The sequence below is a fragment of the Pseudonocardia hydrocarbonoxydans genome, assembly GCF_006539565.1.
GTDB lineage: Bacteria > Actinomycetota > Actinomycetes > Mycobacteriales > Pseudonocardiaceae > Pseudonocardia > Pseudonocardia hydrocarbonoxydans.
In genome coordinates, this window is record NZ_BJNG01000016.1 from 1 (window position 1) to 226,028 (window position 226,028).

Genomic DNA, 226,028 nt, shown 5'->3' on the forward strand with positions numbered 1-226,028 from the left:
TCATCAGGCATGTGGAAGATCGGCTGGAGGCCGTAGGGGTCGGCGTGGGGCGGCTGCCCGTCGGGTGTCGCGACGACGACGTCGACCCCGGCCTCGGTGAACTTCCGGTACGGGACGGCCGCTTCCTCGGCGAAGAAGCCGGTCTCGTGCGGTGTCCCGTCCGCGAGTCGCATCTCGCGGGCGCTGGTGACCAGGTAGAGCAAGCGCGGCATGGTGTGCTCCCGGATGGTGGTGTGATCGGGAACACTAGGAGCCGGGCAATGCCGGGGTTAGCTCGATTTCTGCGGAAAAGTTGCGGATTCCTGCGGACCTCAGACGCGGGACGTCGCGCGGTCCACGCGCAGCGCCACGCCGCCCCGCTGGGCATCGGCGTAGGCCTTCGGGGTCAGCCCGAAGTGGCGCTTGAACTCGGTGATGAACGCCGACAGGCTCGAGTAGCCGACGCTCGTGGCCACCTCGCTGACGTTCAGTTCGCCGTCCACGAGCAGGCCCCGCGCACGGTCGAGACGCAGCCGCTTGACGAACTGGTACGGCGACATCCCCGTGGCGTCCCGGAACAGGTGGGCGAACGTCGACGGGCTCATGCTCACGTGTTCGGCCAGGTCGGCGATCGTGAGCGGTTCGGACATCCGCTGCGTCACGTAATGGATGACGGCGGCCACCGGGTTGCGCCCGCACTCCTCCGATGCTCCCTGGACCAGCCGCTCGCACTCCTGCGACTGCAGCACCCGGTAGACCATCTCCTGCAGGTAGATCGGGGCCAGCACCCTGCGGTCCGCCCCGTGCACCACGGATTTCACGAAGCGCAGGGCCGCGCCCAGCATGTCGAGGTCGAGGGGTGCCACGTACGCGTCGCGCGGGTCCGGCGCGGCCGGCCGGTGGAACGTCGTCGCCGATCGCTCGAGCATGTCCGCGCAGATCCGCCGGACCATCGCGGGATCGACCTGCAGCACGAACGACAGGTACGGCTTCTCGACGCTGGCCTGCAAGATCTCGGCCTGGAAGCGGAGCCCACGTTTGAGCACGAGGTAGTGGAACTGGTCGTAGCGGTGGCGCACCCCGTCGACGGTCACGCACTTGCGGCCCTGCGCCACGACGCACAGCGAGAGCCCGCCGACGTCGTCCCACTGCGGGAGCGTCGGCTCGACGAAGCGGTAGAACGTGAGACCCGGCCAGTCGGTCGGGTTCGGGCCAGGGGCCGGTGTGCGGGACACCAGCGTCGCGATGAGGTCGCCGGGGGCCAGTCGCTCCTCGGTGGGCAGTTCCATCGCAACCACGGGACCTCCGAACCTCGATCCGGTGCGCTGCGGCGCTGCGGCGCGACCTGATGGTGAGGGGGCACTCCCCCACCTGACAACATCCGCCTGCACAGTGTGCCGTATAACCCCGACCTGACCCAGGGCCAGGTGCGCCCGGTCCCGGCCCCGCTTCAGGAAGAGGTCGGCTGCACAGGGCCCGCTCAGCCCTTGTCGTAGGGGTCCAGCCCCCGCTGCGCCCGGCCCGGGCATCCAAGTGAGCGTGAGGTACCGGTGCAGGAGGCACAGGCTATTTCTTGCCGTCACCCCACCTCGCAGCTCGTGGCGCCGTCGGGTTGCGTCACGCAGGTCATGACGTCCGCCGCGGCAACGACGTCCGCAGGGACGCCGTCGACGACCGTGGTCGTGACCGAGCCGTAGCTGATCGTGCCGTCCGGCGAGACGTAGCGATCCCCCAGGTAGTCACCGGTGTCCGGGTCGATGACGATCTCCTGACGGTCGCCGCCGAAGAGTTCTACCCGGCCCAGCGCCACCCCGGAGCGGCCGAACAGCTCGGCGTCCCCGGCCGTCACCTCGACCCCGGGCACGGTCGTGAGCACCCGGTAGAGGGCGACGCGCAGGTCGGGCGGCACGATGCCGCTGCGCAGGACGTCGGCGACGTAGACGAGCACCTCCCCGTCGGTGGATCGGCCACGCCCCGCACTGTCGGCATAGAGCAGTTCGCGCAGCAGAGCTCGATCGCGCGGCAGCCCAGCCAGCCAGTCAACGGTGGGCGCCTGCCAGCTAGGGACCACCGGGCCGGTGGTGACGATCTGCAGCACCTGTCGGGTGTCCGGATGCTGCCGGCGGGCTTCCGTGAGCGGGACGTCGCCGTCGACGAGCTCAATGAAACGGCGGGAGTCGTCCCACCAATGCGGCTGCGCCGGGTCGATTGGGATCCAGGTCGTGCGGCGCTGCTCCTCCAGGTAGGTCGAGGCGCGGCCACCGTCCACCACGGTTGCTGTGTACACCCCCGCCGTCTCGACCCGCCAGAGCTGCCCGGGGCCGGGTGCCCCGGTGTCGACGACGGCCGACGCGGCCCGCCCCAGCACCTCGGCCGCCTCGGCCGACGCGGCCCCAGGCCCGCCGAGCAGCGGGACCGCGATGAGCGCCGACGCGGCGACAGCAGCCGCCGCCAGGACGGTTCGCGTCCCGCGCCACCAGCGGCGCTGCCGCGCTGGCCGCCAGCGCCGGTCGGCTGCAGCCAGCACGCGGGCCGGGGCGGGATCGACCCGCCCGGCCGCCACGACCGCGTCCCAACCGGGGATCTCGATGTCTTGTGTCATGCCCGTTCCCCTGTCCGGTCGTCGTGGGTGGTGACGTCGGTGAGGTGATCCCGCATCGCCAACCGGGCACGGTGCAGGCGCGACCGAGCCGTCCCGCGTGGGATTCCGACTGCCGTCGCGGCCTCCTGCGGGGTGAGCTGCTCCCAGGTGACGAGCAGCAGCAGCTCACGTTCGACGGGGGCCAGCGCCGCCAGGGCGGCGCGCAGTCGGGGCGCCGCCGCGGCCGCGGTCAGCCGCTCGTCCACGGCCGGCCACTCGTCGGGCGCGGCCAGCTCGGTCGGGAACGGCGCCGGGGCCGGCCGTACGGCGCGCCAGTGCGCGAGCAATACATGCCGAGCCACCCCGAACAGCCAGCCGCGGGCCGGGTCGAACGTCGAGCGAGCCGCGAACGCCCGCACCCACACCTCCCCCAACAGGTCCGGCGCCGCAGGGGGCGCGCGGCGGACCAGGTAACCGTGGACGGCCGCCTGATGGCGCCCGACGAGCGTCGCGAACGCGCCCGGGTCCTGCACCGACCGGAGCAGCAGGCTGTCGTCGTCCACCGGGTTCCTCCCCACCTCACCCGAGTACTTGCCAATCCTGCCGCTCCTGTTCGCCAAGGGGGCAGGTTGTCGGTGGGCGACCTACCGTGGATCCGTGCCCGACGCCCCCTCCCGGCTGGGTCCGCCGGCCCGCGCGTGCTTCGCACACCGCGGCGTCGCGGTCGCCGTCATGGTCGCGTCGGTGCTCCGACGTCAGCCTGGGCCCCGCCGGCCCGGCGTGGTCAGTTCGGCGCGGCGGCCGCGTTGCTGTTCTCGCATCGCGCCAGAAGTTCAGCCATTCTCGTGGCGCCGAAGCACTGCCGTTCTACCGTCGCTCCACATTCGAGGTTGCGGGAGCGGTGGCGGCGGTGCACGAGCCCGAGCTGCTGGAGCCGGATTCCGGCGGGTCCGATGACGTGGTGCCGCTCGGTGTAGTGGCTGTCGGGCTGGGCGATCGCGTACAGCGCCCGGAGCGCGTCGAGGTCGAGACGCTCGTCGGCGTGGGCGAGGCGGTGCAGCGCCTCGCGCTGGGTCGGGGTGAGGAGCCCGCTTCGGGGCTGTAGGTCGTGCACCGTCCTGCCGTCACCGACGACGTCGTTGTTGATGCGGACACCGCGCGCAGCCAGCGTGTCCTCCAGCGCGGCCACGGCGGCGGCCAGCCGGTGCAGCGGCCATCCGAGCGCGTCGGCCAGCTCGGCTCGCCCGACCGGCGCCGGGTGTTGTCCGGCGGCCACCGTCGGCGCGGCGCCGCTGGTGGCCAGCGCGGCTTCGAGGACCTGGTCGTCGGCCGGGCGGTGGGCTGGCCGCACGGCGCGGCGCTGCCGGACCCGGGTGGGTGCGGTGAACAACTCCACCGGGTGCAGGTCCAGGACCTGACACAGCCGCTCCAGCAGCCCGAGGCGCACCGTGTCGTGGTCGCGGTCGCCCCAGAGCCGGACCGGGCCGGTCACCGCGGCCACCCCGACCCGCTGCGCGAGCTGGGCGTGGGACATCCCCGCGGCGACCCGTCGTTGCTCCACCAGCGCCCAGTCGATGACCAGCCGCCGCGCCGGCCGGGACGCAGCCCCGTGTCCTCGGGTCACGCCGTGCCGCACAAGTCGTGCACCGCGACACCGGGGAACGACGGCGGCGACAACGTGACCCCGGCGTACGCGGCGGCGCGGTCGAGGACCTGCTGCACCGCCCGCCTGGTCACCGACGTGTCCGGGCTGCTCCCGGTGAACAATGCGACCTCGCCCGGGCCGGGACCCGGCGCGGGCGAGGGTTCGCCCGCGAGCTGGGCGTGCCGTTCGATGACCGCCGCCCGGACCGACCCGGCCACTGACTTGGGCAGCCGGTAGAGCGTGCCGTCGGCGACGAGATGGACGAGATGCTGGTCGGGACCGGTGCCGGACAGCACGTCGCGCAGCCGCACCGACGCCAAGGCGCCGGAGCGCAGCCCGGTCGCGGCGGCGATGGCCAGCACGGCGGCGGCGGACGGGGAGCACAACCCGCGGATCCGGTCGATGTCGGTCGGGTCGAGCCGCGGCGTCAGGTTGACCCGCACCGCGGACAGACCCGGTCGCGGCGGTAGCTGCAGGAACAGCCCTGCGGTGAAGAACCCGGCCTGGACCGCCCGCACGCGGGTGAGGACCTCGGCGGTGCTGGTCGCGTCGATGGTGTGGCGCTGCAGCACCGCGGCCGCGTGCTGGGCGTCGACCGGCCGCCCCACGGTGCCGGGGCGGGTCCAGCGGCGGGCGACGTCGTGGGCCTGGGCCAGGGTGGTGCGGTACACGTCGTCGACGCGGGCGAACCCGGCCGGGTCGAGCAGCCGCCGCGCGGCCGCGCGGAACAGCGGGAACTCCACGTCGGGCACTTCGGGGAACCCGCCGTCGACCGTCGTTCGTGGTGTCGGCAGCAACGCCAGCGCCACCCGCCACGGGCGCCCGCGCTCACCGATGTCACGGCCGGGCTCGTTGGTGACAAGCCACAACCGCGTGCCGGCGGCTGCGGTGAGCCCGGCCAGCTCGCGCCACCGCGGCGTGGGCAGCAGTTGCGCGCGCAGCACGACCAGATGGCGGACCTGTTCGGCGCGTAGCCACAGCCCCGCGAGTTCCCACGCGCGGCGGCTCACACCCTCCGCGGCGGGGCCGCCGGGGCGTTTCCCCAGCGCGACCAGCACGTCCTCGCCCAGCACCGACAACCCCGCCGGGCCGGGAGTGGGATGACACACCACCACGCCGTGGCTCAGGTCGTGCCGGGCACCGAGCGCGGCCACGCACTCCGCGGTGTCGTCGGCGTCGATCAGCACCTCGGCCCCATGCCACGAGCCGCTGCGGGGGGCCGCGGTGGCCAAGGGCGTGGTCATCAGTGGGTGGCGGCCGCGGCGCGGGTGCCGCCGTGCAGGGCGAACGCGTTGCGCGCGAGCGTCTCGTCGATCCGGTCCCGCCCGGCGGCCCGGCACAGCTCGACCGCGGTGGCGGTGAACGCCGCCCAGTCGCGCAGGTTGCCGTGCGCGAAGTGGTCATCGACGAACAGCAGTAGCTCGGGTGGGGCGTCGGCGTAGACCGGATGGAACCGTGGTATCAGCTCGCACACCTGATCTCCGGTCAGCGCCCGGAATACCACCCGGCGGTAGATCCGCGAGCGCAGCATCGGCTCCTTGGCCAGCACCTTCCAGGCGCCGTCCCCACCGACCAGCAGCAACGCGAACCGGGTCAGCCGGTGATCGTGCAGGTAGCGCAGGAACTCGATGCACTCCCGGTTGAGCTGCTGCGCCTCGTCGACCACCAGCAGCCGTTCCCGCGGGTCGCGGCCGCGGTGATCGGCCAGCTCCTCGAGCAGCTCGGCGGTCAGCGCGAACCGGTCGCGGCGCCCCGACACCGGCACCCGGGTCAGCTCGTGCAGCAGGGTGGCCCCCCGGGACGACCGGGTCGGACCCGGTGGCGACCAGCGCCTGCCGGAACCGCACGGCGGCCCCGTCGACGGCGGCCGTCGCGGGCCCGGTGAACGTCGCCGTCCCGGCCGCGAAGGCGACGCCCGCCGCGCGCACCGCCTCGGCCGAGTCGACGGGCTCGATGGCCGCGACGGCGGCCCGCACGTGCGCCATGACCTGGTCGAACTCCACCCGGATCCGGTCGGCGTGCACGCCGAGGCGGGTCGCGGCACGGGCGTCGGCGGCGGCCGACGCCGCGGCGAGCAGCGCCTTGCTGGGGACGCAGCCCGTCCACAGGCAGTCCCCGCCGGGCCGGTCGCGCTCCACCATCAGCACCGACGCCCCGAACGAGGCCGCGGTGCGCGCCCCGACCAGGCCGGCGCTCCCCCCGCCGACGACGAGCAGGTCCCAGGCCCGCCCGTCGGGGGGCGGCGCCACGGCGGTCACCGGGGTGCGGGCAGGGCGACGAGACCCCTCGCCACCTCGACCAGGTCGTCGCCGACGACGTCGGCCCGGGTGAAGACCTCCGTGTAGTGCCGCTCCAGCCGCCCCGCCCACCCGGTGGTCAGGCCGGCGGCGTGGGCCCCGTGGCAGTCGAAGGCGTGCACCGCCACCAGCGCCACGTCGGGGGCCGGACGGCCGATGCGCGACAGCGCGTGGTCGTAGACCGCGCGCGGCGGCTTCCACATCCGCACCTCGGACGTGGCGATCACCTGGTCGACGAACCGGTCGAGGCCGCTGCGGCCCAGGAACGCCTCGGTCGTCTCCCGGGCGCCGTTGCTCAGGCACACCACGGCCACGCCGGCGTCGGTGAGGACCCGCATCGCCTGCTCCGCGTCGGGCTGCGCGGGCAGCTCCGCGAACCCGTCGAGCACGTGGGCGACGTCGTCGTCGGACAGCCGTCCCCCGCCGATCACCCGCAGCGCCGCGGCCGCCACGGCGGGGAACGGCTCGTAGTCCCCGGCCAGCGTCAACGCCATGCCGTCGCGCTGCATGCGGTCGAACCAGCGCTCCAGGGTGAGGTCGGGCAGGCCGACGTCGACGAACCGGGCTCGGAGCGGTTCCAGCGAGATCAGGGTCTCCACGACGTCGAACGCGACGGTGTGCGGGCGGTGGACCACGGGGGCTCCTTCGGACACGGGCAGGGGCGGGCACGAGCATCCATGCCGATCACCGGATCCGCCGAACCGGGGAATCACCGGACGCCGCCCGGGGTTCCGACGGCGTGGACGACCACGCCGTCGCGGTGCCCGACCCCGGCCGCCGCGCGACGGCGTTCGCCCGCTACGTCGAGCCGGAGGTCGCGGTCCTGCACCGGGTGGCGCTGACGATGACGGGCCAGCCCGCCGACGCCGAGGACCTCGTCCAGGACACGTTGGTGCGCGCCTACCGCGCCGTCGACCGTTTCGACGGTGCGCACCCCCGCGCCTGGCTCCTGACGATCCTGCGCAACACCCACCGCAACCGCGCCCGGACCCGGATCCCGGCGCTGCTGCACGGCGACGAGCAGGCGACGGGGCTGCTCGACCGCGGCGGCGACGCCCGCAGCGCGGAGGACGTCGTGGTCGACGCCCGGTTCGAGGGCGTCGTCGCCGACGCACTGGCCGCCCTGCCCGCCGCGCACCGCACCGTGGTGCAGCTGGTCGACGTCGACGGACTCACCTACGCCGAGGCCGCCCTCGCACTCGGGGTGCCGCGGGGCACGGTGATGAGCCGGCTGCACCGCGCCCGCGCCCGTATCCGCACCCGCCTGGTCGCCGCCGGGCTCGTCCCCCGCCGGAGCCGGTCATGACGCCGAACAGGAGGTCGCCGGACGGGATGTCACCGAGGAGGATGTCGCCCGCGGAGATCGCGCGCTGCTACCGCACCTCCCGCGCGCTGCAGCGCTACCTCGACGGCGAGGTCGACGACCCCACCGCCGCCCGGGTCGCGCGGCACCTGCAGCGGTGCCGCCGCTGCGGCCTGCAGGCCCGCACCTACCGCGCCATCCAGCAGGCCCTGCGCTCCGGCTCGCGCGACGTCGACGAGCTCGCCCTGCGCCGCCTGCGCGCCTTCACCCGCTCCCTGGCCGAGCCCGACGACGCCTGACGGCGTCCGCGCCGTGGCGGGCCCGACGACGCCTGACGGCGTCCGCGCCGTGGCGGGCCCGGTGGGTGCGGGACACCGGGCTATCCTCGACGGCACCGGAGACCCCCGGATGCCCACCGGAGGAGATCCCGACCATGCCCCCCGTGCCCCGCGGTGGCTCCGCCGTCGTCGCGACGACGTGGGCCGTCGCCGGCGTCGTCCACCTCGTGATCGCGCTCCGCGCCGACGGTGCCGGCGCCGTGCTCGGGTTCGCCCTGTCCGCGGTGGCCCTGGCCGGGGCGGTCGCGCTGCTGGTGGACCCCCGTCCCGAGCTGCTGGTGGTGGCCGCGGTGGCCGGAGTCGTGGGGGTGGCCGCGTTCGCGGTGCCGCTGATCCTGCCGCTGCTGGGGATCGGGGCTCCGGCCGCCGATGCCCTGGACGGGTGGCGGATCGGCGGCTTCGTGGTCGACGCGCTGACGGTCCGGCTCGCCGCGTTCACCCTGCGGCGGGCCGGCCGCGCGCGGGCCTGACCGGCACGGAGGTTGCCGGGGGCACCGGTGCGGTGGTCGAATGGCGACGTGACCCCGGCGACCCGCCCCCCGCGCCACACGTTCCGCGTGTGCCTGCTGGCGACGGATCAGCTCTCGGTCGACGACCGCCGGTGTCGGGCGTGGCCCACCGCCCACTGACCCGGCCCGTACGTCCTCGGCTCGGGTCGCCCGACCACCCGGGAGCGCACGCCCATGAGCCCCACCGACGGCCCGGCACCGGCCGAGCCCGAGTGCCCCCGCACACCCGACACCGACACCCCGTCCCCGCGCCGCCTGCTGGAACGGTTCGCCGAGGTGGTGCGCGACGCGCACACCGCCGCCGTGCCGTTCTGACGGCGGTCAGACCGCGCGCAGGGCGTTCTCGACGACCTCGGTGAGCGCCGGGTGGATCCAGTACGGCCGCTCGGCGAGGGTGCGGGCGTCGATGCCGCAGGACAGGGCGACGACGAGGGGCTGGACCAGGATCGACGCGTGCGGCCCCAGCAGGTGCGCGCCCAGCAGCCGGCCGGTGCCGCGCTCGGCGAGGACCTTGACGAACCCGGGCGGGTCCTCCATCGCCCAGCCGTAGGCGGTGTCGCGGTACTCGGTGGCCCCCGCCGTCCAGTCCAGGCCGGCGTCGCGGCAGTCCTGCTCGGTCATCCCCACGCTCGCGACCTGCGGGTCGGTGAACACCGCGGCCGGCACCGGGGTGTCGTCGGTCTCCCGCGGGTCGTCGGGGTGCAGCAGGTTGTGCGCGACGATCGCGGCCTCCCGGTTGGCCACGTGCTTGAGCGGCACCGCCGTGCTCACGTCGCCGAGCGCCCAGACGCCGTCGGCGGTGGTCCGCAGCTGCGCGTCGACGACGATCCGGCCGTCCTCGTGGGTGTCGATGCCGGCCTTCGGCAGGTCCATGGTGTCGCCGTTGGGCACCCGCCCGACGGCGACGAGCAGCGTGTCGGCCTCGACGGTGGCGCCGTCGTCGAGGGTGAGCCGGACCCCGTCCCCGGCCGCCTCGACGGCGGTGAGCTCGCGCCCGGTGCGGACGTCCCAGCGCTCGCGGGCCAGCTCGGTGAACCGCCGGGCGACGTCCTCGTCCTGCCCGCCGAGCAGGGTGTCGGCCACGTCGACGACGGTGACCTGCGCGCCGAGGGAGCCGAACACGTGCGCGAGCTCCACCGCGATGTAGCCCCCGCCCAGCACCGCGAGCCGCTCCGGGAGCCGCGGCATCCGCATGACGGTGTCGGAGGTCTCGAACGCGACCCCCGAGGACGCCACCGGCTCGGGCACCACGGGCCGGCCGCCGGTGGCGATCACGATCCGGTCGGCCGAGACGTCGTCGGCGCCCGTCCCGTCGGTGCGCTCGATCCGCAGCGTGCGCGGACCGGTGAACCGCGCGTCGCCCTCGTAGACGGTGACGTGGTCGCAGTCCTGCTCGCGGAAGCGCCGGCCGTCGCGGGCCTGGGGGTCGAGCCGGCCGAACACGCGGTCCCGCACGTCGGGCCAGCGGACGCCGTCGAGCCGGGCGTCGACGTCGAACCGCGCGCTGCCCCGCACGGCCTGCGCCACGTCGGCGGTGTGGGCCAGCATCTTGGTGGGGATGCACCCGGCGTTGAGGCAGGTGCCACCGAAGCGCCCCCGCTCCACGATCGCGACGTCGAGGTGGGCGAAGGAGTCGTCGACGACGGTGTTGCCCGATCCGGTCCCGACGACAACGAGGTCGTGATGGCGCATGGCGCCAGGCTAGGTCGGGCACGACCGGCCGGCAGGGCGGGCGGGATCAGCCCCGCGGGTCGCGCCACACCGCGACGTCGCCGACGTGCTCCGGCGGGGCGCCCAGCAGCGCCGTGGCCTGCGCGAGCAGGGCGTCGCGGTGGCGGGCCGGGCCGAGCACGACCGAGCAGGTGCCCCAGCGGGCGAGGTCGGCGCGCAGGTTGCGGGCCACGGCCGGGGTGACCTCGCGGACCACGCCGTCGGCCTCGACGTCGCGCAGCAGGCGGCCGGTGGGCGTCGGCTGCCCGCCGAGGGTGGCGCGGCCGGCCGCCGACGGGCCGATGAAGTAGCCGCCGGGCATCGCGAAGGACATGCCCGCGGCCTGCTGCCAGGCCATCGCGTCGGTGTCGGGCGTGACCGGGAAGGGCAGCACCAGCACGCTCCCGCCCGGGCAGTCCAGCGCCGGGTCGTCGGAGAGCAGGAACGCCGGGGTCGGCGGGGCGTCGCGGGCGGGCAGCGGCGCGGGCACCAGCGGCAGCAGCGCCACCGCCACGGCGACGCCCGCGACGGCACGGACCCCGGCGGTCTCGCCCCGCACCCGGTGCAGCGCCAGCGCCAGCGCCGCCCCGGCCAGGCCCGCGGTGAACAGCGGCAGCCGCGTGGAGATGACGTGCTCGAACCCGGGCAGCGGCAGCAGCAGCGCCCACGGCAGCGGCACGCCGGTGCGCACGCCGTCGACGACCAGCTCGGGCCCCAGGCCCAGCACCGCCGTGCCCGCCGCCACCGCCAGGACGGTGCGCAGCGCGGCGTCGGCGCGGTAGCGCACCAGCGCGGCGAGCAGCACCACCAGCAGCGGCAGCCCCAGCAGCGCGGTGTGCTCCTCCGGGCCGCCGGCGAACCCCGCCGAGCGGGCGACGTCGGCGTCGGTGGTGAGCAGCTGCAGCCCGGTGCCGACGACGAACCCCGCGAGGTCGGTGGAGTAGTAGCCCGGGAGGAACGGGCTGCCCTCCTGCGGGAGCGGCCCCAGCAGTTGGTAGGCCAGGCCCGGGCCGCCCACCAGCGCGAACACCCCCAGCGCCAGCAGCGCCCGCCCGGCGACGGGACCCGCCCTCCGCGCCGCCTCGCGCGGCGCGGAGGCCACCAGCACCAGCACGAACAGGGCGACGACGACACCGGCGAGGAACAGGATCTCCTCCCCCACGTACACCTGCGCCCCCGCGGTGACCCCCAGCAGCACGGCGGTGGACCGCGCGGGCCGTTCCGCGGTGAGCAGCCGCACCGACAGCAGCACGAGCACCGGCGCGAGGGGGTCGAGCACCAGGTTGGGGTGCCCGCCCGCGGCCTGCGCCACCATGGCCGGGGAGAACCCGGCGAGCAGCCCCCCGACGGCCGCGGGCCCGGTGGCGACGGGCAGCGCGCGCAGGCAGAGGTACGTCGCCGTCGCCGTCGTGGCCAGGCCGAGGGTGGTGACGACGGTGACGGTGCCGAGCCCGCCGAACGCCGCGGTGACCGGGGCCAGCAGCAGCCCCGGGAGCAGCATCCCGTTGTTCCACATCAGGTTGATGCCGTCGGGGTGGTTGAGCGCGTCGGAGAACAGCGGCATCCGGCCCTGGCCCACCGCGTACGGGGTCCAGGTGAACAGCCAGCCGAACAGCACCGCGTCGGGCTCGTTGACGGCCGTGACCCGCCGCCCGAGCGGCGCCCACCACGACGCGGTGACGGCCACCGCGAGCGCCAGGTAGCCCAGCGGGACACCGGCGAGGGCGGCGGCGCGCCGCCGGCCCCGGGGCCGGGCCACCGGGACGGTCAGCACGGCCATGATCCTTCCACGACGGCCCGGGCCCCCGGCTGCACGGGACCCCGGACAAGTCCTACTCTCGGGTAGGCCGGGCGCCCGCCCGTCGCGGAAGGGAAGGTGGAGCGCGATGCGCTTGCAGCTGTCGCCGGAGGACGAGAAGTTCCGGGAGGAGATGCGGACGTTCTTCACGACCCGCATCCCGCAGTCGATGCGCGACGCCGTCACGGCCCGCGGAGAGCTCGCCCGCGAGGACTGGATCGAGAGCCAGCGCATCCTCAACGCCGCGGGCCTGGCCGTGCCGGACTGGCCGGTGGAGTGGGGCGGGCGCGACTGGACCCCGCTGCAGCGCCACATCTGGCGCTCGGAGCTGCAGCTCGCGGGCGTGCCCGAGCCGCTGGCGTTCAACACCAGCATGATCGGCCCGGTGATCGCGGCGTTCGGCAGCCAGGAGCAGAAGGAGCGGTTCCTGCCGGCCACCGCCAACCTCGACATCTGGTGGTGCCAGGGCTTCTCCGAGCCCGAGGCGGGTTCCGACCTCGCGAGCCTGCGCACCACCGCCGTCCGCGACGGCGACGAGTGGGTCGTCAACGGCCAGAAGACCTGGACGACGCTGGGCCAGCACGCCGACTGGATCTTCTGCCTGGTGCGCACCGACCCCGCCGCCAAGAAGCAGCGCGGCATCTCGATGATCGTGTTCCCGATGGACTCCCCCGGGGTCAGCCTGCGCCCGATCGAGCTCGTCGACGGCAGCGTCGAGGTCAACGAGGTCTTCTTCTCCGACGTCCGGGTGCCCGCGGAGAACCTGATCGGCGAGGAGAACAAGGGCTGGGACTACGCGAAGTTCCTGCTCGGCAACGAGCGCGTCGGCATCGCCCGCGTCGGCTCCACCAAGCGGCTGCTCGCGAGCGCGCGGCAGTACGCCCGTGAGATCTCCGCCGACGGGCACCCGCTCATCGAGGACCCGCGCATCGCCGCCCGGCTCGCGGAGCTGGAGAACGAGATGGTGGCCCTGGAGCTCACCGCGCTGCGGGTCGTCGCGCACTCGGCGGGCGGGCGCCCGCACCCGGCGTCGTCGGTGCTCAAGCTGCGCGGCTCGCAGCTGGAGCAGGACGCCACCGCACTGGTCATGGACATCGCCGGGCCGCTGTCGATCGCCGCGGGCCCCGACCCCGACTCCGACCTCCCCGACTGGGCCCGCCGGTCCGCGCCGGGCTACCTCAACGACCGCAAGGTCTCCATCTACGGAGGCTCGAACGAAGTGCAGCGGACCATCATCGCCGGCACGATCCTGGGGCTCTGAGCAGACATGGACTTCACCTTCGACACCGAGCAGGACGACCTGCGCGACGCAGTTCGGGGCATGCTCGAGCGCGCCTACGGCGCCATCGACCAGCGGCGCAAGGCCGTCGCCCAGGACCCCGGGTTCGACGAGCGGCTGTGGGGGCAGCTGGCCGAGATGGGCCTGCTGGGCCTGCCGTTCGACGAGTCCGTCGGCGGCACCGGCGCAGGCCCTGTGGAGGTCGCGATCGTGGCCGAGGAGATCGGGCGCGTGCTGGCCCCCGAGCCGTTCGTGGAGGCCGTCGTCCTCGCCGGCGGCCTCGTCGACGCCGTCGGCACCGACGCCCAGCGCGGCGAGATCCTCGCCGGCATCTCCGACGGCAGCGTGCTGGCCGCGTTCGCGCACGCCGAGCCGGGCACCCGGTGGAGCCCCGCCGCCGCGCAGGTCACCGCGACGGAGGCCGACGGCGGCTGGCGGCTCACCGGCGTCAAGGAGCCGGTGCCGAACGGCGCGCGGGCCGACGTGCTGGTCGTCAGCGCCGTGGCCGACGGCGTCACCCGGCTGTTCCTGGTGCGCGGCGACGCCGAGGGCGTGGCCCGGCACGGGTACCGCACCCACGACGGCGCCCGCGCCGCCCGGATCCGACTGGACGGCGCCGTCGCCGAGCCGCTGGGCGAGGACGCCGGCGACCGCCGGGCCGACGTCGAGCGGGCGCTGGCCGTGGCCCGCATCGCCTACGCGCACGAGTCGGTCGGCGCGATGAGCACCGCGCTCACCACCACGACCGAGTACCTCAAGACGCGCAAGCAGTTCGGCGTCACCCTCAACACGTTCCAGGCGCTGACGTTCCGGGCCGCGGACATGTACGTGTCGCTGGAGCTCGCCCGCAGCATCGCGCTGTGGGCCGTGCTCGTCGTCGACGCGGGCGGTGACGTCGTCACCGCGGCGGCCCGCGCCCGGCTGCAGACCGCCCGCGCCGCCCGGCACGTCGGGCAGGAGGCGATCCAGCTGCACGGCGGGATCGGCATGACGGCCGAGTACGCGGTGGGCCACTACACGAGCCGGCTCACCGCGATCGACCACCTGCACGGCGACGGCGACTGGGCGCTGGCCCGCCTGGCCGCCGACGTCGCCGACCGCGACGTCGTCGACCCCCTCGGGGCGCCGTACACCGGCTGAGCCCCTCCTCGTCGGCACCCGGGCCCCGGTTACGGTGTCCGGGTGCCGATGACCGCGAAGTACGCCACCACCTGCGGCGTCTGCTCCTCCCGCGTCTCCCCCGGTGAGGAGATCGCCCGCGCCGGCACCGGGTGGGGGCACGTGGCCTGCGCCGACGCGACCCCGTCGACGAAGGCATCCCCGGCGAAGGCCCCCGCACGGGCGAAGAAGCCGTCCCGCCCCGACATGCCCGCCCCCGACGGCGCGCTGGAGGTCTGGACCGACGGCGCCTGCTCGGGCAACCCCGGCCCGGGCGGCTGGGCGTGGGCCACCCGCGACGGGCGGCGCGGCGCGGGCGGGGAGTCCCCCACCACCAACCAGCGGATGGAGATCCGGGCCGCACTGGAGGCGGTGCGCGCGCTGGAGGGCCCGCTGGTCGTCGTCAGCGACTCGACCTACGTCGTCAACTGCTTCCGCGACCGCTGGTGGAAGGGCTGGATCGACCGCGGCTGGGTCACCAGCGCGCGCAAGCCCGTCGTCAGCCGGGACCTGTGGGAGCCGCTCATCACGCTGGTCAACGAGCGCGGCGACGTGTCCTTCCGCTGGGTGAAGGGCCACTCCGGGGACGAGATGAACGACCTGGTCGACGCCCTGGCCGTGGAGCAGGCCCAGGCCGTCGCCTGAGCGCTAGCGCAGCTCGGCCCGGAGCAGCGCCGCGGCGCCCGACATCGCCCGCATCTTGCCCTCCGCGGACGCGCGCGGCAGGTACTTCATGCCGCAGTCGGTGGCGATCACCACGCGCTCCGGTGTGGTGTGCGCGAACGCGCGGCGCGTCCGGGCGGCCACCACCTCGGCAGTCTCGACGGCCGGGTCGGACAGGTCGATCACGCCCAGGATGATCGTCTTGCCGGACAGGTCGGCCAGCACGCCCAGGTCCAGGCCGGACTGCGCGGTCTCGATCGACACCTGGTCCACGGGGCAGCCGGCCAGCTCGGGCAGGAACGAGTAGCCCTCCGGCCGCTCGTGGATGATCGCGGCGTAGCCGAAGCAGATGTGCACCGCGGTCGTGCCGGTGACGCCGTCGAGTGCGGCGTTCAGCGCGGCGAGGCCGTAGGCGCGGGCGGCGTCCGGGCGGGCCTGCATGTACGGCTCGTCGATCTGGACGATGTCGGCGCCCGCCGCGTGCAGGTCGCGGATCTCGGCGTTGACGGCCGCGGCGTAGTCCATCGCGGCGGCCTCGGCGTCGGGGTAGTGGTCGTTCTGGGCCTGCTGGCTCATCGTGAACGGGCCGGGCACCGTCATCTTGATCGTGCGGTCGGTGTGCGCGCGCAGGAACCGCATGTCGTCGACCTCGACGGGGTGGGGCCGCCGGATCGGGCCGGTGATCCGCGGGACCGGGTTGGGGTGGCCGCTGCGGTCCAGCGCCGTGCCGGGGTTGTCGACGTCGACGCCGTCGAGCGCGGTGGCGAAGTGGTTGGAGTAGCTCTCGCGGCGGATCTCCCCGTCGGTGACGATGTCGAGCCCGGCGTCCTCCTGGGCGCGGATCGCGAGCCGGGTGGCGTCGTCCTGGGCCTCCGCGAGGTGCTCGGGGGCCGGGCGCCACAGCTCCCTGGCCCGTACCCGCGGCGGGAAGCGCCCCGCCAGCTTCGCGCGGTCGATCAGCCACTCGGGCTGGGCGTAGGACCCGACCAGCGACGTGGGCAGCAGGGGGAGCGACATGGAAGGCCTCCGGGATCAGGGGACGAGCACGACGCGGCCCCGTGCGGAGCCGTCGCCCTGGCGGGTCCAGGCGTCGGCGGCGTCGGCGAGGGGCACGCGCTCGTGGCGGACGGTGAGCTCGCCCGCCGCGGCGAACCGGGCGACCGCCTGCACGGCGTCGCGACGGCGGTCGGGGTCGAGCGAGTTGTTGGTGTAGCCGAGCACGTCGAGCGAGCGGCTGCGCAGCGTCGCCGAGTCGACCTCGACGGCCGGTGCGGCCGAGCCCCCGAGGTTCACCAGCCGCCCGCCGGGGCGCAGCGTCGACAGCGCGGCGGCGGCCGGGGCGCCCGCCAGCGGGTCGATCACCAGGTCCGCCCCGTCGCCGGTGGCGGCCGCCAGGCGCGCGGCCACGTCGTCGCCGTCGAGGACGACGGTCGCGTCGGCGCCGTGCGCGCGGGCCCGCTCCAGCGCGTCGCCCGACCGGGCGCAGGCGACGACCCGCCCCGCCCCGGCGAGCCGGGCGAGCTGCACGGCCGCCTCGCCGACGACCCCGCCCGCCCCCAGCACGACCACCGTCTCCCCCGGCGCCAGCCGCCCGCGCCAGGTCAGGCACATCCAGGCCGCGACGGCGGACAGCCCCAGCGCGGCGACGAGCACCGGGTCGACGCCGGTCGGCAGCGCGACCACGTCGTCGGCGGTGACGCCCGCGCGCTGCGCCATGCTGCCGTCTCCGGGCGCCATGCCGGCCGGGGTCGCGAACCAGACCGGCGTGCCGTCGGCGAGCGCTCCCACGCCCTGCACCCCCGGGACGTAGGGCGTGGCGGGCGTCCCGAAGTACGACGTGCCGGTGGCGCAGAGCAGGTCGAGCGGGGTGATCGGCGCCGCGGTGACGTCGACGACGACCGCGCCCGCCGGCTCGGCCCGCTCCGCCACGACCGGCGACGAGCCCGGCGTGCGGATCTCCGCGGCCCGCATCAGCCCGGCTGGAGCACGAAGTCGTAGCGGGCCTCCAGCCACGGCACGTCGCTGCGGCCGCCGTCCGGCGTGGGGCCGGGCCCGCGCTCGTCGAACGCCACCACCAGCTCGGGCTTGGTGCCGAACACCACGTCGCTGTCGAGGTACTGCGCGCCGTCCTGGAACAGGTGCGTGATCAGCGGCTCGAAGCCGGGCACGGCGAGCAGGAAGTGCACGTGGGCGGGCCGGTAGTGACTGATCGCGGTCTGCGAGATCAGCTCGCCGACGGGGCCGTCCATCGGGATCGCGTAGCCCAGCGGCGCGATCGTGCGCAGGCAGTAGCTGCCGTCGGCGCGGGAGGTGTACTTCGCGCGCAGCCGGGCCTCGTCGACGGGCAGCTGGGCCTCGTAGGCGCCGTCGGAGTCGGCCTGCCACACGTCGAGCACCGCGCCGCCGACCGGCGAGCCGTCCAGCGACCGGACCTTGCCGTGGACGTAGAGCGGCGTGCCCGGCAGGCCCTGCGACATGTCCCCGCCGAACCCCAGCTCGGGCGAGCCGTCGATGTGGAACGGGCCGAGCACCGTCGCCGGGGTGGCGGCCGCGTCGAGGTCGTGGTTCATCTGCACGACCAGCATCGAGAGCCCGAGCACGTCGGAGGCCAGGATGAACTCCTCGCGCTTGTCGTCGCTGATCTGCCCGGTGGCGGTGAGCCACTGCACCGCGGCCATCCACTCGGCCTCGGTGAGCCGCACCTCGCGGGCGAAGTCGTGCAGGTGCCGGACCAGCGCCGTGAGGATCTCGCCGGTGCGCGGGTCCTTCGCGGTGCCCCAGCGGGAGACGGCCAGGTCGGTGATGGTGTCCTCGGTGACGGCGTCCATCTCAGCTTCCTCGGTAGGGGTCGGGGTCGACGGAGGTGTTGTTCAGGTCCACCGACAGGAAGATGTCGTTCCCGACGGGGTGGCGCAGCTCCTCGGCGAGCTGCCCGATCAGCCCGGCCGTGCGGGCCAGCAGCGCGAACCCGCGCAGCAGCTCCAGCGGCAGCCCGAGGTCGGCGAGCGCGGCGCCGCAGACGCCCGCGCCGTTGAGCGGCAGGGTCTTCCCCAGCACCTCGGGGTGCACGCGCCCGATCGCGGCGAACAGCGACAGGTGCGGGCCGTAGAGCCCCTCCTCGGCCGCGATGGCGAACAGCCGCGGGGTGCGCGGGTCGCCCTGCTTGTGCACGTGGTGGCCCAGGCCCGGCACGAACCGCTTCGCCGCCCGCTGCGCGCGCACGATCTCCAGCGCCAGCGCGTCCCAGCCCGCGTCGTCGACGGGATGCTCGGCGGGGAGGTGGGAGTGCAGGAACCGGCCGCAGTCCTCGGTGACGCCCAGGAACCGGGAGCCGCCGCCGAGCAGGCCCGCGGCGAGCGCGCCCTGCACGGAGTCCGGGGCGCTGAGGTAGGTCAGCCGGGTGACGATGGCGGTCGGGGTGAACCCGTGGTCGGCCAGCGCGGCCAGCACGGCCTCGAACACGCGCGTCTCGCCCGGCGTCGGGCGGCGCTGGGTGGCCAGCCAGAACGCCAGCTCGCCGAACCCGACGGTGCCCATGACGTCCTCGGCGAGGTCGTGGCCGAGCAGGGTGATCGTGTTCAGGGACGAGGCGCCGAGCGCGGTGGGGTACTCAGGCATCGGTGTCTCCCGGCGACGACAGCCACTTCCGCAGCTCCGCGCCGTGCTCGTCCAGCTCCGGCGGGGGCAGGCGGTAGGACGCCGGGGTGGCCGAGAAGCGGATCGGGTGCCGGGTCGTCGGCACCGCGCGGTCGCCCTCGCCCACCTCGACGACCGGGTCGAGCCCGAAGCGCTGCGCCATCGCGAACCCGCCGTCGATGCTCTGGATCGGCCCGCACGGCACCCCGACCGCGGTGAGCGCCTCGAACCAGTCGACGGCGCCGCGGGTGGCCAGGCGCTCCTCCAGCAGCGGCCGCAGCTCCTCGCGGTTGCGCGTCCGGTCGGCGTTGCGGGCGAAGCGCGGGTCGTCGGGCACCTCGGGGATGCCCAGCACCTCGCAGAGCCTGCGGAACTGCCCGTCGTTGGCCGCGGCGACGATCAGGTCGTCGTCGGCGGTGGGCAGCGGTTCGTAGGGGAAGACGCTGGGGTGCGCGTTGCCCATCCGCGTCGGCACCACCCCGCCCGCGACGTAGGCCGAGCTGTGGTTGACCAGGCCGGTGAGCGCCGAGGACAGCAGGTTGACCTCGACGTGCTGGCCCTCCCCCGTCGCGTCCCGGTGCCGCAGCGCGGCCAGGATGCCGATGACGGCGTGGTTGCCGGCCATCACGTCGAACACCGAGATGCCCGCGCGGTAGGCCGGTCCGTCCGGGGAGCCGGTGAGGCTCATCAGGCCCGAGATCGCCTGCACCATGAGGTCGTAGCCGGGCACGTGGGCGCCCGCGCCCGAGCCGAAGCCGGTGATCGAGGCGTACACGACCGCCGGGTTCACCGCGCTGACGCCGGCGTGGTCGAGCCCGTACTTCGCCAGCCCGCCCGGCTTGAAGTTCTCGATCACGACGTCGGCGCGGCGGGTCAGCTCGCGGGCCACGGCGGCGTCGGCCTCGTCACGCAGGTCGAGCGCGATCGACCGCTTCCCGCGGTTGATCCCGAGGTAGTAGGTGGAGGTCTCGCCGCGGACCGGCGGCATCCAGGTGCGCGTCTCGTCGCCCTGGGGACTCTCGACCTTGACGACCTCGGCCCCCATGTCGGCCAGCAGCATCGTGGCGTACGGCCCGGCGAGCACCCGGGAGAGGTCGGCGACCAGCACCCCCGCCAACGGTCCCGTCATGCACCCTCCTCGTCCGTTGAGCGGACATGTGTCCGATCGATCGTGAGTCTGCGCCGGGCCCCCGGTCCGGTCAAGTCAGGAGACCGCGACGTGCGGGACGTCCTGCACGCGTGCGAAGTCGGCGCTGATGTCGCCCGCCGCCTGCAGCAGCAGCGGGAGGTGGTGCTCGAGCAGGCGCTCCACCGGCGTCTCGGCCGCGTGGCAGTTGACGTTGACCCCGGCGATCACGCGCCCGGACCCGTCGCGCAGCGGGGCGGCGACGGAGCGGATGCCGAGCGCGAGCTGCTCGTCGGTGAGCGCCCAGCCGCGGGCCCGGACCTCGCGCAGCGCGGCGTCGCGCTCGGCGCGGTCGGGCTGCCAGCGCGGCACCAGCCCGGAGCGGGTCGGCTGCGCGAGCACGGCGTCGAGCTCGTCGGGGGCCAGCGCCGCGAGCTGCACCTTGCCCAGCGACGTCGACAGCGCCGGGAACCGGGTGCCGATCTGCACGGTCAGGGAGACGATCTTGGGCACCGAGACCCGGGCGACGTAGACGATGTCGGAGCCGTCGAGCTGGGCGATCGAGCACGACTCGCGGGTGCGCGCGACCAGCCGCTCCAGGTGCGGCCGGGCGACCTCCCACAGGCCCGTCGACCGCACGTAGGCGACACCGAGGTCGAGCACCCGCGGCGTCAGGGCGTACCCCCGCTCGCCCGCGCGCACGTAGCCGAGCTCCTCGAGCGTCAGCAGGATCCGCCGCGCGGTCGGCCGGGCGAGCCCGGTGGCCGTCGCGACCTCGGCGAGCGTCATCGACGGGTGGTGCGGGCGGAAGGCGGCGATGACCTCCAGCCCGCGGGCGAGGGCCTCGATGAAGTCCGGGCCGGTTCCCTCACGGGGCATGCGACACCTCCTGTGCAGCAGCGTAGCCTCCGCTGTCCGCGATGCGGACACCCTGCACCGGATCGGCGCAGCGCGGCGCCCGAATCGCCGATTGACACCGGAACGAGCCTGGGTGAAGGTGGCGATCAACGCAGAAGACCGTCATCCGGACACTCGTCCGCATGCACAGAGGAGTGCCGTCGATGAGCGACCCCACCGAGCGCCGCCCGGTCGTCCTGCGGGGCGGCACCGTGCTCACCGTCGACGCGGGCCGCACCGTGCTCACCGGCCACGACGTGCTCGCCGTCGACGGCCGGATCGCCGCGGTCGGCCCGGGCCTGGAGGTGCCCGCCGGCACCGAGGAGATCGACGCGGCCGGTGGCGTCGTCATGCCCGGCATGATCGACACCCACCGGCACATGTGGCAGACGGCCATGCGCGGCTACGGCGCCGACTGGACGCTCACGCAGTACTTCGTCTGGTACTACCTCGAGCACGGCCGGACCTTCCGGCCCGAGGACGTCCACGCGGGCAACGTGCTCGCCGCCTGGGAGGCCCTCGACGCGGGCGTCACCACCACCGTCGACTGGTCGCACGGGCTGCAGACCACCGACCACGCCGAGGCCGCCGTCGACGCGCTGCGGTCGGTGCCGGGCCGGTTCGTCCTGGCCTACGGCAACATCCAGGACGCCCCCGCGAACTGGACGGCGGCCCCGGAGTTCCGCGACTTCGTCGCCCGCCACAGCGGCGGCGACATGCTCGGTGTCCAGCTCGCGTTCGACGTCACCGGCGACCCGGCGTTCCCGGAGAAGCCCGCCTTCGAGGTGGCCCGCGAGCTGGGCCTGCCGGTCTCCACGCACGCGGGCGTCTGGGGCGCCACCAACGACGACGGCATCCGGCTCATGCACGACCACGGCTTCATGACCCCGGAGACGGTGTACGTGCACGCGGCCACGCTCTCGGCCGACTCCTACCACCGGATCGCCGCCACCGGCGGGTCGGTCTCGGTGTCGACCGAGAGCGAACAGAGCGCCGGGCAGGGCTACCCGCCCACCTGGGCGCTGCGCGCGCACGGCATCCCGGTGTCGCTGTCGATGGACACCAGCGTGTGGTGGAGCGGCGACCTGTTCTCCGCCATGCGCTCCACGCTGGGCGCCGACCGCTCCCGCGAGCACCTGGAGGCGCACGCGGCGGGCGAGACCGTCACCCACTCCTCACTGCGCGCCGACCAGGTGGTCGAGTGGGCCACCCGCGGCGGGGCGACGGCGCTGGGCCGCGAGTCGGAGCTGGGCAGCGTCGAGGTCGGCAAGAAGGCCGATCTCGTGCTGATCCGCAACGACCACTCCCCCGTGTCGTTCCCGCTGCTCAACCCGCACGGGCACGTCGCCTTCCAGGCCCAGCGCGCCGACGTCCACACCGTGCTGGTGGACGGGCGCGTCGTGAAGCGCGACGGCCGGCTCGTCGGCGCCGACCTGCCCGCTGTGCGCCGCAGCGTCGAGGCGACGGTGGAGCACCTGCGGTCCACGATGGGCGAGGACGCCTGGCGCCAGGGCATGAACCCCGACGTCCCGGAGACGAAGGTGCTGGACAACCCCTACACCTACACCGACTACCGGAGCGCCGGGACCCACGGCGGCTGATCCGTGCTGCCGGGCTATCTGTTCTGCTTGCGGCCGGTGACCCGGTTGTAGATCACCAGCACGATCACCGCGCCGATGATCGAGCCGATCCAGCCGGCGGGCTGGAAACCGCGGAACCCACCGGTGAGCAGCCCGAAGATCAGCCCGCCCAGCACCGACCCGACCACGCCGACGGCGATCGTGCGCGGGATGCCGATGTGGTCCTTGCCCGGCACGATCGCGCGCGCGATGAAGCCCGCGATCAGGCCGAAGACGACCCACCCGATGATGGTCCCGATGACTCCCATGTGCGCCGGCTCCTCCGTCGTGACAGCGGCACGTGATCACGTGCCGTGTCCGTTCTACCCGTTCCCGACCGGCCGGCGCATGCGACGGCCCCGGGGTCGGTGAGGACCCCGGGGCCGCGCAGGTGGCGCGTCCGCTCCCCAGCGACGCGCAAGTGGTTGCCGCAGGACCATTCGCTCGCCGTTGCCCGTTCGTTACACCGGCGGCCAGACTGGCGTGATGGCCGACCCGATCCCCGTCCTGTCGCTCGCCGGTGCGCGTGGCGCCGACGGCCGCTTCGACCCCGCCTTCCTCGACGGGCTCCGCGGTGCCCTGCACGAGGTGGGCTTCGCCCAGCTCACCGACTACGGTTCGGCGCCGGGCCAGGTCGAGGACCTCACGGCGCTGTGCGACCGGTTCTTCGCGCTGCCCGCGGCCGACCGGCTGGCCCTGGACAACCGACGGTCACCGCACTTCCGCGGCTACACCCGGCTCGGCCACGAGATCACCGCGGGGCACCCGGACGCCCGCGAGCAGCTCGACTTCGCCCCCGAACAGGCGCCGCGCCCCGCCGGATCGTGGGACGCGCCGTTCCGGTTGCTGGAGGGCCCGAACCAGTGGCCCGCGGCCCTGCCCGAGCTGCGGCCGGCGGTGCTCGCGTGGACCGACCTGCTCGGGCGCGTCGGCACCGAGCTGACCCGCGCGATCGCCGCCTGTCTCGGGCTCGCCGAGGACCACTTCGACCCGCAGTTCCGCGGCGGCCCGCACTGGTTCGGCAAGATCATCCGGTACGTCGGGGCCCACGGTGACCGGCAGGGGGTCGGCCCGCACGCCGACTGGGGCTTCCTCACCCTGCTGCTGCAGGACACGACGGGCGGGCTGCAGGCGCGCCTGCCGCGGACGCACGAGTGGGTGGACGTGCCGCCCCTGCCCGGGGCGCTCGTCGTCAACATCGGGGAGATGCTGGAGGTCGCCACCCACGGCTACCTCGCCGCCACCGTGCACCGGGTGCTGCCCTGCCCGCCGGGCGGCACCCGGCAGTCGGTCGGGTTCTTCTGGTCACCCCGGCTCGACGCCACGCTGGAGCCCGTCCCCCTGCCCCCCGAGCTCGCGGCCGAGGCGCCGGGCGTCACGGAGAGCGAGCACAACGCCCTGCTCCCCCGGTTCGGCGACAACGCCCTCAAGGGCTGGTTCCGGTCCCACCCCGAGGTGGCGGCGCGGCACCACGCGGAGCTCATGGAGGAGCTGGGCCGGTAGTGGTTTCGCGCGCGTTCCCGGGCTTCGCGCACGATCTCGGGCTTCGCGCGGCCCCGGAGGCGCGCGAGACCCGGGAACGCGCGCGAGACGCCCGCGCCCGGCGGCCGTCCGTCAGCCCAGCACCTCCCGCAGCCGCTCGTCACGGGCCCGGCGCTCGGCCCGCAGCGCGAGCGCGCCGTCGAGGTCGACCTCCACGAACCGGGTGCGGGTGCCGGGGGCGGACTGGGCGACCACGTCGAGGTCACCGGACAGCACCGTGGCCACCATCATGTAGCCGCCGCCGGAGACCGCGTCGCGGTGCAGCACGATCGGCTCCACGCTGCCCGGCACCTGGATGGAGCCGATCGGGTAGGGCGCGTCGACGATGTTGGACGGGTCCTGCCCGGCCCCGAACGGCGGCTCCCGGTCCACCGTCTCCAGCGTCGCGCCGGAGTAGCGGAACCCGATCCGGTCGGCCACGGGGGTGAGCTTCCAGGTGGTGTCGAGGAACGTGGCCCGGCCGTCGCGGGACAGGCGGTGGTCGTAGAGGCCCATCATCACCCGGACCTCGACGTCCTTGGAGTAGGTCGTGCGGAGGTCGGCGGGCACGCTGCGCCCCGCGGTGCCCGTGCCGGAGCCGACCGGCAGGACGTCGCCCTCGGCGAGCGGGCGCCCGGAGAACCCGCCCAGCGCGCCGAGACCGTAGGTGGAGCGGCTGCCCAGCACCACCGGCACGTCGACGCCGCCGGACACCGCGACGTAGGCGCGGGCGCCGCCGGTGAGGTAGGCGAACGACAGCACGTCACCGGCGTCGACGGCGAAGGACTCCCACTGCGGGCGCTCCTCGCCGTTGACCTTCGGCACCATGGCCGCGCCCGTCACCGCGACGACGGCGGCCTCGGTGAACAGCAGCTCGGGTCCCATGTAGACGCACTCCAGGACCGCGTCGCCCTCGGCGTTGCCGACGAGCAGGTTGGCCGCGCGTAGGGAGTACTGGTCGAGCGCGCCCGACGGCGGGATGCCCAGGTCGTAGTAGCCGGTGCGGCCGGCGTCCTGGACGGTGGTGGAGAGACCGGGCTTGCGCACCTCGATGGTCATGCGAGCACCTCCAGCAGGCGGGCGTTGTAGCCGTCGGGGTCGTCGAGGAACGGGGCCAGCGCGAACTCCACCGGCGCCTGCCGGATCCGGAACTCCTTCGCCTCCACCGAGGCGAGCAGGGTGTCGTACTCGTCGCGGTCGACGGGTCGGAACTTCACGATGTCACCGGGCCGGAAGAACACCATGAAGTCGGTGAAGTCCGGCAGCGACTGCGTGGGGTCGTAGATCGGGGCGGGGGTGATGCCGAACATCTGGTAGCCACCCGCGCCGCGCACGGAGTAGATGCAGGAGAAGCAGCCGCCGTAGCCGACCGTCTGCTTCGGGGTGTCGGTGCGCGGGCGCAGGTACTTCGGCACCACGATCTGCCGGTCGCGGGGCACCATCTGGTACTTGAACGGCAGTCCCGCGACGAACCCGACCATCGAGGTGAACCACGGCGACCCGGAGTGCGCGGCGATGAACTCGTCCTCGGAGCCGTACCCGTTGATCCGCGCGGCGTAGGAGATGTCGGTGCCGTCGGGGTCCTGGTGGCGGTCGCGGAACCGCATCAGGGTCTCGGTGGTCCACGGGTCGCGGTAGAGCACCGGGATCTCCAGGACGCGGGTGGGCAGCGCGACGTCGGTGGCGTCGCCGACCTGCTTCTCCAGGTCCTTCAGCTGCGCCATCAGCGCGTGCGGGTCGAGCACGTCGGGGTCGTAGCGCACCTGGTAGGACGCGTTGGCCGGGCAGATGTCGACCAGCCCGTCGGGGCGCTGCTCGCGCAGCGCGTTCGTGATCGCCATGGCCCGGAAGTTGGCCTGCAGGCTCATCTCCTCGGCGAGCTCGACGAAGACGAACTCGTCACCGCCCCAGCTGTAGCGCGCTTCCGTCATAGCCACTCCTCCAGCGTCCCGGTGTGGAACTCCCCCGCGGCGAACCACGGCTCGTCCAGCAGTGCCCGGTGCATCGACGTCGTCGTCGGCACCCCTTCGACCTCCAGCTCGGCCAGCGCGCGGCGCGAGCGGCGGATCGCCTCGTCGCGGTCGGCGCCCCAGACGATCACCTTGGCCAGCAGCGAGTCGTAGTACGGCGACACGGCCGAGTCGGACTCCAGCCAGGTGTCGCTGCGCACCCACGGCCCGGCCGGCAGGTGCACCCGCCCGACCTTCCCGGGCTGCGGCATGAAGCCCTTGTCCGGGTCCTCGGCGCAGATCCGGAACTCGATCGCGTGCCCGCGCGCGGCGATGTCGCCCTGCGCGAGCCGCAGCGGCTCCCCCGCGGCGATCCGCAGCTGCTCGGCCACCAGGTCGACGCCCGTGACCAGCTCGGTGGTCGGGTGCTCCACCTGGATGCGGGTGTTCATCTCGATGAAGAAGTACTCGCCGGTCTCGTCGTCGACGAGGAACTCGACGGTGCCCGCACTGCGGTAGCCGCACTCCTGCGCCAGCCGCACCGCGGCGGCGGTCATCGCCTCGCGCACCTGCGAGCCGATCCCGGGGGCGGTGGCCTCCTCCACGACCTTCTGCCTGCGGCGCTGCAGCGAGCACTCCCGCTCGAACAGGTGCACGGCGTCGGACCCGTCGCCCAGCACCTGCACCTCGACGTGCCGGGCCCGGCGGACGAACCGCTCCAGGTACATGCGGCCGTCGCCGAACGCGGTGGACGCCTCGCGCGAGGCCTGCGGGAACCCCTTCCGGAGCGCCGCCTCGTCCTCGACGACGCGGATCCCGCGCCCACCACCGCCCGCGGCGGCCTTGAGCATCACCGGGTAGCCGACCTCGTCCGCGGCCGCGACGGCCGCGTCGACGTCCTCGACACCGCCCGCCGTACCCGGCACGGTCGGGACGCCGGCGTCGCGCGCCACCTCCCGTGCGGCGACCTTGTCGCCCATCCGTTCGATCGTGGCGGCGTCCGGGCCGACGAAGGTGAGCCCGGCGTCGGCGACGGCCGCCGCGAACGACGCCCGCTCGGAGAGGAACCCGTAGCCGGGGTGCACGGCGTCGGCGCCGGCGTCCTTCGCCGCCGCGACCAGCGTGTCGACGACGAGGTAGCTCTTCGTCGCCTGCGACGGCCCGATGTGCACGACGTGGTCGGCGAGGCGCACGTGCGGCGCGTCGACGTCGGCGTCGCTGTGCACGGCCACGGTCTCGATGCCCAGGTCGCGGGCGGCGCGGACGATCCGGACGGCGATCTCGCCGCGGTTGGCGACGAGCAGACGCCTCATCCGGCCTCGATCACCGCGAGGACCTGCCCGGCGTCGACCTCGTCCTCGTTCTCGACGAGGAACTCCACGACCGTGCCCGCCTCCCCGGCCGGCACCTCGTGGAAGGACTTCATCACCTCGACCAGCCCGACGGTGTCGTCGGCGGCGACGGTCTGGCCGGCGTCGGTGAACAGGGGGCTGTCGGGGTCGGGGCGGCGGTAGAAGACACCGGGGATGGGCGAGACGACCTCGTGGCGGGCCATGCAGGACTCCTAGGACATGTGGGGGGCGAGTGCGGACCGGACGGCCGTGGCCAGCTCGACCGCGTTGGGGGTGTCGGAATGCACGCAGACGCAGTCGGCGCGGACCGGGATCTCCGTGCCGTCGACGGCCGTGGCGACGCCGTCGGTGACCGCCCGCACCGCCCGCTCGGCGGAGCGCTGCGGGTCGAAGGCCTCGTGCTTCCGGGTGATGATCAGCGAACCGTCGGGGCGGTAGTCGAGATCGGCGTAGTACTCGGAGATGAAACCGGCGTCCCGGGAGCCCCAGACCTGCTCGTGCACGGTGCCGGCCATGCCCATCAGCGGCACGCCGAACACGTCGGCGGCGTCGGCGATCGCGCCCGCCACCTCCTCGTCGCGCGCGGCCATGCCGTAGAGCGAGCCGTGCGCCTTGACGTGGTTGAGCTCCATGCCCTCCGAGCGCAGGAACGCCGCCAGCGCCCCCACCTGGTAGAGCACGGCCGCGGTCAGCTCGTCGCGGTCCATCTTCATCTCGCGGCGGCCGAAGCCCTCGCGGTCGGGCAGCGACGGGTGCGCGCCCACCCGCACCCCGTTGGCCTTGGCCAGCTTCACCGTGGAGGCCATCACCGTCGGGTCCGACGCGTGGAACCCGCAGGCCACGTTGGCCAGCGTGATCAGCGGCATGAGGCCCTCGTCGTCGCCGCAGCGGTAGATCGAGAACGCCTCGCCCATGTCGCAGTTGATGTCGACCATCGCCCTATCCCCTGGCCTCCCGGATCGCGCGCCACACCCGCTGCGGCGTCGTCGGCATGTCGAGGTGCGTCACCCCGAGGTGGGCCACCGCGTCGATCACGGCGTTGACCACCGCGGGTGACGAACCGATCGCCCCCGACTCCCCGATGCCCTTGACGCCCATCGGGTTCGTCGGCGACGGCGTGACCGTAGCGCCGAGCTCGATGTGCGGCAGGTCGGAGGCGGCGGCGAACTGGTAGTCGGCCAGCGTGGCGGTCGTGGGGTTGCCCTCGGCGTCGAACGTGGCCTCCTCGAACATGGCCTGCCCGATGCCCTGCGCGATGCCCCCGTGCAGCTGCCCGGCCACGATCTCGGGGTTGACGACGTGCCCGCAGTCGTCGACGGCGACGAACCGGCGGATCGTCGAGAACCCGGTCTCGGTGTCGACCTCCATCATGCAGATGTGGGTGCCGAAGGGCCAGGTGAAGTTGGGCGGGTCGAACGTGTTGTCCGCCGAGAGCAGCGGTTCCATGCCCTCGGGCAGGTTGTCGGCCAGGTAGGCGGCCATCGCCACCTCCTGGATCGTCACGCCCGCCTCGGTGCCGCCGACGGAGAACCGGCCGTTCTCGAAGGTCAGGTCGTCCTCGGAGGCCTCCAGCAGGTGCGCGGCGATCGCCCGCGCCTTGTCGACGACCTTGTGCGCGGCCAGGTGCACCGACACGCCCCCGACGGGCAGGCTGCGCGAGCCGTAGGTGTCCCGCCCGAAGGGGGCGACCGCGGTGTCGGAGTGCAGCACCTCGACGTCGTCGGGGTGCACGCCCAGCGCGTCGGCGGCGATCTGCGACCACGCCGTCTCGTGGCCCTGCCCGTGCGGCGACGTGCCCGTCACGACCTCGACCTTGCCGCTGACCAGCATCCGGACCGTCGCGGCCTCCCAGCCGCCGCTCTGCAGCCGCACGCCGGCCGCCACCTTCGACGGCGAGAGCCCGCCGCTCTCGGTGAAGTTGCCGATGCCGATGCCGAGCTGGACGACGTCGCCGGACTCGCGGCGCTGCTTCTGCTCGGCGCGCACGGCGTCGTAGTCGACCAGGCGCATCGCCTCGCGCATGCACGGCTCGTAGTCGCCGGAGTCGTACATGACCCCGGACGGGACGGTGCGGTTGTCCAGGAACTTCGGGTGCAGGTTGATCAGCCGGACCTCGGCGGCGTCCATGCCCAGCTCGCGCGCCAGGTCGTCCATGATCCGCTCGTGGGCGTAGGCCGCCTCGGAGCGCCCGGCGCCGCGGTAGGCGTCGGTGGGGGTGAGGTTGGTGAACACGCCCTTGCAGTCGAAGGAGTACGACCCGAAGTCGTAGAGCCCGCAGTAGGTGAACGCCCCGAACACCGCGATGCCCGGCGTGAGCAGCTGCAGGTAGGCGCCCATGTCGGCGAGCAGCTCCACCTTCATCCCGAGGATCTTGCCCTCGCTCGTTGCGGCCACCGCCATCTTCTGCACCTGGCCGCGGCCGTGGGTGGTGGCGACGTGGTGGTCCGAGCGGGTCTCGGTCCACTTGACCGGCTTCTTCAGCCGCCGGGCCAGCGCGAGGGCCAGCGCCTCCTCGGCGTAGACGTTGAGCTTGGCGCCGAACCCGCCGCCGACGTCGGGCGCGATCACGCGCAGCTTGGAGTCGGGGATGCCGACGACCATCGCGCCGATGTCACGCAGGAAGTGCGGCACCTGGGTGGAGGAGTAGATCGTGAAGCCGCCGCCCACCGGGTCGGGGTTGACGAGCACCGCGCGCGGCTCCATCGGCGAGGGCAGCACCCGCTGCTGCAGGTACCGCCCCTCCACGACGACGTCGGCCTGCGCGAACGCCGCGTCGACGTCGCCGGTGGCCAGCGGCCAGGTGTAGCAGTGGTTGGTGCCCAGTCCCTCGTGGACCAGCGGCGCACCCGGCTCCAGCGCGGCCTCGACGTCGAACACGGCGGGCAGCGCCTCGTACTCGACCTCGATCAGCCCGATCGCATCCTCCGCCGTCGCCGCGTCGGTGGCCAGCACGACCGCCACCCCGTCGCCGACGTGGTTGACCTCGTCGACGGCCAGCGGCGGGTGGTCGGGGATCTTGATGTCCTCGGTGACCGGCCAGCCGCAGGGCAGCCCGATGGCGAACTCGGAGGCGAGGTCGGCGCCGGAGAACGCGGCCACGACACCCGGGAGCGCCAGCGCGGCCGTGAGGTCGACCCCGGTGATCCGGGCGTGCGCGAGCGGGCTGCGCAGCACGGCGAGGTGCAGCGCTCCGGGGATCGCGATCCCGTCGGTGAACGTGCCCTGACCGGTGATCAGTGCGGCGTCCTCGCGCCGGGGGATGCTCTGTCCGACGAACTTCTCGGCTGTCGCGGTCACGTGTGCGGCTCCCTCGGACGAGGCGGCGGGCGGAGGCGGTGCGGGATGGTCCCCGACGCTAGACCCGTCGGGCCGAAGTCCGGAATAGTCCGATCAGTCGGAAGATCACCCCGTGCGTGGCGGGGACCGCGCCGCTACCGTCGAGGAGGTGACGTCGGGGGACGGAGCACCGCAGCCGTACGAGTCGGCCGTCGACCGGGCCGTGCGCGAGGCCGCGGAGCGGGGCGCGTTCGACGACCTTCCGGGCCGCGGCAAGCCGCTGCCGCACCTCGAGGACACCTCGGAGGACTGGTGGCTGCGCGGCTACCTCGACCGCGAGGGCATCTCCCGGGAGCTGCTGCTGCCGCCGTCGGTGCAGCTGCGCAAGGAGCTCGACCGGCTGCCCGCCACGCTCGACGCGCTGCGCACCGAGGCCGAGGTGCGCGCGCACGTGCGGGAGGTGAACCGCCGGGTCGTCGAGCACCTGCGCTTCCCCAGCGGCCCCCGGGTCCCGGTCCACCGGGTCGACGTCGACGAGGCCGTGGCGGGGTGGGCCGCACGCCGTGCCCCCGCGACGCCCGAACCACCCGGCACCGCCGACGCCCCCGCGGACCCGCCGCGGCGCCGTTGGTGGCCGTGGCGCCGCCGCTGACCGCTCCCCCACCTCCCACGCGCACCCTCGCGGCCCGCGCGCACGCTCGATGGTGCGCGCGGGGGCGGGCGGTGCGCGCGGGGCCGGACGGGCAGCGGGACCGGACGTGCACCTGGACCGGACGTGCGCGGGGGGCCTGGACGTGCCCCGCGCGCACCTTCGTACCCCCACGCGCTCCCTCGACGATGCGCGCGGGGCCGGACAGTGCGCGCGGGGCCGGACGGTGCGCGCGGACCGAACGTGCGACCGGGACCGGACCGCGCCCGGACACGCAATGCGCGGGCCGGTCGACCCGTGGACCGGCCGGGCGGGTCAGTCCTCCGCGCCGGTACGGGCGACGAGCCCGGCCGCCGCGATGCCGGCCAGCGCGGCCGCCTCGTCGCTGGACGAGGCGTCGCCGGTGACCCCGACGGCGCCGAGCAGGGCGCCGTCCGTGTCGTGCACGAACACGCCTCCGGGCGCCGCCACGACCTTGCCACCGGTGAGGGTCGCAAGGGTGGTGAAGAAGTCGGAGTCGTCGGCGACGCGGGCGGAGATCGCGCGGTTGGTCATGCCCAGGGCGAGCACGCCGGACGCCTTGGCCGTGGCCAGGTCGGGGCGCAGGAACCCGGAGCCGTCCTGGCGACCGAGCGCCACGAGCGCCCCGCCCGGGTCGAGCACCGCCACCGTCAGCGGCTTGAAACCCGCCTCGGTGCCGTGCGCGAGCGCGGCGTCGACGATGGTGCGGGCCTGGTCGAGAGTGATCGTCACGCGGCGGAGTCTAGGCGCGCGAGCAGGATCAGGGGGATCGTGCGGTCGGTCTTGCGCTCGTACTCGGCGAAACCGGGGTTCTTGGCCTTGATCGCCTCCCAGACCTCCGTGCGCTCGTCACCGACGATCTCGGTGGCGTCGACGGGGAAGGTCTCGGTGCCCACCTCGACCGCGAGCCGCGGGTTGGCCTTGACGTTGTGGTACCAGTCGGGGTTGGTCGGCGCGCCCGCCTTCGACGCGACGATGACCGTGCGGCCCTCACCCTGCGGGAAGTGCACCAGCGGCGTCACCCGCTCGGTGCCGCTGCGGGCCCCGACGTGGTGCACCAGGATCATGTCCGCGCCCTCGAACGGGCCGCCGACCCGGCCCTCGTTGGCCCGGAACTCCTCGATGATCTTCGCGTTCCAGTCGTTCATGTCGCTCACGCCGTCCCTCATCCCAGTAGTACCCACGCCGCGGTGATCACCGCCACGCCGGAGATCAACCAGAACAGCCCGGCCCACATTCCGCCCGCGACGCCCGTCAGCCGGGCGAGCATGTCGGCGTCGGAGGCGCCGCGGCGGCCGCGCCCGCGGCTGCGCTGCAGCTCCCGCACCGCCCGCAGGCCCCCCAGCAGCAGGAACCAGACCAGCGCGGCGGCGAACCCGTCCTGCAGCCGCGGCGAGCCGCCGAACGCGACGCCCGCGACCAGCGCCCCGGTCGCCACCACGGAGACCACCCCGAAGAGGTTGCGGACGTGCACGAGCGTGGCCGCGAGCAGCACCAGCGCGATCCACAGCGCCCACTCGGCGCGGTCGGCGGCCACCAGGACCGCCCCACCCAGCCCGAGCAGCCCCGGCGCCGGGTAGCCGCCCAGGAACGTGAGGACCAGGCCGGGCCCGGCGGGCGCGCCGGTGGACACGGTGAGCCCGGAGGTGTCGGCGTGCAGCCGGATGCCGGTCAGCCCCCGCCCGGCCAGCACCGCGACGATCGCGTGGCCGCCCTCGTGCGCGATCGTCACGACCGTCCGCGTCCAGCGCCACGACGTCGACCACGAGACCGCGACCACCGCCAGCACCAGCGCGAGGAGCTCGGACCGGCGCTCGTCGAGCAGCCGCGTGAGGACCGCGCCGGCCTGGTCGATCAGCTCCATGCGGCCATCCTGCCGAATCGGGTTTGACCCTCCACCGGGTGGAGGGTCCAGGCTCACCGGCATGACGAAGCTGACCATCGGGCAGCTCGCCGCCCGGTCGGGCGTGCCCGTGCGCACGATCCGGTTCTGGTCCGACGAGGGCGTGCTGCCCGAGACCGACCGGTCCGGCGGCGGCTACCGCCGCTACGACGCCCACGCCGTCGCCCGCCTCGACCTGGTCCGGACGCTGCGCGAGCTGGGCATGGGCCTCGACGAGGTGCGGCTGGTGCTGGAGCACCGCCGCAGCGTCGAGGACGTGGCCGCCGCGCACGTCGCCGCCATCGACGACCGCATCCGCGTCCTGCGGACCCAGCGCGCCGTGTGCACGCTGCTCGCCCGCGGGACCCCCTCACCCCGGAAGGCCGCCCTGATGAACGACCTCGCCCGCCTCTCCGCCGCGCAGCGCCGCCGGATGATCGACGAGTTCGTCGACGCCGCGTTCGCCGGCACCGACCCCGGCTCCCCCGGCGCCGGCATCGCCGACGCGATGCGGACCCTGCCCGCCGAGCTGCCCGACGACCCCAGCACCGAGCAGGTGGAGGCGTGGGTGGAGCTCGCCGAGCTGGTCGGCGACCCCGCGTTCCTGGCCCGGGTGCGCGAGATGACGGTCGCGGGCGCCGCCGCCGACCGGCCGGAGGCCGTCGCGCCCGCGCTGGTCGCCGAGCACGCCGGGGCCGCGCTGGCCGCCGGCATCGCCCCGGACTCGCCGCAGGCGCGCGCCGTCGTCGACGAGATCGTGCCGCCCGGCTCCGACCGGGCCGCGCTGGCTGCGGTGATCGACACCTTCGCGGACCGCCGCGTCGAGCGCTACTGGACGCTGCTCGGGATCCTCAACGGCTGGGAGCCCTTCCCGCCGACGGTCCCGGCCCACGAGTGGCTGGCCGCGGCCCTGCGCGCCCACCCCTGACCCCGCCACCTCAGCGAGTCCCCCGATTCCCGCCCCCGAGTTCGGGTCCGGGAACGGGGACTCGCGAACGGGAAACCGGGGACTCGCGGACGGGAAACGGGGGACTCGCGAGCGGGAAACGGGGGACTCGCGGGTCAGGACCGGCGACCGGTGAGCACCAGGCCCACGCCCATCGCCACCATCGTGATCCCCCCGGCCCCGCCGAGGACGCGCAGCCGGGACGGGGAGGTGGCGAACCAGTTCCGGGCCGTGCCGGCGGCGAGGCCCCACAGCGCGTCGAGCCCGGCGGCGAGCACCGCGAACAGCAGGCCGAGCACGAGCATCTGCGTGGTGGGGTCCCCCGCCCGGGCGTCGACGAACTGCGGGAGCACCGCGGCGAAGAAGACCAGCACCTTGGGGTTGGTGGCACCCACGACCACGCCCTGCCAGTAGAGCCTGCGGTCCAGCGTGCCCGGTGCCCCGCCCAGTGCCGCGGCCAGGTCGCCGCGGTGCCGGAAGGTCTGCACGCCCAGGTACACCAGGTAGGCCGCGCCGAGCAGCTTGAGCACGGTGAACACCGTGGCCGACCGCGCCGCCACCGCCCCGAACCCCAGCGCCACCAGCACGACGACGAGCGCGGCACCGGTGGTGTTGCCCGCGACGCTGGTCAGCGCGGCCCGGCGGCCGTGGGCCAGCGCCCGGCCGACGATGAACAGCACGCTCGGGCCGGGGATCGCGACGAGCACGATCCCCGCGAGGACGAAGGTCAGCAGGGTCTGCGCGGACGGCACGGCGTCACCAGCCGTAGAAGACCCGCTCGACGACCGCCCGCGTGCGCCGGGTGACGCGGCGGTAGTCGTCGAGGAACACCCCGGAGTCCCCGGACGGCGGGTACCCCAGCGCCGCGGCGACGGCGGCGAGCTCGCGGCCCGAGCGCGGGAGCTGGTCGCCGGGCTTGCCGCGAACCAGCATCACGGCGTTGCGCGCGCGGGTCGCCATCGTCCAGCCCGCGGTGAGCTCGGAGACGTCCTCGGCGCTGAGCAGGCCCGCCTCCCCCGCCTCGCGCAGCCCCTCCAGCGTGGAGGTGGTCCGCAGCTCGGGCAGGTCGCCCGCGTGCTGGAGCTGCAGCAGCTGCACCGTCCACTCGACGTCGGCGAGCCCGCCCAGCCCGAGCTTGGTGTGCAGGCTGCGGTCGGCCCCGCGCGGGAGCCGTTCGGCGTCGACGCGGGACTTGATGCGCCGGATCTCGGTGACCGCGGCGTCGGACAGCCCGTCGGCCGGGTACCGGATGGGGTCGACCAGCTCGACGAACCGGCGCCCCAGCCCGGCGTCACCGGCGATCGGGCGGGCGCGCAGCAGCGCCTGCGCCTCCCACTGCTCCGACCAGCGCGCGTAGTAGGCGGCGTAGGAGGCCAGCGTGCGCACCAGCGGCCCCGAGCGGCCCTCGGGCCGCAGGTCGGCGTCGACGACCAGCGCCGGGTCCGGGCTGGGCGCACCGAGCCGGCGACGGACGGTCTCGGCGACGGTCGTGGCGTACTTGACGGCCTCCTGGTCGGTGACGCCCTCGACCGGCTCGCAGACGAACAGCACGTCGGCGTCGCTGCCGTACCCCAGCTCCGCGCCGCCCAGGCGCCCCATCCCGATGACCGAGATCCGCGCGGGCGGCCGGGCCGCGCCCATCGCCCGCTGCACCGAGGCCAGCGTCGCCTCCAGCACCGCGACCCACACGCTCGACAGCGCGGCGCAGACCTGCTCGGTGTTGAGCACCCCGAGCAGGTCGGCGCAGGCGACGCGGAGCATCTCGTGGCGGCGGGTGGAGCGGGCCGTGGCGGCCGCGGTGTCGGGGTCGTTCTGCCGGGCCACCGTGGCGCGCAGCGACGCGGCCACCTCCGCCGGGTCGCGGGTCAGCTCGTCGCCCTGGCCCGGTGCGGGCGCGGCGAGCATCCGCAGCACCTCCGGGGCCCGCACCAGCAGGTCCGGGACCAGCGCGGAGGTGCCCAGCAGCTTCATCAGCCGGGTGACGACCAGCCCCTCGTCGCGCAGCAGGCGCAGGTACCACGGGGTGGCGGCGAGCGCCTCGGACACGCGACGGTAGGCGAGCAGGCCGCGGTCGGGGTCGGGGCTGCCGGAGAGCTCCTCGAGCAGCACCGGCAGCAGCGTCTGCTGGATCGACGCCGCGCGCGACACCCCGGCGGTGAGCGCCCGCAGGTGCCCCAGCGCACCCTCCGGCGACGCCCAGCCCAGCGCCGCGAGCCGCGCCTTCGCCGCGGGCTCGGACAGCCGCGCGGTGTCGGCGGGCAGCCGCGACACCGCCGTCAGCAGGGGGCGGTAGAACAGCTTCTCGTGCAGCCTGCGCACGCGGCGCGCGTTGCGCGTCCACTCCGCGAGCAGCACGCCGACGACGTCGCGGCGCCCGTCGGGGCGCAGCCGCGCGGCGCGGGCCAGCCACCGCAGCCCGGCGGTGTCGTCCTCGGCCGGCAGTAGGTGGGTGCGGCGCAGCTTCTGCAGCTGCAGCCGGTGCTCGAGCAGGCGCAGGAAGCGGTAGGAGGCGGCGAGGTTGGCGCCGTCCTCGCGGGCGACGTAGCCGCCGTCGGCCAGCGCCGCCAGCGCGTCGAGCGTGGTGGGCGAGCGCAGGGCCTCGTCGGTGCGGCCGTGCACGAGCTGGAGCAGCTGCACCGCGAACTCGACGTCGCGCAGCCCGCCGCGGCCCAGCTTGAGCTCGCGCTCGGCGATCTCGGGCTTGACGTGGTCCTCCACGCGGCGGCGCATCGCCTGCACGTCGGCGACGAAGTCGTCGCGCTCCGCGGCGTTCCACACCATCGGGGCGACGGCGTCGAGGTAGGCCGCGCCCAGCTCCGGGTCGCCCGCGATCGGGCGGGCCTTGAGCAGCGCCTGGAACTCCCAGGTCTTGGCCCAGCGGCGGTAGTAGGACACGTGCCCGTCGAGGGTGCGGACGAGCTCGCCGTTGCGGCCCTCCGGGCGCAGGTTGGCGTCGACCTCGAAGCAGGCCTCCCCCGCGACCCGCATCATCCGGGCCGCGAGCTTCGACGCGCGCGCATCGGCGGGTTCGGCGACGAACACGACGTCGACGTCGCTGACGTAGTTCAGCTCCCGCCCGCCGCACTTGCCCATCGCGATGACGGCCAGGCGCCCCTCGCCGGCGTCCCCGCGGGTGGGGAACGCCTCGGCCGCGGCGACGGCGATGGCCGCCTGCAGCGCGGCGGCCGCGAGGTCGGACAGGTGCGCGGCGACCTCGTCGACCTCCAGCACCGCCAGGTCGGGCTCGCCCACGGCCGCGAGGTCGGCGGAGGCGAGCACCAGCAGCTCGTCACGGTAGGCCGTGCGCAGCGCCTCGACCGCGGCGGCCCCGGTCAGCGTGGCCCGCCCGCCCTCCGCGGCGCCCGCCGGCGGCACGTCGGGATCGGCGCCGACGGCGGTGAGCAGGGCCGCCGGGTACCCGGCCGGGTCGGGTGCGGCGCCGCCGCGCAGCCGGTGCCAGCGGTCGGGGTGGGTGATGAGGTGGTCGCCCAGGGCCGTGGAGCTGCCGAGGACCCCGAACAGGCGCCCGCGCAGCGCGGGGTCCTCGCGCAGGGCGGCGTCGAAGGCGGGTCGGTCGGTGAGCGCGGCGACCAGCCGCTCGGCCGAGCGCAGCGCGAGGTCGGGGTCGGGGCTGCGCGCCAGCGACCACATCACCGGCTCGGCGCCGGCCACCGGCCGGTCGCCCGCCCACCACCCCAGCTCGACGAGGGTGGCCTCGGCCCACGGCTCGGTGAGCCCGAGCCGTGCGAGCGAGGTCCCGGTGCGCGTCACGGACCTGATCCTGCCTCACCGCGGCGCGGCCCGCCCCGCCCCCGCGCGGCGGGACCTCAGGACGGGCGCCGCAGCCCGACCACCGGCTCGCCCGCGTCGTACCGGGCCAGCAGGTCGGTCGCCGGGCACCAGTGGCGCTCCCAGCGCTCCCGCAGCGACGCCAGCCGGTCGAGGTCCTCCGCCCGGCCCGCCAGCGCGTTCGCGGCCGCGGTGAGCAGCGCGCCGGTGCCGGCGTGCACCTCGTCGTCGGCCAGCCCGGCGCGGGCGACGTGGCGGTGCGCGTCGGCGTCGGGGGTGGTGCGGCGGCCGGGGAGGGTGTCGTCCAGGGCGAGGCCGGTGAGCAGGCTGAGCAGCTCGCCGTAGAGCTCGGGGTCGGGGCAGGCGTCGAAGGCCTTGAACTCGATCCGGCCCACCTCCGCGGGCAGGCGTGCCACCTGCGTCAGCGACGGGTCGCTCGGGACGTGCCCGCGCTCGGAGGCCAGGAACACCAGCACCGCGGGTCGCGCCCCGGTGCGCAGGTGGGTGCGCGCGGACAGCCCGCCCCACGGCGCGCCGTCGCGGAACGGCGAGGAGAACGACAGCGGCACCAGCCACGGGCTGTAGTGGGTGAGCTTGCGGCCCACGTCGACGGGGTCGGGCAGGGCGTCGCAGGACAGGTTGAGATCGGGACCGTAGGTGAGCATGTGCAGGTGCGCGGTGCGCTCCTCGGGCGAGCCCTGCCGGTGCTTCTCCTCCCACGCATTGAGCGGGGGCTCGATCACGTAGTCCGAGCGCAGCGGGTTGAACGCGACGACGCAGGTGCGCAGGTCGGTGTGCGACAGCGCGTCGTCGAGCGCCTCCTGGTCGAGCCTCAGCGCGTCGACGGCGTCGCGGACCGAGTCGTGGATGCGGGTGCGGATCTCCAGGCCCTTGGGGTCGCAGCGGACCAGCGCGCCGTCGTCGTCGAAGCGTTCGTAGCCCTCGACGTACCAGCGCTTGCGCTTGATCCCCTGGTCGCCGATCCGCAGGCCCGGGTAGTCGGCGGCGTCCTCGGGCAGCGCGTCGACGACGTCCTGCAGCTCCTGGAACCCCACGTCGGTGAAGTCGGCGAAGCGGCCGTCGGTGCGCAGCAGCGCCACCTCGTGCTCGATGCCGTAGCGGAACACGTGCGGACCTCCGGATCCCGGCGGGACCCGTCGTCCGCCGCCGGTGAGGGTACCCTCAGTGACCGGTCAACCACGCACGGCCGTGAACACGATGCGCCCGGTGGCGGGGTCGGCCTCCGCGAGCCGGACGGTCGCGGTGCCGCCCGCGGCCAGCGGCCCCTCGCAGCGCGCCAGCACCGGCGGGTCGACGAGGTACACCTCGCCGGGCGGGCCGTCCGCCTCGGCCGGTCGCAGCACGACGACCTCGAAGTCCTGCCCGACCCGTCCGGCCAGCAGCGCGGCCTCGGTGCGGTCGACGCACGCGCGGTCGACCGCCGCGGCCGTCGCGTCCGAGGCGCCCATGACCTCCGGCAGCGTCGGCAGCACCGCCCGCAGCCCGGAGGGCGGCTGCTCCCCCGCGGCGAGCGCGAGGCAGACCTCGGCGCCGAACCGGTCGACGAGGCGCCGCAGCGGCGCCGTGACGTGCGCGTACGGCGCCCCGATCCCGCCGTGGCCGGAGTCCGCGGGCGGGGCGACGCCGTCGCCGAACGCGGTGTAGCCGGCACCGCGCAGCAACGTGGTGGCCGCCCGGCGCAGGGCCAGCGCGGGGGCACCGTCCGGCAGCCCGGCCAGCAGGGCCGCGACCGCGTGCACGGTCGGCTCCACGGCGAAGCCCAGGCCGTCCGCCGTGCGCGCGAACTCCTCCAGCGCGCCCGGCTCCGGCGCGGGCAGCGTCCGCAGCAGCCCGATCCCGCCGCGCAGCATCATCGCGCCGGCCGCCATGCCCGTGAGCAGGGAGATCTCCGCGTTCCACGCCTCGACGTCCAGGCGCCTGCGCACCCGGACGGTCCATCCGCCGTCGCCGTCGGGCAGGACCTCCTGCTCGGGCAGCTCCAGCTCGATCGCCCCCCGCGCCACGGCGAGCCCGCGGCGCAACCGCCCCAGCTCGGGCAGCGCGGCGATCGCCGGGTGGACGTCCCCGCCGTCGACGTCGGCCTGCACGCCTGCGTAGTCCAGCCGCGCCGCGGAGCGGACGACGGCGCGCCGCACGTCGACCGAGGTGACCTCGCCGGCGGCGTCGAGGCCGATGGTCCACAGCACCGCGGCGCGCGGCCCGTCGGGCAGCAGGCTCGCGGCGCCCTCGGACAGGACGGTCGGGTGCAGCGGCACCGACCCGTCGGGCAGGTAGACGGTCTGGCCGCGGCGCAGCACCTCGGTGTCGAGGGCGCCGCCGGGCTCCACCACCGCGCCGAGGTCGGCGATCGCGTAGTGCACGCGGAAGCCGTCGCCGTCGCGGGAGACGCCGACGGCCTGGTCGAGGTCCTTGGACCCGGGCGGGTCGATGGTGACCAGCGGCAGGTCGGTCGCGTCGAGCCGGCCGGGTGACGGGGGGCGCGCCGCGGCCCGTGCGGCCTCGGCGAGCACCTCGGGCGGGAACTCCGCCGGGAGGTCGAACTCGGCGCGGACGGCGGCGAAGTCGGGACGGGTGGCACGGTCGGGCACCCGCGCAGCCTGCCACGGGCCCCTCACGGACGCGGGACGGCGACCCGCGGCGTCAGAGCCAGCGCGGCAGGACCGGGGGCCGGTGGCCCTCGGAGGTGCGCATGTCCTTGCCCCGGGACCGGCCCAGCGCCCAGGCCGCGAGCGAGGCGGCGGGGCCGCGCAGCTCGGGCCCGCTGCCGTCGCCCAGGACCCAGGAGTGCTCGGCGTCGGAGGCCACCAGGCGCAGCGGCGGGCAGTCCGGGTGCGCCCCGACGACGCGGACGACGTCGCCGATCAGCTCGACGAGCATCGGCACCGGCAGGTCGGCCAGCGAGGCGCCGACGTCGAGGTCGACGGCGTGGATCCACATCTCCCGTGCCCGGATCCACGGGATGTCGGTGGCCGGGATCGCCGTCCCCTGCACGTTGCGCACCTGCGCCGACCAGGCCTTCTCCGGCATCTCGCGCACGGCGACGGCGAGCCGGTCGGAGGAGTCGACGACGTCGTCGCGGATCGCCGCGGGGGGGCGCGTGGCACCGGCCTCGATGTCGGCGTCGCGGGCCTCCACGCTCGCGTACGCCGGGGTGGGCTCGCCGGTGCGCGCCCAGCGCAGGAGGTTGATCATGGCGTCGGCGTTGCGGGCCACGTGCGACAGGACGTGCGCGCGGCTCCAGCCGGGCAGGCCCGACGGCGCCGCGAACGCGTCGTCGCCCATCCGCGCCATCAGGCCGCGCAGGTGCGCCGCCCCGTCGCCCGCCCAGGCCAGCGTCTCGTCGAGCGAGCGGGTCACCGCTTCTCCTTGCGGCAGGTGTTGCGCAGCTCCCCGACGCCGGCGATCGAGGTCACGAGCTCGGCGCCGTCGGTCAGGTAGCGCGGGGGCGTGCGCGCGTGACCGACGCCGCCGGGGGTGCCGGTGGCGATGACGTCGCCGGGGTTCAGCGTGAGGATCGCCGAGAGGTAGACGACCAGGTCGACCGCGCCGAAGACCAGCTCCGAGGTCGACGAGTGCTGCACCGTCTCGCCGTCGAGGGTCGTGGAGATCTCCCAGCCGCCCTCGGGCAGCTCGTCGGGGGTGACCAGCCACGGCCCGAGCGGCGTGGAGTGCTCGAACGTCTTGCCCTGCAGGAACTGCCCGGTGCGGCGCTGGAAGTCGCGCACGCTGACGTCGTTGAGGACGGTGTAGCCGGCGATGGCGGCCTCGGCCTGCGCGCGGTCGGCGTGGCGCACCGGCGTGCCGATGACGACCGTCAGCTCGGCCTCCCAGTCGACCTTGTCCGAGGCCTCGGGCAGCACGATGTCGTCGTGCGCGCCGACCAGCGCGGGCGCGTACTTGCCGAACAGCGTCGGGTACTCGGGCATCTCGTTGCCCATCTCCAGGACGTGGTCGCGGTAGTTGAGGCCGACGCAGACGATCTTCTCCGGGGACGGGACGAGCGGGGCGTAGTCCAGCCCCGCCACGTCGTGGGTCGGTCCGGCGGCCGCGGCGGCGTGCGCGGCCCAGTCGGGGCGCTCCAGCAACGCGCGGACGTCGGCGTCGCCGGTCTCCACGGCCGTCGTGTCGTCCACCCGCACCGCACGGTGTCCCGTGGCGGTCCGGATCGTGGCCAGCCTCATCGATCCTCCTCCGTCGTCGGCCCGGTCGGGAGCCGTCGCAGGGGAAGTCTCGCCCAGCCCACCCGCCGCGCGCACCCGGGGGCGCCACCCGCGTCAGGGTGCGCTGAACCGGCGCATCGCCCCCGCGACCGCGCGCAGGTAGCCGATGACGACGGCGGCCTCCTCGGAGGACAGCCCGTCGGCGATCGCGTCGACGTCGGCCAGCAGCGGGGCGAGGGCGGCGAGCACGTCGCGCCGCGCCGAGTCGGTGGTCTCCACGATCAGCCGACGGCGGTCCGTGGGGTGCCGCACGCGCCGGACGTGACCCGACGCCTCCAGCCGGTCGACCAGTGCGGTCGCCGACGCCGAGCGGATGCCGAGATGGTTGCCCAGCTCCACCGGACCCATCCCCACCGGCGACTGCATCAGGATGTCCAGCGCGAGCGTCTCGTTGTGGCCGACACCCAGCCGGCGGGTCACCGCGTCGTCCACCGCGCCGCTGAGCCGGTTGACCTCGCGCAGCGCCCAGGACACCTCGCTGAGGTCGGGAGAGTCCCTGCGCTCCGCGGCCTCGACGTCGTCGTACGGCATGTCGGCCCCTTCCCCATGTAGCTAGCTTGCCTGGTGACCAGACAGCCTTACTCTTCGATCGCTAGATGAACTAGCTAACCGGAGGATTCCATGCACCCCTCGCCGCCGTCCACCGAGCGCCCACCGGCCCGCGACCGGTACCGCTGGTACGGCCTCGTCGCGATCGCGTTCGCGGTGTCGCTGGTCATCATCGACGTCACCATCGTCAACGTCGCCGTGCCGGCGATCATCACCGACCTCGGGGCGACCGCCACGCAGGCGCAGTGGGTCCAGGAGGCCTACACCCTGGTCTTCGCCGCACTGCTGCTGACCAGCGGGCGGATCGGCGACCGCATCGGCAGGCGGCGACTGCTCGTCGTCGGCATCGGGGTGTTCGTCGCCGCGAGCGTGCTCGCCGCCCTCGCCCCCACGCCCGGCCTGCTGATCGCCGCCCGGATGCTCCAGGGCGTCGGCGGGGCGGCGATCTTCCCCGCCACCCTGTCGCTGATCAACGCGACGTTCACCGGCCGCGAGCGCGGCGTCGCGTTCGCGGTCTGGGGCTCCACGATCGGCGGGATGGCCGCCGTCGGCCCGTTGCTGGGCGGGTGGCTCACCACCGAGGCGTCGTGGCGCTGGGCGTTCGGCATCAACGTGCCGCTGGGCGCGCTGGTGGTGGCCGGCCTGCTCGCCTTCGTCGTCGAGTCCCGCGACGGCGACGCCCGGCCCGGAATCGACGTCGGCGGCGCACTGCTGTCCGCCGGCGCGGCCGGGGCACTGGTGTTCGCGCTGATCGAGGGCCGCACCCTGGGCTGGTGGGCGGTGCGCGAGCCGGTCGGCGACTGGTGGCCCGGGCCGCTGTCCCCGGTGCCCTACCTGCTGGCGCTGTCCGCGGTGCTCGCCGCCGGCTTCGTGGCCCACCAGCGGCGCCGGGCCGCCGCCGGGCGGGTCGTGCTGCTGGACCTGGCGCTGTTCGCCATACCCAGCTTCCGGCGCGGCAACGTCGCCGCCCTGACGGTCTCGCTCGGCCAGTTCGGCATCCTCTTCGCGCTGCCGCTGTGGCTGCAGAACGCCCTCGGCTACACCGCGCTGCAGACCGGTGTGGCGCTGCTGCCGCTGGCGCTGGCGTCCTTCGTCGCGGGCGGGGTGGGCGGGGTGCTCACCGACCGGTTCGGCGCCGCGCGGACCGTGCAGCTCGGGCTGGTCTTCGAGCTGGCCGGGGTCTCCTGGCTGGCCTCGGTCATCGCCGTCGACACGCCGTGGTGGGCGACGGTCCCGGCGCTGGCGGTGTACGGCTTCGGCGTCGGCCTGGCCACGGCCCAGCTCGGCAACGTGGTGCTCGCCGACGTGCCGGCGTCCGCGAGCGGGCAGGCCTCCGGCACCGAGACCACCGCGCAGGAGCTCGGGTCCGCCCTCGGGATCGCGGTGCTGGGGACGGTGCTGTTCACCGAGCTGGGGCGCAGCCTCACCGAACGTCTGGGCGGCGCGCCCGACCTGGTCGACGCCGTGCGGGAGAGCGCGGGCGGGGCCATCGCCGGGCTCGCCGCGGACCCGGCCACCGCGGCCGTGGCCGACGCCGCCCGGGCCGCCCTCACCGACGGAGCCCGCACCGCGGCCTGGACCGCGAGCGCGTTCCTGACGCTGGGTCTGCTGGCGAGCCTGCGCCTGCGCACGGCGACGGCCCCCCGGGACGCCACCCCCGTGCGGTGAGCCGCCGCCCGGCCGCGACCCGGCGCCCGCGGGCCGCCCGGATCTCGCCGCCTAGATCTCGCCGCCCTGCGGGGCCGCCGCCCGCGCGCCGCGGACCGGCAGGGTGGCGAAGACCGCGGGCGGCTCCCGCCATGGGTCCGGCAGCGTGCCGGCCCGCGCGTCGCGGACCGCCCGCCACACCCGCTCGGGGGTGCAGGGCAGGTCGAGGTGCCGGACGCCGAGCGGGGCGAGGGCGTCGACCACCGCGTTCTGCACGGCCGGGGTGGCCCCGACCGTCGCCGACTCCCCGATCCCCTTGGCCCCCAGCGGGTTGAGCGGGGTCGGGGTCTCGGTGGTGGCGGTCTCGAAGGTGAACAGGTCGGCCGCGGTCGGCATCCGGTAGTCGGCGAGCGTGGCGGTGAGCGGCTGGCCGTCGGCGTCGAACACCACCTCCTCGTAGAGCGCCTGCGCGACGCCCTGGGCCAGGCCGCCGTGCTGCTGCCCGGTGACCAGCAGCGGGTTGAGCACCCGCCCGCAGTCGTCGACGGCGACGTGGCGCAGCGGCGTGACCTTCCCGGTCTCGGTGTCGACCTCCACCACCGAGACGTGCGCGCCGAACGGGAACGTGGCCCCGTCCTGGCGGAAGTCGAGCCCGGCGTGGATCTCGCGGTCGCCGACCACCTGCGCCCAGGTGAGGGTGACCCCTGGGACGCCGCTGACGCCGAACTCGCCGTCCTCGGTCAGCTCGACGTCGTCCTCGGCCGCCTCCAGCAGCGCCGCGGCCCGGCGACGGGCCTGCTCCAGCACGTCGTCGGCGGCGACGAGGACGGCGTTGCCGCCCAGCTGCAGCGACCGCGACCCGCCGGTGCCGCTCCCCCGCGGCACGGCCGCGGTGTCGGACTGGACGAAGGTGAAGCGCTCCATCGGGATGCCGAGGCGGTCGCTCGCGAGCATCGCGAACGCCGTGGGGTGGCCCTGGCCGTGCCCGGAGGTGCCCGCGGAGATCGTCGCGGTGCCGTCGGCGTGCACCGTGACCGAGCCGAACTCCGAGCCGCCACCGCCCGCGGTGATCTCGACGTAGACGGACACCCCGACGCCGAGCTGCACCGGGTCGCCGTTCTCGCGGCGGGTGGCCTGCTCCTCGCGCACCTTCTCGATGCCGACCAGCCGCAGCGCCTCGCGCAGCGGGAGGTCGTAGTCGCCGACGTCGTAGCGCGCGCCCGGGATCGTGGTGTGCGGGAAGCCGTCGGGGGCCAGCAGGTTGCGGCGGCGCAGCTCGACCGGGTCGATGCCCAGCTCGGCGGCGGCCATGTCCATGATCCGCTCCAGGTGGGCGGTGGCCTCCGGGCGGCCGGCGCCGCGGAACGCGCCCATCGGGGTGGTGGTCGTCAGCGCGACGGCGGCGTCGTAGCCGAGCTTCGGGATGTCGTAGACGCCCTGGCTCATCGTGTACGTCGGGCCGAGCGCGAGCGCGCCGCCGAACCCGGCGTAGGCCCCGGAGTCGGCGACGACCCGCGCCCGCAGGCCGGTGATCCGGCCCGCGCGGGTGAGCCCGAGCTCGTAGTAGGCGATCTGGCCGCGGCCGTGCGGCATCGAGACGAGGTTCTCCGAGCGGGTCTCGACCCAGCGCACCGGCCGCCCCAGCGCGCGGGCGACGGCGACGGCCGTGGTGTGCTCGGCGAGCATCCCGGCCTTGCCGCCGAAGCCCCCTCCGACGTGCGGGGCGATCACGCGCACCTGCTCGGGCTCCAGCCCGGACAGCGCGGCGGCCTGGGTGCGGAAGCCGTGCGGCATCTGGGTGGAGACCCAGATCGTGAGCTCGCCGTCCGGTTCGGGTCGCACCGCGATCGCGTTGCCCTCCATCGGCATGACGGCGAGGCGCTGGTTGACCATCCGCGCCCGGACCACGACCTCGGCGTCGGCCAGCGGGTCGCCCTCGCTGCGGACCCCGCCCGCCAGGTTGTCGGAACGGCCCGGGTACTGCACCGGGGCCCCGGGGGCCAGCGCCTCCTCCGGGTCGACGGCGGCGGGCCGCGGGTCGTAGTCGACCTCGACGAGCTCGGCGGCGTCGACCGCCTCGGCCTGCGTGGACGCCACCACGACCGCGACGGCCTCGCCGACGAACCGCACGCGGTCGGTCGCCAGCGGGGGCCGCGGCAGATCGGGGTTGAGCACCATCAGCCCGTGGTGCGCGGGGAGGTCGAGGTCGGCCGCGGTGTACACGGCGACGACCCCGGGGGCGGCGGCCGCGGCGGCGGTGTCGACGCCGGTGACGTGGCCGTGGGCCAGCGGGGAGCGGACGAAGGTGAGGTGCAGCATCCCGTCGAGGCCGAGGTTGCCGACGTAGGTGCTCGCCCCGGTGATCAGGTCGAGGTCCTCGACCCGGCGGACGGAGGTACCGAGGATCGATCCAGGCATGTGCCAACGCTAACTGAATCGCTCCGTGCCCGTCAGCGGTTGACGGGACCTCCCCGTTCGGGGAGGGTCTCCATCCGGAGACCCCGCGCCGGGGGACCTCATGGTCTCCCCGCGCAATCCCCCGGGGGGCCGGACTGGTCGGGGGCCGGTCCGGCCTCCCGACCACTTGTTACCGTCCCTCCGTGCCTGACTTCCACCACACAGAGGTGCTTCCCCTCGGCCCCGACACCACCGAGTACCGGCGGCTCGACCTCCCGCCGGGTCGGGTGGTGGAAGCGGCGGGCCGCACGTTCCTGGAGATCGAGCCGGCGACCATCACCGCACTGGTGCGCGAGTCGGTGCACGACATCCAGCACTACCTGCGTACCTCGCACCTGGCCCAGCTGCGCGCGATCGTCGACGACCCCGAGGCCTCGCCCAACGACCGCTTCGTCGCGACCGACCTGCTGCGCAACGCGTGCGTCTCCGCGGGGGGCGTGCTGCCGATGTGCCAGGACACCGGCACCGCGATCGTCATCGGCAAGCGCACGGAGACGGTGCTGACCGGCGGCGCCGACGAGGAGTCGGTCTCGCGCGGCATCTTCGAGGCCTACGACACGCTCAACCTGCGGTACTCGCAGATGGCGCCCACGTCGTTCTGGGACGAGCGCAACACCGGCACCAACCTGCCCGCGCAGGTCGAGCTGTACTCGGTGCCGGGGCAGGCGCCGAAGTACGAGTTCCTGACGATGGCCAAGGGCGGCGGCAGCGCCAACAAGACCTTCCTCTACCAGGAGACGAAGGCGCTGCTGAACCCGAAGAAGCTCGCCGCGTTCCTCGACGAGAAGCTGCGCTCGCTCGGCACCGCGGCCTGCCCGCCCTACCACCTCGCGGTGGTCGTCGGCGGGATGTCGGCGGAGTACACGCTCAAGGTCGCCAAGCTCGCCTCGGCCCGCTACCTGGACAACCTCCCCGCGGCGGGCTCCGAGCTCGGGCACGCCTTCCGCGACCACGACCTGGAGAAGCAGGTCCTGGAGCTGACGGCGCAGTTCGGCATCGGCGCCCAGTTCGGCGGCAAGTACTTCTGCCACGACGTGCGCGTGGTGCGCCTGCCCCGCCACGGCGCGTCGCTGCCCGTCGGCATCGCGGTGTCCTGCTCGGCCGACCGCCAGGCCAAGGCCAAGATCACCCCCGACGGGGTGTTCCTGGAGCAGCTCGAGCGCGATCCGGCGCAGTTCCTGCCCGACACCACCGACGAGGGCCTGTCCGACGAGGTCGTGCGCGTCGACCTCAACCGCCCGATGTCCGAGATCCGCGAGCAGCTCTCGGCGCTGCCGGTGAAGACCCGCGTGTCGCTCACCGGGCCGCTGGTCGTCGCCCGCGACATCGCCCACGCCAAGATCGCCGAGCGGCTCGACGCGGGTGAGGAGATGCCCGCCTACCTGCGCGACCACCCCGTCTACTACGCCGGCCCGGCCAAGACCCCCACCGGCTACGCCTCGGGCTCCTTCGGCCCGACCACCGCGGGACGCATGGACTCCTACGTGGCCCAGTTCCAGGCCGCGGGCGGGTCGCTGGTGATGCTGGCCAAGGGCAACCGTTCGCAGCAGGTCACCGACTCGTGTGCGGCGAACGGCGGGTTCTACCTCGGCTCGATCGGCGGCCCCGCGGCCCGGCTGGCGCAGGACTGCATCCGCTCGGTCGACGTCCTGGAGTACGCCGAGCTGGGCATGGAGGCGGTCTGGAAGATCGAGGTGGAGGACTTCCCCGCGTTCGTGGTGGTCGACGACAAGGGCAACGACTTCTTCTCCGAGGTCAGCGCCCCCACCCTGCAGATCGGCTTCCGCCGCTCCTGACACTCCGCGCCCGGCACACCGCGCGGCACGCCGGACGCCCCTCCCCGCGGCCCGCGGCCCGCGGCCCGCGGCCCGCGCGCACCGTCGGGCCCCACGCGCACCGTCGACGGTGCGCGTGGGTACCCGCAGGTGCGCGTGGGTGCCCGGGAGGGGCGCGCCTCGGGCGCCGGGCCCGGATCAGCCCAGCCGCCGGGGCCCGCCGTCGTTGCGGGTGGGCGGGGGGCCGAGCACGACCCGGGCACCGGTGACGAAGGCGCCGGCCGCCGAGGCCAGCACCGGGTCGAGGGCGAGGGTGCGCACCTCTGGCAGCTCCTCGGCGATCTTGCCCACCCGCAGCACCAGCTGCTCGAGTGCCGCGAGGTCGGTGGGCTCGCTGCCCCGGTAGCCGGCGAGCAACGGGGCCGCGCGCGGGCCGCGGACGAGCGCGGCGGCGTCCTGGTCGGACACCGGCACCACCCGGAACGCGCGGTCGCCGAGCAGCTCGGTGGCCACCCCCGACAGCCCGAAGGACAGCAGGGACCCGAACGACGGGTCCTCGACGACCTCCAGCACGCACGAGGTGCCCCGGGGCGCCATCCGCTGCACGTAGACCTCGTCGTCACCGGTGAGCGCGACCAGGTCGTCGACGGCGCGGCGGACGTCGTCGCCGGTGCCGATGTCCAGGCGCACCCCGACCAGGTCGGTGCGGTGCCGCCACCGGTCGCCGACCGCCTTGATCGCCACCGGGTAGCCGAGCTCGTCGGCGGCCTCGGCCGCCTCGGCAGCACCGCGCGCCCGGCGGAACGGTGTCAGCGTGATGCCGAAGCAGCCGAGCAGGGCCACCGCCGACCCGTCGTCGAGCCGACCCGCGGGCAACCCGGCGACCAGCTCGCGGGCCCGGTCGAGGTCGATGTCCTCGGGGGTGACGAACTCCCCCACCGGCCGGGCGCGCCACCGCGAGTAGCGCGAGACGCGCGCCAGTGCGGCCACCGCCCGTTCCGGGCTCGGGAAGCTCGGCACCGAACCGGGCCCCGGCGAGCCGTCCGGGCCCGGTAGGGCGAGCTCGGCCGGCACCCCCTCGACGGCCAGGAACACCGCCACGACCGGCTTGCCCGACCCGGACACCGCCTCGCGCAGCGCGCGGGCGTACTCGGCGCCGGGGGTGGCGATCGGGGGGACGAACACCGCGACGAGCGCGTCGCACCGGTCGTCGGCCACCGCGGCCGCCACCGCCGCGGCGAACTCCGCCGGGCCGGCGGCGGCTCCGACGTCGACGGCGTCGCCTGCCGGGTCGAGCCCGGAGTCCAGGAGGCCGTCGGTGACCAGCAGGCCCAGCGCCGTGGAGTTGCCGACGACCGCCACCCGGGGGCCCTCGGGCAGCGGCTGGTAGGCCAGCAGCAGGGCGGTGTCGAACAGCTCGGACAGCGTCTCGACCCGGATCACGCCGGCCTGCTCGAACAGCACCTTGACGCTGGCGTCGTCGATCGGGGCGGAGAACTCGGCGTGCGCCGCGATCGGCGCCGAGTGCCGCCCGCTCTTGACGGCCACGATCGGCTTGGTGCGGGCCAGGCGCCGGGCGAGCCGGGCGAACTTGCGCGGGTTGCCGAAGGTCTCCAGGTAGAGCAGCACGACGTCGGTGGCCGGGTCGGTCTGCCAGTACTGGAGCAGGTCGTTGCCCGACAGGTCGGCCCGGTTGCCCGCCGAGACGAACGTCGACAGGCCCAGGCCGCGCTCCTTGGCCGCCGCCAGGATGGCGATGCCCAACGCGCCGGACTGGGAGAAGAACCCGACGCGCCCGCGGCCCGGCAGGGTCGGGGCCAGGGTGGCGTTGAGCCGCACGTCCAGGTCGGTGTTGGCCACGCCGAGCGCGTTGGGACCGATCACCCGCATGCCGTGCGCGCGGGCCTCCTCGACGAGGCGGCGCTGGGCCCCCGAACCGTCGACGCCGACGTCGGCGAACCCCGCGCTGACGACGACGAGGGCCTTCACCCCCTTGGCCAGGCAGGAGTCCATCACCTCGTCGACGCCCGCGGCGGGCACCGCGACCACGGCCAGGTCGACGTCGTCGGGGATGTCGGTGACCGACGGGTACGCCCGGACCCCGCGCACCGACCGCGCCTCGGAGTTGACCGGGTACACCGGGCCGGTGAAGTTGCCGCGCAGCAGGTTGGCGAACACCGCGTGGCCGATCTTCGACGGGTCGGTGGAGGCCCCGATGACCGCCACCGACCGCGGGTGCAGCACGTTGTACACGCTGCGGGCCTCGGCGCGCTGCTCCCGGGAGTCGCGCACGGCCAGCGACTTCTCGGTGGGGTCGATGTCGAACTCCAGGTGCAGCACGCCGTCGGCGAACGCCCGGCTCACCTGGTAGCCGGCCTGGCGGAACACCCGCACCATCGCGTGGTTCTCGACCAGCACCTCGGCCTCGAAGCGGCGCAGCCCGTTCTCCCGCGCCGCGGCCGCGAGGTGCTCGAGCAGGATCGACCCGAGCCCGCGGCCCTGGTGGGTGTCGCGGGCGACGAAGGCGACCTCCGCCGAGTCGATGCCTGCCGTGCCGTCCGTGCCACCCGGCCCGCCGTCGCCGGGCAGGCCCTCGTACCGCCCGACGGCGATGATCTCGTCACCCAGCAGGCAGATGAACGCGACGCGCGCCCGGTGGTCGACGACGGTGAACCGCTCCAGGTCGCGCGCGGAGATCCGCGGATAGGGGCCGAAGAAGCGCAGGTACCGGGTGCGTTCGGACAGGCTCTCGTGGAAGCGCAGCAGCGCGTCGGCGTCGGAGGGCAGGATCGGGCGCAGGTGCACGATCCCGCCGTCGGAGGCCACCACGTCGGCCTCCCAGTGCCGGGGGTACCCCGGGACCGGCGGGGGCCCCGTGTCGTCGGCGGGGGGCGGGTCGTCGGTCGGGGGCGGGTCGTCGGTCGGGGGCGGGGCGTCGGCCGGGGTCGGCGGGGCGCCCGGGGAGCGGGTCATCGCGGGTCTTCTCCGTGGCCGCGTCAGTCGCGCGGGTCGTCGGGGTCGAGTCCGTGCAGCGGGAACACCGCGCGGCGGGTCTCCAGGATCGCGGTGTCGACCCGCTCCGCGACGTCGCCCCACGGGACGAACGCCGGGTCCTTCCCGTCGGTCATCGCCGTGGGCAGCGCGTGGCGGGTGAGGCCCGCGGTGTGGGCGACCCATTCGGCGGGCAGCGGGCGGGCCGGGTCGACGTCGCGGTCGAGGGCGGTGGCCAGCAGGTGGGTCCACGAGCGGGGCACGACCCGGAACAGCGAGTAGCCGCCCCCGCCGAGCACCAGCCACTTTCCCCCGGCCGTGCGCTCGGCCAGGTCGCGCAGGGAGTGGTAGATCGCCCGCTGGCCGTCGACCGACAGCTCGAGGTGGGCCAGCGGGTCGTCGGCGTGGGTGTCGGCCCCGCACTCGGTGACGAGCACCTGCGGCCGGAACGACTCCAGCAGCGAGGGCACCACGGCGTGGAACGCGCGCAGCCAGCCCGCGTCGCCCGTGCCCGGCGGCAGCCCGACGTTGACCGCGTAGCCCGCGCCGTCGCCCTTCCCGTACTCCCCCGGCCATCCCGTGCCCGGCCACAGCGTCAGCGGGTGCTGGTGCATCGAGATCGTCATCACGCGCGGGTCGTCGTAGAAGGCGGCCTGCACGCCGTCGCCGTGGTGGACGTCGACGTCGACGTAGGCGATCCGCTCGTAGCCCTGCTCCAGCAGCCACGCGATCGCGATCGAGCAGTCGTTGTAGACGCAGAACCCGGCGGCGCGGTCGGCCATGGCGTGGTGCAGCCCGCCGGCAAGGTTGACCGCGCGGTCGGCCCGGCCCTCGGCGATGGTGCGCGCGGCGAGCAGCGACCCGCCCGCGATCAGCGCACTCGCCTCGTGCATCCCCAGGAAGATCGGGTTGTCGTCGGTGCCGAGCCCGTGCCCGACACCCCACGGCTCGTGCGGCGCACTGCGCACGGCGGTGAGGTAGGACGGGGTGTGGCAGCGCAGCAGGTCCTCGTCGGCGGCCGGCTCCGGCACCAGCGTCTCGACCCCGTCGAGGACGCCGAGCTGCTCGGCCAGGCGCATCGTCAGGTCGAGGCGCACGGGGTTGAGGGGGTGGTCGTCGGAGAGCTGGTAGCTCAGGAAGTCCGGCGTCCAGACCACCGAGGTGCGGGGGCTCATGACCGTCGACCGTAGGCGGGTGCGTCGCCGGTGGCCACCGGCCGCCCGAGCGCGCACCAGTTCGACCACGACCCGACGTAGAGCGCGGCCGGGTCGCCGGCCGGGCGCAGCCCGGCGTGCTCGACGGCGAGCACCAGCGCCGCGGCCGTGACGCCCGACCCGCAGTAGGCGGCCACCGCGGTGCCGTCGCCGACCCCCAGCGCGGCCAGGAGCTCCGCCATCCGCCCGGGTCCGGGCCAGAACCCGTCGGGGCCGGACAGCTCGGCGGCCGGGAGGTTCACCGCGCCGGGGACGTGGCCGGCCACCGGGTCGAGCGGCTCGGTCTCGCCGCGGAAGCGCGGGCCCGACCGGGCGTCGACGAGCACCCCGCCCGCCTCGACGACGGCCGCGGCCCCGTCGGCGTCGAGCACCGGCATGGCCCCGGGCCGCACCACCACGTCGCCCGCGACGGGCGGGGTCGGTGCGTCGATGACCGGGAGCCCGGCGGCCACCCATGCCGCCCAGCCCCCGTCGAGCACCTGCACCCGGTCGGCCGGGAGCCCGGCCCAGCGCAGCAGCCACCAGGCCCGACCGGCCATCGTGACGTCGCCGTGGTCGAGGACGACGACGTGCGAGGAGTCGCGCACCCCGGCGCCGCGCAGCGCGTCCTGCAGGCGCCCCGGCTCGGGCAGCGGGTGCCTCCCGGCCGGCCCGGGCGCGGACGCGAGGTCGGTGTCGAGGTCGAGGTACACCGACCCGGGGACGTGGGAGGCGGCGTACTCCTCGCGCCCCGGAGGTCCGGCGGGGCCCGCCACGGGCGGGCGGCGGACGTCGATCACGACCGGACGCGGCTCCCCGGACGGCGCGGCGAGGAGGGCGGCCAGCGCGGCGGGACGGATCAGCGGGCTCGTCGGTGCAGGCACGACACCATCCTGCCCGCCGCACGGTCCGGGATGCGGGACGACCGCGGGTGCGTTGCCCGGATACGATGGACGACGACGAAGGGGCCGAGTGTGAACGAGCTCATCGATACCACCGAGATGTACCTCCGCACGATCTACGAGCTGGAGGAGGAAGGCGTCGTGCCGCTGCGGGCACGGATCGCCGAGCGGCTGGGCCAGAGCGGCCCGACCGTGAGCCAGACCGTCGCGCGCATGGAGCGCGACGGGTTGGTGGTGGTGGCGGGTGACCGCCACCTGGAGCTGACCGACGCGGGCCGTTCGCGGGCCGTGGCCGTGATGCGCAAGCACCGCCTGGCCGAGCGCCTGCTCACCGACGTGATCGGTCTGGAGTGGGAGCTGGTGCACGCCGAGGCGTGCCGCTGGGAGCACGTGATGAGCGACGCCGTGGAGCGCAAGCTCGTGGCCCTGCTCGACAACCCCACGATCTCCCCGTACGGCAACCCCATCCCCGGCCTCGACGAGCTGGCGCAGCACCGCACCGCCCCCGGTGGGCCGCCCACCCTGGAGGTGGGCCTGCAGCGGCTCGACGAGTTCGCCCGCCGCGGCGGGGGCACCGTGGAGGTGCGGCGGATCGCCGAGCACGTGCAGATGGACGCCACGCTGATGGCGGAGCTGAAGGGGTCGGGCATCGTGCCCGGCCACGACGTGGAGGTGCACTCCATCTCCCGCTTCGGTGACGCCGTGCCGGTCACCTCCGAGGGCGAGGGCTCGTCGGTGGCCCCCCTCATCGCGCACGCGGTGCTGGTGCGGGCGAGGTAGTCCGGTCGTGGGACGGTGTGCTCGCCCCCACCCCGTCCCCTGAGGAGTCCTGTGAAGCTGCTCGTCACCGGCGGCGCCGGCTACATCGGCAGCGTGTGCGCCGCCCACCTGCTCGCCGCGGGCCACGACGTCACCGTGCTCGACGACCTGTCGACCGGCCACCGCGACGCCGTGCCCGACGGCGCGGAGTTCGTGGAGGGCGAGGTCGGCGAGGCGTCCGGTGACGTGCTCGCGGCCGGCTTCGACGGCGTGCTGCACTTCGCCGCGCGCTCGCTGGTGGGCGAGTCCGTGCAGCACCCCGAGCGCTACTGGACCGGCAACGTGGTGGCCTCGCTGCGGCTGCTGGAGGCGATCCGCGCCCACCGCACCCCGCGGCTGGTGTTCTCCTCCACCGCCGCCACCTACGGCGAGCCCGAGCAGGTGCCGATCCGGGAGGACGCGCCTGCGCGCCCGACCAACCCCTACGGCGCGAGCAAGCTGGCCATCGACCACGCCATCACCTCCTACGCCGACGCCCACGGGCTGGCCGCGGTGAGCCTGCGGTACTTCAACGTGGGCGGCGCGCACGGGCGCTACGGCGAGCGGCACCGCACCGAGACCCACCTCATCCCGATCGTGCTGCAGGTGGCCGCCGGGCAACGCGAGTCGGTGCAGGTCTACGGCGAGGACTGGCCCACCCCCGACGGCACGTGCATCCGCGACTACGTGCACGTCGACGACCTGGCCTCGGCGCACCTGCTCGCGCTCGCCCACGCCACGCCCGGCACCCACGCGATCTACAACCTGGGCAGCGGCACCGGCTTCTCGGTGCGCGAGGTCATCGACGCCTGCCGCGAGGTGACCGGGCACCCGATCCCCGCGGTGGCCGCACCCCGCCGCGACGGCGACCCGGCCGTGCTCGTGGCCTCCAGCGACGCGATCTCCGCCACGCTGGGCTGGTCGCGGGCGCACACCGGGCTGCACTCGATCGTGGCCGACGCCTGGCGCTTCGCCCAGGAGCGGCTCCCCGTCTGAGCCGCTCACCGGCCGGTGCCCAGCAGGTGCGCCCGGAGCTCCTCGGGCCGCACCGGAACCGACGCGGCCGACCGCAGCAGCCGTGCCAGCCGGTGCCCGGGCCAGGCGCGCTCGGCCCGGTCGAGCGCGACGTTGGCCAGCGCGCCCTCCCCGCGCAGCAGCGCGCAGGCGGCGAGCAACGCGGCGGGCTCGGCGGCCTCGGGGTCGGGCAGCTCCCGGCACAGCGCCGCCCACAGCGTCTCCCCGCCGGCGAGACCGGGGTGGGCCTCCCGGGCGCAGCGCAGCAGCACCGCGTCGCGCACGGTCGGGCGGGTGAGCGCCGCGGCCAGGGCGAGCGCGCGGGGGTCGTCGATCACGCACCGGCCCGCGGCGGCGTCGGCGAGGGCGGTGTCGAGCACCGCGAGATGGCGGGCGTCGTCATCGGGGAGGGCGGCGTCGAAAGGGTCGGCGGCCAGCAGCCGCTCGCGGCGGCGGATCCGTACCCCGTCGACGGGCTCGACGAGCCGTTCGAGCTCCGCACGGCTCCCGCGCAGGACGCTGCCCGCCACCACCGCGGCGGCGGCGAACTCGGTGCCCGCCGGATCGGCCAGCACCCCGGTGCACGCGCACTCCCCGAAGCAGCCCCACCGGCCTCCCGCGTCGGTGTGCTCGGCCCACAGCGCCGTGTGCAGCGTGATCCCGTGGTCGTCGAGCAGGTCGGCCGCCGCGTCGAGCACGTCGGTGCGCCCCCGCGCCCGGGCCCCCACGACGACGACCGCGGCACCGGCCGGGTCGTCGGAGCAGAGCGTGGCCACGGCGTGCGCGACGACGTCGTGGACGTGCGCCGGGGGCGGCAGGTCGACGCGCAGCGTCAACCCGATGCGGCGGCCCGACGGGCCCCCGGTGGCGACGAGCACGAGCGACTCGCGGGGCCGGAAGCCCAAGACGACGGGCACGGCGGCGACGAGGTCGGCCGGGTGGCCCAGGCGCAGCAGGGTCGGTGCGGTGGCGGGGGTGGAGGTCATGGCGCCAGCGTCGGGACCGGCCCGGCCCGACGCCACCGCATGATCGACATCCTGTGGACGGCGGGGCGGCCCGGGCGCCGGGAGCCCCCGATGTGGACAGCCGCACCTCGCCGGCGCGGAACTGTCGCCGCGCACTGTTAACCTCCCGCGCTTGCCCGCCGCGCGCCGGGCCGCGACGCTGGCCCGGTGAGCGAGCGGACTGGTGCCTACGACTACGACCTGCTGGTGATCGGATCCGGACCGGGAGGCCAGAAAGCCGCCATCGCGGCGGCCAAGCTGGGCAAACGGGTCTGTGTGGCCGAGCGGCGGCACATGATGGGCGGGGTGTGCGTCAACACCGGCACCATCCCGTCGAAGACGCTGCGCGAGGCCGTCCTCTACCTCACCGGGTTCGCCCAGCGCGACATGTACGGCGCGAGCTACCGCGTGAAGTCCGAGATCACCATCTCCGACCTGCTGGCCCGCACCCAGCACGTCGTCGGCCGCGAGGTCGAGGTCATCCGCAACCAGCTGATGCGCAACCACGTCGACCTGCTCGGGGGCACCGCGCGGTTCGTCGACGCGCACACCGTCGCCGTCGAGGGCGAGGCCCGCGGCGACCACAACACCGTCACCGCCGAGAACATCGTCATCGCCACCGGCACCCGCCCGGCGCGGCCCGCGGAGGTGGAGTTCGACGCCGACCACGTGATGGACTCCGACGGCGTGCTGGACATGAAGCGGGTCCCCGGGTCGATGGTCGTGGTCGGGGCGGGGGTCATCGGCATCGAGTACGCGTCGATGTTCGCCGCGCTCGGCACGCGCGTCACGGTCGTCGAGAAGCGGCCGCGGATGCTCGAGTTCTGCGATCCCGAGGTCGTCGAGTCGCTGAAGTTCCACCTGCGCGACCAGGCCGTCACCTTCCGCTTCGGCGAGGAGGTGGAGAAGGTCGAGATCACGCCGAAGGGCACCGTCACGAGCCTGGCCAGCGGGAAGCGGATCGCCGCCGACATGGTCATGTACTCGGCGGGGCGCCAGGGCGTCACCGACGAGCTCGACCTGGAGAAGGCCGGGCTGCAGGCCGACCGGCGCGGCCGCATCAGCGTCGACGGCCGGTACCGCACCTCGGTGCCGCACATCTTCGCGGTCGGCGACGTCATCGGGTTCCCCGCGCTGGCCGCCACGAGCATGGACCAGGGCCGCCTCGCCGCCTACCACGCGTTCGACGAACCGGTCCGCGAGCTGCAGGAGCTGCAGCCGATCGGCATCTACACCGTCCCCGAGATCTCCTACTGCGGCCGGACCGAGGAGGAGCTGACGGCGGGCTCGGTGCCCTACGAGGTCGGTGTCTCGCGCTACCGCGAGCTCGCACGGGGCGCCATCGTCGGCGACTCCTACGGGATGCTCAAGCTGCTGGTCTCGACGCAGGACCGCACGCTGCTCGGCGTGCACGTGTTCGGCTCCGGCGCCACCGACCTCGTGCACATCGGCCAGGCGATCATGGGGTGCGGCGGCACCGTCGACTATCTGGTGGACACGGTGCTCAACTACCCGACGCTGTCGGAGGCCTACAAGGTGGCGGCGCTCGACGTCACCAACAAGATCCGGGCGCTGGAGGCGTTCTCGGGCTAGGTCAGGCCGATCCCGCGCTCGTCGAGCCACGGGCGGGGGTTGACCTTCGTGCCGCCCGGGGTGACGACCTCGAAGTGCAGGTGGGGGCCGGTGGAACGGCCCTCGTTGCCGACCTCGGCGATGACCTCGCCCGCCGACACCGACTCGCCCACGCTCACCAGCGAGCGGCTGATGTGGCCGTAGACGGTGACCGTGCCGTCGTCGTGGCGCACCCGGACCCACTGGCCGAAGCCGCTGGCCGGGCCGGAGTCGATCACGGTGCCGTCGAGCGGCACCCGGATCGGGGTGCCGATCGGGGCGGCGATGTCGAGGCCCTGGTGGGAGGTGCCCCAGCGGGCGCCGAACCCGGAGGTGATCCGGCCGACGACCATCTGCACGCCCCCGGCGACCGACGCGACGGCCGACTCGGCGAGGCGCGCCTCCTCGGCGACCCTGGCCTCCTCGGCCAGCCGCGCCTCCTCCGCGGCCCGCGCGGCCTGCTCGGCGGCGACGCGCTGCACCTCGGCGGCCTTCACCAGGTCGGCCGCGCCGACCACCTGCGGTTCGGGCGCCACCGGGGCGACGGCCGGGACCGGCTGGGCGACCAGCGGGAGGGCCGCCTGCGCGACGGGCGCACCGGGCGTCAGCAGCTCGCCGAGGCCGACGCGCAGGACGTTGGCCCCGTCGGCGGCGGCGGGCAGGGCCTGGGACAGCGCCATCTGCCCGGCCGCGGCGAGCGCGCTGCCGGCGACGGCGAGCGCGACGAGCCGGGTGGGGCCGGACACGGAGTCGGGCAGGGCGAGGGAGCGACCCGCCGCCACACCGGCTCCCGCTGCCGCCGGGGAGCTCGGCAGCGGGAGCGCGAGGTGTGTGCGACGGCGCTGGGGGGAGCGGTGCCGAGACACAACCTTTTCCTTCCGGATCGTCGCGGCCCGGGGACGTTCCCGTCGGGGGGCGGGCGGACCGCTGGGGAGTGCGGTCCGTCGTCCGGTGCTGTGACCGGGCCGTTATCGATCCGAGACGACGTTAACCGAGCCCGGCCGCCCGGAACCCCGGGCGGTGCGGAACTGAGGTCGTCGGCCCACGGGGCGCGCCGAGCGGCAGGAACGGCGTGTCCGGCCCGACACGCCGGGTGAACCCCCGTCCGTTCACCGCAGCGACCCGGCCCGTCCCCCGTCGGCGTCACCCGGTGACCGGTCCGGACGGCGCGCGGAGGCCGCGGTACCGGCGAACGGAGCAGCCCCGGCGGTCACCCGTCGTGCCCGGCGCGGCGGGCGGCCGTCCACCGGTGATCCGGAGTGCCGCGCCCGCCCGCGTCAAGCCGACGCGGGCGGGGTCACAGGCCGAGCTCGGCCAGCCGCTCCCGGTAGCGCGCCACGTTCGCCAGCTTGACGTCCTCGTAGCCGCGGACCAGGTCGGCCGCCTGCGCCGCGGCGACGGCGGTGGCGTGGTTGTCGGCCGTCAGACCGGCCGCGAGGCGCAGGACCATGGCGCGGTAGCCGTCGCGCAGCTCGCGCTCCAGGCGGCGGACCTCCGTGCGGCCGAACGGGTCGAGCGGGGTGCCGCGCAGCACCCGGCCACGGGCCAGCGTGGCGAGCACCGGCCGCATCCACGGCCCGAACGCGATCTTGCGCTGCCGACCCAGCGACTTGAGGACCGGCGGGTGCAGCCGGTAGCGCCGCCGCTCGCCGCCGGGGACCTCGGCGGCGAGTGCCGCCTCGAAGGCCGGGTCGGTGAGCAGCCGGGCCACCTCGTACTCGTCCTTGTAGGCGGTGAGCTTGTGCAACCCGCGGGCGACGGCCTCGCTGAAGGCGGTGTCGTCGCCGAGCGCGCGCTCGGCCCGCCACGCCGTCTGCACGTCGCGGACGTAGGCCCGCGCGGTGCGGACGCCCTGGTAGCCGACGAGCTGCGCCGCCCGGATCCCGGTCAGGCGGCGGGTCTCCCCCGCGAGCTCGCCCAGGTCCTCGAACACGGCCGGGGCGGGCGCTGCCACCGAACCGGTGGCGGCCGCGAACGCCGCCGGGTCGGCGACGGCGACGCGCCCCCAGCGGAACGCCGCGGTGTTCACCGCGACCGCCACGCCGTTGAGCTCGATCGCCCACTCGATCGACGCGGCCGTGAGCGGCAGCGCGCCGGACTGGTACGCCGCGCCGACGACGAGCAGGTTGGCCGGCATGGCGTCGCCGAACAGGGCGTTCGCGGCGGCCTGGGCGTCGAGCGCCACCACTGCACGGGACGTGCCGGCGATCCGGGCCACCAGCGCGTCGACGTCGGGGGCGGCGACCGAGGCGTCGCGCACCATCGCGCCGGTGGGCACCGCGCCGGTGGAGACGACGGCCAGCGTGTGCTCGGGCGAGGCGTAGCCGAGGTGGCGGCCGTCGGCGCCGACCAGGGCGTCGAAGGCCAGGTAGGCGCCCGCGGTGCCCGCGCCGACGCGGTTGGCCGGTCCGAGCGCCGCGGCGTCGGCGGCGATCCGCAGGTGCGAGGTGACGGGGCCGGCCTTCTGGGAGAGCCCGGTCTGGTCGACGCCGTGCACCGCGCGCCCGTCGCGGACCGCGGCCGAGGCCAGCACCTGGTTGACGGTGACGATGCCGGTGCCGCCGATGCCGGCGAGGAACAGGTCGCCGGAGGTCGGGGAATCGACGTCGGGGACCGCCGGGGGTTCGCGCCGCTCCGGGCGGGTGGCCGAGACCCCCGGCGGCAGCTCCACCGTGACGAACGACGGGCAGTCGCCGTCGAGGCAGGAGTAGTCGGTGTTGCAGGAGGTCTGGTCGATGCGGGTCTTGCGCCCGAACTCGGTGTCGACGGGCTGCACCGACAGGCAGTTGCTCTTCACCCCGCAGTCGCCGCAGCCCTCGCAGACCGCCTCGTTGATGACGACGCGGGTCGGCCGGACCGCGAGCGTCCCGCGCTTGCGCAGCCGCCGGGACTCCGCGGCGCAGCGCTGGTCGTAGACCAGCACGGACACGCCCTCGACCGACGCCAGCACGCGCTGCGCCTCGTCGAACCGGTCGCGGTGCCACAGGTCGACCCCGGCCGGCAGTGGGGACAGGGCCCGGTAGCGCTCCGGCTCGTCGGCGCACACGATGATCTTCCGGACGCCCTCGGCCAGCAGCTTGGTGGCCAGCTGCGGCACCTCCAGGCCGCCCTCGGCGTCCTGTCCGCCGGTCATCGCGACGGCGCGGTTGTAGAGCAGCTTGTAGGTGATCGAGACACCGGCGGCGACGCAGGCCTGGATCGCGAGCTGCCCGGAGTGGGCGAACGTGCCGTCGCCCATGTTCTGGTACATGTGCCCGGCCTCGGTGAACGGCGACTGGCCGATCCACTGCGCGCCCTCGCCGCCCATCTGGGTGATCGAGGTGACCTCGCTGGCCGGCCGGTGCGTCAGCGCCACCATCGCGTGGCAGCCGATCCCGCCGCCCGCGACCGCGCCGTCGGGCACCACCGTCGAGCGGTTGTGCGGGCAGCCGGAGCAGAAGTACGGCGTGCGGGCGACGGGCAGCAGCTCCAGCTTCGGCGGCTCGCGCCGCTCCGGGGCCAGCTCGACCCGCCCGGCCAGCACGCGGCGCAGCGGCCCGGCCAGCGCGCCCGCCGTCAGCTCCCCCGCCTCGGGGACGAGCGGTCGCCCGTCGGCGTCGGTCGAGCCCAGGACGGCGGGGGCGTCGGGCTGCCCGTAGAGGGCGTCCCGCACCGCGGCCTCGACGAACGACGACTTCTCCTCGACGACGAGCACCGTGTCCAGCCCGCGCGCGAACCCGCGCAGCCGCCCGCGGTCCAGCGGGTGCACCATGCCCAGGCGCAGCAGCGAGATCCCCGCGCGGCGGCAGCCGTCGTCGTCGAGCCCGAGGTCGGCGAGCGCCTGGCGGACGTCGGTGAACGCCTTGCCCGCGGCCACCACACCGATCCGCGCGTCCGGCGCCGCCACCTCCACGACGTCGATCGGGTTCGCCGCCAGGAACGCCCGCAACATCGCCCAGCGCGGCCCGTACATCTGCGCCTCGGCCTCCAGCGAGCCGGGCGGGGCGAGCATCGGGAACTGCCGGTACTCCCACGGCCTCCCGTCCCACTCGATCTCCGGGACGGTGATGTCGACGTCGCCGCACGACCCGTCGACGGTGAACAGGCCGTCGGCGACGTCGGCGGTGATTTTCATGCCCACCCACATGCCCGACGCCCGCGACATCGCCACGCCGTAGCGGCCCAGCCGCACGATCTCCTCCGCCGTGCCCGGGTAGAGGACGGGCAGGCCGAACCCGGCCAGGGTGCGCTCGCTAATGCACGGGATGGTCGAGGACTTGCAGCTCGGGTCGTCACCGGCCAGGACCAGGACGCCGCCGCGGGGGTGCGCGCCGCACATGTTGCCGTGCCGCAGCGGGTCGCCCGCCCGGTCGACGCCGGGCGCCTTGCCGTACCAGACGCCGACGGCCCCGTCGACGGTGCGCGGGTGGCCGGGCACCTCGACCTGGCTGCCCCAGACCGCCGTGGCGGCCAGCTCCTCGTTGACGCCCGGGACCAGCGTCAGCCCGGCGTTCTCGCGCAGCTCCGCCGCGCGGGCGAGGGTCTGGTCGAGCCCGCCGAGCGGGCTGCCCTGGTAGCCGGAGACGAACGACGCGGTGCGCAAGCCCGCCGCGGCGTCGGCGGCGTGCTGCTCCACGAGCATCCGCGCGATGGCCTGGACACCCGTCAGCAGGACGGGCCCGGCCCCGGCGCGGTACCGCGAGGCGAGCTCGAAGTCGACGGGGCGGGAGTCCTGCAGCGTCATGGCGCTCCTTATTCCTGTGACCGCTCCAGGGCCGCGGACACCGACGCCGCCGCCCTCCGGACACTCTGCACGACCGCGACCTTGCGCGCTCCGAGCACGCGCGAGGTCCCGCCGACCACGGAGATCGCCGCGACGGCCACCGTCCGCTCGCCGCGGCGCAGCACGATCGGCGCCGCGATCGACGACATCCCCATCGTGTGCTCCTCGCGCGAGGCCGCGTAGCCGTCGACGAGCACCTGGTGCAGCACCTGCCGGTACCGGTTCGGGTCGACGATGGTGAACGGCGTGCGCCGCACGAACCCGCGGTCCAGGATCGCCTGCGCCATCGACGGGTTGTACGCCGCGATCGCCTTCGCCGAGCTGGACGAGTGCCCCGGCCCGCGGCGGTAGAGCTCGGTGTGGAACAGCGTGCCCGCGCCGCTGGCCTCCAGCCGGTCGACGAACAGCACGTCGGCGCCCACCGGCACCGCGAGCTGGGCGGTCTCGCGCAGCACCTCCCGCAGCTCACCGAGCACCGGCAGGGCCAGCTCGCGCAGCATCAGCCGGTCGACGGCCAGCTGCCCGATCTCGAACAGTCGCAGGCCCAGCCGGTAACGCCCGGCGCGCGAGCGCTCCAGCATCCCCGACGCCGCCAGCGCGGCCAGCATCCGCGACGCCGTGCTCTTCGCGACGCCCAGCTCCGCCGCCACCCGCGTGGCGCCCAGCTCCCGTTCCCGCTCGAAGCAGCCGAGCACGGCCATCGCTATGGACACCGAGCGCAGCGGGCCGTCGCCCACCGCGTCGCCGTCGACCTCCGGGACCGGGACCTCGGGCGCGAGCGCGGCCGGGTCCAGGATCGCCTCGTCGAGATCCAGGATCGTCATCTGCCCAGGGCTCCCACCGTCACGACTCCCACCGTCACGACTCCCACTGCGGGAACTCGTCCGGCGGCGGCACGTTCACCTCGGTGACCCGGTTGCGGTAGGACACGAACGCGGTCTGCCCGCCCTCGCGCAGCTTCACCCGGATCTCCTCGGTGTTGAGCGGCTCGCCCGGGTCGTAACCGTGCGCCCAGGTGGCGAACGCGCGCATCGGCCCGGAGTGGGTGGCCGCGAGGATCCGCTGGTCGCCCGGGTTCTCCGCGATGAGCCGGTGGAACCCGCGCCAGAACCGGCGCACGCACAGCGCGGGCGGTTCGAAGTACATCAGCGGGATCGTCAGCCAGGTCTGGATCGGGTCGCCCCCGCCCAGCTGCACGCGGTAGAACCGGTCGATCTCGACGAGCCAGCGGGGCCGGTCGCCGACCGCCATCCGCTCCAGCTTCTCCATCGTCGACTGGTACTGCCGGAACGCCGAGGTGACGTCGCGCAGGCCGTCGGGGGTCCACACCCCGAAGTTGCGCAGCTCCGGGATCGGCGTCGGCTCGGTGAGGGTGATGTCCTTGCCCCACATCGCCATGCCGTCCTGCGCGCCGTTGTAGAGCTGGACGGCGGTCTGCCGGGCGCGGTTGGTGTCGGCGTGCACCAGGCGGACGGTGTCGCCCGCGTCCCAGCGCCGGGCCAGCTCGTGGCCGCGGCGGTGGGCCTGCCAGCCGCCCATCGGCGTCAGGCCGGCGTCGGTGGAGTACCCCTGCGTGATGCCGTGGCGGATGATCGAGATCTCACAGACGAACTTCTCGCTCGCCCGTCGCTCGACCGGTGCCGCGACCTCCTTGCCGCGCGTCGCCTCGGCCAGGGCCGGGGTGAACGTCGCGCCGTCGAACTCGACCGTCGGCGCGGGCGGGGCCGCCGTCGCGCCCCGCTCGCGGAAGCGGCGCAGGTACAGCGGGGTCTCGTCGACGGTCGCGGTGCCGGTCCCGGCCTTGTTCGCGGTGCCGCTGCTGTTGCCGCCGCGGCCGTTGCTGCCGTTCGTCGCCGGCGCGGAGCCCTGGCGTTCCCGGTACCGGGCGAGGTAGTTCGGCGCCTCGTACCGGTCGAGCTTGCGCGGGTCGTGGGGGGCGGTCACGAGTGCACCGTGAAGAAGCGCTCGTTGACCTGGCGGTGGTAGTAGAAGATGGCGCGCCCCATCTCCTCCTCGGTCCAGGTGATCGGCTCGAAGTCGGGGTCGACCCAGTAGCCGCCGGTGAACAGCTCGTTGCGGTTGCCGACCGGGTCGAAGAAGTAGGTGGTGTACCCGCGGGTCACGCCGTGCCGCGTGGGGGCGACGTCGATCTGCACGCCGTGGTAGGCGAGGGTGTCGGCGGCGTCGCGGATGCCGTTCCAGTCGTCCATCCAGAACGCGAAGTGGTGCAGCGCCCCGTTCGGCCCGGTGATCACCGCGATGTCGTGCGGGGTGTGCGAGCGCTCCAGGAACGCCGCGAGCTGGTGGCCGTCGTTGGCCACGATCTGCTCGGTGAGCCGGAACTCCAGCACGCCCGAGAAGAACGCGGAGAACGCCTCGACGTCCTCGGCCATGACGAACACGTGGTCCAGCCGCGGCGGCGCGATGCCGACGAGGTCCTGCGGCCGGGGCGGCGGGTTGGTCATCGGCAGCATGTTGCCCAGGCGCTCCATGCCGTGCACCAGCTCGACCAGGTGGCCCGACGGGGCCTCGAAGCGGATCGCCTCGCCCCAGCCCGGGCCCAGCTCGCGCGCCGCGTACCGCTTCACCGGCACGCTCGCGGCTTGCAGCTTCTCGGTGAAGTAGTCCAGGTCGGCGGCCTCGGCGACCTTGAACGCCATGTGGTCCAGGCCGTAGGTCGGCGCCTGGCGCAGGACGACGGAGTGGTGCTCGTGCTCGTCCCAGCACTTGAGGAACACGCGGTCGACACCGTCGCGGACGTCGCGGGCGGTCTCGATCAGGCCGAGCACCTCGGTGTAGTAGGCGGCGCACAGCTCGAGGTCCGGCACCCGGATCTCGACGTGCTGCAGGCGAAGGATTCGATCACTCATGTGTGCATCCTCAGGAAGCGCTGGCTGACGATGTTCTCGTAGTAGAAGAGCCCCTTGCCGAACTCCTGCTCCGTCCAGGTGATGATCTCCTGGTCCGGGTCGACCCAGTAGCCGCCGGTGAACACCTCGTTGCGGATGCCGAGCGGGTCGAAGAAGTAGATGGTGTTGCCGCGGGTGACACCGTGCCGCGTCGGGCCCTGGTCGATCTGCACGCCGTTGTATGCCAGCGTGTCGGCGGCCTTGCGGATGTGGTCCCAGTCGTCGAGCCAGTACGCCCAGTGGTGCAGCGCGCCGTTGGGCCCGTTGACGATCGCGATGTCGTGCGGGGAGTTGGTGCGGCCCGCGAGCCAGACGCCCATCTGGTGACCGTTGCCGTCGAGCACCTGCTCGGTGAGCCGCAGGCCCAGCACGTCCTGGAAGAACCGCGCCGCCTCGCCCACCTCCTCGGCGTTGACGAGCATGTGGTCCATCCGGGGCGGCGCGATGCCCGGCAGGTCCGGGGGCGGCACCGGGGCCGGGTTGTGCTTGCCCAGGACGTTGCCGGTCTTCTCGACGTCCCAGACGAGCTCCATGATCTGGCCCGACGGCACCTCGAAGCGGATCGACTCGCCCTGGCCGACGGCCTCCCCCTTCGAGACGCGGGAGACCTGGGCGCCGTAGTCGGCGAGCTTCTTCTCGAAGTCGTGCAGGTCGTCCTCGTGCTCGACGCGGAAGGTGAAGGAGTCCATCCCGGTGCGCGGGTTGTAGCGCATGCGCAGCGAGTGGTGGTCCTCCTCGTCCCAGCACTTGAAGTAGACGGTGTCGCCCAACTCCGGGTCGACGGTGCGCTGGACCTGCTGCAGGCCCATGACCTCGGTGTAGTAGGCGGTGGCGAGATCGAGGTCCGGCGTGCGGACGTCGATGTGGGCGAGGCGGAGGATGCCCATGTATCAGCTCCCGGTTCGCTTGACGCCCCGACGCTAGCCCGCCTAGCGTTCCGCAAGGAAGACACAGCGTTCCGGATATCAGAACGGGGGCGGGGTCGTGACCGATCCCCTCGACATGCGCGCGGCCGTGGCGGAGTACGTCGCGGCGCTGCACCGTGCCTACCTCGCGCAGGCCGACACCTTCCCGCCCGCGGTCCGCGGGCGGATGCCGCTGCTGGCCGGCGGGACACTGACCGTCGCCGCGGTCGGCGCCCGCAACCTGCACCTGCTCGCCACCCGCGAGGGGCTGGGCCCGCTGCGCGGCCAGGAGGTCGCCGTGCCGGGTTCGCTGCCCGGCCTCGACTGGGAGCTGCGGTTCTACGATCCGGTCGTCACACCGTCGCTGGGCCTGGTCGACGAGCGGGAGGGACCGGCGTACGGCGAGGTCAAGCACGCACTGGGGCTCACCACCGTCGTCTACCACGTGGTGGCCCAGCCCGGTTCCGGGCTGACCCCGCACCACGCCGGGCACGTCGGGTCGGGGCTGGCCGCGCAGCACTCGTCGGCGGCCCGCGACTTCGAGGCCATCCGCGCCAGGGTGCGCGGGCGCGAGCACCTCGTCGACGAGCTGGTGGGCGCCGCGTCCGCCGGGCTCCCCCGCGCCCAGGCCCTGCTGGCGAAGGCCATCGCCCCGCACAACGCCGGGGTGGCGGCCGCGGCGGACTCCCCGACGCCCGATCCCGACGAGGTGCGCAGGGCGCTGCTGGAGTCGGTCGGCGGCCGCCGGGACTGGACCCCGGAGGCGCCGCGGTGACCGGGCGGGCGCCCCGTGGGGAGCGGGCGTGACGGACGCGACGCTGTCCACCGTGCGCAACGCCGCCCGGCTGCTCAAGGTGTTCCTCAGCCGGGAGGAGTCGATCGGGGTCTCCGAGCTGGCCCGGCGGCTCGGCCTCGGCAAGTCCAACGTGCACCGGCTGCTCACCACGCTGGTGGCCGAGGGTCTCGTCGAGCAGGACCCGCACACCGGGGGCTACCGCCTCGGCATCGTCATGTTCGAGCTGGGCGAGGCCGTCAAGGTGCACCTGGACCTGCACGCCGCCGCCGGTCCCGTGCTCGCCCACCTGCGGGAACAGACCGGCGAGTCGTCCCAGATCGGGGTGCTCGACGGCGACGAGGTCGTCTACGTCGACCGGCTGGAGAGCGCCCACTCGCTGCGCCTGTTCACCGAGACCGGGCGGCGGGTGCCCGCGCACTGCACCTCCAGCGGCAAGGTGCTGCTGGCCCACTGCCCCGAGCCCGACCGCGAGGCGTTCCTGGCCCGCCCGCTCACCCCGCTGACACCGCACACCCTCGTCGAGCCGGGCGTGCTGCGGGCCGAGCTGGCGACCGTGCGCGCCCGCGGCTGGGCCGAGGCGATCAACGAGCGCGAGATCGGCGTCGCGAGCCTGGCCGCCCCGATCCGCGACATCCTCGGCGACGTCGTGGCCGCCATCAGCATCGGCGCCCCCGTGGCCCGCTTCGGCGCGGTGCCCCGGCGCCGCTTCGCCCGCGCCCTGGTGGAGGCCGGCGAGGCGGTGAGTCGCCGCCTCGGCTGGAACCCGGAGCTGGCGACGAGGGGCCGCGAGGCATGAACCGTTCCGGTGGGCGGAACGGGCACCGTGACCCGTGGCCCACATCCCGACACGATCAGACCCGGACACCGACGACTGGGAGTACCGCATGCCCGTGACCGACGCACCGGCGAAGGCCCGGGCGCTCTACGACGCCCGCCGCACCCGCGTGCCGATCCCGCCGTTCACCGACGAGGACCCGACCCTCGGGATGGCCGACGGCTACGCGGTGCAGCGCGAGCTGATCGAACTGCTGCTCGCCGACGGCGACCGGGTCATCGGCCACAAGGTCGGCCTGACCAGCAAGCCGATGCAGAAGATGATCGGCGTCGACTCCCCCGACCACGGTCCGGTCCTCGCCTCCACCGTCTACCGCGACGGCGACACGATCCCGCTCGACCGGTTCATCCAGCCCAAGATCGAGGCCGAGATCGTCTTCGTCCTCGGCGAGCGGCTGCAGGGCCCCGGCGTGACGGTGACGCAGGCGCACGCGGCGATCGCCGGCGCGGTCGCCGCGATGGAGATCGTCGACTCGCGCATCGTCGACTGGAAGATCAAGCTGGCCGACACCGTCGCCGACCTGGCCTCCAACGGCGCGATGGCGACGTCGAGCCGGATCGTCCCGCTCGACGGGATCGACACCCGCCTGATCGGCATGACGCTCACCCGCAACGGCGAGCTGATCGACACCGGCGCGGGCGCCGCGGCGCTGGGCGACCCGGTGGCCGTCGTCGCCTGGCTGGCCAACGTGCTCGGGGAGAACGGCGTGGCGCTGGAGCCGGGCCACCTGATCATGACCGGGGCGCTGCACGCCGCCGTCCCGATGACGGCGGGCGACGTCTTCCGCGCCGAGTTCGACCGGCTCGGGCCGATCACCGTGAGGGTAGGGGCATGAGCGACTACGCCGTCCAGCTGCAGAAGGCGGTCGCCGACCGCACCGCGATCGACGCGCTCGGCGTCCCCGACCTGGCCACCGCCTACGCCGTGCAGCGCGTGCTGCGCGACGCCGCGGGCCCTCTCGTCGGGTGGAAGCTGGGGGTCACCAGCCGCGCGAAGCAGGCGCAGGTCGGGGTGTCCAGCCCGGTCTTCGGCTTCCTCGCGGGCGCCAACGCGCTCGACATGGGCGAGCCGCTGGACACCGGGGCACTCATCCAGCCGCGCTGCGAGCCCGAGATCGTCTTCGTGCTCGGGCGCGACCTCGCGGGCCCGCACGTCACCGCGGCCGACGTGATCGCGGCGTCGTCCGGGGTGGCCGTCGGCATCGAGGTGCTCGACTCCCGCTACCGGGACTACAAGTTCACGATGGCCGACGTCGTCGCCGACAACACCTCGGCCGGCCGGTTCGTCGTCGGCACACCGGTGCCGCCCGCGGGGATCGACCTGCGCCTGGTCGGGGTCGTGCTGGAGAAGAACGGCGAGCTGGTCGCCACGGCGTCCGGCGCGGCGTCGCTCGGGCACCCCGCCGCGGCCGTCGCCTGGATGGTGCGCACGATGGCCGCCGACGGCGAGGGCCTGCGCGCGGGCGACGTCGTGCTCTCCGGCGGGCTCACCGCCGCCGTCCCGGTGGCGCCCGGTGACGTCGTGGTGGCCTCGATCGACCGCCTCGGCACCCTCGAACTCGGCTGCAGGTAGGAGACGACGATGCCGTTGGTCCAGATCACCCTCGCGCGGGGCCGCACCCCCGAGCAGCTCGCCGCGCTCGGCGAGGCCGTCACCGCCGCCGTGCACGCCTCCGTCGGCGCCCCGCGGGAGAACGTGCGGGTCGTCGTCACCGAGTGCGAGCCGGACCTGTGGTTCGTCGGCGGGGAGTCGCTGGCGGCGCTGCGGGACTCGGGCAAGCGGTGACTCCGCGGTGACGCTGGTCCCGCTCGGCGACGCCGAGGGCCGCGACAGCTGGGTCGTCGGCGCCCCCGACGGCCGCCGCTTCGCGGTCTTCCGGGTCGACGGCGGACTGCGCGTCACCGACGCGGTGTGCCCGCACAACCAGGGCCCGCTGGACCAGGGCTGGCTGCGCGACGGACGGGTGGTCGTCTGCCCGTGGCACTGGTACCGCTTCGACCTCGACACCGGCGAGTGCGAGACGACCCCGCAGCACCGCCTCGGCACCTACCCGGTGGTGGAACACGACGGCGCCCGGTTCGCCGACGTGGGCGCGCCGCCGGCGGAGCGGTCCTGGGCCGACCGGCTGCGCGCCCACGCCCGCGGCGAAGGCTGACCGGGCGCGGGCCGGCTCACCGGCTCCACACCATCGTCTGCTGGTGCAGCCGCCCGCCCCCCGGGCCGCGCAGGCCCGGCACCGGCGGCGTCGGTCCGTGCGCGACGAAGCCGTGACGGGTGAAGAACCGCACGGCGCGGTCGTTCTCGACGAGGGTCTGCAGGTGGCAGCCCGGCGAGCCGGCGGCCCGCAGCCGGTCGAGCCAGCTGCGCAGCAGGGCCGAGCCGACGCCACGGCCCTGCGCGGACCCGAGCAGGTTGACGTGCAGGTGCGCGGGCCAGCGCGGGTCGGCGAGCTCCCCCGCGCGGGCCTCCTGGCGCAGCCCGCCACGGACCTGGTCGAGCACCGCGCGGGCCAGGAACGCCGCCGGCCGGGCCCGCGCGTAGAGCCGGTGCTCCCGGACCGCGCGCTCCATGCGCTCCCCCTCCCCCGGCATCCGCGACGGGTCCGGGCAGCCGGTGAGGTAGCCGACGAGCGTGCCGCCGTCGTCGGCGACGAGCAGCGACCCGGGCACGTGCTCGACGTAGGGGTCGAGGTAGATCGCGGCCTCCGACGGCGGGTGCCCCCACAGCGAGGCGGTCGGCGCCCCCTCCCCCGCGCGGACGAACAGCTCGCGCAGCGCGGCGAGGTCGGACTCGCGGTAGGGACGGACCTGCGGGCTCATAGGCCGCAGCGTAGCCGAGTTCTTGACCATCCGGTTGAACCATACGGTCAAACACCGGTACCGTGCGGCCATGGGGAACCGCGAGGACCTGCTGGACGGCGCGATGCGGTGCCTGCGCGAGCGGGGATGGGCCCGCACGACGGTGCGCGACATCGCGGCCGCGGCCGGGGTCAGCCACGCGGCCATCGGCTACCACTTCGGCACCCGGGAGGCCCTGCTGGAGCAGGCGATGGCCACCGCGATGGCCGAGTGGGGCGAGCAGATCGGGCGCGCCGTCGAGGGGGCCGCCGGTGCTCCCGACCCGTACGCGGCCCTGTGGGACGGCCTGGTCGTCTCCGTCACCGACCGGCGAGACCTGTCGATGGCCACCGTCGACGCGCTGGTCCGGTCCGACCACCAGGAGTCGCTGCGGGCGGTGCTCGCCCGGGGCCACGAGCAGGCCCGCCGGGGGCTGGCCGCCGTGCTGCTGGGCGTCGCCCCCGAGGAGGTGTCCGACGAGGACGCCCGCACGCTCGGCGCGGTGCAGCTCGCCCTGGTCTCCGGCGTGACGGTGCAGTGGCTCGCCTCGCCCGAGGGTGCGCCTACCGCCGCCGAGGTCGTGGCCGGGCTGCGGACGCTGGCCCGGCTCGTCACCGCGCCGGTCGACACCCGGACGGTCGGCCCCCGGGAGTCCGACGCCGCCGCGGCCGGCAGCGAGTTGCCGGCGCGACTGGGCCGCCCGGCCCGCCGCGCGCTGGCCGTCCACGGCTTCACCCGCTGGGCGCAGCTCACCCGGGTCACCCCGGCCGACCTGCTCGCACTGCACGGCGTCGGCCCGAAGGCGGTCCGCATCCTCACCGAGGAACTGGCGCAGCGGGGCCTCGCGTTCGCCGCAGCGCCGTCCCGACCCCGCACGGCACGACGCGCCGGACCCGGGTCGGGTCCGGCGCGCGGCGGGGTGGATCAGGCGGCGACGATGACCTCGTCGACGATGCCGTCCTCGTCGTAGTCGTAGTAGGCGGTGTCGTCGAGGCCGTCGCCGTCGGTGTCGGCGATCGCGAAGTCGAAGCAGCCGTTGTAGTCGGTGTCGTAGACCGCGCCCTCGGCGTAGCCGTCGCCGTCGGCGTCGTAGCTGTAGGCGTCGATCCGGCCGTCGTGGTCGGCGTCGTAGGCGTCGAAGATCTCGCTCATCGTGGGCTCCCCTGCGTGTCGGCCGGCGGGTCCGGCCTGCTCGTCAGGAAGGACTCCGCGCAGTCGCCCGGGGTTACGGCGGAATCCGGTTTCAGTGCTCGGGTTCGTGACCGGTCGCCACCGCGCCGGTCGGCGTGATCTCCCCGGTCCACCCGCAGCCCGTGCACGAGCAGTAGAAACGCCGCTCCTCGGCCTCCCAGAACTCCGTCGCCATCCCGAGCCCGCCCGCGCACCCGGGGCAGAAGCGGGGGACGTCCCGGCGGTGCGCGGCCGCATCGGCCACGAACCGCCGGTCGACCGGTGTGCTCACTCGGCGGCCGCCTTCTCGGAGGCGATCTTGTCCGCCGCCGAGATGTGGATCTTCTTGATGGTGTCGAGGACGGGCGAGAAGCGGGTGGAGCCCATGTCGCAGAAGTCCAGGGCGAACTGGGCCCCGCCGGCGTGGAACTTGTCCTTCTCGCACGGCAGGTCGATCCGCTCGTGCTTCTCGCGGATCGTGCCGAGCGGGTCCTCCCCGCGCGCGACCACGTCCATCTGCTCGCGGAACATCTTGCGCAGCATGGCCACGCCGATGTCGCTGCGGCCCAGGTGCTCGGTGGTGCGGTCGGTGATCGCGCCCTGCGTCACCCAGGCCATCATGTCCTGGCCCTCGACGTAGTTCGTGACGTGCCGGCCGGCCTTGTCGAACACCGGCAGCTCGTAGTCGGGGATCTGCGGCTGCTCCACGTGCTCGTACCCGTCGGGGCTGTGCACCGTGTAGAGGATGAACCGCGTGGTGGTGCGGTTGACCGGCACCCGGATCTGCATCTGGTGGATGCCGCCGCCGCCCACGCGCATGTTGTAGGGGAAGACCAGCGGGTGGCCGACCTTCCAGTCGTCGTTCTCCTCGGTGGCGCCCTTGAGCACGCGGCGCTTGATGATCCCCCACTCGAACGCCGTGAACCCGATCTTCATGTGCTCCTTGCCGAACGACGCCGGCGCGGTGAAGCCCTCGTGCTTGCCGACGAACTCGAAGTAGCGCCCGTGCAGGAACTCCACGTGGTGCGGGTCGACCGCGTTCTCCATGATCTGCACGTAGTTGCAGGGCAGGTCGGCCCAGCCGATGTCGCGGTAGCCGTCCATGACGTAGGTGTCGAAGCGCGGCAGCTCCGGGGCCGGGGACGGGCCGACGTAGGCCCAGACCAGCCCGCCCATCTCCTCGACCTTGCCGGCCTGGGCGCGCACCCGCTCCTGGAACTGGGTGTTGTCGCGCTCGGCGGGCTGGGAGGTGCACGCGCCGTCGGTGTCGAAGACCCAGCCGTGGTACGGGCAGCGGATGCCGTCGGGCTCGACCACGCCGTAGGCCAGCGACGCCTTCCGGTGCGGGCACGCCTCGGGCACGATCCCGTAGCGGCCCGACGGGGACTTCCACAGCGCGAAGAAGTCGCCGAGCAGCTCCACCCGCTTGACGGGGAACTCCTCCAGCTCGCGGGTGAACGCGACGGGGTACCAGTAGCGGCGCAGCACCTCCCCCATCGGGGTCCCGGCCTCGACCTGGGTCAGCTGCTCGTTCTGCTCGGCGGTCAGCATGCGCACTCCCTCGTGGTGGTGCTCCCGACGGTAGGTAGCGCCCGTACGCCGGACAAGGAATCCTTCCCGCATGGAGGGAAAGCGCCCGGGCTGGGAGCTCACGTCGGTCCGCAACGCCGCCCGCCTGCTCAAGGAGTTCTCCCGCACCGACCGCGAGCTGGGCGTCTCCGAGCTGGCCCGGCGGCTCGGCCTCGCGACGTCCACCGTGCACCGGCTGCTGGCGACGCTCGCCGCCGAACGGCTGGTGGAGCGCACCCCCGGCGGCTACCGGCTCGGGCTCGCGGTGTTCGACCTCGGCGCCAGCGTCGCCCCGCACCTGGACCTGCACGAGGCCGCGATGCCGGTCATGGCCGGCCTGCGCCACACCACGGGCGAGACGGTGCAGCTCGCCGTGCTCGACGGGATGGAGTCGGTCTACATCGACCGGCTGGAGAGCCCGCACACCGTCCGGATCTTCTCCCGCGTCGGCACCCGTCTGCCCGCGACGACGACGAGCACCGGCAAGACCCTGCTCGCCGCCCTGCCCCCCGACGAGCTGGACCGGCGGCTCGCGCACTGGGTGCCCCGGCGGCACACCCCGTTCACGATCGTCGACGAGGGCACGCTGCGCGCGCGGCTGCGCGAGGTCGCCGAGCGGGGGTGGGCGGAGAACCGGGAGGAGAGCCGGGTCGGCGTCGTGTCGGTGGGGGCGCCGGTGCGCGGTGCCGACGGGTCGGTGATCGCGGCCCTGTCGGTGGCGGCGCCGACCGACCGGGCCGCCGCCCCCGCACTGGGCCGGATCCGCGGCGGGGTGATCGAGTCCGCGGCGGTGATCAGCCGACGGCTGGGCCACGTGCCCTGACACGCGCGAACGGCACTCCCGCCCCACGGGAGGGGGCGGGAGTGCCGTTCGCGGGGAGCGCTACCGACCCGGGATGGGCTTGCCGCTGAACACGAACTTCTGCGCCAGCGCCACCGGGTCGTAGGCGGCCGGGGCCGCCACCGGGGCGGTGACGGTGACCGGCCGCGACTGCACGATGCACACCGGGTCGCCCGCCCGGCGGTGCCGGGAGATGACCCACTCGACGTCGACCGGGTAGCCGTAGTGCTCCTCGATCGCCGTGACCGCCGCGGCGATCGCGGCGATCTGCTCGTCGTCGAGCACCTTGCGGTCGGCCAGCTTCGCCGGCATGTCGATCTCGGTGACGCGCCCGTCGGCGAAGTCGAACGCCGACACCACCGACTTGTGCGCGACGTCGTACTTCAGCAGCCGCCCGTCGGCCTTGCCCACCTCGACGTGGTCGGGGTTGACCAGGCCCTGCACGATCGCCTCGCCCCAGCCCCAGCTCGTCTCGATGACGATCCGGTCGGGCTTGCCGGTGACCGGGTGCACCGAGAACGCCACCCCGGACGCCCGGGCGTGGATCAGCTCGATGACGCCGACCGCGATCGGCATGGCGTGATGGGAGATGCCCTTGCGCAGCCGGTAGGCCAGCGCCCGCCCGGTGAACAGCGAGCCCCAGCACGCCCGCACCGCGTCGATCACCCGCTGCGGCCCGGACACCCCGAGGTAGGTGTCGAAGATCCCGGCGAAGGACGCGTCGGCGGCGTCCTCACCGGTGGCCGAGCTGCGGACCGCCGTCGGCACGTTGACGTCGACGGCCCGCAGGCACAGCTCCTCGTAGGCCTCGGTGATCTCGCCCGCGAGGGCGTCGGACATCGGGGTGTCCTCGAACAGCGTCCGGATCCGGGTCGAGGCGTCCTCCACCGCGGCGTCGGACGGCTCCGACCCCAGCCACGAGATCACCTCCTCGATCCGGGCGTCCAGGCCGGACTCCGTGCAGTGCCGCCGGTACGCGTCGACGGTGACGGCGAAACCCTGCGGTACCTCCACCCCGGCCCGGTGCAGCTCGGTGAGCCGACCCATCTTCGATCCCGCCAGTGCCACGGCCTGTGCGAGGTCTACCTCGTCGACCCAGACAACCGACTGCATGAGAACCCCCGAGAGTGTCACGCGCCGGCCAGGTCCGCCGCGCGCTTGAGAATGGTGACCCGGCCGTTGGTGCCGTCCACCTCGATCTCGTCGCCGTCCTTGATCGCCACGGTGGCGATCCCGATGGCGGTGACCGTCGGCACGCCGTACTCGCGCCCGACGATCGCCGCGTGGCTGAGCATGCCACCGCCGTCGCAGGCCGCGCCCGCGATCTTGCCGAACGCGGGCGTCCAGCTCGGCGAGGTCGACTCGCAGACCAGGATCGAGCCGGGCTCCAGGCGGTGCATGTCGTCGCTGCTCTGCAGCACGCGCGCGATGCCGCGCGCGGTGCCCTTCGCCGCCGCGACGCCCTCGAGGACGGTCTCCTCCGCGGCGTTCGGGTTCTGCACCGCGCGGATCGCGGACGGGTTGAGTCCGAAGATCTCGATGAGCACCGGGTCCTCGACGGTCTCCGGGACGGTGCCGAGGACCTTCGGCATCTGACCGCGCAGCGCGCCCCAGTGGTCGAAGTACTGGCGGCGGTCCTTGACCAGGCTCTTGAGCCCGCCGTCGTAGGTCGAGCCCGTCGCGACCTTCTGCAGCTCCGGCCAGAACAGGTAGAGCATGTCGTTGCGGTCCTCGGCCCCGACCCGGTCGGCCAGCTCCTGGCACACCCGGCGCAGCGGGATCATGACCTTGAGGTCGATGTAGTAGTTGTGGTCGTCCTGCCACCACGGGAAGTTGGCCTCGAGGTTGGACCGCAGGCCCGCGTCGAACACGGCCTGCTCCTCCTTCGTCAGCCCGGACCGGGCGGTCTCGACCGCGGCCTCGCGCTCGGCCATCGCGTTGCGCGCGGCGGCCTCGAAGTCGTGGTCCTCGTCCTTGAGCACGAAGCTCTTGATCATGTCGAGCGGGATCGTGTTGTCCTCGATCCAGCTCGGGACACCGACGTCGCAGGTGGCCTCCTGACGGTGGCCGTAGACCTGCAGGAAGTCGTCGAAGTCGGTGAGCCACTGCGACGCCGAGCCCCCCTTCGCCGACAGTGCGGTGCGGATGGCGTTGCCCGAGTTGTCCTCGAACACCTGGCGCAGACCGGCCGCCTTGGCCTTCTTCGCCAGCTCGGCGAGGCCGCGGTCGGTCTCCATGATCTTGGTGTCCTCGCCCTGGAGGAACTTGCCGATGTCGGCGGTGTTGATGCCCATCTCGGCGCAGGCCCCGTAGAAGCCCAGGAAGTTGACCAGCAGCGGGTACATCACGCCGAAGTGGATCTCCATCGACCGCTGGTGGTAGCGGCGGGCCTGGCCCAGCAGGCCGGCGAGGTCGCCCGTCGGCACGGCCGTGAGGTCGAGGCCGTGGAAGTAGCCCCATGTGGCCTCGAGCTCGTCGCGGCCGGCCTCCCAGGTGGACTGGTAGTTCTCCAGGAAGCGCGGCAGGTTGGTCCCCAGGCGGTTGGCGCGGGCGCCGATCTCCCGGGGGTCGGTCTCGGGGATGGCCGAGCCGTAGAGGTGGGTGCCGGCGAAGCGCGAGGTGATGCCGCGCCCGGGGGGCAGGGGCAGGCTCTCGGCGGCGTGCTGGGTGCCCCAGCAGTAGCCGTCCTGGCCCCAGGCGAACGCGGCGAGCGGGGTCATGCCGCGCGACCAGTGGAAGTCGAGGAACCAGAACTTGTCCTCGTCCTCCTTCCGGAACGGCCCGGTGCCGTCGATGATGTACGGGGAAGTGATGAACTCCGGCTGGAAGCCCGGGTACCACTCACCGGTGTAGGGCTCGACGGGGACGACGGTGGCCATACGAACTCCTCGGTCCTGGTGACGTTCGTCGGACGGTGTCAGTGGTCACACGGGCCCGGCAAGCGGGCCGTTCTCCCCTGCCGAACGCGCGGCGCCGTTCTGCCGTGCCGAACGACGGCCTTCCCGCAGGTCGCGGCGGTTTCTACGGTCGACGACATGCTGAGCGCGGAGAAGAACGAGCGCCTGACGCGGGTCGGGCCGGGCACTCCCATGGGTGAGTTGCTGCGCCGCTACTGGTGGCCGGTGGCCACCCACGACATGGCCACGCGGGTGCCGGTGAAGCGTCGTCTGCTCGGCGAGGACCTCGTCCTGTTCCGTGACGGGAGCGGGACGGTCGGGCTCCTGGCCGAGCAGTGCCCGCACCGGCGCGCGGCGCTGTGGCTGGGCTGCACCGAGGAGGAGGGCCTGCGCTGCGGGTACCACGGCTGGCGTTTCTCGGCCACCGGCGAGTGCCTGGAGCAGCCGGGCGAGCCCGCCGACTCGACGTTCAAGAACCGGATCCGGGCCACGGCGTACCCGGTGCAGGAGCTGGGCGGGCTGGTCTTCGCCTACCTCGGCCCGCTGCCGGCGCCGGAGCTGCCGCGCTACGACCTGTTCGTCTGGGACGACGCCTGGCGCGACATCGGCCACGCCGAGCTGCCCTGCAACTTCGTCCAGATCATGGAGAACTCCGTCGACCCGTACCACGTGGAGTGGCTGCACGGGCGCTACGGCAGCTTCCTGCGCGAGCTCGGCGGGGCCGCCGCACCGCTGCCCGTCGTCACGAAGAAGCACGTGAAGGTGGCCTTCGAGGTCTTCGAGCACGGCATCCTCAAGCGCCGGGTCCTGGAGGGACACACCGAGGAGGACGAGGACTGGAAGGTCGGGCACCCGCTGGTGTTCCCGCACATGCTGCGCGTCGGCGCGGCGGGGCTGGCGACGTTCCAGATCCGGGTGCCGATCGACGACGAGAACACCTGGCACGTCTGGTACCAGACCTACCGGCCCGACGGCGGCGCCCCGCCCCAGTCGTCGATCCCCGTCTACGAGATCCCGCTGGTCGACGAGCGGGGCGAGTACCTGCGCGACTACGTCGACGGGCAGGACATCGTCGCCTGGATCACCCAGGGACGGATCTCCGACCGCACGAAGGAGCACCTGGGCCGCTCCGACCTCGGGGTGATCATGCTGCGCAAGCTCTACGCCGAGCAGATGGACGCCGTCGCGCGCGGGGAGGACCCGCTGTGCACCTACCGCGAACCGCACGACGTCATCGACCTGCCGATGGAGCGCGACAAGTTCGGCTCCGCGGTGGAATTCCGGCAGCTCTGGACCCGGGAGAGCTCGGTGCGGTACTCCCCCATCCGCGACCAGGTGCTGGAGCTGTTCGGCGACCCGGTGCCGGCGTGGACGTGAGGTTCTGTCCCGGATGCGGCGCCGCGCTCGGTGAGGCCGCGTTCGTGCAGGAGTACTGGGTGGCGGCCGACCGGCACGTGGTGTGCTGGTGCCCGGCGTGCTCGGTGATGTGCACGGTCGTACTGGCGGCCGCGCTCGTCGGCACGGAGCCCGAGCACTGATGCGGGCCCTGCTGTTGGACCTGGGCGGGACGGTGTTCCGCTCCGGGTCGGAGATGCTCGCGCTGCTGGGCGACGCCGAGCCCGCGACGGCCGCCGTCGTCGCCCGCCGCGGCCCGCTGGGTCCCGAACCCGACGACCTGTGGGACCGGATGATCCGCTCGGAGATCACCGAGCGGGAGTACTGGCAGTACCGGTCCGACGAGGTAGGTGCCGCGCTCGGCCGGCCCGGGTGGCCGATCCAGGAGTTCATGCACACCCTCTACGCGCTGGCCGGCGACGCGATCATCCGGCCCACGGCCGCGGCACTGGTGGCCGACGCCCGCGCCGCCGGGCACCGCATCGGCGTGCTGACCAACGACCTGCGGGCCTTCCACGGCGACACCGCCATGACCGCGCACCCGGTCCTCGCGCAGGTCGACGTGCTGGTGGACGCCTCGGTCACCGGCATCCTCAAGCCCGACCCCCGGGCCTACGCCCTCGCGGCGCAGGCGCTGGACACCGAACCCGGTGACATCGTGTTCGTCGACGACATGCCGTGGAACGTCACGGGCGCCCGGGCGGCGGGCATGATCGCCGTGGAGGTCGACCTGACCGACCCCGACGCCGCCTTCGCGGTGGCGCGACGGGAACTGGACCTGGACGCGGAGGCGGCATGACACCCACCACCCCGAACTGCAGGAAGGCCACCTTCCCGCAGCCGGACGGCATGAAGGTGGCCTTCCTCCAATTCCGGGTGCGGCGGGGGCGGGCGTGAGTGCCGGGATCGCCGTCGTCGTCGGCGCGTCGGGGGCGCTCGGTTCCGCCGTCGCCGACCGGTTGCGCGCCGAGGGGCTCGCCGTCGTCGCCGTGGCGCGGGGCGGGCCGTGCGCGGCCGACATCGGCTCCGACTCCGCCGTCGACGCGATCGCGGCGGGGGTCGCGGCCGCGGGCGACGGGCCGGTGCGGATGGTCGTGCAGGCGGCCGGGCTGCCGGCGGCCGGGCCGCTGGAGACGATCGCCCCCGGCGCGCTGGGCCACGCGGTCGCGCTGAAGTGCGGCGGCCTGCTGCGCCTGGCCCGCGCCGTGGACGACCGGCTGGTGCGCGGGTCACGGATCGTCGCGCTCGGCGGGCACTACGGGATCGAACCGGCCCCCTACGCCTGCGCGGCCGGCGTCACGAACGCGGCGCTGGCCAACCTGGTGCGCCAGCTCGCGATCGCCTACGGCCCGCGCGGGGTGACCGCGCACCTGGTCGCCCCCGGACCGGCCGACACCCCGCGGCTGCGCGGGCTCTCCGAGCAGGCCGCGCAGCGCCGCGGGGTGCCGGTGGAGCAGGTGCTGGCCGAGCGGGCCGCGGAGTCGCCGCTGGGCCGGCTCGTCACGCCGGGCGAGGTGGCGTGGGCCGTGGCGACCCTGCTCGCCCCCGAGGCCGACGCCCTGCACGGCTCCACGCTCGGCCTCGACATGGGGGCCCGGCGGGGGATCTTCTAGGACTCGCGCGCGGCGATCTCGGCCCGCCGCGCCGCCGACGCCGGCACCCCGCCGATCCCCCAGTCGTCGGGGTCGACCTGGATGATCCGGCCGCGCACCACCTCCCGGTCGACGCCCAGGACGTCCACGACGACGTCGGTGAACGCCGCGAGCAGCCGGTGGCGCTGCTCCGCGGGCCGCCCGGCCAGCACGATCGCGGTGAAGTACGGGGCGGGCACCCCCGGTTCCCCGCCGGTCGACCAGTGGCCGGGCTCGTGCAGCGTGAGGTAGGCGCGGATCCGCGACAGCGGCGAGTCGAGGACCTCGGCGTACCGGGCGCTCAGCCCGGTGAGCAGCCCGGCGAGCTGGGTGGGGGTGTGCGCCCCCTCGACGAGATGGACCTCGACGATCGGCATGCGGTCACCGTAGGCAGGCCCCGCGGCACCGCCAAGGGCGGCGTTCGGCGGTGCGGATCTCAGGTGGTCCGTGCGGCCGGGACGCCCGGGGGCGGGCCTGCCGGGGCCAGGCCGCGCGACAGGCGGCGGAGCAGGTCGTCGAGCACGGCGGCGTCGGGCCCGAGGACGTCGCGGAACTCCTGCTGCACCGTGGCGCAGGCGGCGTCCCAGGTGCTCAGCGCCGCCCGCCCGCGGGCGGTCGCGGCGATGAGCACGCGCCTGCGGTCGTGCTCGTCGGGACGGCGCAGCACCAGGTTGGCCGACACCATCCGGTCGACCAGCTTGCTCAGCTTGGGCGCCAGCAGCATGGCGTGGTCGGCCACGACGTTCATCGGGCTGCCGCCCCGCTCGACGAGCAGCGACAGGATCCGCCACTGGTCGATGCCGCCCCCCTGGGCGCGCAGCGCCAGGTCCAGCCGCTGCGTGACGGCCCGTTCGGCCAGCGAGAGCAGTCGGATCGACTCGTCGCCGTCGGGCGGCGTGCGGTCCGGGGCGACCATCGCGCGATGATATCCCTACGATCGGAGTAGCCGCAGCGGGACGACCCGTGACTAGCGTGACGGCATGACCGTGCCCGCGGCGTCGCAGCTCAGGGTGCCGCCGCCGACGGGGGGCGACGTCCTCAACATGGCACTGGTGGTACCGCTGCACGGCCCGGCGGGCATCTTCGGCCCGTCCTGCGAGAGCTGCGCCGCGCTCGCGACGGAGGAGATCAACGCCGCGGGCGGGGTGCTCGGCCGCGAGCTCAACCTCGTCCCCGTCGACGGCGGGAACCCGCCCGCCGTCGTCGCCACCGAGGTCGACGCGCTGATCCGTGCCGGGTCGATCGAGGCCGTGACCGGGTGGCACATCTCCGCGGTGCGCGAGGCCGTCGCCCCGCGGATCGCCGGCCGGGTCCCCTACGCGTACACGGCGCTCTACGAGGGCGGCGAGCACCGGCCGGGGGTGTTCCTGACCGGGGAGACCCCCGACCTGCAGCTCGGGCCCGCGCTGGACTGGTTCGCCGACCGGGTCGGCGTGCGCCGGTGGACCATCGTCGGCGACGACTACGTGTGGCCGCGCCGCTCCGCGCGGGTCGCCCGTCGGTACCTGCGCACGATCGGCGGCACGGTCTGCGACGAGATGTACGTGCCGCTGGGCACCTCCGAGTTCTCCCGGGTGCTGCACCGGGTCGAGGCCAGCGGGTGCGACGCGGTGCTGATGCTGCTCATCGGCGACGACGCCGTCGCGTTCAACCGGGCCTTCAGCGCGCAGGGCCTGGACCGTGACGTCCTGCGCTTCAGCTCGCTGATCGACGAGAACGTGCTGCTCGCCTCGGGCGCGGACAACACCCGCGGCCTCATGACGTCGGCGGGGTTCTTCGAGGACCTCGCGACGGCGTCGGGGCTCGACTTCGCGGCGACGTACTCCCGCCGGTTCGGCCCGGACGCACCGGTGCTCAACAGCCTGGGCGAGTCCTGCTACGAGGGCGTCCGCCTGCTCACCGAGCTCATGCACCGCGCCGGGTCGGCCGACGTCCTGCCGATGACCTCGGTGGCCGAGGGGCTGTCCTACGAGACCCCGCGCGGCACCGTCGAGCTGCGCGACCGGCACCTGCGCCAGCGGGTCTTCCTGGCCACCGCCGACGGCCTGTCCTGGGACGTCATCCAGCAGCTCTGAGGCCCCGGCCCGCCGGGTCCGTTGACACACCCCTGTGGCCGTACTACTTTCCGAGGAAATTGTTTCCGCCTCTCAGCAGGGGGATCCTGATGGCGACCTACACGTACCGCTGCGCGGGCGACGGTCCGGTCGACGTGCGCCTGCCGATCGGCACCGCGCCGGCCTCGGTCGCCTGCCCCCGCTGCGGCGACCCGTCCACCCGCGTCTTCACCGCACCGCTGCTCGGCCTCGGCGACCGTCGCCGGATGGCGGTGATCGACCATGCCGAGTCGACCCGGTCCGACCCGACGGTCGTGTCCTCGGTGCCCTCCGCCCCCCGCCCGGGCCGCTCGCGGGCGGTGTCCCCGGGCCGGCTCGACCCCCGGATGCGAGCACTGCCGCGGCCCTGACGGGCCCCTCCCTGCGCACCGGCAGCCCCGGTGTTCGACGTTCGTCCCAGGTGACACGGATGAGGAGTGCTGATCACCATGCCCGAGGTCGTCTTCCCTCTCGACTCGATGAAGAAGTTCACCGAGCAGCGCATCGTCGGCCACAACCGGTGGCACCCCGACATCCCGGCACTCGTGAGCGTCAAACCGGGTGACTCCTTCCGCGTCCACTGCCGGGAGTGGTTCGACGGGGCCATCCACAACGACGACTCCGCCGACGACGTGCTCAACGCCCCGCTGGCCGGGGTGCACGTGCTGTCCGGTCCGATCGCCGTGGAGGGTGCTCGGCCCGGCGACCTGCTGATCGTCGACATCCTCGACGTCGGCCCGATCCCGCAGGAGGACTCCGGCCCGCTCGCCGGGCAGGGCTGGGGCTACACCGGGGTGTTCGCCACAAGGAACGGCGGCGGGTTCCTCACCGAGCAGTTCCCCGACGCCTACAAGGTGATCTGGGACTTCACCGGCGGCGTCGCCACCTCCCGGCACGTCCCGGGCGTGGCGTTCACCGGAATCGTGCACCCCGGCCTGATGGGCACCGCCCCGTCGGCTGCGCTGCTGGCGACCTGGAACGCCCGTGAGCAGGCGCTGATCGACACCGACCCGCAACGGGTGCCGCCGCTGGCCCTGCCCCCGCTGCCCGACTCGGCGATCCTGGGCGACCTCACCGGCGCGGAGCACGACCGCGTCGCGGCCGAGGCGGCGCGCACCGCCCCGCCCCGGGAGAACGGCGGCAACCAGGACATCAAGAACCTCACCAAGGGCTCGCGGGTGTTCTACCCGGTCTTCGTCGACGGCGCGAAGCTCTCGATGGGCGACCTGCACTTCTCCCAGGGCGACGGCGAGATCACCTTCTGCGGAGCGATCGAGATGGGCGGGTTCATGGACCTGCGCGTCGACCTGATCAAGGGCGGGATGGACACCTACGGCGTGTCCGAGAACGCGATCTTCATGCCCGGCCGCACCGACCCGCAGTACAGCGAGTGGCTCGCGTTCTCCGGCACCTCGGTGACCCTGGACGGCGAGCAGCGCTACCTCGACTCGCACCTGTCCTACCAGCGCGCCTGCCTGCACGCGATCGACTACCTGCAGAAGTTCGGCTACAGCGCGATCCAGGCGTACATGATCCTGGGTGCGGCCCCGATCGAGGGGCGCCTGTCCGGCGTCGTGGACATCCCGAACTCCTGCTCCACCGTCTACCTCCCGACCGCCATCTTCGATTTCGACGTCCGGCCGGGCCAGAACGGGCCGCACCAGGTCGACCCGGGCATGGGCGTCCCCATGTCCGCCGGCTGAGGCACCGCCGTGTCCGGCGGTTGGATCGACGGGACGGCACCGCAGCTCCAGGAGCGTCTCGAGCGGGTGCCGCCGCTGGCGTTCGTGGAGTCCTGCCTGCGCGGCGTCGGGCAGGTCATGTTCATGAACAACCCGCTCACCGGCCTGCTGGTGCTGCTGGCCGCCTGGATCCACGACCCGTGGCTCGGCTTCGGCGGCACGCTCGGCGTCGCGGTATCGACCCTGGTGGCGATCCTGATGGGGTTCGACCGCGGCGCCGTGCGGCTGGGGCTGTTCGGCTTCAACGGCGTGCTGTGCGGGCTGGCGCTGGCGACGTTCCTCGCCCCGGCGTGGGACGGCGTGTCGGTGGTGTGGATCGTGGTGGTCAGCGCCGGGTCGTCGGTGGCGATGGCCGCGCTGGCCGCGCTGTTCGGGATCTGGGGCGTGCCGCCGTTCACCCTGGCGTTCAACATCTCGGTGCTCCTGTTCCTGGTCACCGGGCTGAACGTCGCGCGCGGCAACCTCGGCGAGCTCGTGTCCCCGGCCTCGCCGACGGTCGCGGGCCCGTCGGTGTCGACCGTGCTGCGCGAGTCGGCCGACGCCGCGGGGAGCACCGACGCGTTCGCCGTGCTCAACGCGGTGTTCCGCGGCATCGCGCAGCTGTTCTTCGTCAACAGCATCCTGGGCGGGGTGATCATCCTGGTCGGGATCGCGGTGTGCTCGCGGATCGCCGCGCTGTTCGCCGTCGCGGGGTCGGCGGTCGGGATGCTGGTCGGGATGGCACTGGGCGCCGACGGGGTGGCGATCTACAACGGGCTGTGGGGGTTCAACTCCTACGACGCCTGCCTCGCGATCGCCGGGGTGTTCTACGTGCTCAGCTGGCGCTCGGCCCTGCTCGGGTTGGCCTGCGCGGCCTACACCGCGCTGCTGTTCGGGGCGATCGCGTCGTTCCTGAGCCCGTGGGGGCTGCCCGCGATGACGCTGCCGTTCTGCTTCGGCGTGCTCACCTTCGTGATGCTCCGCGACGCGGCACCGCACCGCTTCACCTGGGTGCCACCCGCCGAGATCACCACCCCGGAGGAGCACCTGCGACGGGCCCGGGCGACGGTCACGAGCTGACGGCCCGGCTCTGCGCCAGCGCCTCCAGCGCGTACTCGTAGGCGGGCTCCACCAGCGCGGGACCCGCCGCGAAGTCCAGCAGGCCCGACCGGCCGACCGGCGGGGTCAGCAGCTCGATCGAGCGGCTGCCCAGCCGGTCGCGCTGTAGGCGGGCGGTCGACAGCGACATGCTGCGGACGACCACGTCCCCGATCCGCGGCACCCGCATCCGCGGGGTGAACGGGTTGAGCCTCGACGCCAGCACCCGCCAGCCCGACACCGCGAGGTCGAGCTCGGCGGGCGGGCGGCGGCCGGACCCGGTCGGTTGCAGGTTGACCGCGACGATCGGGCCGTCGCCGACCACCCGGGCCATGGCGTCGACGGGCAGGTTGTTCATCACCCCGCCGTCGACGAGGAGCTGGGTGCCGTCGTGCACCGGCGGGTACACCCCCGGGATCGCGATGCTGGCCCGGATCGCGCGCCAGGTCGGGCCGCTGTCGTGCACCACCTCCCGGGCCTGGCTCAGCGACGCCGACACCGCGAAGTAGGGCAGCCACAGGTCCTCGATGAGGCCGCTGAACGAGGGTTCCTCGCGCAGCAGCCGCGTCACCTTGCGGCCCGAGGACACCGCCACGAACGGCGGCGTGAACCCGACCATCGACCCCTGCTCCACCATCGCCGCGCACGCCTGCCGCACCCGCTGCCCGTGGTCGAGCCCGGCGGCGAGGAAGCCGGCCATGAGCGAGCCGATGCTGGCCCCGCCGACCGCGTCGACCGGGATCCCCGCCTCCTCCAGGGCCCGCATGACGCCCAGGTGCGCGAACCCGCGCACGCCGCCCCCGGCCAGCACCAGCCCGCGCGCGGTGCCGGAGAGGAACCGCGCCACCCGGGCGACGTCGTACCGGTCGCCGTGGCGGACGTGGTGGTGCCGGGTGATCCCCCGGTTCGCCAGCCACGCCGCGGTCCCCGACGGCGCCGCCGTGCCCGCGGGGTGCAGCAGCACCAGGTCGCGGCGTCGCTCCCCCGGGACCAGGGCCAGCGCTCGCTCCGCCGCGCCGGGCGCGGGGTCGTCCCCGGCGCGGGCGACCAGCAGCACCCGGTCGGCCTGGCGCAGGCAGCGGCGCGTCCACTCGGTGTCGCCGTCGTCGGCGCGGTAGACCACGAACCGGTGCGCCGCCTCGACGCGCTGCAGCCAGGCCAGCAGCCTGCCGTTGCGCGGGTCGGCGGGCTCGGTGCCCGACGCGCCCGGCCCGAGGGCCGCGTCGACCGTCGCGGAGCTGACCTCCAGCGCCCGGCCCAGCGCCGCGACCAGCCCGGCGACGACCTCGTCGGGCACCCGGGCCGTCCCGGCCGGGAGCAGCGCCACCGTGGTGCCCGGGACCTCCGCGGGGACGCTCGCGGGCGCGGGCCCGGCGTCGGCGCGCAGCAGGGCGCGGCACAACCCGAGCAGCGACGCCGGGTGCGCCGCGGCGACCCGCTCGAACCCGGCCACCCCGAGCCGCAGCACCAGCGAGTCGCGGACGGCGTGCACGTGGGTGTCGGCCGGGGGCTCGGCCAGCAGCGCCGTCGCCCCCACGACCTCGCCGGGGCCGACCTCCCGGGTCCCGCTCCCGGACCGGACGGCGAGGCGGCCGTAGGCGAGCAGGTGCAGCGCGCCGGCGCCCGGCACCACCTCCCCGGCCGCGACGTGCACCGGGTCGAGCTGGACGAACAGCTCCCGCAGCGCGGCGCGGTCCAGCCCGCCGAACACCTCGGTGCCGGCCAGGAAGTCGAGCACCTCGCTGGAGGGTCCGGGGCTGCCGGGTGCAGTGCCCGACCAGCTCTCCGCCAGCAGCAGCAGCGGGCGGCGGCGCCGCGTGGACCCGACCCCGGCCGCGATCTTCTCGCGGTCGAAGAACTAGCTCACGCCCGCACCCCGACCAGGTGGTCCGCGAGCTGCGCGTACAGGGCGGCCACCGGGTGGTCCGGGTGCCGCAGGACGAAGATCCCGCCGCTGGAGAGCACCATCAGCTCCTCGGAGTGCGGGACGACCGCGGCCACGGGCGTGTCGTAGGCCTCCGTCACCCGCTGCGCCACCGCGTCCGCGTCGAACGACTCCGGGGTCTTGTTCACCACCAGCACCGTGCGGGGCACCGCGAGCCTGCGCGCCACCTGCACCGTCACGTGGGTGCCCTCGTAGTCCTGGTGGTCCGGGCGCAGCACGATCGCGAGCGCGTCGGACATCGCGATCGACAGCAGCGTCTCCTCGTTCAGCCCCGGGTGGGTGTCGAGCAGCAGCACGTCGAGCTCCAGCTCGACCGCCAGCGACCGCACCCCCTCGCCGAGCAGCCCGACGTCGTAGCCCTCGGCCATGATCCGGGCGATGTCGTGCGGGGCGACGCTGGAGGGGACCAGCCAGATCCGGCCCGCCACCCCGGGCGGGGTCACCTCCCGGGCCGCGGCGCGCAGCGGGTACCGGCCCCACAGGTAGCCGTCCAAGTGGTGGTCCAGGCCGTCCTGGTCGACGCCGAACAGCACGTGGATCCCCGGGGAGAGGATGTCGAGATCGACCACCCCCACCCGCAGCCCGCGCCCGGCCAGCACCGCCGCGACGTTCGCGGTGGTGTTCGACTTGCCGGTGCCGCCGCGGAAGGAGTGCACGGACACGATGGAGGTCACTGCTGGTCCCCGTTCTGCCGCCCCGGCCCCGAGCGCAGGTCCGCGGCTCGGCGTTGCAGGTCGGCGAAGTAGTCGGTCCCGGTGATGGCGGCGACGGTGCGCGCGGTCCGGGCCTCGTCGATCTCGATGCGCAGGGCCCCGACCTGCGCGCGCAGCCGCTGCTCGCGCTGCGCGACCTCGTGCGCCATCCGCCCGAACACCCGGGCCAGCAGGCCCAGCGCGTCGTCGCGACCGGCGACGGTGTCGAGCGATCCGGAGCGGAACTCCCCCCGCTCGACGTCGGCCGCCGCCGCGACGACGTGCCCGACCTGCTCCCGGTACTCCCGCTCCAGGTCCGCGAGGCGCTTGCGGGCCAGCCCCGACCGCAGGCGGGCGCGCAGCACCGCCGGGTCGAACGGCTTGGGCAGGAAGTCGTCGGCGCCCAGCTCGATGCAGCGCACCACGCCGTCGCGGTCGTCGGACCCGGAGATGACGATCACCGGCAGCGTCGCGGTGGCCTCGTGGCCGCGCATCCGGGCCAGCACCTCGTAGCCGTCGAGGACCGGCATGACGATGTCGAGCAGCACCAGGTCGAACCCGCCGCCGGCGACCCGCTCCCAACCCCGGCCCCCGTCGCCGGCCACCTCCACGTCGAGGCCCTCCTGCTCCAGCGCGCGGCGCAGCAGGAGCCGGTTCACCGGGTCGTCGTCGACGACGAGCACCCGGCCGCGCAGCCCGCTCACCGGGTGACCGCGTCGGGGGTGCGGGGTTCGAGCAGCCGCAGCAGGTCCATCCACCCGGAGAACGGCACCACCTCGGCGGATCCGGTCCGGCCCACGGTGCCGACCACGCGGCCGTCCGGGGTCGGCCGGATGTCCACGACGAACCGCTCGCCCGCCGCCTCGTCCCCGTCCATGCTTCCTCCTCTACCCGGCCGGCTCGACGGCCGGCAGCTCGCGCAGCACCGCCGCGACCCGCGTCTCGATCTCCTCGACGAGCGCGGCCCGCTCGCCCCCCGCCGCGGCGGCGCCCTCCAGCACGCGGCAGGCCTCGGCCAGCCGGGCCGCACCCAGGGTCGCGGCGGTGGGGCGCAGCGTGTGGGCGGCCGTCCGGACCTCCCCCGCGTCGGCGGACCGCAGCCGGGCCACCAGCCTCGGCAGCTCGTCGGCCGCGGCGGCGGCCAGCTCGGCGACGACCGCGGCCCCGTCGGGCCCGAAGGACCGGGCCAGCTCCGTCAACGCCGCCGGGTCGAGCTCGGGGACCGGAGCGGGTTCGGGAGCCGGAGCGGGTTCGGGAGCCGGGACGCGGCGCAGGGCCGCCGCCAGGCCGTCGAGCCGGATCGGCTTCGCCAGGTAGTCGTCGACACCCGCGGCCAGGCACATCTCGCGGTCGCCGTCCATCGCGTTGGCGGTGACCGCGACCAGCCACGGGCCCCGGGCGGCGCCGGCGCGGATCCGGCGGGCCGCCTCCAACCCGTCCATCTCCGGCATCTGGACGTCCAGGAGCACGGCGTCGTAGCGGCGGGCGGCGACGGCGTCGAGGACCTCCCGCCCGGTGGTGGCGATGTCGGCGGTGTGGCCCAGCTTCGTGAGCATGGCCAGCGCGAGCATCCGGTTGACGGGGTTGTCCTCGGCCAGCAGCAGCCGCAGGCCGGGCCCCGGGGCGGCGGCGGGCGCCGGGACTGCCGCGGGCCCCGGGGCCGCCGCCGACCCGGCGGGTGCCCCGAGCAGCGTGGCGAGCACCTCGGCGAGGCGGGCCCGCTTCACCGGCTTGGTGAGCCAGGCCGCGACCGCGGCGCCGTCGCGGGTGCCACCCAGCGACGACAGGCAGGCCACCGGCGGGCCACCGCGCTCGCGCAGCCGCGCGGCGAGGGTGGCGCCGTCCGTCCCCGGCATGGCGTGGTCGACAAGCGCGACGTCGTGGACCTCCCCGCCGGCGACCCGCGCGAGCGCGTCCGACGGCGACGCCGTGTCCTCGACGACCATCCCCCACCGCGCGCACTGCGCGGCGAGGACCCGGCGGCTCGACGCGTTGTCGTCGACGACGAGGACGCGGCGCCCGGCCAGGACGGCGGGCGGCACGACGGCCGGGGCCGGGACCGGCGGCGCCGTCACCGCGAACCCGAACGTCGTGCCCCGCCCGACCTCGCTGCGGACCCACACGCGCCCGCCCATCAGCTCCGCGAGCCGACGGGAGATGGCCAGGCCGAGACCGGTACCGCCGTGGCGGCGGGTGGTGGAGACGTCGACCTGGCTGAACGAGCGGAACAGCCGGTCGAGCCGGTCGGCCGGGATGCCCGGGCCGGTGTCGGTGACCTCGACCGCCAGGCCGCCGGGCTCGGCCGTCACCGTCACCACGACCTCGCCGCGCGCGGTGAACTTCACCGCGTTGCCCACGAGGTTCACCAGGATCTGGCGCAGCCGGGTCGGGTCGCCGAGCACCGCCTGCGGCACGCCGGGGTCGACGTCGCCGACCAGCTCGATGCCCTTCTCCGCCGCCCGCGGGGCGAGCAGGTCCAGCGCCGCCTCGACGCCGTCACGCACGTCGAGCGGCATCGCCTCCAGCTCCAGGTGTCCCGCCTCGATCTTCGAGAAGTCCAGGATGTCGTCGATGATCGTCAGCAGGCCGTCGCCGCTCTGCTCGATCACCCGGGCGAGCTCGCGCTGCTCGGCGTCGAGGTCGGTGGTGAGCAGCAGCTCGGTCATCCCGATGACGGCGTTCATCGGGGTCCGGATCTCGTGGCTCATGTTGGCCAGGAACGCGCTCTTGGCCGCGTTCGCCGCGTCGGCCGCGGCCCGGGCCTGCTGCGCCTGCTCGTGCAGCCGGGTGCTCCCGATCGCCCCCGCGATCTGCCCGGCGACGGTCTCGGCCAGCGCCAGCTCGGCGGGGGAGAACACCCGGCGACGCTCGACCGACTCCGCGACCACCATCCCGACGACGTGCCCCCCGCGGCCGAGCAGCGGAGCGATCATGAAACCGCGGACCCCGCGAGCGGCCAGCAGGGCCCGGGTGGCGGGGGCGAGCGTCACCGCGTCGAGGTCGGCCACGGCGACCGCGCGGCGCAGGGCGACCGCCCGCTCCGCCGGCCCGCCCGCGGTCAGCGGCACCTCGACCCCGACCTGCGAGGGCGCCTGCCCGTCGACGGCGTGGTCGGCCCGGACCACCAGCCGCCCGGCGTCGTCGAACAGCGCCACCGCCGCCCAGCGCACCCGGAACAGGGCCGCGAGCCGCCGCGCCGCCCCGTCGAGGACCTCCTGCAGCGACGACGCCGTCGCGACCGTCCGGGTGATCGCGCTCAGCGCGGCGAGCTGCTCGCGGTCGCGGGTGAGGCTCTGCGCGATCACCCCGGCGACCACGGCGATGATCAGGCCGATCCCCATCCGGAAGGTGATCGACACGATCAGGAACGGGTGCCCGTAGACCAGCGTGCCGAACACCTCGCGCAGCGTGTACGCCACGGTGAGCAGGCCGATGGCCGTCATCGCGCCGCGCAGCTGGAACCGGACCGCGGCCTCCATCGGCAGCACGTAGAGCACCGCCCAGATCGCGGTCTCGGTGTCGAAGGTGAAGACGAAGACCAGCCCGAGGAACACGGTGCCGTTGAGGACCAGCGCGGCCACGCCGACGCGCCGGGCCCGGCGCACCGTGGTCATCCGCGGGATCAGCGGCCAGATGACCAGGTTGCCCACGGCCAGCAGCGCGAGCAGCCCCAGCGCCAGCTCGAACATCCCGGGCGGGTAGGGCAGGTAGTAGGTGAGGACCTGGGCGAGCCCGAACACGAACCCGCCCCAGCGGATCCGCAGCATCGCGCGCTCGGCCCGTACGAGCCGGGCCAGCTCCGCCGTCGCGAGCGTCTCGAACTCGGCGGTCGTGTCGGGCTCGCGGCCGGTGGCCATCGCCAGCCCCCGGTACGACGGGCGGCCGGGACCCGGTGACCCGGCCGAGCCCCAGTTCATCGCCACGCCCGCCCCCTCGGTCACCGGGTGACCCCGGCCGGGACCGACCCTGGCAGCGCGCGGCCCGCGGCGCGCCACGGTGCTCCGTGGGATGCGCCGGGTCAGCCGCCGTCGGCCCCACGGAGCGCCCCACGGAGCGGGCGCTCCAGGCGGTCCGCGAGCTGGGCGCGCGAGCGGATCCCGAGCTTGGCGTAGACGTTGCGCAGGTGGAACTCCACGGTGTTCAGGCTGACGATCAGCTCGGCCGCGACCTCCGGGTTGCTCATCCCGGACGCCGCCAGGCGGGCGACGCACAGCTCCCGCGGGGTGAGCGCGCCGGGCTCGCGGGCCGCCCGGGGGCTCCGGGTACGGCCGCACGCCGCCAGCTCGTCGTCGCAGCGCTCCAGAGCCGGGCGGGCACCGAGCCGCTCGAACACCGCGCGGGCCGGGGCCAGCGCCTCGGCCGCGGCGCGCCGGCGGCCCGACCGCCGCAGCACCGCCCCGTGGGCCAGCGCGGTGAGGGCGACGTCGATCCCGCTGCCGGCGGCACGGGCGTGGGCGGCCGCGGCCCGCAGCGCGCGCTCGGCCCCCGTGACGTCGCCGCGGGCGGCCTGGAGCCGGCCACGGACCCGACACGCCGCGGTCAGCGCGACGCGGCGGCCGAGCTGCCCGGCGCGGCTCTCGAACGGGGCGAGGACGCCGTCGGCCTCGTCGAGGCGGCCCAGGTGCAGCAGGGCGTCGGCGAGCATGCACGGCCAGTTCGACACGCCCGGTTCCCCGGCCCGGCCCGCGGCGCGGTCGGCGAGCGGTCCGAGCAGCTCCACCACCCGGGCGTGGGCGCCCCGGGCGTCGGCGACGTTCGCGGCCGCCACGGTGGCCCCGACCCGGTCCAGCGGCAGGCCGGTCGCGGCGGCGGCGGCCGTCGCGGAGGCGACGTGGGCGTCGGCCCGCTCCCACTCGCCGCGCGCCGCGTGCGGCATCGCGGCGTAGGAGTGCAGCCGGGCCAGCATCCAGTCCTGCTCGGCGTCCTCGGCGAGCGCGACGGCCTCCGACGCGTCGGCGACCGCGCCGTCCCAGGCGCCCATCCGGTGCTGGGTCAGGGCGAGGTAGCCCTGGGCATGCAGGCTCGCCACGAACATGCCGCCCGCGCGGAGTGCGGTGACCGCGTGCGACAGCTCCGTGCGCGCCCCCGCGTGGTCCTCGGTCCACAGCAGCCGGGCCCCGCGCGCCACGGCCGTCGCGAGCTGCTCGGTGGGGGCGATGGAGCGCCCGGCCAGGGCCAGGCTGGTGACGAACGAGACCGACTGGTGCGGGTCGACCTCGAGGGCCCGGGTGCCCCACTCGATCGACTCCGCGGCGCGCAGCTGCAGGTAGTAGAGGTGGCACAGCGCGTCGCAGACCCCGGCGCGGAACCCCGGGTCCGCCCCGTCCGCGGCCGACCACGCCGCCAGCAGCAGCTGCTCGGCCTCGGCCGTGCGTCCCGCGGTGAACGCCAGCAGGCCGCGTACGAAGCTCTCGTGCGCCGATCCGCTGCCGGGCACCGCGCGGGCCAGCTCGGTGGCCCGCGAGCGCTCGCCCGCGAGCATCAGCAGCTCGACCGCTTCCAGCAGGCTGCGGTGGCGCTCGGCAGGCTCGGGGAACAGCCCGGCCGCGGAGATCAGCGTGGCCGCCGCGCGGGACCGTTCGCCGCCCTCGACCTGGGCCCTGGCCGCCGCGCGCAGCTCCGCGGCGAGCCCGGGGTCGCTGCCACCGGCCGCCGCGACCCGGTGGCGCAGCGCCTCGTCCGGCGAGGCGACGATCCGGGCGGCGCGGGCGTGCAGCGCCATCCGGGCGGCCAGGTCCAGGTCGTGGTAGACCGCCGCCCGGATCAGCGCGTGCGGGAAGCGCAGCGCGGTGCCGTCCGGGGCCGGGAGCGTCGTCAGGAGCTTCGCGGTGACGGCCGGGGCCACCACCCCGGCCCCGTCCTCCCCGGCCAGGTCGACGGCGTCGGCCAGGCGGCAGCGCTCCCCGAGCACCGCGGCCGCGGCCACGACCGCGCGTGCGCCCGGCGGGCACTGGGAGAGCCGGCCCAGCACCAGCACCGCGTAGGACGCCGGTGACGGGAGCGGGCCCTCCCCCGCCCGCAGGACGGCCGGGTCGACCTCCTCGAACAGCGCCCTCGCGTGCAGGGGGACACCGTCGGTGTGCGCCCGGAGCCGCCGTGCCGCCGGCAGCGGCAGCTCACCGGCCCCCATCGCCCGGCCGAGCGCGACCAGCCCGGCCACGCCGAGCCCGCCCAGGCGCAGCGTCCGCCCCCGCTCCCCCGAGGCCAGTGCGCGCACCCGGTCGACGCGCCCGCCGTCCTTCGGCCGGGTGGCGAGGAGCGTGAGCACGCGGTCGGACCCGAGCCGGCGCAGGGCGAACACCAGCGCCTGCACCGACGGCACGTCGGCCCAGTGCCCGTCGTCGACCACGAGCACGACCGGCCCGTCGTGCCCGCGGAGCCGGTCCAGCAGCCCGACCAGCGCGGCCCCGACGACGGGTGGCTCGTCGGCCGGGCGCACGGGCAGCGGCGGCCCGGCCACCCCCACCCGCTCGACGGCGCGGGCCAGCTGCTCGACGACGCCGTAGGAGACCAGCTGCTCGGCCTCCTCCCCGCCGGCGCGCAGCACGCCCGCGCCCGGGTCGAGCCCGTCGAGGAAGGCCTGCACGAGCGCGGTCTTCCCGGTGCCGGGGTCGCCCTCCACGACGACCACCTGCGAGCGGCCCGCGCGGGCCAGGGCGAGGTGCTCGGCCAGGACCGCCAGCTCCCGGTCCCGACCGACGAACGCCGCCATGGGCCGATCATGGCACCGCCGGGCCCGTGGAGCCATCTGCCCCGATCGGCTGCGTCGAACGGTCTACCCGCGGATCGCCATCACCACGGCTTTGGGTTCGGTGAAGAACTCCCGGCTGAAGTTGCCGCCCTCGCGTCCCCACCCGGAGTCGGCGAAGCCACCGAAGGGGGCGCGCAGGTCGCGCACGAAGAAGCAGTTGGTCCAGATCGTGCCGGCCCGCAGCCGCGCCGAGACGCGGTGCGCGCGCGAGAGGTTCTCGGTGAACACCATCGCGTTCAGGCCGTAGGGCGAGTCGTTCGCGACCCGCACGGCCTCGTCCTCGGTGTCGAACGGTGTCACCGTGACGACGGGTCCGAACACCTCCTCGCACATGATCGGCGAGTCGGCCGGGGCGTCGACGACGACGGTCGGCCGGACCGTCCAGCCCTCGCCGAGGCCACCGGTCAGGATCTTGCCGGCGCTGTTCTCGACGTAGCCGCGCACCTTCTCGTAGTGCGTCCGCGAGGCCAGCGGTCCGATCTGGGTGGCCGGGTCGCGGGGGTCACCGATCACCAGCTTCTCCGCCGCAGCCACGAACCGGGCCAGGAACTCGTCGAGGATCGGCCGCTCGACGTAGAGCCGGGAGCCCGCCAGGCAGACCTGCCCGGCGTTGGTGAAGATCGCCTTGATCGACCAGTCGACCGCGTTGTCCAGGTCGGCGTCGGCGAACACCAGGTTGGCGCCCTTACCACCCAGCTCCAGGCTGACCGGCGTGAGGTTGCGCGCCGCGACGCCGGTGATGACCCGCCCGGTGCCGGACTCGCCGGTGAAGGTGATCCGGTCGACGCGCGGGTCCTCGGTGAGCGCGGAGCCCGCCGACTCGGGACCGTAGCCGTGCAGGACGTTGAGCACGCCGGGCGGGATGCCCGCCTCCAGCGCGAGCCGGGCCAGGATCGTGGCGCTGGCCGGGGTGTCCTCCGCGGGCTTGAGGACGACGGTGTTGCCCCAGGCCAGCGCGGGTGCGACCTTCCAGGACTCCAGCATCAGCGGGAAGTTCCACGGCGCGATCGCCGCCACGACGCCCGCGGGCTCGTAGCGGGTGTAGGCGTGGTGGCCGGTGTCCATCGGCAGCGTCTCGGCCATGGCCAGGCGGGCGTGGTCGGCGAAGAAGCGGAAGTTCTGGGCGGTGCGCGGCACGTCCTTGCCCAGCGCGTCGGCCAGCGGCTTGCCCATGTCGCGGGAGTCGGCCAGCGCCAGCTCCTCGGCGTGCTCCTCGACCAGGTCGGCGAGGCGGTGCAGCAGCGCGCCGCGCTCGGCGAAACCCATCCGCGGCCACGGGCCCTCGTCGAAGGCCCGGCGCGCCGCGGTGACGGCGAGGTCGGCCTCGGCCGCGCCGCCGAGGGCCACCGTGGCCCACGGCAGCCGGGTCCACGGGTCGACCGACTCGAACGTCGGGCCGGGGGTGATCTCCTCGCCGTCGATCACGTGTCCGAAGTGGGTCATCGCTCGCCCTCCGCGGCGAGCTGGATCGCCACATCGATGATCATGTCCTCCTGGCCGCCGACCAGGCCGATCTCCCCGCACCGGCGCAGGATCGCGTGCGCGGGCACCTTGTAGCGCTCGGCCGCGGTCTCGGCGTGCAGCAGGAACGAGGAGTACACCCCGGCCCAGCCCTGCACGATCGCGTTGCGGTCCATCTTCGGCCAGCGCGGCAGGTACGGCCGGACCACGTCCTCGGCCGCGTCGATCAACGCCATGGGGTCGACGCCGGTGGAGACGCCGAGCCGGTCGAACACCGCGGCGAGCACCTCGGTCGGCGAGTTGCCCGAGCCCGCGCCGAGCGCGCACAGCGAGCCGTCGATGTAGCGGACGCCGACCTCCTGGGCGATCACCGAGTTGGCCACGCCGAAACTGAGGTTCTGGTGGCCGTGGTAGCCGACCCACGCCTCGTCGCCCACCTCGGCGACCAGCGCCTCGAACCGGGCCCGCGCCTCGTGCATGAGCAGCGCGCCCGCCGAGTCGGTGCAGTACGGGGCCTGACAGCCGGCGTCGACCATGATCCGGGCCTGTTTCGCCAGGTCCTCCGGCGGCGTCCGGTGGGCCATCATGAGGAACCCGGCGGTCTCCATGCCCAGGTCGCGGGCGGCCTGGAAGTGCTGCGGGGAGACGTCGGCCTCGGTGCAGTGGGTGGCCACCCGCACCATGTCGGCGCCGGCGTCGCGGGCGCGCTTGAGGTCGTCGACGGTGCCGATGCCGGGCACCAGCAGCACGGCGATCTTCGCCTGCCGCGCCTCCTCGCGGGCCGCGGCGATCAGCGTCATCTCGTCGGTGTGGGAGAAGCCGTAGTTGAAGCTCGACCCGCCGATGCCGTCGCCGTGGCTCACCTCGATGACGCCGACGCCCGCGCGGTCCAGGGCGCGGACGGTGTCGCGCACCTGCTGCTCGGTGAACTGGTGCGCCATGGCGTGGCTGCCGTCGCGCAGCGTGGTGTCGACCAGGCGGACGTCGTGGGCGAGATCGGGGCGGCTCATGCCGGCACCTCCAGCTTCCGGGCCGCCATCAGCTCGCCCACCCGGGCGGCCGCCGCGGTCATGATGTCGAGGTTCCCGGCGTACTCCGGGAGGAAGTCGCCGTTGCCCTTGACCTCCAGGAACACCGCCACCCGCCCGTTCCCCCGCCACGACGCGCGCGGGTCGTCGAACTGGGGCTCGGCGCGCAGCGTGTAGCCGGGCACGTACTCCTGCACGTCGGCCACCATCTCGTGGACCGACCGCGTGATCGCGTCGTGGTCGGCGTCGGGGCCGATCATGCAGAACACCGTGTCGCGCATGATCATCGGCGGTTCGACCGGGTTGAGGATGATGATCGCCTTGCCCCGCTCCGCGCCGCCGACCTCGCTCACCGCGCCGGAGGTGGTGTGGGTGAACTCGTCGATGTTCGCCCGGGTGCCGGGCCCCGCCGAGCGTGACGACACCGACGCCACGATCTCGGCGTAGGGCACCGGGGTGACGCGGGAGACCGCGTGCACCATCGGGATCGTGGCCTGGCCGCCGCAGGTGATCATGGAGACGTTGGGGGCGTCGAGGTGGTCGTGCAGGTTCACCGGCGGGCAGACCATCGGCCCGAGGTGCGCGGGGGTCAGGTCGACGGCCTGGATCCCGGCCTCGGCGTAGCGCGGGGCGTTGGCGACGTGGGCCGCGGCCGAGGTGGCCTCGAACACGATCTGCGGCAGCGGGTCCTGGCGCAGCAGCCAGTCGACTCCCTCCGCGCTCGCCGCGATGCCCTGGTCGCGGGCGCGGGCCAGCCCGTCGGACTCGACGACCCCCACCACGTACCGGACGTCGAGGACGTCGCTGCGCTGCAGCTTCGCCAGCAGGTCGGTGCCGATGTTGCCCGGTCCGACGATCGCGGCGGGCACGCGTCCTGAGCTCATGGGTCCACACTGGCGCGTGGTGCGACGTGGGGGAACCACGGCGTTCCGACCAGCGGAACACCCCTGCCCGCAACTAGGTTGTGTCCCGTACACCGACCCGCGAAGGAGCAGCACATGGCGACCCCCGCCGATCCGTACACCTTCCTCCCCGAGGTGCCCGCCTTCACCGTCACCAGCACCGACGTGGAGGACGGCAAGACCCTGCCCGCGCCGCACACCAGCGGCGCGTTCGGCGTGCCCGGCGGCGAGGACCGCTCCCCGCAGCTGAGCTGGTCGGGCTTCCCGGAGGGCACGAAGAGCTTCGCGGTCACCGTCTACGACCCCGACGCCCCCACCGCGTCCGGCTTCTGGCACTGGGCCGCGTTCGACATCCCCGTCTCGGTCACCTCGCTCGACGCGGGCGCGGGCGACCAGGGCGGGGCCAACCTCCCGGCCGGTGCGGTGCAGCTCAAGAACGACGGCGGCTTCGCCGGCTACATCGGTGCGGCCCCGCCGGAGGGCCACGGCCCGCACCGCTACTTCGTCGTGGTGCACGCCGTCGACGTGGAGAGCCTGGGCGTCCCCGCCGACGCCACCCCGGCGTTCCTGGGCTTCAACCTGTTCGGCCACACCCTGGGCCGCGCGACGATCACCCCCGTCTTCGAGCAGTGACGCCCCGGGCGGCCCCTCCTCACCGGGCGGGGCCGCCCGTGGTCACGGCCGCGAGCACCGCGTCCAGCGCGGCGTCGGCGAGCGCGCGGGTCTCGTCGTCGGTGCGGTCCTGGATCGGGTGCGGGACGAACACCGCGGGCACCTCCCGGTAGCCCAGCGCCCGGGCCTGGGCGGCGCTCGCGTCGACGAACTCGGTGGACGCGCAGAACGCGGCCACCACACCCCGGGCCTCCAGGGCGGCGAAGTCGTGCACACTGCACGACGTGCACGAGCCTCAATCGGCGAGCGCGGAGATCACCACGTCGCACTCGGCGGCGATCTCGCGGCGCAGGTCCGGCGGCATCGGCTTGGCGAACGTCGGCTTGACGTAGCGCCGCACGGCCACCCCGCGCTGTGCGAGCAGCGCCTCCAGCCGGTCGAGGAAGACGTCTCCGCGGGGCTTGGAGATGTCGAGCAGCCCCACCCGCGCCCCGTCGAGCGTCGCCGGGCGGGCGATCGCCTCCCGGTGCGCCGACGCGCTCTCGTCGGTCGGGTCCAGCACGATCATGGACGAACCTCCCTGGTCACGGGCGTGGAGCCGGCGGCGCCGCCGACCCAGCCGCCGATCACGGCCGAGAACATCCCGGCTCCCCCGCCGGCGTGCACGATCATCAGACCACCGGGGCGGAACTTCGGCAGCGGCGCCGTCGCCCGGGCCGCCGGCACGCCCTCCTCGATGCCGCCCGCCCCGCGCACGATCTCCGCCGGGTCGAGGGTGAGGGCCTCGGCGAGCGCGCCCTCCAGGTCGGCGCGCGACCAGCCCGCGGCGGCGAACACCCGGGCGTGCTCGGGGCAGACGACCAGCGTGGCGTCGAAACCCATCACCAGCTTCGGGTGCGCGACCGTGCGCAGCCCGGCGGCCAACGAACGGGCCAGCGAGTCGGGGGTCCGCGAGATCTGGTCGGCGATCCCGCGCGGGCCCTCCGCCGCGAAGACGGTGACGGCCGAGACCCCCGGCGCGACCCCGCGCGAGACCGACAGCGGCTCCCACGGCGAGCCGGCCTCGTCCTCGGCGAAGCAGAACCCGGTCTTGCCGGGGTGACCCAGGGTGGCGCGGTCGACCCCGCCGGGCCGCCCGCCCCCGACGTTGCGGATCACCAGCTGCAGCGCCCGGCCGATCGTGGAGTTGGCGCGGGTGCCCTGGCCCAGGGCGTTGCCGCCGGAGTTGAGCCCGATCTCCGCGGCGACGGGCCCGTTGACGACGATCGCCGGCCCCGCGCCCCAGGTGGTGGCGAGCAGGCCGTGGGCGTTGAACTCGTCGGTGCACGCGGCCTCGACCGCGGCCAGCACGACCGGCAGGTACTCCGGGCGGCAGCCGGCCAGCACCGCGTTGACCGCCACCTTCTCCACGGTGACCGGCACCAGGTTCGGCGGCACCACGGCGACCACCTCGTCCGGGGCCCGGGACGTGCCGTCGAGCATCCGCAGCACCCGGGCCTGCGTCGGGGCCACCACCGGCAGGCCGTCGCTCCAGCCGCGGTCGAACAGCGCCTCGGCCTCGTCCTCCAGGGCCGTCAGCTCCACCGCCCGCGAGGCGAGCGTGTGGCCGCGGGAGCGGACCAGCAGCTCGTCGGCCAGCTCGGGGTCCTGCGTGCGCGAGCCGCAGCCGGGGCGGTGCTCGGGCAGCCCGGCGCCCAGCCCGTCGACCCCGGTGAGCTCCTCCCACGCCGGGCGCAGCCAGCCCTCGGTGCGCGCCACCTCCGCGCCCGCGGCGAACCGCACGAGCGTCGGCACCGTCTCGACGCCCAGCGCGAGGCTGGCCGCCAGGTCGGTGTCGTCGCGGGCGCCGGGCGGGAACGCCGGGTCGTCCTGGCTGTACACGACGACCCCCGCCAGCTGCGCCAGCACCGGCTCGACGAGGCGGCAGGTGGGGCAGTCGCGCTTGACGACGGCGACGACGCCGTCACGCGGGAAGTCCGGCACGCGATCATCGTAGGCGGGTAGGTTGGACGGTGTCCCGGCACGGAGGGGAGCCAGGTTGTTCCGATGGTCCGACCGCGGCGCCCCGGACGCGGCACCCGACGACCGCGCCCTGGCCGCCCGCAACGCCGCGACCCAGGCCTTCCTCGCCCTCGACGACGAGCAGCGGGCCGCGGCCACGGCCGTCGACGCCGCGGAGGAGCTGGGGTCACCGCGGCGGCTGCGGGAGTCCTGGGCGCAGGTCGCGGCGCTGGGCGACCACGCCACCGAGGCCTACCTCGCCGCCACCACCGACACCCCGCCGGGGCGCGCGACGCACACCGCCGACGAGCGCGCCACCGCCGAGATCGAACGCGCCCGCGAGGCGATCCGCCGCTTCCGGTCGACCCACGGGCGGGTCCTCGACGAGGCCGCGCACCTGGTCACCGGGCTGCCCGCGGCCGTCCACGAGGCGCGGGTCGCCCTGGTCGACGCCCGGGGTGCCGTGGAGGGGTCGGGGGTGCGGTCGCGCCGGGCGCAGGAACGGCTCGCCGAGGCCGAGCGGTCCGCGGCCCGCCTCGACTCCCCCGGCCTGCGCGAGCGCCGCGACGCGATCGCCCGCACCCTCGAGCTCGCCCGCGAGGCCCGCACGCTGGCCCTGGACGCCCCGCGCACCGCGGCCACCGTGCGCACGTCGCTCACCAGCGTCGCCACCCGCCGCTCCGCCGCGCAGACCCGCACCGAGCGCATCGAGCCCGCCCTGTCGGCGCTGCGCCGGGAGTTCTCCGAGCGCTGCTCCCGCGACCTGGAGGGGGCCCACGAGCGCGCGTCGGCCTGCCTGGCCGCCGCCGACGTCGCCGTGGCCCAGGCACGGGCGTTCGCCGACGCGGGCGACTGGGACGACGCCGCCGACCGGATCGCCGCCGCGCGCACCGAGCTCTCCCGCGCCGAGAGCCGCGCCGACGCCGTCACCGAGCGGCTGGCCGAGCTGCGGGACGTGCGGGCCGACCCCGCGCGCCACGCCGCCGACGTCCGGTTCGTCGTGCGCGACGCCCAGCGGCTCGTCGTCGACCGTGGGCTGATCGACCGGTTCGGGCCGGTGCTCGACGCCCAGTCGGTGCGGCTGCAGAACGCCCAGGAGCGGCTCACCGGTGCCCACCCCGACTACTGGTTCTACCTCACCGAACTGCGCGGCATCCGCGACCGCGTGCGGCAGGCCGTCGAGGAGGTCCGGGCGGGCGCCGGGCGGTGAGCGGTCAGGTCGTCAGCACCAGCTTGCCGGTGGTGCGGCCGAGCTCGCCCGCGCGGTGGGCGTGCGAGGCCCGCTCCAGCGGGAACGTCTCGGCGACGACGACGCGCAGGTTGCGCTGGTCGACCAGCCGGGCGAGGTCCTCGAGCCCGTCGCCGTCGGGCTCGACCAGCATGCCGGTGGCGCGCAGCCCGCGCTCCCTGGCGGCGGCGAGCGCGTCGGCCGCGGCCGCCGAGGGCAGGCAGATCATCAGGCCGTCGGGGGCCAGCACGTCGAGCGAGCGCAGCGAGACCTCGCCGCCGATCAGGTCGTACACGACGTCGACGGGCTCGACGGCGCGCTCGAACGCCTCGCGCCGGTAGTCGACGGCCTCGTCGACCCCGAGGTCGTGCAGCAGGTCGTGCTTGCCGGAGGACGCGGTGCCGATGACGTGCGCCCCGCGCGCCTTCGCGATCTGCACCGCCAGGTGCCCCACCCCGCCCGCGGCGGCGTGCACGAGCACCCGCTGACCCGGCTGGACCGCGGCGATGTCGACCAGGCACTGCCAGGCGGTGAGCCCGGCCAGCGGCAGCGCGGCGGCGGCCACCTCGCTCAGCCCGGCGGGGCGGTGGGCGAAGTGCCGCGACGGGGCCGTCACGAACTCGGCGTAGGCGCCGGCCTGCCGCGGGAACCACGGCATCCCGAACACCCGGTCGCCCACGGCGAACCGGGTGACGCCCGGACCGACGGCGTCGACGGTGCCCGCGACGTCCCAGCCCACCGTGAACGGCGGCTCGCCGAACACCTTCGCCATCCCGGCACCCGAGCGGGTCTTCCAGTCGACGGGGTTCACCCCGGCCGCGGCCACCCGGACCCGGACCTCGGTCGGCAGCGGCTCGGGCACCGGCGCCGAGCCGAGGACGAGCACCTCGGGGCCGCCGAACGTCCGCTGTGTGATCGCGCGCATCGTCTCCACGGGCGGTTCCTACCAGTGCGCCGGACCCGCCGCCGTGACGACGGCCGCAATCGGCTCAGTCCGGCGGTGGCTGGTCGATGACCGTCGGTCGGCTGCTGCCCGCGCGCGCCGTGCGTTCCCAGGACAGGAAGCGGTCGGTCTCGGACAGGAACGCCCCGCCGATCCACAGTGCGACGACCGCGTCGTCGCCGAGACCGATCAGGCCGAGGAACAGCTCGGGCACCAGGTCCACCGGCGACACCAGGTAGGCCAGCCCCAGCACGATCAGCAGGAGCCGCCCGCGGGCCTCGGGGAACCGCCCGGAGGCCGCGGCGGCGACCAGCCGCGGCAGCGCGCGCACCCGGTCGGCCAGGCCCGGGGCGCCGGGGCGGCGGGTCTGCGTGACGGCCTTCCACAGCGCGGTGAAGGCGGCGATGCGGCGCGGTCCGAGTGTGGGCACATCGGGCACAACGACGGCGGGCACCCACACGTTCCCCTGACCTGGCCCCCTCTATCCTGCGCGCACCATGAACCGCACGCTGCTCGGAGTCCTGCTGGTCCTCGCCCTGGCCGGCTGCGGCGGGTCGGTCGCCGACCGGGACCGCCCCGACGCCACCCAGGAGCGCGCGGCCCCGCCGTCGCCGTTCTGCGCGGCCGTGGTCACGACCAACGCCGCGCTCGCCCCGCTCAGCTCGCCCACCGCCGAGGCGATCCCGGCCGAGGAGCTGACGAACACCGCCGACGCGGTGCGGGCCGGCACCGCCCAGCTGCTCGCGAGCGCCCCCGACGAGATCCGCGCCGACGTCGAGCGCTACGTCGGCGTCGTCGACCTGCAGCTCGACGCGCTGGTCGCCAACGGCGGCGACGGCGCGGCCCTGGCCGCCGACGCCGAGTTCACCGCCCGGGTGAACACCCCGGAGAACTCCGCGGCGAGCCGCCGCGTGCGGGACTACGTCACCCGCACCTGCACGGCGAGCTGAGCCCGGGCCGTGGACGAGCGGGCGACGGTCGCGGGCCAGGTGCTCGACGTCGCCCGCGGTCACGGCGCGGGCACCGTCTTCGGGCTGCCCGGGGTGCACAACCTGGCGTTCTGGAACGCCGGGGCGGCGCCGCTGGTGGTGCGCCACGAGCAGGCCGCGGTGTACGCCGCCGACGGCTGGGCCCGCACGACCGGGCGCCTCGGCGCGGCGGTGGTGACGACCGGTCCCGGCGCGGCCAACGCGGTGGCGGCGTTCGGTGAGGCCGCGGCGGCCCGCTCCCCCGTCCTGCTGGTGGCCTCCGAGATCCCGCAGACCCTGCGCCGGGCCGGGCGGGTGCGCGGGGTGCTGCACGAGTCGCGCGACCAGGCCGCGCTGTTCGCCCCGCTCGCGAAGGCCGTGTTCACCCCGCGCACCCCGGCGGAGGTCGCGGCGGTGGCCGGGCGGGCGGCCGAGACCGCGCTCGCGCACCCGCGCGGTCCCGTCTACCTCGACGTGCCGGCCGACGTGCTGGGGCAGCCGGCCGCGCCGACGCCGTCGCCGTCCGCCCCGTCCGACGTCCCGGTGACCGGGCTCGACGACGCCGCCGCCGTGCTGTCCGGGGCCCGGGTCGTGCTCTGGGCGGGCGGCGACGCGGCCGACCACGCCGACGCCGTCGCCGCGCTCGCCACCCGGCTCGGCGCGCCGGTCGTCGCGAGCTTCCGGGGGCGCGGGGTGCCACCGACCGCCCACCCGGCCGCGGTCGGCCTGCCCCCGCACGAGCCGGAGCCCGCCGCGCTGATCGCCGCGGCCGACGTCCTGCTCGCCGTCGGCGGCGACCTGGACGGCATGAACACCCGCAACTGGACCATGCCCCGCCCGGCCGGGCTCGTCGTCGTCGAGGCGGCGCCGCCGCCCGACCCCCCGGAGTGGGCGCCCGACGCCACCGTCACCGGCCCGCTCGACGCCGCGCTGGCCGGCCTGGCCGCGCGGGTGCCGGCCGCCCCGGCCTGGGCACCGACCGGGATGCGCGCGACGGTGCTCGACCGGCTGCGCCGCGACCCGGCCACCGCGGACGCCCTGCACCTGCTCGACGCCGTCGAGCACGCCCGGACCGCCGACACCGTCCTGGTCTGCGACATGGCCGTGGCCGGCTACTGGGTCGGCGGCTACGCCTCCGCGCCCGGCCCGCGGCGGCTGGCCTACCCCGTCGGCTGGGGCACGCTGGGCTTCGGCCTGCCCGCGGCACTCGGCGCCGCGGCGGCCGGGCACCCGGTGATCGCGGTCTGCGGCGACGGCGGGCTGATGATGGCGCTCGGCGAGCTGGCGACACTGGTGCAGGAGCGGCTGCCGGTCACCGTCCTCGTCGTCGACGACGGCGGCTACGGGATGCTGCGCTACGACCAGCGCCGCGCGGGGCACCCCGAGCGCGGCGTCGACCTGGTGACACCCGACCTGCCCGCACTCGCCGCGGCGTTCGGGCTGGCCGCCACGGCGGTGGGGTCGACGGCGGAGCTGCGCGCGCCGCTCGCCGCGGCCGTCGCGAGCGGGGCCCCGCACCTGGTGCGCGTCCCGGCGGCGCTCACCCCGCCGCGCACCACCTCGCCCCGCTGGGCCGAGTAGCACCTTCCGTGTGACGCAGCACACAGTGTTGGCCGAACAGTTGCGATATATCGTGATGGCACACGAGCGACTCAGTGCTATCGGAGCAGGAGGCTCGCCCACCGTCAGGAGACACGACATGCACACCCCACGGTTCCGGGGACGACCCCCGCACCCCCACCCCTTCGCCGTCGACGGCGAGCCCGAGGGCCCGCACCGCCACGGCGGTCCCCGCGGCCGGCGCCACGGCGGCCCGCGGTTCGGACCGGGGTTCGGCCCCGGCTTCGGGCGCGGCGGCCCGTTCCCCGGCGGCCCCTTCGGCGGGCCGCGCGGCGGACGGCGCGGCCGCCGCACCTCGCGCGGGGACATCCGCGCCGCCGTGCTGGCCCTGCTCGCCGAGCAGCCGCGGCACGGCTACGAGATCATCCAGGAGATCGCCGAGCGTTCCGGCGGCGCCTGGCGCCCGAGCCCCGGGTCGGTGTACCCCACCATCTCCCAGCTCGAGGACGAGGGCCTGGCGACGGTCGAGAAGGCCGACGGCCGACGGGTCGTCTCGCTCACCGCGGCCGGCACGACCTACGTCGCCGAGCACCGCGCCGAGCTCGACGCGGTGTGGGAGCAGGTCGGCCGCAGCGCCGACGAGTGGGCCGACGGCGAGGCCGGTGAGCTGTGGGACCAGCTCGGCCAGCTGCACGCCGCGGCCCAGCAGGTGCTCGGCGCCGGCACCCCGGAGCAGGTCACCGCGGCCACCGCGGCCCTGACCGAGGCCCGCAAGACCATCTACCGCCTACTCGCCGAGTAGGCCCCGCCCGGCCCCGCCCCGCAGGGCCCCGTCCGATTGCAGGAAGGCCACCTTCACGCAACCTAGCTGCGTGAAGGTGGCCTTCCTGCAATTCAGGCGGGCGAGAGCCGGGTCAGCAGTCGCGCAGCTCCGGGCTCTGGTTGAGGACCTGGCCGCGGGGGCTGATGAACTCCCGGTAGGTCGCCCCGTCGACGTCGGCGGGCGCGAACGCAGCGACGCGGTGGCAGTTCTGGAACGCCAGCACCACCCCGAAGTGGCGCTCCAGCGCGCCGCGGATGGCGTTGCTGGCCAGGGCCCGCAGCAGCTGGCCGCGCTCCTGCTCCGAGGGCGGGGGCACCTCGTGCTCGCCGAACGGCTTGCCCGGGGCCTGGTCCGCCACGGCGGTCGAGATCGTCTCCCAGGCGTACGGCAGCGAGTCCCGGACGACGGCGACGAACTGCGCGTCGGTCAGCTCGCCGCGGGCGGCGGCGTCGAGCACGGGGGTGGGGACGTCGAGCGACATGTCTCTCCTAGGGGGTCGGAACCGGTGCGGGCCCGGGCAGGAAGTCCGGGTCGATCTGGGCGGCGAGGTCGGTGCCGGCGGCCCGGTTGCCCCACGCGCGGGCGTTGCGCAGGTGGAACTCGACGGTGCCGCGGTGGTAGGCGGCCCAGTCGCGGGCGCGCGCGTCGAGCGCGGCGTGCACCGCGTCCAGGGCCGCGAGGTTGGCGGGCTCCAGCGCCGAGACGGGCTCGACGGCCCCCCGCTCGGCCGCACGCACCCATCCCGACTGCCCGAACCAGCCGACCAGCGCGTCGCCGACGTGCTCGCGCAGGTAGGCGACGTCGGCGTCGTCGGCGACCTTGTTGCCCAGCACCGCGAGGGCGACGCCGTGCCCCGCGGCGTGCTCGGCGTACTGCCGGAACACCCCGACCCCGCGCCGCGTCGGCTCGCTGACCAGCACCGTCAGGTCGAAGCGGGTGAACAGGCCGGACGCGAAGGCGTCGGCCCCCGCCGTCATGTCGACGACGACGTACTCGCCGGGCCCGTCGAGCAGGTGGTTGAGGTAGAGCTCGACCGCTCCGGTCTTGGAGTGGTAGCAGGACACCCCGATGTCGGCCTCGTCGAACTCGCCGGTGACCAGGTGCCGCACGTCGCCGACCTGCACGGAGTACCGCGCGAGCAGCTCCCCCGCGGGGTCGAGGTCGAGCATCCGGGACCCGGCGCCCGGCGGTGTCGTCTTGATCATGGTGTCGGCGGAGGCGATGCGCGGGTTGGTGCCACGCAGGTGGTCCTTGAGCCAGCGCAGGTCCGAGCCCAGCGCGCGGGGCGGTGGGCCGTCGTGGCCGAGCGCCTGGCCCAGGTGCTGGTTGATGTCCGCGTCGATCGCCAGCACCGGGTGCCCGCGCTCGGCGAGGTACCGGCTGAACACCGCCGCCGACGTCGTCTTCCCGCTGCCGCCCTTGCCGACGAACGCGATGCGCACCCGGCCTCCCCTCACTCGCCCGACACTGCCAGACCGCAGATGATAAGCGTTGTCACTTTCGGGTGACGGAGTTCGGGTCGGCGACGGTACCGCGCACCCACCGCGTCCCGACACGAGCCCGCGCCCGGAGCCCGTCCACCCGGACCCGTCCGACGGGACGGATCCTCAGCGACGGCGGCGGGCCAGTACCTCGCGCAGCGGGGGGACCACCACGCCGTCCGCGGCGAGCTTGCGCCGGGCCCGGCGGCGGGCGACGAGGATCCCGACCGTCGCGAAGGCCCAGACGGCGTACTGCACGGTCCAGGCCACCCGGAACGCCTCGGGCGAGTAGCCGCCCGCGCTGAGCCCGAGCACCACCCCCACGGCCTGCGCCACCAGCAGCGACGCCAGGAACCCGCCGATGTTGACGATCCCGACCGCGGTGCCCTGGCGGTGTCCGGGGTTGAACGTGCGCGCGTAGTCGAAGCCGATCATCGAGCCGGGGCCGCCGAGGGCCAGCACGACGACGAGCGCCACCAGCAGCCAGCCCGGCGCGGGCGGCGGCACGGCCAGCACGACCGTCCACGTCCCGGCCGTCACCCCGATGACGGCGAGCACGAGCCACGAACGGCGCAGCGGGTGCCGGGCGGTGAACTCCCCGAACAGCGGGCCCGCCACGATCCCGACGCCGACGAACAGCGCCAGCAGCGCGCTCGCCTGCCCGGCGCCCAGCCCCTGACCCGCGACGAGGTAGGGCACACCCCACAGCAGCGCGAACACGGTGCCGGAGAACTGCGTGCCCATGTGCGTCCAGAGCCCGAGGCGGGTGCCCGGCTCGCGCCAGGACTTCTTCAGCCCGTCGACGATCTCCCGCGGCGAGGGCGCGGGCGGCGGCGGGGCGGCCCCCGGCGGGCGGTTGCGGACGACCAGCAGCACCGCGACCGCCACGAACACCCCGAGCGCCGCCGCGGAGAGGAACGCGGGCGTCCATCCCGGCCCGTAGAGCAGCGCGGCCAGCGGGATCGCGGAGAGCACCTGGCCGAGCTGGCCGAGCAGGCCGGTCAGCTGCGTCATCAGCGGCACGCGCCGGGGCGGGAACCACGCGGTGACGACGGCGAGCACGCTGATGAACGTCAGCGCGTCGCCCGTGCCGACCAGCACGCGCGCCGCGATGGCCAGCGGCAGGGTCGTGGCCAGGGCCAGCGCGACCTGCCCGGCCGCCATCGTCAGCGCCCCGACGACGACGAGCCGCCGCGCCCCGAACCGGTCGAGCAGCACCCCGACCGGGATCTGCAGGCTCGCGTAGACCAGCAGCTGCAGCACCACGAACCCGGAGAGCACGGCGGGCGGGGCGGCGAACCGGTCGGCCGCCTCCAGCCCGGCGACGCCGAACGAGGTGCGGTGCATGACCCCGACGAGATAGGCCGACAGTGCGACCACCCACACGGCCCAGATGCGGCGGGAGGGTGTCTGTGCCGGTGTCGGGGTGGGGGCGAGCGCGTCCATGTCCCACCCATGGTGCGCGATCGCCGTCCGGAACGGGATGCTGTGCGGGCAGGTTCACGTTGTGCGGGTGGACCCACGACGCGAGAAGGAGAGGTGCGCGGTGCAGGAACCGGCCGAGCTGTACGAGATCGTGGACGACGCCCCGGCACCGGAGGCGCCGGTGCTGATCGTGGCGCTGGACGGTTTCGTCGACGCCGGCAACGCCGGGCGCCTGGCCCTGGAGGCGCTGGAGACCAGCGGCAGCGCGTCGCGCACGGTCGCCCGTTTCGACGTCGACCAGCTCGTCGACTACCGGTCGCGCCGCCCGCCGCTGCGCTTCGAGACCGACCGGTGGGCCGCCTACCACGGCCCGGAGCTCGACATCGTCGCGCTCACCGACACCGGCGAGACGCAGTACCTGCTGCTCTCGGGCCCCGAGCCGGACAGCCAGTGGGAGCGCTTCGCCGCCGCCGTCGAGCAGCTCGTGCGGCGTCTCGGCGTCCGCCTGGTGATCAACCTCACCGCCATCCCGATGGCCGTGCCGCACACCCGCCCGATCGGCGTCACCGTGCACGGCACCCGCCCGGAGCTGACCGAGGGGCACGAGGCCTGGTTCGCCACCGCGGAGGTCCCCGGCAGCGCCGTGGCGCTGATGGAGTTCCGGCTCGGCGAGGCCGGGCACGACGCGATGGGCTTCGCCGTGCACGTGCCGCACTACCTGGCGCGGTCGGAGTACCCGCAGGCCGCGCGCGTGCTGCTCGACCACGTCGGGCTCGCCGCCGGGCTGTACCTGCCCACCGAGTCGCTGTCGGCCGCCGCCGAGCGGGCCGAGGCGGAGATCGCCGAGCAGGTGGCGGCGTCGGAGGAGGTCGCGCAGGTCGTCCAGGCGCTGGAGCGGCAGTACGACACGGTGTCCTCCGGCCGCGGCGAGCGGGGCGGCATGGGCCTGTCCGGCGAGCTGCCCAGCGCCGACGAGCTGGCCGCCGAGGTGGAGAAGTTCCTCGCCGACCAGGACGACGAGAAGGGTGACGGGGACGCGGGCCCCGGCCCCGTCGTCCCCGACTGATCCGCTACTCCACCACGTCCAGCGCGGCCGCGACGATGCTGTCGGCGTCGAGGCCGTGGTGGCGGAACACCGACTCCAGGTCGCCCGACTGCCCGAACCGCGAGACACCCAGGTGGGTGGCCGGGACCCGGTTGATCCCGGCGAGGAACGCCAGCGTGTGCGGGTGGCCGTCGAGCACGGTCACCAGCGGCGCCGCCCGGCGGGCGGGGAACGCGGCGTCGAGGATCCAGGTGTCGGCGTCGCCGTGGCCGGCGCGGGCCTGCACGGCGTCGAACACCAGGCCCGGGCTGGTCACGCAGACGACGTCGCACGGGTGGCCCTGGGCCTCCAGTCGCCCCGCCGCGGCCAGCGCCTCGGGCACGACCGCGCCCGTCACGGCGATCGTCACCGCGGGGGTGGACGCGGCGCGCCGCAGCGGGTAGGCCCCGGCGACGACCTGGCGCCTGCGGCGCTCCCGGGCGGCCGGGTCGGCGGGGACCGCGGCGAGCGACTGGTCGACCGGCCGCGTCGACAGCCGCAGGTAGGCCGAGCGGCCGCCGGGGCGGCCCAGCCGCGCCAGCGACGCCAGCAGGGTCCACTCGACGTCGATGGCGAACGCGGGCTCGTAGCTCGTGCAGTCGGGCTGCTCCAGACCCACCGACGGGGTGGTGATCGACTGGTGCGCCCCGCCCTCCGGCGCGAGCGCGACCCCGGACGGCGTCCCGACCAGGATCGACTGACCACCCGCGTAGATGCCGAACGACCACGGCTCCAGCGCGCGCTCGACGAACGGGTCGTAGAGCACCGCGATCGGCAGCAGCGGCGTGCCCCAGCGGCTCCACGTGGCGCCCATCTCGCCCAGCAGCCCGACCAGGTTCGTCTCCGCGATGCCCAGCTCCAGGTGCTGGCCGTCGGGGCGCTCGCGCCAGTGCAGGATCGTCTCGGGGTCGTCGGCGAACCAGTCGACCTGCTCGCGCGCGGCCCACACCCCCACCTTGTTGACCCAGCCGCCCAGATTCGTCGAGCTCGACACGTCCGGGCACAGCGTCACGACCTGCTTGGCCGCCTCCGGGGCGGCGCGGGTGAGGTCGAGCAGCGCGCGGCCCAGCGCGGCCTGCGTGGTGGCCGTGCCCGACGGGGTGCGGCCGATGTCGGCGGGCAGCGGCGGCACCGCGGCGACGGTGACGGGCTCGCGGCGCAGCCGCTCCCCCACCTGCGCGCACAGCTCGGCGGCGGGGCCGGCGGGCAGCGGCGTCCACGGCGCGTCGGCGTCGGCGCCGACCGCGTCGGCCAGCTCCGCGAACTGCTCGTGGGTGAGCAGCGAGGAGTGGTTCTGCGGGTGGCCCTCGCTGGCCAGGCCGTACCCCTTGACGGTGTAGGCGAAGATCACCGTGGGCCGGGTGTCGTCGATCGCGGCGAAGGCGGTGCGCAGGGCGCCGAGGTCGTGGCCGCCGAGGTTGCGCAGCGCGGCGTGCAGCGTGGCGTCGTCGAGGCCGGAGACCAGCTCGGCCAGCTTCGTGTCCTCCCCCGGCAGCCGTTCGCGCAGCTGGGCGGGGGTGCAGCGGAGGAGCCGCTGGTACTCCGGGTTGGGCATCTCGTCGATCCGGGCGCGCAGCACGTCGCCCCCGGGGCGGGTGAACAGCTCCTCCAGCAGGGCGCCGTACTTGACGGTGAGGACCTGCCAGCCCGCGGCGTCGAACATGCCCTGCAGGCGGGTGGCCCCGATGTTGGGGACGACGCGGTCGAGGCTCTGGCGGTTGAGGTCGACGATCCAGACGACCTCGCCCAGCTCGGCCACCATCGGGTCGAGGACGGCCTCCCAGCAGGCGCCCTCGTCCAGCTCCGCGTCGCCGACCAGGGAGTACTGGCGGCCCTCGCCGGCCCGGACGTAGCGGCGGGCGATCGCGCCCCAGATCGGGGCGGTCGCGCCGATGCCGACCGAGCCGGTGGAGTAGTCGACGGGGTCGGGGTCCTTGGAGCGGCTGGGGTAGCTCTGCAGGCCGCCGAACTCGCGCAGCGTCTCCAGCTTCGCCGCGGGCAGCTCGCCGAGCAGGTGGTTGATCGCGTGCAGGACGGGCGAGGCGTGCGGCTTGACCGACACCCGGTCCTCACGGCGCAGGTGCTCGAACCACAGCGCGGTCATGATCGTCACCATCGACGCGCTCGACGCCTGGTGCCCGCCGACCTTCAGCCCGCTCGGGTTGGGCCGCACCCGGTTGGCGTGGTGCACGATCGCGGTCGCCAGCCACAGCACCCGCTGCTCGATGGTGCGCAGGACGTCGTCACTCATCCCCGTACTGCACCACCGGGCGGCCGTGTGCACAACCCAGACTCGATCTGACGTGCATTCTGCTCGCGACACGCGCTCGATGGGGCAGAATGCCCGGCGTGGACCCCACCGACGCCCGTCTGCTCCAGGCCCTCACCGAGTCACCGCGCGCGTCGGTGCTGGCGCTCGCGCAACGGCTGGGGATCTCGCGCAACACCGTGCAGGCCCGGCTGGCCGGACTGGAGGCGCGCGGGGTGCTCGGCTCGTTCGAGCGGCGGATCGACCCGGCGGCGCTGGGCTACCCGCTCACCGCGTTCGTCTCGGTGCAGCTCGTGCAGCGGCGCCTGGCCGAGGTCGCCGACGCGCTGGAGCGGGTGCCCGAGGTCGTCGAGGTGCTGGGGCTCTCGGGCGAGGCCGACCTGCTGTGCCAGGTCGTCGCCCGGGACGCCGACGACCTCTACCGCATCGCCGGGCAGCTGCTGGCCACCGACGGGGTGGAGCGCACCACGACCTCGCTGGTGATGCGGCGGCTCGTGCGGCACCGCATCGCCCCACTGCTGGAGCGCATCGAGGACCCGGGTCCGCAGCGGCGGTGAACCGACCCCGCCGCGGCCGGGATCAGCGGCTCACGAGCGGCGCACCGCGGCCGCGCCGCCTCCTCCCGACCGCACCTCGATACGGGACGGGCCCGAGGCGTCGGCCGCGCCGCGCACCACGACCTCGAGCACCCCGTCGCGCAGCTCGGCGTCGAGGTGCTCGTCGCGCACCCCCTCGGGCAGGGTGATGTCGCGGCGGAAGCGACCGTAGTGACGCTCCTGGACGTAGAAGTCCTCCGCGGTCTCCGGTCCGTGCCGGCGCTCCCCGACGATGGTCAGGGTGCCGTGCGACAGGCTGATCTCCAGGTCGTCGGCGACGACCCCGGCCAGCTCGCAACGGATCAGCAGGTCGGAGCCGACCGCCAGGATGTCGGTGGTCGGGTTCCACGCGTCGCTGTGCCCGCGCGGCGGGGTCGCGGCCGACGAGCGGGACTCGGTCATCCGCTCCGACATCCGGTTCATCTCGCTGATGATGTCGACGACCCCCCGGAACGGGTTGCCGGAGCTCTTGCGGCTGGGTGCCACGGGTGTACCTCCTGTCTAGCGGTCGGTCGCGGACGTGGCGGTCGCGGTGGGTTCGACGGGCTCGCCCTCCGTGTCGTCGTGCTCCCGGGCCTCCCGGGTGGCCATCCGCGCCGCGGTCGGGGCGGCGGCGAGCGGTTCGTCCTGGAACGCCTTGTAGAGCCCCACGCACATGAGGATCAGGACGACCGCGAACGGCAGCCCGGCGGTGATCGACGCCGCCTGCAGGGCCTGCAGCGCGGTCTCCCCGCCGATCCCCAGCAACACGGCCGCCACCGCGCCCTCGGTGACCGCCCAGAAGAACCGCTGGGCCCGCTGCGGGTTCGGGTCACCGCCGTTGGTGAGCATGTCGACCACCAGCGAGCCCGAGTCCGACGACGTCGCGAAGAACAGCACCACCACGACGATCGTGAGCACCGACGCGAGCACCGAGAGGATCTCCGGGATCGGCAGGGCCTGCAGCAGCAGGAACAGCGACTGCTCGGCGGGCGACCCGGCGATGTCGGTCGTGCCGTTCATCTCGTAGAACAGCCCCGAACCGCCGAGCACCGCGAACCAGGTGATCGACGCGCCGACCGGGGCGAGCAACGCCCCGCCGACGAACTGGCGCACCGTGCGGCCGTAGGAGATCCGGGCGATGAACATCCCGACGAACGGCGCCCAGGACATCCACCAGCCCCAGTAGAACAGCGTCCAGCTCGCCTGCCAGGCCGCTGCCTCCGGCTCCGTGCCGGGGTTGAACACCTCGAAGCTGGTGCCGACGAGGTTCTGCAGGTAGTAGCCGGTGTTCTCGGCCAGCCCGGTGAGGATGAACAGCTTCGGGCCGAAGAGGAAGACGACGAGCATCAGCAGCAGGGCCAGGCCCAGGTTGAGCACCGAGAGCCGGCGGATGCCCTTGTCGATCCCGGCCATCACCGACACCACCGCGATCGCGGTGATCGCGGCGATCAGCCCGATCTGCACCGTCGCGTTGACGGGCACCCCGAACAGGGTGGAGAGCCCGGCGTTGACCTGCTGCGCGCCCAGGCCCAGCGACGTCGCCAGCCCGAACAGGGTGCCGAACACCGCCAGGACGTCGATCAGGTTGCCGCGCCAGCCGAAGGTCTTGTCCTTGAACAGCGGGTAGAACGCCGACGCCGGGCGCAGCGGCAGACCCTTGCGGAAGGAGAAGTAGCCCATCGCGAGACCGAGCACGATGTAGATCGCCCACGGCTGCAGGCCCCAGTGGTAGATCGTGTAGTTCATCGCCTCGGTGGCCCGCTGCGTCGGGTCGGTCGAGGCGATCGGGCTGCCGCTGGCCGGGTCCAGGTAGTAGGCCGGCTCGTAGACGCCGTAGAACACCAGGCCGATGCCCATTCCGGCGGTGAACAGCATGGCGAACCACGGGATGGTCCGGTACTCCGGGCGCGAGTCGTCCGGGCCCAGCCGCAGCCTCCCGTAGCGGCTGACCATCAGCGCGACCACGAAGACCAGGAAACCGGTGGCGGCCAGGACGTAGAACCAGCCGAAGTAGGTGGCGATGAAGTCCATCACGGCGCTCGCCGCCGTGCTGGTGGCGTCGGTGAACACCGAGCCGACCACCAGGAACGCCACGACCAGCACCGCCGAGGTCAGGAAGACCGGCGGGTTCGTGTGGGTCCGGAGGTAGGTCACGACCGGGTTCCCCCCGGTCGTGCCGGGGGGTTCGGTGGTGGACATGGGTGCGCTCCTCGTGTTCGTCGATGGGCGGCCGGGCCGATGCCGCCGCGTCCCTCACACGTCCGCGGGGAACGACCACCTTAGGCCGCATGTCGTAACGCCCGCCGGGCCCGGATACCGGATCGTGACGTCCGGGCGTCCCCCGTGCGGTGCAGGCCGGGACACCGTGCGACACCACCGTGACGATCAGGCCTCGACCTCGACCGAGGCTTGACGGAGCCCACGAGCAGGGCGGATCGTTCGTGGGCCACTGCGGTGGCCCGTACCGGGCGGTACCCGATCGGGCGTAGCTGATCGAAGGGGGAAGGCCCGCCACGCACGGGCCGACGGCGATGACGATCCAGGACACACCACGCAGCGGGGAACCCGTCTCGGACGGGCCGATACCCGAGATCCCGGCGGCGCCGGCCGCCGACCAACGCCACCCCGTCGACCGGGTGATCTTCGGCGTCGCCGCGGTGCTGATGCTCGCGTTCATCGTCTGGGGCGCGGCGTCGACCGACACGCTCAGCGAGGTCGCCTCCACCGTCCTGAACGGCATCATGAACGCGGGCGGCTGGGCGTTCGTCCTGGCCGCGAGCGGGTTCGTCGTGTTCGCGCTCTACCTGGCATTCAGCCGGTTCGGCAAGATCCCGCTGGGCCGCGACGACGAGGTCCCGGAGTTCCGGACCGTGTCCTGGATCGCGATGATGTTCAGCGCGGGCATGGGCATCGGCCTGATGTTCTACGGGGTGTCCGAGCCGCTGTCCCACTTCACCTCGCCCCCGCCCGGCACGGTCGCACCGGGCGACCCGGCGGCGCTCGACGTCGCCATGGCCACCACGCTGTTCCACTGGACGCTGCACCCGTGGGCCATCTACGCCGTCGTCGGTCTGGCGATCGCGTACTCCACGTTCCGGCGCGGGCGCCGCCAGCTGATCAGCTCGGCATTCGCCCCGCTGCTCGGCGAGCACCGCACCGACGGCCCGCTGGGCAAGGCGATCGACATCCTCGCGATCTTCGCCACGCTGTTCGGCTCGGCCGCCTCGCTCGGGCTCGGCGCGCTGCAGATCGGCGCGGGCCTGTCGCTCAACGGCATCCCGGTGGAGGGCAAGCTGCTGCTCGTCCTGATCATCGCCGTGCTCACGCTGGCGTTCGTCTGCTCCGCCGTCACCGGCGTCGCCAAGGGCATCCAGTGGCTGTCCAACATCAACATGGTGCTGGCGGGCGTGCTCGCGCTCGTGGTGTTCGTCGGCGGGCCGACCATCCTGATCCTCAACCTGCTGCCCACCGCGATCGGCGACTACGCCGGCAACCTCGCCGAGATGGCCTCGCGCACCGCGGCCAACGGCGGCGACGCCACCGCCGAGTGGCTGGCCGGCTGGACCGTCTTCTACTGGGCGTGGTGGATCTCCTGGACGCCCTTCGTCGGCATGTTCATCGCACGGATCAGCCGTGGCCGCACGATCCGCCAGTTCGTCACCGGCGTCATCCTGATCCCCAGCGCCGTCTCGCTGCTGTGGTTCGCGATCTTCGGCGGCGCGGCGATCGACCAGCAGCGGGCGGTCGACCCGACCGGCGCCGTGGGCCTGGCCGCCGAGTCGACCGAGGGGCAGCTGTTCGGCCTGCTCGCCTCGATGCCGCTGGGCGCGGTGCTCAGCGTGCTCGCGATGGTGCTGATCGCGATCTTCTTCGTCTCCGGGGCCGACGCCGCGTCGGTCGTCATGGGCACGCTGTCCTCGCGCGGCTCCATCGACCCCTCGCGCTGGGTGGTGATCTTCTGGGGCGTCGTGATGGGCGGGATCGCGATCATCATGCTGCTGGTCAGCCCCGGGAACGAGGCCCTGCAGGGCATCCAGAACATCACGATCATCATGGCGGCCCCGTTCGCACTGGTGATGGTGCTGCTGTGCGTCGCGCTCACCAAGGACCTGCGCCACGACCCCCTGATGCGCCGCGACCGGCGCTCCCGGGAGGCCGTGGAGCAGGCGGTGGACTACGGCAGCCAGAACTTCGGCGACGACTTCCACCTGTCGGTGAAGAAGGTGAAGGACTAGGTCTCCAGCACGACCTTGCCGGTGACGCGGCGCTCGTCGATGGTGGCGAGCGCCGCGTCCGCGCGTTCGAGGGGGAAGGTCGCGCTGACGATCGGGTCGAGCGCGCCGGAGCGCAGGTGCGGCACCAGGTCGGCCCACTGCTGCGCCACGAAGCCGGGCCGCCCGAGCGCGAACCCGCCCCAGCCCACACCGACGACGTCGACGTTGGTGAGCAGCAGCCGGTTGACCTTCACCGTGGGGATGTCGCCCGCGGTGAACCCGACGACCAGCAGCCGGCCCTCCGGGCGCAGGCAGCGCAGGGAGTCGGTGAAGCGGTCGCCGCCCACCGGGTCGACGACGAGGTCGACGCCGCCGAGCTCCTTCACCGCGTCGCGGAAGCCGTCGACGAGGACGGCGTGCGCCGCCCCGGCCGCGCGGGCGACCTCGGCCTTCTCCTCGCTGGACACGACCGCGACCACCTCGGCGCCCAGCGCGGCGGCGAGCTGCACGCACGCCGTGCCCACCCCGCCCGCCGCACCGTGCACGAGCACCCGCTGCCCGGCCTCCAGGTGCCCGCGGCGGCGCAGCGCGAACTGCGCGGTGAGGTAGTTCATCGGCAGGCACGCGCCCGCGGCGAAGGACACCTCGTCCGGCAGTGGGAACACGTGCTCGGCGTGCACCGCCGCCACCTCGGCGAAGGCGCCGATGGTGGTGAACGCCGCGACCCGGTCGCCCGCCCGGACGGCGGCGCCCTCGGGGGCCTCGCGCACCACCCCGGCGATCTCCGACCCGAGGGTGAACGGCGGGTCGGGCTTGTACTGGTAGAGCCCCTTGCTCTGCAGGACGTCCGGGAAGTTGACGCCCGCCGCACGCACGTCGACCAGGACCTGGTCCGCCCCGCGCTCCGGCTCCGGGACCTCCCGCACCTCCACCGCCGCCGGGCCCTCCAGCCGTACCACCTGCACCGCGCGCACGCGCCACCTCCGTCTCGTCGTCGACGGCCATCCTGCCCCGCGGGCGACCGGCGGCGCAGGCCGTGGCCCACGCTCGCGGGGTGGCGCGCGCGTCGACCGCACCGGCTGTTCACCCGGGGCCCCTACGGTCCGCGCCGTGCCCCTGCGCGACACCGCCCGCTTCCTGCACGAGTTCGCCCGCGACCCGCTGCACACCGCCGCGCTGGCACCCAGCTCCCCGGCGCTGGCCCGGGCCATGACGGACCCCGTTGCACCCGGCGCGGTGGTGGTCGAGCTCGGGCCGGGCACCGGGGCGTTCACCCGCGCGCTGCAGGACCGGGAGCCCGCGCGGCACCTCGCCGTCGAGCTCAACCCGCGCTGGGCGGAGCTGCTGCGGCGGCGGTACCCGGACGTCGAGGTCGCCCCCGCCGACGCCCGGTCGCTGCCCGCGCTGCTCGCCGAACGCGGCATCACCGGCGTCGACGCCGTGGTCAGCGGCCTGCCGTGGATCGCCTACGCGGACGGGACGCTGCACCGGGTGATCATGGACGCGCTGGCTCCCACGGGCGTGTTCACCCAGTTCGCCTACTCCGCGACGCGCTGGGCGCCGCCCGCCCGGCGGCGGCTCGCGGAGCTCAGGGCGCACTTCGCGCAGGTCGACACGACACCGGTCGTCTGGCGGAACCTGCCGCCCGCCGTGGTCCACCGGGCACGCACGCCGCTGCGCTGAGGAGACACCCACCCCCGTCGATCGGGGCGGGCGGCGGATGCCAGGGTGGGTCGAGTGCGACTCGTATTCGGCCCGGACGACGTGGAGGTCTACGCCGCTGCCCGCGACCGGCTGCGGCTGCGCATCGTCGCCTGGGCGCGGCGGCGGGGCATCGACGTCGAGCCCGCACTGGTCGCGGCGGCGCTGGACCACAAGCACGGCGTCGACGGCAGGCTGGGGCACTGGACGCGCGCCCACGTGGCCGACGCACTGGCCGTCTGGTTCCCCCGCACGGTGGCGCTGCGCGACGACGACCGCGACGCCGTGCCCGTCGCCCTGCACGCGCTGATCGGCTTCCTGGCCGACCACGACTGGCTCGACCCCCGCTCCGCCCCGGCCGCCGAGCTGCACGCGCAGGTCGACGGGTCCACCCCCGCCCTGCACGACGCGCTCGACGACGAGCGCAACCACGACCTCGGCACGTTCTGGGCGGTGCAGATGCTGCGCCACGGCGTGCCGACCGGGGACGCGGCCGCCGTCACCCGGTTCCTGGAGCGGGTCGACCGCGGCGAGCTGGAGATCGACCGGGCCGCGCTCGCGGAGATCACCAGCCGCCAGCGCGTGCCCGAGGAGACCCCGCCGACCCCGCTGCTGCCGGTGCTGCTGCCCGGTGCGGCCCAGCTGCTCGCCGCCGCCGACTCCTCGGTGGCGCTGGCCCGCCTGCGCGCGTTCACCCGCTGGGTGCGGGCCGGTCGGGCGGTCACCCGCGAGGGGCGGCTGCTGCTCGGCGACGCCCGCTCGGTGGCCGAGTCGCTCGACCTCGACCACTTCTCCCGCGGCCGCGCCCGCACCAGCGACGACCTGCCCGAGATCAGCCTGCTGCTGACCTGGGCGCGGCAGGCCCGGCTGGTGCGCACCGTCAACGGGCGGCTGGTGCAGGTCAAGAGCGCGGCGCCGCTGCTGAGCCGGCCGATCGAGATGTGGCGGCGCGCGTTCGACGCCGTCGGGCGGATCGGGGAGCACTTCGGCGGCAGCAACGTCTTCGGCGCGCCGTCGCTGTTCGGGATGAGCCTGGGCGAGGCGCTGCCGATCCTGCTGCACCAGCTCTACGCGGCGGGCGGCGACGCCGTGCCGGTCGAGCGCTTCCACCGGGCGGTGCGCGAGGCGGTCAACCGGCGGATGGGGTGCGTCGTCGACGACCTGGCCGGTGACGTCGAGCAGCGGCTGTGGCGCCGCGACGTCACCGCGCTGCTCGACGCGCTGGAGCTGCTCGGCGCGGTGCACCTGTCGGAGAGCCTCGACACCGACGACCACGAGGAGCTCTCCGAGCTCGCGGGCCGCGACGACCCGGACCCGACCTGGGTCGGGCTGACGCCGATCGGGCTGTGGGCGGTGCACGAGACGCTCGTCGACTCCGGGGTGCACGTGCCGCTGGTCGGCGAGCTGGCCGACGAGGACCTCGAGTACGTGTGCGTGCGGATGGCCCGCGCCCGGCCCGAGGTCGCCGACGCCGAGCTGGCCGCGTGGGTCGCCGCCCGTCCGGGGAGGGCCGCGGCGCACGAGCTCCTGCGGTTCCTGCGCCGGGCGGAGGAACCGGCGCACCGGGAGCTCGCGCTGCGGGCGCTGGCCCGCACCGGCGGCCCGGCGCGCGAGCGCAGCCGCCGCGCGCACCGGCCGGTGGCGACCGGCGCCCAGCCCCGGGTGGAGTGCGACGCGCGGGCCCGCCGGCCGTAGCGCCCCACGCACACGCGCCCGCCCGTCGCAGCCGATGCGGCCGCTGCGACGCACCGGAACCCGTGCGCGGGCCTCAGGCGCGGGTCCGGCGCCGCCACAGCGTCAGGGCCCACAGCGCGTAGACCCCGAGCGTGACGACGACGATCGCCGTGCCCGAGCCGGCCAGGCTCAGGCCCAGCGCCACCAGCACCGCCGTCACGAAGACGACCGGCAGCGCGACGACGACCAGCGTCGTGGTACGCCCGGAGCCCCAGCGGCGCGGGCGCAGGGCTCCGGCGGTGAGGGTGCCGAACAGGGTGCCGCTGAGCGTCCAGAACACCAGGGCGGTGTCGAACGAGACGGTCTCCAGCACCAGGACGTGCGCGAGCGCCCCGAGCACGATCGCCCCGGCCAGTACGGCGCGGGGACGGCGGGGGCGGGCGGCGGCTCCGGGGCGGGGGCGTCGTCCGGGGCCGCGGGGGCGGGCCGGGGCGGGGCGGCGTCCGGAGGCGGGGAGGGGGCGGGCCCGGACCCGGCCGGGCGTGGCGGCCACGAGGCGGGAGGACCGGCGGCGGAGGGGCCGACGGGGCCCGGGGCGGCCGCCGCGGGCCGCGCGGCGGCGGGCGTGGGTATCGTCGCGGCGTCCGGCGCACCGCCGGGCGCGGCGGGGACGGTGTCGAGCGCGGCGCGGGCGTCGGCGGCGAGGTCCCCCGCGGTGGGGTGGCGCGCGGCCGGGTCCTTCGCCATGGCCCGGGCCACCACGGCGTCGAAGGCGGGCGGGGCACCGTGCTCCGAGGGGCGCGGCGGGGCGGCGTGCACGTGGGCGCTCATCAGCGCGGCGGGCTCGCGGTCGGGGAACGGGCGGCGGCCGGTCAGCGACTCGAACAGCAGGCAGCCCAGCGCATAGACGTCGGCGCGGCCGTCGACCTCGAGGCCGCCGAACCGCTCGGGCGCCATGTAGTCCAGCGTGCCGACGGTGGCCCCGCTGGCCGTCAGCGAGCCCCCGGAGGTGGGGCGGGCGATGCCGAAGTCGCCGAGGTAGGCGAAGCGGTCGCGCCGGGTGAGGAACACGTTGGCGGGCTTGACGTCGCGGTGCACCAGTCCTGCCTCGTGCGCCGCGTCCAGCGCGCTCGCCACCTGCCCGATGACCGCGACCGCCGACGCGGGGTCGAGCGGGCCGGTGCCGGCGAGCACGGCCCCGAGATCGTCGCCGTCGACCAGGCGCATCTCCAGGAACAGCTGGCCGTCGATCTCGCCGTGGCGGTGGATCGGTACCACGTGCGGGTCGGTGAGCTGCGCGGCCACCAGCGCCTCGCGGCGGAAGCGCCGCCGGAACTCCGGGTCGGCGGACAGCTCGGCCGTGAGCACCTTGAGGGCGACGGTGCGGGCCAGGTCGGTGTCGAAGGCCCGGAACACCCGGCCCATCCCGCCCTGGCCGAGCATGCCGTCGAGCCGGTAGGGACCGAACATCTCCGACGCCACACGGCCTCCGTCCCCCACTCGGGGCCGAGCCTACCCGCGGCGGTGCATCATGGCCGGATGCCGCGGACCGATCACCGTTTCCCCGTCGACGGCGAGGAGTGCGCGGCCTGGCTGTACCGCCCCGCGTCCGGCGACCCGGTGCCCTGCGTGGTGCTGGCGCACGGGTTCGGCATGACCCGCGCCTGCCGTCTCGACGCCTGGGCGCAGCGGTTCGCCGACGCCGGGTTCGCCGCGCTGGTGTTCGACTACCGCGGCTTCGGCGACTCCGGCGGCCGTCACCGCCAGGTCCTCGACATCGCCGCCCAGCGGGCCGACTGGCGCGCCGCCGTCGCGTACGCCCGGGCCGCAGACGGGATCGACCCCGCCCGCGTCGCCCTGTGGGGCACCTCCTTCAGCGGCGGGCACGTGCTCGCCGTGGCCGCGGGCGACCCGGGGATCGCCGCGGTCGTCGCGCAGGTGCCCTTCGTCGACGGCCCGGCGCTGCTGCACGGCGTGGGCCGCGGTCGCCGCGCACCGGGCGCGGACCGCGTCCGGCACACCGCCCGGCTCGTCACGACGGCCCTGCGCGACGAGGTCCGCGGCCGGCTGGGCCGCGACCCGCTGCTGGTGCCGGTGGCCGGCGAGGTCGGCAGCGGGGCGGTGATCGCCGGGCCGGGCGCCGAGCGGGCGATCCGCCACCTGGTGCCCGAGGGCGTGGCGTGGCGCAACGAGGTGGCCGCGCGGATCGCGCTGCGGGTGCCGTTCGACCGGCCCGGCCGCAGGGCGGCACGGATCGCCTGCCCGCTGCTGGTCGCGGTGTGCGAGCACGACACCGTGACCCCGCCCGGGCCGGCCCTCGCGGTGGCGGCCGCCGCACCGCGCGGCGAGGTGACCCGGCACGGGTTCGACCACTTCGAGGCCTACGTCGGGGCCGGGTTCGAGACGCTGTGCGCCGAGCAGGTGGGCTTCCTCAGCCGGCACCTGGGCGGAACCACAACGACGCCGCCCACAGGCCGTAGACCACCAGCGCCACCACGGTGAACGCGATGCCCGCCGCGGGGTTGCCGGGGGTGTCGCTGGAATACCCGGTGGGCAGCGCGGCGATGACCAGGGCCAGGAACACCACGACCGTCACGACCGGGACGGCGACCACCACCATCGCCACCCGGCGGCCGCCGCTCCAGGCCCGCGGGAACCGGTGGTGGAGGGCCAGCGTGCCGAACACGATGCCGGACAGCCAGGTGAGCACCAGGATCCCGTTGAGCTCGACGGTCGCGAGCACGAGCAGGTGCAGCAGCGCGCCGACCCCGATCCCGATGATCGCGGGCGTCGAGAGCCCCCGGCGCCCGGGCCGCGGCAACGGGCCGGACAGCCCCGCCGGGGCGAGGTACCCGACGCGGTGCACCGAGCCGAGCGCGTCGCCGGAGCGCACGACGGTGCCCGGGCCGACACCCGGCGCCACCAGCTGCCCGGGGCGCGGGTCGGCGACCGTCCGGCTCCGCCCGTCGCGCATCCGGACGACCAGCACGGCGGTGCCCGCGACGTAGGGCTGCCCCGGCGCGACGAGCCAGCGCTCGACCTGGCCGACCCCGTCCGGGACGTCGAGGCGCAGCGGCTCGGTGCCATGCGCGGCAGCCGTCTCCGGTCGCACCGCCCGGGCCGGCCCGGACAGCGCCGCGCGGGCCGCGCCCGCCAGCGCCCCCGCCGTCGGGAATCGCTGCGCCGGGTCCTTGGCCATCCCGCGCGCGACGACGGCGTCGAGCCCGGCAGGCACCGGGCCCAGCATCGACGGCCGCAGCGTCGACGGCCGGGGCGGGGCCAGGTTGAGGTGCGCGTTCATCAGGGCGGGCAGCTCGTCGCCGGCGAACGGCTTGCGGGCCGTCAGCGCCTCGTGCAGCAGGCAGGCCAGCGCGTAGACGTCGGCCCGGGCGTCGACGTCGCGGCCCAGGAACCGCTCGGGGGCCATGTAGTCGAGCGTGCCCAGGGTGGTGCCGGTGGCGGTCAGGGTCGAGGAGGTGGCGTCGCGGGCGATCCCGAAGTCGCCGAGGTAGGCGAACCGGCCCCGCCGCGTCAGGAACACGTTGGCCGGCTTGACGTCGCGGTGCACCAGCCCGGCCTCGTGCGCCGCGTCCAGCGCGCTCGCCACCTGCTCCACCATCCGGACCGCGGCCTCGGCGTCGAGCGGCCCGTCGCGGCGCAGGACGTGGGCGAGGTCGTCGCCGTCGACCAGGCGCATGTCCAGGAACAGCTGGCCGTCGATCTCGCCGTGGCGGTGGATGGGGACGACGTGCGGGTCGGTGAGCTGGCTGGCGACCTTGGCCTCCCGGCGGAAACGCTGCCGGTACTCCGGGTCCGCCGACAGCGCCTCGGGCAGCACCTTGAGCGCGACGGGCCGGTCCTGGTCGGTGTCGAACGCGCGGTAGACGCGGCCCATCCCGCCCTGCCCGAGCAGCCCGTCGAGCCGGTACGGCCCGAACATCTCCCCCACGCCGTCACCCTAGTGCGGCCGTCACCACCTGCTGGGCCTCGCCCTGGATGGCCGCGAGGTGGTCGGCGCCGCGGAAGCTCTCGGCGTAGATCTTGTAGACGTCCTCGGTGCCCGACGGGCGCGCGGCGAACCAGCCGCCGTCGGTGACGACCTTGAGCCCGCCCAGCGCCGCACCGTTGCCGGGCGCCTCGGTGAGCCGCGCGGTGATGGGCTCCCCGGCCAGCTCGGTGGCCGTCACGTCCTGCGCGGAGAGCCTGCCCAGCTTCGCCTTGGCCTCGGGGGTGGTGGCGACGTCGATGCGGGCGTACTCCGGGGCGCCGAACCGGTCGGTGAGCTCGCGGTAGCGCTCGCTCGGCGTCCGCCCGGTCACCGCGAGGATCTCCGAGGCGAGCAGGGCGAGGATGATCCCGTCCTTGTCGGTGGTCCAGACCCCGCCGTCGCGGCGCAGGAACGACGCCCCCGCGCTCTCCTCGCCGCCGAAGCCGAACGAGGCGTCGATCAGGCCGGGCACGAACCACTTGAACCCCACGGGCGTCTCGACGAGTGTGCGGCCCAGGTCGGCGGCCACGCGGTCGATCATCGAGGAGCTGACGGCCGTCTTGCCGATCCCCGCGGCCGCGGGCCAGCCGGGGCGGTGCCCGAACAGGTAGCCGATCGCGACGGCCAGGAAGTGGTTGGGGTTCATCAGGCCGTCGGCGGTGACGATGCCGTGCCGGTCGGCGTCGGCGTCGTTGCCGGTGGAGATCTGGTAGGCGTCACGCTGCGCGACGAGCGAGGCCATCGCGTACGGCGACGAGCAGTCCATCCGGATCTTGCCGTCCCAGTCCAGCGTCATGAACCCGAACCTCGGGTCGACGTCGGGGTTCACGACGGTGAGGTCCAGGTCGTGACGCTCCGCGATCGCCCCCCAGTACGCGACGCTCGCCCCGCCGAGCGGGTCGGCGCCGATGCGGACACCCGCGGAACGGATCGCGTCGAGGTCGAGGACCTGCGGGAGGTCCTCGACGTAGGCGCCGAGGAAGTCGTAGCGGCCGATCGCGTCGCGGTCGAGCGGGCGGCGGCGCACGCCGTCGAGCTTCGCGCGCAGCAGGTCGTTGGCCCGGTCGGCGATCCAGCGGGTGGCGTCGGAGTCGGCCGGACCGCCGTGCGGGGGGTTGTACTTGAAGCCGCCGTCGGCGGGCGGGTTGTGCGAGGGCGTGACGACGACGCCGTCGGCCAGGCCGCTGACCGCCGCGCGGTTGTGGGTGAGGATCGCGTGCGAGACGGCCGGGGTGGGGGTGAAGCCGTCGTCGGCGTCGGCCATGACGTGCACGCCGTTGGCGGTGAACACCTCGACCGCGGTGACCCACGCCGGCTCCGAGAGCGCGTGGGTGTCGCGGCCGATGAACAGCGGCCCGGCGATGCCCTGCCCGGCGCGGTACTCGCAGATCGCCTGGCTGGTGGCGGCGATGTGGTCGTCGTTGAACGTGGTGGACAGCGACGACCCGCGGTGCCCCGACGTCCCGAACGCCACGCGCTCCGCCGGGTTGTCGGGGTCGGGGCGGCGGTCGGCGTAGGCGTCGAGCAGGGCGCCGACGTCGACGAGGTCGTCGGGGCGGGCGGGGGTGCCGGCACGGGGGTGGGTCGACATCGGGCGCTCCTTCACGTGCGGGGTTCGGGGACCACCCTGCCGTGTCGGGGACCGCGGCGCCGTACCGGTGGGCGATCGCACCCGGCCCGCGTCGACCTCGCGCCGGCGGCTCGCGGCTCGTCACTCGCGGCTCGTGGCTCGCCGCAGCGCTGGTGGCTCGTCGCACACGTCGAGGACCGTCGCACAGGGTGCAGCCTGTGCGACCGGCGACGAGCTGTGCGAGGGCGGGCCGGTGACGCCGTCGCCGGCCGGTGCGCGTCGCGTCAGGCGGGGATGCGGCGCTGCTGCGGGATGCGGGCGTGCACCTCGGCCGGGGTGAGCGGGCGGCTGCTGTCGGTGGCCAGGTGGAAGTGGCCGCTGCGCGAGCGACCGCAGAGGTACGAGCGCAACGAGCGGGAGCCGAGCGCCTCCAGCTCGCGGGCGGCGCTCTCGGCGGCCTCGCGCGTGGAGTAGATGACCTTGCCGTCGGTGCCGCGGCCCTGGCGCAGGGCGACGACGCCCGCGATCTCGGCCTGGCTCGGGGTGCAGAACACGGGACGGCCGCTCTTGGTGAGCCGCGCGTGGCGGTGCAGGACCTCGCTGCGGGCCTCGTCCCGGATGCCCGCCGCGGTGCCCGGCTCGACGACCGCGAACGGCACCGGGGTGTGCCGGACGGGCGGGTGCGGGGTGCGCTGGGCGGGGATGTCGCGGGGGCTCGGAACGGCGCGGGGGCCACGCTGGGCGGGGATCGCGGTCCGTCCGGGGATGTCGGCGTGCATCTCGGCCCTCCTCGAAGTCGTGGTGTGTTGTCCACCAGATCGCGTTCAGGACACTCTGCCGTTATCCGCGGGGCACCGGGATCGCTCGATCGTGTCGTCTCTCGCGGACGGTGACCGATCGTGATCGTCGCGGAGCCGCCCCCGGGACTGTCGGACCCCCGCTCTAGCGTGTGCCCATCCGATCGGGAGGGGGTCGCCGTGCTGCACGTCCATCGCGCCGAGCGCGCCGACACCCTCGCGGGCGCACTGGCCGAGGTCCTGCGCACCCCGCTCCCCGACCCGTTCGCCACCGAGGTCGTCGCCGTCCCGGCCCGGGGGGTCGAGCGCTGGCTGGCCCAGCGCCTGTCGCACCGCCTGGGCACCGACACCGGCGGCGGGGTGTGCGCGGGGGTGGCGTTCCCGTCGCCCGGCCGGGTGCTGGCCGACGCCGTGTGCGCGGCGGCCGGCGTCGCCCCCGCCGACGACCCGTGGCACCCCGAACGCGTCGTGTGGCCGCTGCTCGACGAGCTCGACGCCGCCGCCGGTGAGCCCTGGTGCCCCGACCTGCGCGCCCACCCGCGCTGGGCCACCGCCCGGCGCGTCGCCGGGCTGTTCGCCACCTACGCCGAGCACCGCCCCGCCATGGTCGACGGGTGGCGCGACGGTGCCGACGCCCCGGGCGACCTGTCGTGGCAGTCGGAGCTGTGGCGGCGGGTGCGGGCGCGGATCGGCGTCCCGGGCCCCGCCGAACGGCTGCGCACCGCCGCCGACGCGCTGCGCGCCGACCCCTCCCTCGCCGGTCTCCCGGCGCGGTTCTCGCTGTTCGGGCCCACGCGGCTGAGCACCGAGCAGCTCGTCCTGCTCGACGCGCTCGCCGCGCACCGCGAGGTGCACCTGTGGCTGCCGCACCCCTCCCCCGCGCTGTGGGAGGCCGTCGCCCGGCGGGCGCCCGCCGAGGTGCCCACGCGGGCGGCCGACCCCACCGCCGGCGCCGTCGCGCACCCGCTGCTGTCGTCACTGGCGCGTGACGTGCGGGAGCTGCAGGTCCGGCTCGTCGGCGCGGCCCCCGGGTTCACCGACCACCACCACCCGGCCCCCGATCCCCCGCCCACCCAGCTCGGCAGGCTGCAGCGGGCGCTGCGCGACGACGACGTCACCGACGTGGGAGCGGCCGACGGGTCGGTGCAGGTGCACGCCTGCCACGGCGCGCACCGGCAGGTCGAGGTGCTGCGCGAGGTCGTCGTCGGGCTGCTCGCCGCCGACCCCACGCTCGAGCCCCGCGACGTCCTGGTCATGTGCCCCGACATCGAGACCTTCGCCCCGCTGGTCTCCGCGGCGTTCGGCCTGGGCGAGCTGGGCGCCGCCGGGCACCCCGGGCAGCACCTGCGGGTGCGGCTGGCCGACCGCGCGCTGCGCCGGGTCAACCCGCTGCTCGACACCGTCGCCGCGCTGCTGGAGCTGGCCTCCGCCCGGCTCACGGCCTCGCAACTGCTCGACCTGCTGGCCTCCGAGCCGGTCCGCGCCCGCTTCCGGCTCGACGACGACGACATCGTGCGGATCCGCGAGCTGGTCGTGGCCTCCGGGGTGCGGTGGGGCCTCGACGCCGGGCACCGCACCCCGTTCCACCTCGGCGGGTTCGGGCAGAACACCTGGGCGGCCGGGCTCGACCGGCTGCTGCTCGGCGTCACGATGTCGGGCGACTGGCTGGGCACCGCGCTGCCGCTGGACGTGGAGTCCGGCGACGTCGAGCGGGTGGGGCGGCTCGCCGAGTTCGTGCACCGGCTCAGCGGCGTGCTGGCCCGGCTGCGCGCGCCGCAGCCGCTCGCGGACTGGGTCGACGCGCTGACCGCGGGCCTCGACGCGCTCACCGCCACCACCGCCGTCGACGAGTGGCAGACCGGCCAGGCCCGCGGGGAGCTGGCCGAGGCGCTGCGCACCGCGGGCCCGCAGGGGGCCACCACCGCGCTGGGGCCCGCCGACGTCGCGGCCCTGCTCGACGAGCGGCTGCGCGGGCGCCCCAGCCGCGCCGGGTTCCGCACCGGCACCCTGACGGTCGCCACGCTGGTGCCGATGCGCTCGGTGCCGCACCGGGTCGTCTGCCTGCTCGGCCTCGACGACGGCGTGTTCCCCCGCGCGGGGGTCCCCGACGGCGACGACGTGCTCGCCCGCGCGCCGCTGGCCGGGGAGCGCGACGCCCGCAGCGAGGACCGCCAGCTCCTGCTCGACGCCGTGTGCGCGGCCACCGGTCACCTGGTGGTCGTGCACTCCGGGGCCGACGAGCGCACCGGCGCCCGCCGTCCGCCCGCGGTGCCGCTCGGGGAGCTGCTCGACGTGCTGGGCCCCTCGGTGGTCGTCCGGCACCCGCTGCAGCCCTTCGACGCGCGCAACTTCACCGCGGGCGCGCTCGGCGTCGCGCGGCCGTTCAGCTTCGACCGCGCCGAACGGGAGGGTGCACGGGCCGCCGTCGGGGTGAAGGCCCCGCCCGCGGCGTTCCTGGCCGCGCCCCTGCCCGCGCGCGACGAGGCGGTGGTCGCCCTCGAGGACCTCGTGGCGTTCGCCGAGCACCCGGTGCGGGCGTTCCTGCGGCAGCGCGTCGGCCTGTCGCTGTTCACCCGCGACGACGACCCCTCCGACGCCCTGCCCGTGGAGCTCGACGGGCTGGCGCAGTACGCGATCGGCGCCCGGCTGCTCGCCGACCGGCTCGGCGGGCGCGACGTCGCGCACTGCCGGGCCGCCGAGTGGCGCCGGGGCGACCTGCCGCCGGGTCCGCTCGGGGAGTCGCTGCTCACCCGCGTCCTCGACGGGGTGGAGCTGCTCACCGCCGCGGCGCAGCGGCTGCGGGTGGGCGAGCCGTCCTCGCGCGACGTCGACGTCGAGCTCGCCGACGGCACCCGCGTGGTCGGCACGCTCGACGGGCTGCACGACCGCACGCTGCTGCGCGTCGAGTACTCCCGGCTCAAGGCCGCGCAGCGGCTGCGGGCGTGGGTGCGGCTGCTCGCGCTCACCGCGGGCACCGGCGAGGGCTGGCAGGCGGTGAGCCTGGGTCGGTCCACCCGCGACGGGATCGCCAGGGCCACCCTCGCCCCGGTACCGCCCGAGCAGGCCCGCCACGAGCTGTCGCGCCTCGTCGCGCTGCGGCGCGACGGGTTGTGCGAGCCGCTGCCGCTGGCCACGCAGACCGGGGCCGAGTACGCGCGGCGCCGCCTCGGCGGGGCCGATCCCGACATCGCGCTGGTCGACGCGCTGCGCAGCTGGACCGGCGGGATCGGCGAGTGCACCGACGCCGCCCACGAACGGGTCTGGGGTGCGGGGGCCGACCTGCCCCTCGGGGACGGCCGGTCGGGCGGCGAGCCCACGCGGTTCGGCGAGCTGGCGATGGGTCTGTGGACGCCGCTGCTGGCGCACGAGTCGGTGGACTTCCCGTGAGCGCAGTCCTGGCCCCGTCGCCGTTCGTCGTCACCGGACCGCTGCCCACCGGCACCACCGTGCTGGAGGCCAGCGCCGGCACCGGCAAGACGTTCACGATCGCCGCGCTCGCCGCCCGCTACGTCGCCGAGGGCCGGGCCACGCTGCCCGAGCTGATGCTGGTCACCTTCGGCCGCGAGGCCACCACGGAGCTGCGCGAACGCGTGCGCGACCGGCTGGTCTCGGCCCAGCGCGGGCTGGCCGACCCGGCGGCGGCGCGGGCGGGCGACGACGCGGTGCTGGCGCTGCTGGCCGACGCCCCGGAGGCGGAGATCGCGGCCCGCCGCGCCCGGCTCACCCGCGCGCTGGCCGGGTTCGACGCCGCCACGATCGCCACCACCCACCAGTTCTGCCAGCAGATGCTCGCCGGGCTCGGGGTGGCCGGCGACACCGACCCGGCCGCGGAGTTCGTCGAGTCGATCGAGGACCTGATCTCCGAGGTCGTCGACGACTTCTACGTGCGCAAGTACGGCGCCCGCGGGGCGGGCAACCCGGCGTTCGGGCGCGTCGAGGCCGGGAAGCTCGCGCGGGCCGCCGTGCTCGACGGCCAGGCCCGCCTCGAACCCGCCGACGCCCCCGACGGCTCCCCCGCCCAGGTGCGCCACCGGTTCGCCACCGCGGTGCGCGGCGAGGTCGCGCGCCGCAAGCGGGAGCGGCGCCTCTACACCTACGACGACATGCTCACCCGCCTGTCGGCGGCCCTGCGCGACGCCGACGGCACCGCCGCCCGGCGGCTGCGCGCCCGCTACGGCGTGGTGCTGGTCGACGAGTTCCAGGACACCGACCCGGTCCAGTGGCACATCCTGCGCACGGCGTTCCACGGGCACACCACCCTCGTGCTGATCGGCGACCCCAAGCAGGCGATCTACGCCTTCCGGGGCGCCGACGTCGTCAGCTACCTCGACGCCACCACCACCGCCGACCGGCACGCCACGCTGGGCCGCAACCACCGCAGCGACGCCCCGCTGCTGCACGCGCTCGACGCCCTGTTCGACGGCGCCGCGCTCGGCGACGACCGGATCCGGGTGCACCCCGTCGAGGCGGCGCACCCCGCCCCGCGGCTCGCGGGCGCGCCCGTCGACACGCCGCTGCGGATCCGGGTGCTCGGCCGCGACGGGCTGCCGCAGTCCGGGCGGCGCCTCGCGCTGGCCGCACCCGCGCGCGCCCGCGTCGCGCGCGACTGCGCCGCGGAGATCGCGGCCCTGCTGGCGAGCCCGGCCCGGCTCGACGGGCGGCCGGTGCAGCCCGGTGACGTCGCGGTGCTGGTGCGCACCAACGAGCAGGCGTCGGTGGTGCGGGCGGCGCTGACGCGGGTCGGCGTGCCCGCGGTGTCCTCGGGCACGGCGAGCGTGTTCGGCACCCCGGTCGCCGGGGAGTGGCTCACGCTGCTGGAGGCGTGCGCGCAGCCGCGCGCGTTCCGGGTGCGGGCCGCGGCGCTCACCTGCTTCGTCGGCGCCACCGCGGAGCAGCTGTGCGCGCCGGACGCCGACGACCTGCTCGACCGGCTCGGCGGCACCCTGCGCGACTGGGCCGCGGTGCTGCACCGGGGCGGGATCGCGGCGCTGCTCGAGGCCGTCACCGGCACCGCCTGGCAGGGTCGGGGGCTGCCCGAGCGGATCCTCGCCACCGCCGACGGCGAGCGCACCCTCACCGACCTGCGCCACGTCGCCCAGTCCCTGCACGCGGCGGCCGTCGCGCAGCACCTCGGGCCGTCGGCGCTGGTCGACTGGCTGCGCCACCGCATCGCCGACGCCGCGGCCGACGTGGGCGCCGAGCGCAGCAGGCGCCTGGAGTCCGACGCCGCCGCCGTGCAGATCATCACCGTGCACCGCAGCAAGGGGCTGGAGTTCCCGGTCGTGCACGTGCCCTTCGCCTGGGACCGCTTCGTCGGCGACCCGCCGTTCCCGCTGCTGCACGACGAGGGCGGCGCGCGGGTGCTCGACGTCGGCGGCCCCACGGGAGGGTCGTGGGCCGCGCACTGCGCGCGGCACCGCGCGGAGGAGGCGGGCGAGGACCTGCGGCTGCTCTACGTGGCGCTGACCCGCGCCCGCAGCCAGGTCGTCACCTGGTGGGTGCCGGCCACGACCGTCGCGTCCTCGCCGCTGCACCGGGTGCTGTTCGGCCGCGGTTCCGGGGGCACGCTCGCCGAGTCCTACTCGGTGCCCGCCGACCGCGTCGTGCTGGACGCGCTGGGCGCGCTGGCGTCGTCGACCACCGCGGTGGAGGCGGTCGGGCCGGCCGCCGACCCGGTGTTCGCCCCCCGGGAACGGGCCGTCGCGGAGCCCGCGGTCGCGGCGTTCGACCGCGTGCTCGACACCGCGTGGCGGCGCACCTCCTACACCGCGCTCACGGCCACCGCGGGCCACCATGCCCCGGTCGCGCTCACCGAACCCGAGCAGACCGGCACCGACGACGAACCCGAGTTCGACCCGTCCGACGACCCGGTGGGCCCGGCCGAGCCGTCCCCGATGGCCGCGCTGCCGCTCGGGGCGGCGTTCGGCACGCTGGTGCACTCGGTGTTCGAGGCGGCCGACCTCACCGCGCCCGACCTCGCCGCCGAGCTCACCGCGCACGCCGCGGAGCAGCTCGCGTACCGGCCGGTCCCCGGGCTCGACGCCGCGACCCTCGGCGCCGCGCTGCTGCCCTCCGTGCGGACCCCCCTCGGCCCGCTCGCCGACGGGCTGCGGCTGGCCGACATCGCCCCGCGCGACCGCCTCGCCGAGCTCGACTTCGAGCTCCCGCTGGCCGGTGGCGACGACGCGGCGGGCCCCCCGCTCACCCTCGACGCGCTGGTCCCGCTGCTGCGCGCGCACCTGCCCGCCGCCGACCCGCTGCACGCCTACGCCGACGACCTCGCCGCGCTCGACCCGTCCCCGCTGCGCGGCTACCTCACCGGCAGCATCGACGCCGTGCTGCGCCTGCCCTCGGGCCGGTTCGCGATCGTCGACTACAAGACCAACTGGCTCGGCGCCCCGGCCGAGCCGCTCACCGCCGCGCACTACACCCCGGCGCGGCTGGCGACGGCGATGCGCGGGGCCCACTACCCGTTGCAGGCGCTGCTCTACGGGGTGGCGCTGCACCGGTACCTGCGCTGGCGGCTGCCCGGCTACGAGCCGCGCCGGCACCTCGGCGGGGTGCTGTACCTGTTCGTCCGCGGCATGTGCGGGCCCGACACGCCCGTCGTCGACGGGATGCCGTGCGGGGTGTTCGGCTGGGCCCCGCCGCCGGAGCTGACGACCGAGCTGTCCGCGCTGCTGGAACGGGGCACGCCGTGACCGCCGCACCCGGTGTCGAGACCGATCCGCACGACGCGCGGTTCGTCCACGGCGGAGACGGCCTGCTCGCCGCGTTCAACGCGGCCGGCGTGCTCGACGCCGCCGACGTGCACACCGCCGAGCGGGTCGGCGGGCTCGGCGGCGAGCCCGACGAGGCGGTGCTGCTCGCGCTCGCGCTGGCCGTGCGGGCGGTGCGGCTGGGGTCGGTGTGCGTCGACCTCGCCGCGGCCGACCGCACGGTGCTGGGCGAGGGCGACGAGCTCGTCGACGTCTCGGCGCTGCCGTGGCCCGAACCCGGCCCATGGCACGACGCCTGCCTGCGCAGCCCGCTGGTGGCCGACGGCGCACAGGCGCCGGCCGGTCGGCCGCTGCGGATGGTGGCGGGACAGCTCTACCTGGAGCGGTACTGGCGCGAGGAGGAGCTGGTGCGCCTCGCACTGCGCGAGCGGGCCGCCGCCGCGCCGCCGCCGCACGACCTCGACGCCCTGCGCACCGGGCTCGACGCACTGTTCCCCGACCCCCGCGCGCTGCGCCAGCGCCAGGCCGCCGCGGTGGCCTCGCTGCGGCGGGTCACCGTGCTGGCCGGCGGGCCGGGCACCGGCAAGACCACCACCGTCGCCGCGCTGCTGCGGCTGCTGCTCGCGCAGCCCGGCCCGCCGCTGCGGGTCGCCCTGGCCGCACCCACCGGCAAGGCGGCCGCGCGGCTGCAGGAGGCCGTCAGCGGCGACCTGCCCCCGGAGAGCCGCGGGCGGGTCGCCGAGGCGTCCACGCTGCACCGGCTGCTGGGCTGGCGCCCCGGCGGCGGGTCCGGGGTGTTCCGGCACCACCGCGCGCAGCGGCTGCCGTTCGACGTCGTGGTGGTCGACGAGACCTCGATGGTGTCGCTCACGATGATGGCGCGGTTGCTCGACGCCGTCCGCCCGGACGCGCGGCTGGTGCTCGTCGGCGACCCCGACCAGCTCGCGTCGGTGGAGGCCGGTGCGGTGCTGGGCGACCTCGCCCGCGCCGCCGGGCGGCCCGAACCCGCCCTCGACGCCGCCCTGGCCGCGCTGGGCCTGCCCACCGGGGTCGTGCACGGCGTCGTCACCCTCGACCACACCTGGCGCTTCGACGGCGCGATCGCCGACCTGGCCCGCGCGGTCCAGCGGGGCGACGCCGACGCCGCGGTCGCCGTGCTGCGCCGGGGCGACCCGCAGCTCGCCTTCGCCGAGACCGCATCGGGCGCCGCGACCGCCGGGGGCGGCGACACCGACGGGACGAGGGCCGACGTCGTCGCGGCCGGCCGGGCGCTGGCCGACGCGGCGCGGGCGGGCGACGTCGACGCCGCGGTCGCCGGTCTCGACGCCCACCGGGTGCTGTGCGCGCACCGGCGCGGACCCTACGGGGTGGCGCGCTGGACCGCCGACGTCGACCGGTGGCTGCGCGGGCCGGGCCGCGACGCCCGCGAGGCGTGGTACCCGGGCCGCGCGGTGCTCGTCACCACCAACGACTACGACGCGGGCCTGTTCAACGGCGACACCGGCGTCGCCGTCGAGACCCCCGACGGCCTGCGCGTCGCGTTCGCCCGCGGCGGGCCGCCCACGCTGTTCGCCCCGTCACGGCTCTCCGAGGTCACCGGCGTGCACGCGATGACCGTGCACCGCGGGCAGGGCAGCCAGTTCCGGCGGGTCACCGTCGTACTGCCCCCCGCGGAGTCGCCGCTGCTCACCCGGGAGCTGCTCTACACCGCCGTCACCCGGGCCCGGGAGTTCGTGCGGGTCGTCGGGTCGGAGGAGGCCGTCCGGGCCGCGGTGGGCCGCCCGGTCGCCCGCGCGAGCGGGCTGCGGCACCGGCTGGACTCCTGACCCTCACCACCCGGCGGTGCCGATCCCGGGCCCGTCCCGGGCGACCACTCGCCCCCGGCCGCCGGCCGGCCCGGGCCTGCTCGCCGGGGGTCCGGGACGCACGTCGGGTCCCTCACTCCGGCGCCGTGACGACCCCGTTCGCGGCGGCCCCTACGTCGGGGTCGGGGTGGGCGCGCAGGGCGTCGAGCCGCCGCAGCCAGCCCGCCGCCCACCCGGTGGCCGGACCGACCGCCGCCACCAGCGCGACGGCGAGCAGCCCGGCACCCGGGCCGTCGACGGCGGCCGCCGCGTCGACCCCTGCGGCGGCGTCGGCGGGCTCCCAGCCGGTGGTGTCGATCCCCGGGCCCGCGGCGAGCGCGGCCACCGGGCGGTCGGCGACGAGCCCGGCCAGTGCCACCAGGTCGGGGACCAGGCCCGGCCCGGGGCCCACCAGCACGGCGAGCAGGCGGGCCGCGGCGGGCACCGTCTCCGGGTCGGCGGCCAGAAGGGCGGCGACCTCCCGCACCGGGCCGGGGGTGCGCCGCGCGACCGTGCCCTGCGCGGCCAGCCCGTCGACGATCCGGGCCAGCCGTTGCCCCGCCGGGCGGTCGCGCCGTGCCCCGGGCGCCGGTCCGGGCACGGGGGCGGCGGCGTGCAGCGTCGCGACGGCCACCGGCACCAGGTCCGGCAGGACCGTCCAGACGTCGGGGCGCAGCGCCGTGGCGGCGGCGGCCCGCCAGGTGGCGGTGCCGCGCAGGTCGGTGAGCGCGGTGAGCAGGGCGTCGCGGGCGCCCGGGTCCCACGGCACCCAGTCCCCGACGGCGGCGAGCGCCGCGCGGGCGACGTCCGGCTCGGGATGCGCGACGACCCTGCGGACGAGCCCGGCGTGGCGCGCACGCAGGGCGGGCGCGGTGCGGGCGGGCGACGCGGCGAGCACGGCGAGTGCGAGGTGCCGGTCGCCGTCACCGGCCCGCGCGAACACCTCGAGGACGCGGTCGTCGGCGAGCCAGGGGCGCAGCGCCGACAGGACGGCGAGCCGCACGTCGCGGTGCTCCCCCGGCCGGGCCCATGCGGCGAGGAGCGTGTCGAGGGCGCCGTCGGGGCGGAACACCCGCTGCCAGCGCGCCAGCTCCTTGCGCGCCGTCACCTTCACCGGCACCTCCGGGACGGCGAGCAGCTCCGCGAGGCGGGCGGGCGCGACGTCGCGGGCGCACCGCGCGGCGGCGGGCAGGGCGACCCGGGCGCGGTCGGTGCCGATCTCGGGCAGCAGCCGCGCCAGGCCCTCCTCCGGTGCCCCGGCCCGGCCGAGCGCGGTGAGGGCCGCTTCCGCGACGAGCACGTCGGGATCGGCCGTCAGGTCGTCGACGCCGGTGGGGTCCAGCTCCGCGAGCCGGGCCGCGAGCCGGGCGCGGCGGTGGCGCACCAGCCCGGGATCGGCGAGCGCCGCCCGCAGCAGCCCCCGGTAGGTCTCGATCTGTGCCGGGCTCCAGCGCCGCAGGTCGCGGGCCCGCAGCTCGGGCAGCCACCACGCACCCCGGGTGCCGAACCGCCCGCGCAGCCGCCGGCCGGCCCGGTCGAGCACCCGTGCGGGGCGCCGGCGCACCAGCACGGCCAGCACCGGCGGCAGCGTGATCGCCGAACGGTCCCGGGCGACGAGCTCCTCGGCGCGTGCGAGCCGGGTGCCCGGCGCGTCGAGCCAGGCCGCCACGGCGCGGCGCTGCACCCGGTCGTCGCGGACGGTGGTGGCCTCGGCGAGCAACTCCTGCAGCTCCGGGATGCCTCGGGCCCGCCTGCCCAGCCCGGTGGCCAGGCCGAGCACCGCGGTCGGCTCACCGCGGCGCAGCGCGTCCCGCAGCCGCGGCAGCACCCGGGCGACGACGGCCCGCTCCTGCCCGCGCGGGAGCGCGCGCAGCGCCGGTCCCAGCAGGGCGTCGTGACGCCAGGCCCCCAGCCGGTCGATCGCGTCGAGCGCCCACCCGGCGACGGCCGACCCGTCCGGCCAGGGGTGCCCGAGCAGCCCGAACGCCACGCGGTGCAGCGCCGCCCGCGACGCTGCGGAGGTGTCGCCGGCGTCGACGGCGGCGGTGACCAGGGCGTCGAGCGCGGGCAGCACCGCGGCCTCGACGAGGGCGGGGCGGACCCGCGCGAGCGCGGCGAGCAGCCGGGCGCGCACCGGGTCCTGCTCGTGGGCGACACGGCGCAGCCCGGTGAGCACGGCGGTGAGGGTGCCCGGGTCGCCGGTGGCGGCGCCGGCACGCACCAGCAGCTCGTACCCGGCGGCGCGCCGCTCGGCGTCGGCGCTGCGGGTGGCCTCCTCCAGGACCGGCCGCGCATCGACGAACGGCAGCGACGCGCTCACCCGCAGCGTCGCCGCCGGGTCGTCGCGCACGGCCGGGAGGTCGAGCATCCGCCGGGCCTCGGCGTGGCGGCGGGCGTGCGGCAGCCGGGCCAGCTCGGCGTCGGACAGCACGTCGAGGGACCGGTCGCGCCCGGCGTGCGCGAGGTCGTACACCGCCTCGCGGCGGCGCGGCGGGAGGGCGTGCAGGACGGTGCGCAGCAGCCGCACGTCGGGGCCCGACTCCCGCAGCAGCGCACCGAGCTCGGCGTCGGGCAGCGCGGTGAGCCGGACGCGGGCCGAGCGGCCGGGCAGCCGCGTGGCGAGCTGCCCGACCCGCTCCGGTTCGGCGCGGACGAGCGCGGCCGCCCGCCCGGCGTCGACGGCGAGCAACCGGTGCAGCCCGTGCAGCAGCACGGGCGGCAGCGGGCCGGTGAGCAGGCGTTCGGCGAGGTCGAGCACCACGTCGGGCCGCCGCCGCAGGAGCGCGCCGAGCAGCCCGGCCGACCCCTCCCACCACGATCGCCGCCGCTCGGGCCCGCGCTCCGCCAGCTCCGCACGCGCGTGGGCGGCGACCGCCTCGGCGTGCCGTCCGACCAGCGCACCCCAGCTCGTGACGGCGTGCGCGAGGCCCGGCAGCGCACCCGCGACCACGTCGGGCGAGCACCCGGGCAGCACCGCGGCGGCCTCGCCGTCCCCCCACCGCTCCCGCACCGCCGGGAGCAGCGCGTCGGCGACGTCCTCGTGACCCCCACGGCGCAGCCGCGCCGCGACGCGCGCACGGTCGGCGAGCGAGCCGTGCGCGGCGACGGCGGCCAGCGCGGCCCCGGGCAGCGCGGCGGCGCGCAGCGCCCGTGCCCGGACACCGGGGTGGGGCGACCCGGTGGCCGCGGCGAGGTGTGCGGAGTCGCCGCAGGCCACCGCCATCGTGACCGCCAGGCCCGCCGCGTGGGCGTCGCCCGCGCCGAGCTCGGCCAAGAGGCGGGCCCGGGTGCCGGCGTCGGCGGACCGGGCCGTCGCCACGACGCGGCGCAGCCGCTCGTCGGGGTCGAGCCGGTCGACGTCGGCGAGCAGCCGGGCGGCGGCACTCATGCCGGGGCCGGCACGCCCGCGGCCCGGCGCAGCGCCCGGTAGAGCAGCGCGGGCTCGCCCAGGCGCCGGCGCAGCGCACGCTCCAGGCCGGCGATCGGGTAGAGGTTCTGCGGCGCGCGGGAGTCCTTGTAGGCGACCGAGGCGAACCGCGGGAGCGTGACCTGGCTCAGGTCGGCCAGCGCCACCGCCAGCTCGACGGGCACCTCGCCGCCGCACTCGATCCGTACGATCCCCGCCCACGGCGCGCCCGCCGGACCGGGCAGCCGCAGGTACCAGGTGTGGCGGTGCAGCGCGCGGTCGCTCTCGGGCTGCTCCAGCCGGAACACCGGCGTGCGGCGGCCCGGGCCCAGCGCGGCGACGACCCCGCCGAGCGCGGGCGGCAGGTAGGTGCGCGCGTGCGTCTTGACCAGCCCGATCGCCCGCGGCAGGTGGAGGCGGCCGAGCGCCCCGTCGACGACGACCAGGTCGTCGTCGCCGCCGTGCGCGTCGCGGACCGCCGCGGCGACCAGCAGCTCGGTCTCCTGCATCCGCGTCTGCACCGCGACGCTCAGCGCCACGCCGGGGTCCTGACCCGGGCGGCCGGGCTCGACGCGGGTGCAGGCGTAGGTGCCCGCCGGGGTGACGACGTCGGCCCCGTCGGCCGAGCTGGTGACCAGCGAGCGGCGCACCCGCGCCTCCACCAGGTGCGCGCCGTCGTCGTCGCAGCAGCACACGACGCCGGCCGCGTAGGACGCGCACAGCGCCGGTGACGCCGTGCCGTCGCCCTCGTCGACCCACACCTGCGCGTCGGTGCGCCGGACCCCGTCGACGAACAGCACCCGCGACGGCGCGACCAGGCCGGGCTGCGGCTCGACCGGCCCCCAGTCGTCGGCGGCCCGCTCCAGCCCGACCACCGCCTCGACCCGCGAGGGCTCCAGGTCGGTGCCGACACTGGTGCCGTAGGACGGGTCCCACGGGTCGACGGTGAACTTCACAGGTTCTCCCGCGCGACCGACGACGTGCGCTGGTCGCGTGCCACCCGGAACCGGACCGGTACCCGCTCGGCCAGCGCCGGGACGTGCGTGACGACCCCGACCATCCGGTCGCCGCGGGCCGCGAGGTTCTCCAGGGTGCTCGCGACGACCTCCAGGTTGGCCTCGTCGAGCGTGCCGAACCCCTCGTCGAGGAAGATCGACTCCAGGCGGGCCGCGCCGCGCGCCGCGAGCCCGGACATCTGCGCCGACAGCGCCAGCGCCAGCGCCAGGCTGGCCTGGAACGTCTCCCCGCCGGAGAGGGTCTTCACCGGGCGGCGCGCGTCGGCGTCGGCGTGGTCGATCACCAGGAACTCGCCGTGGTCGTGGGTGAGGGCGAACTGCCCGCCCGACAGCTCGGCGAGGCTCCGGGAGGCGTCGGCGACCAGCGCGTCGAGCGCGGAGGCCACCAGCCAGCGGGGGAACCCGTCGGAGCGCAGGAGCCCGCCGAGCATCTTCGCGACCTGCCCCGCCTCCTCGGCGGCGTCGCGGTCGGCGGCGAGACCCGCCGCGGTGGCCCGGCGCTCGGCCAGCCGCGCGAGCACCCCCCTGGCCCGCTCGACGGCCGCGGCCACCGTGGGGCGCGCCGCCCCCGCGTCGGGCCGGGGGTCGGTCGCGGCGCCGGCCGCGGACGGCGGGCGGGACGGCCCGGTCCCGGCGGGCAGCAGTACCAGGTCGTGGGCCGCCAGGTCGTCGACGATCGCGCGGACGGCGGCGTCCCGCGTCTCCCGGGCGGTGCGGGCGGCGGCGTCGGCCGCGGTCCAGGCGGTACGCCGGTCGGCGGCGGCCGCGGACGCCCAGCCCGCGAGCACGCCCCAGGCGGCGCCCAGGTCGTCGCCGGTGACGGCGGGGGCACCGAGGGGCACCAGCGGGTCGCGCGCCGCGCGCAGCGCCGACCAGGCCGCCCCGACCTCCTCGGCCACCTGCGCGGCGTCACGTTCCGCCGCGCGCAGGGCCGTGCGGGCCCCGCGCAGCGCGGCGTCGGAGGAGCGGGCGGCCTCATCCAGCGCGGTGCGGCGCTGCAGCGCGCGGGCGGCGTCGGCGTCGGAGGGGGCTCCCTGCAGCGCCGCGCGCAGCTCGCCGAGGCGCGCCTGCACGCCGTCGACGGCCCCGCGGGCCTCCTGCTCGGCGCGGGCCGCGGCGGTCTCCTCGGCGCGCCGGTCGGTGGCGGCGCGGTCGGCGGCGTGCAGCGCGCTCCCCGCGGCGTCGGCCTCCCCCTCCGCCGCGGCGACGGCGGCCCGGGCGTCGCCCAGCGCGGCGTCGCGGTCGGCGGCCTGCCCGGACGCCCAGGTGACCAGCGCCGTCCAGCCGGTGACGACGTCGTCGTCGGGGACCGCGGGGGCCCCGAACGGCACGAGCGGATCGCGGGCGGCGCGCAGCGCGGCGGCCGCGCCCCGGGTGTCGGCCCCAACGGCCTCGACCTCGCGCGCCTCGGCCTCGCGGGCACGGCGCGCGGTGCGGACCGCGGCGTCGGCGTCGCGGACCGCGCGCTCGGCCTCGTCGAGCGCGGCGAGGCGGTCCTCGACGGTGGCGGCGTCGGGCTCCGGGCGCAGGCGGGCCACGGCGGCGTCCAGCCGGTCGGCCTCGGCCGCGGCACGCGCCGCCGCCGCGGCGAGCGCCGCCTCCTCGGCCCGGGCGGCCTCGTGCGCCGCCGCCGCGGCCGTGACGGCCTCCTCGGCCCCCGGGTCGGCGGGGGCCCCGGCCGGCGGCAGCGCGGCCACCGCCTGCGCGCACACCGGGCACGGCTCCCCCACGGCGAGCGCGGGGCGCAGGGCCGCGGCCAGGTCGGCCCGCTGGCCCTCGGCCCGGCGGGCCTCGGCGTGGTCGAGCGCGTGCCGGGCCGTCCGCACCCGCTCGGCGGCGGCCGCGACGGCCCGTTCGGCGTCGGCCCGGGTCGTGGCCGCCACCTGCTGCTCCGCGGCGAGCGCCGCGCGTTCGGCGTGCTCACGGCGCGCCTGCTCCAGCGGGCCGCGCGCGGGGGCCGCGTCGAGCGCCTCACGGGCGCGGGCGTCGACCGCCTCGGCGGCGGCGAGCGCGGCGTCGGCCTCGGCCAGCGCCGCGGCGGCGGCGCTGCGGCGCCGGCCCAGCGCGTCGAGCCCGGCCGGGACCGCGAGGGCGCGCAGGCCGTCGCGTTCGGCGATCAGGCGGCGGACGGTGTCGGCCGCCGCGGCCGCGGCCGTGGCGGCGGCGTCGCGGGCGGCGCGGGCGGCGTCGAGCGCGGTGCGGGCGTCGGCGGCGTCGCGGGCGGCCGTGTCGTAGACGGCGAGCGCCTTGGCGTGCCGGTCGCGCAGGCCCGGCAGGTCGCCGGTGAGCGCGGCGAGCTCGGCGTGCCGGGTGCGGGCGAGCTCCAGCGGCCCGCGCTCCGGCGCCGCGGCCAGTGCGTCGCGGGCCGCGGTGTCGGCCTGCTCGGCCGAGGAGTGGGCGGCGCCGGCCGCGGTGAGGGCCGCGGCGGTGGCGGCACGGCGGGCGTCGAGACCGGCGAGGTCGTCGGGAGCGGTGAGCGCCGCGAGCACGGTGCCCTCGGCGCGGATCCGCGCGGCGTCGGCCTCGGCCTCGGCCTGGGCCGCGGCGGCCGCCTCGACCTGCGGCACCAGCGCGTCGACCCGCCCGGCCAGCGCCACCAGCGCCTCGACGCGCTCCCGCGCGGCCGCCTCGGCCTCCGCCGTGGCGTCGGCGTAGCCGCCGAGCTGCTCGGCCAGCACCTCGGCGCGCTGGCGCTGCGCGGCGGACTCGCTGTTGGCCTCCCGCGCGATCTGGTCGTAGAGGCCGAGCCCGAGGATGCGCACCAGCTTCTCCTGGCGCTTGCGGGGCTCGGTGTGCAGGAACTCCGCGAAATCGCCCTGGGGCAGCACGACGCAGGTCGTGAAGTCGCCGAAGGGCAGCCCCAGCAGCTCCTCCACCGCCGTGGTGACGCCGCCGGCGCCGTCGGCCAGCGGCTCGGTCTCCTCGTCGACGCCCGCCGTGCCCGACGGGTCACGCAGCCGCTCCAGCCGCGCCGAGCGCACCGACACCGACCCCGACGCGGCCCGGCGCAGCTCCCGCGCGGCCACGTAGCGCGCCCCGCCGACGTCGAACACCAGCTTGACCGTGCCCCGCCCGGCCGTCGGCGCCAGCGCCAGCGCCACCGTGCGCTGGTTGTCCCAGCGGGGCACCGAGCCGTAGAGGGCGAAGGTGATCGCGTCGATGATCGTGGACTTGCCCGACCCGGTGGGCCCGACCAGCGCGAAGTACTCCGCGTCGGCGAAGTCGACGACCGTGGGCTCGCGGAACGCGGCGAACCCGTCGAGCTCCAGGCGGACCGGCCTCACGTCGAGATCCGGTCGTGCAGCGTGCGGAACAGCGACTCGACCCGCGGGTCGGCGACCCCGCGCGTGCCCAGGTACTCCGAGAACAGCTCGGCCGGGCTCCGCTCGGCACCCCCGCCAGAGGGCCGCGACGCCTCGGGGACGGCCGCGAACTCCGGGTCGATCCGCACCTCCAGCGCGTTCGGCAGCACCGCCGTCACCTCCTCCCGCAGCCCGGCCCGCGCGGGCTCGGTCACCCACACCCTCAGCCAGTCGTCGCCGACGGTCTCAGACAGCACCGACAGTTCCGCGACGGTGCCGCGCACGGTGCGCAGCCGGCGCCCCGAGGTGACCGGGATGTCGGTGATCCGCGCGGGCGTCGACGGGGTGGCCTCGACCAGGCAGACGACCGGCTCGTTCTCCTGCTCCCCGAAGTCGACGGCCAGCGGCGCCCCCGAGTAGTGGACGGGGCACGGTGCCTCCATCCGCTGGCGGCGGTGCAGGTGTCCGAGCGCCACGTAGTGCGCCTCGATCGGGAAGATGCTCGCGGGCACCGCGTACTCGAAGATCGACTGGGCGGTGCGCTCGCCGCCGCCGAAGCGGCCGTTGAGCACGGTCAGGTGGGCCATGACGAGGTTGACCCCGCCGTCGTCGAACCCGGCGGTGAGGGAGGCGAGGACGTCGCGCAGGTTCTGGTCGTAGGCGTTCGTGTTCTCCCCGGCGGTGCGCGCGACCAGCTCGGCGGCGCGCACGGCGTAGCGCTGCGACAGGAACGGCAGCACGGCGACGGTGACGCGCTCGCCCGTCGACCGCGCGGTGAACCGCACGACCCCGCCCTTCTCCGCGGTGCGCACCTCGCCGACGAGGGTGATCCCGGCCTCCTGCGCGAGCGGGCGGTAGGCGTCGAGGGCGCGGGCGTGGTCGTGGTTGCCGGCGATGGCGACGACCTGCGTGCCCTCCTTCGCCAGCCCCATCAGCGTGCGCACGACCAGCCGCTGCGCCTCCGCGGAGGGGGCCGCGGTGTCGTAGAGGTCGCCCGCGACGAGCACCGCGTCGACCTGCTGCTCCCGGGAGATCGCGACGATCTCGCGCAGCACCTGCTCCTGCTCGTCGAGCCGGGAGCGGCCCTTCAGCGTCTTGCCGACGTGCCAGTCCGCCGTGTGCAGGAAGCGCATGGGGCGACGATCGCACCCTTCGGCCGACGCGTTCTGTCGGGGGTCGGTGCCACTCTGTCCGCCGTCGCCCGTCCCCGACCGAGGGAGTCCCCGATGCCCACCCGTGACACCGCATGGCCGGCCGGCACGCCGTGCTGGGTCGATCTCGCAGTCCCCGACCTGCCCGCCGCCACCGCCTTCTACGGCGCGGTGCTGGGGTGGGAGTTCGTCGACACCGGGGAGGAGTTCGGCCACTACACGCTCGCGCAGGTCGGCGGCCGCAGCGCCGCCGCGATCGCTCCCGTCCAGCCCGGTCAGCCATCCGGATCGACGCTGTACCTGGCCAGCGACGACGTCGACGCCACCGCGAAGCTGGTGGCCGAGCACGGTGGCACGGTCGCCGTCGAGCCGTTCGACGTGTCCGGCATGGGAAGGATGGCCGTCGCGCTCGACGCGTCCGGCGCCGCGTTCGGCATCTGGCAGCAGGCCGGGATGATCGGGGCGGAGGTCTACAACGAACCCGGCTCGCTGATCTGGGAGGACGCCCGCCTCACCGACGCCGCGGCCGGCCAGGCCTTCTACGCCGCGGTGTTCGGCCACACCTTCGGCGCCGTGCCCGGCGCGCCCGACGACTACGTGACCTTCGCCGTCGACGGCGAGGTCGTCGGCGGCATGGGCGGCATGATGGGCGCCCCCGAGGGCACGCCCAGCCACTGGCTGCCCTACTTCATGGTGTCCGACGTCGACGCCGCGCTGGCCGCGGTCGGCTCGGGCGGCGGCACGGTGCTGATGGAGGCCACCGACACCCCGTTCGGCCGGATGGGCATCGCGACGGACCCCTTCGGCGCCACCTTCGCCCTGCACGGCGGGATGCCGGCCGCCTGACCGCCGCACCGAGCCCGGGCGCGGGCCGGAACCGCCCACGGCGCGGCTCGTCGCACACCTCGGCGCTCGTCGCACAGGTCGCGGCTCGTCGCACAGGTTGCGGCACGTACGACCGACCTGACGATGTGCGAGCACGGGCGGCGGGTGAGCGCGGGCACCGGGAGGACGAACCGGCGCGCTCGCGCACACGTTCCCGCTGGTCGCACGTGCTCCGGTCCCTCGCACAGGTTCCACCCTGTGCGACCAGCCGCATCCCGTGCGACGAGCGCCGAGGTGGGCGCGGACACCGTCCACCCCGGTGCACCGGCGGGTGCGCGCGCGTCAGAAGGGGGCGTCGTCGTCCACGCCGGACGGGAGGCGGGCGAAGGGGTCGCGCGGCGCGTGGCCGTTCGACCCGGCCGGGGTCCCCGCGCTCTCCGAGAGCCTCGTCGCCCAGGCCGGGAACGGGAACTCCACGGCCAGCGGCACCGGGATCTCCGGCTGCGAGACGAACATCGTGCCCGGTTTGGCGAGCACCGCCCGGGCCCGCTGCGACGGGGGGAGGAAGCCGTACTCGGGCCGGCCGGCCTCGGCGGGGTCGAGCCGCCCGACCACCTTGATCGAGGAGTTCGACACGATCCGCCGCTCGACCTCGCTCGCGGTCTGCTGCGCGCCGATGAGGATGATGCCGAGCGACCGCCCGCGCTCGGCGATGTCGAGCAGCACCTCCTTGATCGGCGAGGACCCCTCCCGCGGGGCGTACTTGTTCAGCTCGTCGATCATGGTGAACAGCAGCCCCGCCGCCCCGGCCTGCTCCTTGCGCGCGGTCTCCGCCGCCAGCACCACGCCGACGACGAACCGCTGCGCACGCTCGGGGAGGTTGTGCAGGTCGACGACCGTGACCTGCTGGTTCTCGGTGCTCACCCGCCGCCCCGGCGCGTCGGCGAGGTCGCCGCGGACGATCGTGCGCAGCGGCTTGAGCGAGGAGCGCAGCCGGCGCAGGAAGGCGTTGATCGTGCCGATGCCGGTGACGGGCCCGGCCCAGTCGCGGCGGGCGTCCTCGTCGGCGAGGCGGTCGGCCACGAACTCGACGAGCGCGTCGTAGCTGCGCAGCGTCTGTCCTTCCACGGTGACCGCGCCGTCGGCGGCGGGGGTGGCGATCCGCCGCAGCCGGGCCGCGACCTGGTGGATGACCATCGTGTACTGGTTGCGCTCGTCCTCGGCGTCGGCGAAGACGTAGGGCAGCAGCTCCCCGGAGCAGAACTCGGCCAGCGTCCACCAGAACGCCGACACCCCGCTCGTGCGGCCGGTGACGTACGGGCGGCCGGACGGGTCGTCGGGGGTGGGCGGGGCGAAGAAGCCGGCGGAGGAGAAGGGCGCGGCGGGCAGGTCGAGGCGGGCGTAGCGGGTGCGCTGCTCGTCGTCGAGCCGGGCGTTGGCGTGGTCGAGGAACAGCAGGTCCTCGCCCTTGACGCTGAACACCAGCGCCTTCGCGTTCACCGCCCGCCGCCCGAGCACCCCGGACCGGAAGATCGAGTAGAGCAGGAACAGCGCGAAGCTGGTCTTCGTCGCCACCCCGGAGATGCCGCTGATCGAGACGTGCCCGCCGCGGGTGCCGTCGAGGAACTCCAGGTTGACGTAGATCGGCTCGCCGTCGCGGCCGAGGCCGACGGGCACCTTCTGGTCCATCTTGTCGAAGTACAGCGCCTGGGCGCGCTCCAGCCCGGTGGCCCGGCGCACCGCCGCCCCGGGCACCGGCGGCACGTAGACCTCGGGCTCGACCCGCGTCGTCGTGACCTCGGCGATCTCCTGGACCTGCGCGGGGAGCACGCCGTCGTCGATGAGGAAGACGTCGGAGCCGTACTGGGCGCCCTCGTGCCGCGCCCGCACCTCGGTGACGACGCCGGAGGTCGTCACGGCGCCGTGCCCGGCCACCGACCGCTGGGTGAGGACCACGTCGTCGAGCTGCAGGTACTCCCCCGGACGCAACGCCACCGAGAACTGCAGCGGCGTGGAGTCCTCGGTGCCGACGACGAGACCGACGGACGGCGCGGGGGGCGGGGACGACACGCGGCGAGCCTAGAGCCCCTCGACCCCTGCTCCCCCGCCCCCTACTGTCGGCCTTCCACGACGGGGAGGACGACGATGACCGAGCCCAGGTTCGATCTCGGCTGGATGGACGACGTCATCCGGGGCCTGCACTCGCTGACCGGCGACCAGGTGCCCGCGCTGGAGATCACCCTGCTCGACGCGGTCGTCGACTGGCTGTTCTCCCCGCAGAACCCGCAGAACGCGAACCCCGAGGCCGGCTACGACGAGTCGCACGCGGGCACACTGGTCTCGACGATGTTCACCGCCGTCGACACCTCCCGGACGTTCCTGCCGCGGCAGGAGCCCGCCGTCACCGACGCGATCACCGCGGCCCGCACCCGCATCGTCGACGGGGCGCACGAGCTGTCCGCGCAGGGTCCGGAGGGGATCTCGATCCTGGTGTCGCGGGCGATGCCCGCGGTGCTCGCCGAGCTGGGCAACAACTCCGGCGAGAAGGCCAAGCAGGCCCACGGCGTGTTCGTCTACCTGCTCTACACCCTCGCGCTGGGCACCCGCACCGAGCACGACACGGTCGTCATGGACGGGGTGGTCGAGGCGTTCGTCGGGTGGGACGGCGTGCTGCGCGGCGGGTACGTGCTGCCGTGGCGCCCGCTGCCGCCCTCGGACGAGCCCGCCTAGCCTCCCGCCATCGCCACGAGGTCGTCCCCGCGCAACCCCGGCCACCCGTGCACGGCCCGCCGCCACTCCACCGGCACGGCCGACGCCCCGTACCGCGCCCCGAGCAGCGCCCCGGCGATCGCCGCGACCGTGTCGGTGTCGCCGCCCCCGCGCACCGCGGCCTGCAGGCCGTCGACCAGGGAGTCGGTGTGCGCGATCGCCGACCACGCCGCCTGCAGCGCCGAGACCACCCAGCCGTTGGTGGCGGCGAACGCGGACGGCTCGCGGCGCTCCGCCTCGTCGAGCCACCCGGCCCAGGCGGGGTCGACGTGCGGCAGCCCGACCCGGACGTCGAGCTCGCCGGTGCGCACGGCGTGCGCGATCGCCAGGCACCACAGCACGCAGGCGTCGCCGGCCTGGCGGTCGTGGTGGGTCAGCGCGGAGACGGCCCGGGCCGCCTCGGCCACCCCGTCCGGCACGAGCGCGACCGGCCCGGTGCGCATCAGCGAGCCGTTGCCCGCGCTGCGCCCGGTCCGCGCGTGCACCCGCGTCGCGTGCTCGCGCAGGCGGGCGGCGGCCCCGGCCCGTGGGATGCCGTGCAGCGGGCCCAGCACCGCCGCGGTCTGGATGCCGACGTCGGGCGGCCCGGTGGCGTGCCAGGCCAGGAACCCGTGGGCGACGGCGTCGAGCGCGGCCTCGGTGCGCAGGTCACCGGGCACCCGCGCGATGACGCACGCCATCTCGGTGTCGTCGCTCCACTGCCCGGGCGCGTAGTTGCCCAGCCCGCCGCCGAGCATCTCCGCGCGCTCCCCCAGCGCCCGGGCGCCCGCCTCGTACGGGACGCCGAGCGCGTCGCCGCAGGCCGCGCCCAGCAGCACCCCGGCCGGGCGGTCCGCGCTCACGCCGCCGCCCGCTCGTTGACCGCCACCGTGTGCACGGCGCGACCGTGCCAGTGCAGCACCGCCACGCGCGACCCCGGATCGGCGGCGAACCGGCGCGCGTGCCGGCCCAGGGTGGGCACCGGGCGCCGGCCCAGGGCGTCCAGCGCGGCCGCGTGCAGCAGCCCGTCCCAGACGGCGGCGAGCGTCGAGGGGGCGTCGAACACCTCCAGCAGCACCGGGCGCCCGGCGATCCCGACCAGCACCCCGCACTGGAACGGCAGCGGCGCCAGGCCCCTGACCAGCGCGGACGCCGCGGTATCGAGGTGGCGGACGGTCTCGAACAGCGACTCGCCCTCGCCGTAGCCCGCCACCCGCTCCCACACCTCCCGCTGCCCCCGCGCCGTCCGCACCGCGAGCGGCGCCCGGCGCCCGCCGCGCGAGTGCACCGCGGCACCGGACCACCGGGCCCGCTCCACGCACCGCACCGCCAGCGCCACCGACGCCCCCGGCTCCACCAGCACCGACCGCGCCGCCACCCGGTCCTGCCGACCCCCCGCCAGCAGCTCCCCCTCCAGCACCAGCGCGGGCCGCTCCCCCGGGTTGTGCACGACCAGCTCCCCGACCACGGCGTCCGCCCGCTCCGCGACGAGCACCCCGCCGAGCGCGTACCCGGTGTCGGCGACCGCGGCCCCGTTGAACACGGGGAAGACCGTCAGCGCACCCCGCACGACCGGGTTGCCCACGTGGACGTCCATCCCGACCACCTCCTCGATTAGCGCGACCTCGCGCTAACCAATAAGAGCACATGTGCGCTAACTTGTCGAGCATGACCTGGCGCGACCCCTCCGGCCGGACCCTGGCCGACTACCCGCACCCCTCGGTGGCCGTCGACGTCGCCCTGCTCACCGTCGTCGACGACCGGCTGTGCGTCCTGCTGCACGAGGGTCGCGCGCTGCCCGGCACGTTCCTGCGCATCGACGAGACGCTGCGCGCCGCCGCGCTGCGGGTGCTGCGCGAGAAGGCCGGGGTCACCGGCGAGGAACCGCGCCAGCTCGCCGTGTTCGACGACCCCGCCCGCGACGACCGCGGCCGCGTGCTGTCCGTGGCGCACGTCGACCTGGTGCCCGCGCCGCGCCTGACGCGGCCGGTCACCCCGGTCGACGCGCTGCCGCCGCTGGCCTACGACCACACCACGATCGTCGAGGCCGCCGTCGCCTGGGCGCGCGACGCCCACCGCGACCGACCCGACCCCCGCGGCCTGCTCGACGAGGGGTTCACCCTGCTGGAGCTGCAGCGACTGCACGAGGCGGTGCACGGCGGACCGCTGCCCAAGGACGCGTTCCGGCGCCGGATGCAGGAGCACCTGATCGACACGGGCACACTGAGCCGCGGCACGGTCGGCAAGCCCGCTCGCGTCTTCCGCCGCGCACCCCGGGAGCACTCATGACCAACGACGACGAACGCATCGCCCTGTTCCTCGACTACGAGAACCTGGCCATCGGCGCCCGCGACGGCCTCGGCGTCATGCCGTTCGACTTCGGGCCCATCGCCGACGCGCTGGCCGAGCGCGGGCGGGTCGTCGCGCGCCGGGCGTACGCCGACTGGTCGTCCTTCGACGAGGACCGCCGCCTGCTCGCCCGCGCCCAGGTCGAGCTGATCGAGATCCCGCAGCGGCTCGGGGCGTCGCGCAAGAACGCGGCCGACATCAAGATGGTCGTCGACGCGATCGAGATGGCCTTCGAGCGCAGCTTCGTCACCACGTTCGCGATCTGCACCGGCGACTCCGACTTCACCCCGCTGGTCCACAAGCTGCGCGAGCTCGACAAGCGCGTCATCGGCATCGGCGTGCAGTCCTCGACGTCGGCCCTGCTGCCCCCGGCGTGCGACGAGTTCCTGTTCTACGACCGGCTGCCCGGCGTCGAGCCCTCGCAGGCCCCGCGGCGCCCGGCCCGGCGCGGCGGCCGCCCCGCCGCCGTCCCCGCGCCCGTCGAGCCGGTAGTGGAGGCCGCCGAGCCGGAGATCGTCGTCGAGGAGCCCGCGGCGCCGGTGGAGGACCGCGAGGTCGGCCCGATCGTCACCAGCACGCTGGCCGGCCTGCAGCGCCACGCCGACGGGCCCGTGCTCGCGTCCCGGCTCAAGCGCGCGATCCTGCGCAAGGACCCCACCTTCGACGAGGCCGACCACGGCTTCCGCGCCTTCGGCGAGCTGCTGCGCCACCTGGAGAGCGGCGGTGTCATCGAGCTGAAGAAGGGCTCCGCGCAGGGCGACCCCGAGGTGTCCTTCCCGCACGACGCCTCCGCCGACGACGACGCGTTCCGGCTGCTGGTCGAGGTCGTCCGCGGGCTGCAGGGCCCGCGGTTCCGCCCGCAGCTCAGCGGCCTCAAGGACCAGCTGCGCAAGCGCGAGCCCGGGTTCAGCGAGAAGCGCTACGGGTTCAACACGTTCCTGTCCTTCGCCAAGGCCGCCCGCGCCCGCAACCTGCTCTCCATGGACTGGGACGAGGACACCGGCGACTACCTGCTCCGCGTCCCCGAGGAGCTCTAGCCCGTCGACGGCAGGCGCGAGCGGTGCCGCAGGGCCGCCCGCCGTCGCTGGAACTCCGCCATCAGGTCCTCGCGCGCGGCGGTCTCGGCCCGCACCCAGTGCGCCGTCCGCCCCGCGCCGCGCCGCTCCAGGGCCCGCTCATCGACGAGCGCGTCGAGCAGCGCGAGCGCGGTGTCGGCGTCGACGCCGAGCAGGTTGCGCACGGCGGCCGGGGTGAGCGGCCGGTCGCGGACGACGTCGAGCAGGGTGGCGCGCCGGGCGGGGTCGGTGGCGCGCGCGGGCGCCTCGGCGAACAGGTCGACCTCCGCCGCCGGCCCGCGCGGGGGCTCGGTGGCCGGGACCGGGACGGGCTCGTCGGGCCGGACGGGACCGGGTGCGTCCGACGGTGCCGGCGGTCCCGGCTCGGCGAACAGCGCGGGCGGGTCGACGAGGTGCAGGGCGGGGTAGGCCCCCGGCCCGGCCCGGTCGTCCCCGGACCCGATCGGTGCCGGCTCGACGGGCGACGGCGCGGGGACCTCGCGCAGCGCGTGCCGGCCGGGCCCGTCGGCGGGGACCCGCGGCCCGGGCATCCGCACCGTCGCCCCCGCCTCCTCAGCAGGGGCGGGCACGATCCCGACCGCCGTCGTGGCCGGCTCGACCGGCGGGGCGCCGGTGGCCGGCGTCGTCACCTCGACGGGCGCACCGCCCGGCTCCGCGGGGCCGCCCTCGACCGCCCGGTCCGGGGACTCGCCGACGGCCGCGTCGACCGCGGGCCCGACGCCCGGGGCCCCGGCGGGACCCGCCGACCCCACGGCCCCGATCCCCGGGACCGTCGTCCCCGGACCCGCGGCGGCCACCGTCGCCACCAGCCGGGTGTCGTCCGCCGGCCCATCCCGGTCGGCGGGCGGGAGATCGGCGACCCGCGGGCGGGAGATCGACCCGCGTGGGTGGGGGGCGGGGGTGACGGCGGTCAGGGCCTCGGTCTCGGGCTGGAACGCCCTCCACTCCCCGTCGACGAGCTCCCCGAGCGGTGCGATCCCGCGCTCCGCCAGCGCGGCCCACACCGGGGCGAGGGCAGCGTCGCGGTCGAGCAGGTGCACCGACTCGCGGACCCGCACGAACGTCCAGCCGCACCGGGCCAGCTCCTGCTCTCGGGCCAGGTCGGCGGCGCGCTGGTCGGGCGTGGTGCGGAACGCCTCGCCGTCGCACTCCACCGCGACGACCCCGCCCGCGCCGGTGACGACGAGGTCGACGCGGCGCCCGTGCACCGTCACCTGCGGGAGGACGTGGTAGCCGCGCCCGGCCAGGTCGAGGAACACGGCCTGCTCGAACAGCGAGTCGAAACGGTCGTCGCGCCGGTCGGCCCGCACCCCGGACGGCACCGGCGCCGGGTCCGCGGCGTGGGCGAGGACGTGGTCGAGCAGCGAGCGCCGCACGTCGCCGGGCGGGAGCTCCGCGGGCGGCGCGCCGTGCATGACCCACAGCTGGTCACGGGCACGGGAGGCGGCGAGGACGTAGTCCTGCGCGGGCGCCGGGGCGCCCACCGCCAGGATCACGACGTCGCGCTCGTCGCCGCGGAAGTCCTGCGGGGTGCCGACCCTCAGCCGCAGCCGCGCCCACGCCGGGGGCGCGACCCGCGCCGTCAGCGCCGCGGTGATCTCCTGCACCCGTGCGCGCCCGGCGGGGACGACGACCCCGAGGCTGCGCCCGGCGTAGGCCGGGTCACCGGCACAGGCGGCGACGGTCGCGACGAGCACCCGCACCTCGTCGCCCGGGCCGCCCGGCACGTGGGTGGCCCGCAGCTCGGGCAGCCCGCCCGCGACGGGGCGGCGCAGCGGTGCGGGCGGGTCGTCGCGGCCGGGCGCCCACGCGGCGATCCCGGGCAGCCCGCGGAACTGGTCGCGCAGCCGCACGACCGGCCCGAAGCGGGTGCGCAGCATCGAGAACAGGCTGCTCCCCGGGCCGAGGGCCGCGCGCAGGTAGCCCGGCACGTCGGGCAGCGCGGCGTCGAGGACGGGCGCGGGGGCGGCCGGGGCGGGGCACTGGCCGTCGTCGCCGACGACCACCACGCGCGGGGCGAGCCACAGCAGGAACGCGCACGACGGGTCGAGGCGGGTGGCCTCGTCGACGATCACGACGTCGAACGAGTCGGGCCGGTGCGCGAGGGTCTCCAGCAGCTCCGGGACCGGCAGGACCCAGGCCGGCACCGCCGAGAGCGCCACCGCCATGGCCTCGCGGGCGCTGCGGCGCAACGCCTCGGCGGTCTCGCCGGTGCCGGCGCGGGCCCGGGCGACGGCGTGCCGGTAGGCCGCCAGTGCCTGGGCCTGACCGGTGTCGATGCGGCCCAGGCAGGCGCGCCGGGCGCGGGCGACGGCGAGGTCGGCGTCGAGCGAGGCCAGCGTCGCGCTCGCGACGGCCAGCTCGGCGTCCAGCCGCGGCCCCTCGTCGGCCCCGGGCTGCCGCGCCGTCCAGGTGGCCGCGACGGCCCGCGCCCACGCCGGGCCCCAGCGCTGCGGGTCGGGGGCGAACCCGCCGGCCAGCGCGTCGGCCAGGGCCGGGGACGCGGCGCGAACGCGGCCGAGCAGGTCGTCGGCGCGCAGCTGCGCGCGGTGCTCGCGGCGGGCGGTCTCCAGCGCGTGTCCGGCCGCGGTGTGCGCGGCGGGGTCCAGGGCGCCCAGCGCGTCGAGCAGGGGTGCGTGCTCGGGCATCCGCCGCTCGGGCGGCACCGCCTCCACCACCGCGGCCGCGGCGGCGACCTCCGCGCGGGCCAGGCGCGCCGCGCGGGCGGGCCGCGCGAGGGTGGCCAGCCGCGCGACCCGCTCCAGCTCGTCGATCGATCCCAGCGGCGGCCGCGCCTGCGGCGCCAGCTCGACCAGCACCCGTCCCACGGCCCCGACGGCGGCGTGCAGCCGCTCGACGACACCGCAGGCGTGCCGCAGGTCCAGCAGGTCCTCCACGGCGTGCGGCCCGTCGGGGATCCCGGTCCGCAGCGGGGTGAACGCCGCGTCGACGCGCTGCGCGATCGCGCGGACCGCGAGGTGGTGGACGGCGGTGCGCGCGGCGTCACCGGTGCGCGGCGGCAAGCCCTCGACGAGGACGGCGGCGCCGAGCCGCTCGGCGGCCCGCTGCTCGGGACCGCGCAGGACGCGCTTGAGCGCGGCACCCCGGTCGAGGTGGTCGGCGAACCGCTCCAGCACGCGGGTGGCGGCGGGCTCGTCGACGCCGGGCGCCACCTCCACCGGGGCCCCGACGCGGCGGGCGTGCTCGACGGCGGCGTCGACGGCGTCGAGCTCGGCCAGCGCGTCGAGCCAGGTGCGCGAGGGGCCCGAGGCCAGCAGCGCGTCGGCGTGGGACCGCGCCCAGCCGGACGGGTCGGACAGTGCCCGCAGCGCGGCCGCGGCCTCGCCCACCTCGACGGCCAGCTCCTCCAGCACGGCCAGCGACGCGGGCGGCAGCTCGCCCAGCGCGGTGACCAGCGCGTCGTCGGGGCCCGGACGGACGCGCGGGCCGCGGCCGATCGTGGCGACGAGCCGGGCGAAGCCCTCCGCCGACAGCGGGGCGGGTACGGGGAGGCGGTCGCGGCGCGCGGTGGCGCGGGGTCTGCTCGCGCAGCAGGTCGAGCAGCTCGGCGAACTCGGCGTCGTCGACGGGCGGGTCGCCCGCGACGTCGCCGGTGACCCAGCCGTCGCGCTCCTGTGTGGCGAGCAGCGCGCGGGCGACCTGGACGGGGGTGCCGCCGAAGCCCGGCGCGATCTCCGGGTAGACGCGCGCCTCGGCCTCGCGCAGCAGCCCGATGCGGGTCCGCAGGTCGTCGCGGGTGCGCAGGGCGTCGGCCCGGCGCGCGGTGAGGTCGGCGATCCGGCGGTCGGCGTGGACCGGGTCGTACTCGGTGCGCTCCCCGGCCAGCCGGGCGACCGCGTCGCCGTCGTCGGGCCCGACGCACAGCTCGCGCAGGCCGGCGGGCACGCGGTCGCGCAGCACCCGCAGCGAGCCGGCGTCGCCGCTGGTGACGAGCACCCGCCGGCCGTCGGCGAGCAGCGCCCCGAGCAGGGCCGCGGCGGCGTGGGTCTTGCCGGTGCCGGGCGGGCCCTCGATCACGACCCCGGTGTCGTCCCCGACGGCGGCGACGGCCCGGACCTGGTCGTCGGTGGCGGGCAGCGGGAGCAGCGGGGCGTCGAGGACGGCGCCGGCGCCGCTGCGCCGCAGCCATGCCGCGCGCTGCGCCGGGGGCACCTCGCGCACGAGCTGCACGAGCCCGAGCGGCAGGGGGCGGGCGGTGTCGCGGACGTGGCGGTCGATCTCGTCCCAGCACCGGTGCAGCGCCACCGCGCCGGTGCGGCGCACGACCAGCGCGGGCGCCGTGGCCAGCACCGGGTCCGGCCCCGAGGGCCGCGCCCAGCCCGGGTCGACCGCGCAGGCGGGCCCGCCCCACCCCGCCAGGATCTCGACGGCGTCGGTCACCAGCGCACACGTCCCCGGGTCGGACGGTGCGGGGGTGCGGGCGTCCTCCCAGGACGGCGGCCCGGTGACGGTGCAGACGATGTCACCGGTGCCGGGCTCGGTGCGGACCGCCACCGGCTGGCCCAGCACGTGGACGTGCGTGCCGGCGTCGGGCAGGTGCAGCAGCCCGGCGGCGAGCACCAGCTCCCGGCCGGGCGCGTCGGCGAGGCGGGCCAGCTCGGTCAGGCGGTCGGCGAGGCGCTCCTGACGGCGGCGGGCGCGCTCGCGGTGGGCCCACGGGCGCCAGGCCGCCGTCCAGGCGTCGTGCGCGTCGCGGACCCCGGGGGCGTCGACCAGGAAGGCGAGCTGCCCGTGCAGCGGGCCGCGGTCACGCAGCGCGGGCGGCTCCAGGTCGGCACCCGGCGGCTCGACCCACCCCGCCACCGCGGGCGGCACCGGCGGGGCCGGGGCCGGGGCGGGGCGGCGCAACCGCAGGACCTCCGGGCCGGTCCCGACCGGGCAGCCCAGCTCGTCGAGCCACAGCACGGCGTCGTGGGCGTCGACGTGGGCGACGGGCGGGCGCGCCGCCGGGGCGAGGGCGCGCAGCGCGCCGACCAGGCGGACCACCTGGTCGCGCACCTGCGCATCCCACTCCGGCTGCATCCCGTCCCCCGTTCGCCGCACCGCGCTCACGTCGCGTGATCGTTAATCACCCCAACGGGTGACCGGCAGCCGGGTTACGGCCGGAATTCAGGCGATCGTCGAGGCGTCGATCACGAAGCGGTACCGGACGTCGCTGCCGACCACCCGCTCGTAGGCCTCGTCGATCCGCGACGCGTCGATCACCTCGATCTCGGCACCCAGGCCGTGCGCGGCGCAGAAGTCGAGCATCTCCTGGGTCTCGCGGATGCCGCCGATCTTCGAGCCGGCCCAGCTGCGCCGCATCGGGATCAGCGCGAACGCCGGGACCTGCAGCGGCTCGGCGGGGGCTCCGACATTGACCAGCGTGCCGTCGAGGCCGAGCAGCGAGAGGTAGCGGTCCATCGGCAGCGGGGCCGACACCGTGTTGACGATCAGGTCGAACGACCCGGCGAGCTGCTCGAACGTGGCGTCGTCGGAGGTGGCGAAGTAGTGGTCGGCGCCGAAGCGGCGGCCGTCCTCCTCCTTCGACAGCGTCTGCGACAGGACCGTCACCTCGGCCCCGAGCGCGTGCGCGATCTTGACGCCCATGTGGCCGAGCCCGCCGAGCCCGACGATCGCGACCTTCTTGCCCGGCCCCGCGCCCCAGTGGTTCAACGGCGAGTACAGGGTGATGCCCGCGCACAGCAGCGGCGCGGCCTCGTCGAGCCCGATGCCCTCGGGGATGCCGAGCACGTAGTTCTCGTCGACGACGATCTTCTCGGAGTAGCCGCCGTCGGTCGGCTTCCCGTCGAGCACGCCGCCGTAGGTGCCGACGTTGCCCTTCAGGCAGTACTGCTCCTCACCGGCGAGGCAGTTCACGCACTCGCGGCAGGAGTCGACCATGCAGCCGACGCCGACCCGGTCGCCCACCCGGTACTTCGTGACCTCGGGCCCGACCTCGGACACGATCCCGGCGATCTCGTGGCCGGGCACCAGCGGGTAGGTGCCCTCGCCCCACTCGTCGCGGGCGGTGTGGATGTCGGAGTGGCAGATGCCGGCGAACTTGATGTCGATCATCACGTCGGCCGGCTTCAGGTCGCGGCGCTCGATCGTGGTCTTCTCGAACGGGGCCTTCGCGGCGGGGGTGGCGTAGGCGTGGACGGTGGTGCTCACAGTGGCTCCTCACGTGGATCCGGGCGGCGCGTCACGTCGTCGGGTGCGCACGCCCTCATGTGTCGGATGCCCCGATCATGTCGTGCACAACCGTCATCCGGGTCACGTCGTCGGGACACCCGGCCGGGTCCGCAGCTGCACCACCACGAGCGCGGCGACGGCCGCGGCCCCCAGCACCGCGACGCCGACCATCAGCGGCCAGCCGGAGTCGGGGGCCAGCAGGGCGCGGTCGTCGGTCTGCCAGGGCCACAGCGCCCGCAGCGCGCCGATCAGGATCCCGGTCATCAGCGCCAGCACGGTGCGGCGGTGGTGCTCCAGGAGCCATTCCAGGCCCTTCACGAAGAACGCCAGCCCCAGCACCGCGCCGAGCATGAAGGTGCCCACGTAGGCGAGGTCACGGTCGTCGACGGCGCGCAGGGTCGGCTCGTAGAGGCCCATCGCGAGCAGCAGGAACGACCCCGACAGCCCCGGCAGCACCAGCGCACAGACCGCCAGCGCCGCCGCGGGCGCGACCAGCCACAGCGGCGGGTCGTCGAGGTCGCCCGGCGGCAGCCCGGTGACCAGCCCCGTCGCCACCGCCCCGGCGACGACCAGCGCCCACTCCCGCACCCCGCGCAGGCCGCCGAGGTCCAGCAACGGCACCGCGACCGACGCCGCGACCATGCCGAAGAACAGCGCCGAGGTGCCGACGGGGTGCGCCTCGATCAGCGGGGGCAACAGCCGCGCGGCCACCAGCACCGCGGCCACCATCCCGGTCAGCACGGCCAGCACGAGCCCCCACTCGACGCGCCCGACCTCGGCCCGCGCGCGGGCCCAGCCCAGGCCGCGCGGCACGTCGGAGGTGGCGCGGGCCGCGGAGACCAGGTGCGAGGCGGCGGCGATCAGCCGCTCGTAGACGCCGACGACCAGCGCGACGGTGCCGCCGCTGACGCCGGGCACCACCTCGACCGAGCCGATGGCGACGCCACGCAGGACATGGGTGGGGCGAAAGGACGACACGCGTCCGAAATTTACCGCTGCGTCCGATCCACTCCGGCGACAGGGCGGCCCGTAACCTGTCGCCGTGCAGCTGACGAAGGGCGCCAACCTGGCCCTCCCCGCGTCCCGCACCGTCTCGGTGACCTGCACCTGGACGCCCCGCCCCGGGCTCGAGGCCGACCTGTCCGCGCTGCTGCTCGCCGGCGGCCGCGTCCGCGGCGACTCCGACTTCGTCTTCTACAACCAGCCCGCCTCCGCCGGGCGGCAGGTCGTCCATGCCGGTCGCCGCACGGCCGCCGGGGTGACCGACCGGATCGACGTCGACCTCGCCGCCGTCGACGACGCGGTGGACACCGTCGCGTTCGCGGTCAGCGTCGACGGCGGCCCGGTGGCCGGGCTCGGGCCGGTGCGCGCGGCCGTGGTGTCCGGGTCGGGCGAGCCACTGGCCGCGTTCACGATGGACGGGCTGAGCACCGAGACCGCGGCCGTCGTCGTCGAGCTCTACCGGCGCGGGGCGCAGTGGAAGGTGCGGGCCGTCGGTCAGGGCTACCACGACGGGCTGGCCGGGCTGGCGCGCGACTTCGGCGTCGACGTCGTCGACGAACCGCCCGGGACCGACTGGCGTCACCCGCCCGTCCCCGCCGGATACGAGCTGTAGGGGGCACCGTGGGCTTCTGGCTGCACAAGAGCATCAAGATCCTGCCCGGCGTGCACGTGACGGTGGGCAACGGCGGCGTCAGCTACTCCGTCGGGCCCCGCAACATGCGGCTCACGCGGCACCCGGGCGGGCGGATCAGCACCAGCGTCGGGTCGGCGCGGATGGGGTTGATGCACTCGACGACGCTGCGCGAGGCCAGGTCGCGGCGGCCCGCGCCGCCCCCGGCCCCTGCCCCACCGCCGACCACCCCGCCACCGCTCGACGCACCCACGTCCGCACCCACCCCCTTCCCGGTCGACCCGCCCGCCTGGGAACGCGACCTCCTCGACGCCATGCGCACCGGCCGCTACGCCGCCGTCGCCCGCACCCACGGCCGGACCGATCCCACCCTGCGCCTGCTGGCCGCCGCGCTCGACGGCCTCGGCGAGCCCGACCCCGTCCGCGCCCGGGAGCTGCTCGGCTGGGTCACCGCGCAGGGCACGACGGCGCTGCACCACCACCCGTTCACCACCCGCCACCTCGCCGACCGGACCTGGCCGGTGCCGATCGCCTACGGCGCCACCGCCTACCTCGGCATCACCACCGACGTCGTGCTGCTCGCCGTCGCCGAGCTGCACCAGGCCGCGGGCGACCTCGACGCCGCGATCTGGACCGTCGAGCAGGCCGAGCCGACCGCCCCCGCCGCCCTGTCGCTCACCGAGCTGTACGGGGAGGCGGGCCGGTACTCCGAGGTCGTCGACCTGACCGAGGGCACCGTCAACGCCGACGACGCCACCGCTCTGCTGCTGGTCTTCCGCGGCCGCGCGCTCGCCGCGCTCGGCCGCCCCGACGCCGCCCGCGACGCGCTGGAGGAAGCCCTGCGCGTCCCGCAGCGCGCGTCCTCGGTGCGCCACCGCGCCCTGCTGGAACGTGCTCGCCTCGCCCAGGGTGACCCGGCGGCGGCCCGCCGCGACCTGGAGACGATCCGGGCCGCCGACCCCGGCTTCCCCGGCCTGGCCGACGCACTGGCGCAGCTCCGATGAGCTGGACCGCGCAGGAGTGCGCCGACGCGTGGGGCGTCAAGCTCGCGACCTGGCACGGTTACGTCTCCCGCGGCCAGGCCCCCGCCCCGCTGCCCGACGGCCGGACCTGGGACCCCGACGCCGTCCGCACCTTCCCCCGCCCCGGCGTCGGCCGGTCCCGGGCCGGGGCCACGCCGCAGGCCCAGGCCCTGCTCGCCGAGATGGCGGAGGTCGCCGCCGGGATCGAGGAGCTGCGGGCCCGGCAGCGGGAGTTGCTCGTGGCCGGGAAGCGGGAGGGTCTGGAGGTCGTGGCGATGGCCCGGGCCCTGGGCATCTCCCGGCAGACCGCGGCGGGCTGGCTGCGGGACGCCTGACCGGCCGGGCGCGACCGCCCGCCTCACGCTCGGGAGGTACTGACGGCGTCGCGAACGCGGCCGCCGTCGACCGCTGAGCGCCAGGCCGCGCACCTTCGGTCCCCACGCGCACCCTCGATGGTGCGCGGCGGATGGCGAGGTGCGCGGCGGGTCGGAAGGCACGCGCCTCGCCGAGCGGGTCCGCGACTGGGAGAACGGCGCCCGCCGGGGACGGAAGGTGCGCGCCGGCCGCAGCGCCCGCCCGCCGTCGACCGCTGCGCGCCCGGCCACGCGCACCGTCGCGCCCCGCGCGCACCCTCGATGGTGCGCGGCGGGCCGCACGGTGCGCGCCGGGCCGGACGTCGCGCAGGTGGGTGCGCCGGATCGGACGGGTGCACCGGGACGCAGGGTGCGGCCTCCGGGTGAGGTTGTCCCGGTTGGGCCGCGCCTCGATCCCGGGCCTGCCCGTCGATCTCCGCAGCCCGCCAGACCGGGCGCGGCAGCCGCACGCGACGCCCCGTCGGACTCGGCTCGGGTCGTCCGCTTCACTGGGGTCATCGGTGAGGTGCGGTCTGATCGATCCGGGACCGCCCGATCACCGACGGACCCACCCGGCCGATCAATGGAGTCGCATGGACCCGCACGTACGCCCCGCTGTCGTCGTTCCCGTCGACGGCCGACCGGTGCATCCCGCGGCCAATCCGTGGGAGTCGCTCGCCCGGGGCGAGGGGATGCTCGTGAGCTGGTCCGACGGTCCGGTGCCCGCTGAACGCTCGTGGGGCGCCCCGCTCCGGGCGTCCAGTGCTCTCGGCCGACAGCTCGCCGATATCGCCGCGCGGACGGGTTCTTCCGCCCAGGCGAGCCGGATCTTCCGGATGGAGCTTCCGGTGGGGTACGGCGTGGACGACCTGGTCAGGACAGTCGGCGGTGGCGTCAGCAGCGCGGTCCGCGGCGCAGGCGGACGGATCGTCGGCCAGGCGAGGCTCGTCCCGATGTCCCCGGCGCGGATGGCGGCCGGACTCAACCCGGCGGCCCTCGGGTTGATGGCCGTCCTGGTCGTGGCCGAGATGGCCGGCGGCGACGAGCAGGAACGCCGGCTCGACGCCATTCGCGACGGCGTCGACCGGCTCAACGCCAGGTTCGACATGGACGACGACGCCCGCCTGCACACCGCCGAACAGGCCATCCGCCAATCCCATGCCGCCCTGCTCGACGGGGCGACCATCCCGGAGAGCATCGGGTTGGGCACCGCGATGAGCAACCTCCAGGTCATCCGGCACCGGTCCGTGACGCTGCTGACGGGATGGGAGCGGGTCGTCGCCGGGCTCGGTCCGGCGGACGTCTCAGGTTCCACCGTGCGCGAGGCACTGGGCGCCGTCGGGTCGCTCGGCTGGGACTCCTTTCCGAGCGCTGTCCGCACCGCGTACCTCTCCCTGAACCTGGACGCTCGGCGGATCATGCTGACGACAGCCGAGGCGCAGCTGCGCAACCCGGGGATGGCCCTCGCCGCGTTCCGTGAGGGCGTGGAGGCCGACCTCGCCGTCCGGCGCGCCGAGCTGCGACGGCTAAGGGCGTTGTTCGTCCGCCTGTCCACCGTGCCACTGGGCACCTCCGGCTGGGCGCTGCCCAATGTCGTGGCCGACAGCGCCGCCGAGAACGCCCGGACCCAGGTGCTGTTCGCGACGTTGGCCACCGCACTCAGCTCCGGCGACACACCGGCCCACCCGGCCGTGGTGGAGGCCGAACTGCGGTCCGACGGCACCGTCCAGCTCCTGCGTCCCGCCCAGTGACCGACGTCGACGGCCCAGCCCGGTAGCTGCGCCGCCGTGCAGAGCCGGGTGCGGAAGAACAGATCACGAGGACCCGTCAGCTCCGCGTCAAAGAGGTCGAGCGCTCGACGGGTGTCGAGCAGAGAGGAGCATCTGGAGTCATCCGTTGGTCGGAGCCTCTCCCGTCGGGTTCACGACGCCCGCGTCCCGCAACCGTTGCCGGGCCGTAGCCAGCTCCCCCGGCGTGAACGAGCCGGCGAACTCCAGCGCGACCGCCTCGACGGCCAGGTCGAGCCGCTGCTCGTCCCACAACCGCCGGAACCCGTCGCTCGGGGTCGGCGCGTTGAGGATCCGGCGCACGGCGTCGAGGGCACCCAGGTCGTGGATCATCCTCCGCAGGCCGACGGGGTTGTAGCCCAGCTCCACCCGACACAGCTCGATGCTCCGGAACAGGGCACTCTCCAGTGTGCCGTCCGCCAGACTCTGCTCGGCGAACCCGCCCGTCGCCTCCCGCTCCCCCGACGCCACCTCCCCGAGCCGCCGGACGTAGCCGCGCAGCGCGTCGACCGAGGTGAACACCTCGCAGCCCAGCTCCGTCAGCCGGGGGATGTCGGCCTCCTCCGGATCCAGCTCCAGCACCACCGGCTTGCCCTGCCCCACCTGCAGTCCACCGGCCCAGAACGCCTCGGCGACGGCGAGCACCCGCCCGGTCTCGGCGTCGGTGATCTCCTCGTCCAGCGACGGTGTCGCGAAACCGAGGGCCTCCAACTCGGCCACCAGTGCGGCGACCTCGGCGGCGCGGGGGTCCGGCTCGGCCGCTTCCGCGGTGACGGCCACGGGCGCGAGGAGCCGCTCCGCCGGCAGGACACCGGCCATCAGGTCGCCGAGGAAGTCGTTGGCCGCGGCGGCGAGCAGCTTGCGGCGGGCGGCGAGGAACTTGGGGTAGGAGTCCAGGCGCCACGGGCCGTCCGGGATCCACTGCGCGGCGCGGGCGTCCGCGTCGAGCGTCGGCAGGTACTCGCCGGGTTCCCGTCCGGACAGCGCGGTGGCGCTCGACGGCGTGACGAACGCGTAGTTCGCCACCGAGTTGACCTCGGCGCGGGAGTACCCGAGCGTGGCCAGCGCGGCGCGCGGGAAGATCTCGTGCACCTCGATCGCGCCGGTGTCCTGCCCGAGCGCCCGGCCGGTGACCAGGTCACGAGCTCCGGCGGCGCGGCTCACCAGGTACAGCAGCGGGTAGGAGCGCGAGCCGCGGCCTGCACCCTCGAAGTCCTGCGGATCGATCGTCAGCCGGCCCTTGCGGGTGCGGCGCAGCGCCGCGACCAGGCCGTCGACACCCTCGCGGTCGACCGTCTCCAGGTCCTTGGCCAGCATCGTCTCCGTGGAGCCGGTGAAGCGGCCACGGACGGCGGCGTGCACGAACCAGCACAGCGCCCGGTCGGCCTCGGCCGCGTCGGTGAACCGGCCGCCGCGGGCGTGCAGGGCCCGGGCCAGCACCGGGAGGGCGTACTTGCCGAACAGCACGCGGTCGTGGTCGAGACCCAGCCGCGAGGAGACCAGGTCCAGCAGGTGGTCGATGTTGTGGAGGCTCTTCATGAGCGCGTCGGAGAACTCGGCGGCCGTCACGTTCTCCAGCGCGGAGAACGGCGCCCGCCCGGTCGCCACGGCGTTGACGGTGCGCAGCAGCCAGTCGGGGGCGAAGCGCAGGTCGCGGTCGGCGGCCCAGCGGTCGAGGTTGCGACGCATCGTCGGGCGCGCGTCGGCCCACTCGGAGCAGATCCGGGCCAGCGCCAGGTCTCCCTTGGACAGCTTCGTGCCACCGGAGTTGACGCGGTTGAAGATGTCGACGACGACGTCGACGGTCTTGTCGGTGCCGGTGATCGCCTCGACGTGGAACACGCGCTCCAGCACGTTGCGCAGCAGCTGGACGCGGTCGACGTACTCGGCGAACCGGGGCTGGGTGTCGGGGTGGGCGGCGAGCGCCGAGTAGACCGGCCCGGTGCCGTCGAGGAACAGCGCGGTGACGTCGATCCAGCGCGGGTCGTCCTTCATCTTCACCGGGCCGTAGAACTCGAAGGCCTCGGTCTCGACGTTGAACCGCAGCCCGCGGAACGCCTCCGGGTCGCCCTCGAAGAACGCGGGCGGTCGGCCGCGGACGACGCCGTAGAGCGTCGTGACCCGCTGCTGGCCGTCGAGCAGCAGGGACCTGGTGCCGGAGACGCCGGAGCTTCCCCGCACGGCCTGACCTGCGGTGTCGGTCTCCCACACCAGCAGCGCGCCGACCGGATACCCCTTGTAGAGCGACCGCATCAGGCCGCGCACCTGGTCGCGGTTCCACACGTACCCGCGCTGGAACTCCGGCAGGAGCATCGTCCCGCCGTCGATCTGGTCCAGGATCGCGCTCAACTTCGCCATGCAGTGGTTTCCCCCCGACGTGCCGTGCTCCCCCCTGCATCGGCCTCGCAAAAGGCGACGTTACGGACGCAGCACCAGGTTCCCCACCTTCCGCCCCGAGTCCACCCGCCGGTGCGCCTCGACGATCCCGTCCAGCCCCACGACCTCCTCCACCACCACCTCCAGCTCCCCCTTCGCCACCCGCCCCAGCAGCAGGGCGAAGTCCTCCGCCCGCTCCGGTGTGACGCCCGCCCGCACCCGCCGCCGCGGCAGCACGGTCTCCCCCAGGCTCGCGACGGCCAGCGTCAGCACCCCGTCGTCGGTCAGCAGCCGCCGCCCGGTGGCCGGGGTGAGCGTGCCGACGGCGTCGAGGACGTGGTCGAACCGCCCGGTCAGCGGGGTGGTCGTGTGGTCGACGACGTGCGCCGCGCCCAGCCGGGTGGCCAGTGCGGCGTTCGCGCCCCGGGTGACGGCGGTGACGGTCGCGCCGGCGTGGGCCGCGACCTGCACGGCGCTGGTGCCGACCGCCCCGGACGCGCCGACGACCAGCACCGACTGCCCGCGGCGCACGTCGCGCAGCAGGTGCAGCGCGGTGGTGCCGCCGAACAGCACCCCGGCGGCGTCGTCGTGGGACACCTCGGACGGCTTGCGGACCACCCGCGCCGCCGGGGCCGCGACGAGCTCGGCGTGCGCGCCCATCCGCGCCCCGGTCATGCCGCACACCTCCTCTCCCACGGCGAACCCGCCGCCCGCGACCTCGACGACGCCGGAGAACACCACCCCCAGCACCGGTCGCCGCGGCGCCCGGAGCCCGAGCGCGAGCCGGGCCGGCACGCCGAACCCCCGCGGGAAGCGGGCGCCGCGGATCCGGGCGTCCCCGGAGTTGACGGTGGTGGCGACGACCCGCACCAGCACGTCTCCGCGGCGCGCGACGGGCGCGGGCACGTCGACGACGCGCACGACCTCCGGCGGTCCGTACCGGGTCACGACGGCTGCCCTCATGATGTCTCCTTACGCCTGTAAGTCCGTGGGGAGGACGGTAGCCTTACAGTCGTAAGCCCGCAAGGAGGTTCCCGTGCCCCGACCCGCCCTGACCCGCGACCGCGTCGTCGACGCCGCGGTCCGCGTCGCCGACCGCGGCGGCCTCGCGCACGTCAGCATGCGCAACGTGGGCCGCGAGCTCGGCGTCGAGGCGATGTCGCTCTACCACCACGTCGCCGGGAAGGACGCCCTGCTCGACGCGCTCGCCGACCGCGTCTACGGCGAGATCGCGCTGCCCGCGCCCGACCTGCCGTGGCGCCCGGCGATGGCCGACCGGGCCGCCTCGGCCCGCGCCGTGCTGGCCGCGCACCCGTGGGCGCTGGGCCTCATCGAGTCGCGGCGCGACCCCGGCCCCGCGCTGCTGCGCCACCACGACACCGTGCTGGGTTGCCTGCGCCGCAACGGGTTCAGCGTCGCACTCGCCGCCCACGCGTTCTCCGTGATCGACGCCTACGTCTACGGATTCGTACTCACCGAGGTCAATCTCCCGTTCTCCCCCGGCGAGGGGGCGGACGCGTTCGTCGACACGCTCGGCCTGCCCGTCGAGGAGTTCCCGCACCTGGCCGAGATGATGGCCGAGCAGGTGCGGGGCCACGACTACTCCTACGCCGACGAGTTCGGCCCCGGCCTCGACCTCATCCTCGACGGGCTCGCCGCCCGGCTCGCGGCCGCGCCGACGTAGGGTCCCGATCGTGGACGAACTGGCCTCGGTCGACGGTGTGGTCGGCCCGGCGGGGACGATGACGATCCCCGTCACCGACGAGGGACTGCTGCGCGGCGACGGGGTGTTCGAGGTCGCCCGGCTCTACGGCGGCCGCCCCTTCGCCTGGGACGAGCACCTGGCACGGCTGAGCCGGTCGGCGGCCAACGTGCACCTGGAGTTCGACCTCGACGCCGCCCGTGCCGAGGTCGAGGCCCTGCTGGAGCGGGCCGGCGCCGTCGACGGGACGGTGCGCCTGCTGATCACCCGCGGCGGGCGGCGGGTGGTGCTGCTCGCGCCGCTGCCCGACACCGCGCCCACGATCGCGCTCGCGACCGTCGAGTACGCGCCCTCGCGGGTGCTCGACGCGGTGAAGTCGCTGTCCTACGCCGCCAACATGCACGCCACGCGGCTGGCCCGGGAGACGGGTGCGGGCGAGGCACTGCTGGTCACCCCCGACGGGCGGGTCCTGGAGGGCCCCACCTCGGCGTTCTTCTACGCCCTCGGCGGCCGCCTGCACACCCCGCCGCTGCGCGACCACGTACTCGACTCGATCACCCGCCGGCACGTCCTCGCCGTCACCGGGGCGACGGAGCGCGGCCTCGCGCTGCACGAGCTCGACGGCCTGGACGAGGCGTTCCTCGCCTCCACCACCCGCGAGGTGCAGCCGGTCTCGGCGATCGACGGCCGGGGGCTGCCCGCCGCGCCGGGCCCGCTCACCGCCGCCGCGGCCGACGGCTTCCGCCGCCGCGTGGCCGACCTGCTCAGCTGACCAGCGCGTCGATCTGGTTGATCGCGCTCGACGCCCCCTCGACGACACCCATGTCGAGCACCTGCTGCAGCGCGTCGGCCGTGGCGTAGGTGCTGACGTAGGTCGCGCGCGTGCCGCCGTCACGGGCGGCGAAGCGGAACTCGTTGCGCGACACCGGCATCTCGGTGTTCGGGGTGAAGTCCAGGTGGGCGAAGCCGTCGTCGAAGGTGAAGCCCGCGGGCTCGTCGACGGTGGCGATCTCCCAGTACCCGGCGAACTTCTCGCCCTCCGGAGAGGTCATGTAGTAGGTCATCCGGCCGCCGGGGCGCAGGTCGTGGTCGACGACGGTGGCCGGGTAGGTCGGCGGGCCCCAGACGCGCTCGAGCTGGCGCGGGTCGGCGTAGACCTGCCAGATGCGCTCCGGCGGGGCCGCGAAGTCCGCGACGATCGTCAGGGTCAGGGCGTCCATGTCGTGGGTGACGTCGGTGACGGGCATGTCGGTGCTCCTCTGCTCAGGATGGTTCTTCGGCGATCAGTTCGTCGATCCGGGCGATGCGGCCGCGCCAGACCTGCTCCAGCTCGGTGAGCATCGAGCCCACCGACCGCACGGCCGCGACGTCACCGCTGGCCAGCTGCTCGCGGCCGTTGCGCCGCTTGGTGAGCAGGCCGGCGCGCTCCAGCACGGCGACGTGTTTCTGCACCGCGGCGAAGCTCATGTCGTAGCCCGCCGCCAGTGCGGAGACCGAGTGCTCCCCGGCCAGCACGCGGCGCATGATGTCGCGCCTCGTGCGGTCGGCGAGCGCGTGGAACAGGGCGTCCGCCCGGTCCTCGTCGTCCTCGGCCATGCGACAAACATACAACCAATCAGTTGTATGTCAAGATGCCCCATGGGCTTCCTCGACGGAATCATGGGCAACGCCTCGCGCATGGACCCGGCCGCGGCCGCGCAGGAGTACGGGCGGCTGCTGGGCCAGGGCGAGCAGGTGCACGCCGCGTACCTCCTGGTGCGCGACGCGTTCCTGTTCACCGACCGGCGCCTGATCCTGGTCGACAAGCAGGGGCTGACCGGGAAGAAGATCGAGTACCACACGGTCCCCTACCGCGCGATCACGCACTTCAGCGTCGAGACCGCCGGCACGTTCGACCTCGACGCCGAGCTCAAGATCTGGCTCTCCGGCAGCGCCGCGCCGATCGCGAAGCAGTTCGGCAAGGGTGTCGACGTCTACGAGGTGCAGGCCCTGCTGAGCCACTTCGTGGCGCGCTGACCCGGGCACTCCGGTGAGCGTTCCGCGGAACGCTCACGGCGGTCGCTACGACGCCACCACCGACGCCGTCCGGAACACCTCCGCCGGCATGGTCCGGTCCAACGACCAGGTGATCGCGATCGGCCGCTCCCCGGTGTGCTCGACGTAGCGGCACAACCCCAGGCACAGGAACGGAGCCGGGCCCAGGTCGTCGGTCGGCGTCTCCCGCACGAACAGGGCCACGTGGGAGGTCCCGGTCAGGTACCGCTGCCCCGGCCCCGACGCCACCGTGGTGGCGTTGGGCGACTCCCAGTGGAACCGGTCCGGGCTCAGCGCGAAGTCGCGGTACATCGTCGTCGGGGAGAAGTCGCGCTCGGTCTTGCGCAGGTTGACCAGCAACGCGTCGGTCCCCGTCTCCGGCGCCCACGCCACCCCCTGCGCGTGGCCGTGCGCCTTGCGCGTCAGCGACGCCCAGCCCAGCGCGGCGAGGACCTCCTCACGGCGGTAGTGCGCGTGGCTGAGCAGCGGCACGTGCAACAACCCCTCCCCCAGCGGGCGCGGCACGTGCCGGGCACGGTCGAACGACAGCGCCACCAGCTCGCGGATCTCCGCGCACACCGCCGGGTGGCGGCGCAGGTGTGCCAGTCCGTCCTGGTAGGAGGCGTGGCCGCCGCGGTCGGGCCAGAGCAGGAAGAACAGCATCCGGGCGAGGCACTGCTCGCGGGTGGTGAGGTCGTCGTAGGCCGGGCTGTCCGGCCGGGTCAAGGCGGAGTAGACGAGCGCCCGCTCCCGGTCGTCGACGTGGGCGAACGCGACGGCCTTCTTCAGCAGTGCCGCCTCGTCCGGCCCGGCGGGAAGGGTGGGCAGGCCCGCGTCGCGCCGCAGCCCGGTCCACGAACCCGACCGGTACACGTCGACGAGCTCGCGCCCCGACTCCTCCAGGTAGCGGGCCAACGCGAGGTCGCCGTGCGATCGGACGTCCGCGACGAGGGCCCGGCGCGTGGTCCGCAGCTGCTGCTTCACGTTGTCGAGCACGATCCTCTCGACGACCCGGTCCAGCACAAGCTGCGATCCCGACGGGAGGAACGGGAAACCCCGCTCGATGTCGTCGACGAGCCCCTTGCGCGTGCTCCCGGTCAGCGCCCGGTATCGGACGTCGAACCGGAACTCCTGACGGTGCCGGCCGATGAAGTCCAGCACGGTGAGCACCGCCTTGCCGCGCGCCCGGCGCAGGCCGCGGCCGAGCTGCTGCAGGAACACCGTGGCGCTCTGCGTCGGGCGCAGGAACAGGACGGTGTCGATCTCGGGGAGGTCGAGGCCCTCGTTGAACAGGTCCGCCGAGAACAGGCAGTTGACCTCCAGGCTCCGCAGCCGGCGCAGCGCCTCGGCCCGCTCGGCCGGCGGCGTCGAGCCGTCGACGGCCAGGCTGGGAATCCCGGCCTTGACGAACGCCTCGGCCATGTACCGGGCGTGCGCCACCGAGACGCAGAAGCCCAACGCCCGCATCCGGCGCACGTCGGTGACCTTGTCCCGGGTCTCCCGCACGATCTTCATCGCCCGCGCGTCGTTGCCGGTGTACACCGCATCCAGCGACGCGACGTCGTAGGTGCCGCGCCTCCACTCGATCCCCTGCAGGTCGACGTCGTCGGCCACCCCGAAGTAGTGGAACGGCACGAGCAGGTCGGCGCTGAGCGCGTCCCACAGCCGCAGCTCGTAGGCGGTGCGGCCGCCGAACCGGTCGCGGACGTCGGTGCCATCGGTGCGCTCGGGGGTCGCGGTGAGACCGAGCAGCTCGCGGGGTGCGAGGTGGTCGAGCAGCCGTCGGTAGGTCGGCGCCTCGGCGTGGTGGAACTCGTCGACGACGACCACGTCGAAATGGTCGGCAGGCAGCCGCTCCACCCCGTAGGCCGCCAGTGACTGCACGCTCGCGAACACGTGCTCCCAGCGCTCCGGCCGCTCGCCACCGACGTACACCTCGCCGAACGCCCCGTCGGCCAGCACCTCCCGGTACATCCGGCGGGACTGCTCCAGGATCTCCCTGCGGTGCGCGACGAACAGCAGCCGGGCGCGGGGAAGGGAGTTCCGCAACCGCGCGTAGTCCAGCGCCGCCACGACGGTCTTGCCGGTGCCCGTGGCGGCCACGACCAGGTTGCGGTGCCGGTCGTGCAGCGTCCGCTCCGCGTCGAGTGCGTCGAGGATCATGGTCTGGTGGGGGTGCGGTCGGACCTCCAGGCCCGACACCGGGGAGACGTCGATGCGGTCGCGACCCAGCGCGTCGCGCAGGCGGTCGTGATCACGGTCCGGGTCGTAGTCGACGAACCGCGGGTCGGCCCAGTAGCTGTCGAACGTCCCGGCGAACTTCCGCAGGAGGTCGGGCGTCGCCACCGACGACAGGCGCACGTTCCACTCCAGCCCGTCCACGAGCGCCGAGCGCGACAGGTTGCTGCTGCCGACGAACGCCGTGTCGAACCCGGAGTTCCGTCGGAACAGCCACGCCTTCGCGTGCAGCCGCGTCGTCGTGGTCTCGTAGCTGACCTTCACCTGCCCGCCGTAGCGCCGGACCAGCGCGTCGACGGCCCGCTGCTCGGTCGCGCCGACGTAGGTGGTCGTGATGACGCGGAACGGGACGCCCCGGCGCCGCAACAGGTCGAGCTGGTCCTCCAGCACGCGGATCCCGGCCCAGCGGATGAACGCGCACAACAGGTCGACGCGGTCGGCGGATCCCAGCTCGGCACGCAGCTCGGCCATCAGCGACGGCTCGCCGTGCGCGTTGGTGAGCAGCGCCGCCGAGGACAGCGGGGTGACCGGGCGCTCCAGCCGGTGCACCCCCGGCGCGGTCTCCCGGCTGAGGGTCACGAGGTGCTCGGCGCTGCCGGCGATCCGCTCCTGCTCGGCGGCCACCCGTCCGAGCAGGTCGTCGACCAGCGCGAGTCGGCGCGCCGGGTCCCGTTCGGCGTCCAACGCCCGCTCGACGGCGGTCGCGACGTGCCGGGCCAACACGTGCGGCTCATCGGCCGGGTCGACGGCGGCGAAGCGCGGCGTCAGCTCCGGGGAGCGGGCGAGGTCGGCGTCGAGGGCCGCGGTCCGTAGGGACTCGTAGACACCCTCGGGCAGTGGCAGCATCGTCGCGGACCCTAGCCGGCGGGCCCGCGATCGGCTCGACGCACGGCCGGCCGCCCCTTGCCGTCCCCTCCACCACTCACCAGGATTCCCCCGTGACCCACCCCCTGGACCCCCTCACCGCCGACGAGTTCCGCCACGCCGCCGCCCTGCTCCGCCGGGAGAAGGGGGTGGCCCGCCCGACGTGGCGGATCGCCGGGATCGAGCTGCGGGAGCCGTCCAAGGCCGCGGTGGCCGCCCACCGCGACGGCGACGAGGTCCCGCGCCGCGCCCGCGCCGTGGTCTGGGACACCACCACCGGCGTCCCCTACGTCGCGATGCTCGACCTCACCGGCGACTCGCTGGTCGCCTGGGACGCCCACCCCGACCGGCAGCCCAACGCCACCGTCGACGAGTGGCACGACTGCGACGAGGCCATGCGCGCGCACCCCGACGTCGTCGCGGCGCTGGCCGCCCGGGGGATCGACGACCCCTCGCTCGCGCTGGTCGACGTCTGGACCTACGGCGCCGCCCGCCTCCCGCAGGCCCACCGCGGGCGCCGCGTGGGCTGGTGCGACGTGTGGGTGCGCGACGCGCCCGACTCCAACCCCTACGCGCACCCGGTGGCCGGGCTGCGGCTGATCGTCGACCTGAACACGATGGAACTGCTGGAGATCGTCGACCACGGCGACCCCGGCCGTCCCGACGTCCAGGGCGAGTACGCCCCCGCCCACGTCCCCGGCCACCGGGCCCGCACCGACCGGAAGCCGTTGGAGATCACCCAGCCCGAGGGCGTCTCCTTCTCCCTCGACGGCCATGCGCTCCGCTGGCAGAACTGGCGGCTGCGGATCGGGTTCACCCACCGCGAGGGCCTGGTCCTGCACCAGGTCGGGTGGCACGACGGGACCGCCACGAGGCCGATCGCGCACCGGCTGTCCTTCGCCGAGATGGTCGTCCCCTACCGCGACCCCACCCCGCAGCACGCCGACCGCACCGCCTTCGACATCGGCGAGTGGGGCCTGGGCTTCATGACGACGTCGCTGGAGCTGGGCTGCGACTGCCTCGGCGAGATCCGCTACCTCGACGCCGTCCTGCACGACACCGCGGGCGAGCCGCAGGAGATCCGCAACGCGATCTGCCTGCACGAGGAGGACAACGGGGTCCTCTGGAAGCACGTCGACGGCCGGGCGGGCGCCGAGGTGCGACGGATGCGCCGCATGGTGATCTCCACCCACGTCACCGTGGCCAACTACGAGTACCTCGTCTACTGGCGCCTCTACGAGGACGGCTCGATCGAGTGCGAGGTGCGCGCCACCGGGATCATGGTGACGACCCCGTTCACCGGTGACGCCCCGCCCTACGGCGTGGTCGTCGACCGTGACACCTACGCCCCGATCCACCAGCACTTCATCGTCGCCCGGCTCGACATGGAGGTCGACGGTCCGGCGAACACCGTCGTCATGACGGAGGCCGCGCAGCCCCCGATCGGCCCCGACAACCCCGACGGTCTCGCGCTCGTGCTCCGCAACGAGCCGGTCACCGTGGAGGGCCCGCAGGACTACCGCTGGGAGACCCAGCGCGCCTGGAAGGTCACCAACCCCTCGCGCCCCAACGCCCACGGCACGCCCGTCGCCTACAAGCTCGTGCCCGGCGCGGCGATCCCGCCGATGCTCGACCCCGCCTCGTCGGTGTTCGCGCGGGCGCAGGCCATCGGGCACACGCTGTGGGTCACCCCGTTCGACGCCGACGAGCGCTGGCCCTGCGGCGAGTTCGTCAACCAGTCCGCCGTCGACGAGGGGCTGCCGGTGTGGACGGCGCGACAGCGGAGCGTGGAGGACGCCGACGTCGTGCTCTGGTACGTCTTCGGCATCCACCACGTGCCCCGCGTCGAGGACTGGCCGGTGATGCCCGCCGACACGGTGAGCTTCTGGCTCAAGCCGGCGGGGTTCTTCGACGCCAACCCCGCCCTGGACGTCGCGCCCTGACCCCGGTCAGCCGTCGTAGACGCGCTGCCAGCCGGCCAGCCGGTCCTCGGGACGGCGGACGTCGCGCAACGCGTCGAGCGCGGCCTGCTGCGCGGGGGTCGCCGCGTGCCGGGCCTCGGCGCGCTCGGCCTCGGCCAGCTCGGCCGCGGCGCGGGCGCTGCCGGGGTCCTCGATCCGCACCGGCTCCGGCCGGCCGTCGGCGTCGACGGCGCCGTGTCCCGTCGCGTAGGGGTTGCCGTCGGGGAGCCGGCCGGTGAAGCGCCCGTAGGCACCCAGGGTCAGCAGCAGCCCGCCGGAGACCAGGCTGAACACCACGTTGGACATCCGGAACGCCAGCAGGTTGAGCGGGGTGCCCAGCACGAGCACGTTCGCCACCCCGGAGAGCAGGAACGCCACGCCGACGACGGCGAGCACGGTCGAGGCCGTCCGCCCGCCGCGCAGGCCGCCGGCGATGAGCAGCGCCCCCACCACCAGCGACACCCAGGGACAGCAGGCCGTTGGAGGACAGCCCCAGCACCGGGGCGCCCGCGGTCGAGAACAACGGCAGGCCGTCCGCGAGGCCGAGACCGCCGAACACCCACAGGCCGAGTCCGAACAGCACCGCACCCGCGCGGTGGACCACGTCGAGCCGTCCTGCCGAATCGCGCCGAAGGTTGTTCATGAGGACAGGGTGCTCGCCTCGCGCGATGCCCGCCACTCGACCTCGGGCGGCGAGCCGATCACCGTGCGGTGCCGCAGCACCCTCGGTGGGGACCCGGCGCGCGCGGTTCAGGCGGGTCGGCGGGTGAGCAGCCCGGTCACCCCGACGACCAGCGCGAACAGCGGCCACACCAGCCCGGCGCTGTAGGGCAGGCCGAGCACCACCGTGGCCGCGGTCGACGCGGCGGCGAGCACGAGCGCGACCACGCCGACGCCCAGCGGCAGCACCCGGTCCCGCACGGCGAGCAGCCCGACGACGGTCATCACGGCCAGGCCCGGCAGGTAGGCGCCGAAGGCGGCCTGGTCGGCGAGCACGGCGAGGGTGACGGCGGCCTCCGGGGAGTAGAACGCGGAGTCGGTGCCGCCCGGCACCCCGCTCGCCGCGACGTAGCGGAGCAGGACCCCGATGGTCCCCGCGCACAGGAACGCGATCGACGTCCAGCGCAGCGCCTCCACCAGCCCCTCGCGGTGCGGCGCGTGCCGGGTGTGGAACCGGACGAGCCCGAGCAGGAACACCAGGGACGCGGCCAGAACCACGAGCGCCAGCGTGCCGCCGAGCTGCACGGCCACGGGCTCGGAGAGGCGATCGCGGAGGAACTCGGTGGTGGGCTCGGGCGGGCCGCCGAAGCTGTCCGGCGACATGGCCAGCAGGAACGTGGACCCGGCGGCGGCCAGCCCGGACACGAGCGCGGCGGCGGGCCAAGGGGGTGCGCCGAGCCGGAACGGTGCCGGCGGGGGCGGGGGCGTGGGTGGTCATCGAGACTCCTGGGGGGGGTTCGTCCGGTATGTGACCCGAGCATCCCCACCCGTGGAGTCCGGCCCCAGGAGGACAGCGGGCCGGTCGACGGTGGTGCCAGCACCACCCGGGGGTCCGGGATCAGCCCCCCTCGCGCATCCCCCACGGCGAGCCGTAGGACGTCAGGAGGTCGAGGAAGGGCACCGCGTCGAACGCCTCCGGGCCGAGCACGCCCCGGCCGGACCACACCCCGGTCGCCAGCAGCTCCAGCGCCACCACCGGGTTGACGGCGGTCTGCCACACCACGGCCTGGCAGCCGTACTCGCGCATCGACCACGCGTTGTCGACGACGTGGTGCAGGTAGACCTGCCGCGGCGCGCCGTCGACGCCGGTCCCGCTCACCCACAGCCCGGCGCAGGTGCGCCCCGTCATCGTGGGCCCCAGGGTCGCCGGGTCGGGCAGGCAGGCGGCCACCACCTCCCGGGGCGACACCGACACCTCCCCCACCCGCACCGGGACCGTCGACGACAGGCCCAGCTCGTGCAACGTCCGCAGCACCCCGATCACGTGCGACCCGAGCCCGTACTTGAACGTCACCCGCTCCGCGGAGATCCACCGCGGCATGAGGAGCACCTCCTCGTGCTCGACGTTCACGCACTCCAGCGGCCCGATGCCACCGGGAAAGTCGAACACCTCGGGCTCGCTGAAGGGCTCGGTGGTGAACCAGCCGCGGTCGCGCTCCCACACCACGGGCGGGTTGAGGCACTCCTCGATCAGCGTCCAGATCGAGAACGGCGGGGCGAACCCGCGACCCGCGACGGCCAGGTCGGACCCGTCGCGGACGCCCAGCTCGTCGATGCGGGCGAACAGGTGGTCGGCGGCGAACCGGGCGAACACGTCCGACAGCCCCGGTTCCACCCCGATGCCGACCAGCGCGAGCACCCCGGCGTCGGCGAAGGGGTCGTGCAGGGCGAACTGCTCGTCGCCGAGCTTGACGCCGCACCGCTCGTAGGGGGCGGCGGGGTGCGGCGCCGACATCGACATGGCCATGTCCAGATAGGTCACCCGCGCCGCCAGGCAGGCCCGGAACAACGGCATGACGAACCGCGGGTCGGTCGCGTTGAGCAGCGCGGTGCAGCCGTGCTCGGCCAGCACCGCCGCCACGGCGTCGGCATCGGCCGCGTCCAGCCGGGCCGCGACGAACCGGGCATCGCCCACCCGGTCGACGACCGCACGCGCCCGGGCGTGGTCGAAGTCGGCCACGACCAGCCGCTCCACGAACTCCCGCCGCGCCGCGATCGCGGCCACCGACCCACCCACCCCACCGGCACCGATGAGCAGGATCCGCACGACGCACCTCGCTCCGGGAGAACGCAACGGCTACCGCGAGCAGCAAAGTAGCCGGAGTGGCTCTTGTGGGTGAACCAGGACTGGTGGAATAACTCTCCGATGAGTGCCGAACCCGCCGCCGCGCCGGAGGCACAGCTCAAGCCGGGCGCCATCTCGTTCCTCGACGCGCTGGTGATCGGCCTCGCGTCGACGTCGCCCGCGTACTCGCTCGCCGCGATCATCGGGCCCGTGGTGGCGCTCGTCGGCGTCTACGCGCCCGGCGTCCTGCTGGCGTCGTTCGTGCCCATGCTGCTGATCGCCTCCGCGTTCTACTACCTCAACCGCGTCGACCAGGACTGCGGCACCACGTTCTCCTGGGTCACGCGGGCGATGGGCCCGTGGCTCGGGTGGATCGGCGGCTGGGCCATCGCGATGACGGGCGTGCTGGTCACGGGCTCGCTGGCCGACACCGCCGTGCGCTTCTCGCTGCTCGCGCTGGGCCTGGACGACCTGGCGAGCACGAACGGCGTCGTCATCCCGATCGTCGTGGTCGTCGTGCTCGCGATGACGGCGCTGTGCGTGCTCGGCACCGAGATCTCCGCGCGGTTCCAGAACGTCCTGATCCTCGTGCAGGTGCTGTCGCTGCTGGTGTTCGCGGTCGTCGCGCTGGTGCGGGCCTCCACCGGCGACACCCCCTTCGACGCCGAGACGCCGTCGTTCACCTGGCTCAACCCGTTCGCCGAGGGCGGCGCCGCGCTCACCGCGGGCCTGCTGCTCGGGGTGTTCGCCTACTGGGGCTGGGAGTCCGCGGTCAACCTCACCGAGGAGACCACCGACTCGGCCTCGACGCCGGGGCGCGCCGCGATCGTCTCCACCGTCGTGCTGCTGGTGACCTACCTGTCCGTCGCCTACGCGGTCGTCGCGTTCGCGGGCACCGGGTTCCTCGCCGACAACCAGGACCAGGCCGAGCTGATCTTCGCGCTGCTCGGCGAGGAGGTGCTCGGCGGCTGGGACTGGGTGCTGCTGGTCTCCGTGGCCACCGCCGCGCTCGCCTCCACCCAGACCACGATCATCCCCGCGTCGCGCACCGGGCTGTCGATGGCGCGCCGCGCCGCGCTGCCGAGGCGGCTCGCGCACATCCACCCGCGTTTCCGCACCCCGGACGTGTCGACCTGGACCGTCGCCGCCATCGCCATCGGCTGGTACGTCCTGATCTACCTGATCAGCGAGAACGCCCTGTTCGACTCCCTCACCGCGCTGTCGCTGCTCATCGCGTTCTACTACTCCCTCACCGGCATCGCCTGCGCGGTCTACCACCGCAGGCAGCTGCTGCGCAGCGCGTCGAACCTGCTCCTGATCGGCGTCGGCCCGCTGCTCGGCTCCGCGCTGCTGATCTACCTGCTGGTCCTGTCGGTCACCGACCTCAACGACCCCGAGGCCAGCTCGTCGGGCACCTCGTGGTTCGGCTTCGGGCCGCCGCTGGTGATCGGCGTCGGGATCTTCCTGGTCGGTATCGTCTTCATGATCGCGTGGCGGTTCCACGACGCGCGGTTCTGGCAGGAACGGCCCGGCGTCGCGCCGGAGCCGTCGGAGACCGGGAAGGGCTGACGGACGTGGCCAGTGGGAAGAGCATCGTGCTCGGTTACGACCGGTCGCCCGGTGCGCGGCGGGCCCTCGACATCGCGATCGAGCTGGCCGGCAGCTTCGACGTGCCGCTTGTGCTGGTGCACGGCATCGCCCCGCCGAGCACCGTCGGCGAGGAGGCCGACGAGGCCCGGGTGGCCCTCGACGAGCTCGACGAGCGGATCGCCGCACCGGCCGTCGCGGCCGCGGAGGCGGCGGGGGTGCGCGTCATCGTCGACGTCGTCGACTCCCGTCCCGCCCCGGCCCTGATCGCGGCGGCCGAGGAGCACGACGCGCTCGTCATCGTGGTCGGCACCTGGAACGAGAGCCCGCTGCGCGGCGCCCTGCTCGGCTCGGTGTCGCACAAGCTGCTCCAGCTCTCCGCCCGCCCGGTGCTCTGCGTACCGGCCACGGCGCCGGTGGTGGAGGGATGACGCCGGCCGCGGTGCTGGTGCTCGTCGCCGGGGTGGTCGTGGTGCTGGCCGTCGCCGCGGTCGCGTTCGCCCTCGACGCCCGGCGCCGGCGCGCCCGGCAGGCCCCCGCGGCCCCGCCCCGGCCCGCCCGCCAGGTCGAGCCGATCGACACCGCGCAGGCCCAGCAGGACCCGCCGACCGTCCTGCACCGCACCGCCCCCACCGACACCGGCGCCGAGGACCCGACGGTGGTCACGCCCGTTGGCGAGGAACCCGACGACGGCGCGCCCCGCCGCTGAGCCGACCCGACCGGCGACGGCCGGCGACGTCAGCGGTGGACAAACGGGGCATACGTAGCCGATCCTGGCCCGGTCGACGTCACGCCGCGTCATTCCGTACGCCCGACGCAGACCCTGTCCGCGCGCGGCCGGCGTCGCGGATCGGAGTGCGTGGTCGTGGAGGATCTGGCTCGTCGGCTCGGGTTGCGGACCAACCCGCACATCTTCTTCTGGTCGGCGGGCCTGATGGTCGCCTTCCTCGTGCTGCTGCTGTCGTTCCCGGGCCCGATCGGGACGGCGTTCGGCGCCGGGCGGGAGTGGATCGTCACCAACCTCGGGTGGTTCTTCATCCTGGGGGTCACCACCTGGCTGGTGTTCCTGGCCTGGGTCGCCCTGAGCAAGTACGGGAACCTGCGGCTGGGCCACGACGCGGACACACCGGCGTACTCGAACCTGTCGTGGTTCGCGATGCTGTTCGCGGGCGGCATCGGCACCGTGCTGATGTTCTGGGGGGTGGCCGAGCCGATCTCGCACTTCTCCACCCCGCCCTACGCCGGCGTGGAGCCCTACAGCGTGCAGGCCTCGCAGGACGCGATGACGATCTCGCTGTACCACCTGAGCCTGCACACCTGGGCGATCTTCACCCTGCCCGGGCTGGCCTTCGGCTACTTCATCTACCGCTACGACCTGCCGATGCGGGTCTCCTCGGTGTTCTACCCCTTCCTCAAGGAGCGGATCCACGGCCCGATCGGCAAGACCATCGACGTCTTCGCCGTGCTCGGCACGCTGTTCGGGCTCGCCGTCTCCCTGGGCCTGGGCACCTCGCAGATCAACGCCGGGCTGACCGCGCTGACCGGCATCCCGGACGCGGTCTGGCCGAAGGTCCTCATCATCACCGCGCTGACGCTGGTCGCGACCGCGTCGATCGTGGCCGGGCTGGACAAGGGCGTGCGGCGGCTGTCCAACCTCAACATCCTCATGGCCGTCGGGCTGATGATCTTCGTCCTGATCGCCGGGGACACCGTCTTCCTGCTGCGCCAGATCTTCGAGAGCGCCGGCCTCTACGCCCAGCAGATCGTCCCGCTGTCGTTCTGGAACGACTCCATGGCGCAGTTCACCGACGAGGGCGGCTGGGGCTGGCAGGGCGGCTGGACCGTCTTCTACTGGGCCTGGACGGTCACCTGGGCCCCGTTCATGGGCGTGTTCCTCGCCCGCATCTCGCGCGGGCGCACCATCCGCCAGTTCGTCGGCGGCGTGCTCATCGCCCCGTCGCTGTTCACCCTGGTCTGGTTCGTGATCTTCGGGTGGTCGGCGATGCAGATCGACGGGATCGGTGGGACCGGCGGGACCATCTCGGCGGCGGTCGCCGACAGCGTGCCGCTGGCGATGTTCGCCTTCTTCGACAACTTCCCGGCCGCGACGCTGATCTCGGGCATCGCGGTCGTCGTGGTCGCCCTGTTCTTCGCCACCTCGTCGGACTCGGCGTCGCTGGTCGTGGACATGCTGTGCTCGGGCACCGGCGAGGCGGGCCCCACCCGCCAGCGCGTGTTCTGGGGGCTGTCGGAGGGGGCGCTGGCCGCGTCGCTGATCATCATCGGCGGTACGGCAGGGCTCGAGGCGCTCCAGCAGGTCATCACGGTGATCGGCCTGCCGATCTTCCTGATGGTCTTCGCGATGATGTTCGCGATGATCGCCGGGCTGCGGCAGGAGGTGTTCCCGTCCGCACCGGTGCCCGCCGCGCCCGCCGTCAACGGGGACCGGCCACCCGGCACCCCGCCCAGCGGCACCCCGCCCGTCCCGGCGGCCCCCGCGGACGGTGCGGCCGACCGTACGTCGACCACACCGCGCGGCTGACCCGGCGGCCCCGGGCCCGGCCGTGCGCCGGGCCCGGGGCACCCGCACCTATGCCGTCAGCGAGCGCTCCAACTGCGCCGCGAGTGCGGCGGCGAACGCCGCAGGGTCCGGCAGGTCGCCGCCCTCGGCCAGCAGCGCCGTGCCGTGCAGCAGCCGGGCCAGCCCGCGCAGCTCCTCGTCGCCCGGACGCTCGGTGTGCGCCCGGTTCAGGGCGAGGACCAGCGGGCTCTGCGGGTTGAGCTCCAGGATCCGCTTGACCTTCGGCGGCTCCTGCCCCATCGCGCGGTACATCTTCTCCAGCGTCGGGGTGAGGTCGCCGGGGTCGCCGACCAGGCACGCCGCCGACGTCGTCAGCCGGTGCGACAGGCGCACCTCCTTGACCTCGTCGGCCAGCGTCTCGCCCAGCCAGGTCAGCAGCCCGTCGAAACCCTGCTTCGTCTCCTCGTCGAGGTCGTCGCCGCCCAGGTCGACGTCGCCCTTCGCGATCGAGGCCAGCGGCGTGCCGGCGAACTCCGGCACCATGTCGACCCACACCTCGTCGACGGGGTCGGTGAGCAGCAGCACCTCGTAGCCCTTGGCGCGGAACGCCTCCATGTGCGGGGAGCCCTCCAGCGCGGCCCGCGAGTCGCCGGTGGCGTAGTAGATCGCGTCCTGGCCCTCGGGCATCCGGTCGACGTAGTCGCGCAGGGCCGTCGGCTTCTCGGGGTCGTGGGTGCCGGCGAACGAGCAGAGGTCGAGGATCGCCTGCCGGTTGTCGCCGTCGGAGAGCAGGCCCTCCTTGACCGCGCGGCCCATCCCGTCCCAGAAGGTGGCGTACTTCTCCGCGTCGGCGTCCATCATCGTGCGGATCGTGGAGAGCACCTTCTTGACCAGGCGCTTGCGGATCAGCTGGATCTGGCGGTCCTGCTGCAGGATCTCCCGCGACACGTTGAGCGAGAGGTCGGCCGCGTCCACGACACCCTTGACGAACCGCAGGTACTCCGGGACCAGCGCCTCGCAGTCGTCCATGATGAACACGCGCCTGACGTAGAGCTGCACGCCGCGGCGGGCGTCGCGCATGAACAGGTCCATCGGCGGGTGCGAGGGCAGGAACAGCAGCGCCTGGTACTCGAAGGTGCCCTCGGCGGAGAGCCGGATCGTCTCCAGCGGGTCCTGCCAGTCGTGGCTGACGTGCCGGTAGAACTCGGTGTACTCCTCCGCGGTCACGTCGCTCTGCGGGCGCGACCACAGGGCCTTGCGCGAGTTGACCGTGTCCTCACCCATGCGGATCGGCCACGTGATGAAGTCCGAGTACCGCTTCACGAGCCCGCGCACGACCCCGTCGTCGGCGTAGTCGTGCAGCCCGTCCTCGGCGTCGACGGGCTTGAGGTGCAGGGTGATCGTGGTGCCCTGCGGGGCGTCCGGCTCGTCGGTGACGGTGTAGGTGCCCTCGCCCGCCGACTCCCACCGCACCCCGGCGTCCCCGCCGGCCCGGCGGGTCAGCATCTCGACGCGGTCGGCGACCATGAAGCTGGAGTAGAACCCGACACCGAACTGGCCGATCAGCTCCGCCGAGGCCTCCGGCGAGGTGTCGCCGCCGTTCTCCTTCGCCGCCCGCAGCTGCGCGATCATCTCCGCGCTGCCGGAGCGGGCGATCGTGCCGATCAGCCCGACCACGTCCTCACGGCTCATCCCGATGCCGTTGTCGCGCACGGTCAGCGTGCGGGCCTGCGCGTCGGTGACGAGCTCGACGTGCAGGTCGGAGACGTCGACGTCGAGGTCCTTGTCGGTGTACGACGCCAGGCGCAGCTTGTCGAGCGCGTCGGAGGCGTTGGAGACCAGCTCGCGCAGGAAGACGTCCTTGTTCGAGTAGATCGAGTGGATCATCAGCTGCATCAGCTGGCGGGCTTCCGCCTGGAACTCGATGGTCTCGGTCGACATGGCTCCAGAATATCGACGGGCCGGGGTGTAACCGGACGGCCCCGGCGGCCCTCCTCCTGGTGACGACGCCGGACGACCGGCGGAGACCACCCCACCAGCCCGAGGAGCCCACGATGTCCGTCGCCACCCGCATCCGCCGCATCGCCCAGCTGACCCTCGGCGGGATCCTGGCCGCCGGCCTCATGGCCGGCCTCGCCACCCCCGCCTCCGCCGCCCCGCGTGACTGCGCGTACATGGGCTACGGCAGCTACGTCGACGGTCTCGCCCTCGACCACCGCGACGGGGAGGTCGTGCTCGCCAACGCGATCAACGCCTACCGCGCCCAGCACGGCCTGCGCCCGCTGACCTACTCCCGCACGCTGGCCCGCCCGGCCATGTGGGCCAGCCTCGACAGCTTCAACCGCGGGTTCTCCCCCAGCAACCACATCGACACCCGCGGCATGAACGTCGCCCAGCGCGTCCAGTTCTGCTCGGGCTACACCGGCTACCTCGGTGAGATCAACTTCTGGGGCTACGGCTCCTCCCCCTCGTACAGTTCCCCCGAGGCCGCCCTGAACTGGTGGAAGAACTCCCCCGGCCACAACGCCCGGCTGCTCGACCCGAACGCCACCACGTTCGCCGTCGGCCAGGCCTACAACGGCTACCCGACGATCGACCGGGCCCACTACACCGTCGTCTTCGGCGACCACTGAGCCGGCCGGCCGCGGCCCCGCCTGCCCCCGGGCAGTGCGGGGCCGCGGTCGTGTGTGACGGCAGGGCATCCCTACCTGCACGGCCGATTGCCCGCGCCCCCGGACCTCACGAGACTGGCGCGATGTCCGACAAGACCCGGCTCCTGAACTTCGTCGACGGCGGGTTCACACCCCCCGCCGAGGGCGGCTGGTCCGACGTGGTCGACCCGGCCACCGGCGAGGTCTACGCCACCGCCCCGCTGTCCACCGCCCCCGACGTCGACGCGGCGTTCGCCGCGGCGGCCCGCGCGTTCGGGCAGTGGCGGCGCACCACCCCCGGCGAGCGCATGGAGAAGCTGCTCGCCATGGCCGACGCCGTCGAGGCCGGGGCGGAGCGGCTGGTCGAGGCCGAGGCCCGCAACACCGGCAAGCCCCGTGGCCTCACGGCGTCGGAGGAGATCCCGCCGATGGTCGACCAGATCCGGTTCTTCGCCGGGGCGGCCCGGATGCTGGAGGGCAAGGCCAGCGCGGAGTACATGCGCGGGTTCCAGTCGACGATCCGGCGCGAGCCGGTCGGGGTCGTCGGGTCGGTGGCGCCGTGGAACTACCCGATGATGATGGCGGTCTGGAAGTTCGCGCCCGCGCTGGCGGCGGGCAACACCATCGTCCTCAAGCCGAGCGACACCACGCCGGCGAGCGCGGTCCTGATGGCCGAGCTGTTCGCCGACATCCTCCCGCCCGGGGTGTTCAACGTCGTCTGCGGCGACCGCGGCACCGGTGCGCTGCTCACCGCGCACCCGACGCCCGCGATGGTGTCGATCACCGGCAGCACCCGGGCCGGCAAGGCGGTCGCGCAGGCCGCCGCGGCCGACGGTCAAGCGGACGCACCTGGAGCTGGGCGGCAAGGCGCCGTGCGTGGTGTTCGCCGACGCCGACATCGCCGCGGCCGCCGAGGGCATCGCCGTCGCCGGGTACTTCAACGCCGGGCAGGACTGCACCGCCGCCACCCGCGTGCTGGTCGCCGAGTCGGTCCGGGGCGAGCTGGTCGAGGCGCTCGCCGAGCAGGCCGCGGGCGTGCGCCTGTCCCGCGACGAGGTGGCGGGCAGCGAGGACCTCTTCATCCCGCCGGTCAACAACCCCACCCAGCTCGCGCACGTGTCCGGCCTGGTGGAGCGGGCCCCGTCGCACGCCACGGTGGTGTCCGGCGGCGGCGCGGCCGGGGGCGGCGGCTACTTCTACACCCCCACGCTCGTCGACGGCCTGCGCGCCGACGACGAGCTGGTCCGCACCGAGATCTTCGGCCCGGTGATCACGGTGCAGACCTTCGCCGACGAGGCCGAGGCGGTCGCGATGGCCAACGACACCGACTACGGCCTCGCCGCCAGCGTCTGGACCCGCGACCACGGCACCGCGCTGCGGGTGTCGGCGGCGATCGACTCCGGCTGCGTCTGGGTCAACTGCCACATCCCACTGGTGGCGGAGATGCCGCACGGCGGGGTCAAGCAGTCCGGCTACGGCAAGGACCTGTCGGCGTACTCGCTGGAGGACTACACCCGCGTCAAGCACGTCATGTCCTACGTCGGGGAGTAGCGCCGCGGCGTGACAGGATGGCCGGTGTCCAGGTGACGGCGGTACGAGGAAGCCGGTGCGAGTCCGGCGCGGTCCCGCCACTGTGATCCCCCCGCGGGGAGAGCCAGAGACTCACGTCGTCACCCCTCCGTGATCCGGGGCGGATATCCCCGTGAGGAGTCACCCGTGCGTCTCGTCCCTGCCCTGCTCGCCGGGGTCGTCGTCCTGTCCGCCTGCGCCGCGGCCCCGCCCGCGGCGCCCGCCGCCTGCGTCCCGGGCACCGGCGGGCGCTCCACCGTCGAGCACGCCGAGAACTTCTCCCTGACCTACGCCGAGGGCTACCAGGTCCTCACGGTGGACCAGCCCTCCCCCGGCGCCGAGCCCGAGTCCTACGTGCTCGTCACCTGCGGCGCCACGCCCGAGCTGCCCCCCGAGCTGGCGTCGGCACAGCGGATCACGGTGCCGGTCGACAGCCTCTACTCCGGCTCCACCACGCACCTGCCCCTGCTGGTCGACCTCGGCCGCGTCGACGTCCTCACCGGCGTGGCGACGGCCGCGTTCGTCAGCTCGCCGGAGGTGCTCGCGGCGATCGACGCCGGGGCCGTGGCCGAGTACGCGCCCACCGAGCAGATCGACGTGGAGCGGGTCGTCACCGGGCGCCCGGACGTCCTGATGACCGGCGGGTTCGACGACCCCGCCCACGCGACGCTGCGCCAGGCCGGCATCCCGGTCGTCGCCAACGCGGAGTACCTGGAGCCGACGCCGCTCGGCCGCGCCGAGTGGATCAAGGTGATGGCCGCGCTGACCGGCGACGAGCTGCGGGCGGCCGCGGTGTTCGACCAGGTCGAGGCGGCGTACACCGGGACCGCGGCGCGGGCGGCGGGGGCGGAGCCGGTGCCCGTCCTCGCCGGGTCGCTGTTCCAGGGCACCTGGAGCGTCCCGGCCGGGGGCAGCTACCTGGGCCGCCTGCTCGACGACGCCGGGGGCGCGAACCCGTGGTCGGACGACCCGTCGACCAGCAGCCTGACGCTGGACTTCGAGACCGTCTACGCCACCGCCGGGCAGGCCCCGGTGTGGCTGGCCACCCAGGACTGGGCCGACCGGGCCGCCGCACTGGCCGCCGACCCCCGCTACGGCGAGCTGGCCGCGATGCGCGAGGGCCGGGTGTGGACGGCCAACCGCGCCATCGGGCCCGGCGGCGGCAACGACTTCTACGAGCGCGGGGTCACCCGCCCCGACCTGGTGCTGGCCGACCTGGTCGCGATCCTGCATCCCGAGCTCGCCCCGGCCCACGAGCAGACCTTCTACACCGAGCTCCGATGACCCCACCCGCGAGTCCCCCGTTTCCCGCGCGCGAGTCCCTCCGGATCCGGCCCCGAATCCGGCGGGGACTCGGGGCCGGGGAACGGGGGACTCGCGGGAGGGGGGCGGTGGCGGTCGGGCTGCTGGGTGTGGGTGCCGTCGTCGCGCTGGTGCTGGCCGTCGCGGTGGGGCCGGTCGTCGTGTCGCCGTACGACACGGTGGCCGTGCTGCTCGGGCTCACCCCCGCCGACCCGGCCGCCCCCGTCCTGATCGGGACGGTGCGCGTGCCCCGGGCGCTCACCGCGGCGCTGGCCGGGGCCGCGCTGGGCGTCGCCGGGCTGCAGCTGCAGACGCTGTTCCGCAACCCGCTGGCCGAGCCCTACGTGCTGGGGGTCAGCGCGGGGGCGAGCCTGGGCGTCGCGCTCGCCGTTGCCGGGACGGGCGGCGGGGCCGCGGGCACGTTCGCCGCCGGGCTCGCCGGGGCCGGGCGCGCCGGGACGGTCGTCGCCGCGGCGCTCGGGGCCGGGATCGTGCTCGGCGTCGTGCTGCTGCTCTCGCGCTGGGTGCGGTCGGGGGTGGTGCTGCTGATCGTCGGGGTGATGCTCGGGTCGCTGGCCACCGCGGCGGTGAGCCTGCTGCTCACGCTGGTCGACCCGCAGCGGGCGCAGCAGTTCGTCGTCTGGGGGCTGGGCAGCTTCTCCGGGACCTCGGGTGCCGACCTCGCCGTGTTCGCCCCGGTCGTCGCCGTCGGGCTGGTCGTGGCGCTGGCCGGGGCGAAGGCGCTCGACGCCCTGTTGCTCGGCGAGGACCACGCCCGCTCGGTCGGGGTGCGGATCGGGCGGGTGCGGCTGGTGGTCCTGGCGTCCTCGGCCGTGCTGGCCGGGGCGGTCACCGCCTACTGCGGGCCCGTGGCGTTCCTCGGGATGGCCGTCCCGCACCTCGCGCGCCTGGCCGTGGGCAGCTCCGGCCACCGGGTCCTGCTGCCCGCGGCGCTGCTCACCGGCGCGGGCGTCGCGCTGGCCTGCGCGGTCGCCGCGCACCTGCCGTGGCTGCCCGGGCCGGTGCCGGTCAACGTCATCACCTCCGTGGTCGGGGCGCCGGTCGTCATCACGGTGCTGATCCGCAGCCGGACGGTGAACGCGTGAGCCTGCGCCTGCACGACCTCACCGTCGGGCACCGCCGTGGCCCCGCCGTGCTCACCGGCGTCACCCTCGACGCCCGGCCCGGCGAGCTGACGGCCCTGCTCGGGCCGAACGGGGCGGGCAAGTCGACGCTGCTGCGCACCGTCGCGGGCCTGCTCCCCGCCGTCTCCGGGACGGTCGCCCTCGACGGCGCCGACCTGCTCGCCCTCTCCCCCGCCGCCCGCGCCCGCCGCGTGGCGGTGGTGCTCACCGAGCGCGTCGATCCCGGCCTGCTGACGGCGTGGGAGCTCGTCGCGCTCGGCCGCCACCCGCACACCGGGGCCCGCGGCACGCTGCGCCCGGCCGACCACGCCGCCGTCGACGCCGCGCTGGTTGCGGTCCGCGCCTCGGGGTTCGCCGACCGGCGGGTCGGGCGCCTGTCCGACGGCGAGCGCCAGCGCGTACTGGTCGCCCGCGCGCTCGCCCAGGCCCCCGACCTGCTGCTCCTCGACGAGCCCACCGCGTTCCTCGACGCCCCCTCGCGCGTCTCGGTCACCGGGCTGCTGCGCCGGCTGGCGCGCGAGCGGGGCATCGTCGTGGTGGTCTCGACCCACGACGTGGAGCTCGCGCTGCGCGTCGCCGACCGGGTGTGGCTGCTCGACCGCGACGGCGGGGTGCGGTCCGGGCCGCCTGCCGCCCTGGTGGACGGCGGGGCGGTCGGGGCGGCGTTCGACAGCGACGAGCTGCGCTTCGACGCGGGGTCGAGCACCTTCGTCATGCGCTGACCCCGGACGGGCCGTCACCGCACCGCGACCGGGAGGCTCTCGACGCCGCGCAGGACCATCCCACCCCGCCACCGGAGCGCGTCCTCGGGCACGGCCAGGCGCAGGTCGGGGACCCGGCGCAGCAACGCCGGCAGTGCCACCCCGGCCTCCAGGCGCGACAGCGGCGCCCCGAGGCAGTAGTGCACGCCCTGGCCGAACGAGAGGTGCCGGTTTGGGCTGCGGGCGAGGTCGAGCCGGTCGGGGTCGGGGAACCAGCCGGGATCGCGGTTGGCGGCGGCGACCACGAGCAGCACCAGCGATCCGCGCGGTATGAGCGTGCCGGCGATCTCGAGGTCCTCGCGGGCGTAGCGCTCGGTGGCGGTCTCGGCCGGCACGACGTGGCGTACGAGCTCCTCGACGGCGGTCGGGACGAGCGCCGGGTCGTCGCGCAGCCGGGCGAGCTGGTCGGGATGGCGCAACAGGGCCAGCGTCCCGGTGCCGATCAGGTTGACGGTGGTCTCGTGGCCCGCGGTGAGCAGCAGCACGATCATGGACAGCACCTCGTCGGCGCTGAGCCGGTCGTCGGCCTCGCGGGCGGCGGCCAGGGCGGAGATCAGGTCACCGGTGGGGCGCCGGGTCCGCTCGGCGACGAGCCGCCGCAGGTACCGCAGGAACAGCAGCACCGAGGGGATCCTCGGCAGCGGGTTGCCGCGGGCCAGCGACAGCAGCGACACGGTCCAGGACCGGAAGCGCGCGCCGTCCCGCTCGGGGACCCCCAGGATCCGCGCGATGAGCGTCAGCGGCAGGGGCAGGGCGTAGTCGGCGACCAGGTCGAAATGCCCGGTCCGGGCCGCCTTCGCCAGCGCGGCGTCGAGCAGCTCGTCGGCGAGCCGTTCGGCCTGGTCGCGCATCTCCTCGACGCGGCGCGGGGTGAAGGCCTGGTGCACCAGGGCGCGCAGCCGGTGGTGGTCCTCGCCGTCGAGGGACAGCAGGCCGCGTTCCAGGGCGGACAGCGCGCGGGGCAGCCGCGGGCCGCGGGCGAGCTGCCCGGCGGTCAGCGCGGTGCGCCGGTTCTTCACCAGCCGGTCGTCGCGGAAACCGGCGGCGACGTCGGCGTAGCGGGTGACGAGGTACGCCCGGCCGAACCGCGGCAGCTCGACGGGGTGCACCGGCGACTCGTCGCGCAGCCGGGCGTACAGCGGGAACGGGTCGGCCTTGAACCCGGGGTCGGTGATGTCGATGCGGGGCAGCGGTGACGGTGCTGCGAGGGGGCGGTCGCTCACGGCGGGCTCCTGTCCGGGGGTGCGCGTCAGCGGGCGAAGGCGGGGGCGAGCAGCCCGAAGGCGTCGCGGACGTCGGCACCGGGTGGGCCCTGCCAGCCCCCCGCCGTCCAGGCCTGCAGGCCGACCCGGACGGCGGTGATGCACGCACCCGACATCAGCCCGGCCCGCAGCCTGCCGTCGCGGTCGTCGGGCAGCCGGGCCGCGATCGCCGACGAGAGCCGGCCCTCGAAGAGGGTGAACACGCCCATCTGCCGGGCCTGCAGCCCGGGGTTGCGCCGCTGCAGCTCCATGAACCGGGGGACGTCCGCGCCGTCGCCGCCGAGCCGCTCGACGTCGGCGGTGAACAGCTCGGTGAGCGCGTGCCACAGCCGCGGTGCCGGGCCCTCGAGCGCGGCCAGCTCGTCGTCGGGGACGACGAACAGGTCCAGCAGCGCGGCGTCCTCCTTGGTCTCGAAGTAGTTGAAGAACGTGCGGGCCGACACCCCGGCGCGTTCGGCGACCTCCTCGACCCGCACCTCGGCCCACCCGCGCTCCAGGCCGAGCTCCAGCACGGCCGACCGCAGCGCCCGACGGGTGGACCGCTTGCGCCGCTCTCGGCCGTGCATCGGTGTCGTGACGACCCCAACATTGCACTGCCTGCAAGTTGCGTCAACTGAAAGTTCGGGCGGGACGGCAGGTCCGGGGCCCTACCGCTCCAGCACGACCTCGCCCATCTCCGACCAGTCCACCCCCGGCGGCAGCTCCTGGTAGACGATCCGCGGCACCGTCGCCACGACCGAGGGCAGCCAGCCGAAGAACCACTGCGCGTGCGCGGAGCTCACGTGCGCCTCCCCCGCCGCCTGGTCGACGTAGTTGGCGAGCACCGCGTACTCGTCGGGCCGCTCGACGCTCGCGAAGCAGGAGAACATCAGGTTCCCGGGCTCCTCGCGCACCTGCGCGGAGTACTTCGTGATGCCGGCGAGGAAGTCCTCCCGCTTCTCCGGGCGGATGTCGATCCTGATCACGATGAAGATCATGACGCCTCCTTGCGTCCGGGAACCCGTGCCGCGTCAGGGATACCGCATTCCGCGCCCCCGCGGTGTCTCATCCCGTGACCGGCAGCGTGCTGGGCGCCGGTTCCTGCGGGCAGACGGTGCCCTCGGCGGGCAGCACCCCGTCGACGAGGTACCGGTCGACCGCGGTGTCGACGCACGGTCCGCTCGCCCGGTACGAGCCGTGGCCGTAGCCCTCGCGGGTGAGCAGGACACCGGACTCCAGCCCGTCGGCCATCGTCTCCGCCCACGCGTAGGGGGTCTGCGAGTCCTCCCGGCCGCCGACGACCAGGATCGGCGGGGCGCCCGCACCGTCGAGCGGCCCCTCGAAGCGGTCCGGGTTCGGCACCGGCCAGGAGGCGCAGGCGAGCATCAGGTAGCTGGACAGCGTGCCGAAGCGGGGCGCGGCCGCGACGATCTCGGCCGCGTTCGCGTCGTGCACGGCCGGGTCGGCGGGCACCGTACGGTCCAGGCAGTTGACGGCCATGTTGGCCTCGCCGAACCCGGCCGGGGAGCCGTCGGGCTCGCGCGCCAACGCCGTCGACAGGTTCAGCAGGATCGACCCGTCACCGGCCTCCGCGGCGAGCAGACCGGTCGTGAGCACCGGCCACAGGGCCGGCCCGAACATCGCGATGCGCGCCGCCGACAGCACCCCGGCCCCGTCGAGCCGCCCGGCCGGGGCCCCGTTCGCCGCCGGCACCTCCAGCGGCTGCGCCTCCATGCGCGCCACCAGCGCGTCGAGCGCGGCGCCCGGGTCACCCGCCCCGAACGGGCATCCCTGCTCGACGCAGGTGGCCAGGTAGGCGTCGAGCATCCGCTCGCCGGAGAGTGCCTGGTCGGTCGTCGCGGCGACGGGGTCGAGCTGCCAGCGGGCCGGGTCGACGGGCGCGTCGAGTGCCATGTGCCGTACGCGGTCGGGGAACAGCGTCGCGTAGGTCGCGCCGAGCAGCGTCCCGTAGGAGGCGCCGAGGTAGGTGATCTCCTCCTCGCCGAGCGCGGCGCGGACCAGGTCCATGTCGCGCGCGACGTCGTCGGTGGCCATGTTCGCCAGCAACGCGGGGTCGACGTTCGCGAGGCAGCCCTCGGCCAGCTCGCGGACCTCCGCGTCGAGGGTGCCGCGGGGCAACCCGCCGGGCAGCGCCGGATCCAGGTCCGTCGCCAGGTTCGCCTCGCGGGTCGCGTCGTCGAGGCAGCGCACGCCCTCGCTCTCCCCCACCCCGCGCGGGTCCATGCCCACGACGTCGAAGCGGGCCAGCAGCTCCGGCGACCACGGCCCCGTGCCCGCGGCCGTGTCGATCATGCGGACGGAGTCGGTGGCCGGCCCGCCGGGACCCCCGGGGTTGTAGAACAGGCTGCCGATCCGCTGCGCCGGGTCGGTGGCGCGGTGGCGGACCAGCGACAGCGCCACGGTGTCGCCTCCGGGGTCGTCGTGGTCGACGGGGACGTCCACCGTCGCGCAGTCGAGGTTCGGGCCGCACTCCCGCCAGTCGACGGGCGCGGCCGACCCCCCGGCCGCCACCCCCGTCGCACATCCGGCGGCGAGGGCACCCGCGGCGAGCAGGACCGTGAGGTTTCGTGATCGCATGCCCCGATGATCGGGACGCGGGCTCCGCGACGGCAGTCCCGCCCGTCACCGGGGGACGTGACGCCCCGGCGGCCCGCCGATGACACGTGTCATCCGCTCGAGAACGACGTCCCGTCGGTACCGGAGACGATGAGGCCGTCGCCGGTGTCGGTGATCGTGCCGCCCGGGTAGAACTGCACGTCACCGCCCTCCGAGGACGACTCGGTGTAGTACGGGTCCTCGTAGGCCGAGGCGTCGCAGCCGGCCAGTGCCGCCCCCGTGACGGCGACCGCCAGCAGGAGTCCGAGGGTGCGGGGGGTGGTGCTCATGGCTGGCTCCGATCGCCGGTCCGGGTGGTGGGACCAGCCTGCGGCGCAGCGGCCCGCGCGTCTGTGTCGCGGTACGCACTCCGACGCGTTTCCCGGCGCAGGCCCCTCAGACCCCGCAGGAGCCGGTGTCGATGCGCAGGCGCGTGGTGACCCGGCGGCACAGCCGGATGCCGACGACGATCCCGGCGATCGACACCAGCGCCGGCAGGTACCCGCTCCCGACCTGGATGATCGGGATGGCCGGGCAGCCGCCGGAGATCGCCCAGCCGACGCCGAACAGCGCCGCTCCGGGCACCACCCCGGCGTGGATGCGGGTCGGGGTCCGGCGCACCCCGGCGATCGCGAAGACCGCCACGATGATCGCGACCGCCCCGGCGAAGGCCAGGAACATCCGCAGGTCCTGGAAGGTGAACATCCGGTTGAGCTCGGCGAAGTCGCCGAACCCGATGCTGGTGACCACGAAGCCGAGTGCCAGCCCGGCGCCGATGTTGGCGAACAGGATCCCGCCCTGGGTCCGCATCAGACGACCTTCCACAGCAGGAACGACACGACGACGGCGGTGCCGAAGAACACGGCGGTCGCCACCAGGCTGACCGGGTAGAGCCGGCCGCAGCCGTGCAGCCCGTGGCCCGAGCTGCAGCCCCCGGCGAGACGGGTGCCGAAGCCGACGAGCACCCCGCCGACGAACAGGACCACGACCATCGTCAGCGGGTCCGCGGTGACGATGTCGGCGAAGCCCGCGCCCATGTCCAGACGCAGGTCGAAGCGCCCGGAGACGGTCGCCGCGACGAACCCGCCGACCAGGATCGAGACGAGCAGGGCCGCCTGGCTGACCAGCGACGCCGGGCGCGGCGGCGGCTCGGGCACCGGCGCGTGCGGCCCCGCCGGTGGTCCGGACCCGGCCCCGGCGAGCGCGTCGACCAGTGCCCGGCGCTCCACCTCGTCGCGCGCCCGCCGTCGCTCCAGGTCGCGCTCGGTGCGCCAGTGCAGGACCCGGTCCCAGGCCCCGGACACCCCGAAGGAGCGGTCGGCGGCGAGCGAGTAGGCGATCGTGACCAGGGCGAGCCCGATCGCGCCCGCCCACCACGGCCAGTAGTCGGTCATGCGGGGCTCCTCATCCACTCGGCCAGCCGCGTCCACCAGGGGCGCGGCCGGTCGGGTTCGTCGACGGGTCGTGGGGTCGGGGACGGGCGGTGCCGCTCGGTGAACAGCGGTGTGTCGTCCGGGGTGGGCGCGTGCTCGAACAGCAGCTCCAGCAGCGTCGGGGCACTGCCCGGGACACCGCTCGGCCCCGGCGCCGCGGGGCCCTGCACGGCCGCGCTCTGCAGGTGCTGGGCGTCGTGGCCGTTGGGGAGCAGGCTGAGCGGGACGTACTGGCCGCGCAGCGACTGCTGGTAGCGGGCACAGCCGCGCCAGCCGTCGTCGCTGTCGCAGTAGCAGCGGCGCCACCCGTCGAGACTGGCGTTGAGCAGGGGGAACAGCGGGCACCCCGCTGAGTGTGAGCAGGCCATGTCGGTCCGATCCGGTCGGGACGTGCGGTGGGCGGGGACGGCGGTTCTCAGGGCGGCCCACCCCGATCCGCGCCGGCCACGACGTCGACCGCCGCGCGCGCGAACCGCTGCGGGGACCCGCTGCGCTGACCGGGCACGGCCGCGCCCTGCAGCTCCGCCAGGCACGAGCGCAGCAGCTCGGCCTGCTCGACGACGACCTCGTCGCAGTCCTGGAGCGCGGCCGTGACGACGTCGAGGGCCATCGCCGTGTCGCCGGCCGCGGCGAAGGTCAGCCCGAGCCCGAGGCGGGTGGTCAGGGTGTGCGGGTGGGAGGGCCCGAGGACGCGGTTGCGCTGCGGCGCGACCCGGGAGTAGAGCCACAGCGCCTCGGGCAGCCGCCCCGCCAGCCGGTGCGTGGCCGCCACCGCGTCCCGGGCGGTGAGCGTCTGCGGGTGCTCGTCGCCGAACACCCGCTCGCGCCGGGCGAGGTTCGCGGACATCAGCATCGCGCCCTCGTCCTCGTGTCCCCCCATCACCAGCGCGACGGCGAGGTTGCCCTCCACGACCAGCGTGTCGACGTCCTCCTCGCCCAGCTGCGCCCGGCAGTCGTCGAGCAGCGACTCCAGTGCCCGCACCGCACGGTCCAGCCGACCGTCGGCGAGGTAGCCGGCCGCCACGGTGTTGCGGTGCGCCAGATCGGCATCATCGGCGCCGCCCGTGTCGTCGACGGGCCGGGTCCCGGGCCATCTGGCCGACCGCCGGCTGCTCATCCCACTCCCTCGCCTGATCACTCGATCGAGGCAATTGCCCCGCTGGGGTGACTGAAGGTATGCACGGTATGCGCGGACGGTGATCACCTCGATCCGAGTCGATCCCCGTACGACGGGCGGATCGGCAGATGCGCCCACCGGGCCGTGACGTGCGGGATCGGGCGAACCCGACGGCCGAACGGCGCACTCCCGGACTGGGCCGTTCGCCGACGGCCGGTCGGCGGTCGGGTCCGGGGGGCGTGCGGCGGGCCCGGGACCGGCAACGACCAGCGGGTTCGTCACCCTCCGGTAGGGTTCCGGCGCGCGAGGGGCGGTAGCTCAGCTGGTCAGAGCAGCGGACTCATAACCCGTCAGGTCGTGGGTTCGAACCCCACCCGCCCCACTTTCCGATCCACACGTGGAGCGGGCACCAGCGGCCGGGTCGCACCGGAGGATGTCGAAGTAGTGATCGACCAGGCGGTCCCGCATCCGAGCGGCCGCGGCCCACGGCACGCCAGCGCGCGCAGCACGGAGCTCGGGACCGATGTGCTCGGCCGCTTCGCAGCTCCACGTGCTCACGATGCCCCAGAAGGTGCCGGGACGAGGCGACCGGCCGCGAGCGGCGTCCCGGCGGGCGTCACGTCCGCCTGACGATCCCCGTGAACCCGGCGACGAACAGGGCGGCGAGGGCCCAGGCGATCACCTGCATGACCCACGTCCCGATCGTCAGGACCGTGGCCGCGTCGGTGGCGGTGACCGTGCACGTCGAGGACGCACTCCGCGGCAGGAACGGCGCGCCCAGATCCAGCCCCCGCCCGACGGTCTCGATCACGGTGCAGGGCCGAGGCGGAGGACCGGCGGCGAGCGCGCCCGCCGCGCCCAGGCCGATCGAGAGCGCCACGGACAGCACCAGGACACCGACGAGGACGATCAGGGCCCGCCAGGGCTGGTAGCCGAAGCCGAGCAGCGCGCCGGTGAGCCGGGCCCACCACAGGTCGGCTCCGGACAACCCGCCCCGCTCGATCTGGTCGCGCCGCTGGGCCATGAGGATCACGCGCACGTCGGAGTCGTGGCCCTCCGCGCGGTGGACGGCCGCGAGCTGCTGGTAGGGCTGCGCCGAGTACCGCGGCGTCGCCCTCCGGAGGAGGTCGATCCATCCGTCGCGGTCCCGCCGGTCACCGAGCAGCGGGACGCCCGCGTAGGTGAGTCCGTCGACCGACCACCGGTGCCGGTCGTCGTCGTGTCGCACACCGCCGCGGGTGACGTACAGCAGTCCGCCGACCTGGGCCGCGGAGAGATGGACCGTCGATCGGACGAGGCCGGACCCGACCGCCGAGAACCCGCCGTCGAGGTACAGGTCGCGGCCGATCCGGAGCCCGCCCCCGTGGACGGCCGGACCCGCGTCGTTGCGGATGGTGGCGTCCCGCGCCCAGAGGACGCCGTCGATCCGGGCGTCCAGCAGGACGAGCGCGCCCAGCACGCTCGAACCGTCGATGGTGCACGTGCCGTCGGCGAGCAGGTCGCGCGCGACCGTCACCCCCTCCGCCGCGACCGCGGGGCCGACGGGGTTCCGCACGGTCGTGCTGCTGAGGTGCAGGCTGCCGCCGATCCCGGCGCCGACCAGCCCGATCCCGCCCTCGACGCACGAGCCGTTCAGGTACAGCGATCCGTCGGTCCGGAGCCGGTCGGCGTGGAGGGCGATACCGGACGGGTCCGAGATGCGGCACCTGGCCAGCGCCAGCGCCGGGAGGTGGGCCTGTTCCGCGCTCATCCCGTCCTGGAGCAGGCAGTCCTGGAGCTCGAGCCGGACGGGTGTCGCCACGTGGTCCAGGTCGAGCCGGCCGCGGATCCGCACACCGCGCAGGCGCAGTCCGCGGGGGTCGGGCGGCGCTCCGGGACCGACGCCTCTCAACAGGTCACGGAGGAAGTCGGCGTCGACGTCGTGGGCGGCGCCCCAGCTCCGCATCGACGATCCGTCGATGAGGGTCCGAGGCAGGTCGGGGATCAGGTCGACGACCCGGCCGGCCGCCAGTGCGGCCGCGATCCGCGACCGGAGCGGACCGTCCACCACGGAGCGGGATCGTAGGGCCGGGCGCCCGCTCGGGTGAACCCCCGCGCGGCGATGACGCCAACCGGTGGAACGCCCTTGCCACCGGCCCGCTGATCGGGCGATCATTTTCGAGCACCGTCCGAAGTACATCGGTCACGGAGCGTCAGTACGCGACGACGTTCGAGGAGACGACCATGCCGGTCAACGATGATCTCAGCGGTGATTACGGATACGACCTGGCCCACGAGGTGAGGTCGGCCCTACAGCTGCCCGCCAGCCGCCGCCGCACCCCCGTCTCCGGCCGGATGGCGGGCCGCGATCTCGACCTCGACGGCGGCGACCTCGGCTACGACCAGGCCCACGAGCACTGATCCCGCCTGGCACCATGGGGCGATGACCTCGACTTCGACCCCCACGACCTCGACCCCGAGCGGTCTGGACCTCCAGTGGGTCGACCCGGCCGTCCGACCGCAGGACGACCTGTTCTCCCACGTCAACGGTCGCTGGGTCGCCACGCACACCATCCCCGACGACCGCGCGCAGGACGGCGCCTTCCGTGCCCTGCGCGACAACGCCGAGGCCGACGTCCGCGCGATCGTGGAGGAGGCCGGGTCCGGTCCCGTCGCCGACCTGTACGCCTCGTTCATGGACGTCGAGCGGGTGGAGGCCGCGGGCGTCGCCCCGCTCACCCCCCTGCTCGACGAGGTCACGGAGGCCACCGACCGCGCCGCGCTCGCCGCGGTGCTCGGCCGGCGCCAGCGGGAGGGGCGGGCCGCACTGTTCGGCGCGTTCGTCTCCACCGACGCGAAGGACTCGACCCGCTACCTGGTGCACCTGTCGCAGGCCGGGCTCGGGCTGCCCGACGAGTCCTACTACCGCGAGGAGGGCTCCGCGGAGATCCGCACGGAGTACGTCGCCCACCTGCGGCGGCTGTGCGCGCTCGTCGGCCTGCCGGACCACGCCGACACCGTGATGGAGCTGGAGACCGCGCTCGCCGCCGCGTCGTGGGACCGCGTCACCAACCGCGACGCCGAGAAGACCTACACGCTGATGACGCTGGGTGAGCTGCGGGAGTCGGCGCCCGAGTTCGACTGGGAGCCGTTCCTCGCCGCCATGGGCGCCCCCGACGGCGCGTTCGACGAGGTGGTCGTGCGGCAGCCGAGCTTCGTCGCCGCCGCCGCGCAGCTGTGGGCGCAGCGCCCGCTGGAGCAGTGGCAGGCGTGGCTGGCCGTGCACACCGCGTCGTCCTGCGCCGAGTTCCTGAACGCCGACGTCGTGGAGGAGGACTTCGCCTTCCACGGCCGCACGCTGTCCGGCACCCCGACCCTGCGGGAGCGCTGGAAGCGCGGGGTCGCGCTGGTCGAGGCGGCGCTGGGCGAGGAGGTCGGCAAGCTCTACGTCGAGCGGCACTTCCCGGCGTCGTCGAAGGAGCGGATGGTCGAGCTCGTCGCGCACCTCGTCGAGGCCTACCGGCAGTCGATCTCCACGCTGGACTGGATGAGCCCGGAGACCCGGCAGCGCGCGCTCGACAAGCTGGAGCGCTTCACCCCCAAGATCGGCTACCCGGACGTCTGGAAGGACTACTCGTCGCTGGTCGTGCGGCCCGACGACCTGCTCGGCAACGTCGGACGCGCCGGTGAGTGGATGACCGACTTCCAGCTGGCGAAGATCGGGCAGCCGGTCGACCACGACGAGTGGTTCATGACGCCGCAGACCGTCAACGCCTACTACCACCCGCGGATGAACGAGATCGTCTTCCCGGCCGCGATCCTGCAGCCGCCGTTCTTCGATCCCGACGCCGACGACGCCGCCAACTACGGCGGGATCGGCGCCGTCATCGGTCACGAGATCGGCCACGGCTTCGACGACCAGGGCTCCAAGTACGACGGCGACGGCAACATGACCGACTGGTGGACCGACGCCGACCGCACCGAGTTCGACCGTCGCTCGGCCGCGCTGATCGCCCAGTACGACGCGCTCTCCCCGATCGGGCTGCCTGAGCACAAGGTCAACGGCGCCCTCACCGTCGGGGAGAACATCGGCGACCTCGGCGGGCTGACGATCGCCCTCAAGGCCTACGCGATCGCCACCGCCGACGAGGAGCCGCCCGTCATCGACGGGCTCACCGGGGTGCAGCGCGTGCTGTTCGGCTGGGCCCAGGTGTGGCGGGCCGTCACCCGCGACGCGGAGGCGATCCGCCGCCTCACGCTCGACCCGCACTCGCCGCCGGACCTGCGGTGCAACGCCGTGGTCACCAACCTCGACGCCTTCCACGAGGCGTTCGACGTCCGGGAGTCCGACGCGCTGTTCACCCCGCCCGGCGAGCGGGTGCGCATCTGGTGACCTCAGTGGTCGGTGTCGCCCTCGCCACCGATCACGCCCGGCGTGTGCTCGGGGATCCCGGAGAACCAGAAGGCCTGCGGGTCGTCCTCGAGCAGCCAGGACGGGCGGGTGTGCTCGGACTCCTGCCCGCGCCCGGCACCGGCCATCGGCATCAGCGGCATGCCGGTGGTGGCGGGGCGACCCGCAGCCGCGGCGCCGGGGGCTGACCCACCCGGGCCCGTGCCCGGCCGTGGCGGGACGGGCGGTTCCGCGGGGACGGCCCGGGCCGCCGTTCCCGCGTCGGGCTGCGGGCGGCCCGACCACGGGGTGCCCGGCACCCATCCGCCACCGGTGCCGCCCGGCTCACCCGGGGTCGACCGGCCGATCGGGACCGCTGCGGGCCGGCCGGACGGGACCGCACCCGCACCGGGTGACGACACGCCGGAGCCGCGTGCTCCGCCGCCGACCGGCACCGCGCCCACTCCCCCGGGCCCCGTCGCCGCGTTGCCCGGCGCCCCGGCCCCCGGACCGCCGACCCCTGGGCTCCCGGCGCCCGCGCTCCCGGCGCCCGGACTCCCGAGGCCGGAGCTCCCGATGCCCGGTCCGCCGGCACCGGCCACGCTCCCCGCGCCCGCCACGCCGGACCCGGCACCCACCCCGGAGCCGGCGGCCGGGCGCCCGCCGACGAGCCCGGCCGCACCGGCGTCCGTCCCCGCGGTCGGCGCACCCGGACCGGTGCCCGCCCCGACGACCGACGCACCGGCGCCGCCCGTCCCGCTCCCGCCGGACCCGAGCGCCGCGGACCCGATCCCCCCGACCGACGCCCCCGTGACGGGCACCCCGCCGCCCTCGCCCGGCGCGGCGAGCGCCGGCGCGTCGAACGCCTGGAAGGTGCGCCCGGCCGACCAGTTGGCGTTGGACTCGTAGCGCTGCGCCGCCTCCACCGCCAGCACGCGGAGCTCGTCGACGGCCCGGGCCTGCGCCTCGGCGTGCGCGACGTTGCGCGGCGTGGGCAGGTCGGTCTGCAGCGCACGCATGTCGTCGGCGACGCGGCTGTAGTAGGAGGCGCCGTCGTCGAGGGCACCGACCGCGATCCGGGCCTGCCCCGCCCCGAGCTCCCCCACCGCCGCGAGCCGCTCGACGTACTGCCGCGACGCCTCCGCCGCTTCCCCATCGTGCGCTCCCTGCGCGCCCCGCATCGCGGCCCTGAGGTCGTCGGTGGCGCGCTGCAGTGTGTCGGCGAGATGGCGGTAGCGCTCGGCGGCGTCCCCCATCCCCCCGATGCCCGGACCGGCCAGGACGGGATCCCGCAACGCGGCGAGCGGCAACCGGTCGAACGGGACGGCGGTCTGGGCGTAGGGCTCGGCCATCGTGCGTCCTCAGGTCAGGGGCGGGAGGTTGGCGAGGATGAACGCACCCATCCGGCGGGGAATCTCGCAGGGATCGGGCAACGGCCGGTTGGCCGCGTTGTACTCGATGCTGATGCCCTGGTGATCGGCGATGGCGATGTAGAGCGCGCAGCCGTTGTCGGGCAGATCATCCGCACGGATGGCGGGGTGACCGCCAACCTCGGTTGGCTCGAATCTGGCGAACGTCTCGCGCAGGTTGTGGACGATGTCGAGCGCCGCCAGGTTGCTGTCGCTATTGATCTCGAGGCCGACCGGATTCGTATCGTCGGTCGCCGAGGACCAACCACAGCTCTGCGTCGTGGAGTTAATGGACTCAACCGCCGTATCCGGCAGAAATCCCAGTTCCCTGATCTGTTCCTCGGACAGCACATCGCACGGAGGGACACCACGCGCATCTCGCGGAGAACGCACCGACGGCGCCCACCGCGGTGGCTCGCCCTGAGCGGGCACGGGTGATACGGACTCGACCGGCGCGCCGACGCCCGGCACCGTAGCGGAGCTGCATCCCGTCGTCGCGAGGACGATCGAGAACGTCAGGAGCCACACGAGTTTCACAGCAACCGCCGGTTCGTGTCCTCGGTGGTGGAGTAGCCATCGAGCTGCAGCTGGAGGGCGTCTCGGGTCGCCTCAATCTGATCGGCCCATGCTCGGACGAACTGCTCCGCTCGTTGCGCCATCACGCGCCCGTTCACTGCCAGGTTCAAGCTCACATCGTCGTAGCCGGGCGCATCGAACGCGCAAGCCGCCTGCATCATGGCCTGTAGGCGCAGGTCGTTGACGATCCGCGTCAGCTCCACGATGCACGCCTCCGCCCGCTCCGGATCCACCACGAACCCACCGGCACCACCCCCACCGACCACCGGAGCGGCCAGCCGCGCCTCGGCCCAGCCCACGGCGGCGTATCCCCGCGCGCTCTCGCTGCCCTCGACCCCGTCGTCCGCCGCCACGCCAGCAGGATGCCAGCCGGGCCCGTCCGCGAGGGTCGGAACGGAGAAAGATCCGCAACGCGCCGCCGAACTGTCGCCCGAACGGAACCAGGTGGCTCCCGGGAGCCGACGTCACAGCGATGGCCGATCGTCGGCGCCGTCAGATGAACGGAGGGAGAGGGGAAAGGACGGATCGCGTCCCTGCCCTCGACCCCGACGTCGGCCGCCCCGCCCGCAGGTTGCCGGACGGGCCCGTCCGCGAGGGTCGGACCGCCGAGAGATCCCCGACGACACGCAGCCTCGCCCGGCCCGGACGGGGAAGGAGCGGGAGGATGCAGATCCCTGCACCCACGAACGGAGACCCGATGAGCCGCGACGTCCAGATCACCTTCGACGCCCACGACCCCCGCGCGCTGTCGACGTTCTGGCGCGACGTGCTCGGCTACGTCCACCCGGGCCCGCCCGGGGTCGAGCTGGCGGAGGGGGCCGACGCGCTGGCCGCGTGGGACGAGTTCCTCGCCCGGACCGGCGTGTCGCAGGACGAGTGGAACAGCAGGTCGGCGATCGAGGACCCGGACGGCCGGGGGCCGCGGCTGTACTTCCAGCGGGTGCCCGAGGACAAGGTCGCCAAGAACCGCCTGCACATCGACGTGCGCGCGGCACCGGGGCTGCAGGGCGACGAGCGGATGGCGGCGCTGGAGGCGGAGTGCGCGCGGCTCGTCGCCCGCGGTGCCACCCGGATCCGGCGCGACGAGCCGCACCTGCCGATGGGCGCCGGGCACATCGTGATGGCCGACCCCGAGGGCAACGAGTTCTGCCTGGACTGAGCAAGGAGCCGGGCACCCCGTCGGGGTGCCCGGCTCCGGTGGACGGGTGGGCTCAGGCGGTGAGGGCGTGGACGCGCTTGCGGGCGTCCTTCGCGGCCCCCTCGGCCTGGTGGGCGATCTCGGCGCCGACGGCGGAGGCGCGGGCGGCGATGTCGTGGCCCAGCGTGCCGGCCTGCGTGGTCACCTGGTCGAGCACGGCGGGGCCGCGCTTCTCCAGCTCCTTGCGCTTCTTCGCCGCCTGCTTGGCGAGCTGCTTGCGCTGCTTCGCGGTGCGCTTGAGCAGCTCGGCGCGGCGCTTGTCCGCCGCCTTCTGCAGCTCGGCGCCGCGCTGCTCGGCGACCTTCTGCAGCTCGGCGCCGCGCTTCTCGGCCTTCTTCGCGGCGCGGGCGGCACGGACCGACAGGTCCTGACCCAGCTCCGACGCGCGGGACGAGGCGTCGGTCCCCGCCGCCGAGAGCTGGGTCCCGGCCTTCTGCGCGAAGGACGAGACGGCCGCGCCGGCGACGGGCGCGGCACCAACGATGCCGGCGGCGACACCGCTGAGCGCACCGGAGGCATCGTGTGCCACCGAGCTGACCCGGTCACCGATCCCCGGGCCCGAGGTGTGGGTGAGGTCGGCGACCGCGGCCTGCGCGCGCCGGGCGGCCCGCTTGCCGCGGTAGGCCACCGACGGCTTGCCGTGGGTGTCGGCGGCGGCGATGAGCAGGCCGCCGAGCAGGCCGACGTTCTTGAAGAAGTGGATCTGCTGCTCCGCCTTCCTCGCCTCGTCGGTCTCCTCCCAGAACCGGTGGCCGGCCAGGGTGGTGGGGATCAGCGACGCGGCGAGGGCGGTGGAGGCCAGACGCGGGAACTTGCCCAGCGCCAGCATCGACCCGGCGACGATCTTGACGCCGGCGTCGATCTTGATGAGCATCTCGTCGTCGGGGCGCTGGTCGATCGGCGCCACCTCGACGGCCTTGTCCACGGCCGGGGCGACGGCGTCGAGCACGGGCTTGGCCGCCTCGACGTGGCCCTGGGGCGCCTTGAGCGCGGTGATACCGCCCTGGATGAACAGGGCGGCGAGCATGGGTCGAGCGACTCGTCGAAGGAGCATGTCGGGCAGTTCCCCGTCCGGGCCCGGGCGAAACACCGGCGATGCCATAGTTCGGGTGTGAGCACGAAGCGGGCGATCGGGCTGGACGTCGGCGGTACCAAGATCGCGGGGGGTGTCGTCGACGCCGACGGCACACTGTCGACCGAGATCGTCGAGCCCACACCGGAGGACTCCGACGCCGAGGCGGTGTCCGCGGTGCTGCTCGACATCGTCGGGCGGCTGCGCGAGAAGCACCCCGACGTGTCGGCGATCGGCGTCGGCGCGGCCGGCATCGTGCAGTGGCCGGAGGGCCGCATGCTGTGGGCCCCGAACAACGCCTACCGCGACTGGCCGGTGCGCGAGCAGCTCGAGGCCGCCACCGGGCTGCCGGCCGTCATCGACAACGACGCCAACGTGGCGGTGCTCGCCGAGGCCCGGCTGGGGCCCCGGCCGTACCGGGAGCTGGTGCTGGTCACCGTCGGCACCGGGATCGGCGGCGGCCTGGTCCTGGACGGCCGGATCTACCGGGGACCCACCGGCCGCGGCGCGGAGCTCGGCCACATCGTCCTCAACCCCGACGGCCCCGTCTGCGGCTGCGGCAACCACGGCTGCTTCGAGGCCTACGCCTCGGGCACCGCGCTGACCAGGATGGGCCGCGAGGCCGCCGACGACGACCCCCGCGGGCTGATCGCGCGGCTCGGCGCGGAACAGGGCGAGGTCACCGGCCGGACGGTCACCGCGGCGGCGACGCAGGGCGACGCCGTCGCGCGGGACCTGTTCGGCCGCCTGGGCCGCTGGCTCGGCGTCGGCATCGCGTCGCTGGCCAACATCTTCGAGCTGGAGGCGGTCGTCGTCGGGGGCGGCCTGGTGAGCACCGGCGATCTGCTGCTGGAGCCCGCTCGCCGGGCCGCGCGCGAGTTCGCCTACGCCACGCAGGTCCGCGAGCCGGTGCCGATCCGGCCCGCCGTGTTCGGTGGCGACGCCGGGATGATCGGCGCGGCGTTGCTCGCCCTCGAGGACGCCCGTCCCTCGGTAGGGTGACGAGGTGCTCGTCCTCGGACCCGTCCTGCGCCACGTCGGCGAGACCACCGCGCAGGTCTGGGTGCAGACCGACCGCGCCTGCACCGTCCGTGTCCTGGGTTGCGAGGCACCCACCTTCGAGGTGCGGGGGCACCACTTCGCACTGGTCGGCGTCACCGGGCTGACGCCGGACAGCCGCACCCCCTACGAGGTCCACCTCGACGGCGAGCTCGCCTGGCCGCAGACCCCGAGCCCGTTCCCGGCCAGCCTGATCCGCACGCGCGGGCCGGAGTCCGACGGGTCCAACCGGATCATCTTCGGGTCGTGCCGCTACGCGAAGGTCGCCGATCCCCGGATCGCCGCGCGGCTGGGCATCGACGCGCTCGACGCCTACACCGGCCGCATGCTGGGGCGCGATCCCGAGGAGTGGCCCGACGCGCTGCTGCTGCTGGGCGACCAGGTCTACGCCGACGAGCTGATGCCGGCGATCCGCCGTCGCATCGCCGGGCGCCGCGACGCCCACCCCGACTGGCCCGACGACGAGATCGTCGACTTCGACGAGTACGTGGGCCTCTACCGCGACGCCTGGTCCGACCCGGAGATCCGGTGGCTGCTCTCCACCGTCCCCACCGCGATGATCTTCGACGACCACGACGTCCGCGACGACTGGAACACCTCCGCGGCCTGGCGCGACGAGATGCGGGCGACGACCTGGTGGGAGCACCGGATCCGGGCCGGTCTGGCGTCGTACTGGGTGTTCCAGCACATCGGCAACCTCCCGCCCGACGAGCTCGCCGCCGACGCCGACTACCAGCGCGTCGTCACGGCCACCGGCGACACCTGGCCGTTGCTGGCCGACACCGCCGACCGCGCCGACGCCGAGACCGACGGCGCCAAGGGCGTGCGGTTCAGCTTCCGGTGGGACCTGGGGCGCAGCCGGTTCGTCATGATCGACTCCCGGAACGGGCGCATCCTGGACGACGGGCAGCACCTCATGCTGGGCGATCCGGAGTTCGACTGGGTCGAGGCCGCGGTGCACGCGCCCGGCACGGTCGACCACCTGGTGCTGGGCACGTCGCTGCCCTGGCTGCTGCCGCACGCGATCGGCGAGCTGCAGACGGTCAACGAGATCGCGGCGGCGAAACCGGGTTGGCGGGGGCGCCTGGGCGAATGGATCCGCCAGGAGGCCGACCTGGAGCACTGGGCCGCGTTCCGCGAGTCGTTCGACCGGCTCACCCGCATGATCGAGCGGGCCGCGGGCAGCGGGGTGGCCTCGGTCAACGTGCTCTCCGGCGACGTCCACCACAGCTACGCCGCGCGCGCCGACCTGGAGTCACGTCCGCCCGCCGCGGTGCACCAGCTCACCTGCTCGCCGGTGCACAACCACGTCGAGTGGTTCGTCAAGCCCGGCTTCCGGCTCGGCTGGTCGCAATTCACCCGGCGGCTCACCGAGCGCTGGTCGGAGCGGGCCGGGGCGCCGCCCAAGGCCGTCGACTGGGAGCGGCTCGCCGGGCCGCTGTTCGGCAACACGATCGCCACCCTGGACATCAGCGGGCGCCGCGCCGAGGTGTTCTTCGAGCAGCCCACCTCGGCGGCCACGCTGGCCGAGCGCGCCCGCCTCGACCTCACCGCGGAGGCCGCCCCGTGACCCCCACCCCGCCGGCCGCCATCGCCGGGCAGACCGTCGTGCTGCGCCCCACCACCGCGGAGCACGTGCCGCGGTTCCTGGAGATCCTCTCGCACCCCGAGGTCGCGAAGTGGTGGGGCGGCTACGACCTGGAGCGCGTGCGCCGGGAGCTGCTCGGGCCCCAGGGCTACGCGGTGGAGCTGCACGGCGAGGTGGTCGGGCTGATCATCTACTACGAGGAGGACGACCCCGACCACCGGCACGCGGGCCTCGACCTCGCCCTGCACCCCGACGCCCACGGCCAGGGCCTGGGCGCCGACGCGATGCGCACGATGGTGCGCTACCTGTTCGACGTCCGCGGGCACCGCCGGATCGTCATCGACCCGGCCGCCCACAACGAGCGGGCGATCCGCAGCTACACCCGCGTCGGGTTCCGCCCGGTCGGCGTCATGCGCGGCTACGAGCGCCGCCTCGACGGCAGCTGGCACGACGGCCTGCTGATGGACCTGCTGGTCGACGACCTGACCTGATCAGGGCCTCAGAACGCGGCACCTCAGAACACGGTGCGCGCGAGCCAGGTGTCGAACACCGCGGCGTCGCCGAGCACCTGCACGGCCGACGCCGGGATCCGGCGGTGGACCGCGAGCAGCAGGTCGGCCGCCGGGCCCCGGACGGCCGCCGCGCCCTTGCCGTGCCCGTGCTCCCAGGCGACGCCGCCGTCGTCGGTGCCGCGCACCATCCACTCCCCCGCCTCGCCGAGCCCGTCGTCGGTGGCGTGCAGGTGCAGGACCGTGCCCGCGGGCAGCGGCGGGGCCTCGGCGGGGGGTCGCTCGGCCGTCAGCGCCAGCGTCTCCGACACCCCGTCCGCCGCGACGGCGGCGTCGATCGCGTAGGCCTCGCCCAGCGCGAGCGCCGCGTCCGCCCGGTGCACGGTCGACTCGTGCAGCCGCCGCCGGATCCACCAGGCGGCCGGGCGCGGGCCCAGGAACGTCCAGACGGGCACGTCCGGCCCGGTCTCGGCGACGGCGTCGAGCAGCGTCCGCGGGCTCTCCCGCAGCCAGCCGGTGACGTCGTCGCCGGGCTTGCCGCCCGGCACCTCGCGCGGGTCGACGAACTCGCCGGTGCGCACGATCGTGGCCGCCCAGCGGTCGCCGCGACCGACGTGGCGGACCAGCTGCTGCAGCGTCCAGCCCGGGCAGGTCGGGACGGCGGCGTCCGGCGCGCGGTCGTGGACGAGCTCGGCGAGCAGGCGGTTCTGCTCGGTCAGGGCGGCGGCGTGATCCATGCCGGAACGCTAGCGTCCCGCCGCGCGCGCATGGATCCCGGAGGCAGTGGGTAAGGGCAGCACATGGCCTCGGATTCACCCGACTGGACGGTTCCCGCCCCCCTCCGCGCATTGTTGTGGTGGCCCGGGGTGGCGTTCGTGCTCGTACTGATCGCCCCCGACGCGGCCGTGGGATCGATCGCCACGGCGGGGCTCGTCCTGGTGACGCTCGGTGCACTGGCGGGTGCGGTCGGGCGCCGGGTCCGGGGCACCGCGGCGGACGCCGGTGGGCTCGAACCGGAGTACGAGGCGGCCGGTCGCACCGCGTGAGCGACGGGAGGCATGTCACCCGGCATGCCGCTTGTACGTCCGATAGTCGGATGTCAAACTAAATCCGTCGGCCGGGGTTCGCCCGAACACCGGAGGCTACCGGCGAGAGGACATCCCCGATGACCGACCTGCACGTGCCCGCGAACCCGGTCCGCTTCGTCACCGCGGCCAGCCTGTTCGACGGCCACGACGCCGCGATCAACATCATGCGGCGCATCCTCCAGCGCCAGGGTGCGGAGGTCGTCCACCTGGGGCACAACCGCTCGGTCGACGAGGTGGTCGCCGCCGCCATCCAGGAGGACGCGCAGGGCGTCGCGATCAGCTCCTACCAGGGCGGTCACGTCGAGTACTTCACCTACCTGGTCGAGCTGCTGCGCGAGCGCGGCGCGGGCCACATCAAGGTCTACGGCGGTGGGGGCGGCGTCATCGTCCCCCGGGAGATCGACCTGCTGCACTCGCGCGGCGTCGCCCGGATCTTCTCCCCCGAGGACGGCCAGCACCTCGGCCTGCCCGGGATGATCAACCTGATGATCCGCGACTGCGACACCGACCTCGCGGCCACCCCTCCCGCCTCCTTCGACGGCCTGCGCACCGGCGACCACACCACGCTCGCCCGCGTGCTCACCCTCGCCGAGGCCGGCCGGCTCCCGGCCGACCTCGACCTGGAGCCGCGCCGCCCCGTCCCCGTGCTGGGCATCACCGGCACCGGCGGGTCGGGCAAGTCCAGCCTCACCGACGAGATCGTGCGCCGCTTCCGCCTCGACCAGGAGGACAAGCTCCGCATCGCCGTGCTCGCCGTCGACCCCACGCGGCGCAAGGGCGGCGGCGCGCTGCTCGGCGACCGGATCCGGATGAACTCGCTCGGCGGCGAGCAGGTCTTCTTCCGCTCGATGGCCACCCGCGGCGCCGACGCCAGCCTGCCCGAGCACCTCACCGACGCCATCGCGGTGCTGCGGGCCGCCGAGTTCGACCTGGTGATCGTCGAGACGCCGGGCATCGGCCAGGGCGACGCCGGCATCGCGGGCCTCGTCGACCGCTCGCTGTACGTGATGACGCCCGAGTTCGGCGCCGCGTCGCAGCTGGAGAAGATCGACATGCTCGACTTCGCCGACGTCGTCGCGATCAACAAGTTCGAGCGCCGCGGCGCCGAGGACGCCCGCCGCGACGTCGGCCGCCAGCTCGTGCGCAACCGCGAGGCGTTCGGGTCCTCGTGGGAGGACATGCCGGTCTACGGCACGTCCGCGGCCACCTTCAACGACCTCGGCGTCACCGCGCTCTACCAGCACCTGCGCGAGATGCTCGTCGACGACGGCCTGGTGGCGGGCGAGGGCCGGCTGCCGCGCACCGACCGCAAGACCTCCGCCGAGCACGCCGCGGTGATCCCCCCGCAGCGCACCCGCTACCTCTCCGAGATCGCCGAGACCGTGCGCGGCTACCACGCCGACACCGAGAAGGCCGTCGACGCCGCGCGCATCCGCCAGCACCTGCGCACCGCGCGCGAGCTGGTCGGCGAGGCCGTCGACGAGGAGCTGGCCAAGGCCGAGAAGGCGCTGCCCGCCGACGCCGCCGAGCTGCTGGACACCTGGCCGCAGGTCGTGCAGGACTACTCCGGCGACGAGCTGGTCGTGACGATCCGCGACAAGGAGCTGCGCACGCAGCTGACCCGCGAGACGCTCTCGGGCAACAAGGTGCGCCGCGTCGCGCTGCCGAGCGTCACCGAGGACGCCGACCTGCTGCGCTTCCTGCGCCGGGAGAACCTGCCCGGGCGCTTCCCGTTCACCGCGGGGGTGTTCCCGTTCAAGCGCGAGGGCGAGGACCCGGCCCGGATGTTCGCCGGCGAGGGCGACCCGTTCCGCACCAACCGCCGGTTCAAGATCCTCTCCGACGACTCCGACGCCAAGCGCCTGTCGACGGCGTTCGACTCCGTCACCCTCTACGGCCGCGACCCCGACACCCGCCCGGACATCTACGGCAAGGTCGGCACGTCCGGCGTCTCGATCGCGACGCTGGAGGACATGAAGGTCCTCTACGGCGGCTTCGACCTCACCTCGCCGACGACCTCGGTGTCGATGACGATCAACGGCCCGGCGCCGACGATCCTGGCGTTCTACCTCAACACCGCGATCGACCAGACGCTGGAGCGCTTCCGCGAGGAGGAGGGCCGCGAGCCCGACGAGGCCGAGCGCGAGGAACTGACGGCGTTCACGCTGGCCAACGTCCGCGGCACGGTGCAGGCCGACATCCTCAAGGAGGACCAGGGCCAGAACACCTGCATCTTCTCCACCGAGTTCAGCCTGCGGATGATGGCCGACATCCAGGCCTGGTTCATCGATCACAAGGTCCGCAACTTCTACTCGGTCTCGATCTCGGGCTACCACATCGCCGAGGCCGGGGCGAACCCGATCAGCCAGCTCGCGTTCACGCTGTCCAACGGGTTCACCTTCGTCGAGAGCTACCTCGCGCGGGGCATGTCGATCGACGACTTCGCCCACAACCTGTCGTTCTTCTTCTCCAACGGGATGGACGCGGAGTACACCGTGATCGGGCGGGTCGCCCGCCGGATCTGGGCGATCGCGATGCGCGAGAAGTACGGGGCGAGCGAGCGCAGCCAGAAGCTCAAGTACCACGTACAGACCTCGGGCCGGTCGCTGCACGCGCAGGAGATGAACTTCAACGACATCCGCACCACGCTGCAGGCGCTGTGCGCGCTCTACGACAACGCGAACTCCCTGCACACCAACGCCTACGACGAGGCCGTGACGACGCCGACCGAGGAGTCGGTGCGTCGCGCGATGGCGATCCAGCTGATCATCAACCGCGAGTGGGGCCTGTCGCTCAACGAGAACCCGCTGCAGGGCTCGTTCGTCGTCGACGAGCTGACCGACCTCGTGGAGGAGGCGGTCCTGGCCGAGTTCGACCGGATCTCCGAGCGCGGCGGCGTCCTCGGCGCGATGGAGACCGGCTACCAGCGCGGCCGCATCCAGGACGAGTCGATGCTCTACGAGCACCGCAAGCACGACGGCACGCTGCCGCTGGTCGGCGTCAACACCTTCCTCAAGCCCGACGACCCCGACGCCGGGCCCGTCGAGATCGAGCTGGCCCGGGCCACCGAGGCGGAGAAGAAGAGCCAGCTCGACCGGCTCGCCGACTTCCAGGGCCGCCACGGCAGCGAGGCGACCGAGGCGATCCGGCGGCTGCAGGACGTCGCGACCGGCGAGGGCAACGTGTTCGACGAGCTCATGCGCGCGGCGCGGGTGTGCTCGCTGGGCCAGCTCACCGAGGCGTTCTTCGAGGTGGGCGGGCAGTACCGGCGCAACATGTAGTCAGCCGTTGACGTCGTACGTCGCGACCCCGAGTCCGTGCCAGGCGTCGAGCAGTCTCCTGTCGCCGGCGGCGGCGACCAGATCGGGCGCGCTCAGCTCGAGGGCCGCCGCGCAGTGCACGGCGTCGTAGCCGCGCAGCGCCTGGTCCACGGCGTACGTCGCTGCGGCCAGGACGAGCGGTTGGTCCAGCTCGACGACCTCCATCTCGGCCCACAGGTCGTCGAGCAGGCCCCGCGCCCGGTCGTGGCCACCCGGGTCGAGCCGCCCCATCCGGACGGCCTGGGCGAGCGCGGCGGCGGTCTCGACGTAGAGCAGACGGCACGACACGACGGCGTCGGCGGCTTCCCAGAAGCGCCGGCACGCGCCGGTCGACGGCTCCGCGATGATCAGCGGGACGAACGCCGACGTGTCGAGCTATCCGATCACCGACGCTGGTCGTCGATCAGGTCGCTGACGGTGCCCGCGGACGGCACGGGGTCGGGGGTGGCGCGCCGGGGAGCCGCCGCGGGCCGGACACGGCCCTCGGCCACGAGCCGTTCCAGCGGCGAGGGCGTGTCCACGGGCACGATCCGCGCGACCGGGCGGCCGTGGTCGGTCACCGTGAGGGTGCGACCGCCTCGTACCGCAGCCAGGTGCCTACTGAGCCCGTCGCGCAGCTCCCGGATGCCGATCTCCATACGACACCCCCCCCACTTGTGGCCACTGACAACGTGCCCATTATGGCCACTTCGGCCGGCGCGTTCCCGGAAGCGTGCGCGACGGTCACGGCGCGGGGACGTGCCGCAGGTGCACCGCCAGCACCAGAGCCGTGCCGAGCAGGACCGTCACGTAGCCGACCAGACCGGGCCAGCCGGCGAGGTCGAACGCGACCCCGCCCAGCAGGCCGCCGACGCTGGAGCCCGCGTAGTAGGCCAGCAGGTACAGCGACGAGGCCTGGCTCGGGTCGCCCCCGGGCAGCAGCACCGACCGGCGCCCGACCCAGCTGCTGGCCACCGAGTGGGCGCCGAAGAAGCCGATCGTCAGCAGCAGCACGCCGGCGAGCACCAGCGGCAGGACGTCGGGCACGGTGACCCAGGCCCCAGCCAGCGCCATCAGCACGGTGCCCCACAGGACCTTCCGGCGGCCGAACCGGTCGCCCAGGCGCCCCGCCGTCGTCGACGCCCCGGTGCCGGCGAGGTAGCCGAGGAACACCAGCCCGACCAGCGCCCCGGGCAGCAGGAACGGCGGGGCGAGCAGGCGGAAGGACAGGAAGTTGTAGACGGTGACGAACGTGCCCATCAGCGCGAACGAGATCCCGAACAGGCAGCGCAGGCCGGGGTCGCGCAGGTGCACGCGCAGCGGCGCGCCGAGGTCGCGCAGCCGGACCGGGGCCGCCGTGACCCCGATCGAGGGCGGTAGCAGTGCGCGGAACGCCACCGTGCACGCCAGCGACACGATCCCGACGGCCGCGAGCCCGGCCCGCCACCCGCCGAGATCGGCGACGGCCCCGGCGATCAGCCGCCCGGACAGCCCGCCGACGGTGTTGCCCGCGATGAGCAGCCCGACCGCCCCGCCGAGCCAGCGGGCCGCGACCTCGCGCGTCACGTGGGTCATCAGCAGCGCGGGCAGGGCGGCGAGCGCGACGCCCTGCAGCGCCCGGATGCCGACGAGCACCCCGAACGTCGGCGACAGTGGGGCCAGCAGCGCGAGCACCGCCGACGCCGCGAGCGCCCAGGTCATCACCCGCGCCCGTCCCCAGGACTCCGCCACCGCTGCCAGCGGGACGATCGCCAACGCCAGCGTGCCGGTGGTGGCCGAGAGCGCCAGGCTGGACATCGACGACGAGATCCCGAACTCCGCGGCCAGCGTCGGCAGCAGCCCCTGCACCGCGTAGACCAGCACGAACGTCGCGATGCCGCCGAACCACAGCGCCGCGCCCAGGCGCCGGTAGCCGCGGGTGCCGCGTTCGTGGCCGGCGGGGGCCGGTGCAGTCGTTGTCATCGCTATCGACCCTACGTCCGGACCGCCCGTTCAGCCCTGTGAGCCGCACCTCCGGAACTCCGCGAACTCCAGCCTCCGGCGCAGCGTGAACCCGAGGTGTTCGTAGAGCGCCACGGCCGCGACGTTGTCGGCGGCCGCGTGCAGGAACGGGACGTCGCCGCGGGCCCGGATCGCCGCACCGACCGCGCGCACCAGGCGGGAGGCGAACCCGCGACCCCGCGCGGCAGGCGCCGTGCACACCGCGCTGATCTCCGACCAGCCCGCCGGACGCATCCGCTCCCCCGCCATCGCGACGAGCGCGCCGCCCTCCCGGATCCCGAGGTAGGTGCCCATCTCGATCGTGCGCGTGGCGAACGGGCCCGGACGGGTGCGGGCCACCAGGTCGAGCATCTCCGGGACGTCGGCCGGGCCCAGCACGACGGCCCCGGGGTCGGGCACGACGGCCATGCCGGACCCGTCGAGCTGCACGCCGGGCAGCCGCATCGTCGCCTCCCAGCCCTCGCGCCGCGCCCGCGGCTCCCCGGCGAGGGAGACCGTGCCGAACGCCTCCGCGTCGCGCCACCCCTGGGCGTCGTCGGGGAACACCGCCCAGATCGACACCTCCGGCGGGTAGCGCAGCGCGGTGCCGCGGCGCTGCGCGAAGCGGGCGTGCGGTCCGGTCAGCGCGGCCAGTACCGGGGCGTCGAGCGGGTGCATGACGCCGATCAGATCATCAGGCCGCGTGCGCCTTGCCCACGGCCGCCGCCCGCAGCAGCGCCTCGGCCCGCGACGCCTCGGCCAGCGGCACCAGGTCGGCCATCGCCGGGGTGACGGGGGCGAGGGTGAGCTCGGCCTCCACGACGGAGAGGTCGGCACCCCAGACGTCGGCGAGGATGCGGCGCAGGTACGGGGTGGCGTGGTCCCAGCCCTCGCGCGGGGTGCCGACGCCGTAACCGCCGCCGCGGGCGACGACCAGCGTCACCGGGCGCCCGGCCAGCGGCGAGGTGCCCGGGCCGAAGCGCGGGTCGGTGATCAGCAGGTCGATCCAGGCCTTGAGGTGGGCCGGAACGCCGAAGTTGTACAGCGGGGTGGCCACGACGACGACGTCGGCGCGCAGCACCTCGTCGGCCAGCCCGGCGGCGACGGCCAGCGCCGCGCGCTGCTCGTCGGTGCGCTGCTCGGCGGGGGTGAACCCGGCGAACGCGGCGACAGGCCAGACGTTCGGCAGCGGGTCGGCCACCAGGTCGCGACGGGTGACCGTGGCGTGCGGGTGCTGCTCGACGTAGGCGGCCTCCAGGGCGTCGGCGACCTCGCGGCTCACCGAACCCTCGGTGCGGATGCTGCTGTCGAGACGGAACAGGCTCATCGGATCTCCTCGTGCGTGCGGTACTGACGATGTTCTGTCTAACAGACGATCGTTGCAACAGACAATATGGGGGTGGGCATTCCGGGTACGCTGCGACCGTGACCACACCGCCCCGCCTGGAGTCCGATCTGGGCTGGGCGCTGGGCACGGTCATGCGGAGCTACCTGCGGGCGATCGACGAGGTCGTCGCCGGGGTCCCCGGCGGCCCGCGCGGCTACCAGGTCCTCGCCGCCGCCGGCCGCGGCGAGGCCGGCAGCCAGCTCGCGCTCGCCCAGCACCTGGGCGTCGACCGCACGGTGATGACCTACCTGCTCGACGACCTGGAGTCCGCGGGCCTCGTCGAGCGCCGTCCCGACCCGGCCGACCGCCGCGCCCGGCGCATCTCGCTCACGACCGACGGCGGCGCGCGGCTCTGCGCCCTGGAGCGCGCGCTGCGCGGCGCCGAGGAGGCCGTGCTGGCCCCGCTCGCCGAGGACGAGCGCACCGTGCTGCGCGAGCTGCTGGCACGCATCGCGCTCGGCTCCGCCCCCGTCAACCCCTGCCAGGTGGCGGAGGAGCTGCAGGCCGCCGAGCTCAGCGCACCCCGAGGTCGAGCTCCCCGGCGATCCGCCGCTGCACCGACGCCACCGCCCGGAACGCCTCGCGCAGCGACGCCCGCGTCACCGCGCTGAGGTCGGCGGGCCGCACCAGGTCGTCGGGAGCCTCCCCGTTCCGCAGTTGCTCGACCTGGTGCGCCAGTCGCAGCCCCAGCACGCCGCTGCCGTCGTCACCTGCCTCCGATCCCGCGCGGGCCCGCCATGATCACCAGGAGTGGGACATGAGCGCCATGGGTGGCGGTCATGTCCCACTCTCCGCGATCATCGTCGCGGATCCGGCTCCGGTGATGCGTATCGGTGAGCAGAGCAGCTCTGCGCACCCGGCCGCATCACCGCCGGCCCGACCAGTAGGCGTGGTGGGCGTCGTGGAGCAACAGGAACGCCCCCTGGACCACGATGCCGGCGCTCGCCCCCGCCGGGCCCGGCCGTCCGCGCCGCCACCGCCACAGCGCCGCGCCACCCGCGACGTAGCCCGCGTCGAGGGCCACGTTGAGCAGCAGCACCCGGCGCAGCTTCCGTCCCTCGGCGGCGATCGCGTCAGGGGCGTACGGGTCGGGCACTCGCGCCATCCGGCGGGCCTTGAGTCGGCCGGCGACCACGACGACGGCCAGGTCCACCGCGCCCCAGCCCGCGTTCTGCCACCCGAACGCCGTGGCGAACGGGCCGCGCCGGGCCGCGGCCAGCCCCAGCCCGGCGACAACGCTCGCCACGCCCCACACGGAGGTGGAGCGGGCGAGCGCCTCCTGACGGGCCCAGGGATCACCCACGGAGCAGGTCCGCGGCCTTCTCGCCGACCATCATGCAAGTGATGTTGGGGTTGATCGCCGGCAGGAACGGCAGGATCGACGCGTCCGCCACCCGCAGCCCCTCCACCCCGCGTACCCGCAGCTGCGGGTCCACCACCGCCGCCGGGTCGGAGTCCGGACCCATCTTCGCCGTGCACGCCGGGTGGTAGACGGTGTTGTGGGTCTTCGTGATGTAGTCGACCAGGTCGTCGTCGGTGACGGCCTCGGGCCCGGGCGTCAGCTCCCGGGTGATCCACTCCTTCAGCGAGGGCTGCTCGGCGATCCGCCGCGCCAGCTTCACCCCGTGCAGCATCACCGCCATGTCGTGGCCCTCGGGGTCGGTGAAGTACCGCGGGTCGACCCGCGCCCGGTCGCGGAAGTCGCGCGTCCGCAGCCGGACCGTGCCGCGCGAGCGACCGCGCGTCACGTTGGGCGTCAGGCAGAAACCGTTGTCGGTGGTCGGGTAGCCCCAGCGCACGGTGTTGAGGTCGAAGGGCACCGAGCCGTAGTGCATCATCAGGTCCGGCCGGTCCAGGCCGGGCTGCGTGCGGGTGAACAGCCCGATCTCCCACCACTGCGTGGAGCGGGTGACCATCGGCCGCGCGGCCTCCCACATCACCAGCCCCTCGACGTGGTCGTCCAGGTTGGCCCCGACGCCCGGCGCGTCGACCAGCACGTCGATGCCGAACTCGCGCAGGTGCTCCCCCGGCCCGATGCCCGAGAGCATGAGCAGCTTCGGGGTGTCGATCGCGCCCGCGGAGAGGATCACCTCGCGCCGGGCCGTCACGGTGCGCCGTCCGGGGCCGATGTCCTGCTGGTACTCCACCCCCGTGGCCCGCCTGCCGTGTCCGTCCTCCTGGCCGAACAGCACCCGGGACGCCCACGCCCCGGTGAGCACCGACAGGTTCGTGCGGGTGTCCAGGATCGGGTGCAGGTAGCTCACCGACGCCGACGCGCGGGTGCCGTCGGGGAACCGGTTGACCTGGAAGAACCCGGCCCCCTCCGTGACGGTGGTGCCCTCGTTGAACCGCACCGTCGGCATCCCGACGGCCGCCGCCGCCGCCAGGACGGCCGCCCCGCACGGGTCGTCGGGCGGGATCTGCATGAGGTTGACGGGCCCGGAGCGCCCGTGCCCGTCCCACTCGCCGTCGTTGGTCTCCAGGCGGGCGATCAGCGGCCAGCACTCGTCAGCCGACCAGCCGTCGCACCCGTTCGCCGCCCACTCGTCGAGGTCCTCGCGCGGGGTCCAGAACGCGATGCACGAGTTGTGCGACGAGCAGCCGCCCAGCACCTTGGCCCGGGCGTGGCGCAGGAACGAGTTGCCGTGCTCCTGCGGCTCGACGAGGTAGTCCCAGTCGTATCCGGAGTCCAGCAGCGCCATCCAGTCGGTCAGGCGCAGGATCGCCGGGTCGTCGACGTCCGACGGGCCCGCCTCCAGCAGCGCGACGGTGACCGACGGGTCCTCCGAGAGCCGGGCCGCGAGCGCGCAGCCCGAGGACCCGCCGCCGACGATCACGTAGTCGTAGCTGTCGGTCACGGGGCCTGCTCCAGGTTCTTCGCCATGTGCTCGGGCAAGGTGCCGACCTCGTGCCGGCCGCGGGCGAGGTACCAGGTCAGCCCGATCAGGATGACGGCTCCGATGAAGATCGGCGCGATGAAGCTGAGCACCCCGGCGCCGTAGACGTCCTCGCGCGGCCAGGCCGGGTTGACCGCCATCGCGGCACCCCAGACCACGGCGAGGATGTTCACCGGCATACCCCAGCGGCCGAGCGAGAAGTAGCCGTCGGTGCCCGCGTCCGGCCCGGGCCACTCCCCTTTCAGGCGCTTGCGCAGCATCGGCACCGTCACCAGCAGGTACGCGATGTAGATCATGAGCATCGGCAGGGTCGCGCGTCGCCCGCCGCTGTGCCGATGATCCGTTCGCTGACGCCCGCTCATGCCTGACCTCCCCGGAACCAGCCCGCGGGTTCGGGCGCGGTGTTGTGCCAGACGTGCTTGTGCTCCTGGTACTCGGCCAGACCGGTCGGTCCCAGCTCCCGGCCGTTGCCGGAGGACTTCATCCCGCCCCACTCCGCCGCGGGGACGTAGGGGTGGTAGTCGTTGATCCACACCGTGCCGTGGCGCAGCGCGCCCGCCACGCGGTGCGCGCGGGCCATGTCGGTGGTCCACACGGCCCCGGCGAGGCCGTACTCGGTGTCGTTGCCCAGCGCGATCGCCTCGTCCTCGGTGCGGAAGGACTCGACGGTGAGGATCGGCCCGAACGTCTCCTCCCGGATCACCCGCATGTCGCGGGTGACGTCGGCGAGCACGGTCGGGCGGTAGAAGAAGCCGTCCTTGAGCTCGGGCTCGTCGGGCCGCCGGCCGCCCGCGACGAGGCGCGCGCCGTCGGCCAGGGCGTCGGCGACGAACGCCTCGATCTTGTCGCGCTGCGCGGCGGAGACCAGCGGCCCGGACTCGGTGCCCTCGACGAGCCCGCCGCCCAGCCTGATCAGCTCGGCGCGGCGGCCGATCTCGGCCACCAGCTCGTCGTGCACCGACTCCTCGACGATCAGCCGCGCCCCCGCCGAGCACACCTGCCCGGCGTGCAGGAACACCGCGGTGAGCGCCCAGTCGGCGGCGAGGTCGAGCGGGGTGTCGGCGAAGACGATGTTGGGGTTCTTGCCGCCGAGCTCCACGGCGACGCGCTTCACCGTGGCCGCGCTCGCGCGGATGATGGCCTGCCCGGTGGCCAGGCCGCCGGTGAACGACACCATGTCGACCGCCGGGTGCTCGGTGAGCGGGGCGCCCACGTCGCGCCCGTTGCCCAGCACGATGTTGACGACGCCCGGCGGCACCCCGGCCTCCTCGCACAGGCGCACGAGCAGCACGCTGGTCAACGGGGTGACCTCACTGGGCTTGATCACGCAGGTGTTGCCGGCGGCCAGCGCGGGCGCGAGCTTCCAGGACAGCTGCAGCAGCGGGTAGTTCCAGGGCGTGATCAGCACGCAGACGCCGACCGGCTCGTGCACCACGCGGGAGAGCACGTGCGCCTTGCCGACGTCGACGACCCGGCCGGGCTCCTTGTCGGCGAGGTCGGCGTAGTAGCGGAACACGGCGGTGACGTCGTCGACGTCGATGCGCGACTCGGTGATCGTCTTGCCTGTGTCGAGGGTCTCGGTGCGGGCGATCGACTCCTTGTCGCGCACCAGCAGGTCGGCGATCCGGCGCAGCAGCGCGCCCCGCTCGGGGGCCGGAGTACCGCGCCACGGGCCGGCGTCGAAGGCGGTGCGCGCGGCGGCGACCGCGCGCGCCACGTCGTCGGAGCCCGCCTGGCCGACCGTCTCGACCACGCTCCCGTCGAACGGGTTGACCACGTCGTCGGTACCGCCGGAGCCGGCGGTCCACTGTCCGTCGATGAAGAGGCTGTGTCGAAGAGGGCTGGGCACGTCGTAGATCGTCCTCGCCCCGGACGCCACGTCAAGCGCCCTGTTCGGATTGATGCCCATGGTTTCGTCATGAGCAACAGTGCTGGTCGCGATGGGGGCGTCCAGTCGGTCGATCGGGCAATCACGGTGGTCGAGATCCTGGCCCGGCGCGGCGAGGCGGGCGTCAGCGAGGTGGCCGCCGAGATCGACGTGCACAGGTCGACGGCCTTCCAGCTGCTAGGGGCGCGGGCTCGTCGAGCAGGCGGCCGACCGGGGCAAGTACCGGCTCGGCTTCGGCCTAATACTCCAGCCGTAGATCGTGATCTTGCGGCGTGGCGGTCCCGGACGTAGGACGGCCACCGCTTGATGATCGTCCGTTGTGTCGACATCAGATGATCAAGCGGTGGCCGTGGGCCACAGCGTAGAACCAGGCCGGTGGCAGGCCGAGACCGACAGGCTGCTCGATCAGATGGCCGGGCGGTTCGCTCGCGTGGAGACCCGCCGGCGGGCCGGGAAGTTCCTGCTCGGGCTACTGGCCGACCTGCCACGGAAGAACTGCTGGACGATCGCCGAGCACGCCGGTGACCTGGATCCGCATGGCATGCAGCACCTGCTGGGCCGCGCACGCTGGGACACCGACGGTGTCCGCGACGACCTGCGCGACTACGTCACCGGCCAGCTCGCCGACAGCGACGCGGTGCTGGTGGTCGACGAGACCGGCGACCTCAAGAAGGGCACGTGCACGGTCGGGGTGCAACGCCAGTACACCGGCACCGCCGGACGGATCGAGAACGCCCAGGTCGCGGTCTACCTCACCTACGCCGCCGCCCGTGGCCACGCCATGATCGACCGCGAGCTCTACCTCCCGCGCTCCTGGACCACCGACCCAGACCGGTGCGATCGCGCCGGCGTCCCGGACGACATCGAGTTCGCGACCAAGCCCGCGCTTGCCACCGGGATGCTCACGCGGGCGCTGCGGGCTGGGGTCGCGGCCCGGTGGGTGGCCGCTGACGAGGTCTACGGCGCCGACCCCGCCCTGCGCACCGAACTGGAACTCCAGCAGATCGGCTACGTGCTGGCGATTGGCTGCGACCGGCGCGTCCCGACCGGAGCCGGGCTGTTGCGCGCCGACGCGCTCACCGCCGGTTTGCCGCGACATGCCTGGCAGCGAGTCTCGGCTGGTGCCGGTGCGAAGGGGCAGCGGTTCTACGACTGGGCGTTGGTCACCCTCACCCCGCCCGCCGACGCGCCGGACACCGCGTGTTGGTGGCTACTCGTGCGCCGCCACCGCGACACCGGCGAGCTGGCGTTCTACCGTTGCTACAGCCCACACCCGGTGCCGCTGCGCGAGCTGGTCCGCGTCGCCGGCCGCCGCTGGACGGTCGAGGAATCCTTCCAGGCCGCCAAGGGCCTGGCCGGGCTCGATGAGCACCAGGTCCGCCGCTGGACCTCCTGGCAGCGCTGGACCCTGCTGGCCATGCTCGCCCACGCGCTGCTCGCGGTGATCGCCGCGAACGAGCACGCCGACCGGCCCGCCGTCCTCGGGTTGATCGCGCTGACCTGCAACGAGATCCGACGCCTGCTCACCGTGCTGGTCATCGACCCCGCCCGCACCCTCGCCTGCCCACACGCCTGGTCCCACTGGCGACGTCGTCACCAGCACCGAGCCCGAACCAGCCACTACCGGCGACAGCAGACAACCCTGCGACCGTCATAACGATCTACGGCTGGAGTACTAATCCCGCTCGCCGGTGCCGTGTCCGACCGGCTCGACGTCAGCCGCCAGGGCCGCGCCGTCTGCGCCCGCCTGGCGTCGGAGCTGGGTGAGACGATCAGCCTCGCGGTGCTGCAGGGGCACTGGGCGGTGAACGTCGACCAGGCGCTCGGCCCGTCGACGGTCTCCTCGCACAACTGGATCGGCCACCTCACCCCCCCTGCACTGCACCGCGGGCGGCAAGATCCTGCTCGCCCACCTCCCGGAACCCCGCCGCGCCGAGCTGCTCACCGCGTCGGGGATGGAGCGGCTCACCGAGCGGACCGTCACCCTCGCCGGCGCCCTCGAGGCCGAGCTCGCCGAGGTCCGCTCCGCGGGATACGCCGTCGCGGTGGAGGAGTACGAGACCGGCCTCAACGCCGTCGCCGCGCCGGTGCGCGACCGCAGCGGATCGGTGGTCGCCGCCCTGAGCGTCAGCGGCCCGGCCTACCGCTTCGACGAGGACCGCCGGGCGGACCTGACGGTCCCCCTGCTCCGGGGGCGGGCGAGATCTCGCGGAGGATGGGCTGGTACACCGCCTGAGACGCCCGGAACGCCGATCCGGCCGGTGTCCGATCCCGTCCCCGTGGCGCGGTCGTCCGCGGTGACAGGGCCGGGCGGGGTGGTGACACGGCCCGCCGTCGCCCGGCGCCGTAGGGTCGGCCCGGTGTTCGTCGATGATCTCGGGACCGGGGTGGCCGTGCCGGACGCCGTGGGGCGGGTGGTGTCGGTCGTCCCCTCGCTGACCGAGGCCGTGGCCGCCACCGCGCCGGGTCTGCTGGTCGGCGTCACCGACTGGTGCACCCACCCCGGCGACCTCGACGCCGCCCGGATCGGGGGCACCAAGAACCCCGACGTCGACGCGATCGTCGCGCTGCGGCCCGACCTCGTCGTCGCCAACCAGGAGGAGAACCGGGCACCCGACCTCGACGCGCTGCGCGCCGCGGGCGTGCCCGTGTACGTCACCGACATCCGCACGCTCGACGACGCCTTCGGCTCCCTGGCCCGCATGCTCGCCGCCTGCCGGCTCGACCGTCCCGCGTGGCTCGACGAGGCGGAGGCGGCGTGGGTGGCGGTCCCCGTCCCCTCGCGGCGGCGGCGCGCGGTGATCCCGATCTGGCGCCGGCCGTGGATGGCGGTCGGGTCCGACACGTTCACCGGTGCGCTGCTGGCCCGGCTCGGCGTCGACAACGTGCTGGGCGACGACCCGGAGCGCTACCCCCGGTTCGACCCGGCGACCCTGCCCCCGCACGACCTCGCCGTGCTGCCCGACGAGCCCTACCTGTTCACCGCCGACGACGGGCCCGAGGCGTTCCCCGGCGTCCCGTCCGCGCTGGTCAGCGGGCGGTTGCTGACCTGGTACGGCCCGAGCCTCACCGAGGCCGCCCACACCCTCCCCCAGGCCCTGACCCCGCCCCCCTGACCCCGCGAGTCCCCCGTTCTCCGCCCGCGAGTCCCCCGTTTCCCGCACGCGAGTCCCCTGGTTTTGCGCCTGCGAGTCCCCCGCTTCTCGGCGCCCGCGAGTCGCGGCCCGCTGCGCTCGACCCGGTCCGGCGGGTGATCCGCCGTCGGCGACGGATCGCCGCATGATCATCGTCTCGGCGCATTTCCGGCGATCCTCCGCCGCATTCGCGCCGAGACGGTGATCTTGGCGCGGCCGTCGCACCGGACGGAGCTGGGAACGCCGACACGACCCGTAGGCCACGACGGAATCCGGGAGCCACGGGCGGAGGCCCCGCCGCCCGCGGGCACACCCGCCCGACCTGTCGACGCGACTCCCGCGACTCACGGGCGCAGAACCAGGGACTCGCGGCGAAGAACGGGGACTCGCGGATCTAGGCTCGGCGCGTGCTCATCGTCCTCGACCTCCTCGGCGTCGCCGTGTTCGCCGCGTCCGGCGCGCTGGCCGCGGTGCACGCCCGGCTGGACGTGTTCGGGGTCGTGGTGCTGGCCGCCGTCACCGCGCTAGGCGGGGGGATCGTGCGCGACGTGCTGCTCGGTGTCACGCCGCCCTCGACGCTGCGCCAGTGGCCCTACCTCGTGGTCCCGGCGGTGGTGGCGCTGCTGGTGTTCCGGTGGCATCCGGCGGTGACGCGGCTGCGGCGCGGGGTGCAGCTCGCCGACGCGCTCGGGCTGGCGCTGTTCGTCACCACCGGCACCGCGGTGGCGCTGGGCACGGGCGCCCCCGCGATCACCTCCGCGCTGGTCGGGGTGATCACCGGCATCGGTGGCGGGGTGCTGCGGGACCTGCTGCTCAACGAGATCCCGACGGTGCTTCGCCGCGAGATCTACGCCCTCGCCGCGGCCGGGGGTGCCGTGATCGTGGTGGCCGGGGACGCCGCAGGTCTCCCCGAGCTGCCGGTCGCCCTCGTCGCCGCGGGGCTCGTCGCCGGTGTCCGGGTGCTGGCCCTGTGGCGACGCTGGAACGCGCCGGTCGCCTAGGACCCCGCGCCGCCGCCACCGTCGCCGCCCGCGCCCGACGCCGGCACGGTTGCCATTCTCCGCCCGCTGCGCGGCCGCCACGACCGCGGCGACGGCGCCGCCCACCGGGGCCTCCTCGGTGAACGCCGTCTCCACTTTCCGGCGCCGCGCCGCTCGGGCAGCTCGCCGTAGCGGTGCGGGACGACGCGCCCGTCCTCCAGGGTGATCGCGGCGGCCACCACCAGCGTGATCAGCAGCGGGCGGCACGTCGATGCCGACGGAGCCGCGGTCGCGGCCCGTCAGCGGGTCGCGCGGGATCACGAACAACTCCTCGTCAGCGCCGTGCCGGTTCCACGGGGGCCGCCCCGGCGGTGGGCCGGGCCGCACCGGTGGCCAGCAGGCCCACGACCAGCGCCCCGAGCACGACGAACAGCGCGGTGAGGATGCCCGCGTCCTGGGCCAGCAGGCCGATCAGGGGCGGGCCGGCCAGGAACGCGGTGTAGCCCACCGAGCTGACGACCGACACGCGCGCCGCGGCCTTCGCCGGGTCGTCGGCGGCCGCGCTCATCCCGACCGGGAACCCCAGCGACGCGCCCAGCCCCCACAGCAGCGCACCGGCCAGCGCCACCGGCACCGACCCGCCGACGAGCACCAGCAGCAGCCCGACCAGCGCCAGCCCGGCCGCCGCGCGCAGCACCGCGACCCGCCCGTACCGCTCCAGGGCGGACCCCCCGAACGTGCGCCCGACCGTCATCGCGCTGACGAAGACCCCGAACGCGATCGCGCCGACGGTCTCGCTCGCGCCGTAGCCCTCCACCAGCGCGTAGGCGATCCAGTCGTTGGCCGAGCCCTCGGTGAAGGCGAAACCGAGCACGAGCACGCCGATCAGCAGCGTGCGCGGTTCGCGCCAGGCCGCCAGCACGCCGGTGCCGCCCTCGGCCCGCGTCGGCGCGGGCACCGACGGCAGGAAGCCGCGCACGGCCACCGTCATGACGAGCGGGATCAGCACCACGACGCCGAGCACCTGCGCGGCGAGCGGGACGCCGGTGGCCGCGGTGGCCGCGCCGATCCCGGCCCCGACCACGGTGCCGATGCTGAACGCGGCGTGCAGCCGCGGCATGAGGGTGCGGCCGCGGCGCTGCTCGACCTCCGCGCCCGCGACGTTCATCGCGACGTCCCAGACCCCCGTGCCCAGCCCGGTGACGGCGAGGCCGATCGCCGCGGGCAGCACGGACGCGGTGAGCAGGCCCAGCGCGAGCAGCGCGAGGCCGACGGTCTCGGTGAGCGCCGCGACCAGCACCGACCGCCCCGGCCCCAGCCGAGCCACGAGCGGCCCGGCCAGCGGCAGCCCGGCCACCGAGCCCGCCGAGAGGCACAGCAGCATCAGGGCGAGCTGCGCGGTCGTCAGACCGAGGCCGTCGGCGATGGCCGGTGTGCGGCTGATGAACGACGCGAACGCCAACCCGTTGACGGCGAAGGCCACCACCACCGCGTTGCGCGCCCGGCGCAGATCGGTCGTCACCACGAGCTCCCATCGAATCGATTCGATACGCGGGCCAGCGTACGCCCCGGGTACGGTCCGGCGTGCCCTGGTTGCTCGTGCATCTCGTCACCACCGCGGTGCTCACCGGCGTCGGCTGGGTGGTGCAGGTGGTGGTGTACCCGGCGTTCGCGCTGGTCGGGCCCGATCAGTGGCCCGCCTACCACCGGGCGCACCTGCGCCGGATCGGCTGGGTGGTCGGGCCGCCGTGGCTGCTGCAGGGCGTGTCGGCCGGGGCGCTGCTGCTGGCGTCGCCGACCGGGTTCGCCGCCCTCGGGGTGCTCGCCGCGGCGGGCGCCGCGCTGACGGTGCTCGGCGCCGTCCCCGCCCACACCGCGCTCGACGCCGACCGCGACCTGCGCCCGCTGCTGCGCGCGAACCTGGCGCGCACGCTGGTCTGGACCGCCGCCACGGTGCTGGCGGCGGTGCAGCTCGGGCTACCGTGACGCCCGTGAGCGCCCGCCCGACCCTGGCCACGGTGGCCGCCCGCGCCGGGGTGTCACCGTCGACGGCGTCGCTGGCGTTCTCCGGCAGCCCGCGCGTCGCGCCCCCCACCCGCGAGCGGGTCCTCACCGCCGCGGCCGAGCTGGGCTACGCGGGCCCCGACCCGATCGCGGCGTCGCTGCGCCGCGGCCGCAGCGGCGTCATCGGGGCGTTCGTCGGCGAGCGGCTGCTCTACGCCTTCCGCGACCCGGTGGCGATCCAGCTGCTCGACGGGATCACCGAGGTGCTCGGCGCCCACGACGTCGGGCTGCTGCTGCTCGCCGGCGACACCGGCCGGCCGTCGGTCGCCCAGATCGCCCGCATCCCCCTCGACGCCGCGATCTTCGCCACCTGCGGCCTGGAGGACGACCCCGCGCTCGACCTGCTGCTCGCCCGCGGCGTCCCGGTGGTCGCCGTCGAGGGGCCGGTCGTCGACGGGGTGGTGCTCGTCGACGTCGACGACCGCGCAGGCACCGCCGACCTCGCCCGCCACCTGCACGGGCTCGGCCACCGCCGCGTCGAGATCGTCGCCATGCCGCTGCGCCTGGACGGGCGGCGCGGCCCCGTCGACGCCGCCCGGCGCGCCCGCGCGCACTACCGCGACGTGCGGCACCGGCTGGAGGGTGTCGAGGAGGTCTTCGGGCCGGTGCCGGCGTTCGAGACCGCCAGCAACGCCGTCGACGAGGGGGTGCACGCCGGTCGCGTCCTGCTCGACGTCCCGCCCGCCCGACGGCCCACCGCCGTGCTCGCGCAGAGCGACGTGCTCGCCGCCGGCGTGCTCCAGGCCGCCGCGCAGCTGGGCCTGGACGTGCCGGGCGACGTCAGCGTCGCCGGGTTCGACGGCGCCGACCTGCACTGGCTCGGCGCCACCCGCCTCACCACGGTCGTCCAGCCGACCGACGAGAAGGGCCGCCGGGCCGCGCAGGCCGCGATGGACCTCGTCGACGGGACCCGCCCCGCCGACACCGTGCTCCCGGTGGCGCT

The 226,028-nt window shown here is 75.0% G+C and carries 201 protein-coding genes, 1 tRNA gene, 5 pseudogenes and 1 riboswitch (1 of these 208 running past the window's edge); of the genes and pseudogenes, 83 read left to right on the forward strand and 124 right to left on the reverse strand.

Going from position 1 to position 226,028, the window contains the following annotated elements; all coding sequences use genetic code 11:
* The 9 genes and pseudogenes from PHY01_RS09815 to PHY01_RS09855 all read right to left on the reverse strand — a co-directional run.
* Positions 1 to 212: pseudogene (locus PHY01_RS09815) on the reverse strand (thiamine biosynthesis protein ThiJ); the annotation flags it as partial.
* Between the two features lie 99 nt (positions 213 to 311).
* Entirely contained in the window at positions 312 to 1,268 is a 957-nt protein-coding gene (locus tag PHY01_RS09820; protein ID WP_170183736.1) for an AraC family transcriptional regulator, read from the reverse strand.
* 290 nt (positions 1,269 to 1,558) lie between these two features.
* The gene (locus PHY01_RS09825) at positions 1,559 to 2,581 is read right to left on the reverse strand and encodes a CU044_5270 family protein (RefSeq protein WP_141278265.1); all 1,023 of its coding nucleotides are present in this window, start codon (positions 2,579 to 2,581) and stop codon (positions 1,559 to 1,561) included.
* On the reverse strand, positions 2,578 to 3,123 hold the full coding sequence (locus PHY01_RS09830; protein ID WP_141278266.1) for an RNA polymerase sigma factor: 546 nt from the start codon (positions 3,121 to 3,123) through the stop codon (positions 2,578 to 2,580). Before PHY01_RS09830 ends, PHY01_RS09825 begins: the two co-directional genes overlap by 4 nt.
* A gap of 221 nt (positions 3,124 to 3,344) precedes the next feature.
* On the reverse strand, positions 3,345 to 4,184 hold the full coding sequence (locus PHY01_RS09835) for a helix-turn-helix domain-containing protein (protein ID WP_141278267.1): 840 nt from the start codon (positions 4,182 to 4,184) through the stop codon (positions 3,345 to 3,347).
* The gene (locus PHY01_RS09840) at positions 4,181 to 5,449 is read right to left on the reverse strand and encodes a hypothetical protein (RefSeq protein WP_141278268.1); all 1,269 of its coding nucleotides are present in this window, start codon (positions 5,447 to 5,449) and stop codon (positions 4,181 to 4,183) included. Before PHY01_RS09840 ends, PHY01_RS09835 begins: the two co-directional genes overlap by 4 nt.
* Positions 5,449 to 5,991: an AAA family ATPase gene (locus tag PHY01_RS27475; RefSeq protein WP_141278507.1), complete on the reverse strand. Its 543-nt coding sequence runs from the start codon at positions 5,989 to 5,991 to the stop codon at positions 5,449 to 5,451. Before PHY01_RS27475 ends, PHY01_RS09840 begins: the two co-directional genes overlap by 1 nt.
* Before the next feature lie 16 nt (positions 5,992 to 6,007).
* Positions 6,008 to 6,574 (reverse strand): annotated as a pseudogene (locus PHY01_RS28200) (FAD-dependent oxidoreductase); the annotation flags it as partial.
* Positions 6,460 to 7,137, reverse strand: coding sequence for an HAD-IA family hydrolase (locus tag PHY01_RS09855; RefSeq protein WP_141278269.1), 678 nt, complete (start codon positions 7,135 to 7,137; stop codon positions 6,460 to 6,462). The pseudogene PHY01_RS28200 and the gene PHY01_RS09855, both read right to left, overlap by 115 nt.
* A gap of 104 nt (positions 7,138 to 7,241) precedes the next feature.
* Here PHY01_RS09855 and PHY01_RS09860 point away from each other — a divergent pair, with 104 nt between their 5' ends.
* From PHY01_RS09860 to PHY01_RS26385, 4 genes are all read left to right on the forward strand, one after another.
* Complete coding sequence (locus tag PHY01_RS09860; protein ID WP_246085812.1) at positions 7,242 to 7,808, forward strand: RNA polymerase sigma factor; 567 nt, start codon at positions 7,242 to 7,244, stop codon at positions 7,806 to 7,808.
* A 26-nt stretch (positions 7,809 to 7,834) separates the two neighbouring features.
* A complete protein-coding gene (locus PHY01_RS09865; RefSeq protein WP_218030089.1) occupies positions 7,835 to 8,104 on the forward strand; it encodes a zf-HC2 domain-containing protein in 270 nt (89 codons plus the stop codon).
* Positions 8,105 to 8,238: 134 nt separating this feature from the next.
* Complete coding sequence (locus PHY01_RS09870; RefSeq protein WP_141278271.1) at positions 8,239 to 8,613, forward strand: hypothetical protein; 375 nt, start codon at positions 8,239 to 8,241, stop codon at positions 8,611 to 8,613.
* A 213-nt stretch (positions 8,614 to 8,826) separates the two neighbouring features.
* Complete coding sequence (locus tag PHY01_RS26385; RefSeq protein WP_170183739.1) at positions 8,827 to 8,967, forward strand: hypothetical protein; 141 nt, start codon at positions 8,827 to 8,829, stop codon at positions 8,965 to 8,967.
* A 6-nt stretch (positions 8,968 to 8,973) separates the two neighbouring features.
* On the opposite strand, the gene PHY01_RS09875 is transcribed toward PHY01_RS26385, so the two are convergent.
* On the reverse strand, positions 8,974 to 10,344 hold the full coding sequence (locus PHY01_RS09875) for a mycothione reductase (protein ID WP_141278272.1): 1,371 nt from the start codon (positions 10,342 to 10,344) through the stop codon (positions 8,974 to 8,976).
* Positions 10,345 to 10,390: 46 nt separating this feature from the next.
* Entirely contained in the window at positions 10,391 to 12,142 is a 1,752-nt protein-coding gene (locus PHY01_RS09880) for a hypothetical protein (RefSeq protein WP_141278273.1), read from the reverse strand.
* A gap of 106 nt (positions 12,143 to 12,248) precedes the next feature.
* Here PHY01_RS09880 and PHY01_RS09885 point away from each other — a divergent pair, with 106 nt between their 5' ends.
* Genes PHY01_RS09885 through PHY01_RS09895 form a run of 3 tightly spaced genes read left to right on the forward strand, consistent with a single transcriptional unit; the run spans position 12,249 to position 15,242 of the window.
* Positions 12,249 to 13,421, forward strand: coding sequence for an acyl-CoA dehydrogenase family protein (locus PHY01_RS09885; protein WP_141278274.1), 1,173 nt, complete (start codon positions 12,249 to 12,251; stop codon positions 13,419 to 13,421).
* Between the two features lie 6 nt (positions 13,422 to 13,427).
* Complete coding sequence (locus PHY01_RS09890; protein WP_141278275.1) at positions 13,428 to 14,579, forward strand: acyl-CoA dehydrogenase family protein; 1,152 nt, start codon at positions 13,428 to 13,430, stop codon at positions 14,577 to 14,579.
* Between the two features lie 48 nt (positions 14,580 to 14,627).
* Entirely contained in the window at positions 14,628 to 15,242 is a 615-nt protein-coding gene (locus PHY01_RS09895) for a ribonuclease H family protein (RefSeq protein WP_141278509.1), read from the forward strand.
* Positions 15,243 to 15,245: 3 nt separating this feature from the next.
* On the opposite strand, the gene PHY01_RS09900 is transcribed toward PHY01_RS09895, so the two are convergent.
* The 6 genes from PHY01_RS09900 to PHY01_RS09925 form a co-directional block, all read right to left on the reverse strand.
* Positions 15,246 to 16,277 (reverse strand): uroporphyrinogen decarboxylase family protein, encoded by a 1,032-nt coding sequence (locus PHY01_RS09900; RefSeq protein ID WP_141278276.1) that lies wholly within the window; start codon positions 16,275 to 16,277, stop codon positions 15,246 to 15,248.
* Positions 16,278 to 16,292: 15 nt separating this feature from the next.
* Entirely contained in the window at positions 16,293 to 17,231 is a 939-nt protein-coding gene (locus PHY01_RS09905) for a quinone oxidoreductase family protein (RefSeq protein ID WP_141278277.1), read from the reverse strand.
* Entirely contained in the window at positions 17,231 to 18,088 is an 858-nt protein-coding gene (locus PHY01_RS09910; protein WP_141278278.1) for a dioxygenase family protein, read from the reverse strand. Before PHY01_RS09910 ends, PHY01_RS09905 begins: the two co-directional genes overlap by 1 nt.
* Before the next feature lies 1 nt (position 18,089).
* Positions 18,090 to 18,878 carry a citryl-CoA lyase gene (locus tag PHY01_RS09915; RefSeq protein WP_141278279.1) on the reverse strand — a complete coding sequence of 263 codons (789 nt, stop codon included), beginning with the start codon at positions 18,876 to 18,878 and terminating at the stop codon, positions 18,090 to 18,092.
* Entirely contained in the window at positions 18,871 to 20,025 is a 1,155-nt protein-coding gene (locus PHY01_RS09920) for a CaiB/BaiF CoA transferase family protein (RefSeq protein ID WP_141278280.1), read from the reverse strand. Before PHY01_RS09920 ends, PHY01_RS09915 begins: the two co-directional genes overlap by 8 nt.
* A gap of 75 nt (positions 20,026 to 20,100) precedes the next feature.
* Positions 20,101 to 20,901: an IclR family transcriptional regulator domain-containing protein gene (locus tag PHY01_RS09925; protein WP_141278281.1), complete on the reverse strand. Its 801-nt coding sequence runs from the start codon at positions 20,899 to 20,901 to the stop codon at positions 20,101 to 20,103.
* Positions 20,902 to 21,083: 182 nt separating this feature from the next.
* Between PHY01_RS09925 and PHY01_RS09930 the strand changes: the two genes are divergently transcribed.
* A complete protein-coding gene (locus PHY01_RS09930) occupies positions 21,084 to 22,520 on the forward strand; it encodes an amidohydrolase family protein (RefSeq protein WP_141278282.1) in 1,437 nt (478 codons plus the stop codon).
* A gap of 14 nt (positions 22,521 to 22,534) precedes the next feature.
* On the opposite strand, the gene PHY01_RS09935 is transcribed toward PHY01_RS09930, so the two are convergent.
* Positions 22,535 to 22,807 carry a GlsB/YeaQ/YmgE family stress response membrane protein gene (locus PHY01_RS09935; RefSeq protein ID WP_141278283.1) on the reverse strand — a complete coding sequence of 91 codons (273 nt, stop codon included), beginning with the start codon at positions 22,805 to 22,807 and terminating at the stop codon, positions 22,535 to 22,537.
* Positions 22,808 to 23,024: 217 nt separating this feature from the next.
* Here PHY01_RS09935 and PHY01_RS09940 point away from each other — a divergent pair, with 217 nt between their 5' ends.
* On the forward strand, positions 23,025 to 24,041 hold the full coding sequence (locus PHY01_RS09940) for an isopenicillin N synthase family dioxygenase (protein ID WP_141278284.1): 1,017 nt from the start codon (positions 23,025 to 23,027) through the stop codon (positions 24,039 to 24,041).
* Between the two features lie 111 nt (positions 24,042 to 24,152).
* On the opposite strand, the gene PHY01_RS09945 is transcribed toward PHY01_RS09940, so the two are convergent.
* From PHY01_RS09945 to PHY01_RS09970, 6 genes are read right to left on the reverse strand one after another with little or no spacing between them, the layout of a single operon-like run.
* Complete coding sequence (locus PHY01_RS09945; protein ID WP_141278285.1) at positions 24,153 to 25,118, reverse strand: 5-oxoprolinase subunit C family protein; 966 nt, start codon at positions 25,116 to 25,118, stop codon at positions 24,153 to 24,155.
* Complete coding sequence (locus PHY01_RS09950) at positions 25,115 to 25,990, reverse strand: 5-oxoprolinase subunit B family protein (RefSeq protein WP_141278286.1); 876 nt, start codon at positions 25,988 to 25,990, stop codon at positions 25,115 to 25,117. Before PHY01_RS09950 ends, PHY01_RS09945 begins: the two co-directional genes overlap by 4 nt.
* Positions 25,987 to 27,321 (reverse strand): acetyl-CoA carboxylase biotin carboxylase subunit, encoded by a 1,335-nt coding sequence (locus PHY01_RS09955; protein ID WP_141278287.1) that lies wholly within the window; start codon positions 27,319 to 27,321, stop codon positions 25,987 to 25,989. Before PHY01_RS09955 ends, PHY01_RS09950 begins: the two co-directional genes overlap by 4 nt.
* Positions 27,318 to 27,563, reverse strand: a complete 246-nt coding sequence (locus PHY01_RS09960; RefSeq protein WP_141278288.1) for an acetyl-CoA carboxylase — start codon at positions 27,561 to 27,563, stop codon at positions 27,318 to 27,320. The genes PHY01_RS09955 and PHY01_RS09960 overlap by 4 nt, the downstream gene beginning before the upstream one ends.
* 9 nt (positions 27,564 to 27,572) lie before the next feature.
* A complete protein-coding gene (locus tag PHY01_RS09965) occupies positions 27,573 to 28,295 on the reverse strand; it encodes a LamB/YcsF family protein (RefSeq protein WP_141278289.1) in 723 nt (240 codons plus the stop codon).
* A 4-nt stretch (positions 28,296 to 28,299) separates the two neighbouring features.
* Positions 28,300 to 30,657 (reverse strand): xanthine dehydrogenase family protein molybdopterin-binding subunit, encoded by a 2,358-nt coding sequence (locus PHY01_RS09970; RefSeq protein WP_141278290.1) that lies wholly within the window; start codon positions 30,655 to 30,657, stop codon positions 28,300 to 28,302.
* Between the two features lie 148 nt (positions 30,658 to 30,805).
* Between PHY01_RS09970 and PHY01_RS09975 the strand changes: the two genes are divergently transcribed.
* Positions 30,806 to 31,288, forward strand: a complete 483-nt coding sequence (locus PHY01_RS09975) for a DnaJ family domain-containing protein (protein ID WP_141278291.1) — start codon at positions 30,806 to 30,808, stop codon at positions 31,286 to 31,288.
* 312 nt (positions 31,289 to 31,600) lie between these two features.
* Here the strand turns inward: PHY01_RS09975 and PHY01_RS09980 are convergent, their stop codons facing one another.
* From PHY01_RS09980 to PHY01_RS09990, 3 genes are read right to left on the reverse strand one after another with little or no spacing between them, the layout of a single operon-like run.
* Entirely contained in the window at positions 31,601 to 32,038 is a 438-nt protein-coding gene (locus PHY01_RS09980) for a GlcG/HbpS family heme-binding protein (protein WP_141278292.1), read from the reverse strand.
* The gene (locus tag PHY01_RS09985) at positions 32,035 to 32,454 is read right to left on the reverse strand and encodes a nitroreductase family deazaflavin-dependent oxidoreductase (RefSeq protein WP_141278510.1); all 420 of its coding nucleotides are present in this window, start codon (positions 32,452 to 32,454) and stop codon (positions 32,035 to 32,037) included. The genes PHY01_RS09980 and PHY01_RS09985 overlap by 4 nt, the downstream gene beginning before the upstream one ends.
* A 17-nt stretch (positions 32,455 to 32,471) precedes the next feature.
* Positions 32,472 to 33,170, reverse strand: a complete 699-nt coding sequence (locus tag PHY01_RS09990) for a M50 family metallopeptidase (RefSeq protein ID WP_141278293.1) — start codon at positions 33,168 to 33,170, stop codon at positions 32,472 to 32,474.
* Positions 33,171 to 33,231: 61 nt separating this feature from the next.
* Here PHY01_RS09990 and PHY01_RS09995 point away from each other — a divergent pair, with 61 nt between their 5' ends.
* Complete coding sequence (locus PHY01_RS09995) at positions 33,232 to 34,116, forward strand: helix-turn-helix domain-containing protein (protein ID WP_141278294.1); 885 nt, start codon at positions 33,232 to 33,234, stop codon at positions 34,114 to 34,116.
* Positions 34,117 to 34,250: 134 nt separating this feature from the next.
* Here the strand turns inward: PHY01_RS09995 and PHY01_RS10000 are convergent, their stop codons facing one another.
* The 7 genes from PHY01_RS10000 to PHY01_RS10030 all read right to left on the reverse strand — a co-directional run bounded on the left by PHY01_RS10000 (position 34,251) and on the right by PHY01_RS10030 (position 42,695).
* Positions 34,251 to 34,886 (reverse strand): LysE family translocator, encoded by a 636-nt coding sequence (locus tag PHY01_RS10000; RefSeq protein WP_141278295.1) that lies wholly within the window; start codon positions 34,884 to 34,886, stop codon positions 34,251 to 34,253.
* Between the two features lie 4 nt (positions 34,887 to 34,890).
* A complete protein-coding gene (locus PHY01_RS10005) occupies positions 34,891 to 37,914 on the reverse strand; it encodes a bifunctional [glutamine synthetase] adenylyltransferase/[glutamine synthetase]-adenylyl-L-tyrosine phosphorylase (RefSeq protein ID WP_141278296.1) in 3,024 nt (1,007 codons plus the stop codon).
* A gap of 47 nt (positions 37,915 to 37,961) precedes the next feature.
* Positions 37,962 to 39,050 carry a glutamate-cysteine ligase family protein gene (locus tag PHY01_RS10010; RefSeq protein ID WP_141278297.1) on the reverse strand — a complete coding sequence of 363 codons (1,089 nt, stop codon included), beginning with the start codon at positions 39,048 to 39,050 and terminating at the stop codon, positions 37,962 to 37,964.
* Between the two features lie 66 nt (positions 39,051 to 39,116).
* Positions 39,117 to 40,532, reverse strand: coding sequence for an RNB domain-containing ribonuclease (locus PHY01_RS10015; protein ID WP_141278298.1), 1,416 nt, complete (start codon positions 40,530 to 40,532; stop codon positions 39,117 to 39,119).
* 52 nt (positions 40,533 to 40,584) lie between these two features.
* On the reverse strand, positions 40,585 to 41,301 hold the full coding sequence (locus PHY01_RS10020) for a maleylpyruvate isomerase family mycothiol-dependent enzyme (RefSeq protein WP_141278299.1): 717 nt from the start codon (positions 41,299 to 41,301) through the stop codon (positions 40,585 to 40,587).
* Positions 41,298 to 42,125, reverse strand: a complete 828-nt coding sequence (locus tag PHY01_RS10025; protein WP_141278300.1) for a fumarylacetoacetate hydrolase family protein — start codon at positions 42,123 to 42,125, stop codon at positions 41,298 to 41,300. The genes PHY01_RS10020 and PHY01_RS10025 overlap by 4 nt, the downstream gene beginning before the upstream one ends.
* 93 nt (positions 42,126 to 42,218) lie before the next feature.
* Entirely contained in the window at positions 42,219 to 42,695 is a 477-nt protein-coding gene (locus PHY01_RS10030; RefSeq protein ID WP_141278301.1) for a MarR family winged helix-turn-helix transcriptional regulator, read from the reverse strand.
* A gap of 90 nt (positions 42,696 to 42,785) precedes the next feature.
* Between PHY01_RS10030 and PHY01_RS10035 the strand changes: the two genes are divergently transcribed.
* Positions 42,786 to 44,381 carry an MFS transporter gene (locus tag PHY01_RS10035; protein WP_141278302.1) on the forward strand — a complete coding sequence of 532 codons (1,596 nt, stop codon included), beginning with the start codon at positions 42,786 to 42,788 and terminating at the stop codon, positions 44,379 to 44,381.
* A 51-nt stretch (positions 44,382 to 44,432) separates the two neighbouring features.
* Here PHY01_RS10035 and PHY01_RS10040 read toward each other — a convergent pair whose 3' ends face one another.
* The gene (locus tag PHY01_RS10040) at positions 44,433 to 46,778 is read right to left on the reverse strand and encodes a xanthine dehydrogenase family protein molybdopterin-binding subunit (protein ID WP_141278303.1); all 2,346 of its coding nucleotides are present in this window, start codon (positions 46,776 to 46,778) and stop codon (positions 44,433 to 44,435) included.
* A gap of 182 nt (positions 46,779 to 46,960) precedes the next feature.
* On the opposite strand from PHY01_RS10040, the gene PHY01_RS10045 reads away from it, so the two are divergent.
* Positions 46,961 to 48,613, forward strand: coding sequence for a fumarate hydratase (locus PHY01_RS10045; protein ID WP_141278304.1), 1,653 nt, complete (start codon positions 46,961 to 46,963; stop codon positions 48,611 to 48,613).
* Between the two features lie 177 nt (positions 48,614 to 48,790).
* Here PHY01_RS10045 and PHY01_RS10050 read toward each other — a convergent pair whose 3' ends face one another.
* The 3 genes from PHY01_RS10050 to PHY01_RS10060 are packed head-to-tail and all read right to left on the reverse strand — an operon-like array spanning position 48,791 to position 53,660.
* On the reverse strand, positions 48,791 to 51,565 hold the full coding sequence (locus tag PHY01_RS10050) for a bifunctional acetate--CoA ligase family protein/GNAT family N-acetyltransferase (RefSeq protein WP_141278305.1): 2,775 nt from the start codon (positions 51,563 to 51,565) through the stop codon (positions 48,791 to 48,793).
* A 23-nt stretch (positions 51,566 to 51,588) separates the two neighbouring features.
* Entirely contained in the window at positions 51,589 to 52,758 is a 1,170-nt protein-coding gene (locus PHY01_RS10055; protein WP_141278306.1) for an acetoin utilization protein AcuC, read from the reverse strand.
* Positions 52,755 to 53,660, reverse strand: a complete 906-nt coding sequence (locus tag PHY01_RS10060; protein WP_170183740.1) for a sulfurtransferase — start codon at positions 53,658 to 53,660, stop codon at positions 52,755 to 52,757. Before PHY01_RS10060 ends, PHY01_RS10055 begins: the two co-directional genes overlap by 4 nt.
* A gap of 90 nt (positions 53,661 to 53,750) precedes the next feature.
* On the opposite strand from PHY01_RS10060, the gene PHY01_RS10065 reads away from it, so the two are divergent.
* Positions 53,751 to 54,458 carry an iron-dependent transcriptional repressor DtxR gene (locus PHY01_RS10065; protein ID WP_174824103.1) on the forward strand — a complete coding sequence of 236 codons (708 nt, stop codon included), beginning with the start codon at positions 53,751 to 53,753 and terminating at the stop codon, positions 54,456 to 54,458.
* 51 nt (positions 54,459 to 54,509) lie between these two features.
* Positions 54,510 to 55,472 (forward strand): UDP-glucose 4-epimerase GalE, encoded by a 963-nt coding sequence (gene galE, locus PHY01_RS10070; RefSeq protein WP_141278308.1) that lies wholly within the window; start codon positions 54,510 to 54,512, stop codon positions 55,470 to 55,472.
* A 5-nt stretch (positions 55,473 to 55,477) separates the two neighbouring features.
* Here the strand turns inward: galE and PHY01_RS10075 are convergent, their stop codons facing one another.
* Positions 55,478 to 56,476: a DUF4192 domain-containing protein gene (locus PHY01_RS10075; RefSeq protein WP_141278309.1), complete on the reverse strand. Its 999-nt coding sequence runs from the start codon at positions 56,474 to 56,476 to the stop codon at positions 55,478 to 55,480.
* Between the two features lie 186 nt (positions 56,477 to 56,662).
* Here PHY01_RS10075 and sthA point away from each other — a divergent pair, with 186 nt between their 5' ends.
* Positions 56,663 to 58,087, forward strand: a complete 1,425-nt coding sequence (gene sthA, locus PHY01_RS10080; protein ID WP_141278310.1) for a Si-specific NAD(P)(+) transhydrogenase — start codon at positions 56,663 to 56,665, stop codon at positions 58,085 to 58,087.
* On the opposite strand, the gene PHY01_RS10085 is transcribed toward sthA, so the two are convergent.
* The 6 genes from PHY01_RS10085 to PHY01_RS10110 all read right to left on the reverse strand — a co-directional run bounded on the left by PHY01_RS10085 (position 58,084) and on the right by PHY01_RS10110 (position 66,663).
* On the reverse strand, positions 58,084 to 58,887 hold the full coding sequence (locus tag PHY01_RS10085) for a M23 family metallopeptidase (protein WP_246085814.1): 804 nt from the start codon (positions 58,885 to 58,887) through the stop codon (positions 58,084 to 58,086). The two genes, sthA and PHY01_RS10085, sit on opposite strands and share 4 nt — an antisense overlap.
* Before the next feature lie 515 nt (positions 58,888 to 59,402).
* Entirely contained in the window at positions 59,403 to 62,828 is a 3,426-nt protein-coding gene (locus tag PHY01_RS10090) for an indolepyruvate ferredoxin oxidoreductase family protein (protein WP_141278311.1), read from the reverse strand.
* A gap of 8 nt (positions 62,829 to 62,836) precedes the next feature.
* A complete protein-coding gene (locus PHY01_RS10095) occupies positions 62,837 to 63,691 on the reverse strand; it encodes an IclR family transcriptional regulator (protein ID WP_141278312.1) in 855 nt (284 codons plus the stop codon).
* A gap of 34 nt (positions 63,692 to 63,725) precedes the next feature.
* Positions 63,726 to 64,811 carry a histidine phosphatase family protein gene (locus tag PHY01_RS10100; RefSeq protein ID WP_141278313.1) on the reverse strand — a complete coding sequence of 362 codons (1,086 nt, stop codon included), beginning with the start codon at positions 64,809 to 64,811 and terminating at the stop codon, positions 63,726 to 63,728.
* On the reverse strand, positions 64,808 to 65,737 hold the full coding sequence (locus tag PHY01_RS10105) for a catechol 2,3-dioxygenase (RefSeq protein ID WP_141278314.1): 930 nt from the start codon (positions 65,735 to 65,737) through the stop codon (positions 64,808 to 64,810). Before PHY01_RS10105 ends, PHY01_RS10100 begins: the two co-directional genes overlap by 4 nt.
* On the reverse strand, positions 65,734 to 66,663 hold the full coding sequence (locus PHY01_RS10110) for a catechol 2,3-dioxygenase (RefSeq protein WP_141278315.1): 930 nt from the start codon (positions 66,661 to 66,663) through the stop codon (positions 65,734 to 65,736). Before PHY01_RS10110 ends, PHY01_RS10105 begins: the two co-directional genes overlap by 4 nt.
* Positions 66,664 to 66,760: 97 nt before the next feature.
* On the opposite strand from PHY01_RS10110, the gene PHY01_RS10115 reads away from it, so the two are divergent.
* From PHY01_RS10115 to PHY01_RS10140, 6 genes are all read left to right on the forward strand, one after another.
* On the forward strand, positions 66,761 to 67,456 hold the full coding sequence (locus PHY01_RS10115) for a hypothetical protein (protein ID WP_246085815.1): 696 nt from the start codon (positions 66,761 to 66,763) through the stop codon (positions 67,454 to 67,456).
* A gap of 28 nt (positions 67,457 to 67,484) precedes the next feature.
* The gene (locus PHY01_RS10120; protein WP_141278316.1) at positions 67,485 to 68,273 is read left to right on the forward strand and encodes an IclR family transcriptional regulator; all 789 of its coding nucleotides are present in this window, start codon (positions 67,485 to 67,487) and stop codon (positions 68,271 to 68,273) included.
* A gap of 88 nt (positions 68,274 to 68,361) precedes the next feature.
* On the forward strand, positions 68,362 to 69,147 hold the full coding sequence (locus PHY01_RS10125; protein WP_141278317.1) for a 2-keto-4-pentenoate hydratase: 786 nt from the start codon (positions 68,362 to 68,364) through the stop codon (positions 69,145 to 69,147).
* On the forward strand, positions 69,144 to 69,884 hold the full coding sequence (locus PHY01_RS10130; protein ID WP_141278318.1) for a 2-keto-4-pentenoate hydratase: 741 nt from the start codon (positions 69,144 to 69,146) through the stop codon (positions 69,882 to 69,884). The genes PHY01_RS10125 and PHY01_RS10130 overlap by 4 nt, the downstream gene beginning before the upstream one ends.
* A gap of 9 nt (positions 69,885 to 69,893) precedes the next feature.
* Positions 69,894 to 70,097 carry a 2-hydroxymuconate tautomerase gene (gene thmT, locus PHY01_RS10135; RefSeq protein ID WP_141278319.1) on the forward strand — a complete coding sequence of 68 codons (204 nt, stop codon included), beginning with the start codon at positions 69,894 to 69,896 and terminating at the stop codon, positions 70,095 to 70,097.
* A gap of 7 nt (positions 70,098 to 70,104) precedes the next feature.
* Positions 70,105 to 70,467 carry a Rieske (2Fe-2S) protein gene (locus PHY01_RS10140; RefSeq protein ID WP_141278320.1) on the forward strand — a complete coding sequence of 121 codons (363 nt, stop codon included), beginning with the start codon at positions 70,105 to 70,107 and terminating at the stop codon, positions 70,465 to 70,467.
* Positions 70,468 to 70,483: 16 nt separating this feature from the next.
* On the opposite strand, the gene PHY01_RS10145 is transcribed toward PHY01_RS10140, so the two are convergent.
* Positions 70,484 to 71,131 carry a GNAT family N-acetyltransferase gene (locus tag PHY01_RS10145; protein WP_141278321.1) on the reverse strand — a complete coding sequence of 216 codons (648 nt, stop codon included), beginning with the start codon at positions 71,129 to 71,131 and terminating at the stop codon, positions 70,484 to 70,486.
* A gap of 70 nt (positions 71,132 to 71,201) precedes the next feature.
* Between PHY01_RS10145 and PHY01_RS27480 the strand changes: the two genes are divergently transcribed.
* Positions 71,202 to 72,119, forward strand: a complete 918-nt coding sequence (locus PHY01_RS27480; RefSeq protein ID WP_141278322.1) for a TetR family transcriptional regulator — start codon at positions 71,202 to 71,204, stop codon at positions 72,117 to 72,119.
* Here the strand turns inward: PHY01_RS27480 and PHY01_RS10155 are convergent.
* From PHY01_RS10155 to PHY01_RS10165, 3 genes are all read right to left on the reverse strand, one after another.
* Positions 72,074 to 72,301: a hypothetical protein gene (locus PHY01_RS10155; protein ID WP_141278323.1), complete on the reverse strand. Its 228-nt coding sequence runs from the start codon at positions 72,299 to 72,301 to the stop codon at positions 72,074 to 72,076. The two genes, PHY01_RS27480 and PHY01_RS10155, sit on opposite strands and share 46 nt — an antisense overlap.
* Before the next feature lie 91 nt (positions 72,302 to 72,392).
* Positions 72,393 to 72,611, reverse strand: a complete 219-nt coding sequence (locus tag PHY01_RS10160) for a hypothetical protein (protein WP_141278324.1) — start codon at positions 72,609 to 72,611, stop codon at positions 72,393 to 72,395.
* Positions 72,608 to 73,870, reverse strand: coding sequence for a Rieske 2Fe-2S domain-containing protein (locus tag PHY01_RS10165; protein ID WP_141278325.1), 1,263 nt, complete (start codon positions 73,868 to 73,870; stop codon positions 72,608 to 72,610). The genes PHY01_RS10160 and PHY01_RS10165 overlap by 4 nt, the downstream gene beginning before the upstream one ends.
* 70 nt (positions 73,871 to 73,940) lie before the next feature.
* Between PHY01_RS10165 and PHY01_RS10170 the strand changes: the two genes are divergently transcribed.
* Positions 73,941 to 74,711 carry an IclR family transcriptional regulator gene (locus tag PHY01_RS10170; RefSeq protein ID WP_141278326.1) on the forward strand — a complete coding sequence of 257 codons (771 nt, stop codon included), beginning with the start codon at positions 73,941 to 73,943 and terminating at the stop codon, positions 74,709 to 74,711.
* A 60-nt stretch (positions 74,712 to 74,771) separates the two neighbouring features.
* On the opposite strand, the gene PHY01_RS10175 is transcribed toward PHY01_RS10170, so the two are convergent.
* Both PHY01_RS10175 and PHY01_RS10180 read right to left on the reverse strand, forming a co-directional pair.
* Positions 74,772 to 75,842 carry a PEP/pyruvate-binding domain-containing protein gene (locus tag PHY01_RS10175; protein ID WP_141278327.1) on the reverse strand — a complete coding sequence of 357 codons (1,071 nt, stop codon included), beginning with the start codon at positions 75,840 to 75,842 and terminating at the stop codon, positions 74,772 to 74,774.
* A gap of 17 nt (positions 75,843 to 75,859) precedes the next feature.
* On the reverse strand, positions 75,860 to 77,608 hold the full coding sequence (locus tag PHY01_RS10180; RefSeq protein ID WP_141278328.1) for a PEP-utilizing enzyme: 1,749 nt from the start codon (positions 77,606 to 77,608) through the stop codon (positions 75,860 to 75,862).
* A 156-nt stretch (positions 77,609 to 77,764) separates the two neighbouring features.
* Between PHY01_RS10180 and PHY01_RS10185 the strand changes: the two genes are divergently transcribed.
* From PHY01_RS10185 to PHY01_RS10195, 4 genes are all read left to right on the forward strand, one after another.
* Positions 77,765 to 79,003: an aromatic ring-hydroxylating dioxygenase subunit alpha gene (locus PHY01_RS10185; RefSeq protein WP_141278329.1), complete on the forward strand. Its 1,239-nt coding sequence runs from the start codon at positions 77,765 to 77,767 to the stop codon at positions 79,001 to 79,003.
* Positions 79,000 to 79,164, forward strand: coding sequence for a hypothetical protein (locus PHY01_RS26390; RefSeq protein ID WP_170183741.1), 165 nt, complete (start codon positions 79,000 to 79,002; stop codon positions 79,162 to 79,164). The genes PHY01_RS10185 and PHY01_RS26390 overlap by 4 nt, the downstream gene beginning before the upstream one ends.
* Entirely contained in the window at positions 79,164 to 79,820 is a 657-nt protein-coding gene (locus PHY01_RS10190; RefSeq protein WP_141278330.1) for an HAD-IA family hydrolase, read from the forward strand. The genes PHY01_RS26390 and PHY01_RS10190 overlap by 1 nt, the downstream gene beginning before the upstream one ends.
* Before the next feature lie 94 nt (positions 79,821 to 79,914).
* A complete protein-coding gene (locus PHY01_RS10195; protein ID WP_246085816.1) occupies positions 79,915 to 80,634 on the forward strand; it encodes an SDR family oxidoreductase in 720 nt (239 codons plus the stop codon).
* Here the strand turns inward: PHY01_RS10195 and PHY01_RS10200 are convergent.
* Together PHY01_RS10200 and PHY01_RS10205 are read right to left on the reverse strand one after the other, a co-directional pair.
* Positions 80,631 to 81,029 carry a tautomerase family protein gene (locus tag PHY01_RS10200; protein ID WP_141278332.1) on the reverse strand — a complete coding sequence of 133 codons (399 nt, stop codon included), beginning with the start codon at positions 81,027 to 81,029 and terminating at the stop codon, positions 80,631 to 80,633. The genes PHY01_RS10195 and PHY01_RS10200 overlap by 4 nt on opposite strands.
* A gap of 59 nt (positions 81,030 to 81,088) precedes the next feature.
* On the reverse strand, positions 81,089 to 81,568 hold the full coding sequence (locus PHY01_RS10205; protein WP_141278333.1) for a MarR family winged helix-turn-helix transcriptional regulator: 480 nt from the start codon (positions 81,566 to 81,568) through the stop codon (positions 81,089 to 81,091).
* A 127-nt stretch (positions 81,569 to 81,695) separates the two neighbouring features.
* Here PHY01_RS10205 and PHY01_RS10210 point away from each other — a divergent pair, with 127 nt between their 5' ends.
* The 4 genes from PHY01_RS10210 to PHY01_RS10225 all read left to right on the forward strand — a co-directional run bounded on the left by PHY01_RS10210 (position 81,696) and on the right by PHY01_RS10225 (position 85,546).
* The gene (locus PHY01_RS10210; protein WP_370467328.1) at positions 81,696 to 82,727 is read left to right on the forward strand and encodes a substrate-binding domain-containing protein; all 1,032 of its coding nucleotides are present in this window, start codon (positions 81,696 to 81,698) and stop codon (positions 82,725 to 82,727) included.
* A gap of 89 nt (positions 82,728 to 82,816) precedes the next feature.
* Complete coding sequence (locus tag PHY01_RS10215; protein ID WP_141278335.1) at positions 82,817 to 83,116, forward strand: zinc ribbon domain-containing protein; 300 nt, start codon at positions 82,817 to 82,819, stop codon at positions 83,114 to 83,116.
* A 78-nt stretch (positions 83,117 to 83,194) separates the two neighbouring features.
* On the forward strand, positions 83,195 to 84,448 hold the full coding sequence (gene fmdA / locus PHY01_RS10220) for a formamidase (RefSeq protein WP_141278336.1): 1,254 nt from the start codon (positions 83,195 to 83,197) through the stop codon (positions 84,446 to 84,448).
* A gap of 9 nt (positions 84,449 to 84,457) precedes the next feature.
* Positions 84,458 to 85,546 (forward strand): urea transporter, encoded by a 1,089-nt coding sequence (locus PHY01_RS10225; protein WP_141278337.1) that lies wholly within the window; start codon positions 84,458 to 84,460, stop codon positions 85,544 to 85,546.
* Here the strand turns inward: PHY01_RS10225 and PHY01_RS10230 are convergent.
* From PHY01_RS10230 to PHY01_RS10265, 9 genes are all read right to left on the reverse strand, one after another.
* Positions 85,536 to 87,302, reverse strand: coding sequence for a cyclic nucleotide-binding and patatin-like phospholipase domain-containing protein (locus PHY01_RS10230; RefSeq protein ID WP_141278338.1), 1,767 nt, complete (start codon positions 87,300 to 87,302; stop codon positions 85,536 to 85,538). The two genes, PHY01_RS10225 and PHY01_RS10230, sit on opposite strands and share 11 nt — an antisense overlap.
* Positions 87,303 to 87,427: 125 nt before the next feature.
* Positions 87,428 to 88,183 (reverse strand): MinD/ParA family ATP-binding protein, encoded by a 756-nt coding sequence (locus tag PHY01_RS10235; RefSeq protein WP_141278339.1) that lies wholly within the window; start codon positions 88,181 to 88,183, stop codon positions 87,428 to 87,430.
* A complete protein-coding gene (locus tag PHY01_RS10240; RefSeq protein WP_141278340.1) occupies positions 88,180 to 88,905 on the reverse strand; it encodes a response regulator in 726 nt (241 codons plus the stop codon). Before PHY01_RS10240 ends, PHY01_RS10235 begins: the two co-directional genes overlap by 4 nt.
* On the reverse strand, positions 88,902 to 89,078 hold the full coding sequence (locus PHY01_RS26395) for a hypothetical protein (protein ID WP_170183742.1): 177 nt from the start codon (positions 89,076 to 89,078) through the stop codon (positions 88,902 to 88,904). The genes PHY01_RS10240 and PHY01_RS26395 overlap by 4 nt, the downstream gene beginning before the upstream one ends.
* A gap of 10 nt (positions 89,079 to 89,088) precedes the next feature.
* Positions 89,089 to 92,142 carry a hybrid sensor histidine kinase/response regulator gene (locus PHY01_RS10245; RefSeq protein ID WP_141278341.1) on the reverse strand — a complete coding sequence of 1,018 codons (3,054 nt, stop codon included), beginning with the start codon at positions 92,140 to 92,142 and terminating at the stop codon, positions 89,089 to 89,091.
* Positions 92,143 to 92,219: 77 nt separating this feature from the next.
* A complete protein-coding gene (locus tag PHY01_RS10250) occupies positions 92,220 to 94,913 on the reverse strand; it encodes an ATP-binding protein (protein ID WP_170183743.1) in 2,694 nt (897 codons plus the stop codon).
* A gap of 63 nt (positions 94,914 to 94,976) precedes the next feature.
* On the reverse strand, positions 94,977 to 96,395 hold the full coding sequence (locus tag PHY01_RS10255) for an aldehyde dehydrogenase (RefSeq protein ID WP_141278343.1): 1,419 nt from the start codon (positions 96,393 to 96,395) through the stop codon (positions 94,977 to 94,979).
* Positions 96,392 to 97,423, reverse strand: coding sequence for a 4-hydroxy-2-oxovalerate aldolase (gene dmpG / locus PHY01_RS10260; RefSeq protein ID WP_141278344.1), 1,032 nt, complete (start codon positions 97,421 to 97,423; stop codon positions 96,392 to 96,394). Before dmpG ends, PHY01_RS10255 begins: the two co-directional genes overlap by 4 nt.
* Complete coding sequence (locus tag PHY01_RS10265; RefSeq protein ID WP_141278345.1) at positions 97,420 to 98,325, reverse strand: acetaldehyde dehydrogenase (acetylating); 906 nt, start codon at positions 98,323 to 98,325, stop codon at positions 97,420 to 97,422. The genes dmpG and PHY01_RS10265 overlap by 4 nt, the downstream gene beginning before the upstream one ends.
* A gap of 114 nt (positions 98,326 to 98,439) precedes the next feature.
* Between PHY01_RS10265 and PHY01_RS10270 the strand changes: the two genes are divergently transcribed.
* Positions 98,440 to 98,976 (forward strand): YbhB/YbcL family Raf kinase inhibitor-like protein, encoded by a 537-nt coding sequence (locus tag PHY01_RS10270; RefSeq protein WP_141278346.1) that lies wholly within the window; start codon positions 98,440 to 98,442, stop codon positions 98,974 to 98,976.
* A gap of 19 nt (positions 98,977 to 98,995) precedes the next feature.
* Here PHY01_RS10270 and PHY01_RS27930 read toward each other — a convergent pair whose 3' ends face one another.
* Complete coding sequence (locus PHY01_RS27930) at positions 98,996 to 99,523, reverse strand: UGSC family (seleno)protein (protein WP_281283617.1); 528 nt, start codon at positions 99,521 to 99,523, stop codon at positions 98,996 to 98,998.
* Positions 99,520 to 100,938: a thioredoxin family protein gene (locus PHY01_RS10285; protein ID WP_141278349.1), complete on the reverse strand. Its 1,419-nt coding sequence runs from the start codon at positions 100,936 to 100,938 to the stop codon at positions 99,520 to 99,522. The genes PHY01_RS27930 and PHY01_RS10285 overlap by 4 nt, the downstream gene beginning before the upstream one ends.
* Before the next feature lie 55 nt (positions 100,939 to 100,993).
* On the opposite strand from PHY01_RS10285, the gene PHY01_RS10290 reads away from it, so the two are divergent.
* A complete protein-coding gene (locus PHY01_RS10290; RefSeq protein WP_141278350.1) occupies positions 100,994 to 102,166 on the forward strand; it encodes a hypothetical protein in 1,173 nt (390 codons plus the stop codon).
* A 4-nt stretch (positions 102,167 to 102,170) separates the two neighbouring features.
* Here PHY01_RS10290 and PHY01_RS10295 read toward each other — a convergent pair whose 3' ends face one another.
* Both PHY01_RS10295 and PHY01_RS10300 read right to left on the reverse strand, forming a co-directional pair.
* On the reverse strand, positions 102,171 to 103,109 hold the full coding sequence (locus PHY01_RS10295) for an NADP-dependent oxidoreductase (protein WP_141278514.1): 939 nt from the start codon (positions 103,107 to 103,109) through the stop codon (positions 102,171 to 102,173).
* 64 nt (positions 103,110 to 103,173) lie between these two features.
* Positions 103,174 to 103,557, reverse strand: coding sequence for a YkvA family protein (locus PHY01_RS10300; RefSeq protein ID WP_141278351.1), 384 nt, complete (start codon positions 103,555 to 103,557; stop codon positions 103,174 to 103,176).
* A gap of 67 nt (positions 103,558 to 103,624) precedes the next feature.
* Here PHY01_RS10300 and PHY01_RS10305 point away from each other — a divergent pair, with 67 nt between their 5' ends.
* The 3 genes from PHY01_RS10305 (at position 103,625) to PHY01_RS10315 (ending at position 106,457) form a co-directional block, all read left to right on the forward strand.
* The gene (locus PHY01_RS10305; RefSeq protein ID WP_141278352.1) at positions 103,625 to 104,077 is read left to right on the forward strand and encodes a hypothetical protein; all 453 of its coding nucleotides are present in this window, start codon (positions 103,625 to 103,627) and stop codon (positions 104,075 to 104,077) included.
* Between the two features lie 9 nt (positions 104,078 to 104,086).
* Entirely contained in the window at positions 104,087 to 105,676 is a 1,590-nt protein-coding gene (locus tag PHY01_RS10310; RefSeq protein WP_246085817.1) for a thiamine pyrophosphate-binding protein, read from the forward strand.
* A 118-nt stretch (positions 105,677 to 105,794) separates the two neighbouring features.
* A complete protein-coding gene (locus tag PHY01_RS10315) occupies positions 105,795 to 106,457 on the forward strand; it encodes a PadR family transcriptional regulator (RefSeq protein ID WP_141278353.1) in 663 nt (220 codons plus the stop codon).
* Between the two features lie 112 nt (positions 106,458 to 106,569).
* On the opposite strand, the gene PHY01_RS10320 is transcribed toward PHY01_RS10315, so the two are convergent.
* The 3 genes from PHY01_RS10320 to PHY01_RS10330 all read right to left on the reverse strand — a co-directional run bounded on the left by PHY01_RS10320 (position 106,570) and on the right by PHY01_RS10330 (position 109,405).
* Complete coding sequence (locus tag PHY01_RS10320; RefSeq protein ID WP_141278354.1) at positions 106,570 to 106,959, reverse strand: SCO5389 family protein; 390 nt, start codon at positions 106,957 to 106,959, stop codon at positions 106,570 to 106,572.
* Between the two features lie 7 nt (positions 106,960 to 106,966).
* Positions 106,967 to 107,920 carry an ATP-binding protein gene (locus tag PHY01_RS10325; protein ID WP_141278355.1) on the reverse strand — a complete coding sequence of 318 codons (954 nt, stop codon included), beginning with the start codon at positions 107,918 to 107,920 and terminating at the stop codon, positions 106,967 to 106,969.
* A 165-nt stretch (positions 107,921 to 108,085) separates the two neighbouring features.
* Positions 108,086 to 109,405, reverse strand: a complete 1,320-nt coding sequence (locus PHY01_RS10330; RefSeq protein WP_141278356.1) for an MFS transporter — start codon at positions 109,403 to 109,405, stop codon at positions 108,086 to 108,088.
* A gap of 67 nt (positions 109,406 to 109,472) precedes the next feature.
* Here PHY01_RS10330 and PHY01_RS10335 point away from each other — a divergent pair, with 67 nt between their 5' ends.
* A complete protein-coding gene (locus PHY01_RS10335) occupies positions 109,473 to 110,450 on the forward strand; it encodes a proteasome assembly chaperone family protein (protein WP_246085818.1) in 978 nt (325 codons plus the stop codon).
* A 4-nt stretch (positions 110,451 to 110,454) separates the two neighbouring features.
* Here PHY01_RS10335 and PHY01_RS10340 read toward each other — a convergent pair whose 3' ends face one another.
* Positions 110,455 to 112,719 (reverse strand): thiamine pyrophosphate-binding protein, encoded by a 2,265-nt coding sequence (locus tag PHY01_RS10340; protein ID WP_141278357.1) that lies wholly within the window; start codon positions 112,717 to 112,719, stop codon positions 110,455 to 110,457.
* An 89-nt stretch (positions 112,720 to 112,808) separates the two neighbouring features.
* Between PHY01_RS10340 and PHY01_RS10345 the strand changes: the two genes are divergently transcribed.
* Positions 112,809 to 113,294 (forward strand): Lrp/AsnC family transcriptional regulator, encoded by a 486-nt coding sequence (locus PHY01_RS10345; protein WP_141278358.1) that lies wholly within the window; start codon positions 112,809 to 112,811, stop codon positions 113,292 to 113,294.
* A gap of 30 nt (positions 113,295 to 113,324) precedes the next feature.
* On the opposite strand, the gene PHY01_RS10350 is transcribed toward PHY01_RS10345, so the two are convergent.
* Positions 113,325 to 113,819 (reverse strand): Hsp20/alpha crystallin family protein, encoded by a 495-nt coding sequence (locus PHY01_RS10350; protein WP_218030091.1) that lies wholly within the window; start codon positions 113,817 to 113,819, stop codon positions 113,325 to 113,327.
* Between the two features lie 15 nt (positions 113,820 to 113,834).
* Complete coding sequence (locus PHY01_RS10355) at positions 113,835 to 115,469, reverse strand: BCCT family transporter (RefSeq protein WP_246085819.1); 1,635 nt, start codon at positions 115,467 to 115,469, stop codon at positions 113,835 to 113,837.
* A 377-nt stretch (positions 115,470 to 115,846) separates the two neighbouring features.
* Between PHY01_RS10355 and PHY01_RS10360 the strand changes: the two genes are divergently transcribed.
* Positions 115,847 to 117,550, forward strand: coding sequence for a BCCT family transporter (locus PHY01_RS10360; RefSeq protein ID WP_141278360.1), 1,704 nt, complete (start codon positions 115,847 to 115,849; stop codon positions 117,548 to 117,550).
* On the opposite strand, the gene PHY01_RS10365 is transcribed toward PHY01_RS10360, so the two are convergent.
* The gene (locus tag PHY01_RS10365) at positions 117,547 to 118,503 is read right to left on the reverse strand and encodes an NADPH:quinone oxidoreductase family protein (protein WP_141278361.1); all 957 of its coding nucleotides are present in this window, start codon (positions 118,501 to 118,503) and stop codon (positions 117,547 to 117,549) included. The genes PHY01_RS10360 and PHY01_RS10365 overlap by 4 nt on opposite strands.
* A gap of 136 nt (positions 118,504 to 118,639) precedes the next feature.
* On the opposite strand from PHY01_RS10365, the gene PHY01_RS10370 reads away from it, so the two are divergent.
* A complete protein-coding gene (locus tag PHY01_RS10370; protein ID WP_307723961.1) occupies positions 118,640 to 119,212 on the forward strand; it encodes a class I SAM-dependent methyltransferase in 573 nt (190 codons plus the stop codon).
* A 54-nt stretch (positions 119,213 to 119,266) separates the two neighbouring features.
* Positions 119,267 to 120,925, forward strand: coding sequence for a hypothetical protein (locus PHY01_RS10375; RefSeq protein ID WP_141278362.1), 1,659 nt, complete (start codon positions 119,267 to 119,269; stop codon positions 120,923 to 120,925).
* A gap of 73 nt (positions 120,926 to 120,998) precedes the next feature.
* On the opposite strand, the gene PHY01_RS27935 is transcribed toward PHY01_RS10375, so the two are convergent.
* Positions 120,999 to 121,124, reverse strand: coding sequence for a hypothetical protein (locus PHY01_RS27935; protein WP_281283618.1), 126 nt, complete (start codon positions 121,122 to 121,124; stop codon positions 120,999 to 121,001).
* On the reverse strand, positions 121,121 to 122,386 hold the full coding sequence (locus PHY01_RS27940) for a serine/threonine-protein kinase (RefSeq protein WP_218030092.1): 1,266 nt from the start codon (positions 122,384 to 122,386) through the stop codon (positions 121,121 to 121,123). Before PHY01_RS27940 ends, PHY01_RS27935 begins: the two co-directional genes overlap by 4 nt.
* A gap of 57 nt (positions 122,387 to 122,443) precedes the next feature.
* Between PHY01_RS27940 and PHY01_RS10385 the strand changes: the two genes are divergently transcribed.
* Positions 122,444 to 123,406: an alpha/beta hydrolase gene (locus PHY01_RS10385; protein WP_141278363.1), complete on the forward strand. Its 963-nt coding sequence runs from the start codon at positions 122,444 to 122,446 to the stop codon at positions 123,404 to 123,406.
* On the opposite strand, the gene PHY01_RS26880 is transcribed toward PHY01_RS10385, so the two are convergent.
* From PHY01_RS26880 to PHY01_RS10400, 3 genes are all read right to left on the reverse strand, one after another.
* Complete coding sequence (locus PHY01_RS26880) at positions 123,336 to 124,844, reverse strand: serine/threonine-protein kinase (protein ID WP_176600840.1); 1,509 nt, start codon at positions 124,842 to 124,844, stop codon at positions 123,336 to 123,338. The two genes, PHY01_RS10385 and PHY01_RS26880, sit on opposite strands and share 71 nt — an antisense overlap.
* 13 nt (positions 124,845 to 124,857) lie before the next feature.
* Entirely contained in the window at positions 124,858 to 126,483 is a 1,626-nt protein-coding gene (gene pgm, locus PHY01_RS10395) for a phosphoglucomutase (alpha-D-glucose-1,6-bisphosphate-dependent) (RefSeq protein ID WP_141278364.1), read from the reverse strand.
* Positions 126,484 to 126,746: 263 nt separating this feature from the next.
* A complete protein-coding gene (locus tag PHY01_RS10400) occupies positions 126,747 to 127,241 on the reverse strand; it encodes a hypothetical protein (protein ID WP_141278365.1) in 495 nt (164 codons plus the stop codon).
* A gap of 198 nt (positions 127,242 to 127,439) precedes the next feature.
* Between PHY01_RS10400 and recC the strand changes: the two genes are divergently transcribed.
* Genes recC through recD form a run of 3 tightly spaced genes read left to right on the forward strand, consistent with a single transcriptional unit; the run spans position 127,440 to position 135,804 of the window.
* On the forward strand, positions 127,440 to 130,646 hold the full coding sequence (gene recC, locus PHY01_RS10405) for an exodeoxyribonuclease V subunit gamma (RefSeq protein ID WP_141278366.1): 3,207 nt from the start codon (positions 127,440 to 127,442) through the stop codon (positions 130,644 to 130,646).
* Positions 130,643 to 133,960: a UvrD-helicase domain-containing protein gene (locus tag PHY01_RS10410; protein ID WP_170183744.1), complete on the forward strand. Its 3,318-nt coding sequence runs from the start codon at positions 130,643 to 130,645 to the stop codon at positions 133,958 to 133,960. The genes recC and PHY01_RS10410 overlap by 4 nt, the downstream gene beginning before the upstream one ends.
* Positions 133,957 to 135,804 carry an exodeoxyribonuclease V subunit alpha gene (gene recD, locus PHY01_RS10415; protein WP_170183735.1) on the forward strand — a complete coding sequence of 616 codons (1,848 nt, stop codon included), beginning with the start codon at positions 133,957 to 133,959 and terminating at the stop codon, positions 135,802 to 135,804. Before PHY01_RS10410 ends, recD begins: the two co-directional genes overlap by 4 nt.
* Positions 135,805 to 135,916: 112 nt before the next feature.
* Here recD and PHY01_RS10420 read toward each other — a convergent pair whose 3' ends face one another.
* Genes PHY01_RS10420 through PHY01_RS10435 form a run of 4 tightly spaced genes read right to left on the reverse strand, consistent with a single transcriptional unit; the run spans position 135,917 to position 144,679 of the window.
* Complete coding sequence (locus PHY01_RS10420) at positions 135,917 to 139,210, reverse strand: hypothetical protein (protein ID WP_141278368.1); 3,294 nt, start codon at positions 139,208 to 139,210, stop codon at positions 135,917 to 135,919.
* Positions 139,207 to 140,184, reverse strand: a complete 978-nt coding sequence (locus PHY01_RS10425; protein WP_141278369.1) for a hypothetical protein — start codon at positions 140,182 to 140,184, stop codon at positions 139,207 to 139,209. The genes PHY01_RS10420 and PHY01_RS10425 overlap by 4 nt, the downstream gene beginning before the upstream one ends.
* Complete coding sequence (locus tag PHY01_RS10430) at positions 140,181 to 143,528, reverse strand: AAA family ATPase (protein WP_141278370.1); 3,348 nt, start codon at positions 143,526 to 143,528, stop codon at positions 140,181 to 140,183. Before PHY01_RS10430 ends, PHY01_RS10425 begins: the two co-directional genes overlap by 4 nt.
* Positions 143,525 to 144,679 carry an exonuclease SbcCD subunit D gene (locus PHY01_RS10435; RefSeq protein WP_141278371.1) on the reverse strand — a complete coding sequence of 385 codons (1,155 nt, stop codon included), beginning with the start codon at positions 144,677 to 144,679 and terminating at the stop codon, positions 143,525 to 143,527. The genes PHY01_RS10430 and PHY01_RS10435 overlap by 4 nt, the downstream gene beginning before the upstream one ends.
* A gap of 93 nt (positions 144,680 to 144,772) precedes the next feature.
* Here PHY01_RS10435 and PHY01_RS10440 point away from each other — a divergent pair, with 93 nt between their 5' ends.
* A complete protein-coding gene (locus PHY01_RS10440; RefSeq protein WP_141278372.1) occupies positions 144,773 to 145,543 on the forward strand; it encodes a VOC family protein in 771 nt (256 codons plus the stop codon).
* 321 nt (positions 145,544 to 145,864) lie between these two features.
* Here the strand turns inward: PHY01_RS10440 and PHY01_RS10445 are convergent, their stop codons facing one another.
* Positions 145,865 to 147,592 (reverse strand): ATP-binding protein, encoded by a 1,728-nt coding sequence (locus PHY01_RS10445; RefSeq protein ID WP_141278373.1) that lies wholly within the window; start codon positions 147,590 to 147,592, stop codon positions 145,865 to 145,867.
* Between the two features lie 75 nt (positions 147,593 to 147,667).
* On the opposite strand from PHY01_RS10445, the gene PHY01_RS10450 reads away from it, so the two are divergent.
* Positions 147,668 to 148,252, forward strand: coding sequence for a hypothetical protein (locus PHY01_RS10450; RefSeq protein WP_141278374.1), 585 nt, complete (start codon positions 147,668 to 147,670; stop codon positions 148,250 to 148,252).
* Here the strand turns inward: PHY01_RS10450 and PHY01_RS27490 are convergent.
* Both PHY01_RS27490 and PHY01_RS27495 read right to left on the reverse strand, forming a co-directional pair.
* On the reverse strand, positions 148,249 to 149,133 hold the full coding sequence (locus tag PHY01_RS27490; protein ID WP_141278375.1) for an ADP-ribosylglycohydrolase family protein: 885 nt from the start codon (positions 149,131 to 149,133) through the stop codon (positions 148,249 to 148,251). The genes PHY01_RS10450 and PHY01_RS27490 overlap by 4 nt on opposite strands.
* Positions 149,130 to 149,867 (reverse strand): ARPP-1 family domain-containing protein, encoded by a 738-nt coding sequence (locus tag PHY01_RS27495; RefSeq protein ID WP_170183745.1) that lies wholly within the window; start codon positions 149,865 to 149,867, stop codon positions 149,130 to 149,132. The genes PHY01_RS27490 and PHY01_RS27495 overlap by 4 nt, the downstream gene beginning before the upstream one ends.
* A 71-nt stretch (positions 149,868 to 149,938) precedes the next feature.
* Here PHY01_RS27495 and PHY01_RS10465 point away from each other — a divergent pair, with 71 nt between their 5' ends.
* Together PHY01_RS10465 and PHY01_RS10470 are read left to right on the forward strand one after the other, a co-directional pair.
* The gene (locus tag PHY01_RS10465; RefSeq protein WP_141278376.1) at positions 149,939 to 150,559 is read left to right on the forward strand and encodes an NUDIX hydrolase; all 621 of its coding nucleotides are present in this window, start codon (positions 149,939 to 149,941) and stop codon (positions 150,557 to 150,559) included.
* Positions 150,556 to 151,656, forward strand: coding sequence for an NYN domain-containing protein (locus tag PHY01_RS10470; RefSeq protein WP_141278377.1), 1,101 nt, complete (start codon positions 150,556 to 150,558; stop codon positions 151,654 to 151,656). The genes PHY01_RS10465 and PHY01_RS10470 overlap by 4 nt, the downstream gene beginning before the upstream one ends.
* On the opposite strand, the gene PHY01_RS28095 is transcribed toward PHY01_RS10470, so the two are convergent.
* From PHY01_RS28095 to PHY01_RS10485, 4 genes are all read right to left on the reverse strand, one after another.
* On the reverse strand, positions 151,653 to 154,343 hold the full coding sequence (locus PHY01_RS28095) for a PDDEXK-like endonuclease domain-containing protein (protein WP_307723963.1): 2,691 nt from the start codon (positions 154,341 to 154,343) through the stop codon (positions 151,653 to 151,655). The genes PHY01_RS10470 and PHY01_RS28095 overlap by 4 nt on opposite strands.
* Before the next feature lie 355 nt (positions 154,344 to 154,698).
* Complete coding sequence (locus PHY01_RS27505) at positions 154,699 to 156,759, reverse strand: DEAD/DEAH box helicase family protein (protein ID WP_246085820.1); 2,061 nt, start codon at positions 156,757 to 156,759, stop codon at positions 154,699 to 154,701.
* A gap of 66 nt (positions 156,760 to 156,825) precedes the next feature.
* Entirely contained in the window at positions 156,826 to 157,869 is a 1,044-nt protein-coding gene (locus PHY01_RS10480) for an NAD(P)-dependent alcohol dehydrogenase (protein ID WP_170183746.1), read from the reverse strand.
* Positions 157,870 to 157,971: 102 nt separating this feature from the next.
* Positions 157,972 to 158,868 carry a DUF368 domain-containing protein gene (locus PHY01_RS10485; RefSeq protein WP_246085821.1) on the reverse strand — a complete coding sequence of 299 codons (897 nt, stop codon included), beginning with the start codon at positions 158,866 to 158,868 and terminating at the stop codon, positions 157,972 to 157,974.
* A gap of 64 nt (positions 158,869 to 158,932) precedes the next feature.
* Between PHY01_RS10485 and PHY01_RS10490 the strand changes: the two genes are divergently transcribed.
* From PHY01_RS10490 to PHY01_RS10505, 4 genes are all read left to right on the forward strand, one after another.
* Positions 158,933 to 159,505: a TerD family protein gene (locus PHY01_RS10490; RefSeq protein ID WP_141278379.1), complete on the forward strand. Its 573-nt coding sequence runs from the start codon at positions 158,933 to 158,935 to the stop codon at positions 159,503 to 159,505.
* 8 nt (positions 159,506 to 159,513) lie between these two features.
* A complete protein-coding gene (locus PHY01_RS10495) occupies positions 159,514 to 160,527 on the forward strand; it encodes a DUF4236 domain-containing protein (RefSeq protein WP_170183747.1) in 1,014 nt (337 codons plus the stop codon).
* A complete protein-coding gene (locus PHY01_RS10500; RefSeq protein ID WP_141278381.1) occupies positions 160,524 to 160,880 on the forward strand; it encodes an RNA polymerase sigma factor in 357 nt (118 codons plus the stop codon). Before PHY01_RS10495 ends, PHY01_RS10500 begins: the two co-directional genes overlap by 4 nt.
* Positions 160,881 to 161,734: 854 nt before the next feature.
* Positions 161,735 to 162,649 (forward strand): hypothetical protein, encoded by a 915-nt coding sequence (locus tag PHY01_RS10505; protein WP_141278382.1) that lies wholly within the window; start codon positions 161,735 to 161,737, stop codon positions 162,647 to 162,649.
* 138 nt (positions 162,650 to 162,787) lie between these two features.
* On the opposite strand, the gene PHY01_RS10510 is transcribed toward PHY01_RS10505, so the two are convergent.
* Both PHY01_RS10510 and PHY01_RS10515 read right to left on the reverse strand, forming a co-directional pair.
* A complete protein-coding gene (locus PHY01_RS10510) occupies positions 162,788 to 165,043 on the reverse strand; it encodes a DUF262 domain-containing protein (RefSeq protein WP_141278383.1) in 2,256 nt (751 codons plus the stop codon).
* A 60-nt stretch (positions 165,044 to 165,103) separates the two neighbouring features.
* A complete protein-coding gene (locus tag PHY01_RS10515; RefSeq protein ID WP_141278384.1) occupies positions 165,104 to 166,024 on the reverse strand; it encodes an NAD(P)-dependent alcohol dehydrogenase in 921 nt (306 codons plus the stop codon).
* Positions 166,025 to 166,097: 73 nt separating this feature from the next.
* Here PHY01_RS10515 and PHY01_RS10520 point away from each other — a divergent pair, with 73 nt between their 5' ends.
* Positions 166,098 to 166,745, forward strand: coding sequence for a TetR/AcrR family transcriptional regulator (locus tag PHY01_RS10520; RefSeq protein ID WP_141278385.1), 648 nt, complete (start codon positions 166,098 to 166,100; stop codon positions 166,743 to 166,745).
* A gap of 10 nt (positions 166,746 to 166,755) precedes the next feature.
* Positions 166,756 to 167,535 (forward strand): aminotransferase class IV, encoded by a 780-nt coding sequence (locus PHY01_RS10525; RefSeq protein ID WP_141278386.1) that lies wholly within the window; start codon positions 166,756 to 166,758, stop codon positions 167,533 to 167,535.
* On the opposite strand, the gene PHY01_RS10530 is transcribed toward PHY01_RS10525, so the two are convergent.
* Both PHY01_RS10530 and PHY01_RS10535 read right to left on the reverse strand, forming a co-directional pair.
* Entirely contained in the window at positions 167,528 to 168,010 is a 483-nt protein-coding gene (locus PHY01_RS10530; RefSeq protein WP_141278387.1) for an SRPBCC family protein, read from the reverse strand. The two genes, PHY01_RS10525 and PHY01_RS10530, sit on opposite strands and share 8 nt — an antisense overlap.
* A 16-nt stretch (positions 168,011 to 168,026) precedes the next feature.
* Positions 168,027 to 168,359: an ArsR/SmtB family transcription factor gene (locus tag PHY01_RS10535; RefSeq protein ID WP_141278388.1), complete on the reverse strand. Its 333-nt coding sequence runs from the start codon at positions 168,357 to 168,359 to the stop codon at positions 168,027 to 168,029.
* A gap of 42 nt (positions 168,360 to 168,401) precedes the next feature.
* Between PHY01_RS10535 and PHY01_RS10540 the strand changes: the two genes are divergently transcribed.
* Positions 168,402 to 168,779 carry a PH domain-containing protein gene (locus PHY01_RS10540; RefSeq protein WP_141278389.1) on the forward strand — a complete coding sequence of 126 codons (378 nt, stop codon included), beginning with the start codon at positions 168,402 to 168,404 and terminating at the stop codon, positions 168,777 to 168,779.
* A gap of 45 nt (positions 168,780 to 168,824) precedes the next feature.
* On the opposite strand, the gene PHY01_RS10545 is transcribed toward PHY01_RS10540, so the two are convergent.
* Positions 168,825 to 171,881: a DEAD/DEAH box helicase gene (locus PHY01_RS10545; RefSeq protein WP_141278390.1), complete on the reverse strand. Its 3,057-nt coding sequence runs from the start codon at positions 171,879 to 171,881 to the stop codon at positions 168,825 to 168,827.
* On the opposite strand from PHY01_RS10545, the gene PHY01_RS10550 reads away from it, so the two are divergent.
* Positions 171,872 to 173,842, forward strand: a complete 1,971-nt coding sequence (locus PHY01_RS10550) for a primary-amine oxidase (protein WP_281283619.1) — start codon at positions 171,872 to 171,874, stop codon at positions 173,840 to 173,842. The genes PHY01_RS10545 and PHY01_RS10550 overlap by 10 nt on opposite strands.
* A 6-nt stretch (positions 173,843 to 173,848) precedes the next feature.
* On the opposite strand, the gene PHY01_RS10555 is transcribed toward PHY01_RS10550, so the two are convergent.
* The 3 genes from PHY01_RS10555 to PHY01_RS10565 form a co-directional block, all read right to left on the reverse strand.
* Positions 173,849 to 174,322 (reverse strand): DUF4383 domain-containing protein, encoded by a 474-nt coding sequence (locus tag PHY01_RS10555; protein WP_141278391.1) that lies wholly within the window; start codon positions 174,320 to 174,322, stop codon positions 173,849 to 173,851.
* A 288-nt stretch (positions 174,323 to 174,610) separates the two neighbouring features.
* Entirely contained in the window at positions 174,611 to 175,225 is a 615-nt protein-coding gene (locus tag PHY01_RS10560) for a hypothetical protein (RefSeq protein WP_141278392.1), read from the reverse strand.
* Positions 175,226 to 175,418: 193 nt separating this feature from the next.
* Positions 175,419 to 176,627, reverse strand: coding sequence for a saccharopine dehydrogenase family protein (locus PHY01_RS10565; protein WP_141278393.1), 1,209 nt, complete (start codon positions 176,625 to 176,627; stop codon positions 175,419 to 175,421).
* Positions 176,628 to 176,726: 99 nt separating this feature from the next.
* On the opposite strand from PHY01_RS10565, the gene PHY01_RS10570 reads away from it, so the two are divergent.
* The 4 genes from PHY01_RS10570 (at position 176,727) to PHY01_RS10585 (ending at position 180,774) form a co-directional block, all read left to right on the forward strand.
* Positions 176,727 to 178,214: an APC family permease gene (locus tag PHY01_RS10570; RefSeq protein ID WP_141278394.1), complete on the forward strand. Its 1,488-nt coding sequence runs from the start codon at positions 176,727 to 176,729 to the stop codon at positions 178,212 to 178,214.
* A 5-nt stretch (positions 178,215 to 178,219) separates the two neighbouring features.
* The gene (locus PHY01_RS10575) at positions 178,220 to 178,663 is read left to right on the forward strand and encodes a universal stress protein (RefSeq protein WP_141278395.1); all 444 of its coding nucleotides are present in this window, start codon (positions 178,220 to 178,222) and stop codon (positions 178,661 to 178,663) included.
* The gene (locus PHY01_RS10580; protein ID WP_141278396.1) at positions 178,660 to 178,941 is read left to right on the forward strand and encodes a hypothetical protein; all 282 of its coding nucleotides are present in this window, start codon (positions 178,660 to 178,662) and stop codon (positions 178,939 to 178,941) included. Before PHY01_RS10575 ends, PHY01_RS10580 begins: the two co-directional genes overlap by 4 nt.
* Positions 178,942 to 179,097: 156 nt before the next feature.
* Positions 179,098 to 180,774, forward strand: a complete 1,677-nt coding sequence (locus tag PHY01_RS10585) for a BCCT family transporter (protein WP_141278397.1) — start codon at positions 179,098 to 179,100, stop codon at positions 180,772 to 180,774.
* A 48-nt stretch (positions 180,775 to 180,822) separates the two neighbouring features.
* Here the strand turns inward: PHY01_RS10585 and htpG are convergent, their stop codons facing one another.
* Positions 180,823 to 182,694, reverse strand: coding sequence for a molecular chaperone HtpG (htpG, locus tag PHY01_RS10590; RefSeq protein ID WP_141278398.1), 1,872 nt, complete (start codon positions 182,692 to 182,694; stop codon positions 180,823 to 180,825).
* A 113-nt stretch (positions 182,695 to 182,807) separates the two neighbouring features.
* Between htpG and PHY01_RS10595 the strand changes: the two genes are divergently transcribed.
* The 5 genes and pseudogenes from PHY01_RS10595 to PHY01_RS10615 all read left to right on the forward strand — a co-directional run bounded on the left by PHY01_RS10595 (position 182,808) and on the right by PHY01_RS10615 (position 188,142).
* Entirely contained in the window at positions 182,808 to 183,386 is a 579-nt protein-coding gene (locus PHY01_RS10595; protein WP_141278399.1) for a CAP domain-containing protein, read from the forward strand.
* Positions 183,387 to 183,508: 122 nt separating this feature from the next.
* A pseudogene (locus tag PHY01_RS10600) lies at positions 183,509 to 184,955 on the forward strand (aminobutyraldehyde dehydrogenase).
* Positions 184,952 to 185,090, forward strand: a riboswitch (cobalamin riboswitch). Its footprint overlaps the pseudogene before it by 4 nt.
* A gap of 30 nt (positions 185,091 to 185,120) precedes the next feature.
* Positions 185,121 to 186,257, forward strand: a complete 1,137-nt coding sequence (locus PHY01_RS10605) for an ABC transporter substrate-binding protein (RefSeq protein WP_141278400.1) — start codon at positions 185,121 to 185,123, stop codon at positions 186,255 to 186,257.
* Positions 186,258 to 186,364: 107 nt separating this feature from the next.
* Complete coding sequence (locus PHY01_RS10610; protein ID WP_246085822.1) at positions 186,365 to 187,381, forward strand: FecCD family ABC transporter permease; 1,017 nt, start codon at positions 186,365 to 186,367, stop codon at positions 187,379 to 187,381.
* Positions 187,378 to 188,142, forward strand: a complete 765-nt coding sequence (locus PHY01_RS10615) for an ABC transporter ATP-binding protein (RefSeq protein WP_218030096.1) — start codon at positions 187,378 to 187,380, stop codon at positions 188,140 to 188,142. Before PHY01_RS10610 ends, PHY01_RS10615 begins: the two co-directional genes overlap by 4 nt.
* A 14-nt stretch (positions 188,143 to 188,156) precedes the next feature.
* Here the strand turns inward: PHY01_RS10615 and PHY01_RS10620 are convergent, their stop codons facing one another.
* From PHY01_RS10620 to PHY01_RS10660, 9 genes are all read right to left on the reverse strand, one after another.
* Positions 188,157 to 189,404 (reverse strand): cytochrome P450 family protein, encoded by a 1,248-nt coding sequence (locus PHY01_RS10620; protein WP_141278402.1) that lies wholly within the window; start codon positions 189,402 to 189,404, stop codon positions 188,157 to 188,159.
* Positions 189,405 to 189,430: 26 nt separating this feature from the next.
* A complete protein-coding gene (locus PHY01_RS10625; protein WP_141278403.1) occupies positions 189,431 to 190,009 on the reverse strand; it encodes a TetR/AcrR family transcriptional regulator in 579 nt (192 codons plus the stop codon).
* 81 nt (positions 190,010 to 190,090) lie between these two features.
* Positions 190,091 to 190,420 (reverse strand): putative quinol monooxygenase, encoded by a 330-nt coding sequence (locus PHY01_RS10630; protein WP_141278404.1) that lies wholly within the window; start codon positions 190,418 to 190,420, stop codon positions 190,091 to 190,093.
* Positions 190,421 to 190,487: 67 nt separating this feature from the next.
* Positions 190,488 to 192,020: an alpha/beta hydrolase gene (locus PHY01_RS10635; RefSeq protein WP_141278405.1), complete on the reverse strand. Its 1,533-nt coding sequence runs from the start codon at positions 192,018 to 192,020 to the stop codon at positions 190,488 to 190,490.
* 89 nt (positions 192,021 to 192,109) lie between these two features.
* Positions 192,110 to 192,328, reverse strand: coding sequence for a hypothetical protein (locus tag PHY01_RS10640; protein WP_141278406.1), 219 nt, complete (start codon positions 192,326 to 192,328; stop codon positions 192,110 to 192,112).
* A gap of 106 nt (positions 192,329 to 192,434) precedes the next feature.
* Positions 192,435 to 192,848, reverse strand: a complete 414-nt coding sequence (locus PHY01_RS10645) for a YeeE/YedE thiosulfate transporter family protein (RefSeq protein WP_141278407.1) — start codon at positions 192,846 to 192,848, stop codon at positions 192,435 to 192,437.
* Positions 192,848 to 193,432, reverse strand: a complete 585-nt coding sequence (locus tag PHY01_RS10650; RefSeq protein WP_141278408.1) for a YeeE/YedE family protein — start codon at positions 193,430 to 193,432, stop codon at positions 192,848 to 192,850. The genes PHY01_RS10645 and PHY01_RS10650 overlap by 1 nt, the downstream gene beginning before the upstream one ends.
* Entirely contained in the window at positions 193,429 to 193,839 is a 411-nt protein-coding gene (locus PHY01_RS10655; protein ID WP_141278409.1) for a hypothetical protein, read from the reverse strand. The genes PHY01_RS10650 and PHY01_RS10655 overlap by 4 nt, the downstream gene beginning before the upstream one ends.
* A 47-nt stretch (positions 193,840 to 193,886) precedes the next feature.
* A complete protein-coding gene (locus tag PHY01_RS10660; protein WP_141278410.1) occupies positions 193,887 to 194,588 on the reverse strand; it encodes a tetratricopeptide repeat protein in 702 nt (233 codons plus the stop codon).
* Positions 194,589 to 194,895: 307 nt separating this feature from the next.
* On the opposite strand from PHY01_RS10660, the gene PHY01_RS10665 reads away from it, so the two are divergent.
* Positions 194,896 to 194,970, forward strand: a tRNA-Ile gene (locus tag PHY01_RS10665).
* Positions 194,971 to 195,204: 234 nt separating this feature from the next.
* Here the strand turns inward: PHY01_RS10665 and PHY01_RS10670 are convergent.
* Entirely contained in the window at positions 195,205 to 196,638 is a 1,434-nt protein-coding gene (locus tag PHY01_RS10670; protein ID WP_141278411.1) for a hypothetical protein, read from the reverse strand.
* Positions 196,639 to 196,811: 173 nt separating this feature from the next.
* Here PHY01_RS10670 and PHY01_RS26405 point away from each other — a divergent pair, with 173 nt between their 5' ends.
* Both PHY01_RS26405 and PHY01_RS10675 read left to right on the forward strand, forming a co-directional pair.
* Positions 196,812 to 196,988, forward strand: a complete 177-nt coding sequence (locus tag PHY01_RS26405) for a hypothetical protein (protein WP_170183748.1) — start codon at positions 196,812 to 196,814, stop codon at positions 196,986 to 196,988.
* 22 nt (positions 196,989 to 197,010) lie between these two features.
* Positions 197,011 to 198,960 carry a M13 family metallopeptidase gene (locus PHY01_RS10675; RefSeq protein WP_141278412.1) on the forward strand — a complete coding sequence of 650 codons (1,950 nt, stop codon included), beginning with the start codon at positions 197,011 to 197,013 and terminating at the stop codon, positions 198,958 to 198,960.
* A 2-nt stretch (positions 198,961 to 198,962) separates the two neighbouring features.
* Here the strand turns inward: PHY01_RS10675 and PHY01_RS27945 are convergent, their stop codons facing one another.
* Genes PHY01_RS27945 through PHY01_RS10690 form a run of 3 tightly spaced genes read right to left on the reverse strand, consistent with a single transcriptional unit; the run spans position 198,963 to position 201,295 of the window.
* On the reverse strand, positions 198,963 to 200,309 hold the full coding sequence (locus tag PHY01_RS27945) for a hypothetical protein (protein ID WP_141278413.1): 1,347 nt from the start codon (positions 200,307 to 200,309) through the stop codon (positions 198,963 to 198,965).
* Between the two features lie 9 nt (positions 200,310 to 200,318).
* On the reverse strand, positions 200,319 to 200,894 hold the full coding sequence (locus PHY01_RS10685; protein WP_170183749.1) for a DUF3558 domain-containing protein: 576 nt from the start codon (positions 200,892 to 200,894) through the stop codon (positions 200,319 to 200,321).
* A gap of 5 nt (positions 200,895 to 200,899) precedes the next feature.
* A complete protein-coding gene (locus PHY01_RS10690; protein WP_141278415.1) occupies positions 200,900 to 201,295 on the reverse strand; it encodes a PE domain-containing protein in 396 nt (131 codons plus the stop codon).
* Positions 201,296 to 201,639: 344 nt separating this feature from the next.
* Between PHY01_RS10690 and PHY01_RS10695 the strand changes: the two genes are divergently transcribed.
* Entirely contained in the window at positions 201,640 to 202,101 is a 462-nt protein-coding gene (locus tag PHY01_RS10695) for a VOC family protein (protein ID WP_141278416.1), read from the forward strand.
* A 52-nt stretch (positions 202,102 to 202,153) separates the two neighbouring features.
* Here PHY01_RS10695 and PHY01_RS10700 read toward each other — a convergent pair whose 3' ends face one another.
* Complete coding sequence (locus PHY01_RS10700) at positions 202,154 to 203,167, reverse strand: DoxX family protein (RefSeq protein ID WP_170183750.1); 1,014 nt, start codon at positions 203,165 to 203,167, stop codon at positions 202,154 to 202,156.
* A gap of 84 nt (positions 203,168 to 203,251) precedes the next feature.
* Here PHY01_RS10700 and PHY01_RS10705 point away from each other — a divergent pair, with 84 nt between their 5' ends.
* From PHY01_RS10705 to PHY01_RS10715, 3 genes are read left to right on the forward strand one after another with little or no spacing between them, the layout of a single operon-like run.
* The gene (locus PHY01_RS10705; protein ID WP_141278418.1) at positions 203,252 to 204,214 is read left to right on the forward strand and encodes an ROK family protein; all 963 of its coding nucleotides are present in this window, start codon (positions 203,252 to 203,254) and stop codon (positions 204,212 to 204,214) included.
* A gap of 4 nt (positions 204,215 to 204,218) precedes the next feature.
* The gene (locus tag PHY01_RS10710) at positions 204,219 to 205,841 is read left to right on the forward strand and encodes an alkaline phosphatase D family protein (RefSeq protein ID WP_141278419.1); all 1,623 of its coding nucleotides are present in this window, start codon (positions 204,219 to 204,221) and stop codon (positions 205,839 to 205,841) included.
* 20 nt (positions 205,842 to 205,861) lie between these two features.
* Complete coding sequence (locus tag PHY01_RS10715) at positions 205,862 to 206,350, forward strand: GNAT family N-acetyltransferase (RefSeq protein ID WP_170183755.1); 489 nt, start codon at positions 205,862 to 205,864, stop codon at positions 206,348 to 206,350.
* A 23-nt stretch (positions 206,351 to 206,373) separates the two neighbouring features.
* Here the strand turns inward: PHY01_RS10715 and PHY01_RS10720 are convergent, their stop codons facing one another.
* Complete coding sequence (locus PHY01_RS10720; RefSeq protein ID WP_141278421.1) at positions 206,374 to 207,105, reverse strand: maleylpyruvate isomerase family mycothiol-dependent enzyme; 732 nt, start codon at positions 207,103 to 207,105, stop codon at positions 206,374 to 206,376.
* Between the two features lie 138 nt (positions 207,106 to 207,243).
* Between PHY01_RS10720 and PHY01_RS26410 the strand changes: the two genes are divergently transcribed.
* Both PHY01_RS26410 and icmF read left to right on the forward strand, forming a co-directional pair.
* A complete protein-coding gene (locus tag PHY01_RS26410) occupies positions 207,244 to 207,414 on the forward strand; it encodes a hypothetical protein (protein WP_170183751.1) in 171 nt (56 codons plus the stop codon).
* 119 nt (positions 207,415 to 207,533) lie between these two features.
* Positions 207,534 to 210,737, forward strand: a complete 3,204-nt coding sequence (gene icmF / locus PHY01_RS10725; RefSeq protein WP_141278422.1) for a fused isobutyryl-CoA mutase/GTPase IcmF — start codon at positions 207,534 to 207,536, stop codon at positions 210,735 to 210,737.
* Here the strand turns inward: icmF and PHY01_RS10730 are convergent.
* The 5 genes and pseudogenes from PHY01_RS10730 to PHY01_RS10750 form a co-directional block, all read right to left on the reverse strand.
* Positions 210,738 to 211,139, reverse strand: a pseudogene (locus PHY01_RS10730) (type II toxin-antitoxin system VapC family toxin); the annotation flags it as partial. It lies immediately after the preceding gene.
* 20 nt (positions 211,140 to 211,159) lie between these two features.
* Complete coding sequence (locus tag PHY01_RS10735) at positions 211,160 to 211,414, reverse strand: type II toxin-antitoxin system Phd/YefM family antitoxin (RefSeq protein WP_141278423.1); 255 nt, start codon at positions 211,412 to 211,414, stop codon at positions 211,160 to 211,162.
* 85 nt (positions 211,415 to 211,499) lie between these two features.
* Positions 211,500 to 212,717: an MFS transporter gene (locus PHY01_RS10740; protein WP_141278424.1), complete on the reverse strand. Its 1,218-nt coding sequence runs from the start codon at positions 212,715 to 212,717 to the stop codon at positions 211,500 to 211,502.
* Between the two features lie 30 nt (positions 212,718 to 212,747).
* Positions 212,748 to 213,413, reverse strand: a complete 666-nt coding sequence (locus PHY01_RS10745) for a GNAT family N-acetyltransferase (RefSeq protein WP_141278425.1) — start codon at positions 213,411 to 213,413, stop codon at positions 212,748 to 212,750.
* 16 nt (positions 213,414 to 213,429) lie between these two features.
* On the reverse strand, positions 213,430 to 214,062 hold the full coding sequence (locus PHY01_RS10750; RefSeq protein ID WP_141278426.1) for an FMN-dependent NADH-azoreductase: 633 nt from the start codon (positions 214,060 to 214,062) through the stop codon (positions 213,430 to 213,432).
* Positions 214,063 to 214,214: 152 nt separating this feature from the next.
* Between PHY01_RS10750 and PHY01_RS10755 the strand changes: the two genes are divergently transcribed.
* Entirely contained in the window at positions 214,215 to 214,733 is a 519-nt protein-coding gene (locus PHY01_RS10755; RefSeq protein ID WP_373865358.1) for a MarR family winged helix-turn-helix transcriptional regulator, read from the forward strand.
* Here PHY01_RS10755 and PHY01_RS28205 read toward each other — a convergent pair.
* The 5 genes and pseudogenes from PHY01_RS28205 to PHY01_RS10780 form a co-directional block, all read right to left on the reverse strand.
* A pseudogene (locus tag PHY01_RS28205) lies at positions 214,723 to 214,815 on the reverse strand (putative nucleotidyltransferase substrate binding domain-containing protein); the annotation flags it as partial. The gene PHY01_RS10755 and the pseudogene PHY01_RS28205 overlap by 11 nt on opposite strands.
* Positions 214,816 to 214,987: 172 nt before the next feature.
* Positions 214,988 to 215,425, reverse strand: coding sequence for a DUF6992 family protein (locus PHY01_RS10765; RefSeq protein ID WP_141278428.1), 438 nt, complete (start codon positions 215,423 to 215,425; stop codon positions 214,988 to 214,990).
* On the reverse strand, positions 215,418 to 216,980 hold the full coding sequence (locus tag PHY01_RS10770; RefSeq protein ID WP_141278429.1) for a GMC family oxidoreductase: 1,563 nt from the start codon (positions 216,978 to 216,980) through the stop codon (positions 215,418 to 215,420). Before PHY01_RS10770 ends, PHY01_RS10765 begins: the two co-directional genes overlap by 8 nt.
* Entirely contained in the window at positions 216,977 to 217,315 is a 339-nt protein-coding gene (locus tag PHY01_RS10775) for a hypothetical protein (protein ID WP_141278430.1), read from the reverse strand. The genes PHY01_RS10770 and PHY01_RS10775 overlap by 4 nt, the downstream gene beginning before the upstream one ends.
* 62 nt (positions 217,316 to 217,377) lie before the next feature.
* On the reverse strand, positions 217,378 to 218,868 hold the full coding sequence (locus PHY01_RS10780; RefSeq protein ID WP_370467280.1) for an aldehyde dehydrogenase family protein: 1,491 nt from the start codon (positions 218,866 to 218,868) through the stop codon (positions 217,378 to 217,380).
* 69 nt (positions 218,869 to 218,937) lie between these two features.
* Here PHY01_RS10780 and PHY01_RS10785 point away from each other — a divergent pair, with 69 nt between their 5' ends.
* From PHY01_RS10785 to PHY01_RS10800, 4 genes are all read left to right on the forward strand, one after another.
* A complete protein-coding gene (locus tag PHY01_RS10785) occupies positions 218,938 to 219,198 on the forward strand; it encodes a helix-turn-helix domain-containing protein (RefSeq protein WP_370467279.1) in 261 nt (86 codons plus the stop codon).
* A 118-nt stretch (positions 219,199 to 219,316) separates the two neighbouring features.
* Positions 219,317 to 220,564 (forward strand): IS701 family transposase, encoded by a 1,248-nt coding sequence (locus PHY01_RS10790; protein ID WP_141278432.1) that lies wholly within the window; start codon positions 219,317 to 219,319, stop codon positions 220,562 to 220,564.
* A 217-nt stretch (positions 220,565 to 220,781) separates the two neighbouring features.
* Positions 220,782 to 222,023 carry a helical backbone metal receptor gene (locus tag PHY01_RS28100; RefSeq protein ID WP_307723964.1) on the forward strand — a complete coding sequence of 414 codons (1,242 nt, stop codon included), beginning with the start codon at positions 220,782 to 220,784 and terminating at the stop codon, positions 222,021 to 222,023.
* A gap of 425 nt (positions 222,024 to 222,448) precedes the next feature.
* Positions 222,449 to 223,042, forward strand: a complete 594-nt coding sequence (locus PHY01_RS10800) for a trimeric intracellular cation channel family protein (RefSeq protein WP_141278434.1) — start codon at positions 222,449 to 222,451, stop codon at positions 223,040 to 223,042.
* Between the two features lie 313 nt (positions 223,043 to 223,355).
* On the opposite strand, the gene PHY01_RS10805 is transcribed toward PHY01_RS10800, so the two are convergent.
* A complete protein-coding gene (locus tag PHY01_RS10805) occupies positions 223,356 to 224,543 on the reverse strand; it encodes an MFS transporter (RefSeq protein ID WP_218030098.1) in 1,188 nt (395 codons plus the stop codon).
* A 62-nt stretch (positions 224,544 to 224,605) separates the two neighbouring features.
* Here PHY01_RS10805 and PHY01_RS27520 point away from each other — a divergent pair, with 62 nt between their 5' ends.
* Together PHY01_RS27520 and PHY01_RS10815 are read left to right on the forward strand one after the other, a co-directional pair.
* Positions 224,606 to 225,007 carry a DUF1772 domain-containing protein gene (locus tag PHY01_RS27520; RefSeq protein ID WP_141278436.1) on the forward strand — a complete coding sequence of 134 codons (402 nt, stop codon included), beginning with the start codon at positions 224,606 to 224,608 and terminating at the stop codon, positions 225,005 to 225,007.
* A gap of 5 nt (positions 225,008 to 225,012) precedes the next feature.
* On the forward strand, positions 225,013 to 226,028 hold the 5' portion of the coding sequence (locus PHY01_RS10815) for a LacI family DNA-binding transcriptional regulator (RefSeq protein WP_141278437.1). It continues 37 nt past the right edge of the window; the window shows 1,016 of its 1,053 coding nt (coding positions 1-1,016); its start codon is at positions 225,013 to 225,015; its stop codon lies beyond the right edge, outside the window.

Excerpts from the sequence above, each read along its gene's own strand:
- PHY01_RS09820 (WP_170183736.1), bottom strand. The coding sequence starts at position 1,268 with ATGGAACTGCCCACCGAGGAGCGACTGGCCCCCGGCGACCTCATCGCG.
- PHY01_RS09825 (WP_141278265.1), bottom strand. The coding sequence starts at position 2,581 with ATGACACAAGACATCGAGATCCCCGGTTGGGACGCGGTCGTGGCGGCC.
- PHY01_RS09840 (WP_141278268.1), bottom strand. The coding sequence starts at position 5,449 with ATGACCACGCCCTTGGCCACCGCGGCCCCCCGCAGCGGCTCGTGGCAT.
- PHY01_RS09865 (WP_218030089.1), top strand. The coding sequence starts at position 7,835 with ATGTCACCGAGGAGGATGTCGCCCGCGGAGATCGCGCGCTGCTACCGC.
- PHY01_RS09870 (WP_141278271.1), top strand. The coding sequence starts at position 8,239 with ATGCCCCCCGTGCCCCGCGGTGGCTCCGCCGTCGTCGCGACGACGTGG.
- PHY01_RS26385 (WP_170183739.1), top strand. The coding sequence starts at position 8,827 with ATGAGCCCCACCGACGGCCCGGCACCGGCCGAGCCCGAGTGCCCCCGC.
- PHY01_RS09875 (WP_141278272.1), bottom strand. The coding sequence starts at position 10,344 with ATGCGCCATCACGACCTCGTTGTCGTCGGGACCGGATCGGGCAACACC.
- PHY01_RS09880 (WP_141278273.1), bottom strand. The coding sequence starts at position 12,142 with ATGGCCGTGCTGACCGTCCCGGTGGCCCGGCCCCGGGGCCGGCGGCGC.
- PHY01_RS09885 (WP_141278274.1), top strand. The coding sequence starts at position 12,249 with ATGCGCTTGCAGCTGTCGCCGGAGGACGAGAAGTTCCGGGAGGAGATG.
- PHY01_RS09890 (WP_141278275.1), top strand. The coding sequence starts at position 13,428 with ATGGACTTCACCTTCGACACCGAGCAGGACGACCTGCGCGACGCAGTT.
- PHY01_RS09895 (WP_141278509.1), top strand. The coding sequence starts at position 14,628 with ATGACCGCGAAGTACGCCACCACCTGCGGCGTCTGCTCCTCCCGCGTC.
- PHY01_RS09900 (WP_141278276.1), bottom strand. The coding sequence starts at position 16,277 with ATGTCGCTCCCCCTGCTGCCCACGTCGCTGGTCGGGTCCTACGCCCAG.
- PHY01_RS09905 (WP_141278277.1), bottom strand. The coding sequence starts at position 17,231 with ATGCGGGCCGCGGAGATCCGCACGCCGGGCTCGTCGCCGGTCGTGGCG.
- PHY01_RS09910 (WP_141278278.1), bottom strand. The coding sequence starts at position 18,088 with ATGGACGCCGTCACCGAGGACACCATCACCGACCTGGCCGTCTCCCGC.
- PHY01_RS09915 (WP_141278279.1), bottom strand. The coding sequence starts at position 18,878 with ATGCCTGAGTACCCCACCGCGCTCGGCGCCTCGTCCCTGAACACGATC.
- PHY01_RS09920 (WP_141278280.1), bottom strand. The coding sequence starts at position 20,025 with ATGACGGGACCGTTGGCGGGGGTGCTGGTCGCCGACCTCTCCCGGGTG.
- PHY01_RS09925 (WP_141278281.1), bottom strand. The coding sequence starts at position 20,901 with ATGCCCCGTGAGGGAACCGGCCCGGACTTCATCGAGGCCCTCGCCCGC.
- PHY01_RS09930 (WP_141278282.1), top strand. The coding sequence starts at position 21,084 with ATGAGCGACCCCACCGAGCGCCGCCCGGTCGTCCTGCGGGGCGGCACC.
- PHY01_RS09935 (WP_141278283.1), bottom strand. The coding sequence starts at position 22,807 with ATGGGAGTCATCGGGACCATCATCGGGTGGGTCGTCTTCGGCCTGATC.
- PHY01_RS09940 (WP_141278284.1), top strand. The coding sequence starts at position 23,025 with ATGGCCGACCCGATCCCCGTCCTGTCGCTCGCCGGTGCGCGTGGCGCC.
- PHY01_RS09945 (WP_141278285.1), bottom strand. The coding sequence starts at position 25,118 with ATGACCATCGAGGTGCGCAAGCCCGGTCTCTCCACCACCGTCCAGGAC.
- PHY01_RS09950 (WP_141278286.1), bottom strand. The coding sequence starts at position 25,990 with ATGACGGAAGCGCGCTACAGCTGGGGCGGTGACGAGTTCGTCTTCGTC.
- PHY01_RS09955 (WP_141278287.1), bottom strand. The coding sequence starts at position 27,321 with ATGAGGCGTCTGCTCGTCGCCAACCGCGGCGAGATCGCCGTCCGGATC.
- PHY01_RS09960 (WP_141278288.1), bottom strand. The coding sequence starts at position 27,563 with ATGGCCCGCCACGAGGTCGTCTCGCCCATCCCCGGTGTCTTCTACCGC.
- PHY01_RS09965 (WP_141278289.1), bottom strand. The coding sequence starts at position 28,295 with ATGGTCGACATCAACTGCGACATGGGCGAGGCGTTCTCGATCTACCGC.
- PHY01_RS09985 (WP_141278510.1), bottom strand. The coding sequence starts at position 32,454 with ATGAACGACTGGAACGCGAAGATCATCGAGGAGTTCCGGGCCAACGAG.
- PHY01_RS09990 (WP_141278293.1), bottom strand. The coding sequence starts at position 33,170 with ATGGAGCTGATCGACCAGGCCGGCGCGGTCCTCACGCGGCTGCTCGAC.
- PHY01_RS09995 (WP_141278294.1), top strand. The coding sequence starts at position 33,232 with ATGACGAAGCTGACCATCGGGCAGCTCGCCGCCCGGTCGGGCGTGCCC.
- PHY01_RS10025 (WP_141278300.1), bottom strand. The coding sequence starts at position 42,125 with ATGAGGCTGGCCACGATCCGGACCGCCACGGGACACCGTGCGGTGCGG.
- PHY01_RS10030 (WP_141278301.1), bottom strand. The coding sequence starts at position 42,695 with ATGCCGTACGACGACGTCGAGGCCGCGGAGCGCAGGGACTCTCCCGAC.
- PHY01_RS10035 (WP_141278302.1), top strand. The coding sequence starts at position 42,786 with ATGCACCCCTCGCCGCCGTCCACCGAGCGCCCACCGGCCCGCGACCGG.
- PHY01_RS10040 (WP_141278303.1), bottom strand. The coding sequence starts at position 46,778 with ATGCCTGGATCGATCCTCGGTACCTCCGTCCGCCGGGTCGAGGACCTC.
- PHY01_RS10050 (WP_141278305.1), bottom strand. The coding sequence starts at position 51,565 with ATGACCCGCTCCCCGGGCGCCCCGCCGACCCCGGCCGACGCCCCGCCC.
- PHY01_RS10055 (WP_141278306.1), bottom strand. The coding sequence starts at position 52,758 with ATGAGCCCCCGCACCTCGGTGGTCTGGACGCCGGACTTCCTGAGCTAC.
- PHY01_RS10075 (WP_141278309.1), bottom strand. The coding sequence starts at position 56,476 with ATGACCTCCACCCCCGCCACCGCACCGACCCTGCTGCGCCTGGGCCAC.
- PHY01_RS10090 (WP_141278311.1), bottom strand. The coding sequence starts at position 62,828 with ATGACGCTGCAGGACTCCCGCCCCGTCGACTTCGAGCTCGCCTCGCGG.
- PHY01_RS10095 (WP_141278312.1), bottom strand. The coding sequence starts at position 63,691 with ATGACGATCCTGGATCTCGACGAGGCGATCCTGGACCCGGCCGCGCTC.
- PHY01_RS10105 (WP_141278314.1), bottom strand. The coding sequence starts at position 65,737 with ATGAGTGATCGAATCCTTCGCCTGCAGCACGTCGAGATCCGGGTGCCG.
- PHY01_RS10110 (WP_141278315.1), bottom strand. The coding sequence starts at position 66,663 with ATGGGCATCCTCCGCCTCGCCCACATCGACGTCCGCACGCCGGACCTC.
- PHY01_RS10125 (WP_141278317.1), top strand. The coding sequence starts at position 68,362 with ATGCCCGTGACCGACGCACCGGCGAAGGCCCGGGCGCTCTACGACGCC.
- PHY01_RS10130 (WP_141278318.1), top strand. The coding sequence starts at position 69,144 with ATGAGCGACTACGCCGTCCAGCTGCAGAAGGCGGTCGCCGACCGCACC.
- thmT (WP_141278319.1), top strand. The coding sequence starts at position 69,894 with ATGCCGTTGGTCCAGATCACCCTCGCGCGGGGCCGCACCCCCGAGCAG.
- PHY01_RS10145 (WP_141278321.1), bottom strand. The coding sequence starts at position 71,131 with ATGAGCCCGCAGGTCCGTCCCTACCGCGAGTCCGACCTCGCCGCGCTG.
- PHY01_RS27480 (WP_141278322.1), top strand. The coding sequence starts at position 71,202 with ATGGGGAACCGCGAGGACCTGCTGGACGGCGCGATGCGGTGCCTGCGC.
- PHY01_RS10155 (WP_141278323.1), bottom strand. The coding sequence starts at position 72,301 with ATGAGCGAGATCTTCGACGCCTACGACGCCGACCACGACGGCCGGATC.
- PHY01_RS10165 (WP_141278325.1), bottom strand. The coding sequence starts at position 73,870 with ATGCTGACCGCCGAGCAGAACGAGCAGCTGACCCAGGTCGAGGCCGGG.
- PHY01_RS10170 (WP_141278326.1), top strand. The coding sequence starts at position 73,941 with ATGGAGGGAAAGCGCCCGGGCTGGGAGCTCACGTCGGTCCGCAACGCC.
- PHY01_RS10175 (WP_141278327.1), bottom strand. The coding sequence starts at position 75,842 with ATGCAGTCGGTTGTCTGGGTCGACGAGGTAGACCTCGCACAGGCCGTG.
- PHY01_RS10180 (WP_141278328.1), bottom strand. The coding sequence starts at position 77,608 with ATGGCCACCGTCGTCCCCGTCGAGCCCTACACCGGTGAGTGGTACCCG.
- PHY01_RS10185 (WP_141278329.1), top strand. The coding sequence starts at position 77,765 with ATGCTGAGCGCGGAGAAGAACGAGCGCCTGACGCGGGTCGGGCCGGGC.
- PHY01_RS10190 (WP_141278330.1), top strand. The coding sequence starts at position 79,164 with ATGCGGGCCCTGCTGTTGGACCTGGGCGGGACGGTGTTCCGCTCCGGG.
- PHY01_RS10200 (WP_141278332.1), bottom strand. The coding sequence starts at position 81,029 with ATGCCGATCGTCGAGGTCCATCTCGTCGAGGGGGCGCACACCCCCACC.
- PHY01_RS10205 (WP_141278333.1), bottom strand. The coding sequence starts at position 81,568 with ATGGTCGCCCCGGACCGCACGCCGCCCGACGGCGACGAGTCGATCCGA.
- PHY01_RS10210 (WP_370467328.1), top strand. The coding sequence starts at position 81,696 with ATGGCACTGGTGGTACCGCTGCACGGCCCGGCGGGCATCTTCGGCCCG.
- PHY01_RS10215 (WP_141278335.1), top strand. The coding sequence starts at position 82,817 with ATGGCGACCTACACGTACCGCTGCGCGGGCGACGGTCCGGTCGACGTG.
- fmdA (WP_141278336.1), top strand. The coding sequence starts at position 83,195 with ATGCCCGAGGTCGTCTTCCCTCTCGACTCGATGAAGAAGTTCACCGAG.
- PHY01_RS26395 (WP_170183742.1), bottom strand. The coding sequence starts at position 89,078 with ATGGACGGGGACGAGGCGGCGGGCGAGCGGTTCGTCGTGGACATCCGG.
- PHY01_RS10250 (WP_170183743.1), bottom strand. The coding sequence starts at position 94,913 with ATGGCGGCGTTCGTCGGTCGGGACCGGGAGCTGGCGGTCCTGGCCGAG.
- PHY01_RS10255 (WP_141278343.1), bottom strand. The coding sequence starts at position 96,395 with ATGACCCACTTCGGACACGTGATCGACGGCGAGGAGATCACCCCCGGC.
- dmpG (WP_141278344.1), bottom strand. The coding sequence starts at position 97,423 with ATGAGCCGCCCCGATCTCGCCCACGACGTCCGCCTGGTCGACACCACG.
- PHY01_RS10265 (WP_141278345.1), bottom strand. The coding sequence starts at position 98,325 with ATGAGCTCAGGACGCGTGCCCGCCGCGATCGTCGGACCGGGCAACATC.
- PHY01_RS10270 (WP_141278346.1), top strand. The coding sequence starts at position 98,440 with ATGGCGACCCCCGCCGATCCGTACACCTTCCTCCCCGAGGTGCCCGCC.
- PHY01_RS10295 (WP_141278514.1), bottom strand. The coding sequence starts at position 103,109 with ATGCGCGCGATCACACAGCGGACGTTCGGCGGCCCCGAGGTGCTCGTC.
- PHY01_RS10305 (WP_141278352.1), top strand. The coding sequence starts at position 103,625 with ATGAACCGCACGCTGCTCGGAGTCCTGCTGGTCCTCGCCCTGGCCGGC.
- PHY01_RS10315 (WP_141278353.1), top strand. The coding sequence starts at position 105,795 with ATGCACACCCCACGGTTCCGGGGACGACCCCCGCACCCCCACCCCTTC.
- PHY01_RS10320 (WP_141278354.1), bottom strand. The coding sequence starts at position 106,959 with ATGTCGCTCGACGTCCCCACCCCCGTGCTCGACGCCGCCGCCCGCGGC.
- PHY01_RS10330 (WP_141278356.1), bottom strand. The coding sequence starts at position 109,405 with ATGGACGCGCTCGCCCCCACCCCGACACCGGCACAGACACCCTCCCGC.
- PHY01_RS10340 (WP_141278357.1), bottom strand. The coding sequence starts at position 112,719 with ATGAGTGACGACGTCCTGCGCACCATCGAGCAGCGGGTGCTGTGGCTG.
- PHY01_RS10345 (WP_141278358.1), top strand. The coding sequence starts at position 112,809 with ATGCCCGGCGTGGACCCCACCGACGCCCGTCTGCTCCAGGCCCTCACC.
- PHY01_RS10360 (WP_141278360.1), top strand. The coding sequence starts at position 115,847 with ATGACGATCCAGGACACACCACGCAGCGGGGAACCCGTCTCGGACGGG.
- PHY01_RS10385 (WP_141278363.1), top strand. The coding sequence starts at position 122,444 with ATGCCGCGGACCGATCACCGTTTCCCCGTCGACGGCGAGGAGTGCGCG.
- PHY01_RS26880 (WP_176600840.1), bottom strand. The coding sequence starts at position 124,844 with ATGTTCGGGCCGTACCGGCTCGACGGGCTGCTCGGGCAGGGCGGGATG.
- pgm (WP_141278364.1), bottom strand. The coding sequence starts at position 126,483 with ATGTCGACCCACCCCCGTGCCGGCACCCCCGCCCGCCCCGACGACCTC.
- PHY01_RS10400 (WP_141278365.1), bottom strand. The coding sequence starts at position 127,241 with ATGCACGCCGACATCCCCGGACGGACCGCGATCCCCGCCCAGCGTGGC.
- PHY01_RS10420 (WP_141278368.1), bottom strand. The coding sequence starts at position 139,210 with ATGAGTGCCGCCGCCCGGCTGCTCGCCGACGTCGACCGGCTCGACCCC.
- PHY01_RS10435 (WP_141278371.1), bottom strand. The coding sequence starts at position 144,679 with ATGCGCTTCCTGCACACGGCGGACTGGCACGTCGGCAAGACGCTGAAG.
- PHY01_RS10440 (WP_141278372.1), top strand. The coding sequence starts at position 144,773 with ATGCCCACCCGTGACACCGCATGGCCGGCCGGCACGCCGTGCTGGGTC.
- PHY01_RS10450 (WP_141278374.1), top strand. The coding sequence starts at position 147,668 with ATGACCGAGCCCAGGTTCGATCTCGGCTGGATGGACGACGTCATCCGG.
- PHY01_RS27495 (WP_170183745.1), bottom strand. The coding sequence starts at position 149,867 with ATGGACGTCCACGTGGGCAACCCGGTCGTGCGGGGTGCGCTGACGGTC.
- PHY01_RS10465 (WP_141278376.1), top strand. The coding sequence starts at position 149,939 with ATGACCTGGCGCGACCCCTCCGGCCGGACCCTGGCCGACTACCCGCAC.
- PHY01_RS10470 (WP_141278377.1), top strand. The coding sequence starts at position 150,556 with ATGACCAACGACGACGAACGCATCGCCCTGTTCCTCGACTACGAGAAC.
- PHY01_RS28095 (WP_307723963.1), bottom strand. The coding sequence starts at position 154,343 with ATGCCCGAGCACGCACCCCTGCTCGACGCGCTGGGCGCCCTGGACCCC.
- PHY01_RS10500 (WP_141278381.1), top strand. The coding sequence starts at position 160,524 with ATGAGCTGGACCGCGCAGGAGTGCGCCGACGCGTGGGGCGTCAAGCTC.
- PHY01_RS10505 (WP_141278382.1), top strand. The coding sequence starts at position 161,735 with ATGGAGCTTCCGGTGGGGTACGGCGTGGACGACCTGGTCAGGACAGTC.
- PHY01_RS10510 (WP_141278383.1), bottom strand. The coding sequence starts at position 165,043 with ATGGCGAAGTTGAGCGCGATCCTGGACCAGATCGACGGCGGGACGATG.
- PHY01_RS10515 (WP_141278384.1), bottom strand. The coding sequence starts at position 166,024 with ATGAGGGCAGCCGTCGTGACCCGGTACGGACCGCCGGAGGTCGTGCGC.
- PHY01_RS10530 (WP_141278387.1), bottom strand. The coding sequence starts at position 168,010 with ATGCCCGTCACCGACGTCACCCACGACATGGACGCCCTGACCCTGACG.
- PHY01_RS10535 (WP_141278388.1), bottom strand. The coding sequence starts at position 168,359 with ATGGCCGAGGACGACGAGGACCGGGCGGACGCCCTGTTCCACGCGCTC.
- PHY01_RS10540 (WP_141278389.1), top strand. The coding sequence starts at position 168,402 with ATGGGCTTCCTCGACGGAATCATGGGCAACGCCTCGCGCATGGACCCG.
- PHY01_RS10545 (WP_141278390.1), bottom strand. The coding sequence starts at position 171,881 with ATGCTGCCACTGCCCGAGGGTGTCTACGAGTCCCTACGGACCGCGGCC.
- PHY01_RS10570 (WP_141278394.1), top strand. The coding sequence starts at position 176,727 with ATGAGTGCCGAACCCGCCGCCGCGCCGGAGGCACAGCTCAAGCCGGGC.
- PHY01_RS10580 (WP_141278396.1), top strand. The coding sequence starts at position 178,660 with ATGACGCCGGCCGCGGTGCTGGTGCTCGTCGCCGGGGTGGTCGTGGTG.
- htpG (WP_141278398.1), bottom strand. The coding sequence starts at position 182,694 with ATGTCGACCGAGACCATCGAGTTCCAGGCGGAAGCCCGCCAGCTGATG.
- PHY01_RS10595 (WP_141278399.1), top strand. The coding sequence starts at position 182,808 with ATGTCCGTCGCCACCCGCATCCGCCGCATCGCCCAGCTGACCCTCGGC.
- PHY01_RS10625 (WP_141278403.1), bottom strand. The coding sequence starts at position 190,009 with ATGCACGGCCGAGAGCGGCGCAAGCGGTCCACCCGTCGGGCGCTGCGG.
- PHY01_RS10630 (WP_141278404.1), bottom strand. The coding sequence starts at position 190,420 with ATGATCTTCATCGTGATCAGGATCGACATCCGCCCGGAGAAGCGGGAG.
- PHY01_RS10635 (WP_141278405.1), bottom strand. The coding sequence starts at position 192,020 with ATGCGATCACGAAACCTCACGGTCCTGCTCGCCGCGGGTGCCCTCGCC.
- PHY01_RS10640 (WP_141278406.1), bottom strand. The coding sequence starts at position 192,328 with ATGAGCACCACCCCCCGCACCCTCGGACTCCTGCTGGCGGTCGCCGTC.
- PHY01_RS10645 (WP_141278407.1), bottom strand. The coding sequence starts at position 192,848 with ATGCGGACCCAGGGCGGGATCCTGTTCGCCAACATCGGCGCCGGGCTG.
- PHY01_RS10650 (WP_141278408.1), bottom strand. The coding sequence starts at position 193,432 with ATGACCGACTACTGGCCGTGGTGGGCGGGCGCGATCGGGCTCGCCCTG.
- PHY01_RS10655 (WP_141278409.1), bottom strand. The coding sequence starts at position 193,839 with ATGGCCTGCTCACACTCAGCGGGGTGCCCGCTGTTCCCCCTGCTCAAC.
- PHY01_RS10660 (WP_141278410.1), bottom strand. The coding sequence starts at position 194,588 with ATGAGCAGCCGGCGGTCGGCCAGATGGCCCGGGACCCGGCCCGTCGAC.
- PHY01_RS26405 (WP_170183748.1), top strand. The coding sequence starts at position 196,812 with ATGCCGGTCAACGATGATCTCAGCGGTGATTACGGATACGACCTGGCC.
- PHY01_RS10675 (WP_141278412.1), top strand. The coding sequence starts at position 197,011 with ATGACCTCGACTTCGACCCCCACGACCTCGACCCCGAGCGGTCTGGAC.
- PHY01_RS27945 (WP_141278413.1), bottom strand. The coding sequence starts at position 200,309 with ATGGCCGAGCCCTACGCCCAGACCGCCGTCCCGTTCGACCGGTTGCCG.
- PHY01_RS10695 (WP_141278416.1), top strand. The coding sequence starts at position 201,640 with ATGAGCCGCGACGTCCAGATCACCTTCGACGCCCACGACCCCCGCGCG.
- PHY01_RS10700 (WP_170183750.1), bottom strand. The coding sequence starts at position 203,167 with ATGCTCGCCGCCCTGTTCATCCAGGGCGGTATCACCGCGCTCAAGGCG.
- PHY01_RS10720 (WP_141278421.1), bottom strand. The coding sequence starts at position 207,105 with ATGGATCACGCCGCCGCCCTGACCGAGCAGAACCGCCTGCTCGCCGAG.
- icmF (WP_141278422.1), top strand. The coding sequence starts at position 207,534 with ATGACCGACCTGCACGTGCCCGCGAACCCGGTCCGCTTCGTCACCGCG.
- PHY01_RS10735 (WP_141278423.1), bottom strand. The coding sequence starts at position 211,414 with ATGGAGATCGGCATCCGGGAGCTGCGCGACGGGCTCAGTAGGCACCTG.
- PHY01_RS10740 (WP_141278424.1), bottom strand. The coding sequence starts at position 212,717 with ATGACAACGACTGCACCGGCCCCCGCCGGCCACGAACGCGGCACCCGC.
- PHY01_RS10745 (WP_141278425.1), bottom strand. The coding sequence starts at position 213,413 with ATGCACCCGCTCGACGCCCCGGTACTGGCCGCGCTGACCGGACCGCAC.
- PHY01_RS10750 (WP_141278426.1), bottom strand. The coding sequence starts at position 214,062 with ATGAGCCTGTTCCGTCTCGACAGCAGCATCCGCACCGAGGGTTCGGTG.
- PHY01_RS10755 (WP_373865358.1), top strand. The coding sequence starts at position 214,215 with ATGCGGAGCTACCTGCGGGCGATCGACGAGGTCGTCGCCGGGGTCCCC.
- PHY01_RS10775 (WP_141278430.1), bottom strand. The coding sequence starts at position 217,315 with ATGATCTACATCGCGTACCTGCTGGTGACGGTGCCGATGCTGCGCAAG.
- PHY01_RS10785 (WP_370467279.1), top strand. The coding sequence starts at position 218,938 with ATGAGCAACAGTGCTGGTCGCGATGGGGGCGTCCAGTCGGTCGATCGG.
- PHY01_RS10790 (WP_141278432.1), top strand. The coding sequence starts at position 219,317 with ATGGCCGGGCGGTTCGCTCGCGTGGAGACCCGCCGGCGGGCCGGGAAG.